The organism is Mesorhizobium sp. M1312 (assembly GCF_040318115.1).
Classification (GTDB): domain Bacteria; phylum Pseudomonadota; class Alphaproteobacteria; order Rhizobiales; family Rhizobiaceae; genus Mesorhizobium.
Genome location: NZ_JAMYLQ010000002.1, coordinates 169743 through 396194, shown reverse-complemented (window position 1 = coordinate 396194; position 226452 = coordinate 169743). Strand labels below are relative to the sequence as shown.

Genomic DNA, 226452 nt, shown 5'->3' with positions numbered 1-226452 from the left:
GCGCCGCCCCGACCGGCAAGACGGTCGCCGTGGTCGGCGCCGGACCGGCCGGGCTTGCAGCCGCGCATCGGCTCGCCCGCCATGGTCATGAGGTGACTATCCTCGAAGCCCGCCCGAAGGCCGGCGGTCTCAATGAATACGGCATCGCCGCCTACAAGAGCATCGACAATTTCGCCCAGGCCGAAGTGGACTACGTCCTGTCGATCGGCGGCATCGAGGTCCAGAACGGCAAGGCGCTCGGTCGTGACTACCAGCTGTCGGACCTGACCAGGAATTACGACGCGGTGTTTCTCGGCATGGGGCTTGGCGGCGTCAACGCGCTACGCGCCGATGGCGAGGAGGCGCAAGGCGTGACCAATGCGGTGGAGTTCATTGCGGAGCTTCGCCAGGCCAGCGACCTTGCCAGCCTGCCGGTCGGCAGGCGCGTCGTCGTCATTGGCGGCGGCATGACGGCGATCGACGCGGCGGTGCAGTCGAAGCTGCTCGGCGCCGAAGAGGTGACGATCTGCTACCGGCGCGGCCAGGAGCACATGAACGCCTCCGAATTCGAGCAGGATCTCGCCGCCGCCAACGGTGTCACCATCCGTCACTGGCTTCAGCCGAAGCGGGTCATCACCGAAGGCGGCAAGGTCTCAGGCATCGAACTCGAATATACAACGATGGATGGCGAGAAACTCGTCGGCACTGGCGAGCGCCTGACGCTGGTTGCGGACCAGGTGTTCAAGGCGATCGGCCAGAGCTTTATTCCGGCTGCGCTCAACGGCAGCGGTGCCTTGCTTGCCTTGGAGGCCGGCCGCATCAAGGTCGATGCCGAAGGCCGCACCTCGCTCGCCAATGTCTGGGCCGGCGGCGACTGCATCTTTGGTGGCGACGATCTTACCGTCTCCGCCGTCGCACAGGGCCGTGACGCGGCCGAATCGATCCACCGGGCACTGACCTCGAACGGGAGGGCATGAGCATGGCAGACATAAGCAACAATTTCGTCGGCATCAAATCGCCAAATCCGTTCTGGCTGGCGTCGGCGCCGCCGACCGACAAAGCCTACAACGTCATCCGCGCCTTCACGGCGGGCTGGGGCGGCGTGGTGTGGAAGACGCTCGGCGAGGAAGGCCCGCCGGTGGTCAACGTCAACGGTCCGCGCTATGGCGCGATCTGGGGCGCCGACCGCCGCCTGCTCGGCCTCAACAACATCGAGCTGATCACCGACCGCGATCTGCAGGTCAATCTGCGCGAGATCAAGCAGGTCAAGAAGGACTGGCCCGATCGCGCCATCGTCGTCTCGTTGATGGTGCCTTGCGAGGAACACGCGTGGAAGGCGATCCTGCCGGTGGTCGAGGAGACGGAGGCCGACGGCATCGAGCTTAATTTCGGCTGCCCGCACGGCATGTCGGAACGCGGCATGGGTGCCGCGGTCGGCCAGGTGCCGGAATACATCGAAATGGTGGTGCGCTGGTGCAAGGCCAACACCCGCATGCCTGTTATCACCAAGCTGACGCCCAACATCACCGATGTGCGCAAGCCGGCGCGTGCCGCTCTTGCCGGCGGCACGGATGCGGTGTCGCTGATCAACACCATCAATTCGATCACCGGCGTCAATCTCGATAGTTTCGCACCGGAACCGACGATCGACGGCAAGGGTTCGCATGGCGGCTATTGCGGCCCGGCGGTGAAGCCGATCGCCATGAACATGGTGGCCGAAATCGCGCGCGATCCGGAAACGCATGGGCTGCCGATCTCCGGTATCGGCGGCATCACCACGTGGCGCGACGCGGCCGAATTCATGGCGCTCGGCGCCGGCAATGTGCAGGTGTGCACGGCGGCGATGACCTATGGCTTCAAGATCGTGCAGGAGATGATCGCCGGCCTGGAAAACTGGATGGATGAGAAGGGCCATGCTTCGCTCGATGATATAATCGGTCGCGCCACGCCCAACGTCACCGACTGGCAATATCTCAACCTCAACTACGTCGCCAAGGCGCATATCGACCAGGAGGCCTGCATCAAATGCGGCCGCTGCCACATCGCCTGCGAGGACACCTCGCACCAGGCGATCACCAACATGGTCGATGGCGTTAGGCATTTCGAGGTGATCGAGGCCGAATGCGTCGGCTGCAATCTCTGCGTCAATGTCTGCCCGGTCGAGAACTGCATCACCATGGAGCCGCTGGCGGCCGGCGTGATGGACCAGCGCACCGGCAGACCGGTGTCGCCGGTCTACGCCAACTGGACGACGCATCCGAATAATCCGATGGCCAAGGTGGCGGCGGAATAGGGCAGCCCGTTGTGAAAAAGCGGCGCCTGCGGGCGCCGCTTTTTTCAAATTACTATTGCAGATAAAAATTATCCAGGATATGGTATATCCATGAATTGGAGATCAGCACGATGAAGCTGGGCGAGGGGGTCGAAGCGGCCATCCACTGCGCCGCGATGCTTGCCGGCGTGGAACGCGCGGCGACCATGCCGGGCGCTGCCATGGCGGAAGCGTTCGGACTGTCGCCGAGCTATCTCCTCAAGCATCTCAACGCACTAACGGCGTCGGGCATCCTCGAATCGGTGCCGGGGCCATCGGGCGGTTACCGGCTGGCGCGGCCGGCCGAGCGCATAACGCTGCTCGACATCGTGCTCGCCGTGGAAGGACGCGAATCGGCCTTCCGCTGCGGCGAAATCCGTCAGCGCGGGCCGGCCAGGCTCGATGCCTCGGTCTATGTCAAGCCCTGCGGCATCAGCGTCGCGATGCTGAAGGCCGAGCGCGCCTACCGCGCCGCTCTTGCCGAGGCCCGGCTGTCCGACATCGTGGCGGAATACGTGAGCGATGCCGATCCCCGTTCAGTCGCCGCGAACTGCGCCTTTGTCGAGCGCCATCAGCGACCGCAGAAATCCAGTTCAACCAAGCAAGCGTGAAAGGTAAGGCGATGAAACAGAGGCTGCAATTCTTCGGTGCGGCGCCGGAAATCATGAAAGCGGTGTCGGCGCTCAACAAGGCGGTCGACGAATGCGGGCTGGAGGCAAGCCTGCTGCATCTGATCAAGCTGCGGGCGTCGCAGATCAACGGCTGTTCGTATTGCGTCGAGATGCACAGCCGCGAGGCGCGCCGTGATGGCGAGACCGAGCAGCGGCTCTATCTCGTCTCCGCCTGGAAGGAATCGCCGCTGTTTTCAGAGCGCGAACGCGCTGCTTTCGCCTGGACCGAAGCGGTGACGAAGATCGCCGATACCGGTGTCGCTGACGAACTCTATGCGCGGACGCTCGAGCATTTCTCGGAAGAGGAACTGGTCAAGCTGTCTGTCGCGCTTGGCATGATCAACACCTGGAACCGGCTTTGCATCCCGTTCCAGGCCATTCATCCGATGCCGGCGGCGAAAGCTGCCTGAGCGGTCGGACCGGCGCGCGGCCTAGGTGCCGCGTGCCATTTTTGTTTGGGAATCAAGACCATGTTGGCGAATTTTGAGAACGAGATTCTGTTTGCCGCCCGCCTGCTGCTTGGCGGTGCCTTTGTCTTTGCCGGCCTGCGCAACATCCAGAACGCAACCTTCCTGACCCAACTGATGACCACGCGCGGCGTGCCGCAGGCGCGGCTGATGCTGTGGCTGGGGATCGTCCTCCAGATCGTCGCCGGAGTTCTGGTGATCGCAGGCATCTGGACCGCCTTGGCGGCCGCATGCTTGATCCTGTTCCTGCTTGTCGCGACGCCGATGTTTCACAATTTCTGGGACCATCAAGGGCAGGAGCGCGCAGCCCGCATCAACGGCTTCGTCGGCAACGTCGCACTGACCGGAGGATTTCTGGCGCTGATGGCGCACACGGTGTAGCGGTGCGGGCGGCCGGCTCGCCGAGGCAGCCGCCACGGTCCTTGGCGCCTTGTTGAGCATGATCTTTTCCGACAACCGGTTCCCAGTTTCGCACGGTCGCGGGGCCATGCAGGATGAGCCGCCGATGATCACGGCATGTGAGGGTTTTCGGTCATGGATGCTGAAATCGAAGCGCGCTCGACAAGCTCGCGGCTCAATGTCCGCAATTGCTGTCTTGCCTTTGCGTCATAGGCTTGCGCGTTGGCGCGAGATTCTCTCTGGCCGTCGAAATAGAGGCCGCTCCGCCCTCCGAGCGCTGGCGATGTCGCGAGGTTGATGATGGCTTCGGCGCCGGTTTCGACCGAGTTCCACGACGTGATGCCTGCCTGCCGGACCATGGTCGTGTTCATGTAGCTTGCCGGATGCAGGCTGTTGACGGTGACGCCGGTGCCGTTCAGCTGCTCTGCCAGATCGATGGTGAACATGATCTGCGCCAGCTTGCTCTGGCAGTAGGCGCGAACGCCGTCGTAGGAGCGGGTCAGCATGACGTCATCGAAATCGATCGCCTGCTGGCCGGCTGAGGCGACGTTGACGATGCGCGCCGGCGCGCTCGCCTTGAGCAGCGGCAGAACCTCCGATGTGAGCAGGAAGCCGGCGAGATAATTGACGGCAAAGCGTAGTTCGTAGCCGTCGGCGCTGACCTGCCGTCTCGCGTTGGGGCCGGCGGTGCCGACGCCGGCATTGTTGATGAGGATGTCGAGCCGGTCAGTCCTGGCGCGGACGGCCTCTGCGAGGCGGCGGACCTCGGCCAGGGACGAGAGGTCGGCGACGAGAAGCTCGGCCTTGCCGCCGGCGGCTTCGATCTCAGAGACCGTCGCCTTGCCCCGTGTCGCATCGCGGCCATGCACCAGGACCCGCGCGCCGCCGGCGCCGAGCCTTCGCGCGACGAGACGGCCGACGCCGTCGGTCGATCCGGTGATGAGGACGGTCTTGTCTTTCAGTTCCATGCCTGGAGCCTCCATGTCGTTGCTCTGAGTGGACGATGGGATATCCGGCACGCATCAAACAGGTCAAACTTATCCTGGTATCGATACTGCCTATACGCCGATGGGGTCCCCGACGCGTTCAGCCGATACTGGCCGCAGCCCGTCAGCTTCGTCATCTTGGGGTCTGCACTGCGTCGCTCCGCTCCTTGCTGCGCCCCAGGATGACGAAACGAGAGTTAGCCCTCCGGCTTCAGCCCGTCGATGAACAATTGCTCGAGAAACCTTGCCGCATCCTCGAAGCGGCCGTCGCCGCCGCGGTCGGGCCCGAGCACGGCGCGGACCTGAACGTCGAAATCGGCATAGTGCTGCGTCGTCGCCCAGATCGAGAAGATCAGGTGCCAAGGGTCGGTGCGGGCGATCTTGCCGGCGCGCATCCAGCCTTTGATGACGGTGGCCTTCTCGTCGACCAGCGTCTTCAGCTCGCCTTCCAGCATCGGCATGATGCGCGGCGCACCCTGCAGGATCTCGTTGGCGAACAGGCGGCTTTCCCTAGGGAAATCGCGCGCCATTTCGAGCTTGCGCCTGATGTAGCTGCGCAATTCGGTCAGCGGGTCGCCGATGTCGTCAAGTTCGCGCAGCGGCGCCAGCCAGGTGTCCAGAAGCCGCTGCATCAGCGTCTCGTGGATGTCCTCCTTGCGGCGGAAATAGTAGAGCAGGTTAGGCTTCGACATGCCGGCGGCTTCCGCGATCTGGTCGATGGTCGAGCCGCGAAAGCCGTTGGTTGAGAAGACCTCAAGCGCCGCCTCCAGGATCAACTCGCGCTTTTCCTGCTGAATGCGGGTGCGGCGAGGAGCGTCCATGCCTGTCGTCATCCGCGTAGGACACTGCCGCGAGGGTCATCTGGACCAATTCTCTGGACCAGTTTTTCTCCGGCCTGTGGAGCGCGCTTCCGCTGCCGCATTTCCGCTAGTAATCCCTTGACCGCCGACAGGGCGGTGCTAACGTTTGTCCAATCGGTCAAAATTTGCGTAGCACGAAAACGCAGCAGAGACCAAGTGTCGGGAAGACCAAGCGTTAGCCGCACCGAAACAGGTTACAAGGGAAGTCTTGGTCATGTCCAACCGGCTGAAAGTCACGCCGAACGATCTCAGCGCATTCTGGATGCCGTTCACGGCAAACCGGCAGTTCAAACAGGCGCCTCGCATGATGGTGTCCGCCAAGGACATGCATTACACGACGAGCGACGGGCGCAAGGTTCTCGACGGCACCGCTGGCCTGTGGTGCGTCAATGCCGGCCACTGCCGGCCGAAGATCACCGAGGCGATCCAGCAACAGGCCGCCGAGCTCGACTATGCACCGGCGTTCCAGATGGGCCACCCGATCGTCTTCGAACTGGCGAACCGTTTGGTCGACCTCGCGCCGAAGGGCATGGACCACGTGTTCTTCACCAATTCCGGATCGGAATCGGTCGAGACCGCACTGAAGATGGCGATCGCCTATCACCGCGCCCAAGGCGAGGGCTCACGCACCCGCCTGATCGGCCGCGAGCGCGGCTATCACGGCGTCAATTTCGGCGGCATCTCGGTCGGCGGCATCGTCACCAATCGCAAGATGTTCGGCACGCTGCTCGGCGGCGTCGACCACATGCCGCACACGCATCTGCCGGAGAAGAATTCGTTCACCAAGGGCGTGCCCGAGCATGGCGCGGAATTGGCCAACGAGCTGGAGCGCATCGTCGCGTTGCACGACGCCTCGACCATCGCGGCCGTCATCGTCGAGCCGGTGGCCGGTTCCACTGGCGTCATCCTGCCGCCGAAGGGCTATCTCGAGAGGCTGCGCGAGATCTGCACCAAGCACGGCATCCTGCTGATTTTCGACGAGGTCATCACCGGCTTCGGCCGCCTCGGCACGCCGTTCGCCGCCGACTATTTCGGCGTCACGCCCGATATCATGACCACCGCCAAGGGCGTCTCCAACGGTGTCATCCCGATGGGCGCGGTGTTCGTCAAGAAGGAGATCCACGACGCCTTCATGACCGGCCCCGAGCATATGATCGAGTTCTTCCACGGCTACACCTATTCGGGCAATCCGATCGCCTGTGCGGCAGCCCTCGGCACGCTCGACACCTACAAGGAAGAGGGCCTGCTGACCCGCGGCGAGGAACTGGCGCCGTATTGGGAAGACGCGCTGCATTCGCTGAAAGGCGAGCCGAACGTCATCGATATCAGAAACATCGGCCTGATCGGCGCGATCGAGCTGGCGCCCATTCCCGGCAGTCCGACCAAGCGTGCCTTCTCGGCCTTCGTCAAGGCGTTCGAGCGCGGCGCGCTGATCCGCACCACCGGCGACATCATCGCGCTGTCGCCGCCGCTGATCATCACCAAGGGCCAGATCAACGAATTGATCGACCATGTGCGTGAAGTGCTGAGGGCAGTGGATTGAGGGACGTGCCGCAGCTTTCCCTCCCCCTTGAGGGGAGGGTGGCCGCGAAGCGGCCGGGTGGGGTCGGTGCGGCAGCGCGCCGACCTGATCTCTTGCCGCGAGGTTGTTTCTGATGCCCCGTACCCGCGTGAGCTTCGAAATGCGTCAAAAGGCGCGCGCGCTTCGAGTTCATGCGACCAAAGGCGAATCCCTGCTGTGGTACGAACTGCGCGAGTTGAAATCAGCCGGCATCAAGTTCCGCCGCCAATGTCCGATTGGGCCCTATATCGTTGACTTTGCCTGCCTCGCGGTAAAGCTGGTCGTGGAAGTGGATGGCGATCTGCACGAGCAGGAACTGGGCAAACGGCACGATGCTGTCCGTGATGCCTATCTGCGATCGCTCGGGTTCGATATATTTCGCGTTGACGAGCCCGATGTCATAAACAGCGCATGGCATGTCGCGCAGGTGGTGAAGGAGAAGGTCGCGCGCATGTTCGGCGACCCCACCCGACCGCTTCGCGGCCACCCTCCCCTCGAGGGGGAGGGGGACGCCGGCGTGCCGCAATCGATGAGGTTTTAGGAAATGGCCGCTCCCGGCGAGAATCTGCGAATCAATTCAGACCGTTTGTGGGATTCGATAATGGAGATGGCGAAGATCGGCCCCGGCATTGCCGGCGGCAACAATCGCCAGACGTTGACCGACGAGGATGGCGAGGGGCGGCATCTGTTCAAGCGCTGGTGCGAGGCGGCGGGGCTCGAAATGGGCCTCGACGAGATGGGCACGATGTTTGCCCGCCGCGAAGGCACCGACCCTGATCTGCCGCCGGTCTATGTCGGCAGCCATCTCGACACCCAGCCGACCGGCGGCAAGTATGACGGCGTGCTCGGCGTTCTTGGCGGGTTGGAGATCGTGCGCTCGCTCAACGAGCTCGGCATCAAGACCAAGCATCCGATCGTCGTCACCAACTGGACGAACGAGGAAGGCGCGCGCTTTGCGCCGGCGATGATGGCGTCCGGCGTCTTTGCCGGCGTCCTCGACCAGGCCGACGTCTATACGCATGTCGACAAGGACGGCAAGAAGTTCGGCGAGGAACTCGAACGCATCGGCTGGAAGGGTGCCGAGAAAGTCGGTGACCGCAAGATCCACGCCTTCTTCGAACTGCATATCGAGCAGGGGCCGATCCTCGAGGACGAGGGCATCGACATCGGCGTCGTCACTCATGGCCAGGGACTGAAATGGCTGCAGGTGACGCTGACCGGCAAGGAGGCGCATACCGGCTCGACGCCGATGCCCAAGCGCCGCAATGCCGGGCTCGGCATGGCGCGGGTGATCGAGCTGGTGCACGAGATCGCCATGGACTACCAGCCCGACGCGGTAGGCGCGGTCGGCCACATGGAGGTCTATCCGAACTCGCGCAACATCATCGCCGGGCGCACCGTCTTCACCATCGACATCCGCTCGCCGGAAAAGGAAGTGCTGGACGCCATGGATGGGCGCATCCGCGAAGGCATCGACACGATCTGCGAGGCGCTCGACATCAAATACGCGATCGATCAGGTCGGCCATTTCGATCCGGTCACCTTCGACCCCGGCTGCGTCAAGGCTGTGCGGGATGCGGCAGAGCGCTTGGGTTATACCCATCGCAACATCGTCTCCGGCGCCGGCCATGACGCCTGCTGGATCAACCGCGTCGCGCCGACAGCGATGGTGATGTGCCCCTGCGTCGACGGGCTCAGCCACAACGAGGCCGAGGAAATTACCAAGGAATGGGCGGCGGCCGGCGCCGACGTGCTGTTCCACGCGGTGGTCGAGACGGCGGAGATCGTGGGGTGAGATGTCGGCGCTGTACCCCCACCACTAACCCCTCCCCACAAGGGGGAGGGGGACTGGCAATGGCGACGCCTTTCCTGTGGCGAAAGCTTTGATGGGTTCAGCTGTGATAGCGCGACGAAAAGCCTCCCTCCCCCTTGTGGGGAGGGATTGAGGGTGGGGGTACTCGTCTTGGCACCGACCGCGATCGATCCAGCCGCCATAAAGCGTGCCAGAGCACTGCGTCGAAACATGACGGATGGTGAACGCAAACTCTGGTCCGAATTGAAAGAGTTCCGTCGCCTCTACGGTTTGCATGCCAGAAAGCAGGCGCCGATCGGACCTTATATTGCGGACTTCGTGTTGCATGAGAAGAACCTCGTCATCGAGGTGGATGGAGAGCATCACTTCACGCCGGAGCAGATGGACAAAGATCGAATTCGCGATGCAAGGTTTGGCCGACAGGGCTATCGTGTGCTGCGGTTTTCGACAGGAGACCTGGCAAATTCTTTCGACGGTTGCGTCGAGGGGATATTGCGGGAAGTTGGAGTCATGTAGAGGCCGTTCAGGGCTCGATCCTGAACCGATCTGATCAAGCAAGACGCTCACCAAGAAGCGCGAAGAAAACAAGGGAACAAGAGCATGTCCAAAGTCATCAAGAATGGCACCATCGTCACCGCCGACCGCACATGGAAGGCCGACGTGCTGATGCAGCATGGCAAGATTGTCGCCATCGGCTCGAACCTGCATGGCGACCACGAGTTCGACGCCACCGGCTGCTATGTCATGCCGGGCGGCATCGATCCGCACACCCATCTCGAAATGCCGTTCATGGGCACCTATTCGGCCGATGATTTCGAGAGCGGCACGCGCGCGGCCTTGTCAGGCGGCACGACGATGGTGGTCGATTTCTGCCTGCCGGCGCCGCAGCAGTCGCTGCTGGAAGCCTTGCAGATGTGGGACAACAAGACCTCGAAAGCGTCCTGCGATTATTCCTTCCACATGGCGATCACCTGGTGGGGCAAGCAGGTGTTCGATGAGATGGCTAATGTCGTCGACAAGGGCATAACCTCGTTCAAGCACTTCATGGCCTACAAGGGCGCGCTGATGGTCGATGACGACGAAATGTATTCGTCGTTCCAGCGCTGCGCTGATCTTGGCGCGCTGCCGCTGGTTCATGCCGAGAATGGCGACGTGGTTGCCGCCCTGTCGCAGAAGCTGCTGGCCGCCGGCAATAACGGCCCAGAGGGGCACGCCTATTCGCGCCCGCCGGAAGTGGAAGGCGAGGCGACCAACCGCGCCGCCATGATCGCCGACATGGCCGGCGTGCCGCTCTATGTCGTGCATGTCTCCTGCGAGCAGGCCCATGAAGCCATTCGCCGGGCGCGCCAGAAGGGCATGCGGGTGTTCGGCGAGCCGTTGATCCAGCATCTGACGCTCGACGAGAGCGAGTATTTCAACAAGGACTGGGACCATGCGGCACGGCGCGTGATGAGCCCGCCCTTCCGCAACAAAGTGCATCAGGAGTCGCTGTGGGCAGGCCTGCAGGCAGGATCGCTGCAAGTGGTGGCGACCGACCACTGCGCCTTCACCACCAGCCAAAAGCGTAACGGCATCGGCGATTTCACCAAGATCCCGAACGGCACAGGCGGGCTCGAGGACCGCTTGCCGGTGCTGTGGACCGCTGGCGTCAACACCGGCCGGCTGACGATGAACGAATTCGTCGCGGTGACCTCGACCAATATCGCCAAGATCCTCAACATGTATCCAAAGAAGGGCGCCATTGTCGAAGGCGCCGACGCCGACATCCTCGTCTGGGACCCGAAGCGCAAGAAGACGATCACTTCCAAGAAGCAACAGTCGGTGATCGACTACAACGTCTTCGAAGGTTTTGAGGTGACCGGCCTGCCGCGCTTCGTCTTCTCGCGCGGTGAACTGTCTATCCAGGAGAACGAGGTCAAGGCGAAGCCTGGCCATGGCGAGTTCGTCGCTCGCGAGCCGAATGCAGCGGTCAACCGGGCGCTGTCGACCTGGAAGGAAATTTCCGCGCCGCGCAAGGTGGAGCGCACAGGTATTCCGGCGACCGGGGTGTGAGCTTGGCGCGTCCGGCAGCGATCGTCTCACTGGTTATGGCGAGCATTACCGCCGTTCCGGCAGCGGCTGAGGTCCTTGCAGGTTCCTATGGCAATGATGTCGGTTGTGCCGCTGTACGGCTCGGTTATCGGGACAGCGATGCCTATGTCGTGCTGACCGCCGACGGCGTCGAAACCTATGGCAGCGGCTGCCGGTTCGCGCGGCAACTGGTGACGGCGCCTGGCACGCAGTCATTGAGCTCGACCTGTTTCGCTGAAGGCGAGGAGGGAACGACGACTGAAACCGTCAAGGTCACCAACAAGGGAGCGGACGGTTTCTTCGTGACCATCCCCGGCCTTGAAGAGATAGGGCCGTTGAAATCATGTTCGTGGCGGTGCCGATGACGGCCTCTGCGTCGATGCCGGCCTCAGGCGACCAGCCCATCCAGTTCCGGCAGCAGGACGACGCTTTCCTGCTCGTTGGGATCGGTGCGGGCGATGACCGCCGAGGCCGAACTGTCGCTCAGATTGGCCGGCAGATGCGGCACGCCGGCAGGAATGTAGAAGAGGTCGCCGGCATTGACCACGATCTGCTGTTCAAGCCGGTCGCCATACCAGGTATGGACCTCGCCGGAGAGCACATAGATCGCCGTTTCATGGCTTTCGTGCATATGCGCCTTGGCGCGGGCACCAGGCGGCATGGTGAGCAGATGCATGCAGATACCGGTAGAGCCGACCGTCTCGGCGGCGATACCGGTGAAATAACTCAGTCCCTGCTTGCCTTCATAAGAGCTTTCAGGGCGGATAAGATGACAAGTGGGTTTGAGCGGCATCGGGGAGACTCTCGTTCGAGTGGGAACTCTCAGTCGGATAGGACGGGGCGAGTGGAAAGCAACATCGCGGCAAAATCAACCGGATTCCGGCCGGCGCAGCAGCGGCGCAAAAAGGCAGGCTGCGGCCTATGACGGGAACATCGCCAGCCGTCGTTTCGGCAAGTAAGCTCGGCCTGACCTTCCAGACCAGTGACGGTCCGGTGCAGGCGCTGTCGAATGTCGACCTGACCATCGGGAAGGGCGAGTTTGTGTCCTTCATCGGGCCGTCCGGTTGCGGCAAGACGACCTTGCTGCGGGTCATCGCCGATCTGGAAAAACCGACATCGGGAACCATCTCAGTCAACGGCATGACGCCCGAGCAGGCGCGCCAGAGCCGCGCCTATGGCTATGTCTTCCAGGCGGCGGCGCTTTATCCGTGGCGTACCATCGAGCGCAACGTGGCGCTGCCGCTGGAAATCATGGGCCTCTCGAAGACAGAGCAGGCGGCGCGCATCAAGCGCACGCTCGACCTCGTCAACCTGGGCGGCTTTGAGCAGAAATACCCGTGGCAGCTTTCCGGCGGCATGCAGCAGCGCGCCTCGATCGCGCGGGCGCTGGCCTTCGATGCCGATCTTCTGCTGATGGACGAGCCGTTCGGCGCGCTGGACGAGATCGTGCGCGACCATCTCAACGAACAGCTGCTGGAGCTTTGGGAGCGGACCAACAAGACCATCTGCTTCGTCACCCATTCGATTCCGGAGGCGGTCTATCTCTCGACGCGGATCATCGTCATGTCGCCGCGCCCGGGCCGCGTCAGCGACGTCATCGAATCGACGCTGCCGAAGCAGCGGCCGCTCGACATCCGCGAGACACCGGAGTTCCTGGCGATCGCCGCGCGCGTCCGCGACGGGCTCAGGGCAGGGCACAGCTATGAGGATTGAGGCGGTGGAGAACGGGCTTCCTCCGTCCCATGAGTCGCTTCCGCCCCGCGAGGGAGCGGTCAACCATGCCTTCGTCATCCTAGGGCGGAGCAGCCGCGCAGCGGCCTGCGCAGACCCTAGGATCCATGCCTTGACGTTGGCCGAGGCGCACAAGCGGTTCAGAAAATGTGCGGGACGAGCGGCAACCCTCCTCACATCGGGAGCAATGTTCCGCACGGTCGTGGCGCGGGGAGGTAACGGCATGGATCCTAGGGTCTGCGACGCGTCGCTTCGGTCCTTGCTTCGCCCTAGGATGACGAAGAATAGGTATCATCGCTCTCTCCCGTTTGGGAGAGGAGGGGAGCTTCGCTAGATGGACTCCTTTCGCGACAAGATCGTTCCGGTGACCTCGATCCTCGCGGGCGTGGTCGTCGTTTGGTACATTATGGCTGTCATCCTCAACGCACCCTTCCAGCGCGATCTCGACCGCCGTGCCGGCGAGACGCCTGATATTGTGGAATTCATCGGCAAGACTATGTCGCAGCCGAAGCCGACGCTGCCGGCGCCGCATCAGGTGGCGGTGAATTTCTTCGAGAACACGTTTCTGCGCAAGGTCACCAGCAACCGCAGCCTTGTCTATAATGCCTGGGTGACGCTGTCCTCGACGCTGCTCGGCTTCGCCTTCGGCACCGCGCTCGGCATCGTGATTGCCGTCGGCATCGTGCATGTGGTGACGCTCGACCGCAGCCTGATGCCGTGGATCATTGCCTCGCAGACCATTCCGATCCTGGCGGTGGCGCCGATGATCATCGTGGTGCTGGCGGCGATCGGCGTTACCGGGCTGATCCCGAAGGCGCTGATCTCGACCTATCTTTCGTTCTTTCCGGTGGCTGTCGGCATGGTTAAGGGCCTACGTTCGCCCGAGCTCACCCATCTCGATCTGATGCACACCTACAATGCCAGTCGCTCGCAGACCTTCTGGAAATTACGGGTGCCGGCGTCGGTGCCGTTCCTGTTCACCTCGATGAAGGTGGCGGTGGCCGCCAGCCTGGTCGGCGCCATCGTTGGTGAACTCCCGACCGGCGCCGTCGCCGGCATCGGCGCCAAGCTGCTCGCCGGCGCCTATTACAGCCAGACCATCGACATCTGGTCGGCGCTGGTGGCCGGGTCAGTCGTCGCGGCGCTGCTGGTTATGGTGGTCGGCATTGCCGGGCGCATCGTCGACCGCGCCATGGGCGGGAGGCCGGCATGAGCGATCTCCTCAGCCTTTCGTCGATCACGCCCCGCTCGTGGCAAGGGTATGCAGCGCTTGCGCTTCTTGCCGGCGCGATCCTTCTTTGGCCGCTTGTCGATGCGGCGCCCGGTTATGGTGTCGCTATAGCGGCTTTGATTTTCTTGTTGCTGCTTCTGGCAATCGAGGCTGATAATTTCCCACCGGCAATTGGCGTGGTGTTGCTCTTCCTTGGCGCGCATGGCGCGGCGTGGCTGCTGCTTGCCGGCATAACCGGCAATGAAGGCACCGCTCGCGCGTCCTTCTATCTGCTGCTTGCCGCGGCATGGCTTCTGGCCTGGCGCTGCGTGACGGTCCTGTCCGCGCTTCGCCCGACCTCGCGCTGGGCGGCGACCGCTTTGAGGCTGATCATCCCGGCGATCTTCGGCGCCTGGATCCTGATCATCTGGGAAGCGGTGACGCGCGGCGCAGGCATCCCCTTCATCCTGCTGCCGCCGCCAAGCGCCATCGGCGTGCGCATCGCCAATTCGCTGCCGGTGCTGGCCGCCGACGTGCGGCAGACCATCTTCAAGGCGGTGATCTTCGGTTATGTCGTTGGCAGCGGCGCCGGCTTCCTCGCCGCCATCGCGGCCAACCGCGTGCCGTTCCTGCGCCGCGGGCTTTTGCCGATCGGCAACATGGTCTCGGCGCTGCCGATCATCGGCGTGGCGCCGATCATGGTCATGTGGTTCGGCTTTGACTGGCAGTCGAAGGCCGCCGTCGTCATCATCATGACCTTTTTCCCGATGCTGGTGAACACCGTCGCCGGGCTTGCCGCCTCCGGCCATATGGAGCGCGACCTGATGCGCACCTATGCGTCGAGTTACTGGCAGACGCTGTTCAAGCTGCGGCTGCCAGCCGCCGCCCCGTTCATCTTCAACGCGCTGAAGATCAATTCGACGCTGGCGCTGATCGGCGCCATCGTCGCGGAGTTCTTCGGCACGCCGGTGGTCGGCATGGGATTCCGGATTTCGACGGAAGTCGGGCGGATGAACATCGATATGGTCTGGGCCGAAATCGCAGTTGCAGCACTTGCGGGTTCGGTCTTTTATGGCGTGGTCGCTCTTTTCGAGAGAGCCGTCACGTTTTGGCATCCCTCCGTCCGTGGTGGATAGGGCGGTGGCGGGTTTGGAACCGGGGCGTATCGATAGCTCCTGGTCCTTAAGGGTGATCATTTAACTCCAGAGGGTAAAAACATGAAAAGACTTGTTATTTCGATGTTGGCCGGCGCGATGTCGCTTGCCGCGTTCCAGGCGATGGCCGCAGACAAGGTGACGCTGCAGCTGAAATGGGTCACGCAGGCCCAGTTTGCCGGCTACTACGTCGCCAAGGACAGGGGCTTCTATGAGGCCGAGGGCCTCGACGTCGAGATCAAGCCGGGCGGCCCCGATATCGCGCCCGAGCAGGTGATCGCCGGTGGCGGCGCCGACGTCATTGTCGACTGGATGGGCGGCGCGCTGGCCGCCCGCGAAAAGGGCGTGCCGCTGGTCAATATCGCCCAACCGTTCAAGAAGGCCGGCATGCAGCTGGTCTGCCCGAAGGATGGCCCGATCAAGAGCGAAGCCGACTTCAAGGGCCATACGCTCGGCGTCTGGTTCTTCGGCAATGAATATCCGTTCTACGCCTGGATGAACAAGCTCGGCCTGAAGACCGACGGAGGCCCGGACGGCGTCACCGTGCTGAAGCAGAGTTTCGACGTGCAGCCGCTGATCCAGAAGCAGGCGGATTGTATTTCGGTCATGACCTACAACGAATACTGGCAGCTCATCGACGCCGGCTACAAGCCGGAAGAGCTGATCGTGTTCAACTACTCGGCCATGGGCAACGACCTGCTTGAGGACGGGCTCTATGCCTTAGAGGACAAGCTCAAGGATCCGGCCTTCGAGGACAAGATGGTGCGTTTTGTGCGCGCCTCGATGAAGGGCTGGAAATATGCCGTCGACAATCCCGACGAGGCAGCCGGCATCGTCATGGACAATGGCGGCCAGGACGAGAACCACCAGAAGCGCATGATGGGCGAAGTCGCCAAGCTGATCGACAATGCCGACGGCAAGCTCGACCCGGCGACCTACGCGCGCACCGCCAAGGCGCTGCTCGACCAGAAGATCATCACCAAGGAGCCGACCGGCGCCTATACCACCGCCATCACCGACAAGGCGATCAAGTAGCGCCATCAGGTAGAGGCGATTAACCGGGCCTCTACGGCCTGCAATTCGGAAGGGGCGGGCGACCGCCCCTTTTTGTTGGGATGTAAAATAGCCGTTACCGGTGGAAACATCCGCTCGCCACAACCGTTGTTCCAGTGCATCCAGCTTCAGCGGATGTCACCGCCACAACGGAGATTTTCATGCGCATGCAATCCTTCTCGCCGATTCTTTCGGCGCTGGCCGTTTCGGCATCCTTCCTTTGCGCTTCACCGGCCCTGGCCGACATGATGAAGATGAAGGCGACGCTCGATGGCGCTCAGCAGAATCCGCCCATCACCACGGAGGGCAAGGGTACCGCCGCTCTCGTCTTCGACACAGCCACGAAACAGCTCACCTGGAACGTGACGTATTCAGGTCTCAGTGGACCGGCGACGGCCGGACATATTCACGGCCCGGCAGCAAAAGGTGAAAATGCCGGCGTCGTCATCCCGTTTAAGGGCGCTCCGAAAAGCCGGTTCAAGGGGGCGGCGACTCTGACCGACGCGCAGGCCGACGACCTGATGGCCGGCAAATACTACATCAACATCCATACGGGCGCACACAAGGACGGCGAGATCCGCGGACAGATCGAGAAGGCGGCGACGATGTAGCCAAGTCTTGTGCTGACGGGAAGGGGCACCCCTTCCTGCCAGGTCAGGACCTGTCCCTTATCTGGGTCATCGTCCGGGTCGGCGTGATGGCCTCAGGATCGAGCCTGATCTCGACGATCGACGGCTTGCCGCTGGCGCGCGCGCGTTCGAAGGCCGGCGCGAAGTCGGCCGTCTTCTCGACCGTTTCGCCATGGCCGCCATAGGCGCGGGCGAGAGCCGCGAAGTCGGGATTCCGCAGATCGGTGGCGACGACACGGCCCGGATACTCACGCTCCTGATGCATGCGGATGGTGCCGTAGATGCCGTTGTTGACGACGACAACGATGATCGGCAGATCGTACTGCACCGCGGTGGCGAACTCCTGCCCGTTCATCAGGAAGCAGCCGTCGCCGGCAAAGGCAATCACGTCTCGCTCGGGAAACAATTCCTTGGCGGCGACCGCTGCCGGCGTGCCGTAGCCCATCGAGCCGGAGGTCGGCGCCGCCTGCGTGGCAAAGCGGCGGGAACGGTGGAAGCGGTGCACCCAGGTGGCGTAGTTGCCGGCGCCGTTGGTGAGGATCGCGTCATCGGGCAGCATTTTTTCGAGATAGTTCATGATCGGCCCCATCTGGACGGCGCCGGGGCCGCTTTCCGGCGGTGTCGACCAGTCGAGATAGGCGGCGTGCAGCTTCGGTGTTTCATCAGACCATGTCGGCGTGGCAGCCGGCTTGCGCCCGGCAAAGGCTTCGACGAAAGCGGACGGCGAGGCGTTGATCGCCAGCGCCGGCCGATAGACACGGCCGAGCTCGCCGGCGTCGGCATGGACATGGACCAGCGTCTGGTCGGGGTAGGGGCTCTTGAGCAGCGTATAGTCGGAGGACGGCATCTCGCCCATGCGGCCGCCGATCAGCAGCATGAGATCGGCCTGCTTGATCGCGGTCGCCAGCTTCGGGTTGAGGCCAATGCCGACATCGCCCGCATAGCTCGGGTGGAGATGATCGAACAGCATCTGTCGGCGGAAGGAACAGCCGACCGGCAGCGACCAGGCTTCGGCGATCGTGCGCATCCGCGCGACGGCCTCCGCATCCCAGCGCGTGCCGCCTAGGATAACGAAGGGGCGCTTCGCCTTGTTGAGGAGCTTTTCGAGAGCATCGAGCTCGGCCTCGCCCGGTCGCGTCTCGACCGGCGTGTAGGGCAGGGCAGCAGGCGCTTCGGCAAAGCTGGTCAGCATGTCTTCTGGCAGCGAGATGACGACCGGGCCGGGACGGCCGGACGTCGCCACCGCGAAGGCGCGGGTGACGAATTCGGGGATGCGCGAGGCATCGTCGATCTCGACCACCCATTTGGCGATATCGCCGAAGAACCTGACGTAGTCGACCTCCTGGAAAGCCTCGCGCTGCTTGGCGTGGCTGGCGACCTGGCCGATGAACAGGATGACGGGAACCGAATCCTGCATGGCGATGTGGATGCCGGCCGAGGCGTTGGTGGCGCCGGGGCCGCGGGTGACGAAGCAGATGCCGGGTTTGCCGGTCAGGCGACCATGGCAGTCGGCCATCATTGCAGCACCGCCCTCCTGACGGCAGACGATGGTGCGGATCGTCGAATCGTGCAGCGCGTCGAGCACCGCAAGGTAGGATTCGCCTGGCACGCAATAGATACGGTCCGTTCCGTTGGCGTCGAGCGCATCGACGATGAGTTGTCCGCCGGTCTTCATTTTCCTGACCTCTCCAATTCGGCAAGGATTTCTTCGGTGTGTTCGCCGAGACGCGGCGCGGGTCGCTCATAGACCAGCGGCGTGCCCGACATGATCATCGGCGCGCGCACCGAGGGCAAAAGATTGCCGTGGCCGTCGTCGAGATCGAGCCGCATGCCGCGCGAGATAGTCTGCGGATCGGCGAACATCTCGCCGATGGTGTTGATAGGGCTGGCAGGCACGCTTGCCGCCTCGAGTTTAGCCAGCAGCGGATCGCGATCGAAGGTCTTTAGCGCCTCGATTATATGCTCGCGCAGCTTCGCGCGGTTGGCGACCCGGGCGGGATTGGTGGCGAAATCTGGGTTCGACGACAGCTCGTCCAATCCGACGGCCGCGCAGAATTTAGCGAACTGGCCATCATTGCCAATGGCCAGGATGATGTGGCCGTCCTTCACCGGCACCACCTCGTAGGGCGCGATGTTCATATGCGCGTTGCCCATCTGCACCGGCGATTTGCCGGAGACCAGATAGTTGAGGTTCTGGTTGCCGAGCGCCGAGATCTGGGTGTCGTAGAGCGCCATATCGATGTGTTGGCCTTCGCCGGTCTTCTCGGCGTGGCGAAGTGCGGCCTGGATGGCGATCACCGAATATAGGCCGGTGAAAATGTCGGATACCGCGACGCCGGCTTTTTGCGGCTCGCGACCGGCCTCGCCGGTGATCGACATCATTCCGGCCATGCCCTGGATGATGAAGTCATAGCCGGCGCGCGGCGCATAGGGTCCGTCCTGGCCAAAGCCGGTGATCGAGCAATAGATCAGCCGCGGATTGATCTTGCGCAAGCTGTCATAGTCGAGCCCGTATTTCTTCAGCCCGCCGAGCTTGAAGTTCTCGATCAGCACATCTGAGGTCGCGACCAGCCGGCGCACGGTCTCGGCGCCTTCGGGCGTCGAGAAATCGATGGCGATGGAGCGCTTGCCGCGATTGCAGGAATGGTAATAGGCGGCCGAGAGGTTTTTGCCATCATGGCTCATGACGAAGGGCGGCCCCCATTTGCGGGTGTCGTCGCCGCCATCAGGGCTCTCGACTTTGATAACGTCGGCGCCGAGATCGGCAAGCAGTTGCCCGGCCCACGGTCCGGCCAGGATGCGGGCGAGTTCGATTACGCGGATGCCTTTCAGCGGAGGCTCGATCATGGATCACCGTGATTGGTCGGAAACGCAGGCTCTAGTTTTCTTTTTATGCATGTCGTTGTCCCAAAACCGCTGCGCACTTTTGGGCAACATGCACTATCAATCCCGCGTGCTGCTGTCACGGCTCTTGCAATGGGCCAAACCCGATCATGCCTATCTCGATCACGCTTGTTTCAGCACGCTGTCGGCCCATGCGGCGAAATCGTCCATGATTATATGTCGATTCACTTCGTTCAGGCCTTCGTGGCGGGTCTCGGCGTAAACCTTTGACACGAGATTCGAAAAGCCCATCCTGTGCAGGCGCCCAGCGAGGTGCCCGACCGCCTTGCCGCGATCGGTGGCGGGGTCCCTTTCGCCGCCGACCAGGCAGATCGGAAGGGTCTTGCGGACCCCGGAAAAATTAGCGTCGTCGGCGCCGTCGAAGACAAAGCCGAACAGGTCGCGCCACATCGACACGGAGGCATCCCAGCCGCACAGCGGATCGGCGATGTATTTGTCGACTTCGGCTGCGTCGCGCGACAGCCAGTCGAACGGCGTCCGGTGACCGGGGACGGCTTTGCCCCAGGCCTGGAAGGTCAGTCTAGGCAGCATGCGCGACGGCATATCGGAGCCGAGCCGGAATTTTTCCCAGGCCAGGATGATTCGCGCGGCACGACCGGCGAGCCCGGCGGAAAAATTCGCGTTCCAGATGGTGGCGGCGTGCAGGCGGTTCGAATGATGAAGCATGAAATTAAGGGCGACGAGGCCGCCCATGGAATGGCCGAAGACGATGATGGGCAGGCCGGGATGTTCCTTGGCGATCAGATCGTGCACGGCGGCGACATCGGCGATGACCTTGGCGCCGCCATTTGATTGAGCGAACTGGCCGAGCGGCGCATCGGGCGCCTTGGTGGCGCCGTGGCCACGATGGTCGTGGGCGTAGACGTAGAAGCCGCGCTCACCCAGGAAGGTAGCGAAGCGGACATAGCGCGCGGCGTGCTCGGCCAGCCCGTGATTGATCTGGACAGCGGCGAGCGGGCGACCCTCGGCGCGTTTCACATAAAGGTTAAGCTCGGCACCGGTCGGCGATCGGAGCACGCGCTGCTGGCTGAATGACATTGTCGCTTCGTCTCCAACGCGTTTTCGCGCCTGCGGACATTTGTGTGCTCTGACGCCGGGTTTGCGTCAATCGGTGTTTTTCGCAGCGCTGTTCTTGCGTCGCTACACACAGTATCGCAATTCTGACATGGAGAATTTGATACCGGGAGAGGGCGGCAGTCTGTTGCCGCAGCATTTTTCAGCCGGGGTACTTTTATGCGCATGCGGACAGGTCTGGTTTTCGGATTGTCGCTTGTCGCCGCGTTGCTGGCGGGTGCTGCGCGGGCCGAGGTCAAAATGAGCGGCTCTTTCGTGGCCGACGCCAGCTGTCCAGCCACGCAGGCCATCAAGAGCGGCAAGAACCCCGGCGACATCTCGACCAACGCCGGACAGAGCTACGAGCTTCTGGCCGGCAACAAGGATGTCCCCACGCATTATCTGATCCGCGTGCCGGGTGCGGATCCGGAGCGCCGCTGGGTGAAGATCGGTTGCGGCCATGTTTCGGGTAGCAGCGCATCAACGATGCCGGCAGCACCCGCGCCGGCCGACCAGAAGAAGTCCGCTGCGACGGTTTCGGGAAAGCCCGAACATGTCCTCGCGCTGAGCTGGCAACCGGCCTTCTGTGAAACCAAGCCCAGCAAAACCGAATGCAAGGCGCAGACCGCGGCCGGTTTTGACGCGACCCATTTCACCTTGCATGGGCTGTGGCCGCAGCCGAACGGAAATTTCTATTGCCAGGTGGCAGCGGCCGACAAGGCGAACGACAATCCGGCGCATTGGCAGGATTTGCCGCCGGTCGAGCTTGAGCCGAACACGCGGTCGGAGCTCGATCAGGTGATGCCAGGTACCGCATCCGATCTCGATAGGCATGAGTGGATCAAGCATGGCACCTGTTACGGCAAGAGCCAGCAGGAGTATTTTTCCGATGCGCTGAACCTGACGCGCGCGGTGAATACTTCACCGGTGCGTGATCTTTTCACGCAAAAAATTGGCCGGGATCTGACCTCCGACCAGATCCGCGCCGCCTTCGACAGTGCCTTCGGTCCCGGCGCGGGCGATCGGGTTCGCGTCTCCTGTTTGAACGACCATTCGAGTGGCAGGCGGCTGATCGGCGAACTGACGCTCGGCCTGACCGGCCCGATCGGCCCGAACTCTTCGCTCAGTGAGCTGTTGCTGGCATCAGTGCCGACGAACAATGCGGGTTGTCCGAAAGGCACCGTCGATCCGATCGAATTCCAGTGACACGGGATGCCTATGCGCCGATGCCGCGCGCTGGCCTGGTCCATGGGGTGAGGCTATCGGCCTCGTGGCCGCCAGGTTCGCCGACGACGCGATCGCGTCCGGTCGATTTGGCCTTGTAGAGGCGCTGGTCGGCCAGCGCAAAGACATCGGCAAGGCAGCGGGTCGTCTCGCTGACGGTGGAGATGCCGGCGCTGACGGTGATATCGAACCGGCTGGTGCTTGCGGATGTCTTGACCGCCTGCCTGATGCTTTCCCCAAGCAGCCTGGCGACCGAATGCGACCGTGAGCAGAGGATGGCGAATTCCTCGCCGCCGATCCTGAACACCTGATCCTCGGGACCGGCAACCTCGCCAAGCAGGCCGGCGACGGATTTCAGCACCTTGTCGCCCTCGGCGTGGCCGAAGCGGTCGTTGATCGATTTGAAGTGGTCGACGTCGATGATCAAGAGACTGAGCGGTTTGGCCGTCCGCAGGCTGGCTGCAACGGCCGCTTCGCCGTCGCTGTCGAAGCGTCCCCGGTGCAGCAGGCCGGTGAGGCCGTCGCGGCCGACATGCTCGATCAGCGCCTCATAGCGCTCGCGATAGGTCAGTGTGTCGAAAATGTCGGACAGGCCGCGCGGCGCCGGAATCTGCCGCGCCTCGAACCATTTGATATAAGCGACAAGCATGGTGCTGTAGGCGAGCGCCGCTCCCATCTTGGCGAACCAGCCGCCAAAGAAAACCGCGATCGGCGCGCCGGTGACGAAGTGCAGCGCGGTGAAAAATCCAGCCTGGTCGAAAGTGAGCACGCAAGCGACGGAGATCAGGATGCGGGAGAACATCGCGTTGCGAAGATAACGCCCAAGCTTTTCGTAAAGCAAGATGATCAGGATGGCGTCGACGAAGAGCAGCGTCGTGCCCCACACCATCAGCCAGCCCATCTGGTCGATGAAACCGATGTCTGGAAGGTTGCCGTTGGGAAGCGGTGCGATCTCATGCAGGCGCAGGACCAGCACAAGCCCGATCATCAGGGCATTGCCGAGCAACAGGCCGTAAATCGGCTGCCGGACGGTTGCCGCGTCCTCCTTGATATAGAGCAGCAGAAGCATCACCAGCTTGCCGGAAAACAGCACCGCGGAACCGGGCGAAACCATGCCGAACGGCAGGGCGACGTAAAAGACGCTGGCGAGGTAGGTCTCCAGAAAATGCATGGCGCCGAGCGCACAGACAAACACGCCGAGGCCGATGCGGTGCCTGAACCGGAAAAGCGTGACCATGACGCCGAAATAGAGAACCGCTTCGGCAAGCAGCAGGAAACTGGTCAGCAACGCCGTCGATCCGATCTCTCTGCAGAAATCGCGGCTTGCCGGCGATTCCCCATCCAACACCGTTTTGACGCGGAATGGTTAATCGGAGCTTTCGCCGGACCATGCAGCGAACCGAAATCGGCGACAGTTCGATGAGCACCTTCGGCCCGAAGACAGATCCGAAATGCCAAAACAGTTTGCCGTTCGGCGCGGCATCGCCTACATAGCGCCCAACTTCCATTCAATCCGACATCCAGTCGACTTTTCAGGGAAAGCGCGCGTGGCACGCCAGTTCATCTATCACATGGCCGGCCTCAATAAGGCCTATGGCACCAAGAAGGTGCTCGAGAATATCCATCTCTCCTTCTACCCGGACGCCAAGATCGGCATCCTCGGCCCGAACGGCGCCGGCAAGTCGACCATCCTCAAGATCATGGCCGGCATCGACAAGGAGTGGAGCGGCGAGGCGTGGCTGGCCGAAGGCGCCACCGTCGGTTATCTGGCGCAAGAGCCGGCACTCGATGCGAGCAAGACGGTGTTCGAGAACGTCATGGAAGGCGTCGCCGCCAAGACCGCGATCATTGAGCGCTACAACGAATTGATGATGAACTATTCCGACGAAACGGCCGACGAGTCGGCCAAGCTCCAGGACGAGATGGACCGGCTGAACCTGTGGGATCTCGAACAGCAGGTCGAGATGGCGATGGAAGCGCTCGGCTGCCCGCCCAAGGAAGCCGACGTCACCAAGCTGTCGGGTGGCGAGCGCCGCCGCGTAGCACTTTGCCAGCTCCTGCTGCGCCAGCCCGACCTTCTGCTGCTCGACGAGCCGACCAACCATCTCGACGCCGAGACGACGGCGTGGCTGGAAAAGCATCTGCGCGCCTATCCGGGCGCGGTGATGATCATCACCCACGACCGCTACTTCCTCGACAACGTCACCGGCTGGATCCTGGAGCTCGACCGTGGCCGCGGCATTCCCTATGAGGGCAACTATACCAAATATCTCGAAGCCAAGGCCAAGCGGCTCAAGCAGGAAGGCCGCGAGGACGATGCGCGCCAGCGGGCGATCGGCCGCGAGCGCGAGTGGATCCAGTCCAGCCCGAAAGCCCGGCAGACCAAGTCGAAAGCGCGCATCCAGGCCTTCCAGGATCTGCTGGATGCGGCCGACAAGCGGCGTCCGAGCGACACGCAGATCGTCATTCCGCATGGCGAGCGGCTCGGCAATGTGGTGATCGAAGTCGAGGGCCTGTCGAAGGGTTTTGGCGACACGCTGCTGATCGACGATCTCGAATTCAAGCTGCCGCCCGGCGGCATCGTCGGTGTCATCGGCCCGAACGGCGCCGGCAAGACGACGCTGTTTCGCATGATCACCGGCCAGGAAAAGCCGGATGCCGGCACGATCCGCGTCGGCGAGACCGTCAAGCTCGGTTACGTCGACCAGAGCCGCGACGCGCTCGACCCGACCAAGACCGTGTGGGAAGAAATCTCGGGCGGCGCCGAAGTGGTCAAGCTCGGCAAGTTCGAGGCCAACACCCGCGCCTATTGCGCGTCATTCAATTTTCGTGGCGGCGATCAGCAGCAGAAGGTCGGCAATCTGTCCGGCGGCCAGCGCAACCGCGTGCATCTGGCCAAGATGCTGAAGACCGGCGGCAACGTGCTGCTACTCGACGAACCGACCAACGATCTCGATACGGAAACGCTGGCGGCACTCGAAGACGCGCTGGAAAACTTCGCCGGCTGCGCCGTCATCATCTCGCACGATCGCATGTTCCTCGACCGGCTGGCGACGCACATCCTGGCATTCGAAGGCGACAGCCATGTCGAATGGTTCGAGGGCAATTTCGAGGATTACGAGCAGGATAAGATCCGCCGGCTCGGCCCCGATGCCGTCAATCCGCACCGCATGACGTACAAGCGGCTGACAAGGTAGGTTTTTTGTTTTAGGGCGGCGAATTCTCGAATGATCTGAGGAGCTGAAATGGCCGATTGGTCCCCCGCCCAATATCTCAAATTCGAGGACGAGCGCACGCGGCCGTCGCGCGATCTCGTCGCGCAGGTGCCGGTGGCGGCACCGTGCCGGGTGGTCGACATTGGCTGCGGGCCGGGCAATTCCACCGAGCTTCTGGTCGAGCGCTGGCCGAACGCGCAGGTCAGCGGTTTCGATACCTCGCCTGACATGATCGAGAAGGCGAGGGCGCGTCTGCCTGAAGTAGCCTTCGAACTGGCCGATGCGGCTGCGTGGCAGCCCGAAAAGCCGGTCGACGTGATCTTTGCCAATGCGGTGTTTCAGTGGCTGCCGGAGCATCCGGCGATCTTCCAGCGGCTGATGGGTTTTTTGACGCCCGGCGGCGCGCTTGCCGTGCAAATGCCCGATAATATGAGCGAGCCGTCGCACCGGCTGATGCGGGAGACGGCGGCCGAAATGCCGTTTGCCGACAAGCTCGAGGGTGCTGCGCGCGGGTTGTTGCCGCCGGTGTCGTTCTACTACGATCTTTTGTCGCCGTTCTGCGACCGGCTCGACATCTGGCACACCGCCTACAATCACCCGCTGGCGGATGCCGAAGCCATCGTCGAATGGCTGAAGTCTACCGGGCTGAAGCCGTTCCTCGATCCGCTCGACGAGGACGAGCGGCGGCTTTTCCTCGATCGCTACACGGCAAGCGTCACCGAAGCCTATCCGAAGACGGCGAATGGCAAGGTGCTGCTGCGTTTCCCGCGCCTCTTCATCGTCGCGCGGCGCGCTGCTTAGCTCAGGCACTTGATTTAAGCCGGCATAAACTAGCTTGGTGCGAAAGATGTTGCGCCGAGCTCTCGCGGCGCCCACATCAAGCCGCAACGCCTGCGCATGGGGACGAACTGAAAATGCATCGCGTCATCATCAGCGGCATCGGCGTTGAAATCCCCGAGCCTTCGATCACCAATGAAGAACTGGTCGACAGCTTCAATGCCTGGGTCGACATGGAGAATGTCCGCCGCGAAGCTACGGGCGAGACACTGCTGCAGAAATCGGACAGTGCCTTTATCGTCCATGCTTCGGGCGTGCAGACCCGTCATGTGATCGAGCGCGAAGGCATTCTCGACCCGACCCGGATGGCGCCGCGCATTCCGGCGCGCCCCGACGATGCGCTGTCACTGGAAGCCGAGTTCGGCATCGCGTCGGCCAGGAAAGCGCTCGACCATGCCGGCCTGGAGCCTGGGGATATCGACTTGGTGATCTGCTCGGCCTCGCATCACCAGCGGCCCTATCCGGCGATCGCCATCGAGATGCAGCAGGCGATGGGCACGAAGGGCGCCGGCTTCGACATGGGGCTTGGCTGCTCGTCGGCGGCGGCGGCATTGCACATTGCGGTCAATCTGGTGCGGGCCGGCGCGCACAGGCGCGTGCTGGTGACGACGCCCGAGATCATCACCGGCCATCTCAATTTCCGCGACCGGCAGACGCATTTCATCTTCGGCGATGCTTCGGTTTCGATGGTCGTCGAGGGGCTTGCCCAGGGCGACAAACGGCCGGGGCGCTTCGAGGTGCTCGACACGCGGACCTGGACGCAGATGTCCAACAACATCCGCACCAATCTAGGCTATTATACGCGCACCGCCCAGGACGATCCTTATATGATCAATCTGGAAGGCAATCTGATCAAGCAGGTCGGCAACAAGGTGTTCAAGGAAGTCACCGTCGCCGGGCACAAGTTCATAGTCGAATTCCTGGCCGAGCACGGGCTGACGCCGCAAGCGATCCGGCGCTTCTGGCTGCATCAGGCCAATGCACGGATGAACGCCATGATCCTGAAGCTGTCGTTCGGCCACGAGGTCGGCCATGACCGCGCGCCGATGGTGCTGGAGCGCCTCGGCAATACTGCGGGCGCCGGCGCGATCGTCGCCCTGGCGGAGAACCACGCCGACATGAAGGCCGGCGACTACGGCCTGCTCTGCGCCTTCGGCGCCGGCTATTCGATCGGCGGGGCGCTATTGCGCATGCTCTGATCTATTTTGGCGCGAACGCCCAGCATTAGTTTAGCCGCTCAACGAGAGTGATCTGATGCTGTCACCCGATTGCTTCCCGATCGCTTTGAGCAGGTCGGCCTTGAGAGGTAACTTGTGTCTGCCGTCGCCAAGAGCCATGAAAGAGCTTTGGAAGGGTACGCCGTCAGCAGTCGCCCGAACTTTTACCAAGCCTCTGGTCCCAAAGAAATCTGCGGAGTCGGGCCAAACCACGTAGGTCCAACCGCCCTTGGCAGGACTCTTCTGAATCGTCACTTCTAAGGATTTGTCGAGTGTGCGTCGCATCGTCATTCTCCGAGATGGTTATATCTCTAGGACGCGTGGTCGTCGGAGATTCCGACACAATGCCGAGTCTTTCGACCGCACGGCCTAGAAGGCGCCGGTATAATCACATCGGTCTCGTTGATTGGAGCATCAGCGCTTTCGACTGGACCTGATGAGCTCGCTCCGGCTAATTGCGTCGCGTCATGCAAGGAAATGAAGCCCATGCTGGATCTCTTCCCCGAGGTCGAAAACCCGGTCGAAATCATCCCGGCGCGGAAACTTGCCGCGCAGGTGGCCGCGCTTTACGTCGCGCGATCAGATCATTTCGAGACACGTGCGGTGGATGAATTGCGGCTCGGCTTCGACGGCATCGACGGCGATTTCCACGCCGGCGCAACGCGGCGCTCCGGCGGGCGCGAGCCGTGGTATCCACGCGGCACCGAGATGCGCAACGAGCGGCAGCTGTCGATCGTGGCGGCGGACGAGCTGGCGATCGTCGCCCAGCGGATGGGCATCGCCGAGATCAAGCCGGAGTGGATCGGCGCCAATCTCTTGATAGAAGGCCTGCCGCATCTCTCCATGCTGCCGTCCGGTACGCTGCTGTTCTTTAAGGGCGGCGTCACCATCAAGGTCGACGCCCAGAACGGACCTTGCCGCATCGCCGGGCGCTCGGTCGCCGAAAATGCCGGAATGGCCGACCATGAGGCCGGCGCATTGCTGTTCCCGAAGGCGGCAAAGCGGTTGCGCGGCCTCGTCGCCTGGGTGGAAAAACCAGGCCGCATCACGACCGGCGAGGAGATTTCGGTGCGTGTGCCGGAGCAATGGATTTACCGGGCGTAGCCAGGCTTTGGGTCAGGGATAGCGCACCACGCTCGACCAGGCCGAGTCTTCATGCTTCTGCCAATAGATCGCCATGAGGCGCCTGGTAATCGCGCCGACCATGCCGTCCGCGACCGGAACACCGTCGATCTTCGTCACCGGCATGATACCGCCGGCAGTCGAGGTGATGAAGACCTCGTCGGACTGACGCAGCGCAGCGACGCTGACATCGGCCGCTGTGACGGCAAGTCCTGCCTCCGCGCAGAGATCGAAGACGGTGCGGCGGGTGATGCCGGGCAGCACGCCGACGGCCGGCCGTCGACAGTTTGCCGTCATTCACGCAAAAGACGTTGAAGCCGGGTCCTTCCGCGACATTACCGTTGAAATCGAGGACCAGCGCGGTCTCGGCGCCGCGGTCATACGCGTCGTAGAGGCCTCGCACCAGGTCGAGCCAGTGATAGTTCTTGATAGCCGGGTCGATCGAACCCGGTGGGATGCGCACCTTGTCGCTGATCGCCACATGCAGGCCACGCTGCAATTGCTCGGCATTGGCGACCGAGCCGAAGGGAACGGCGAAAGCCATGAAGCGGTTGACCGCGTCGCGCGGGTCGCGGCTGAAGGTCGGCGAGGCACCGCGCGTGCACAGCATCTCGACATAAGCGGCGCGATGACCCGACAGCGCCACGCAATTTTCGAGGATCTCGGCTACGCCATCGCGGTCGAAGGGGATCGTCATGCGCAACTTTTCCAACCCGCAGAAGAAGCGGTCGAGATGCAGGTCGAGACGAAAGAATCGGCCGTTCCAGACATGCACGGTGTCATAGGTGGCGTCGGAGGGCAGGAAGCCCCAATCCAGAACCGAGATCTTGGCTTGCGACATCGGGAGATATTGCCCGTCCAGGAAGGCAACGCCATCCGGGTAGGAGTGCGGGTCTGTATGATGGGCGGAGAACTCAGGCAGGGGGTTGGCTTGCCGATCGATCGACTTGCTCATCACGTCCTCCGTCAGTCGTTCTCGCCGACCAGATGGCGGGATAGAGCGGCACGGTGGGTAATACAAGACACAGGCTGGGCTTGCCGCTGGGCCATTGAAGAACCAGCTATTCTTCCTCGTTGTCATCGAGCAGACGTGTGGCGCGCCAGCGGGTCAGCACAATGTTGATCTGTTCCATGACGAAGAAACGCGCCGAGTCGCGGTCGTAGCCCTCGGCCAGAAGCTTTTCGTAGTCAGTGTGCACATGCCGGATATGGGCTGTCGTCGCCAGCCACACGGCGATCGTCGGCGGCAAGGTCTTCATGTGTACGGCTCCGGCGTCAGCGCGGATCTTTTCCATGTCGGCATAGGGCGCCAGCGGCAGAAGGGCTGTCAGCGCCTTGGCGATGGCGCGGCGGCGGCCGGTCGGCGCACTCATCGTTCGACCCTTCCGGGCTCGTCCCGTCCGGCCATGGTTGCCTCGGGGAAGGCGTCGGTCGAGGCGAAGTAGGGCTTGATGTCGACGACCGGCGTGCCGTCGAGCACGTCGATGGCGTCGAGCTCGATGCGGCCGCTCTCGATGTCGAGGGCGACGAGCCTAGCGATATGCAGCCCGACCGGGTTCGGGCGGGCAGGGGAGCGCAGCGAAAAAACGCCTTTCGGTTCAGCGGCATGGCGGGGTTTCTGAACAATCAGGGTCCGCGGTGCGTGGTGCAGCCAGGACAGGATGATGACGTGGCTGGCGCGTTCAAGCCCGAGCAGACCCTCGCGATAAGGCTGGTCGATCGTGAGAACCGCCGGCTGTCCGGTTTCCCGCGCCGCTTTCATGTTCTTGGGGCAAGTTTCCCGCGTGGTCCAGGGCGAGGCGATACGACCGATGAAGACGACCTGGCCGTCCGGCGGCATATCGGCCGGATCGGTTTCCAGAAGCTTTTCGCCGCTGCGCGTTTCGAACATGGTTTTCGCCCCGATCATGCTTCCGGCTTTGCGCGATCCGCCACGCATGCGTCATTTTCTTGTCCGGGAGCGACATACCGCTTGCAAGGCTATCAAAATCGACATAAACATATGTTTATATCTTTTTCAAAGAGAATGCTCGCATGCACGTCGCTCTGGACACCATGGTAGATACATTGAAGGCAGCGGCCGAATCCAGCCGGCTGCGCATCCTGGCGTTGCTGTCGCGCGGCGACCTGACCGTTTCCGATCTCACCGAAATCCTCGGCCAGTCACAGCCGCGCGTCTCGCGCCACCTGAAGCTGCTGCTGGAGGCGGGGCTGATCGGCCGCTATCAGGAGGGCTCATGGGCCTTCTTCCGGCTGTCCGATTCGGACGCGGCGCGGGATTTCGTGCTCAAGCTGGTCTCCGGCATCCGCGGTGCCGACCCGCAGATCGAGCGTGATCTCGAGCGGTTGGCAGCGGTCAAGCGCAAGAGGCAGGATCGCGCCGCCGAATATTTCTCCGTAAATGCCGCAAGCTGGGACCATATCCGCTCGCTGCATGTGCCGGACCGCGCCGTGGAGACAGCGCTGCTCAAGGTCGTCGGCAAGCGGCCGTTCCAGTCGATGCTCGACCTTGGCACCGGCACCGGGCGGCTGCTCGAGATCTTTTCGCCCCTATACCGGCGCGGCGTCGGCATCGACATGTCGCGCGAGATGCTGACGGTGGCGCGCGCCAATCTCGACAAAGCCGGCATTTCCAATGCGCAGGTGCGGCAGGGCGATATTTTCGCGCCACCGGTCGAGCGCGACGCCTTCGATCTCGTTACCATCCACCAGGTGCTGCACTATCTCGACGATCCCGCCCGCGCCATCCGCGAGGCAGCAAGGCTGCTGCGTCCGGCAGGCCGGCTGGTGATCGTCGATTTCGCTCCGCATTCGCTGGAATTCCTGCGCGACGCCCACGCGCATGTGCGGCTCGGCTTTTCCGACCGGCAGATCACCGAGTGGTTTTCCGAGGCCGCGCTCGACCTCGAGGACAGCCAGGAATTCGAGCCGCGCGGTGGCAACGAGCCCAGGCTCACCGTAAAACTGTGGCTCGGCCGTGACCAGCGCATGCTGATCGCCGATCCTTCCAACCACGCACAACCGGCCAATGCCTATCCGATAGGGGAAACCGCCTGATGAACCAGTTCCGCTTTTCCCGCCGCCCTGACATTGGTGACAAGGTCAGAGTTTCGTTCGAGTTCTTCCCGCCGAAGAGCGACGAGATGGAAGCAAGGCTGTGGGACACCGTCACCCGGTTGCAGCCGCTCAAGCCGAAATTCGTCTCCGTCACCTATGGCGCCGGCGGCTCGACCCGCGAGCGCACGGCGCGCACGGTCAAGCGCATCCTCAACGAAACGGCGCTGACGCCGGCGGCGCACATGACGTGCGTCGATGCGGCGCGTCACGAGGTCGATGAGGTCATTCAGGAATTCGCCGACATGGGCGTCACCCGCTTCGTCGCCTTGCGCGGCGATCCGGCCGAGGGCGTCGGCGCCGCCTACCGTCCGCATCCGGACGGCTATGCCAATGGCGCCGAACTGGTGGGGGCGCTGAAAGGTGTCGGCGATTTCGACATCTCGGTCTCCGCCTATCCGGAAAAGCATCCGGAGAGCCCGGATTTCGCCACCGACATCGACATGCTGAAGCGCAAAGTCGACAATGGCGCGAAACGGGCGATCACCCAGTTCTTCTTCGACAATGATCTCTACGAGCGCTATGTCGAGCGGGCACGGCGGGCCGGCATCTACATACCGATCGTGCCGGGCATATTGCCGGTCCACAATTTTACCCAGGTCGCCAATTTCTCGGCGCGTTGCGGCGCGCTGGTGCCGGCTTGGATGGCCGAGCGCTTCGACGGGCTGCAGACGGACCCGCAGACGCATGCGCTGGTGGCGTCCGCGGTGGCGGCCGAGCAGGTGCTGGACCTTGTCGAGCGCGGCGTTGGCGATTTCCATTTCTACACAATGAACCGGGCCGATCTCGTCTTCGCCGTCTGCCACATGATCGGCATCCGCTCGCATGAGGCTGAAGCTGCGGGGTCTGCTGCGGCGTAAGTCTCGGCCGAGTCTCTGGAAATGCAAAAAGGCCGGGTAAAAACCCGGCCTTTTCAATGACTTGGACTATTCGGTGCTGATCTTCCGTTGCTTTGGCGGGTCTAGGGAAGAAAGCCCATAATCAGGGCTCCGATGAATGCAAACGCAGCACAGATCATCAATGCGTTGATTGGCCTCGTTAGTCCCATGTCATAGCCTCCTCTTAAAGAGCTATGGCCAGAGTCTAGGGTCATTTGTGTCACAGGCAAGCGGAAAATGTGCTGCATTGCGACGACATTGTGGAATTTACGACCGGCTCTTTGCTGTTAGACATTGAAACTCTTCGGCAAAATCCCGCTTCGGACCTGTGCATAAAATGTGACGAAGCTGGGGCAGCGATGGATATGGCAGCGCTACCGCTGCCGAAAATCGGAATCGATTTTCGGTCGATGCAAAGATTCAACGAGTTAGAGCGTCGTTGGCGCGTCCAATTGGATGCGAAGCTCTAACGCTGGCGACCGAACAGGCGGCCGTCGATGGTGACGAGGCCGAGCGCGATCAGCGCCATGCCGCCGAGCTCGAACAATTCTAGCCGTTCGCCCAGGAACAGAAAGCCGAGCAGGATGGCGCTGGCCGGCACGATGAGCGTGACCAGCGAGGCGTTGGTGGCGCCGGCCGAGGCGACGAGGTTGAAATAGAGGATGTAGGCGAACGCGGTGGACAGCAAGGCCAGCGCCAACACCGCTGCCCAGACCGGCGGCGAGGCCGAAAACAGGTTGGCACTGCCGTGGCTAAGCAGCACGATCGGGATCATGATGATGGTCGAGGCGGTCAATTGTCCAGTCGCGATGACCGGTGACGGCACGCCCTTGAAGCGGCGGGCAATCATCAGCGCAACTGCATAGGACAGCGACGCGCCGATCAGCGCGGATTTCGCCCAGACCGGACCGCCCAGCCCGGCAAGCAGGCCCGGCCCGATCATCACCGCCGTGCCGACGATGCCGAGCCCGATCCCGGCAAGCTTGTTCCAGGAGAGTTTTTCGTCTGATGTCAGCGCGTTGGCGAGGATCAATGTCCAGAACGGCGTCGTCGAATTGAGCACCGAGGCGACACCGGCGCCAAGTTCGGTCTGGCCGGCGAAGATCAGCGAGAAGGGAATGACGTTGTTGACGAGCGCCAGCAGGAAGAACAGGCCGGCATGCGGCAAGGCGAGGCGGAAGGACGGACCGCGCAGGCCGAGATAAAGATGCAGCGCCAGCGCCGCGATGGCGACGCGAAACAGCACCAGCACCAGCGGCGGAATCTCGGCAACCGCAATGCGGGCAAAAAAGAACGAGCCGCCCCAGATCGCACCGAGCAGCAGAAGCTGTGCCCAGTCTTTCAGGGCCATGGGTCCGCGCATTGCCGTCGTGGTTGTGATCGCCATGGACCGTCCTCCCAGGTGGCTCTGAATGGCAAGCCAATCAGCGTCTGTTCAGGCCATATCCTGTTTGATGGCAAGTGCCACCCGGAACCAGATCGGTAGGCTAGCTTTTCCTGTCGTCTGGCCTGCCGTCTGGCGTAGCGCCGCGGCGTCCGGCCGCGAGACATAGAATTGTTTTCATTCACGCATAGGTTGGATTAATTGTGCGCAGTCTAAGTCAAGGGATTCGTCCATGCAGCGATTCGAAAATGCGCGCGAAGCGGCGCTGGCGCTTCGCCCGGACGATCCGATCTATTGCTTCCGCCCGCAGGTGCTGAAGGCGGACGCCAGACAGTTCATGGGCATGTTTCCCGGCAAGACCGCCTATGCGGTCAAGACCAACGGCGAGCAGATCGTGCTGAAGACGCTGGTCGAGGCCGGCGTCGGCGCCTTCGACGTGGCCTCGCCCGGCGAATTCGCCGCCGTGCGCGCGGTCTCGCCCGACGCCGAGATGCTCTACATGCATCCGGTCAAGGCACAGTCGGACATCAAGCTGGCGCTGGAGAAATATGGCATCCGCGTCATCTCGCTCGACCATGAGGACGAGATCACCAAGCTGACCCGCGTAGTGCGGGCGCTCGATATCGATCCGGGTGCGATCACCGTGTTCGTGCGCATCCAGACGAAGGGATCGGCCGCCTACGAACTGTCGAAGAAATTCGGCGCCGGGCCGGCCAACGCGGTCGATCTGGCCGAACGGCTGAACCGGACGGGCTACAAGGTCGGGCTGTGCTTCCATGTCGGCAGCCAGATCGAGGATCCCGACACCTACGAGCGGGCGCTGGCCTCGGCCGACTGGGTGCGCAACCGCGTCAGCTTTGACATTGCCGGGCTCGATGTCGGTGGCGGTTTTCCCGCCGAATACGGCCATGATCCCAACCGCAAGCAGATCGAGATGCCGTCGCTCGGCCAGATCATGTCGCGGCTGTCGGGGGATCTGAAGGAATACCAGTTCGATCAGATGCCGCTGGTGGCGGAACCGGGCAGGGTGATCGTGGCGCGCTGTCTGTCGCTGATCGTGCGCGTGCTGCTGCGCAAGGGCAAGCGGCTCTACATCAATGATGGCATCTGGGCGTCGCTGTCGGATTCATGGACCGGCAAGATCACGCTGCCGGCGCGCTTCATTCCAGACCCGGCGATCCGCTCGCGCAATGGCGAGGAAAAGACCATCGTGCCGTTCAAGGTCTGCGGCGCAACCTGCGATTCCGTTGACATCCTGTCGCGGCCGTTCTGGCTGCCGGAAACGGTCGATACCGGCGACTGGATCGAGATCGGCCATATCGGCGCCTATTCGCTGTCGCTGAGGACACGGTTCAACGGCTTCTATCCCGACACCTTCGTCGAGGTGACGACGCCGTTCGATGAGGGCGACGCGCCACAAGGGTTTGCCAGCCTGGAGACGATGGCGGACTAGGCTGCAGACACATCACGCCGTTCGATGAGGGCGGCGCGCCGCTTTTCACGTCGATATTCTCTTACAGCTTCGCCAAAAGCTCCGGTGTCGGCCAGCCGTCGACGGGCAGGCCTAGCCGCATCTGCTCCTTGCGGATCGCCTCGCGGGTGTTGGTGCCCAGGATGCCGTCGACCGTTCCCACGTCATAGCCTTTGGCCTCGAGCTTTGTCTGCAAGGCCTTCATCTGGTCGCCCTTGAGGCCGGGTTCGGGATTGCGCGGGTCGAATTGCGGTGCGCCCGCCAGCCGCGCGGCGAGATTTGCCGCGGTCAGCGCATAGGTGAAGGATTGGTTCCACTCGAGGTAGACGTCGAAATTGTCGTAGACGAGGAAGGCTGGCCCCTTGCGGCCCATGGGCAGCGCGAGACCTGCCTTCAGGCCGTTGTCGACAAGCGGCGTGCCGTTCGGGTTGGTGACACCCCACTGAGCCCACTGCGTCAGCGGCAGCTTGTTGGTGCGGCCGGTCTGGTCCCATGGCAAGTCGTCGGGCACGCGAACTTCCTCGATCCAGGGCTGGTCGCGTTTCCAGCCGCGCGACATGATCTTGTTGGCCGTGGTCATGATCACGTCTGGCGCGCTGCCGCGCAGGTCGATCACTTCGTCGCCGTCGCCGTCGACCCCGCGGCCGAGATAGTCGGAAGGCAGCATCTGCGTCTGGCCGATTTCACCCGCCCAGGCCCCGGTGACGTCGGCCGGCACGACGCCGCGATCGATCAGTGTCAGCAATGGCACGATCTGCGGCCGGAAGAGCTGCGGGCGACGACAGTCGTGAGAGAGCGTGACCAGTGCGTTCAGCGTGTGGAAATCGCCCTGCACGGCGCCGAAATCGGTTTCGAGCGCCCAGAAGGCGGCAATGACCGGGGCCTGAACGCCGAATTCGCGATCGGCGCGGGCAAAGACGTCGGCATAGTGTTTTAGGATGACCGCGCCCTGCTTCAGCCGGTAGCCCGAAATCATACGGTTCGAGAACTCGACGAAGGTCTGGGTAAAGACGCCTTGGGAGCGGTCGCGCGCCAGCACTTTTTCATCGGCGGTGGCGTTTTCCAGCGCCTCAAGGCCGGCAGTGCCGACGCCGGCGTTCCTGGCCTCCGCCGCCACGCCCTGCTTCCATGCCTCGAAATCGCCGCCGCATTGCTGTGCCACCGCTGGCGCGGTGGCGGCCAGAAGCAGCGCCGCGAGAATTTCCAAGCGCAATCGCATCGCCATCCTTCCAAGAAGATTACCGGCGGTTGCAGGCGTCCTTCACTGGCTGTGTCGAAAAGCAGGCGGCAGCCCCGCTGTCAACGGGTGTTCTGCCGCAGCCACTTGTTCCAGGCGGCTTCCGAGCCGTTGAAGACATTGATATCGGCCTTGCCCCTTATGCCCGGCACAACGCCGGTTCCGGTGTACTGCCAGAAAGTGAAGGGGTGGCTGCCGTATCTCTTGCGCGGATGCCCGGCCACCGAACGCAGCCAATAGGGGTAGCCGCGGAAAGCCGACAAACCGTTGTCCTCGAAGAAATCGATCGAGGTGTAGATGATCGGCTTCTTGCCATAGTGTCTTTCGACGATTTCGAGGAATGCGCTCATCTCGCTGCGCACCGTGGCCGCATCGGGCCGCAGCTTGCAGGTCGGTGATTGCGGGTTCCATTCCATGTCGAGAACCGGCGGCATCGCCGAGCGGTCTTTGGGCACGTTCTTGATGAACCAGCGCGCCTGCGTGGCGGCCGGCGTGCAAAAATAGTAGAAATGATAGGCTGCGCGCGGAATTCCCGAAGCTTTCGTACGGCTCCAATGCTCGTCGAAATATTCGTCGAAGCGATCGCCGCCTTCCGTCGCCTTAATGAAAACGAAGGAAATGCCGCTGGCCCTGGCCGCCGGCCAATCGACCGAGGTCTGGTATTTGGAGACGTCGGTGCCGTGAACGGCATAGCTCCACGGCGCGCCGCTTTCCCACTCATGCGGGTCGGAGTCGTCAAAACGGGGTGCACGCACCGCAACGGTCGGGGCGCTCGGCAGCGACGGCGCAAGATCGTCGACGGTCGAGCAGGCGCCCAGCAGCGCCAGCATGATGAAAGCCGCGAAACGGCGCATCGCTACTCCTGAACCGGTTTCAGCCGGCCGCTGATGGGTTGTTGCTGCAGGTGGCCCCTCGACAGTACCCCCCAAGCGATCACCCCACAGGACCGCTCATTACCTCCAGTGATCGCCGATCCTGGTTGATAACAGGTTGACGGCGTTCGACAAGAGCCAAGATTTTGCCGAAGCAATGGCGGCAAATCGATGGCACAAATCGAGCTGGAATCCATGCGCGGGAAATATGGGGCGGAAAGATGCGGATCGTTCTTAAGGTCCTCAAATGGCTACTGGGGCTCGTCGTGCTGGCGGTCGTCGCACTCGCCGCCTGGCTGTATTTGGCGCCGCCGGAACTGATCCGCGTCGGCTCGGGTTATACAGCCAAGATCGTTTGCTCGAATGTCTTTATCGCCGGACGCGATGCCGATGAGGTGCTCGCCGTCGACGTGCAGGCGCCGGGCCATCCGCTGCTGCGGCTGATGAGGGTCTCCGTCGACAAGGAGCAGGGCACGGTCTCGGCGGGGCTGTTCGGCGTGTTCGGCAAAAGCGTCGCGGTCGTTCGTGACGGGCTCGGCTGTGCTTCGGTTCCGGACGGCAACATCGCCACGGCCAAAGCAGTCGCCGGGCCGGCCCTGACACCGGCGTCGCCGCTCGATGCACTCTGGCCGGGCGGCGACAGGGTCGATGCCTCGCAGAACCCCGAAATCGCGAAAATCCTCGACGATCCTGCAATGACCGGCGCCGGTATGCGGGCGGTGGTAGTGGTCAAGAACGGCCGCATCATCGCCGAGCGTTATGGCGAAGGCTTTACCGAAAAGACGCCGCTACTTGGCTGGTCGATGACCAAGACGGTAAATGCCGCGATCGTTGGCACCGTGGTGAAGGACGGCAAGATGGTGATGACGAACCAGGGCCTGTTCGGACCATGGAAAACGGACGGCCGCGCCGCCATCAGTCTCGCCGACATGATGGCGATGTCGAGCGGGCTGGAGTTCAACGAGGATTATGGCGACGTCACCGACGTCACGCGGATGCTCTACCTCGAGCCTGATATGGCAGGCTTTGCCGGATCCAAGTCGCTGACCGGCGAGGTCGGCGAAATGTTTTCCTATTCGAGCGGCACGGCAGTGATGCTGTCGCGGCTCTGGCAGGACGCGATCGGCGACAAGAACAAGGTGCTGGCGTGGCCAAGGGTTGCACTGTTCGACCCGCTCGGCATGCAGAGCGCGCTACTGGAGACCGACGAGCACGGCACGTTCGTGGGTTCGTCTTATCTCTACGCCACCGCGCGCGACTGGGCGCGCTTCGGCCAATTCCTGCTGCAGGACGGCGTCTGGAACGGCAAGGAGGTCCTGCCTGCGGGCTTCGTCGCCTGGATGCGGGAAGCTGCTCCCGCCTCGAAAGTCTACGGCAGGGGCCAGGTGTGGATCGAGGGGCCGGGCGACGAGGAGAGCCCCGGCTCCGGCGTCGCTGCGGGCCTGCCAAGGGATACTTATTGGATGGAAGGCCATGACGGGCAGACGGTCGCCATCATCCCCTCGGAGCAGCTGGTGGTGGTGCGGCTCGGCCTGACGCCGGCCAAGCTCGGCTACCGCCCGCAGATCATGCTGGCAGCGCTGGTGAAGGCGCTGCATTAGCTGTGTTGATATTCAAGTGATGCCGGCCTGCGAACGGCGGTTTCCTGCGCTTCCGGTGCTCACGTACCCAAAAGTACGCTCCGCTCTGGTTCTCGGAAACCACCTGTTTGGTCGCTTCGCGCCCGTCTTCGACTCTGGCTCGGCCTGACCTGAATCTCGACACACCTAAGCTATTTGCGCGGTCCGACCACGGCGAGCCACGCATAGCCGTGATACAGTGTTCTGAACCGAAGGCATGCGCCGATCCGCTCGGATTGCGATGCCATAACCGCGCGCAGGGCCGCACGCGGCTCAACGTGAAATTTCTTCAGCCAGCCGCGCAGCAGCGTGCGGAACCAGCGGGGCAGGGCCTCCTGCTGGCCAAAATCGACGACGTGCAGCGAGCCGCCGGGCGACAGGGCTGCAAATGCCGCGGAAACCGTCTTCTCCCAATCGGGGATCATCGACAGCGAATACGAGACAAAAATGCGGTCGAAACTTTCGATGGCAAACAGGGCCTTCGCGTCGAAATCGGTCGCGTCGCCGCGCGCCAGCTTGACGCGGTCGGACAGGCCTTCGCGGGCGATGGCAGCAGTGGCTGTTTCCAGCATTTCCGCCGAAATATCGAGACCGAAGAAGCGGGCGTGGGGATAGCGGCGGGCGGCGAGGATGATGTTGCGGCCGGTGCCGCAGCCGAGTTCGAGCACGGTGCCGCCGGCGGGCACGTCCAGCCCTGATATCAGCCGGTCGCGGCCGAGCAGGTAATATTTGCGGGTCAGGTCGTAGAGGTGGCGCTGCCAGCGGTAGACGCCGTCCATCAGCTCGGCGTGCCCGGCCGGCGGTTCGGCGTGCCCGGCCGGCAGTTCGCCGTGCCTGGCCGGTAGTTCGGTCGTGCTCATGCGGCCTGCTTCACATAGAGGTGGAAGCCGCCATAGATGGCCGAACGGTCGCGGGCCGAGAATTCGCGCGACGCCTCGTCCGCATAGCTCCACTGGTCGAGCAGCGAATTCGAGACCCGACCGGGCAACAGGCTGGGCTCGGCCGCGGTGCGGAAGATGACGCGGGCACCAGTCGACGCGGTGCGGGTGATTTCGGCCCACAGCGCATTGAGCTGATCGTCGGTCATCCAGTCCTGCGCGTCGAGCAGGACGAAGCGGTCGACCGAACCGGCATCTTTGCCGGCAAGGAATTCGATCAGATTGGCATGGTGGATGGCGACGCGGTCGGCATTGTTGCGGATCGTCTTGTAGTTGCGCTTTTCGAGATAGGCGGGCAGCGCCGCCTCGCCGGGTTTGGGATAGCGGCGGGCAAAAGCCTGCCAGGCGAAATAGTTGTTCTCCAGCGGAAAATCGCAGGCGAGCTTTTCCAACCGGGCCTTCAGCACGCTGGCCATGGTGCCGTCGCCCGAGGTGATCAGCGAATCATACTGGGCCGGCGGAATGCCGAGCCCGAACAGCGAGGCTTTTCGCGAGGTGGCCCATTTCAGCAGCGGTTTTTCGAAGACCGGGGCCAATTCCTCGTCGAAGAAGCGGCGCTGGTCGGCAAGGCTTTTGGCTTGCATGATGCCGGCCGGATCGACGCCGAAGAATTTCGCGGTGCGATGGCCCATGGCAATGAACAGGCCGAGCAGCCCGGTCTGATAGAAATTACGATCGAAGACGGCGATGCGGCGACGGCGGCGCCAGTTGCGATGTTCCCGATAATGGCGGCTGACCGGGTCGAGATGCGGCGCGATGAAGCGGTCGTAGGCTTGCGAATTGTGACGGGTCTCGGCAGCGCCGAAGAAACGGAACAGGTCACCCTGGGACGGCAGATGGCGCACCGCCTCCAGCTTCATGCGGTTCAGCGCGATATGGGCGGCATTGAGATCGACGGCATCGATCCGTTCCGGCGACCGGGTGAGATAGGCGAGGATGTTGCAGCCGCCCGAGGCGATGGTGACGACGCGATGGCCCTGGCCAAGCTGCATCGCCTCCATGTCGACGTCTGGGTCTTCCCAGATCTGCGGGTAGACGAGGCCGGAAAACAGCAACGCGAAGAGCCGCTCGGAGAGGCCGGCCTTTGACAGCGGGCGGTTCTGGTAGACGGCCTTGCCAACTTCCTTGCCGCGGCGAAAAACCAGTTCTCCGGAAAGATCCGTCATGACAAGGCGATTCCCCGTTTGCTCTGGCGCAAGCGGGTAACGCAGGTGGATGACAGGCGGGTGACAGTCTGTTGAGGCGAGCTCAGGCCTTGCCGAAACCACCCGGCGTCGGTGTCGTCACGATGATGGCTTCACCGGCCTCCAGCACGGTCTGGTCGCAAGCCTTCAGGACTTCGATGCGGCCGTCCTTGCGGCGGACCTTGGTCGAGCCGACCTCGCCATCGCCGCCGCCGTCCAGGCCTTGCGGCGGGCGGTTGCGATGTGAGGACAGAATGGCGCACTCCATTTTTTCAAGGAAACGGATGGTGCGCTTGGTGCCGTCGCCGGCACTCCATTTGCCTTTGCCGCCGGAGCCTTCTCGGATGCGGAAATCCTCGAGCAGGACGGGGAAACGCAGTTCCAGCACTTCCGGGTCGGTCAGGCGCGAATTGGTCATGTGGGTGTGGACGCCGGAGGTGCCGGCAAAGCCGCGACCGTTGTTCATCCGGCCTGCCGGCGAGCCGGAGCAGATCGTCTCGTAATACTGGTACTGCTTGTTGCCGAAGGTGAGATTGTTCATCGTGCCCTGCGCGTTGGCCATCGCGCCCATGGCGCCGAACAGCGCGTTGGTGACATGCTGGGAGGTCTCGACATTGCCGGCAACGACCGCGGCAGGGTAGGTGGGCTTCAGCATTGAGCCATCGGGGTTGATGATGTTGATGGGTCTCAGGCACCCGGCATTCATCGGGATCATGTCCTCGACCATGACGCGGAAGACGTAGAGCACGGCTGCGCGGGCGACCGGCTCGGGAGCGTTGAAATTGTTCTTCATGACCGGCGACGTGCCGGTGAAGTCGACGGTCGCCTCACGCTTTTTCCGGTCGACTGATATCTTCACTTTGATCATCTGGCCGGTGTCGGTCGGATACTCGTATACAGAACTGTCGGGCAGCCGCTCCAACACGCGGCGCACGCTTTCGGCTGCGTTGTCCTGGACGTGACCCATGTAGGCCTCGACGACATCGAGACCGAAATGCGTGACCATCTTGCGCAGTTCAGCAACGCCCTTTTCGTTGGCGGCAATCTGCGCCTTGAGGTCGGCGATGTTCTGGTGCGGATTGCGTGCCGGGTAGGGGTGGTCGGTGAGCAGCGTCTCCAGTTCCTTCTCGCGGAACCGGCCGCGATCGACGATGCGGAAATTGTCGAACAGCACGCCTTCTTCGTCGACGGTGGTGGCAAGCGGCGTCATCGAGCCGGGCGCCGTGCCGCCGATGTCGGCATGATGGCCGCGTGAGGCGACGTAGAAGAGGATCTCCCCCCCCCTTGAGGGGGAGGTGCCGCCGAAGGCGGCGGTGGGGGTCTCCTCAGAAGGCACCGCCGGAACGTCGAGCACTGCCGCAGCGACCCCACCCGGCCGCTCCGCGGCCACCCTCCCCTCGAGGGGGAGGGAAAAGACCGGCGTCACCACCGTGATATCAGGCAGATGCGTGCCGCCATTATAGGGCGCGTTGAGGGCAAAGACGTCGCCCGGGTGGATGTCGCCCGAGTTCAGCCGGATGATGGTTTCCACGGAGCGGTCCATGGAGCCGAGATGCACCGGCATGTGCGGCGCGTTGGCGACCAGCGCGCCATGACGGTCGAAGACGGCGCAGGAGAAATCCAGCCGTTCCTTGATGTTGACCGAATAGGCGGTGTTCTGCAGCGTCACGCCCATCTGTTCGGCGATCGACATGAACAGGTTGTTGAAGACCTCCAGCATGACCGGATCGGCCTCGGTGCCGAGCGCCGCCTGCCGACGCTTTTTCTCGATGCGGCGCAAGAGCACGTGGTTCTTGGCGGTGATCTCGGCCTGCCAGCCCGGCTCGACGACGATGGTCTGGTTCGGCTCGATGATCAAAGCAGGGCCGGCAATCTTGTTGCCCGGTTTCAGTGTCTCGCGAGGAAAGATATTGGCGTCGCGCCAAGCGCCGTCGGCGAAGATCTTCCTATTCTCCACAGGGTTTACGGCGATCTCCACAAGGGCTAAATCACTTTCCTCGCGGCCGGTGCCGCCGGTGTCGATGCCTTCGACGCCGACCGATTCCACGATCATCGGCTTGTCGTCATAGACGAAACCGAACTGCGCCTTGTGGACCGTTTCGAAATCGCCCTTGGCCCGCTCAATCGAGCCGTGCTCGAAATTCACGGGCAATGCAGTGTCGGTGCCGTCGTAGCGGACCTGCAGCACTGGTTTCCAGACGACGGATTCCCCGGCGATGCCTTGCGCGGCAAGCTCGTCGATGACAGCCTTTCGCAATGTCGCGATGAGGTCGTCGATCGCCGGCCTGGAGTCTTCCGCCAGTGGTTTCAGCAGCGCCTGCTGGCGCGACGAAAAAATCGAGGACAGGCCGATACCATAGGCCGACAGCAGGCCGGAGAAAGGATGGATCAGCACCGCTTCCATGCCGAGTGCGTCGGCAACGAGGCAGGCGTGCTGGCCGCCGGCGCCACCAAAACAGTTCAAGAGATATTCGGTGACGTCGTAGCCGCGCTGCACGGAAATCTTTTTGATGGCGTTGGCCATGTTTTCGACGGCGATGGTGACGAACCCTTCGGCGACCGCTTCCGGTGAGCGGCCGTCGCCGATTTCGGCTGCCAGTGCTGCGAATTTCTCGCGCACGGTTTGCACGTCGAGCGGCTCGTTCTGGCCGGGTCCAAAAATGGCCGGAAAGAAGTCGGGTTGCAGCTTGCCCAGCATGACATTGGCATCGGTGACGGCCAGCGGCCCGCCGCGCCGGTACGCGGCCGGGCCGGGATTAGCGCCGGCCGAATCCGGCCCGGCGCGAAAGCGCCCGCCCTCGTAATGCAGGATCGAGCCGCCGCCGGCGGCGACGGTGTGGATGCGCATCATCGGCGCGCGGATGCGCACGCCGGCAACCTCGGTGTCGAAGGCGCGCTCATAGTCGCCGTCAAAATGGGCGACGTCGGTAGAGGTGCCGCCCATGTCGAAGCCGATGACCTTGTCGAAACCGGCGAGTTTCGCGGTCTCGACCATGCCGACGACGCCGCCGGCCGGACCGGACAGCAACGCGTCCTTGCCCTGAAACATGTCGGCAGCGGTGAGACCACCCGACGACATCATGAACATGAGACGGGGGCTATCCCTTCCCCTCGAGGGGAGGGTGGCGGCGGAGCCGCCGCGTGGGGTCGGCTCGACCGGGTTCGGCGCGCTGGCGGTGCCTTCTGAGATGACCCCCTCTGGCTGCTGCGCAGCCATCTCCCCCTCAAGGGGGGAGATGGCGCCCAGCTCTTCCGCCACCTTCTGCACATAGCGCGACAGAATCGGCGACAAATAGGCGTCGACCACTGTGGTGTCGCCGCGGCCGACCAGCTTGATGAGCGGCGAGACCTCGTGGCTGACCGAGACTTGGCGAAACCCCAGTTTTCTGCAGACTTTTGCAACCGCCTTTTCGTGGTCGGGATATTTCCAAGCATGCATGAAGACGATCGCCACGGCGTCGATGCCGTCGGCCCTGGCCTGTTCGATGGCCGGACGCATGGCGGCGATGTCGAGCAGCCGTTCGACGCCGCCGTCGGCGCGCACGCGCTCGTCGACTTCGATCACGCGCTCGTAGAGCTGCTCGGGAAGAATGATCTCCTTGGCGAAGATGTCGGGCCGCGCCTGATAGGCGATCCTCAGCGCGTCGCGAAATCCCCTGGTGATGAGCAGCAGCACACGGTCGCCCTTGCGCTCCAGAAGCGCGTTGGTAGCAACGGTGGTGCCCATCTTGATGTCGCCGATCAGGCCGGACGGGATCGGCGCGCCGGATTTTAATCCGAGCAGTTCGCGAATGCCCTGGATGGCGGCGTCGGCATAGGCTTCTGGATTCTCGGACAGCAGCTTGCGCGGGTGCAGCCCGCCTTTCGGGTCACGGCCGATGACATCGGTGAAGGTGCCGCCGCGGTCGATCCAGAAATCCCATTTGGCGGTCACGGCAGCTCTCCCAGGCATTTTATTTATTCAATATGTTTAATTTGCCATGGCTTGGTGTTAGTTCGCCACGGCTTCGCCGGCAACGGCAAAAGCAGGATGATGTTACATGCGGAAACGCAACGTTATGAAACTCATGGGCGCCTGATGCATTCTGTCCTCGATCGTCACCCGCTAGCGGGGGCGTGATTAGAGGAGAGATGTCATGAAGAAACTCATTCTTGCGTCGGTTTCGGCGCTTGCCCTGCTTGGCGTTGCGGCTTGCAGCGACAGCGGCACGAGCGGGGACGCCACAACCACGCAGAGCACCAATCCGCCGGCAAACGAACAGCCAATGCAGCCGGCTCCTGACGCAACGAAGCCGGCCGAGCCGGCTCCGGCACAGCCTGCGCCGGCGCAGTAGTTCTCATGTGATGAACAGAAGGCCGGCATCCTGCCGGCCTTCTGACTTCAGGACACGCGCCTTGCGGCCATCGCCGCAAGCAGCACAGTTTCGCCTCACTTTTTCGCCAGCAGAGACGCCGAAACGGCAAGGTGACGAAGGCTTGCAGCAATTGTACCTCGCTGACACGGGCAGACGACCTACCAGCCCGGCATTTTCCGCGCCAGTTTCCCCGAGATAGCCGAAGCTCGCCGCCAGAGCGGCAACGAACAGCAAGATGTCACAAGGCTGTGGCTTCGCACGCCATGGCCGGGGGTCGCGGTTGCCGTCTGTTGGTTTTCCATGATCGACGGGCGGCGCCGGCTGCTTCCGGCGTCCCGCGAAATCGGTTCGGCCGGCCCTGCGGCATTGTCTTCGCTTGATAGCGGTGGCCGGTTAGCCGTAATAGGTGCTCATGTCGATTTGGGATCGCCTCGGCGACTTCATCACCCGCGTTTCGTCCTCAACCTCGTCGGGTGTCGCCGACGTCGTCGAGGCCGTGCGCACGGTTTTCTCCGGCGACCCCGATCTGCGCCGGCGCGTCGCCTTCTCGGTGGCGATGATCGCGCTGTCGGCCAAGATGGCCAAGGCCGACGGCATTGTCACGCAGGACGAGGTGCGCGCCTTCCAGCAGATATTCGAAGTGCCGAAGGACCAAACGCGCAATGTGGCGCGACTCTACGATCTGGCCAAGCGCGACATCGCCGGCTTCGAGACCTATGCCGCGCGCATGGCTCAGCTTTGCGGCTCCGGTCATTCGAACTGCAAGATGCTGGAGGATATTCTCGACGGGCTGTTCCACATCGCCAAGGCCGACGGGCTGGTCCACGAGCGCGAAGGCCAGTTCCTGCATCGTATCGCCGAGATCTTCCGGATCGAGGAGGCGCATTACCAGAGCATTCTGGCCCGGCACGTCGACCTGGGTGCGGCCGACCCCTATGTCGTGCTTGGCATCGAGCGGGGAAAAACGTTCGAGGAGGTCAGGAAGCGTTATCGCAAGCTGGTTTCGGACAACCATCCCGACCGGCTGATCGCACGCGGCCTGCCGCAGGAATTCATCAAGATCGCAACGAGCAGGATAGCGGCGATCAATGCGGCCTACGAGATGATCGAACGAGGCCTGCGGCACGCATGAGCGGCTTCCCGCCCGACGAGCCGAGCGCCGAGGTAAGGGTATCGCCGAATTTCGGTCCACGACGCGATAAGCCCGACATGATCGTGCTGCACTACACCGGCATGCAGACCGGCGCCGGCGCCGAAGCATGGCTGTGCGATCCGGCCAGCGAGGTCTCGTCGCATTATATCGTCCATGAGGATGGCCGCATTATCCAGATGGTCAGGGAAAGCGACCGTGCCTGGCATGCCGGCAAGAGTTCGTGGTTCGGACGCACCGACATCAACTCCTGTTCGGTCGGCATCGAGATCGTCAATCCGGGGCATTTGCTGGGCTATCGGAATTTTCCGAAACGGCAGATCGATGCCGTCATCGGCCTTTGCAAGGGGATCGTCCAGCGCCATTCCATTCCAGCTCAACGGGTGCTCGCCCATTCCGACGTGGCGCCGGGACGCAAGATCGACCCCGGCGAGAAATTCCCTTGGAAAACGCTGTTCGAGGCCGGTGTCGGCCATCTCGTCGAAGCGGCACCCCTCAGGCGCGGCGCGGTGCTGAAGGCCGGCGATGCGAATGCCGAGGTCAAGGCGTTGCAATCGATGCTGGCGCTCTACGGTTATGGCGTAGAGATATCAGGCAATTTTGACCGGCATACCGAAATCCTGGTCGAGGCTTTTCAACGGCACTTCCGCCAACGCAAAGTGGATGGCGTGGCCGACGGATCGACAATCCGCACGCTGGAAAGGCTGCTTGCCTCCGTGGGGGCAGTCCCGTCCAAGTAGTCTTTTCCTAGCCGTTGAGTTACAGCCTGTCACTCAAAGTGACTTGCCCCGCCTTTTTTGCCGCCAATTCGGTCGTCAAAGGCGATCCGTGCAAGTTGTCGGACCTACAGCCTCCCAGATGTTCCGATGTTGATTGGCGTAGCTGCGTGAAGTTCTTCGCGCGGTTCAAACAGAACAGGATCCCATGCAGAAATTGACCGTTTTAACGGCAGCTGTTGCTGCCGGCGTAATGAGTTTTGCCATCGGTGCGGCGAATGGCGCGCCACTGAGCCAGCGAGCCGACCAGGGTTTCATTACCGCGTTCGATAAAACTGCCACGCCGAAAGCCGGCCAAGATGCGAAGGAAAAAAGCACAGCCTCAGCAAAGGCGGAGACTGCTGCGGTAAAAGTGAAAAAGCCAGCATCCGCAAAGGCGGAAAAAGCGGCTGCAGTAAAGGTGAAAAAGCCAGTCTCTGCAAAGAAGGCAGTCTCCAAGCGACATGTGAAGCGTAACAGGACCCGCATCGACCAGGCGACGACGGCGTCGATCGGCCGGCAAAGCCGGGCGGCGGCGCCGAAGGCGGCGGCCGCTGGCGGCAGTGGCCAGTATGCGACGATCATCGAGCGTCATGCGGCCAGCAACGGTGTGCCGGTCTCGCTCGCCAAGGCCGTCATCATGATCGAGAGCAGTTTTCAGCCGAACCAGGTCGGCAGCGCCGGTGAGATCGGCCTGATGCAGATCAAGCCTTCGACGGCGCGGATGATGGGTTACAGCGGCTCGATCAAGGGCCTCTACGATCCCGAGACCAACATCAAATACGGCATGAAATACCTCGCCATGGCGCGGAACCTCGGCGACGGGACGACCTGCGGCACGATCCTGAAGTACAATGCCGGCCATGGCGCCAGGCGGATGAACCCGATTTCCGCGGCCTATTGCGGCAAGGTCAAAGTGCAGTTGGCCGCGCTTGGAGCGCCCGCGTAATAAGCCGGAACCTGCTTTTTTGTTTGCGTTTTCGGACGTGAACCCCTTTATACGCCTTGCCAGCTGGCTGGGCGGCCGCACCCGCGAAGCCGAAAGGCTGCGGGTGAGGAAAGTCCGGGCTCCATGGAGACACGGTGCCGGTTAATGGCCGGCGGGGGCGACCCTAGGGAAAGTGCCACAGAAAGCAAACCGCCACGGTTTACCGTGGTAAGGGTGAAAGGGTGGGGTAAGAGCCCACCGCGCGACTGGCAACAGGAGCGGCACGGTAAACCCCACCGGGAGCAAGACCGAATAGGGACGGTGCGAGGGGAAACCCTCGAGGGCTGTTTCCGGCTCACCGTCCGGGTAGGTTGCGTGAGGTGCATGGCAACATGCGCCCAAGATGAATGGCCGCCACGTTCTCGCGCCGCAAGGGGCGAGGGCCATACAGAACCCGGCTTACAGGCCAGCTGGCAATCTTCGTCCAGATTCTACAAGGAAATTCCCTGATATCAGCAGGTTGCGTCTTCGGGCGCGCCTGCTGGTTCAGGCGCTTCATTGACTGAATCAGCTTTCACTGGGCTGTGCGCGAAAGCAAGCGTTTCTTGAAACTGGCGCGATTAAATCGTGCCTTCCTAGTGCCGATGGTATTAGGAGCGCATCATGGGCCAGGTCGACAAACGCAGCATCACGCTTTCGCCGGAACTGGCGGCGGCGGTCGACGATGTGGTCGCCGCCGGCGAATACGCTTCGGCGAGCGAGGTGATCCGCGACGCACTCAGGCAGTGGAAAGACCGGCGCGACCTGCACGGCTACACGGTCGAGGAGTTGCGCAAGCTGGTGCAGGAAGGGATCGACAGCGGACCGGCGCTGGACGGGCCGCCAATCATGGAACGACTGCGCGCCAAATATCTGAAAATAGCCGAGACCAAAGGCCTTGAGGAGTGAAATACCGCCTGCTTCCTCAGGCATTAGTCGATCTTGAACTTATCGGCGACTACATTGCCGAACACAATCCTAATGCGGCGATCCGCCTCGTGAATATATTCGAGAGGCGTTGGGATTTGCTGACCCTGCATCCCTTCTCAGGCGCCGCACGCGCGAAGACATTGCGGCCGGCATCCGCCATCTGGTCGTCGGCGAATATCTCACCTTGTATCGTGTCGGCGAGGATGCAGTCGAGATCCTGCGCGTGCTGCATGGCCGGCGCAATATCGAAGCCGACGATCTGGCTTCGTGATCGGTTCGTTCAGCCGCCGATGCCGTCCAGCGACGCTTCGATCGCCTGCCAAAGCTCTTCCACCGGTTCGCAGCCGACCGACAGGCGAACGAAGCCGGGCGGAACAGCGTCTCCTCTTTTTGCTCGCCGTTCCGCCGACGCATGCACGCCTCCGAACGACGTCGCCGCCTGCATCAATGCGCAGTTGTTGATGAAATCCTCGGCCTTGTCCTCCGATGCCAGCACAAACGAGATGAGAAAGCCGAAGCGCTCCATCTGGGCGCGGGCAAGATTGTGCGATGGATCGCTTTCCAATCCGGGAAAGCGCAGACCGCTGACAGCGGGGTGGCCTTGCAGCCGCCGCGCGATGACTTCGGCGGAAGAACACATGCGGTCGAAACGCACGTCGAGCGTTTCCAAGCCGCGATGCACAAGCCACGCCTCGAACGGCCCGGGAATGGCGCCCGACGTCTCTCGCCAGCCGGACACGGCGGCGATGATGTCGGCATTGCGGCTGGCGACATGGCCGAACAGGACGTCGGAATGGCCATTGGGCGCCTTGGTATCGGCGGCAATGACGATGTCGCCGCCGAGATCGAGCGGGCGTTGGCCGAAGGGCGTCATTGTCGTGTTGTCGACCACCAGGATCGCGCCGGCTTTGTGCACGGCTTCGGCGACAGCCGTAATGTCGCAGATATCCAGTCCCGGATTGGCGGGAGTTTCGACGAAGGCCAGCCGGTATCCATCGAAGCCGCCGTCGAGGAAGGTCGATGTCGGCCGGACATCGTGGGCGACGCCGAAAGGTTTTAGGAAACCGTCCGCCAGCGCCCGCGTGGTGTGATAGCCGTCCGACGGCAGCAGGATTCGGTCGCCGGATTTCAGCAACCCAAAAAACACCGCCGAGATCGCAGCCATTCCCGAGGGGAAGGCAACGCATGGCGCGCCTTCCAGATGCGCGAGCATATGTTCGACCGCGTCCCAGGTCGGATTGCTGAAGCGGCCATATTGATCAAACCCGGTGGCGTCGCCGGGTGCGTGAAAAATGGCGGCCATGGTTAGGGGCAGGGGAATTGGGTCGCCCTTGGCAAGCCTGCCGCGACGCAGATGGGGAAGTGCCGCCGCGCGGGACTTGGCTGTTTCGGACATGGATTTCAACCTTGTTTCTGACCGAGAAAGACAGGCTGACGCTATGCGTGGCGGCGATCCGCGGCAAGCCGCCTCCGGTTAGGCCAAGCGGTCTAAACGCTTCGTTAGGCTTAATGGATCATAAAGACGGGAGCGCCGTCAAAGCTGCTCTCATCGGTTGTGACGCGCGCGTTTGTGAAGCCTATTCCCGTTGACGCCCATATCGCCCCATGATATCCCATTTTAATATTCAAGCTTTCGTTCCGCGTCAGGGTGAAGCGTACGCCAATCGGGCAGCGGCGGCGGCTGCGCGATTGCCTGTTTTCGCCCGGAACGAAGTGAGTTTTGAGCCGGGACCGCGCCGCGGCGGCGCGGAGGGCAACATGCAGAGGGGTGCGGCGGCGCAAGCGGCCGTAACGCGTAATGGACCGGTTTCTGTCGAGCGCGGTGAACAGGATCGATGCGAAGGGGCGGGTGTCCGTTCCAGCGCATTTCCGTGCGGTTGTGCAGAAACGCGGCTATTCGGAACTCTATGCGCTGCGCTGCCTGGACCGTCCGGCGATGGATGTCGGCGGGCTCGACCTGCTCGACCGCTACGAGCAGCGCATCGCGCAGGAAGACCCCTTCCTGCAGACGGCGGACGACATGTCGTTCTTCTGCCATGGCGATGGAACATTTCTCAAGGTCGATCAGGACGGCCGCATCTCGATGACCGACTTCATCCGCGAGCACACCGGCATTTCCGCGGAAGCGGCGTTTGTCGGTCGCGGCAATTTCTTTCAGATCTGGGAACCTGGACGGCTCACCGCCTATGGGGCGGAAGCACGCGCCCGGCTTTTGCAGCTTCGGCAGGGGACGAAGCCTGGGGAGCGGCCGGAATGATGGCGGGCTACGGCGATGACCCTCACGCCGTTGGCGGACCGGCCCGTCACATTCCGGTCCTCCTTGCCGAAGTGCTGGGGGCGCTTTCGCCTAAAGCTGGCGATGTGATCATCGACGGCACCTTCGGCGCCGGCGGCTACACCAAAGCCATTCTGGCAAGCGGCGCCTCGGTCGTCGCCATAGACCGCGATCCGGATGCGATCGCTACGGGTCGTGTCCTCGAACAACAATCAGGTGGCAAGCTCAGGCTCGTTCAGGCGCCGTTCTCGACATTGGACGAGCATGTCGAAATTGCCGATGGCGTCGTGCTCGACATCGGCATCTCCTCAATGCAGATCGACCAGGCTGAGCGCGGTTTTTCGTTCCGCGCCGACGGACCCCTCGATATGCGTATGGCGCAGGCTGGCCTCAGCGCGGCCGACGTCGTCAACAGCTTCAAGGTGGGGGACCTTGCCCGCATCTTCGGGTTCCTTGGCGAAGAGCGCCATGCCGGCCGCATTGCCCGGATGATCGAAAGCCATCGCGAAAAACATCCGTTCGAGCGCACGCTCGACCTTGCCGATGCGGTCGAGACGCATATCGGCCGCGCGCCGAAGGACAAGATTCATCCGGCGACCCGCGTCTTCCAGGCGTTGCGGATTTTCGTCAATGACGAACTCGGCGAACTGGCCAAAGCGCTGTTTGCGGCTGAACGCGTGCTGAAACCGGGCGGACGGCTGGCCGTGGTGACGTTCCACTCACTGGAAGACCGCATCGTCAAACGCTTCATCGCCGATCGGGCCGATGCGGCGACCGGATCGCGGCACCTGCCCGAGGCACAAGCGCGCACCGCCACCTTCAAAAAGGTGGGTAGCGGCGTGACGCCCAACGAGGCCGAGATATCAGCCAATCCGCGCGCACGCTCAGCAAGGCTGCGCGCTGCGATCCGCACCGACGCACCGCCGCGGGCCGGCGACTTTGCGTTTTTCGGGCTTCCAAAACTTCCTGACCCAAAACTTCCCGGTGTCGTCCGGCCGGGAGAGAGGTGAGCACGTGTTTCGTACCAGCGACATAGTCCTGATCGCCGTGATGGTATCGGCTGCGGCCTTGACCTACAAGACCAAGCGCGAGGCCGAGGAGCAATTGGCTGCGGTGCACAAGATCCAGGCGCAGATCCGCTACGAGGAGGATACGATCGATCTCCTGAAGGCGGACTGGAGCCTGCTGACCCAGCCGTCGCGCCTGCAAAAGCTGGCCGAGATCTATAGATCGCAACTCGAGCTCGAGCCGGTCAGCGCCCGCCAGATCATCGGGCTGGACGATCTGCCGGCAAAACCCCTCACCATCGAGGACCTTTCGTCCGAGCCTCTGGGTGGCATGGCCGACAATTCTGGCAAAGGAACTTTGGGCGGCAAGGACCCTGTGGTCACCGGAGGCATCGTCCAATGATTCCCAGACTTCCATTGATCGCCAGACTGCTGACGCGCCCCGCCAAGCCGGAAGACGGATCGATTGTGGTCGAAGGCGCCCGCAAAGCGACCGGCGGCAAGGGCAGGACCCGCATCGTGATGACGATGGCGGTGTTCTTCGGCATCTATTCGATCATCACCGGGCGGCTAGTCTATCTTGGTTTCCAGAACCCCGACCTGTCCGGGGGTCCGCAGAGCCGGGTGACGGCGTCTCGGCCCGACATCGTCGACCGCAACGGCGAAGTTCTGGCGACGGACATCAAGACGGCGTCGCTATTTGCCGAACCGCGCCGCATTGTCGACGCCGACGAGGCGATCGAAAAACTGGCGACGGTGCTTCCCGAAATCGACTACGAACAGACCTACCATAAGCTGAAGAGCGGCGCCGGCTTCGTCTGGCTGCAGCGGCAACTGACGCCCAAGCAGCAATCGGATATCATGCAGCTCGGCATTCCCGGCTTCGGCTTCCGCACCGAAAAGCGCCGCTTCTATCCGGCCGGCGAAACCTCGTCCTACATTGTCGGGCTCACCAACATCGACAATCAGGGCATCTCCGGCATGGAGAAATACATCGACGAACAGGGGCTGAGCGACCTTCAGGCGTCGGGACTTGCCGTGGCCAAGGATCTGAAGCCGGTGCAGCTCTCGATCGACCTGCGCGTCCAGCATATCGTGCGTGACGAGGTCGCCACCGGTATGGAGAAATACCGCGCAATCGCAGCGGGCGCCGTCGTTCTCAACATCAAGACCGGCGAAGTGATGGCGATGGCCTCGGTTCCGGATTTCGATCCCAACAACCCGTACAATGCGCAGGACAAGGATCGCTTGAACCGCATGTCGGCCGGCCTTTACGAAATGGGTTCGACGTTGAAGAGCTTCACCACCGCCATGGCGCTCGATTCCGGCAAAGTGACGCTGGAAAGCCGTTTCGACGCTTCGCGCCCAATCAGGATCGGCCGCCAGACCATCCATGATTTTCACGGCAAGGCCCGGGTGCTGTCGGTGCCCGAAGTGTTCATCTACTCGTCCAACATCGGTTCGGCCAAGGAAGCCGAAGCGGTTGGCATCGAGGGGCACCGCGAATTCCTGCATCGCCTGGGCATCCTCGAGAAGATGCAGACGGAACTGCCTGAGGTCGCCCGCCCGACCGAGCCCAAAGTCTGGAAACAGGTCCATTCGATCACCATCGCCTTTGGTCACGGTGTGTCGACGACGCCGCTGCAGACGGCGGTCGGCTGTGCCGCGCTGGTGAACGGCGGCTATCTGATCCAGCCGACATTCCTGAGGCGCGCGCAGGAACAGGCGATGTCGGTGGCCAAGAAAGTTGTCAGCGACAAGACCTCCGATAGCATGCGCTATCTGTACGCACTGAACGCCGAGAAAGGCTCAGGCAGGAACGCCAGGGTTCCTGGTTATCGCGTCGGCGGCAAGACCGGAACGGCCGAGAAGGTTGTCAACGGCCGCTACTCAAAGGACAAGAATTTCAATGCCTTCGTCGCGGCTTTCCCGATGGACGATCCGCAATATATCGTGCTTACGATCGCCGACGAACCGAAGCCGGAAAAACCCGGCATGGGCGCGACGGCCGCCTCGAATGCTGGTGTCATGGCTGCAAACATTATCCGACGTTCGGCTTCCATGCTTGGCGTGAAGCCAGATTTCAGCCATGAAAATGGCGCAACGCTGGTTTCCTATCAGTGATTCTTAGGGCGCGCCGGCAACTGCGCGCTATTTTGTTGCTATGAACGGGGTTCGATGAAGCTGAAAGATCTAGCCGGTATCCTGCCTGTCGAGGGGACAGCTTCCTTCGATACGGAGGTTACCGGGATTTCGTCGGATTCCCGCCAGGTAGCACCGGGCGTGGTCTTCTTCGCACTCACTGGCACCAAGACCGATGGCGCGACCTATGCCGCCGATGCCGCCGAGCGCGGCGCAGTAGCGATCGTGGCTGGCAAGGGCAGCGCCGTCGCCGGACTGCCGGTGCCCCTTCTCGCCGTCGACGATTCGCGCCTTGCGCTCGCGCTGAGTGCCGCCCGCTACTTTGGCAGGCAGCCGCAAACCATGGTCGCGGTGACCGGTACCAGCGGCAAGACATCGGTTGCGGCTTTCATCAGGCAGATCTGGGAGCAGTCAGGCTTTGCCGCCGCCTCAATCGGCACAACCGGGGTGGTGGCGCCGGGCCGCAACGAATATGGCTCGCTGACCACCCCCGACCCGGTGGATCTGCACAGGCTGCTGAGGGAACTGGCGGATGCCGGCGTCACCCACGCATCGATGGAGGCCTCCAGCCACGGCCTCGACCAGCGCCGGCTCGACGGCGTGAAGCTCGCAGCCGGCGGGTTCACCAATCTCGGCCGGGACCACATGGACTATCATCCGACAGTCGAGGACTATCATCGCGCCAAGCTGCGCCTGTTCGACACGCTGCTGCCGAAGGGCGCGCCGGCCGTCATCTTTGCCGACGATCCGTGGTCGGAGCCGACGATCCAGGCGGCGAGGGCGGCAGGACTGGATGTGCTCACGGTCGGCCGCCATGGCGAGTTCCTGAGACTGAAGCGGGTCGAGCACGAGCGCCACCGCCAGCGCGCCGAGGTGGAAGTCGATGGCGTTCTCCACGAGATCGGCCTGCCGCTGGCCGGCGATTTCCAGATCGCCAATGCCCTGGTTTCGGCGGGCCTCGCCATCTCCACTGGAACGCCTGCCGCCAAAGCCCTGATGGCATTGGCGAAATTGAAGGGCGCGCCGGGTCGGCTCGACCTCGTTGGGACAACATCCCATGGTGCGCCGGTCTATGTCGATTATGCGCACAAGCCGGACGCGCTGGAAAACGTGCTGGCGTCGGTGCGGCCGTTTACCACCGGCCGCGTCATCATCGTGTTCGGCTGTGGCGGCGACCGCGACCGCGGCAAGCGTCCGATCATGGGTGAAATCGCCACGCGGCTCGCCGATGTCGTTATCGTCACCGATGACAATCCGCGTTCGGAAGTGCCTGAAACGATCCGTGCCGCGATCCTTGCCGCTGCCCCCGGCGCTATCGAGATTGGCGATCGGCGCAAGGCGATCCACGAGGCAGTCGCCATGCTCCATGCCGGCGACACGCTGATCGTGGCCGGCAAGGGGCATGAGGAAGGCCAGACCATCGGCGCCGAGACGCTGCATTTTTCCGACCATGAGGAAGTCCGCGCCGCGCTTCAGGAGCGCGCCGCATGAGCTTTCTGTGGACCTCCGAGGATCTCGTCGCCGCCATGGGCGGGCGACCGCTCGGTCTGATGCCGGAGGGTATTAGCGGTATCTCGATCGACAGCCGCAGCCTCGAGCCGGGCGATGCTTTCTTCGCCATCAAGGGCGAGACGATGGACGGCCACGATTTCGCGACCGCCGCCATCAAGGCCGGCGCCGGCGTGCTGATCGTCGCCGAGGGCAAGCTGCCGTCGCTCGGGCGGCTGACGGCGCCGATGATCGTCGTGCAAGATGTGCTGGCCGCACTGGAAAAGCTCGGGCAGGCCGCCCGCGCGCGCTCGAACGCCAAGATCATCGCTGTGACCGGTTCGGCGGGCAAGACCACCACCAAGGAAGCGCTGCGCCATGTGCTGTCCGCGGTCGGCAAGGTGCACGCATCGGCCCAGTCCTTCAACAACCACTGGGGCGTCCCGCTGACGCTGGCGCGGATGCCGGTGGATTGCGACTATGCCGTGTTCGAGATCGGCATGAACCATCCCGACGAGATCCGGCCGCTGGTCAAGATGGTCCGGCCGCATGTCGCCATCATCACGCTGATCGCCGCGGCACATCTTGGCTTCTTCCGCAATCTGGACGAGATCGCCAAGGCCAAGGCCGAGATTTTCGAAGGGCTGGAACCGAACGGCGCCGTTCTTCTCAATCGCGACGATCCGCGCTGGAAGCTTCTGGACAAGATGGCGAGAGCCGCCGGTGTCGAGCACATTTACGGGTTTGGCGAGAATGTCCGTGCGACCTTCAAACTGCTCAAATGTGCGCTGCATGCCGATCATTCGGTCATCACTGCCAAGATCGGCGGACAGGAAATCACCGCCAGGGTAGGCGCGCCGGGCCGCCACATGGTGCAAAATGTGCTGGCCGTGCTGGGCGCTGCGCATCTGGTGGGCGCCGACATCGCCAGGGTGGCGCTGGCGCTGGCCGATCTTTCGGCCGAACGCGGACGCGGCAAGCGCCACGTGCTGCGTCACCCGAAAGGTCCGATCACGCTGATCGACGAGAGCTACAACGCCAATCCGGCGTCGATGAGCGCTGCAATGGCGCTGCTCAACGCGACGCCGGTGTCGGGCGAAGGCAGGCGCATCGCGGTGCTCGGCGACATGCTCGAACTCGGCGACCATTCGGCGAAGCTGCATGCAGCCCTTGCCGATCCCATCGTCGGCACAGACACGCGCACGGTCTTTCTCGCCGGCCCGGAAATGCGGGCGCTGGCCGATATCTTGCCTGATGAGATCGAGGTGGAGTATCGCGCCGGCGCAGAGGATCTGAAACTGGTGCTTCTGTCGGCGCTGAAGCCCGGCGACGTGGTGATGATCAAATCGTCGAAAGGCATCGGGTTTTCCAAGTTGGTCGACGCACTGCTCAGCAAATTTCCGGCTGTAGCCACAACCGCCAAACAGACCTAGAGCCGGGTCCGGGGGCCGATCGCATGTTCACACTGCTCGTCGAATTCGCGGACAAGATCTCGGTCTTCAACGTCTTTCGCTACATAACCTTCCGTACCGGCGGCGCGCTGATCACCGCGGCGCTGATCGTCTTCATCTTCGGACCGGCTATCATCAATTCGCTGAGGCTGCGGCAAGGCAAGGGCCAGCCGATCCGCGCCGATGGCCCGCAGACGCATTTCAAGAAAGCCGGCACGCCGACAATGGGCGGGCTGATGATCCTGTGCGGCATCATCGGCTCGTCGCTTTTGTGGGCAAACCTGTCCAGCATCTATGTCTGGGTGGTGCTGCTGGTGACCCTGGGTTTCGGCTCGATCGGCCTCTACGACGATTATCTCAAGGTGACGAAGCAATCGCATCTCGGCTTTTCCGGCAAGGCGCGGCTGGCGCTTGAATTCGTCATCTCCGGCATCGCCGCCTGGGTGATCATGCACAATGGCCAGGCGCCGTTCTCGTCGTCGCTAACCTTCCCTTTCGCCAAGGAGTTCCTCGTCAATCTCGGCTGGTTCTTCATCCCGTTCTCGTGCTTCGTCATCGTCGGCGCCGGCAATGCGGTGAACCTGACCGATGGTCTCGACGGGCTGGCGATCGTGCCGATCATGATCGCGGCGGCGTCCTTCGGCGTCATCGCCTACCTGTCCGGCAATGCGGTGTTCGCCGAATATCTGCAGATCCATTTCGTGCCGGGCACCGGCGAATTGGCGGTGGTCCTCGGCGCGGTGATCGGCGCCGGCCTCGGCTTTCTGTGGTTCAACGCACCGCCGGCGGCGATCTTCATGGGCGATACCGGCTCGCTGGCCTTGGGCGGCCTGATCGGCACGGTCGCGGTTGCCACCAAGCACGAGATCGTGCTGGTCATCGTCGGCGGCCTGTTCGTCGTCGAGATCCTGTCGGTCATCATCCAGGTCGGCTACTTCAAGATGACCGGCAAGCGGGTGTTCCTGATGGCGCCGATCCACCATCATTTCGAGAAGCTCGGCTGGACCGAAAGCCAGGTGGTGATCCGCTTCTGGATCATCGCCGTCATCCTGGCGCTGGTCGGCCTGTCGACCCTCAAGCTCCGATAGGAGGTCGCTTGATCCCCGCCGCATCTTTCGCAGGCAAGCGCGTTTCGCTCTTCGGGCTCGGCGGCTCGGGGATCGCCACTGCGCGCGCGTTGATCGAGGGCGGGGCGGACGTGCTCGCCTGGGACGACAACCCCGGCAGTGTCGCCAATGCCGCGGCCGTCGGTATCGCGACCGGCGATCTGCGCGGCGCAGACTGGGCGAAGTTCTCGGCCTTCGTGCTGTCGCCCGGCGTGCCGCTGACGCATCCGAAGCCGCACTGGACAGTGGAGCTGGCGCGCGCTTCAGGCGTCGAGATCATCGGCGACATCGAGCTGTTCTGCCGGCAGCGGACCTTGCTGGCGCCGGCAGCACCCTTCATCGCCATCACCGGCACCAACGGCAAATCGACGACGACGGCGCTGACGGCGCATATCCTGAAATCGGCCGGACGCGACACGCAGATGGGCGGCAATATCGGCCGCGCGGTGATGACGCTCGATCCGCCGGAACCCGGGCGGCACTACGTCGTGGAATGCTCGTCCTACCAGATAGACCTGGCGCCCTCGATCAATCCGACCGCCGGCGTCCTGCTCAACCTGACGCCCGATCATCTCGACCGTCATGGCACGATGCAGCACTACGCCGCGATCAAGGAGCGGCTGGCGGCCGGCAGCGAGACGGCAATCGTCGGTGTCGACGATTCCTGGTGCGCCCAACTCGCCGACCGGCTGGAACGGGCAGGCCGGCACGTCATCCGCATTTCCAAGCGCCTGCCATTGACCGACGGCTATTTCGCCGACGGCACCAATCTGATGGAGGCGGTGCATGGCCGTTACAGCCGCGTTGCCTTTCTCGAAGGCATCGGCTCGCTGCGCGGCCAGCACAATGCGCAGAATGCGTTGGCCGCGATCGCCGCCTGCCTCAAGGTCGGGCTCGAGCTGGGCGAGATCCAATCGGGGCTGGAAAGCTTTCCCGGGCTGGCGCACCGTATGGAGCAGGTCGGCCGCAGGGGCCATGTGCTGTTCATCAACGATTCCAAGGCGACCAATGCCGATGCGGCAGCGCCCGCATTGTCCAGCTTTCCGCGCATTTACTGGATCGCCGGCGGGTTGCCGAAAGAGGGTGGTATCGAGCCGTTACGCGGCCTCTTTCCGCGCATCGCCAAGGCCTATCTGATCGGTGAGGCCGCACCAGTCTTCTCGGCGACGCTCGGCGAGGCGGTCCCTTACGAGATCTCCGGTACGCTGGCCGCAGCAGTCGAGCATGCCGCAAGCGACGCGGCCAGGGATGATCACAACGGCGAGGTGGTGGTGCTGCTTTCACCGGCCTGCGCCAGTTTCGACCAGTTCAAGAATTTCGAAGTGCGCGGCGAAGCCTTCAGGCAAGCTGCGAGCAGTGTTGATGGCGTGAAGCTCATCGGAGGGGCACGATAATGCAAAGCCGTCTCGACAAAAGCCCGGTTGCCACGTGGTGGTGGACGATCGATCGATGGTTCCTGGCTGCGTTCCTGTCGCTGATGGGACTCGGCATCGTACTGTCCTTCGCGGCAAGCCCGGCGGTGGCCCAGCGCATCGGCCTGGACAGTTTCCACTTCGCCACACGGCAGATCATCTTCACCATTCCTGCACTTGGCGTGATGCTGGCCGTCTCCTTCCTGGAATCGCGGCAGATCAGACGCATGGCCCTGGCGATGCTGTGCATCATGCTGGTGCTGATGGTGGCGGTGCTCTATATAGGCGTCGAGGTGAAGGGCGCGCGGCGCTGGGTGTCGCTCGCCGGCGTGTCGATCCAGCCGTCGGAATTCCTGAAGCCGGCCTTCGTCGTCATCTGCGCCTGGCTGTTTGCCGAACACAAGCGCCAGCCCGATATTCCAGGCAATCTGTTCGCCATGCTGCTTCTGGCCCTCGTCATTTCGCTGCTGGTGGCGCAGCCTGATTTCGGCCAGACAATGCTGGTGCTCGGCACCTGGGGGGTGATGTTCTTCATGGCCGGACTGCCATGGCTGTGGATCATCGCGCTGGGCGCTGCCGGCATCGGCGGCGTGTTCGCCGCCTATACGGTGTTCCCGCATGTCGCCGGCCGCATCGATCGCTTCATGACCGGCGAGGGCGATACGTTCCAGGTCGACATGGGCCGCGATGCGCTGATCAACGGCGGCTGGTTCGGCGTCGGACCGGGCGAGGGCACCGTCAAGCGGGTCATACCCGACAGCCATGCCGATTTCGTCTTCTCAGTGGCCGGCGAGGAGTTCGGACTGATCATGTGCTTCTTCATCATGACCATCTTCGCCTTCATCGTGCTGCGCGGCCTCAGCACCGCGCTCAAGGAGCAGGACGATTTCACACGCTATGCGGTTGGCGGCCTGGTCACGGTCTTCGGTCTGCAGTCGGTCATCAACATGGCCGTCAATCTGCAGCTGATGCCGGCCAAGGGCATGACCTTGCCGTTCATCTCCTATGGTGGCTCCTCGCAGATCGCCATCGCAATCTCGATGGGCATGGTGCTGGCGCTGACGCGCAAGCGGCCGGAAAAGCGCAAGCAGTTGGGCTTTGCACCATCGCAGCGCGCCATGCCGGCGGAGTGAAATGTCGAAGGGCTCGATCCTTCTGGCGGCCGGCGGCACGGGCGGGCACCTCTTCCCGGCCGAGGCGCTGGCGCATGAGCTGATCAGGCGCGGCTGGACGGTGCATCTCGCCACCGATGATCGGGCCGAACGTTTTGCCGGCCAGTTTCCGGCCGCAGGCATCCATTCGATCCAGTCGGCGACCATCGGCTCGAAAAATCCCTTCGCCGTGCTCGCCGCCTTCTGGAAAATCTGGGGTGGCGTGCGGCAGGCATCTGCCGTCGTCGGCCGGATCAAGCCAGCCGTCGTGGTCGGTTTCGGCGGCTATCCGACGCTGCCGCCGCTCTATGCGGCGACGCGTCGCAACGTGCCGACGCTGATCCACGAGCAGAACGCGGTGATGGGGCGCGCCAACCGGGCGCTCGCCGGCCGTGTCGATGCCATCGCCGGTGGGTTCTTGCCGGAAGATTCAAGCGCTGCAGGCGCCAAGACGGTGACGACAGGCAACCCGGTCAGGCCGCAAGTGCTTGAGGCAGCAAAGACGCCCTATGCGGTGTCGATTGGGAACCAGCCGTTCCGGTTCCTGGTGTTCGGCGGCAGCCAGGGCGCACAGTTCTTTTCCGATGCCTTGCCGGCGGCGGTAGCGCAGCTTTCCGACGCACAACGCAAGCGCCTGTTGATCACCCAGCAGGCCCGCGCTGACGATGTCGAGCGGGTGAAGGCGGCCTATGCCGCCCTTGGCGTCGAGGCTGAGGTATCGCCCTTCTTCACCGACATGGCGGCGCGCATGGCTGCGGCGCATCTGGTTATGTCCCGGTCCGGCGCATCGACCGTATCTGAAATCGCGGTGATCGGCCGGCCGGCGCTGCTGGTGCCCTATCCACACGCGCTCGACCACGACCAGGCGGCCAATGCCGCGGCATTGGCGGCGGCAGGTGGCGCCGAAGTGCATCCGCAATTCTCGCTCTCGCCCGAGCGCATCGCTGCGCTCGTCGGCGCGTTGATGGACAATACGAAGCGGCTGACCACAATGGCAGCGGCGGCGAAATCGGCCGGAAAACCGGACGCGGCACGGTTGCTCGCCGATCTGACAGAGGCTATTGCGTCGAAGAAAAGCGTATCGGAATTCAGGAAGGAGACGCACGCATGAAGATGCCGCAGACGATCGGCCTCGTGCATTTCATCGGCATCGGCGGTATCGGCATGAGCGGCATCGCCGAGGTGCTGCACAATCTCGGCTATAAGGTGCAAGGGTCCGACCAGGCCGACAGCGCCAATGTGCAGCGGCTGCGCGACAAGGGCATCGAGTGCTTTGTCGGTCATCATGCCGACAATATCGGCGATGCCGAGGTGGTTGTCGTCTCGACGGCGATCAAGAAATCCAATCCGGAGCTGAAGGCGGCGCGCGAGAAACTGCTTCCCGTCGTCCGTCGTGCCGAGATGCTGGCCGAACTGATGCGCTTCCGGCAGGCGGTGGCCATCGGCGGCACGCATGGCAAGACGACGACGACCTCGATGGTGGCGACGCTGCTCGAAGCCGGCGGGCTCGATCCGACCGTGATCAATGGCGGCATCATCAATGCCTACGGCACCAACGCCCGCATGGGCGACGGCGAATGGATGGTGGTCGAAGCTGATGAGAGCGACGGCACCTTCCTGAAGCTGCCGGCCGAGATTGCCGTCGTCACCAACATCGATCCCGAGCATCTCGATCATTACGGCTCCTTCGACAAGGTACGCGAGGCCTTTCGCCAGTTCGTCGAGAACGTCCCGTTCTACGGCTTCGGCGTCATGTGCACCGACCATCCGGAAGTGCAGGCGCTGGTCAGCCGCATCGAGGACCGTCGCGTCATCACTTATGGCGAGAACGCGCAGGCCGACGTGCGTTTCACCAATCACCGCATGGACGGTCCGATCTCGGAATTCGACGTGGTAATCCGCGACCGCAAGAGCCGCGGCCAGTCGACCATATCAGGCCTGCGCCTGCCGATGCCCGGCCGTCACAACGTCTCCAACGCGACCGCGGCGATCGCGGTGGCGCATGAGCTCGGTCTTTCGGCCGAGGCGATCAGGAAGGGCCTGTCGTCCTTCGCCGGCGTCAAGCGGCGCTTCACCCGTACCGGTTCGTGGAACGGCGTCGATGTATTCGACGATTACGGCCACCATCCGGTCGAGATCACGGCGGTTCTGAGGGCGGCGCGCGATGCCACCAAGGGCCGCGTCATCGCCATTGCCCAGCCGCACCGCTTCACCCGGCTGCATGATCTGTTCGGCGAGTTTTCCGTCTGCTTCAACGACGCCGACACGGTGATGGTGGCGCCGGTCTATGCGGCAGGCGAAGAGCCGATCGACGGGGTAACGTCCGAGGCATTGGTGTCGCGCATCCGCTCCGGCGGCCATCGCGACGCGCGCTACATCGAAGGCCCCGCGGCGATTGCGCCGGTTATCCGCGATCTGGCGAAACCAGGCGATTTCATCGTCTTTCTTGGTGCCGGCAACATCACGCAATGGGCCTACGCGCTGCCCAAGGAACTCGGCGGTACCGCCTCATGATGCGCGGTCAGGCATTGATCGACAAGCTTGGCGGCCGGCTTGCCGGCCTGCGCGGCCGCATCACGGCCAATGCCGAGATGGACAAGATCACCTGGTTCCGCGCCGGCGGACTGGCCGACGCGCTGTTCCAGCCGGCTGACGAGGACGATCTCGCCGCGTTCCTGAGAGCGGTACCCGAAGAGATACCGCTGACCATCGTCGGCGTCGGCTCGAACCTGCTTGTCCGCGACGGTGGCATTACTGGATTCGTCATCCGGCTTTCGGCCAAGGGCTTTGGCGAAGCCGAAGTGATTGCGCCGACCGCGATCAAGGCGGGCGCCGCCACGCCCGACAAGCGCCTTGCCGCTGTCGCCTATCAGGCTGGTATAGGCGGCTTTGAATTTTACCATGGCATTCCGGGTGCCATCGGCGGTGCGCTGAGGATGAACGCCGGCGCCAATGGCGTCGAGACGCGCGCGCGCGTCGTCGAGGTGCGGTCGCTCGATCGTAAGGGCAATGTGCATACGCTGAGCAACGCCGATATGGGCTACGCCTATCGCCATTCGGCAGCCCCTGCCGGGCTGATCTTCACATCAGCTGTCCTTGAAGGGGTTTTGGCAGACAAGGCCGCGATCAAGGCGGCAATGGACGCCGTCCAGCACCATCGCGAGACCGTGCAGCCGATCCGCGAAAAGACCGGCGGCTCGACCTTCAAGAATCCGGAGGGCACCTCGGCCTGGAACGAGATCGACAGGGCGGGCTGCCGGGGGCTGATGATCGGCGGCGCGCAGATGTCGCCGATGCATTGCAACTTCATGATCAACACGGGAACCGCGACCGGCTACGACCTTGAATATCTCGGCGAGACGGTGCGCGCGCGTGTGCTTGAAAAGTCGGGCATCCGGCTGCATTGGGAAATCAAGCGCATCGGCAATTTCCGGCCGGGGCACGAGGTCCAGGAATTCCTCGGACAGTTGCTCTAAAGACTCACAACACAGTTTTCGCTGCCCTTTTTGCCGAAAGTGAATCTCTCGGAATTGTAAGCACTTGCCAGCGATTCAACTCTCTGATTCTCTGGCCTGAAGCGTTTCCTGATTTGAGTCGTTTCGACGCGTCACCAGCGTTTTTTCGTCAGGGGCAACCTGCCGGGAGACTCGAGGACTCAATGTTGCGGAAATCATGAGAGCAGGGACTGCTCCGAGCGTTTGAGTGTGTGGCCCTTTTCGGGCATGTGAGATGCAGACCCGCCGTGAAAGGGCCCGCCGTGAGAGGGAATGACGGGAAATGAAAAGCAAGCACGTGGCCGTCCTTCTGGGTGGATTCTCGTCCGAGCGGCCCGTGTCTTTGTCTTCGGGGAAAGCCTGTGCTGATGCGCTCGAGAAGGAAGGTTACCAGGTCACTCGCGTCGACGTCTCGCGCGATGTTGGATCGGTGCTGGCTGAGATCAAGCCGGATGTTGCCTTCAATGCGCTGCATGGCCCTTTCGGCGAGGACGGCACCATCCAGGGCATCCTCGAATATCTTGCCATCCCCTACACCCATTCCGGCGTGCTCGGCTCGGCGCTTGCCATGAACAAGGAACAAGCCAAGAAGATCGCCAAGACTGTCGGCATCCCGGTTGCCGAATCGAAGGTGGTCAATCGCTTCGCCATCCAGAACAAGCACCCGATAAAGCCGCCCTATGTCGTCAAGCCGGTCAATGAGGGGTCGAGCTTCGGCGTCGTCATTGTGCACGAAGGTCAGTCGCATCCGCCGCAGGTCATCGGTTCGTCCGACTGGAAGTATGGCGATACCGTCATGGTGGAGCGCTATGTGCACGGGCGGGAATTGACCTGCGCGGTAATGGGCGACGTGGCGCTCGGCGTCTGCGAAATCATCCCGACCGGCCATTCCTTCTACGACTATGATTCAAAATACGTTGCGGGCGGATCAAAACACGAATGCCCTGCAAAAATTTCACCGAATATTTACCAAAAAATACAGACACTGACGCTCAAGGCTCACCAAGCTATCGGTTGCCGGGGCGTTTCCCGGTCGGACTTCCGTTATGATGATCGACACTCCGAGAACGGCGAAATTGTCTGGCTCGAGATCAACACTCAGCCGGGCATGACGCCGACATCCTTGGTGCCTGAAATCGCCGCGCAGGCGGGACACTCGTTCGGCGATTTGTTGAGTTGGATGGTGGAGGACGCTTCGTGTCTGCGTTGAAGTGGGGACAGGGCAAGGGAAAGGGCGCGGCCGGGCCGAAGCTGTTCGGCGTGTCGTTGTCGTTCGACCATTTCGTGCTGCCGCGTCTGCTTCGCCGGCCGGCGCGCGTGCTGGCGCGCCTGGGCGAGGGCGATTTCGAGGTGCCGCCGTTTTCCGCAGCCATGCTGTCGGCGGCGCTGCTCGTATCGGGCAGTGCCTATGGCGCCTACCTCGGCGGACATGTCGACGGCATCGTCCAGGGCATCACCGCCCGCACCGGCTTTGCCGTCGACCAGATCAAGGTCGTCGGCAACCGCTCAACCTCCGAGATCGATATTCTCGACAGGATGCAGCTCGATGGCTGGACGTCGCTGATCGGCTTCGATGCCGAAGCCGCGCGGGGCCGCATCGCCACGCTGCCCTGGGTCGAGGTTGCCGGGGTGCGCAAGGTCTATCCGCACACGCTTGAGGTGCGCATCGAGGAGCGTGAGCCTTTTGCGCTCTGGCAGCAGGGCAGCGAGCTTTCCGTCATCGAGCAGTCCGGCGTCGTGATCGCGCCATTCTCCGGCGGCAAGCAGTCGCTGCTGCCGCTGATTGTGGGCACCGGCGCACCGGCCAAGGCGCCGGATTTCCTGGCCAGGATCAAGAAATATCCAGAGCTTGCTGCACGGATCAAAGGCTACATCCGCATCGGCGAACGGCGTTGGGACCTGAAGCTGGAAAACGGCATCACGGTCAAGCTTCCCGAGGATGGCGAGGACCAGGCGATCGCCGATCTGGTCAGGATGGACCGAGAGAACGGGCTGCTGACGCGCGATATCGCCGCCGTCGACATGCGGCTTTCCGATCGCCTCGTCGTCCAGTTGACGCCCGAGGCGGCGACGCAGCGTCAGGCCGCGCTCAATGAAAAGCCGAAAATGCCGAAGCGCAAGCCGGAGACGAAGATATGAGCTGGCTTGGCGGCAACAGCGATGCCTCGTCGCGCCGGTCCGGCATCATGACGGTGCTGGATGTCGGTTCGAGCAAGGTCTGCTGCGTGGTGGCCAAGCTCAAGCCGCGCGAGGACGGCATGCTGCTGCGCGGGCGCTCGCATCGCATCCAGGTGATCGGCATCGGCCACCAGAAATCGCAAGGCGTGAAATCGGGTGTCGTCATCGATCTCGACAGGGCCGAGCACGCCATCCGCCTTGCCGTCGATGCCGCCGAGCGCATGGCCGGGCTGACCGTCGATTCTCTGATCGTCAACATGACGGCCGGCCGGCTGAAGAGTGAAAGCTTCTCGGCAACCATCAACCTCGGCGGCCATGAGGCCGACGAGGCCGACATCAAGCGTGTGCTTGCCGCCGGCGCCAAGCAGGCGCTGCGAGCCGAGCGCGAGGTGATCCATTCGCTTCCCGTCGGATTTTCGCTGGACGCCGAGCGCGGCGTGCGTGATCCGCGCGGCATGGTCGGCGACCAGCTTGGCGTCGACATGCATGTGCTCACGGGTGATGCGGCACCCTTGCGCAATCTGGAGCTTTGCATCAACCGTTCACACCTCTCGGTCGAGCGCATGGTGGCGACGCCCTATGCCAGCGGACTTGCCGCACTGGTCGACGACGAACTCGAAATGGGCGCGGCCTGCATCGACATGGGTGGCGGCACCACGACGATCTCGGTGTTTTCGGAAGGCAAGTTCGTCCATGGCGACGCCATCGCCATCGGCGGCAATCACGTCACGCTGGACATGGCCAAGGGCCTGTCGACCTCGCTCGACGCCGCCGAGAGGCTGAAAGTGATGCATGGCTCGGCGCTGCCCGGCAGTGCGGACGACCGCGATCTGGTCTCGATACAGCCGATCGGCGAGGATGGCGAGATGCCGCTGCAGATACCGCGTTCGGTGATGACACGCATCATCCGGGCGCGCATCGACGAGACGCTCGAACTGTTGCGTGACCGGCTGAACAGGTCCGGCTACGGCAACGCCGTCGGCAAGCGCGTCGTGCTGACCGGCGGCGCCAGCCAGCTTTCCGGCCTGCCGGAGGCGGCACGCCGTATTCTCGGACGCAATGTGCGCATCGGCCGTCCGCTCGGCGTGGCGGGCCTGCCCGAGGCGGCCAAGGGACCGGCTTTCTCGACGCCGGTCGGGCTTCTGATCTATCCGCAAATGGCGAACTTCGAGAGCCATCCGGCGAAAGGAATTTCTGGTCTCAGGATGACCGGAACGGGCGGAAAACTGCATCGAATGAGTCAGTGGTTGAGAGACAGTTTTTAAATTGACGGGGACAGCCCCATAGGCGGCCGCAGCGGCGAAGCGGCGGGAAAGGCAAAGGACGGAGACAATGACCATCAATCTGCAGAAGCCGGATATCACCGAGCTCAAGCCGCGTATCACCGTGTTCGGTGTCGGCGGCGGCGGCGGCAATGCCGTCAACAACATGATCACCGCCGGCTTGCGCGGCGTCGAGTTCGTGGTCGCCAATACCGACGCGCAGGCGCTGACCATGTCCAAGTCGGACCGCCTGATCCAACTCGGCGCGCATGTCACCGAGGGCCTGGGTGCGGGATCGCAACCGGAAGTCGGGCGCGCGGCGGCGGAGGAATGCATCGACGAGATCGTCGACCACCTCTCCAATACCCATATGTGCTTCGTCACTGCCGGCATGGGCGGCGGCACCGGCACGGGGGCCGCGCCGGTCGTTGCACGTGCTGCGCGTGAGAAGGGGATTCTCACCGTCGGCGTCGTAACCAAGCCATTCCATTTCGAAGGCCAGCGCCGCATGAAGACGGCGGATCTGGGCATCGAGGAATTGCAGAAATGCGTCGACACCCTCATCGTCATCCCCAACCAGAACCTGTTCCGGCTGGCCAATGACAAGACGACCTTCGCCGATGCTTTCGCCATGGCCGACCAGGTGCTCTATTCCGGCGTCGCCTGCATCACCGACCTGATGGTCAAGGAAGGGCTGATCAACCTCGACTTCGCCGACGTCCGCTCGGTCATGCGCGAGATGGGCAAGGCGATGATGGGGACGGGTGAGGCTTCCGGCGAGGGCCGCGCAATGGCTGCCGCTGAAGCCGCGATTGCCAACCCGCTGCTCGACGAGACCTCGATGAAGGGCGCCAAGGGCCTGCTGATCTCGATCACCGGCGGCCGCGACCTGACCCTGTTCGAAGTGGACGAGGCGGCGACCCGCATTCGCCAGGAGGTCGACCAGGAAGCCAACATCATTCTGGGTGCGACGTTCGACGAGGATCTCGAAGGCGTCATCCGCGTTTCGGTGGTTGCTACCGGCATCGACAAATCGGCGGCTGAAATCGCCGCCGCGCCGATCGCCATCCGCACGGCTCCGCCAAAGCCGGTCAGCCGCCCGGCCGCTCCGGTCACGGAAAGCCGTCCGGCGCCTGTCCAGCAGGGAGGCTACGAGCCACGCGCCGTCGATCCTGTAGCCGAGGCGATCCAGCTTGCCGAGGCGAATGCCGCGGCGATGGCGCGTCCCGCGCCGGCTGCCCATGCGGAAGATTTCCGCCCGCAGAGCAAGATCTTCCAGGCGCCGCCGGCCCAGCCGCAGCCGATGGCGCAGCCAATGGTTCAGCAAGCGATGCAGCCCGCGCCGCAGCGTGAAATGCTTCAGCCGGCAGCCGCAGCGCCACAGCGCATGCCGCGCGTCGAGGACTTTCCGCCGGTGGTGAAAGCCGAAGTGGAAGCCAAAAGCCGTCCGGCCGACCACGAGAGCAGCGGACCGATGGGACTGCTCAAGCGCCTGACGAACGGCCTTACCCGCCGCGAAGAGGAGCCTGCACGGCTGCAGCCGGCGCAGCCGCGCGAGCCGAAACTGCGCCAGGCGGCACCCGAAGTGCGCCGCCTTGCCAGCCAGGATCCGCAGCTTTACGCGCCACGCCGCGGCCAGTTGGACGACCAGGGCCGGCTGACGCCGCAGAGCAGGACTGTCCAGGAGGACGATCAGCTGGAGATTCCGGCATTCCTGCGCCGCCAGGCCAACTGACCTGTTAACGGTCCGTAACAGTTGTTAACAGGCAGACAAGAAATTGTTTGCCTGTTAATGTTAAAAGCGCTTGTAAAACAGGGAGTTACGAGACCGTATCCGCTGCGGATCGCGGTTACAGAGAGTAAGAAACCGTGATTTGGAGACTTCCTGCTGGACCACTATCTTCGCCGCGATCAATTTCGGTTTGCTGGGATTCGGGGAAGTGACCCTGCCTGCCGATCAAAGAGCCGCGCCCTTGGGCTAATGAAGCGGACGTAGGCGGTTTGGGCTATGGGGTTTGTTTTGCACGACTATCAGACGACACTTAGATCGCGTGCGACGCTGACCGGCACCGGCGTTCACAGCGGCAATCCCGTTACGGTTCATTTCGTGCCGGCAGACGCTGATACGGGTGTCGTGTTCCAGCTTTCGAATGGAAGCGAGGACCGCGAGTTCCGTGCGCTCGTTTCCGAGGTCGGCGCAACCGATCTCTGCACCATGCTCGGCGATCCGGCAGGCGAGCACATCGCCACAGTCGAACATCTGATGGCTACGGTTTTCGGGCTCGGCATCGACAATCTCGTTATCGAGATCGACGGCCATGAGGTTCCGATCCTTGACGGCAGCGCCATGGCGTTCGTGGAGGCCATCGACCAGGCGGGCATCGGTACGCTGCCGGTCAAGCGCCGCTACATCCGTGTGGTCAAGCCGGTTCGCATCGAGAACGGTGCCTCCTGGGCGGAGTTCAGGCCCTATGACGGCACGCGCTTCGAAATCGAGATCGATTTCGAAAGCCCTGCGATCGGTCGTCAGCTCTTCGCATCCGATATGAACGCCGACGTTTTCCGGCGCGATATCGCGCGGGCCCGCACCTTCGGTTTCATGAAGGACGTCGAGCGGCTGTGGGCAGCGGGCTATGCGCTCGGCTCCTCGCTGGAAAACTCCCTGGTGATCGGCGACGACAACCGTGTGATCAACATGGGAGGCTTGCGCTATCCCAACGAGTTCGTGCGCCACAAAACGATGGACGCCATGGGTGATCTGGCGCTGGCCGGCGCCCGGTTCATTGGCTGCTTCCGTTCCTATCGCGGCGGCCACAGGCTGAATGCGGCAGCGCTGCGCCGCCTTTTGTCGGACCGTTCGGCGTTCGAGATCGTCGAGACGACACGCCGCGAGCGCGGTCGTACCGCCGAGATGAGCGCCGTCTATGCGCCTGTGTACGCGCCCTGGATGATCTGATTCTTAACGTTTTCGGGTTTTATGGCCGCCGGCCTGTGTTGCATGAATGCACCATTGGCCGGCGAAATCACGCAAGTGTGCGGGCTGCGCCAGGCTGCCACAAAAATGTGCGATTGGCCGGAGATAGCGTTGCCGGGCACGGCGATTATGGTTATGCCTGCTGCCGACGACTGAAATGACGCCGAAAGGGCGGAATCCAATCATGTTCTTCAAGCGAATTGGTCAATCGAAAGCGCCGCATCGGGCTGTTTTCCTGGCGCTTTCGGTGGTTGTTCCATCGCTGTTCCTGTCGGCCTGCATGTCGTCCGAGAAGGATGTCGACCTGTCGACCTATGTCGAGCAGACCGAGCCGGCCGACGTCCTCTACAATCAGGGCCTCGCCAATCTGAATGCCGGGCGCCTGCAGGAGGCGAGCCGCAAATTCAGTGCGGTCGACCGCCAGCATCCCTATTCCGAATACGCCCGCAAATCGATGGTGATGGGCGCCTTTGCCGACTATCGCCAGGGCAACTATACCGAGGCGATCGGTTCGGCTAAGCGCTATCTCACGCTCTATCCGTCGACCGACGACGCTGCCTATGCTCAGTACATCATCGGGCTGAGCTACTACCGGCAAATCAGAGATGTCACCCAGGACCAGAAGGAAGCGCGCCAGACCGTGCAGACGATGCAGGATCTGGTGACGCGCTGGCCCGATTCCGAATATGTCGACGACGCCAAGGAAAAGATCCGCTTCGCCAACGACCAGCTCGCCGGCAAGGAGATGCAGATCGGCCGCTACTATCTCGAGCGCCGTGAATACATCGCCGCCGTCAAACGGTTCCGCGTCGTTGTGGAAACCTATTCCAACACGCGCCATGTCGAAGAAGCGCTCGCGCGCCTTACCGAAACCTATTATGCCATGGGGCTGACATCGGAAGCGCAGACTGCCGCTGCTGTACTCGGCACCAACTATCCCGACAGCGTGTGGTACAAGGATTCCTACAAGCTCCTGCAGACTGGTGGGCTCGAGCCGCGCGAGAATGCCGGCTCGTGGATCGCCAAGGCCGGGAAGCTGATCACCGGCGCCTGAGCGGCGCGTCACCATGCTTTCCAGACTGTCGATCCGCGACATCGTTCTGATCGAGAAGCTGGACATCGACTTCTCGTCCGGTCTTTCGGTGCTGACCGGCGAAACCGGCGCCGGAAAATCCATTCTGCTCGACGCGTTGTCGCTGGCGCTTGGCGCCCGCGGTGACGCCTCGCTGGTGCGGCATGGCGCAGCACAGGGCCAGGTCATCGCCGTGTTCGACGTGCCGCGCAACCATCCTGCCCGCATGCTGCTTGCAGACAATGCTATCGAGGACGATGGCGACATCATTCTGCGCCGCGTCCAGACGGCGGATGGCCGTACCCGCGTCTTCGTCAACGACCAGCCTTCCAGCGCGACATTGATGCGTGACGTCGGTCACGCGCTGGTTGAGATCCACGGCCAGCATGACGAGCGTGCCCTGGTCGATCCCGGCGCCCATCGCGAACTACTGGACAGCTTCGGCGGTCATCTTGGTGCTGTCCGGGCGACCGGCGAGGCATGGCGGCACTGGCGGGCCTGCGAACAGGAACTTTCGCGACATCGCGCCAAGGTGGAGGCGGCGGCCCGCGAGGCCGACTATCTGCGCGCCGCGGTCGCCGAATTGACGAAGCTCGATCCCCAGCCCGGCGAGGAAGCCGACCTGGCCGAATTGCGCGCCTCGATGATGCGGGCGGAAAAGATCGCCTCGGAAATCCACGACGCACAAGATGTGCTCTCGGGCCCGTCCTCGCCCTTGCCGCAACTCGCCAGTCTGTTGCGGCGGCTGCAGCGCAAGGTGACCGAGGAGCCCGGCCTGCTCGACGACGTGGTCAAATCGCTCGATGAGGCGATGCTGTCGCTCGACGCGGCGCAATCGGGCGTGGAAGCGGCACTTCGCGCCGCCGAATACGATCCGCGGCGGCTGGAACAGGCCGAGGAGCGGCTGTTTTCGCTGCGCGCCGCCTCACGCAAGCACAGTGTGGCGGTCGACGATCTGGCGCAATTGCGCGACACGATGGCCGCCGATCTCGCCGATCTCGACGCCGGCGAGGAGCGCTTGCACGGGCTGGAGAAGCAAGCCGCCGCGGCACGCGAGACCTACGACATTTCCGCAGCACAGCTTTCGTCCCTTCGCCATGCGGCGGCGGTCGGATTGACCAAGGCGGTGATGGCCGAACTGCCGGCACTGAAGCTCGAACGGGCCGCGTTCATCGTCGAGATGGAAAGTGAGGCCGAGAGCCGCATGGAAGATGGCATCGATCAGGTCGAGTTCTGGGTGCGCACCAATCCCGGCACAAGACCGGGCCCGATGATGAAAGTCGCCTCCGGTGGCGAACTTTCGCGGTTCCTGCTGGCGCTGAAGGTGGCGCTGGCCGACCGTGGCTCGGCGCCGACCCTGGTCTTCGATGAAATCGACACCGGCGTTGGCGGTGCGGTGGCGGACGCCATTGGCCAAAGGCTGGCGCGGCTGTCGAAGCGCGTGCAGGTGCTTTCGGTTACGCACGCGCCGCAAGTGGCGGCACGCGCGGCGACGCATTTCCTGATCTCCAAATCCGGCGGGGCCGACCGTGTCGCCACCGGTATCGCCGAGATGGACCGGGCGGCGCGGCAGGAAGAGATCGCGCGGATGCTGGCCGGAGCGACCATCACCGACGAGGCACGCGCGGCGGCCGAGCGCCTGCTGCGAGAGAACACAACCGCGGCATAGCGGAGCTCATGTTTGGCGTTGTGGATGGAGTCAGGATGCGGCTCCATGCTGCTGTTCCGGAATGATTTTCTCGAGGCTTGGCTCCCTCACGGCAAAATCCTGATCTATTGTATTGCGCGCCGCTACAGCGTCGCGCGCCCTTTCGGATGCGCAAAGGACGCTGTAGCAATTTGATGTTTGCGCGTGATCCTTTCTGAAGATCGTTCCGAGCTTCGGGGTCAGCGTCGAGGAGCAGTGCATGTCCGAAAAACCTGTCGATGCGCTTGACGAAAGCGAGGCAGCAAGCGAGCTGAAGCGGCTGGCGGAGGAAATCGCCGACCACGACCAGCGCTACCATGCCGAGGACGCGCCGACGATTTCGGACGCCGCCTACGACGCGCTGCGGCGGCGCAATCTCGCAATTGAGCAGCGTTTTCCCCATCTTGTGCGCGAGGATTCGCCGTCCCGCAAAGTCGGTGCCGCGGTCTCCGAGAAATTCGGCAAGATCGTCCATGCTATTCCGATGCTGTCTCTCGACAACGCTTTTGCCGATGCGGACGTGATCGATTTCGTCAGCCGCATCCGCCGTTTCTTGCGGCTCGGCGCAGACGCGCCGCTGGCCATGACGGCCGAGCCGAAGATCGACGGCCTGTCGCTGTCGCTGCGCTACGAGGCCGGACGGCTGGTGACGGCAGCAACGCGTGGCAACGGCCAAGTCGGCGAGGATGTGACGGCCAACGCCCGCACCATTGCCGAGATCCCCAATGTGCTTTCGGGCGACTTTCCCGATGTGCTGGAGGTGCGGGGCGAGGTCTATATGCGCCTCACTGATTTCGCCGAACTCAATCGCCGCAATGCCGAGGCCGGAAAACAGGTTTTTGCCAATCCGCGCAATTCGGCGGCAGGCTCCTTGCGCCAGCTCGACACCTCGATCACCGCCAGCCGGCCGCTGCGGTTTTTCGCCTATGCCTGGGGCGCGGTGAGCGCCATGCCTGCCGACACCCAGAGGGGGATGGTGACTGCATTCGAGCGCTTCGGCTTCCGGGTCAATCCGCTGATGAAGCTGTTCGACAGCGTCGAAGGGCTGCTCGAACAATATCGGCTGATCGAATCCAACCGGGCGACGCTCGGCTACGACATCGACGGCGTCGTCTACAAGGTGAACAGCCTCGAGCTGCAGCAGCGGCTGGGCTTCGTGTCACGCTCGCCACGCTGGGCGATCGCGCACAAATTCCCGGCCGAGAAAGCGACGACGATCCTGACCGGCATCGACATCCAGGTCGGCCGCACCGGCGCGCTGACACCGGTGGCGCGGCTGGTTCCGGTGACGGTCGGCGGTGTCGTGGTGACCAACGCGACGCTGCACAATGAGGACTACATCAAGGGCATTGGCAATAACGGCCAGCCGATCCGCGAAGGCCGTGACATTCGCATCGGCGACACTGTGAGCATCCAGCGTGCCGGCGACGTCATCCCCCAGGTCATCGACGTGATCATGGAAAAGCGGCCGCCCGACAGTGTGCCATATGCATTCCCAGAGCTTTGCCCGGCCTGCGGCAGCCACGCCGTGCGCGAGGAAGGTGAAGCAGTCAGGCGCTGCACCGGCGGATTGATCTGCCCGGCGCAAGCAGTCGAGCGACTGCGTCATTTCGTGTCTCGAGGTGCTTTTGATATTGAGGGGCTCGGTGAGAAGCAGATTGAGTTCTTCTTCCATGCCGAGGATCCGTCACTACGCATCTATTCGCCGGCCGACATCTTCACGCTGAAGGCACGGCAGGCAGCATCGGTGACCAAGCTCGAGAATGTCGACGGTTTCGGCGCGACCTCGGTACGCAAGCTGTTCGCAGCAATTGACGATCGGCGGCAAGTCGAGTTCTCGCGCTTCCTCTATGCGCTCGGCATCCGCCACATCGGCGAGACCAACGCCAAGCGGCTGGCCCGCCATTTCCTTTCCTTTGCCGCTTTCCGCGAAGCCGGGCAAAACGCCGTCATGCCGGCCGGCAAGGGCGACCCTGGCAACGCTGCCTGGCAGGAGTTGAACGGCATCAACGGCATCGGCTCGATCGTTGCCGAGGCAGTGGTCGATTTCTTCGCTGAAGACCATAACCGGCAGGCGCTCGATGCATTGCTGGAGCAAGTAACAGTGCTCGACGAGGAGCCGGTCGGTGGCGTGTCGTCGCCGGTCTCCGGCAAAACCGTGGTCTTCACCGGTGCGCTGGAGAAAATGTCGCGCGACGAGGCCAAGGCGATGGCCGAAAAGCTCGGCGCCAAGGTCGCCGGCTCGGTGTCGAGGAAGACCGATCTCGTTGTTGCCGGACCAGGTGCGGGCTCCAAGCTCAAGCTCGCCACCGAGCTCAGCATCGAAGTGATCGACGAGGATGCGTGGTTGGCGCGGATCGGCAAGGCGTGACGGTGGCATTTAACGGTTTCGGCCAAAAGGCCATTCCCTTCCTCAAGGCGCTCGATTTTCATCAGAGCCGGGAGTGGTTTCTGGAAAACCGCGACCTCTTCGAAAGCGAGCTGCGCGACCCCTTCGGCGATCTGGTCGAAACGCTCTCCGAGCGGTTCGCGGCGATAGGGCTGGGTTTGCGCGGCGATCGCAAGAAGTCACTGTTCCGGATCAATCGCGACGTGCGTTTCGCCAAGGACAAACGACCGTACAACCGGCATCTGTCCGCAATCCTTTCGCCTGACGGCACCAAGATGGAACAAGGTGTGTTCTTCGTCCATATCGGGCTTGAGCGCTGCTTTGCAGGCGTTGCCTGGTGGCAGCCGGGTCCGGAGCTGTTGCTGGCGATGCGCAACGCCATCGCGACGCGGCCGGACGAATTCCGGGCGCTGATCAAGGCGCTGAAGCAGAACCGTCTCGAACTTGATGCGGAAGGCTGCATGAAGCGAGCGCCACGCGGCTTTGAGCATGTCACGGAGGCCGATCTCACGGCGGCCATCCGCAATCGGCATTTCGTCGTCCGGCACGCGATCGACCCTGCGGGAATCCACAGTGCGGTATTGGTCGACGAGCTCGTCGATTTCACCATGCGGGCCAAGCCGCTGCTCGACTGGGGCAGGGCGATCGAAGGCCAAGTTCCGGTGGACTAAGCTCCGGACCGATGATGCAGGCGTGAACGTGCAAAATGGCTGCGCGATCATTTCCGCTGATCGTTTGGCTCAAGCGAATTGGTGTGACAAGGCAGGCGGCGCTCCCTACATACGACCATTCCCGAGGGAGTGGTCGATGTCGGCGGAAGCAATCTCCGAAAACGGCGCGAAAAGCGATTTTTGGCAAGGCGTGCGGCTCTCGATGCCCGTCGTGGTGGCGTCCGCGCCGTTTGCGTTGCTGTTTGGCGCTATCGCCGTCGACAACGGTTTTTCGGTGCTCGAAGCCTTCCTGATGAGCGCCATGGTCTTCGGCGGCGCCAGCCAGATGGTCGGCATCGAATTGTTCGGGCAGCATGTCGCGCCATGGCTGATCGTGCTGTCGATCTTCGCCGTGAATTTCCGCCATGTGCTCTACTCGGCGGGTATCGGCCGCCGCATCGCGCACTGGCCGCTGGTGCAGCAGGCAGTCGGCTATTTCATCCTGACCGATCCGCAGTTCGCGGTGGCCGAGCGTAAGGCGGAGGCCGGCGAGACGGTCGGCTTCGCCTGGTACATGGGGCTTGGTCTGCCGGTCTATGTGTTCTGGGTAACTGAAAGCGCGCTCGGCGCGATGTTCGGCACGCTCATTCCCGATACGCATGCGCTGGGTATCGATTTCCTGCTGCCGATCTATTTTCTTGGATTGGTCATGAGCTTTCGCAAACGGCCACTGTGGCTGCCGGTGGTTGTCGCAAGTGCCGCTGCCTCCATCATCGCCTACAAGACAGTGGGCTCGCCCTGGCACGTCTCCATTGGCGCCGTGGCCGGCGTGCTGCTCGCGGTCATCCTGCCGCCGCATCACAGCGGTGTGGAGACGCAGCCATGAGCACAACCTTGTGGATCATCATCGCCGGTGCGATCGCCACTTATCTGACCCGCATCGGCGGGCATCTGGTGATCTCGCGCTTCGAAAACATCCACCCGCGCGTCGAAGCCGGGCTGAACGCTGTGCCGGCGGCGGTGCTGACGACGCTGGTGGCGCCAGCGGCGCTTGGCGCCGGACCCGCCGAATGGGCGACATTGACCGTCGCCGGACTGGTCTCGCTGCGCGGCGGGCTTATGGCGATGTTTTTGGCCGGCGCCGCCGTGCTGATCCTCGCCCGGCAGTTCGCCGGGTAACTGGACCGGCTGAGTACGCCACTCGTCGTTTCCATCTAGAAAATCCTGACACCCGGCACGTCGCCCAGACGCCTGAAACCGACTCGCGCGAAACGTTCTTGTTAGGCCGCCTTCTACGGTATTCTCCCGTCCATCTCCGGGAACAGGACAACGCTTTCCTGTGCGGTCGGTTCGTTGCGGGCGCCGATAAAGATGGCCGGCTTGCTTGCCCTATTGACAGCAACGTGGAGCACGTTGGCCGGAATATAGAGATAGTCGCCGGGATGCACGAGGTCCCGAAATTGCAGTTCGTCTCCACTCCACATCTCCAGCTCGTCTCCGCTCAGCATATAAAATGCTGTTTCGTGACGTGCGTGGACGTGGACCTTGGTCCGTTTCCCCGGAGGCATCGTGACCACGCCCAGCCAAAGCGCCTTCGCGCCGACGGTCTCAGCACTTATTCCCGGCAGATAGTCCGACCCCTGTTTGTTCGGCTCGATAAGCCTCGCCACCCCCGACGATTACAGCTTTTCTGTCGCTGGGCGTGACGCTGTCCGCTCCGGACGCTTGCTTCAACATCGTCATTTCGACCTCCCTTTGTGTTAGTCTGTGCGAAGAACGGCCAAGATGACCGCACGTCCGGCCGGAGTCCTAAAGGGGGAGGCGAAAAGTTCCGAATTCTTCCGAAGCCAGCAAGCGGAATGTCGCGGCACCGCGACGCTTAGCGTTCGGCCCGTTCGTGCTCGACGTGCTGCGCGGGGCGCTTGTCCGCGAGGGCCGGCCGGTTGCGCTCGGCCAAAAAGGCTTGTCGTTGCTTCAAGCCTTGCTGGAGGCACCGACGCAAGTGCTGAGCAAGACGGCGCTCATGGAAGCGGCTTGGTCCGATGCCGTTGTCGAGGAAAGTAACCTCTCTGTGCAGATTGCGGCCCTGCGCAAGCTGCTCGGGCCACAGCCGGACGGCAGCGAGTGGATCGCCACGGTTCCCCGCACCGGATACCGCTTCGCCGGCAGCGTCCGTGTACTGGACGCCGCTGCAGACGGCGCGCTTCCAAGTCCCGCCGGCCGACCAGTCTTCCTGAAAGACCGTCCATCGCGGTCTTGCCGTTCGTCAATGTCAGCGGCGACAGGGAACAGGCGTATCTGGCTGACGGCATCACGGAGGGCATCATCACGGCACTGACGAGGTTCCGCTGGTTCCGGGTGATCGGGCGCGGTTCCAGCTTCGTCTACAAGGACAAGTCGGTCGACTCCAAGCAGGTGGCCCGCGAGCTTGGCGTCCGTTATGTGCTGGAAGGCAGCGTGCGCCGGTCCGGCCAGCACATCCGGGTCTCGACGCAATTGGTCGATGCGGCCTCGGCCAATCAGATCTGGGCCGAACGATACGAGATGGAAATGACGGAGGCATTCGCCGTCCAGGATGCCATAGCCGAGCGGGTGGCTGGCGCGATCGAGCCCGAACTGCTCAAGACGGAGTCGCTTCCAGCCGCCGCACGCAGCAGCGGAAATGCGACGGCCTGGGACCTGGTGCGGCAAGGTACCTGGCATTTCCACCACGTCGGCCGTCAGACTCACTTGAGTGCCCGTAAGCTGTTCCGGGAGGCGTGCAGGCTCGATCCTGAACTGGCAGAGGCCCATCTTTGGCTCGGCCGGGTGAGCGCCGGCATCGTCGCATACGGCTGGAGCGACAAACCGGAACAGGATATTCGGGAAGGCCTGGATGCAGCCTTGAAGGCGGTTCGGCTCGACGAGAAGAACCCCTATTCGCACTACGCGCTGGCCATCTGCAGCATCTACGCGAATGCGCCGGAACAGCCGTTCTTGCGGCGGAAAAGGCGATCGAGATCAGCCCAAGCTTCGCCCTCGGCCATCTGGTGTTGGGAATGGGTCAGCTTTTCCGCGGCAGCGCATCCGAGGCAATAGCGCCGCTCGAACACGGCCTTACGTTGAACCCTTACGATCCGCAGAACTTCGTCTGGTTCAATGTCCTGGCGCTCGCCTATCTGTTCGCAGGACAGGCAAACGAGGCGCTTGCCGCAGCCATCAAGGCGCGCAAGATCGCTCCCGCTTGGCGGCCCACCCACGAAACACTCGCCTGCTGCTACGTTTCGCTTGGCCGCCCGCCGGAGGCAAGATCTTGCGTTGAACTGATGTGGGAAGTGGAAAATCCTTCAGGCGATGCCTTGGCGCCGCTCAGGCTGCGCAATCCACATTGGGCCGACGAGATGGCGCATCTGTTGAAGAAAGCCGGTTGGCAGCAATAAGACTACAGGTCATTCCCGTTGGGGCAGCACAAGCTAGGTCCGCTTCGCACTCATAATTTCCAAGGGGTGATGCCGGTCTGCCCCGGGATCGATAGCTGACCGACCGCCTTGCTGAAAATCAGGACTTCTGGTCGTGCGGCAGCGGTGCGGTTGCGTTTTCCAGCCAGGCCAGCGTCTCGCCATCGAGCATTGGTCCGATCTCGGCCAGCACGCGGGCGTGGTATATGTCGAGCCAATGCAGCTCGTCGCGCGTCAATAGGTCGGATCGCACCAGCCTGGTGTCGATAGGCGCCAGCGTCAGTGTCTCGAAGCCGTGCATGGCGATGTCGCCGCCCTCTATCGGCTCGGCCGGTGTCACCAGAATGAGGTTCTCGATGCGGATGCCGTAAGAGCCTTCTTTGTAGTAGCCCGGCTCGTTGGAGACGATCATGCCTGCCAGCAGCTTTTCGGTGCCGGTCTTTGCGATGCGCTGCGGGCCCTCGTGCACGGCCAGATAGGAGCCGACGCCGTGGCCGGTGCCATGGGCGAAATCGCAGCCATGTTTCCACAGAGCCAGGCGCGCCACGGCATCGATCTCCGAGCCGCGCGTGCCTGGCGGAAAGCGCAGCATGGAAATGCCGATCATGCCTTTCAGCACCAGTGTGAAGCGCTCGCGCATTTCCTCGGTTGGCTTGCCGATCGGCACGGTGCGGGTGATGTCGGTGGTGCCGTCCTGATACTGCCCGCCGGAATCGAGCAGGAACAGTTCGCCAGACTGAAGCTTTCGGCTGGTGGCGCGGGAAACGCGGTAGTGCATGATGGCGCCATTCGGACCGGCGCCCGAGATGGTGTCGAAGGAGACGTCGCGCAGCGGCATCTGCGTTTCCTCGCCGGTCCTGCGGCGGCACTCCTCGAGCTTGGTGACGACCGCGATCTCGTCAAGCTTGCCGGGTTCTTGGCGGTCGAGCCAGCAAAGCAGCCTGGCGACGGCGGCGCCATCGCGGCGATGCGCGGCGCGAGCGCCGTTGATCTCGGCCTGGTTTTTCGTCGCGCGTGGAATGCGGGCAGGATCGGGTGCGGCAATGACGGTGCCGCCATTGTCCTCGACCAGCATTCTCAGTTTCTCCGCCGCCAGCACCGGATCCAGCGCGATCTTCGCGCCGCCCTTGGCTAGGGCTGCGATAACAGCTTCGAATTCACCGGGTTCGTGCAATTCGGCGAGCTGCGTCAGATAGGCCGCGACGGTGCGCGAAAACTTGCGCTGATCCATAAAGAGCAGGTGCGACCCGTCGGCGGCGAGCACGGCAAAGCCGAGCGCCAGCGGCGTATGCGGCACGTCGCCGCCGCGGATGTTGAAGGCCCAGGCGATGGAGGACGGGTCGGTCAGCACGGCATGGGTGGCGCGATCTCTGCCGATGGCCTCGGCCAGCCGTGCCAGCTTGTCCTTGGCCAGCTCGCCGGCAAAGGCGATTGGATGGAGCTCGACCGGCGCCAGCGGTGGTTCGGGCTGGTTCTTCCAGATGGCATCGATTGGATTCGTCTCGAGCGGCACCAGTACCGCTCCCGATTTTTCGGCTGAAGCTTTCAGCGCTTTCACGTCGCCGATCGTCTGCAGCCACGGATCGAAGCCAAGCCGCACGCCCTTGCCGAGATTGTCCTTGATCCAGGTGGGAGGCGGATTGTCGACCAGGCTTTCGATCGAGAAGATGTCGAGATCGACCTCCTGGCGCACCTGCAGCGTGTAGCGCCCGTCGACGACCATGAAGGCACGGTCGCCGAGCACGATGGCGACGCCGGCCGAACCGCTGAAGCCGGTCAGCCATTTCAGCCGCGCCGAGCGGTCGGCGACATATTCGCCCTGATGCTCGTCGGCACGAGGCACGATGAAGCCATCCAGCCCGTTGGCCGCCAGCCATTGACGCAGCAACGCCACACGCGGCTTGCCGACGGCGGGGTCGCCGGCGGAATCAAAGGTCTGGAACATCTGGCCTCTCCTCGGATGTTAGCGCGACCGTAGCGCATGACCCCGAAAATCGGAATCGACTTTTGCTGCGCTGATCGTCGGTCCGGAGAAAATCAGCGCAAGATCAAAGTGCTACAGCGTCAGCCGACTGACAACCGATAGGGTTTGGTCCAGAGCATCGCTTTTGCGCATAGAAGCGATGCAGAATCGGCGATTTTCAAATAGGTCAGCAGAGCTTACCTTTTTGGCGTGGAGGAAAGAGTCTTATTGCCCTGCAAAGGAGACCATCATGTCCACGATTTCAGCCAGACGCGGATTTTTCAGAAGCGCCATGAACGCTCTCATCGAAGCGCGCCAGCGCGAAGCGAGCCGCTATGTGAGCGGCGTTCTGCTTGGTTTTGACGACGAAACGCTGAAAGCGCACGGCTACGATCGCGAAGAACTGAGGAAGACGGCAAGGTCGCGCTACGTCTGAGCGAATTTACGGCTTGCGATTGAAGGGTGCTGCGCGTCACCGCTTGAGGTGGATTGTCACCCAGCCTTCGCGATGCAACGTCCTGACATGACGGAACTGCTGGCCGACATAGGCCGAGACCACCGCGTCGCGCTGCCGGTCGAGAATGCCTGACAGAACGATCGAGCCGCCCAGGGTGATATGCCTGGCCATTTCGGGCGCCAGCCGCATCAGCGGCCGCGCCAGTATGTTGGCGACGATGAGGTCGAAGGGGCCGCGCGCGGCAAAGATCGGATGGTGGAAGCCCGGCGCCATCACCGTTTCGACGAGCGCCTTGACGTGATTGAGCCGCGCATTGGCGGCGGCGACTGTTATGGCGACCGGATCGATGTCGGTCGCCAGCACCGGGATATGGGCGAGCTTGGCCAGCGCGATGGCCAGCACCGCACTGCCGGTGCCGAGGTCGAGCGCGTTGCGCGGGCGCTCGCGCCGAACAACCTGTTCCAGCATTTCAAGGCAGCCGGCGGTGGTGCCGTGATGGCCGGTGCCGAAAGCCAGGCCGGCCTCGATCTCGATGGCGAGCTCGCCGCTGTGGCGCTTCCTGCGGTCATGCGCGCCGTGAACGAAGAAACGGCCGGCGCGCACGGGCTTCAGTCCCTCCAACGAACGCGTCACCCAGTCGATATCAGGCACGGGCTCCCGCGTAATCGGCATCGACAGGGCGAGCCCGGCAAGTATGTCTTTCACGCGCGCCTCGACGGCATCGACATCGCCGTCGGCATAGAGCGACACTTCGTGGATGTCGCGGTCCTCGTCGACCTCGAGCACGCCAATCGGCAGGCCCTCGTCTTCGAAGGCCGCTTCGAACGCCGCGAAGATACGGTCGGCCTCGATCTTTCCAGTGGTGAAATATAGTCGCGTTTGGGTCATCAAACGTTATTTTTGTTTGAGCATGATCTTTTCCGAAACCGATCCCACTTTTCGGGATCATGCTCTAACCTTCCGCCAGCCGCTTGAGCTTGGCGATGGCGGTATCCGAGCTTTCGCCATAAGCGATGGTGCCGGCGAAGTCGCCCCTGGCGTTGAGCAGCAGCACCGAAGCGGTGTGGTCCATCGTGTAGTCGCCGTTGCCCGTATCGACCTTCTTCGAATAGATGCCGAAGGATTTGGCCATGGCGCGAACCTTGTCCGGGTCGCCTGATATGCCGAGGATGCGGTCGGAGAAATTGCTGATATAGGCGTTCATGATTTCGGGCGTGTCGCGCTCCGGGTCGACAGAGACGAAATAGGCGCGCAGGTTCTTGCCGTCGTCGCCCATCGTCTTCAGCCAGCCGGCCAGTTCGAACAGCGTGGTCGGGCAGACTTCCGGACAATGGGTGAAGCCGAAGAAGACGACGCTGGGGTGGCCGCGAAAGGCAGCCTCGGTGATCGGAGCGCCCTTCTGGTCGACCAGCGTGAACGGCGCGCCGAACGGCTCGCCGCCATAGTGCCCGCGGTACCAGTCGAAGGTGAGCCAGCCGATGCCCGCCGCCATCAGGACGAGAATGCCGACCAGTATTGAACGCATCATCAATTGGGTGTCCGTCGTGATTTCATTGGCGCCGTATCGGCGCAAAGCTTGTTCGGCGAACACTCTTAACGGTTTGATCTCACGCGCGCAAAGATGTCGCGTTGCCGCAACCGGCTTTCCTGTCAAAAGGTGATCCGCTTGCAAAGCGCTGCCGCCCGTCCCACCTGAGGTCGGCAAAACTCGAACCGCAGGAGGCTTCGTTGCAACGACTGATTGGGCAAGGACTGATTGGGCGAAATCTGATCGGCGGCGCTTTGGCCGCATGCCTTGTTATCGGTGCTGGTGCGGCTGTCGCCCAGGAAGTGGGCAAGGTCGGCGTCGACTGGCTCGGCAACGACATCATCATCGAGGCGATCAAGGATCCGAAGGTCGAAGGCGTGACCTGCCACGTCTCCTATTTCGATCGCGGCGTGATCGATCGCCTGCAGAAGGGCAACTGGTTCGAGGATCCGTCCGATTCTTCGATCTCCTGCCGCCAGACCGGGCCGATCACCATCGGCGACATCGATATGAGCGAGGCCGGTGAGGAAGTGTTCAAGCAAGGCATCAGCCTGATCTGGAAGAAGCAGGTGGTGAACCGCATCTACGACAAAACCAATGAAACTCTGATCTATCTGTCGCATTCGCGCCAGGTGCAGGACGGTTCAGCGAAAATGTCGGTCACCACGGTGCCGCTCTATGGCCAGAACGTGGTGTGGACCAACGGCAAGCCGAAATAGAATTTGAAGTGCTACAGCGTCTTTCGCGCGTCCAAACGGATGCGCGGCGCTGTAGTTCGGCTTGCGAGAGCGTTTGGGGCGGCGTAAAGCCGCCGGCATGGACCGTCCCGAAAATCTTGTCCTGAAAGACCCCGAGCCGCGCATCCACCCGACCGCGGAATTGAAGGCATGCAAGCTTGGGCGCTACGCCTCGATCGGCGAGCGGGTCATCTTGCGCGAAGTCATAGTGGGCGACTTCTCCTATTTCGAGCGTCACGCCGAGGCTATCTACACGACCATTGGCAAGTTCTGTTCGATTGCCGCCAACAGCCGGATCAACGCGCTGGAGCATCCGGTTGAGCGGTTGACCCAGCACAAGGTCAGCTACCGCCCGAACGAATATTTTCGCTGGCTGGGCGTCGACGCGGCGTTCCGGGAACGGCGGCGGGCGAAGTCGGTGACCATCGGCCACGACGTCTGGATCGGCCATGGTGCGGTGATCATGCCTGATGTGACCATTGGCAATGGCGCGATCGTCGGCGCCAATGCTGTGGTGACGCGCGACGTACCTGCCTATGCAATTGTCGCCGGCGTTCCGGCCAGGCAATTGCGCCAACGCTTTGCGGCGGATATCGCCGCGCAGATCGAAAGCCTTGCCTGGTGGGACTGGCCGCCCGAGAAACTGGCCAAGGCAGTCCCCGACATGCAAGCAATGCCGATCGAGGCCTTTCTCGATCGCTGGGAAAACGAAATACCCTGATCTTGCGGGCACGTGCACGGTTATGTCCGTGAAATCCCTCCGTGCAGGGAACCCGGAGCAGTTGCTGGTTGTTTCTCCTGCCATGATAGAGAAGCTTTTCACCAGGATCGCCAACTACGTTGCTCATCTCGCCGGTCTGCCGTCGACATTTGCCGTCTGTTTCCTGATCATTGTGGCGTGGGGGGCAAGCGGACCGATGTTCGGGTTTTCCGATACGTGGCAGCTCATCATCAACACCGGCACGACGATCGTCACCTTCCTGATGGTGTTCCTTATCCAGAACACCCAAAACCGCGATGGCGCCGCGATCCAGGCGAAGCTCGATGAATTGATCCGGGTCAGCAAAGCCAAAAACAGCTTTATCGGCATCGAGCATCTGACCGAATCCGAGGTCCAGGAGATCCGCGAGAAATGTGAGCGCGCGGCGAAGCGGCATGACCGGCAGGTCGCCGATACGACCGTCAAGAAAGCCGCGGCGCAAAAGCACAGCTCGAAGACTAATGCAGCGTGAGCGTCAGCTTTCCATGAACGCCGCGAACGCTTCCTTGTGGTCCGGGTGCCAGCGCGATAGAGCAGGGCGGTTCTCTATGACGTCGCCTATCGCCCAGGCCATGCGCTTTTCGTCCATGGACCGTGTCGCCTCGTTATCGGGGCACAGGATGTAAAAGTCGCCACGCACCAGCGCGGCCAGCATGAAGTCGATCACCTGCTCGCCGGTCCAGGCGCCGGCGGGCTTTTCGGTCGCACCCTCGGTCAGGCCCGTAAATGTGAACCCCGGAATGAGCAGATGCGCCGCAATCTTGGCGCCGGGCTCATTGCGCAACGCATGCGCCAGGCCTTCGGTAAAGGTCTTCACGCCGGATTTGGAGACATTGTAGGCAAGGTTGCCGGGCGGCATGGTGATGCCTTGCTTGGAGCCGGTGTTGACGATCAGGCCCGGTTTTCCTGCAGCCAGCATACGCGGCGCGAAGGCCTCGACGCCATGGACGACGCCCCAGAAATTGATGTCCAGCAGCCGTCTCCAGGCCTCGCGGTTTTCCCAAGGTTTGCCGGGATTGTTGCCGACGCCGGCATTGTTCATCAACAGCGACACGCCGCCGAAGGCACCGAACGTCTTTTCGGCCAGCCGGTCGACTTCGTCGGCTTTCGAGACGTCGGTGGCGACAGCAAGTATTGCGCTATCGCCGGCAATCGTGGCAACGGCGCGGGCAGCCTCATCGAGCCGCGCCCCATCGAGATCGGCAAGCACGATTTTCAGGCCCATCGCTGCCAGCCGCTTGGCCGCGGCAAGGCCGATGCCGCTTGCGCCGCCGGTGATGACGGCAACGTTGCCGGAGGTAAGGGCAGGCAAAGCGGTCTGGATTTCGGCATCGGGGGTCATAGGCGATCGTGTCCTCATTCCTTGTTCAGGTTGCGCCGAACTTAACGCGGCGACGGGCTCGCGCAAGCCGCTTTGGCGTCCTTGGGTTGACCATATCGGCAGGCGCTGCGCATGCTGTCCGCGTAAGAAGGAGATTACCGATTGACCGACTGGATCGAGATCCTGAAAGAACAGACCGCCACCGGCGACCAGATGAGCCGCGAGGTTTCGCAAATGCTTGCCAATCCCGACATCAGCGAAGCGCAAGTGAGGACGCTGTTTTCGGCGCTCGAAAAACAGGCGGAATTCGTCGAGAAGCTGCGCATGGCGCTGGAGAAATTCGGCCATGATTTTTCGGTGATCAAGGCCGCCGAGCGGCTGGAGGAACGCTATGCCGACCTTGCGGCCTCGGTGGCGGAAAAGCTGAAAGCGATGCGGGAATAGGCAGACCTATTTTTCGATCAGCCTCTCGAACCGCCTGTCCGGTACGAACCAGATCATGGCAACCAGCACATAGAGCGCGACGCTGATCCATTGATTGACGAAGGCCAGCGGAATGGCGGCGATGTAGAGGACCACCGAGATCTTTTCCTTGCGGTCGGTGCCTGCCGCTCTGGCGAAGGCAGTGTCGTTGCCATGCAGCCGGTGCAGCATGACGACTAGAATGAAGTAGGCGGCCGCGCAAAGCGCCAGGACAACACCGTAAACGGCGACAGGCACCGGCGCGAAATGGTTTTCGCCCATGAAGGCGGTGGTGACGGGCATCAGCGACACCCAGAACAGCAGATGCAGATTGGCCCACAGCACGTGGCCATCCACCCGCTGCACGGTGTGGAACATGTTGTGCAGATTGTTCCAGTAGATGCCGACGTAGATGAAGGACAGCACGTAGCTGAGAAAGGTCGGCCACAGAGGTGCCAACGCGGAAAACTCCGCGCCATGCGGCACCTTCAATTCCAGCACCATGATGGTGATGATGATGGCGATGACGCCATCGGTAAATGCCTCAACCCGTCCCTTGCCCATGGATTCTCTCTGCTGCGCTTGCCTCATCCTAGGCGATCGAAGTGGCTGGAGGGAAGGCCTGGGCGCCGTCGTTCAGCCGTTCGGCGTCTCGGGCGAAAGATGCGCGCGCGCTGGCCCGGCACGCCAAGACCGGTGTCCGGCGGCTCGCCGGCCTGTCTCCCTCCTGCATGGGCCTTTTTTCTGAGCGAGGCTTTTCTCACACCCCGGTGACAAACCCGTCCAGCACGCGTTTCTGGCCGGCCTTGTCGAAGTCGATGGTGAGCTTGTTGCCTTCGATGGCGGAAATGTTGCCGTTGCCGAATTTCTGGTGGAAGACGCGATCGCCGACACTGAAGGGGGATGGCTTGTCAGCGACGGATTTGGCGACCAATTCGCCGTCGATGGTGCGGCCCTTGATCGAGGTGCGGCCGGCGCCATAGCCGGAGTCGGTTTCGCCATAGCCGATGCGCTCGACCTGGTGGCCGGAACGCGAGCCCCAGTTGCGGTCGGTCGCCTCAGTGCGGTTCTGTTGCGCGCGCTGCCAGCCCGGCGTCGCATAAGTGCTGGAGAAGGCGCCGGATTTCTCGGTGCCGCCTGTATTGCCGCCAACATTGTCGAAGCGCGACGCGCCATAGGGGTTCTGCCTTCCTGCCCCCTGGCCGCCCCGTCCGGAGGCGAAGGAGCCGCCGCCGTAGGCATTGCCGTAGCCGCCATAGGAGTTGCCGCTCTCGGCGACCTCGACATGGGCTTCCGGCAATTCATCGAGGAAGCGCGAGGGGATGGTCGATTGCCACAGGCCGTGGATGCGGCGGTTGGACACGAACCACAAATGCAGGTTCTTCTTGGCGCGGGTCAGCCCGACATAGGCCAGCCGCCGTTCTTCCTCCAGCCCGGATCGGCCGCCCTCGTCGAGCGCGCGCTGGTGTGGAAAAAGACCTTCCTCCCAACCAGGCAGAAAAACCGTCTCGAATTCGAGGCCCTTGGCCGAATGCAGCGTCATGATGTTGACGGCGTCGAGCTCGGCGTTCTGCTCGGCGTCCATCACCAGTGCGACATGTTCGAGGAAGGAGCGCAGCGATTCGTACTCCTCCATGGAGCGGATCAGTTCTTTCAGGTTTTCCAGCCGACCGGGCGCTTCCACCGAGCGGTCGTTCTTCCACATGTCGGTGTAGCCGCTCTCCTCCAGGATGGTCTCGGCGAGCTCGGTGTGCGGCGTCGTCTCCAGCGCCTTCTGCCAGCGCTCGAAATTGGCGGCGACTTCGCGCAGCGCCGCGCGCGGCTTCGGCTTCAACTCGTCGCTCTCGGCAAGTTTTTCCGCAGCCTCCAGCATCGGAATGCGCAGCGCGCGCGCCGTGTCGTGGATCTGGCGGATGGTGGCTTCGCCCAGCCCGCGCTTCGGCACGTTGACGATGCGCTCGAAGGCAAGGTCGTCCGCCCCTTGCGCGACGACGCGGAAGAAGGCCAGCGCATCGCGGATTTCGAGGCGCTCGTAGAAGCGCGGGCCGCCGATGACGCGATAGTTGAGGCCGAGGGTGACGAAGCGGTCCTCGAACTCGCGCATCTGGAAGGACGCGCGGACAAGAATCGCCATGTCGTTGAGATTATGCTTCTGCCGCTGGTAGGCCTCGATCGTTTCGCCAACGGCGCGGGCCTCTTCCTCCGAATCCCAGGCGGCATGGACATGCACCTTCTCGTCGTCCTCGGCGATCTTTTCGGTGAACAGCGTCTTGCCGAAGCGGCTTTCATTGTGGGCGATGAGGTGGGAGGCGGTGCCGAGGATATGCGCGGTGGAGCGGTAGTTGCGTTCCAGCCGGATGATCGTGGCGCCGGGGAAATCCTTGTCGAAGCGCAAGATGTTGTCGACCTCGGCCCCGCGCCAGCCATAGATCGACTGGTCGTCGTCGCCGACGCAGCAAATATTTACTTTGTTATCGCTCACGGGCTGTTCCGCGCCTGCCGGCGCGGGCCCTCCGCGAGGGCCTCGCAACGGCTCGGACGGACGGTCGTCCTTGCGGCCTTCGGCCGGAATTCCCGATTCATCCTTCGGAGTTGCCGGTCTATAGCTACCCGCCTCCGTTCTATCCTGAACTCCGGAAAGACTTGGAACGCGACCACCCGGAGAGCCACTTCGTGGTGGTTGCGGCCCGCCCGGCCGCTGCGCAAGGAGCCGCAGCCACATGTATTGGGCAGTGTTGGTGTCCTGATACTCGTCGACGAGTATATAGCGGAAGCGCTTGTGGTATTCCTTCAGCACGTCCGGATAGGCGCGGAAGATGCGGATCGGGTGGCACAGAAGATCGCCGAAGTCGCAGGCGTTCAGCGTCTTCAGCCGCTCCTGATAGGCCTTGTAGAGCTCGCGGCCCTTGCCATTGGCGAAGGCGCGGGCGTCGCCCTCGGGAATATCGGCGGGGCCTAGCCCCTTGTTCTTCCAGCCGTCGATCATCTGGGCGAACTGCTTGGCCGGCCAGCGCTTGTCATCCAGACCTTCGGCCTGGATGAGCTGCTTGATCAGGCGCACGACGTCATCGGTGTCGAGGATGGTGAAGTCGGATTTGAGCCCGGCGAGCTCGGCGTGGCGGCGCAGCAGCTTCACTCCAATCGAGTGGAAGGTGCCGAGCCACGGCATGCCTTCGACATTACCTTCGCCGATCAGCAGACCGATACGCTGCTTCATCTCGCGCGCCGCCTTGTTGGTGAAGGTGACCGCCAGTATCTGCGAGGGGAAGGCCTTGCCGGTGGCGAGGATGTGAGCGATGCGGGTGGTCAAGACGCGCGTCTTGCCGGTGCCGGCGCCGGCCAGCACCAGAACCGGACCCTCGGTGGTTTCCACCGCCAGCCGCTGCTCGGGGTTGAGCCCGTTCAGATAATCGGGCGCATTGTTATGGCCGCTACGGGCAGCCATGGCGCGCGCAGCGATGCCCGACGGGGCCACGGGCCGCGCGTTCGGTTCGTCAAAAAAAGGCATATCTTCCGAAAAGCCGGGCATCTCCCCCCGAATGTAGTGATTCGGCAGCGAAAGGCTAGAAGTGTCTCCGTTTTGTTCTCTGTCCAGGGCCGGAACCTACAAACGGATAGGTTTAACCCACCGAGTCGTGGAGCGCTGCATGCTGGGCTTCACTCATCCGTGACTGGACCATGCGAGCTTCTATCTTATCTTGCGCGGCGGGACTGTTTCCCCAAGCCGAGGAGAGCGTCACGACAAAACCGAGCCCTGCCAGCCCAGCCGTCGCGACACCCGCCATTACCCAGGCGATGATCGACGCTTATGACGAATACACGCATCTGACGCTCGACCGGCGGCGCTTGATGGAACAGTTGACCAGGCTTGCCGGATCAGGTGCGGCGGCGGCCGCAATTGCGCCGCTGCTGGCGGCGAATTCAGCCCGGGCGGCGATCGTAGCCGAGGACGATTCACGCCTGACCGGCGAGGACATTAGCTATCCCGGCAGCGGTGGCGAGATGAAGGGCTATCTGGTCAAGCCGGCCGGCCAGTCCGGCAAGCTCGGCACCGTCATCGTCGTGCATGAGAACAGGGGGCTCAACCCGCATATCCGCGATTTGGCGCGGCGCGTGGCGCTGGAAGGGTTCGTGGCGCTTGCCCCGGACTTCCTGTCGCCGCTCGGCGGCACGCCGGCCGACGAAGACAAGGCGCGTGAGCAGTTTTCCAAGCTCGATCCGGCGCAGACCGTCGCCAATGCGGTCGCAACGGTCGCTTTCCTCAAGGGACATGCGGACGGCAACGGCAAGGTCGGCGCGGTCGGCTTCTGCTGGGGCGGCGGCACGGTGAACACAATGGCTGCCAACGCGCCGGATCTGGCTGCCGCTGTCGCCTATTACGGCATGCAGCCGAAGGCCGAGGATGTGCCGAAGATCAAGGCGGCGCTGCTGCTGCATTATGCCGGGCTCGACACCCGCATCAATGCTGGCATCGACGCCTTCAGGAAGGAGCTCGATGCAGCCGAGGTCGAGTACACGATCTATGTCTATGAAGGTGCCAATCATGCCTTCAACAATGACAAATCCGCGGCCCGCTACGACAAGAACACGGCGGATCTCGCCTGGGGCCGGAGCACCTTCCTCAGGGAAAAGCTTGCCTGATCAGGCATTTGCCGGTTTGTGAAAAGCGACGCCGGCCACCACCAGTGCGATGCCGAGGCAATCGGTAAGGCTGGGTATCTGGCGGAGCACAATGACGCCGATCAGCGTGGCGGTGACCGGCAGCAATGACAGCATCAGCGCGAAGCTCGATCGCGGCAGCCGCGACATGGCAAGCTGGTCGCAGATATAGGGGATGACCGACGAGCAGATGCCAACGCCGATGGCGGCGATGAGCAGTGGCGGCGCCGAGAAGGCCGGCAGCGCATCGGTGAAGCCGATCGGCAGCACGATGACTAAGGCGACCGCCATGGCGGCACCCAGGCCGGCGATGCCGTCGCCAGCGCCGGCGCGGGCAACGCGATGGCCAAGCACGATGTAGCCGACGAACAGCGCGCCGTTGAGGAAGGCCCAGAACAGGCCGATCGGGTCGCTTGACCATTTGACATCGATCAGTAGCAAGGTGCCGACGACGGCAACGGCAAGGGCTGCGAGATTGCGCGGGCTTCTGACGCCTACCAGCGCGACGCCGATGGTGCCGACGAATTCGATCGCCGCGACCAGCGAGATCGGCAAGCGGTCGAGCGCCAGGTAGAAGGAGCAATTCATCACGCCAAGGCAAGCGCCAAAAGCGAGAAGCAGCAGTCGTGTCGGCCGGTCGGCGCGGGCGAAGACCGTCCAGGGCGGGGTCAGCGGCGCGAAGACCAGGGTGGCCGTGACGATGCGCAGCCAGGCCATGCCGAGCACGCCGACATGCGGGAAAAGCAGCACGGCGAATGCCGGCCCGAGATAATGGAACACGGCGCTGACGCCGAACCAGACATGCGGCGGCAGCGAGGTCGCCAGCTTGCCAAAAACAGGGCCGGCGAGCGCAGAGACTGCGCCTGGGGCTTGCGCTTGATCATCCATAGGATCATTATCGCAGGCGATCTTTCTGGTTTATATGGATGATGACCAGCCAAAGAGATCATTGATTTTCCAAAACCAAGGAGTTTTCCCTGAAACGCCTTCGAACCGAAAATCCCGGCTTGGATGCGGCAGATCTGAAAATCCTGCGCCTGCTGGAGAAGGATGCGCGTACCAGCACCGCTGAACTGGCGCGCTCGGTCGGCCTGTCGGCGCCCAGCGTGGCCGAGCGCATTCGGCGGCTGCAGGAGAGCGGCGTGATCGAGGCCTATACGGTGCGGATAAATCCGGCCGCGCTCGGCATGAAGCTGTCGGCATGGCTGCGAATCAGGCCGGTGCCGGGACAACTGGCTGTGGTGGCCGAGATCATCCGCGACTTGCCGGAAATCGCGCAATGCGACCGGGTGACCGGCGAAGACTGTTTCATCGCGCTGGCGCATGTCGGCTCGGTGGCCGAGCTCGAACGGGTGATCGACCGCATCATTCCGTTTGCGATGACCAACACCGCGATCATCCAATCGTCGCCGGTGGTGGCGCGCTCGCCGCTGGAGGCAGTGAAGCGGCAGCCCTGACGGTTAAGGAATTAAGCGCTGCCCGTCAGGCGTGGCCGCGTTTCATCCGCGCCTGCTTCAGGATGGCGCGCCAGCGGATCATGGCGAAAGGGATCGGCTCATTGTTGTTGGCGATGTGAAAAATCTCGTTGTTGAGGTTCTTCAGCGAGCGCCAGAAATCATAGTCGGTGATGCGTGGGTCGGCCGCCAGCCTATCCGCCTCGACCTTGATATCGGTTTTCATGCACGTTCCCCGAACCGCTTCAGCTCCGCCCCCCGTATCAACCCGATGCGGAGGGTTTTCCAACGCCGCGCTGAGTCGTTCAACGCCTCAATTCGGCTTGTTCACGTTAAAACCTTGGTAAGGTTAACGGCGGTCGGACTGCGGTTCAAGCGTCTTGCGACGAATACCGATCGAACGGCCGGCGCGTTCAGGCATCGGCAGCGCCGCATGAGCGGCGCGCATTGCCTCGATCTTGGCCAGCACATCGGCCGGGAAGGGCGCCACCTTCGGTCCGGACATGTCGACATGCAGCGATAATGATTCGGAAGTGGCAGCGAGCCAGCCGTCGACATGACGAATTTCCTGGTAGGCCCTGAGCCGCTTGTCGTCATGGTCGAGGAGTTGGAATGAGACATTGACCTTGTGGTCGAGATGCAGCTCCCTGATATAGCAGACATGGACTTCCGCCGTGTAGATGGTCAGCCGCCGCTGCTTCACATAATCCAGCCCCATCCCCATCATTTCGAACGCTTCGTCGGAGCAGCGGTCGAACAGCACGTTGTAATAGGCCATGTTGAGATGGCCGTTATAGTCGATCCAATCCTTTTCGATGTCCATGGCACGAGAGACGAAGGGGGCGGGGATGGACATCAAGAACTTCCTTCTCGCTGGAAAGAGCGCGGTCGGTGAGACTAGAGCGCACAAAGTACCCTCTAGGGCTTTGAATCTTCGCATCGTGCTTTCCGAAAATCGATTCCGATTTTCGGGCCGATGCGATAAGCATCCATAAATCCATAACAAGGGTGGACACTGGTCCATTCGCGGAGGAATCGATGGCTCTGAGCGACCTCAATCCGGTCGAGCGCAATGAAGAAGGGATCGCCGCCGTGCTCGGCATCCTCAAGCAGCGGCTTGGTGAGCGGTTCCAGACCGGCCAGGCAATCCGCGCCCAGCACGCGCATACCACCACTTACATCCCAACTCAGGCGCCGGATGGCGTGGCGTTTCCGGAGACGACGGCGGAGGTGCAGGAGATCGTGTCGGCCTGCGCCGCGCATCGCGTGCCGGTGATCGCCTTCGGCGTCGGCTCCTCGCTGGAGGGCCATACCAACGCGCCGGGCGGCGGCATCTCGCTGGATATGTCGCGGATGAACCGCATCCTCGCGGTCAACCCGCAGGATCTCGACTGCACGGTCGAGCCCGGCGTGACGCGCGAGGATCTCAACCGGCACCTGCGCGACACCGGTCTGTTCTTTCCGATCGATCCGGGCGCGAATGCATCGCTCGGCGGCATGGCGGCGACGCGGGCGTCGGGCACCAATGCGGTGCGCTACGGCACGATGCGCGAGAATGTGTTGTCGCTGACGGCGGTAATGGCCGACGGCGAGACGGTGACGACCGGCAAGCGCGCAAAAAAGAGCTCGGCCGGCTACGATCTGACGCGGCTCCTGATCGGCTCTGAAGGCACGCTCGGCATCATCACCCAGCTGACCCTGAAGCTGCAGGGCATTCCGCAAGCGATTTCCGGCGGCGTCTGCCCGTTTCCCAGCGTCGAGGCGGCCTGCAACGCGGTGATCGCGACAATCCAGATGGGCATTCCGGTGGCGCGCATCGAACTGGTCAATGCGCTGCAGATGCGGGCGATGAAGAGCTATTCGAAACTCGACTATCCGGAAAGCCCGTGCCTGTTCGTCGAGTTCCATGGCAGTGATGCCGGCGTTGCCGAGCAGGCCGAGACCTTCGGCATGATCGCCGAGGAATATGGCGGCGGCCCGTTCCTGTGGACCAGCGTCGCCGAGGAGCGGACGAAACTGTGGAAGGCCAGGCACGACGCCTACTGGTCGTCGCTGACGCTGCGGCCGGGCGCCAAGGGGCTGTCGACCGATGTCTGCGTGCCGATCTCGCGCTTTGCCGAATGCGTCACGCAAACCGAGGCCGACATTGCTGAAATGGGCCTGATCGCGCCGATCGTCGGCCATGCCGGCGACGGCAATTTCCATGTGCTGGTGCTGATGGACACGGACGATCCGAAGGAAATCGCCGCGACGGAAGAATTCGTGGCGCGGCTGAACATGCGGGCGATCGGCATGGATGGAACCTGCACCGGCGAGCACGGAATCGGACAAGGCAAGGTCGGCTTCCTGCGTCATGAACTCGGCCACAGCGTCGACATCATGCGCACGATCAAGCAGGCGCTCGATCCGCTTGATATCATGAACCCTGGGAAGATACTGCCCGCCGACTAGAGCCTTTTGCTCTTGGGGCGATCGATTTGCCTCTTTATCAACACGCTGATGCGGGTAGAGTGCGGCTGATTTTCAATCGACTGCTCGGAGCTGATGCTCGCACGCCTGTTCGTGATCTTCGGTGGCTTTTTCGTGCTGGTGCTGTGTGCGGCGCTGGTGGTGCCGTATTTTGTCGACTGGACGGGCTACCGTGCCGATTTCGAGCGCGAGGCGAGCGCCATTCTGGGCCGCAAGGTAACCGTTCAGGGCGATGCAACGGCGAAACTGCTGCCGTTTCCCTCCGTCACCTTCTCGAACGTCACCGTTGCCGGCGGCCCCGGCGGCCAGCCGGCAATGACCGTCGAGACCTTTTCGATGGATGCGGAACTGGCACCTTTCCTGAGCGGCGAGGTGCTGATCTTCGACATGCGGCTGGTGCGGCCGAGGGCGACGATCGACATTGCCGCGGACGGCACGGTCGACTGGGCGATACGCCCGTCCTCGCCCTTCGATCCCAGCCAGATCTCGATCGAGAAGCTGACGGTGACGGGGGGAGAGATCGCGCTGCGCCATGCCGCCGGCGGGCGCAGCCATCTCCTTTCGGAGATCAATTCGACGATCTCGGCCAAATCGCTGGCCGGACCTTGGCGGATGGATGGCTCGTTTCGGCTCGACGGCCTGCGCAGCACGGTCGTCGCCTCCACCGGCACGGCCGGAAGCGACGGGCAGATGCGGCTTCGGCTCAAGCTCGATCCGGATGCCTATCCACTGGTCATCGAGGCCGATGGCAATGCCGGCATCGTCAACGGCGCCGCCATCTATTCGGGCCAGTTCAAGGTCGCAAGTTCCGACAAGAATGGTGCCGACAAGAGTTCAGCCCAGCTTCAAGGCTCCGACGGTGAGATGATGAAGGCCAGCGCCGGCAAGCCGGAGCCGGGGTTCAGGCTGAACGGCAAGTTCTTGCTCGACCACCGGAAGCTTGGGGTCGACGAATTCCGTTTCGAGACCGGGCCGCTCGACAACCCCTACACCGCCGACGGCAAGGCTGCCGTCGAGCTTGGGCCGAACCCAAGCTTTTCGATCGAGGCTGATGGTGCTCAGGTGCAGTTCGATGAAGCCGTCGGCGCCGCGGCCGGACTGACACTATCCGAGCGTGTCGCGGCACTGGAGCAGGCGCTGCTCGACCTGCCCAAGCCGACCATACCCGGCACCGTCGAGGTGAAGCTGCCTGCGGTGGTGGCCGGCGACACGACGGTTCGCGACGTGCGCCTTTCCGCCGAGCCGGCCGATGCTGGCTGGTCGGTGAAGTCGCTGGCCGCGACGCTGCCCGGCCGCGCCAGACTGGAAGCAAACGGAATGCTCAGCGTCGAGGACCATTTCGGCTTCACTGGCTCGCTGCTTCTGGCCGTGGCGCAGCCTTCAGGCTTTGCTGCCTGGCTGTCAAAGGATGTCGACGAAGCGATCCGCCGGCTGCCGGCTGCCGGCTTCAAGGCCAAGGTCGACCTGACCGGGAAGCGCCAGGCCTTCAGCGACCTCGAGCTCGTTCTCGGCAAGGCCAAATTTTCCGGTCGCATCGATTCCAGCCAGCCCGACGACGCCAGGCCGTCGGTGCTGATGCGGCTCGAAGGTGGCGAACTCGATGTCGACGGCCTCGCCGCCTTCGCCTCGATATTCATCAGCGACAAGGGCGCCAACCGTTTTTCCGACCGCGACCTCGATTTCCAGATCAAGGCCGGGCCGGTCAGTGCCGGCGGACTGACCGCTGATACGGTCGATACGGCGCTCAGACTGCGCGACGGGCTGCTCGAAATCGACCGGCTCTCGGTTGGCGGGCTTGCCGGCGCCTCGATCAGCGCCACCGGCCGGATCAAGGATTTTCCAGTGAGTCCGACCGGCAAGCTCGATACCTCCGTGGTCGCCGTCGACCTCAAGCCGTTGGTCGATGTCGCGGCGCAGCACTATCCGGACAATCCCGTGCTGAGGGGGCTGGCGAGGCGTGTGGCGGCCTATCCCGAGCTGTTCCAGGATGCGCGCATCGATCTGGTGACGAGTGCTGCCGCCAATGGCGATGGCACGACGGGACTCGCGGTCAGCGCGCAAGGCAAGGCCGGCGGCTCGGCGTTTTCGGCGTCGCTGTCCGGGAACGGGGTGGCCGATCGGCTGCTCGAGGCGCCGGTGTCGCTGACCTTCTACGCCAGGAATACCGACGCCACCGCACTTCTGGCGCTTTACGGCCTGCCGACGCTGCCGCTCGGCATGCTTGGCGAGGCGACCACCGATGTCTCGGCGAAAGGCACGCTTGGCGGCGGCATGGCGACGAGCTTCAACCTCACCGGCAACGACTTCAAGGCCGGTTTCGACGGGACATTCGCCGGCACGCCACAAGGCCCCACCGCCAAGGGCAAGGTCAGTCTGGAAGCTGCCGACATCGAGCCGTGGCTGATGACGACAGGCGTCGGCTTGCCGGGCATGGGGACAGGCATGTCGACGTGGCTTGCGGCCGACGCCGATTTCGGCAACGGCCTTCTGGTGCTGTCCGGCCTCGGCGGCGCCGTCAACGAGGCGGCGATTTCCGGCGACGTCAATGTCGACGTCAAAGACGGGCTGCCGCATCTTGCCGGCGCGCTGGTGCTCGATGAGCTGGATCTCGACCCGATGGCGGTGGCACTGTTTGGTGACCAGGCCTTCCTGGGCGCCGGCAGGGCTTGGCCGAGCGCCCCATTCAGCCAGAAGTCCAGCCTGCCGTTCACCGCCGAACTCGACCTGAGCACGGCATCGCTGGTCGCCGGCCCGCTGGCAACGGCCTATGACGCGGCGCTTTCGCTAAAGCTCGACCAGGAAGGCATCCGCGTTTCGGACCTCAAGGCAAAGTTCGCCGGCGGTGCGCTTACCGGGCTGTTCGAGCTGAAGAACAATGACGGCACCGGACTTTTGTCCGGCCAGATGAAACTGGCGGGCGCCGATCTGGCCACCGTACTGCCGCAGGCAGGCATCAGCGGAAGCGGCGATTTCTCGACCGCGCTCTCGACCAGCGGCAAATCGGTCGATGCGATGGTTGCGGCGCTGTCCGGTTCCGGCACGGCGGCCCTGAAGAGCTTGACCATTGCCGGCGTCAATCCCGACGCCTTTGGCGCTTTCATCGCTAAGGCCGACGCGATCGGGCGCGATATCGATGCGGCCAAGACCGCCGCCTTTGCGCCGCAGATCGCCGCGGACGGCAGTTTTCCGGCTGGGGATACCGACATCGCCTTCACAATTGCCGGCGGCACGCTGAGGGCACCGCCGGTCAATCTTGAAAATCCGGCGGCGAAGCTGTCCGCCGGCGTCACGGCGGACCTGAACGCCAGCACGGTCGCCGCCAGTGGTTCGATCATTTATCGGCCCGGCGACGAAGCGCTGGTCGGCTCCGATCCGACTGTGAATTTCAGCGTCGACGGACCGTTCGGCGCCACGAAGCGGCAATTCGACAGTGAGCCGCTGGCGCAGTTCCTGACCCAGCGCGCGCTGGAAAAGGAACAGCAGCGGGTCGAGGCCATGCAGGCGGCACTGCTTGAAAAACAGCGGTTGCGGCGCGAGGTGCGTTACTACGCGGCCCTGCAAGCCGAGCGTGAGAAGGCAGCCGAGGAATTGCGCAAGCAGCAGGAGGCGGCGCGGCTGCAAGCCGAGGCAGATGCGAGGGCGAAGGCTGAAGCCGAGGCAAGGGCTCAAGCTGAAGCGGAGGCGAGGGCCGAAGCGGAAGCGAAGGCCAAGGCGGATGCGCAGGCGAGGGCTGAAGCCGAGGCCAAAGCCAAGGCCGAGGCGGAGGCGGACGCACGGGCCAAGGCGGATGCCGAAGCGAGAGCCAGGGCGGCGCAAAAAGCGGCGGACGAGGCGGCGAAAGCCGAAGAACAGCAACGCCGGAAAGCGGAAGAGGCGAGGCGGACGGATGAGGCGATGCGGATCGCTGCGGAAGAAAAGGCAAAGCTCGACGCCGAACGCAGGGCCGCCGCTGAGCAGGCGCAGAAAATCGAGCGCGCGCTCCAGCCGCCGGCCAATGAAAACCCGCCACCAGCAGAATCCGCGCCAAAACCCACGCTTGAACCTTCGTCGATCGACAATCTGCTGAAGTCGCTGGGCGGCGGATAGCTCGATCTGGAGCCTGTTCCATCCCTATTGACCATGATCTTATCCGAAAACCGGTCCCCGCTTCGCTGCGCTGACTTTCGGTTCGGGGTCATGATCTACAAAGAACTTTTCATCCCTCGCTTCGCCCAATCCAAGACGTAGACCCTAAGCGCCGAAGACAGGTTGGCATCGCGCGGCCGGGCCTCGTCGATTTCGGCGACGAGAGCGGCGAGCGTCAGTTTGCGCGCGGCCGCGATGGCGACGAGATCGTCGAAAAACGGCTTTTCGAGCGAATAGCTGGTGCGATGGCCGCGAATGGTCACCGAGCGTTTCTCGACCGGGCTCACCAGACGTGACTCATTTCACTTCAAGCATCGGATTTATCCGAAAACCGCGGCGCACTTATCGGCCCGATACCAGCAGAATCCGGATCGCCCGAGGCTTCGCGGCGATGGCCGGCGACAAACTTTTCTGCCTTGTCGGCGATCAGACGGTCACGCTTCCGGTCGGCCTTGGAGCGGCCGTGCAGCGTCCGGTTCTGTTCGGCCAGGCGCCCCTTCTCGGCTCGTGCCTTCTGCTTGCGGGCCTGGCGGAGATTGACGATGTCGGCCATGTCGCGCGGCCCGTCGGATCACTTCTTGCGGAAGGCGTCGAGCGACACCACTTCGGCGCCCTTGGCGGCGGCGTCGGCCGCGGCAGGCTTCTTTTCGGCCTCAGCGGTCTTCTTCTTTTCCGGCTTTTTCTCGGCGACGACGGCCAGCGGTTCGGAAGCGGGCTGGCCGGCCAACTCCTCTTCTGCCGAGGTCTCCGTCTTCACGTCGAATTCGAGCTCGAAATTGACGGACGGGTCGTAAAAGCCGCGCACGGCCGAGAACGGGATTTCCAGCTTTTCCGGCACGTCGGAGAAAGACAGCCCGACCTCGAAGCCGGTGTCGGTCACCTTCAGGTCCCAATACTGGAACTGGATGACGATGGTCATCTGTTCGGGATAGCGCTCGCGCAAGCGGGAAGATACGCGCACGCCCGGAGCGCCGGTCAGGAAAGTGATGAAGAAATGATGGTTGCCGGGAAGGCCGGTGCGCGCGACCTCGGCCAGGACCTTGCGCATGACGCCGCGCAAAGCCTCCTGGGCCAGAATGTCGTAGCGAATGTGGTCGTCGGCCATGTGGCTGTCGGGTTCCGTTGAATCGTCCGCATAGCTGTAATCAAGCTTGAGCGCGGCGTAAACCGGATATAGACGCCGGCAGCGCAGATGCGAGAGGGCATGCCTCAGATTTGATCGCTCAGCCGCCAGCGAGCGCGCTGTGCTTTTGCGCGTGGGCCGCCGGCTGCCGCTTGCCGAAGGCGCGCACGAAGGTGCGCACGCCATGTGTCGCCGATTGCAGCACCTCATCATCGGTCGGCGTGCCGCCGAGCATGAAGGTCGTCTGCAACTCGGCATTGGCAAGGGCTAGGAACTGGCGTGCCGCGACGTCGGGGTCCTCGATGTCGAGGAAACCGGCATGGGCGAGGCGGGCGAAACGGGCGGCGATAGCCGGCCATGTCCTGCCCGGTCCCTGTTCGCGCCATTCGGCAAAGAGCTCGGGATAGCGCTCGCCCTCGGTCTGGATCAGCTTGCGCAGGAATTTTCCGTCGCGGTTGCAGATACATTTGCGGTTCATGCGCACGGCGAAGGCGATCAGATCGGCCTCGAGATCCTTCGGCTGGTCCGGAAAGGTGGAAATGGTGGCGAAGATGCCGGCATTGCAGCGCTCGGTGAGGTCGCGGACGATGGCGACGAAGAGTTTCTCCTTGTCACCATGGTGGTTGTAGATCGTCTGGCGCGAAACGCCGGCCTCGGCGGCAATCATGTCGATATTGGCGCCGGCGAAGCTTTCGCGGCAGAACACCTCGCCGGCTGCGTCCATGATGGAGACGCGCTTAGCCTCGTGGCCGCGTGGCGGGATGATGTCAGGAGAAACGTTGAGCTTCATGAAAACTATATAGAGGTGATTGACGAATTAGACAAGAGTGTCTAAATTTCTGGACTTAGCCTAACGGATTTCCCTCGCAGAGAAGTCGGAATTTAACGGGCGGCCAACCAGATTTGAAAGAAACCCGCTATCATGAGTCCCCAATTCTTCCGCATCGCGATCGTGCTCGGTCTGTTGACGGCCATCGGTCCGTTTGCGATCGACATGTATCTTCCGGCGCTGCCTTCGATCGGCGCGGATCTGCAGGCAAGCACCGCTGCCGTGCAGATGAGTTTGCTGATCTTCTTCCTGTCCATGGGGTTTGGCCAGATCGTCGTCGGACCGATCTCCGACATGGTCGGACGCAAGCTGCCGCTCTATGGCGGCCTCGCACTGTTCATGGTCGGCGGCATCGGCTCGGCGCTCGCTCCCTCGATCGAATGGCTGATCGCCTTCCGTTTCCTGCAAGGACTCGGCGCCAGCGCAGGCATGGCGGTGCCGCGCGCCATCGTGCGTGACCTGCACACCGGCACCGACGCTGCCAAGCTGATGTCGCTCTTGATGCTGGTGTTTTCGGTGTCGCCGATCCTGGCGCCGCTGACCGGTAGCGTCATCATCGAGAATTTCGGCTGGCGTGCCGTGTTCTGGACGGTAACGGGTGGGGCGGTGCTTGCCACCATCCTGCTGGCGACGTCGCTCAAGGAGACGCGGCCCGTCGAGGCGCGTGCAGGCAGATCGTTCGGCACCGCGCTCTCGGCCTATCGCTTCCTGATGGGCGACCGCAACTTCCTTGGCCTGGCGTCTATCGGCGGCTTCGGGATCGCGAGCTTCTTCGTCTATCTGTCGAGCTCCTCTTTCATCCTGATCGACCATTACGGGCTGTCGCCGTCGGTCTACAGCGTGTTCTTCTCGATCAACGCGGTCGCCTTCATCGGCATGTCGCAGTTGACCGGGCTGCTGTCCGAACGGTTCGGGCTAAGGCCGGTGGTGCGGGTCGCGGTGGTCGGCTATGCGACGACGATGGTGGTGCTGTTCGCGGTGATGGCGTCCGGCGTCGACCGGCTCGACGTGATGGCGGTGCTGCTGTTCGTCGGCTACGGGTTCCTCGGCCTGGTGATCCCGACGACTTCGGTGCTGGCCATGGAGGAGCATGGCGCAATCGCCGGCACGGCTTCGGCGCTGATGGGTACGCTGCACTTCGCCATCGGTGCGGTCGCCATGGGCATCGCCGGCGTGTTCTTCGACGGCACGCCGCTGCCGATGGTGGCCGGCATCACGCTTTGCGCGGTGATCTCCTTCATGCTGGCCAAGGTGACGCTCGGCCGTGGGCGGGAGGTTGTCGAAGCGCCTGCAGAATAGATGCTTTCCAGCGAGAGCATGAAAAGGCCGGGTCAGTCCCGGCCTTTTTCACGTCCGGGCCCAAGCTGCAAGCCCGCCTCGGCGACGATAAATCGCAGTCGCGCCTCGACCGGCGCCAAGGGCAACGGGACCAGTTCGTAGCCCAATTCCGTGTAGATGCTGGTCAGCGCATGATAGGTGCGTTCGGCTTCGTCGAGGGTCTGCTTTCATTCGCTGTCCTGCCGAAAAATCTCGGGCCATGGCGGTGCGATGAAGACATGACTGGCGTAGCGGAAGCGTTCGGCGGCATTTCTGACGTGGTCGGACACCGGGAAGCCAGTGAGGCGTAGATAACCAAGAGTGTCCGGCACGCCGCGATCGAAGAGGACGGGGCCGTTCTGTTCGAGGGCGGCTCGATAGGAGCGCAGCTCCCAGGACAGCATCAGTTCGGCGAACTGGATCGTGCCAGGGCAGGGCTGGCCCTCCTATCGCCAACTGATCGCGGATGATGCCGCGTCCGGCTTCGGGCGAGGTGGCAAGGCCGGCCGACCGCAAGGCTTCGATCAATGTGGTCTTGCCGGAACCCGGACCGCCGGTCAGCACGAAGAATCGATCGGAATCGTTTTGCATTTTTCAGTCTTTGGATGAATGCGGCCGCCCGCATCTACCGGCAAGACAGCGTCGCGACTGAGCGCAGCGCAAAAAGCGCGGCCAGCAAGCCTGCTGCCGTCACAATATCGAGGGGAGATGGGGATCGTAGGGGAAGTGGGAATCGAAGTGGAGAAGTGGAGGTTTCTGTTGCCAGGTACCTCCGAACCCCGCCTAGAAGTGCGAACCACTAGGGCTTGAATTGAAGCTATCGCACCGCTTACGCGGCGAGACGTGCTTCCGCATAGTTGTCGTTGGCAACTATAAGTTTAGCCCGATAACGGTGGTACAATGCCGGGCAAAAGTACGATCTTTACACCTTCGTCGATCCTATTTCGCCCCCAGCAAAAGCCGCTCTTATAAGAGCGGTTTTTGGTGGAGGCGCCGGGTACCGCCCCCGGGTCCGAACGGCTTATTTCATCGCCTGTTTATCGCCATAGTCGGTCGAGCCGACGAAACAGATATAGGGACCGATGGTGGAAAATGAAAGGCCTCAATTGATGCTTTGTCGCTGTGTCAAACAGCATTGCGAAGGCTTGACTTGTCAACGGTCTCAACCGAAGCTTTGCGGCGGTGAGGAGTTACCGACTTAGCGCACATTTTGCGGCAGCACGCCACGACCCTCATCGACCGGATCCCGTGGCGCCGACGAGGGGAATTTTGATGGCCGATTATCTCGCAGACGTGAAGAAATACGACGCCGCGGCAGATGCCGACGCGGTCGCCAAGATCGTGAAGCATTTGGGCATTGCGCTCAGGAATCGGGATTCCTCGCTGGTGTCCTGCACGGATCCCAAGGAACTGGATCGCGTCAAGGCCAACTGGGTTGCCAAAAAGCTCGGCGTCGCCGACGGCAGCAAGGCGGACGCGGCCATCGAAAAGACTTGCAAGGCGATGGAGGCCGACAACACCAAGAGCCGCGTGACCTTCTATTACCTGGTCGCCAAAGATCTGGGTAAGCTCGCCAGCCTCTGATAATCATCCTGTATCAGGCGGAAAGCTGGCGCGATTTCCGCGCCAGCCCACGATGTCGTCGCCTGTTGGAACATTCTGCACTTTGACATGTTCGGCCGGCAGCCAGTCGGTTATGATGGCCGGTAACCCGAATCGAGCCCCCGAATCGAGCCGAAGCCGATGCGCCAGTATCTCGACCTTTTGAAGCACGTGCTGGAAAACGGCGCCGATCGCGGCGACCGCACCGGTACCGGAACGCGCTCGGTGTTCGGTTATCAGATGCGCTTCGACCTTGCGCGCGGCTTTCCGGTCACCACCACCAAGAAGCTTCACCTGAAGTCGATTGTGCATGAACTTTTGTGGTTCCTGGCCGGCGACACCAACATTAGATATCTCAACGACCACGGCGTCTCGATCTGGGACGAATGGGCCGACGAGAATGGCAACCTCGGCCCGGTTTATGGCAAGCAATGGCGCTCCTGGCCGGACGGCCATGGCGGCACCATCGACCAGATTGCCAATCTCTTGAGGGAGATACGCAAGAATCCTAATTCCCGAAGGCTGATCGTTTCGGCGTGGAACCCGGCCGAAGTGGAAGCCATGGCGCTGCCACCCTGTCATTGCCTGTTCCAGTTCTATGTCTCGGAGGGCAGGCTTTCCTGCCAGCTCTACCAACGTTCCGCCGATATCTTTCTCGGCGTGCCGTTCAACATCGCTTCCTATGCGCTGCTCACCTTGATGGTGGCGCAGGTGACGGGGCTGAAGCCCGGCGATTTCGTCCACACGCTGGGCGATGCGCATCTTTACGCGAACCATTTCGAGCAAGCGCGTGAACAGTTGCGGCGCGCGCCCAAGGCGCTGCCGACGTTATGGATCAATCCGGAGGTGAAGGACCTCTTTGCCTTCCGTTTCGAGGATTTCCGGCTGGAAAACTACCTCGCCGATGCGACGATCAAGGCCCCGATCGCGGTGTGAGCCGCAAACGTCGGGCTTCTACTTTATGCTGTCTCGAAATTGCTCGCCGGTGGTGCTGTGCCGTTCGCCCGCGACCACCATATCCGATGCTTGATCCACGGCATCGGTCTGCAACGTCGCGCTGTATCCACTACTATTTATCGTGAGCGGTGGCGGCAACACCCAATGCCATTGGCGGGGCCATTATCCAGCTGAGTCTGGCAAAATGCTTTCCCTTGTTATATTCAGGCGGATATATCGATTAGCAGGTTTCGCGCCGATCGGATTTCAAGCCCCAGGAGAGTTCATGCTGGTGCGCAAGAGTTTCGGATTGAAGGCGGCCGCCATTGGCGGTCTCACGACGATGTTGATCGCCGCTATGCCGGCTGCCCACGCGGATGACAGACTGATCGTCTTCGCCGCCGCAAGCATGAAGAACGCACTGGATGCCGTGAACACCGCCTGCGATGTCGGTGAGGCGGCTACGATTTCGTATGCGGCAAGCTCCGCGTTGGCCAAGCAGATCGAGGCCGGCGCGCCGGCCGATGTCTTCATCTCAGCCGACCTCGACTGGATGAAATATCTATCCGACAAGAAACTGACCAAGCCGGATACCGAAGTGAAGTTGCTCGGCAACCAGATCGTGCTGGTGGCGCCGAAGGATTCGTCGGTCGAAACCAGGATCGAAAAGGGTTTTGATCTTGCCGGGCTGATCGGCGACGGCAGGCTTGCCATGGGCGATTTCAAAGCGGTGCCGGCCGGCAAATATGGCAAGGCGGCACTTGAATCGCTCGGCGTTTGGTCCTCAATCGAAGGCAAGTTGGCACAGGCCGAGAACGTGCGCGCAGCACTCAAGCTGGTTTCATCAGGCGAGGCAGCGCTCGGCATCGTCTACGCCACCGACGCGCACGCCGAGCCCGGCGTCAAAGTGATCGGCACCTTCCCGGAGGATTCGCACCCGCCGATCGTCTACCCGGTTGCCCAGATGGCGGATTCGAAGGACAAGGATGCGCCGGCATTTTTGGAATGCCTGCAATCCGCCAAGGCAGGCGAGGTCTTCAAGGCGCAAGGTTTTACGATCCTTACGCCGAGCAACTGAGGCACACCAAAGATGAATTGGTTGCTGGACCTCACTCCCGACGAATGGAATGCGGTCCGGCTGTCAATCAAGGTGGCGACGGTGGCGATGATCGCTAGCCTGCCGCCCGGCATATTGATCGCGCTTGTGCTTGCCCGCGGCCGATTCTGGGGCAAGACGCTGCTCAACGGGCTGGTGCATCTGCCGTTGATCCTGCCGCCGGTGGTTATCGGCTATCTGCTGCTGCTCTCCTTCGGCAGGCGCGGCCCGGCCGGGGCCTTTCTGGCCGAGCATTTCGGCATTGTCTTTTCCTTTCGCTGGACGGGTGCCGCGTTGGCCTGCGCTGTCATGGGCTTTCCCCTGATGGTGCGGGCGATCCGGCTGTCGATCGAGGCGGTCGATCGCAGAATCGAGGCGGCGGCCGGGACGCTTGGCGCCAATCCGCTGTGGGTGTTCGGGACGATCACGCTGCCGCTGATCCTACCCGGCCTGATTACCGGCGCGATCTTGTCTTTCGCCAAGGCGATGGGCGAATTCGGCGCAACGATCACTTTCGTTTCCAATATCCCCAACGAGACGCAGACGCTGCCGTCGGCGATCTACACGTTTACGCAGGTGCCGGGCGGCGATGCCGGCGCGCTCAGGCTGACGCTGATCTCGATCGTCATCTCGATGGCAGCACTTGTCGCGTCGGAGGTGCTGGCGCGGCGCGTCGGCAAGCGGATGGACATCGAATGACGGTCGTGGTCGACATCAGCCATCGGCTTGGCGATTTCGAGGTCGACGCCCGCTTCGAGAGCGCCGGGCGGCTGATCGCGCTGTTCGGGCCCTCGGGCTCCGGCAAGACGACGCTTATCAACATGATTGCCGGACTTATCCGGCCTGACAAAGGGCGGATCGAGGCCGACGGCCGCGTGCTGGTCGATACGGATGCGGGCCTGTTCGTGCCGAAGCACAAGCGCCGCATCGGCATGGTGTTCCAGGACGCGCGGCTGTTTCCGCATATGAGCGTGGCCAGCAATCTGCGCTACGGCCGCTGGTTCACGCCGACGGCGGAACGTTACGCGGACATCAATGCCGTTGTCGACCTGCTCGGCATCGGTCCTTTGCTCGACCGGCGGCCGGCAAAGCTTTCCGGCGGCGAGAAACAGCGCGTGGCGATCGGCCGGGCGCTGCTCGCCAGTCCCAGATTGTTGCTGATGGACGAGCCGCTGGCTTCTCTCGATGATGCCCGCAAGGCAGAAATCCTGCCTTATATCGAGCGGCTGCGTGACGAGACGAAAATCCCGATCGTCTATGTCAGTCATTCGATCTCAGAGGTGGCGCGATTGGCAAGCGACGTCGTTGTGCTGGCGCAAGGCAAAGTCGCTGCTTGCGGCCCGACCGGGGCGATCATGCAGCGCCTCGACCTATTGCCGGCGGAAGAGCGCGGCGAGGGCGGCGCGGTGTTGGACACCGCGGTGCTGCGCCACGACGAAGTCTTTGGCATGACCGTGCTTGGCTCGGCGGCGGGCGAGATCCGCGTGCCGCTTCTGGCAACGCCGGCCGGCGCGCCGGTGCGCATCCGCATCCGTGCCCGCGATGTGATGATTGCCATCGAACAGCCGACGGGTCTCAGCGCGCTCAACATCCTGCCGGGCAGGATCGTGGCGATAGAGCCGGGCGAAGGGCCTACCGTCGAGATCGGCATAGACTGCAATGGCGCAACCGTGCTTGCCCGGATCACCGAGCAATCGCGACAGACGCTGAAACTCCGGCCCGGCCGAAACGTCTACGCGGTGATCAAGACGGTAAGCTTCGACCGGGCGAACACGAGCGTCGGCCTGCCTGTCGAGGCGGATGGATGACCGGCGGATGATGTCGCTATATCATTTTAGAATAGCGGTATCGCCGGAGAGCTTCTAGGATGGGGCGTGACGTCGGAGGAGCAAATGCCGTCGCTGAGCTTGCGGATAAACCTCGATCCAGAAGGGCGCATCGGGCCGGGCAAGATCGAGCTTCTTGAGCAGATCGCCGCCTTCGGCTCGATCTCAGCTGCGGCGCGCGGCATGGAAATGTCCTACAAACACGCTTGGGACCTGGTCGAGGACATGAACCGGGTGTTCGGCAAGCCGCTGGTCGCGGCGCAGACCGGTGGGAAAAAGGGCGGCGGCGCCCAGTTGACGCCGGTGGGGCTTGCGGTGGTCAGCCGCTTTCGCGCCATCGAACGGGCTGCGGCTTCCGCGGCGGCGGCGCATATGGAAGCGTTGCAGGCGGAGATCGATGCTGGCTGAGATCGGTGGGATCTGTACCGGCCGAGCCTACTCCTCCGGTTCGCCGGGCTTGCGCAGCAGATAAGTGTCCATGATCCAGCCCTTTTTCAGGCGGGCCTCCTCGCGTGTCTTCATAATCTTGTCGCCGACATCGCCGAGGCGGCCGGAAATGAGGATCTCGTCGGGCGTGCCGAGATAGGCGCCCCAGTGGATGACGAGGTCCTTGTCGTCCAGCGTGTCGAAGGCGCATTTGCCGTCCAGCATGACGACGGTGCTGCCGGCATTGTCGGGCAGCCCTTCCTCGGCAAGCCGGCGGCCGGTGGTGATCTGAACTGCATCGCCGATGCGGTTCAGCGCCATCTGATGGCCGGCGGCGAGCGCCTGGACAGCAGTGATGCCGGGGATCACCTCGAGCTCGAACTCGACATTGCCTCTCATGCGCACACGCTCCAGGATGCGCAGCGCGCTGTCGTAGAGCGAGGGATCGCCCCAGATCAGGAAGGCGCCGCAGCCATCTCGCGAAAGCTCGTCGCGGATCAGGCTTTCATAGATCGCGGCGATCGCCTCGTGCCAGTCATCGACGGTCGAGCGGTAGGAGGGTGCCGGCTCTGCCCGCACCGGCACCTCGAATTCGACGCGGCGCGAGTTTGGATTGGTGACGAATCGGTCGCAGATCTGGCGGCGCAGTTCTGCGAGATCGTTCTTCTTCGCGCCCTTATCGGGAATGAACAGCACGTCGGCACGGTTCAAGCCACCGATGGCCTGCACGGTCATATGGTCGGGATTGCCGGCGCCGATGCCGATGACGAGAAGCTTGCGCATGGCGAACTCCTGCCCGATCGGAACGTCGGTGTCCAGACAAGCCTGGCACGGTGGGCATGGCATGTGCGCAAGCGCCGACGAGTGCGCGGAAGGGCTTTGAAATGCCACATTGAAACGGCTAGAGCGACGTGCGGCCAATTGGACGCACAAAGTACGTTCTAACACCTTAAATCCCCGCATCGTGCTTTCCGAAATCGATTCCGATTGTCGGGCCGGTGCGATAGAGTCATCCGGCATCTCGCCAAAGGAGCTTCCATGTTCCGTTATGTTCTGACCGCAGCGCTGGCGCTCTCGGCCACGCCGGTATTCGCCAATGATTCGATCGCCGAATTGGGAACGGGCGGCCTGATCCTGTCGCGCAGCGATGCGGTCGCCATGGAGAGCGAGGACCTCTACATCTCGCCGGAAAAGGTGACGGTCGACTACGTCTTCCGAAACAACACTGACGAGGATGTCGACGCGATCGTCGCCTTTCCGATGCCCGACATCGAAGGCGATCCGAACGAGATGCCGGCAATCCCCGACGGCCAGAGCGACAATTTCCTCGGCTTCGAGGTGACGATCGAGGGCGTGGCGGCAAAACCGCAGCTCGAGCAGAAGGCGTTTGCACTCGGCATCGACATCAGCGCCGATTTGAAGGCGCAAAACGTGCCGTTCTACCCGTTCGGCGACGCGGCCAGGGCGGCATTGGCAAAGCTGCCGCAAGCGGTTGCCGACGACTGGGTCGATCGCGGCCTCATCATCGAGGACACCGCCGACGACGGTTCAGGCATGAAGACCGTTTATGTGCCGTTCTGGCAATTGCGCTCGACTTACTGGTGGCGCTCGACCTTTCCAGCCAATAGGGCAGTCCACGTCGCCCATCGTTACAAACCGAGCGTCGGCGGCACGTCCTCGGTCAGCTTCTTCTATGACGGCCAGTTCCAGGGCCAATACGCCGCCTACAAGACCCGCTACTGCATGGACGGCACGTTCGAGAATGCGATCCGCAAGGCGGCGAAGGGCAATCCCGACGGCACTCCGAGATATTTCGAAAACCGCATCGCCTATATCCTGACCACTGGCGGCAACTGGGCGACGGGTTCCATCGGCAAGTTCAAGCTGACCGTCGACAAGGGCGATCCGAAAAACATGGTCTCGTTCTGTGGCGAAAACGTCAGGAAAGTCGGGCCGACGCGTTTCGAGATGACGGCAGAGAATTTCTACCCTGAGCACGACGTCGACATATTGCTGCTGGCGCCTTCCGGCGATGGCGGGAGTGGCGGCTGATGGATGTCGCGATCTATGTCGCCATCGCCGAAAACGGCGTGATCGGGCGCGATGGCGGGTTGCCGTGGCGGCTTTCCAGCGATCTCAAGCGGTTCAAGGCCGACACGATGGGCAAACCTATTATCATGGGTCGCAAGACCTATGAAGGTATCGGCCGGCCTCTGCCTGGGAGGCTCAATATCGTGGTGACCCGCGACAAGGCCTGGCGCGCCGAGGGCGTCGACGTCGTGCATTCGCTCGACGAGGCGATCAGCCTGGCGAAGGTGCGCGGGCGCTGCATGGCCGGCGCCGACGAAATCTGCGTCATTGGCGGCGGCGAGATCTATGCCCAGGCGCTGCCGCTGGCCGACCGCTTGCACGTCACCCATATCCTTGCCGCGGTCGACGGCGACGCGCATTTGCCGCCGATCAACCCGGATTTGTGGCACATTGTTCGCTCGCAGGACGTTCCGGCCGGTGAAAAGGATAGTCATGCGACACGCTATTCGGTTTACGAGCGAAGCCGCGACGTGCATTGAGAGACGATAAAGGGTCGCGACGGTCCAAAACGGGCGGTGACGACGACCGATCGCGTTGAAAGCGTGCCGTCGCATCCCTATAGAAGGACGATACTGGATTTTGCGTCGTCAGGCCGGCGCGTGAGGGAGCGAAAGGACATTCATGCCCTGGAATGACAAAAGCGGCGGAGGCGGCGGCCCATGGGGCGGCGGCAACAATCCAGGACCCTGGGGGCAGGGACCGAAGGGGCCTAGCGGGCCGCAGGGCTCGCCTCCCGATCTCGAAGACATCATCCGCCGCGGCCAGGACAGGCTGCGGCGTGCTTTGCCGGGTGGCGGTGGCGCCAGCCCTGCCGTGTTCGGGCTGATCGCGGCGGCGCTTGTGGTGCTGTGGGCGTTCAAGGCGGTCTATACCGTGCAGCCCGACGAGGTTGCGGTCGAACTCAGATTCGGTGTGCCAAAGGCGGAGTTCTCGCAGCCAGGCCTGCATTTCCATTGGTGGCCCATTGAGACGGTCGAGACGGCCAACATTGCCGAACAACTCGTCAACATCGGCGGCGGCACGGCCTCCGGCAACGGTTCAGGGCTGATGCTTTCGGGCGACCAGAACATCGTCAACGTCCAGTTCTCCGTGGCCTATCAGGTCTCCGATCCGAGGGCCTATCTGTTCGACGTGTCCGATCCCGACGGCATGCTGCGGCAGGTCGCCGAAAGCGCCATGCGCGAAGCGGTCGGTCGGCGGCCGGCGCAGGACATCTTCCGCGATGATCGCGAGGGCATTGCGGCGTCCGTGCGCGAAATCATCCAGACGACGCTGGACGGCTATAAGGCCGGCCTGAACGTCAACGCGATTTCGATCGAGGATGCCGCGCCGCCGCGCGAAGTGGCCGACGCGTTCGACGAGGTGCAGCGCGCCGAACAGGACGAGGACAAGTTTGTCGAGCAGGCCAACCAGTATTCCAACCAGAAGCTCGGCCAGGCGCGCGGCGAGGCCGCGCAGATCCGCGAGGAGGCGGCCGGCTACAAGAACCGGGTCGTGCAGGAGGCCGAAGGCGAGGCGCAGCGCTTCATCTCGGTCTATGACGAATACGCCAAGGCGCCGGATGTGACGCGCCAGCGGCTTTATCTGGAAACGATGGAGAGGGTTCTGAGGGATTCCAGCAAGGTCATTATCGAGCAAGGCAGCGGACCAGGGGTCGTTCCCTATCTGCCGCTGCCTGCGTTGCAGCAGAAGGCGCCGGCGCCGGTCCTCGGAGGAACCCAGTGATGGCCAACCGTCTTCCCATCATCGCCGTCATCGCCGCGGTTATCCTGTTCCTGCTCTATTCGTCGGTCTTCGTCGTCAATGCGCGCCAGCAGGCGCTGGTGCTCAGGTTCGGCGAAATCGTAGATGTCAAAAGCCAGCCGGGCATCTATTTCAAGGCGCCGTTCGCCTTCTTCGATGCCGACAGCGTGCAGCTGATCGAAAACAGGGTGCTGCGCTTTGATCTCGACAACATCCGCGTCCAGGTTTCAGGCGGCAAGTTCTATGAGGTCGACGCCTTCATCGCCTATCGGATCTCGGATCCGCGCGTGTTCCGCTCCGCGGTGTCCGGCCAGATCGAACTGGCCGAGGCTCGGTTGAGGACGCGTCTCGACGCCGCCTTGCGTCGGGTTTACGGTTTGCGCGACTTCGAGGCGGCTCTCTCGGAAGAGCGAGCCGTGATGATGCGTGAAGTGCGCGACCAGCTGAGGCCCGACGCCACGTCGCTCGGCCTGCAGATCGAGGATGTCCGCATTCGCCGTACCGATTTGACGGCGGAAGTCTCGCAACAGACATATGACCGCATGAAGGCTGAGCGTCTGGCCGAAGCCGAGCGGCTGAGGGCGCGCGGCAACGAGGCGGCGCAACGCATCAGGGCGCGCGCCGACCGCGAAGTGGTGGAGATCGTCGCCGAGGCACGGAGAGAGTCTGAAATCCTGCGCGGTGAAGGCGAAGCTCAACGCAGCGCCACCTTCGCGAATGCCTACCAGCGCGATCCAGCCTTCTTTGACTTTTACCGGTCGATGAATGCCTACGGCACGGCGCTGGACAACACCGGGACGACGATGGTGCTGTCGCCGAATTCGGAATTCTTCCGTTTCTTCCGCAATCCCTCCGGCGCGGAGACGCCGGCAACGCCTGCTGGATCAGCAGCGCCTGGTGCTCCAGCAGCACCTGCTGCACCGGCAGCGCAGCCAGGCACCGGCCAGTAAAGGCCGGTGCAGGACTTTCTGGCGGCAATAGGCTTGGTTCTCGTCGTAGAGGGCCTGGTCTATGGCGGCTTTCCCGGCCTCGCCAAGAAACTTGCCGGCGAAGTTCTGTCGATGCCGGAGAATGCGCTGCGGGTCGCCGGGCTGATTGCCATCGCCGTTGGCGTCGGCCTCGTCTGGCTGGTGCGGGGTGGATGACGGTTTATGATTTCGGGGTAACGGAGGTTTTATCCTCCGCCGATAGCCATAGCCGCAAACGTGCCGCATTTCTTGCCAACATGGTTCGACGCAGCATTTTCGGCGAGCGCTTTTCTTCTCAGAGACACCGGGAGACTTCTCGATGACATCCAACAGGTTTTTGCGCGCGGCGAGGCGGACGTTCACCGCGGGTGCTGCAGCACTTCTTATCGGCGCCGCTACAGTCCCGTCGCTGGTGACGCCTGCGGCCACCGCCGACGGCCCGGCTTCGGTCGCCGATCTCGCGCAGGGGCTGCTCGGCGCCGTGGTCAACATATCGACCTCGCAGAGGGTGAAGGGCACCGAAGGCCCGGGCGCGGTGCCGATGCCGCAGCTTCCGGAGGGCTCGCCCTTCCAGGATTTCTTCGACGATTTCTTCAAGAACCGTCCCGGCGAACAGGGCAACCCCTCGCAAAAGGTGCAGTCGCTAGGCTCCGGCTTCGTGGTCGACGCCGAGCAAGGCATCGTGGTGACGAATAATCACGTGATCGCCGATGCCGACGACATCGAAGTGAATTTCTCCGACGGCGTGACGCTGAAGGCGACGCTGGTCGGCACCGACACCAAGACCGACGTGGCGGTGCTGAAGGTCGATCCGAAAGGGCACAAACTGACGGCGGTGAAATTCGGCGATTCCAGCAAGATGCGCGTCGGTGACTGGGTGATGGCGATCGGCAATCCCTTTGGTCTCGGCGGCACCGTGACGGTCGGCATCGTCTCGGCTCGCAACCGCGACATCAATTCCGGTCCCTATGACGATTTCATCCAGACCGATGCCGCGATCAACCGCGGCAATTCCGGCGGGCCGCTGTTCAACAGCGACGGCGAGGTGATCGGCATCAACACGGCGATCATCTCGCCGTCCGGCGGCTCGATCGGCATCGGCTTTTCCATTCCCTCGCAACTCGCGTTAGGCGTCGTCGACCAACTTCGCCAGTTCGGCGAGACGCGGCGCGGCTGGCTCGGCGTGCGCATCCAGCCGGTGACGGACGACATTGCCGAAAGCCTCGGTATGGCGACTGCCAAAGGCGCGCTGGTCGCCGGCGTCATCAAGGGCGGGCCTGTCGACAACGGCACCATTCTGGCGGGCGACGTCATCATCAAATTCGACGGCAGGGACGTCAATGAAATGCGCGACCTGCCGCGCGTTGTCGCGGAGAGCACGGTCGGCAAGGCTGTCGACGTGGTCATCGTGCGCAAGGGCGTCGAGCAAACCGTGAAGGTGACGCTCGGCCGGCTCGAAGATGGCGAAAAGCTTGCCAGCGGCGAGAACGGCAACACCGAAAAGGACAATGGCGACGAGGCGCCTGCCGTTTCGACGGCTTCCGTGCTCGGCATGACGGTTGGCGAGCTCAACGATGAGACCCGGACGAAATTCGGCATCGCCGCCGAAGTCTCCGGCGTCGTCATCACCGAAGTCGCCAAGGATTCAGCCGCCGCCGAACGCGGCATCCAGGCCGGCGAAGTGATCACCGAAATCGCGCAGGAATCGGTCGCCACGCCCAAGGATGTCATGGACCGGATTGCTGCGTTGAAGGAGCAGGGACGCAAGAATGCGCTGCTGATGCTGGCGTCGAAGACCGGCGAATTGCGGTTTGTGACGATCCGGATGGACTGAGTCCGGTAAGGCTGCAACACTTCGATTTGGAGGGAAAGGGCGACTAGCGAGCCTTTTTTCTTGCTCGCCAGTGCTTGGCTGTCAGCCTGTAGAACACATGCCGCTTGAGCATGGCATGGCTGTCCGGAATGCTGGGATGGTCGAAATCTCTGGACGGGTCGGCGGTCATGCCCAGGCGTTTCATGACGGCGGTGGACCGGCTGTTGTCCTTGACGGCGAAGGAGACGATTTCCTCGAGGCCAAGCGTTTCGAAGCCATAGGCGAGCCAGGCTTCGGCTGCCTCTGTGACATAGCCATGGCCCCAGAATTCGGGGGCCAGCCGCCAGCCGATCTCGACGGTGCCGGCCGGCAGGAAGGGCAAATGATCGGTATCGAGGAGGCCGATAAACCCAATGCATTCGCGCGTTTCAATGATCTCGGCGGCAGCGAAACCGTAGCCATCCTCGGCGATCCAGGCGCGGAACTCGTCCATTTTGGCGTCCGCGGCAGCACGGTCGCGGCGAAATGGAAAGAATTCCATGACGCGTTCGTCGGAATTGATCCGGTGGAAGAGCTCGCGGTCGCGATCCTCCCAGTTGCGCAGGATCAGGCGCTCGGTGCGGATCGGCGTCACTCCACAAAGTCCTCCCGCCGGTAGCCCTGCAGATAGAGAAGCGCGGTCAGGTCGCTATGGTCGATGCGGAATTTTGCCTCCGCCGCTACGACCGGCTTGGCATGAAGTGCCACACCGGCGCCGGCAAGGCGGATCATGTCGAGGTCATTGGCGCCATCGCCGACAGCAATGGCGTCGCCGGTCGTCAGCCCGAGGCGCGCCGAAATCTCGAGCAGCGCATCGGCCTTGGCGGCGCGCCCCAGGATCGGCTCGGCCACGAGACCGGTGAAGCGGCCGTCCTGCTCGATCAGGCGGTTGGCGCGGTTCTCCTGAAAGCCGAGCATGGCGGCGATGCGTGAGGTGAAGACGTTGAAGCCACCTGACACGAGTGCAGTCCATGCGCCGTTGGCCCGCATGGTGTGGACAAGCGCGCGGCCGCCGGAAGCCAGCGTCAGGCGATTGGCGATGATGCGGTCGACCACGGCAGTGTCGAGGCCTTTGAGCAGCGCCACCCGCTCGCGCAAGGCCGGCTCGAAAGCGATCTCGCCATTCATCGACCGCGCCGTGATGGCGGCGACGTAGTCCTTGACGCCGATCTCGTCGGCGAGCTCGTCGATGCACTCCTGGTCGATAACAGTCGAATCCATATCGGCGATGAGGATTTTCTTCCGCCTTCCCTCGGCCGGCTGGACGATCACGTCGACCGGTTCGGGTGCGAGCACGGCGCGCAGGCTGGCGGTCGTTTCAGCGGCTTCTGCCGTTTCGGGCAAAGCGAATTCACAGGCGATGCCTTCGGCCAGCCAGCGAACAGCGCTTGCGCCGACCGAACGTGACGCCATATTCGCAAGCGCCGGCGACAATGCGCGGCCGGCGGGATGGGACACAAGCGTGGCGATCAGCGGCATCGAAAATTCCGGCGGGCAGGCGGGCGAGGGCCGCGTTAAGAACGCCATCCTGATAGCCGGGCCGACCGCCAGCGGCAAGTCCGCCCTTGCGCTCGACCTCGCCGAGCGCAACGGCGGCGTCATCGTCAACACCGATTCCATGCAAGTCTATTCGGTGCTCGACGTGCTGACGGCGAGGCCGACTGCTGCCGAACTCGCTCGCGTCCCGCATTTCCTCTACGGACATGTCCATCCCTCCACCGCATATTCCACCGGCGCCTGGCTGCGCGATGTGACGAAGCTCATCGACGACGGTACGTTCCTCGAACGGCCGGTGATTTTCGTCGGTGGTACCGGGCTCTATTTCCGGGCGCTTGCGGAAGGCATTTCGGAAATGCCCGACATTCCGCAGTCGATCCGTGATCGCTGGCGCTACGAACTCCAGGAGCAGGGCGCAGCCAAGCTGCACCGCATCCTGCTGCGCGAGGATTCCGCAGCCGGCATGATGCTGAAGCCGACCGACGGCCAGCGCATCATGCGGGCGCTGGAGGTGCTCGACGCATCGGGCCGTTCCATCCTGGAATGGCAGGCGGCGCGCGGCCGGCCACTGATCGACAGGGCCCGCACGCGCTTCTTTGTGATCGAACCGGACCGAGCGGCGCTGGTGGAGCGGATCGAGGTGCGGTTCGACCGCATGCTGGAGAAGGGCGCCCTCGACGAGGTCAGGCGGCTGACCGAGCTTGGCCTCGATCCGGACTTGCCGGCGATGAAAGCGATCGGCGTTCGCGAACTGCAGGCCGCAATGGCCGGCGAGTTGAGTTTTCCCGAAGCGATCGAACGCGCGAAGATCGCGACGCGACAATATGCCAAACGCCAGGCGACCTGGTTCAGGCATCAGTTGGGTCCGGAATGGCTGAGATTGCGCCCCGGTGATCGTGTGGAATCCACGATCTCGGATGCCCTTTCCAGTGCAACCTGAAAAGTTGGCTTTAAGAGGAGACTTCCCGTTGAAGTTGTCCTAATTAACCCTCCGTAAGCCCGCCCATGCCATAACGTCTTTGGGAATTTTCCAACGGGGAGCAGATGCGTTTTCACAAGGCGGAATCAGCCTTTTTCGTCTTTATCTTCGTGATCCTGGCCGCCGGCTTGGTGACGCTCCACGCCTATGGGCTTCTGCAAGCCTTCGCCGAAGAGGTTCACACACCCGCCAGGGTCGACGAGATCATCTATCTCAACAAGCTATTGTTTGGGACTGGCGTTCTTTTGGCGACTGCCCTGTTCTTCGGCATTTTCTTCATCTACCCACTGATCCGCAAGCAGGCGACGGAAGAAGGCAAGCTGCGCGCAATGACGGTTTCGCTCAGCGCCCGTTCGGAAACGCTGGAGCATGCGGCGCTGACCGACAGCCTGACCGGTATGCAGAACCGGCGCTATTTCGACGACGCACTGAAGGAATATCTCGAGGAATTCCGCCGCATCGAGAAGCCGGTCGGGCTGATGATCCTTGATCTCGACCATTTCAAGCAGGTCAACGACACCCACGGCCATGATGTCGGCGACGAGGTGTTGCGGGCGGTTGCCAGCTGTCTCAAGGACATGACACGCTATCACGACGTGGTGGCGCGTCTGGGTGGCGAGGAGTTCGCAGTGGTCACGCCCAACATGGACGCCGAACTTCTGTCCAAATTCGCCGAGCGCATCCGCAAGGCGATTGCCAACATGTCTATACTGTCCGGCAATGTCCGGCTGAAGATCACCACGAGCGTCGGCCTTGCCGTGTGGGACCGTAAGGAAACCGCCGAAGAGTTCTATCGCCGCGCCGATCGCCAGCTTTATGAGGCCAAGAGGCAAGGCCGCAACCGCGTCTGTGCCTGAAATCCCGTCATTAAATTCGTAATGCTGGCCGTCTGGTGCCGTTTTCTGCGCTACTACAGCGCCGCGCGTCCTTTTGGACGCGCAAAGGACGCCGTAGCATTTTGATTTTGCGCATGATCCTTTCCGAAAATCGATCTCGATTTTCGGGGTCATGCGCGTGCTCACGGACTAAATGTCCGCTCCGCTCCGGTTCTCGCAAACGACGCCATTCGATCCGACCTGATGAATTCCCTTCCGGGATTTACTCATGTCTAGAGACAGAGAAAGTCTTCAGGATTTATCGGCCGCTGGGTTCAATCGTTCTGCGGGCGCAAGCCGAAGGTTGCCGGCTTGAGGCCATAGCGCATGTCGAAATCGTCGTCGGGTTGGACGCGCGCGACAGGCGGCTTGCGGTAGTCGCGATCGCCGGCCTGTCGGCCGGAATCCACGACTTCGGCGAAGGCCATCGCCTGCTGCGGTTTCGGTACGTTGCGCAGCCTTTCGACGATCGCCACGAGATCGACATCATTGCCGGTTTCGGACGGCAAGGCTTCCTCGCGTTTGGCCGTGCCGGGAATAAGGTCATCGGACATTTTTTCGAACTTCAGCCGCATGGTCGTCGCCACGCCCTCACCGAAAGCGATCGCTTCGCGCTGACCCATCGAAGACAGGAATGCCAGCGTCGAGGCTGAGGAATCGGCGATCGCCGAGCGGATGATCGCCTGGTCCTGCTCATTGGCAAGCCGCATGGCGAAAAAGGTCGAGCACTGCGATAGGATGGTGGGATCGAGCTCGCCCGGGCGCTGGGTGACGATACCGAGATAACAGCCATATTTGCGGCCTTCCTTGGCGATGCGCGACAGGGCGTGTCGGGTCGGCGCAAAACCAAGGCGCGGATCGGCCGGCATGTAGCGGTGCGCTTCCTCGCACAGCAAAAGCAGCCGCAGCCGGCCCTCGCTCCACAGTGCAAGGTCGAAGGCCAGGCGCGCCAGCACCGAACAGACGGAATTGACCACTTCCGACGGCATGCCAGCCATCTCGAAGCAGGTCACCGGGCGACCGTGATGCGGTATGCGGAAAATATTGCCGATCGTCTCGTGGATGGTGTCCTCGATCAGCCGCGAGTTAAACATGAAGCGGTAGCGCGGATCCGAGGCTGCCGATTCGATGCGCGTCTTCAGCGATTTGAGGGTGGGGCGGTCGTTCTTGCTTTCCAGCAGGCCCATGCGTTCGTCGATCTGCTTGATGAGATCGACAACGCGATAGGGCACCGGCGTGTCCGCGGTCAGCGCATCGCTGCCGCGCCTGAGATAGGTGCCGGAATTCGGGTTGCGATACAGGTTCTTGGCTGCGGGAATTAGATCGCGCAAGGCATCGACCTCTTCCGGCACGGTCTCGCGCCCGCGAAACAGCACTTCGGCAAATTCCTCGAGCTTGAACATCCAGAAGGGCAGGTCCAGTGTCGTCAAATCGACCCTCACGCAGTGTTCGGGCAAGGATGCGGCGAACTCGTTGTGCGGATCGAGGATGAGGACGCGCAGGTCGGGCCGGGCGGCGATCGACTTGCGCAAAAGCAGCGAGACGGCGGTGGATTTGCCGACGCCGGTGGTGCCGACAATGGCGAAGTGGCGCGCCAGCGTGTCGTCGATGGCGATGTTGGCGTCGATCGCCTCGTCCTGTGACAGCGTACCGATGGTGATCGAATGACGTCCGGCGAGATCGTAGACCGCCTGCAGGTCGCGGCTGCGAATGCGGTGGGCGATGGCGCCGATATGCGGGTAGGTGGTGATACCGCGGTCGAAAATCAGCTTGGCGCCGGGCTCGGCGCCGTCGCGCACCTCGCCGATAAGCTCGATGCTAACCTCGATCGGGTTCTGGCCTTCATTGCTCCAGGCGCGATCCGACTTGCCGATCTCGTAGACCAGGCCGACCGTTCGCGTGGCGCCAAGGTTGATGGAGATCATCTTGCCGACGCTCCAATGGCCGGTGACCGTGCCTTCGACATCGGCGGCATGGGCGCTGATGGTGGCGCGCGCGCCGTCGCACTGGACGACATTGCCCAGAATGCGCCTGTCGTTCTGCTCCGCCTTGCGGCGCTCCTGTAAAGTCGGCTCTCCGACGGAGGCTTCGCGGTCGACGAACATGGACAGGCTGTTTCCCATTTCCCCAGGCGACCGACCTTACATCGATGGGGTTAAGGTGGGGTGAGGCCGGATGGTGTAAGGGCCATTAAGCCATTCGTGAAAAATGAATTGATCGGCGCTTGCTCTAAGCCAAAATTTCGATATACCGGATGAATGATTGATATAGCGAACGACATCTCGTCGACTATCGGCAGGCGAATACGCTCCGAAAGAGCCCTGAGGGACTGGTCGCTGGCGGAGCTCGCGGACCGGTCCGACGTGTCGAAAGCCATGCTCAGCACGATAGAGCGCGGCAAGACGAGCCCGACCGCAGCACTTCTCGTGCGCATCGCCGGGGCCTTCGGCATGACGCTTTCCACCCTCATCGCGCGGGCCGAGCTGCAGGGCGGCGGACTGCTTCGCGAAAGCGATCAACCGCTTTGGCGCGATCCCGCAATAGGCTATGTCCGGCGGCATCTTTCGCCAGTCTCGGATATGCCGCTCGAACTGATCCGGGTCCAATTGCCGGCGGGGGCCAAGGTGAGCTTTCCGGCAGCGTCCTATGCCTTCATCAGACAGCAGATCTGGCTGATCTCCGGACGGCTGGAATTCACCGAGGGCGATATCGTGCACGGTCTCGAACCGGGTGACTGCCTGGCGCTTGGAGCGCCGTCGGATTGCACCTTCCACGCTCCGGGACCGCACGCCGCCGACTATCTGGTCGCGCTGGCCAGAGGCTGAGGCAGGTCGGATCTTGTGGCCCGACCGACGTTCACACATTCACAGCCATTTTCATCCAGCTCTGGGGGCCTGCACGCATGAGTTCCATCGAAATCAAGCCTCTAACCCAGGCTGCGGGAACGCAGACAATGCTGGTCGACATGCTGATCGAGACGGTTGCGGCCGGTGGATCGGTCAGTTTCATGCATCCGCTGGCGCCGGACTTGGCAGGCGACTTCTGGAGGAAGTCGTTTATTGCGGCAGCAAGAGGCGAAAGAGCTGTGCTCGGCGCCTGGGACGGCGAGGCTCTGGTCGGCACCGTTACCTTGCTGCTCGACTGTCCCCCCAACCAGCCGCACCGGGCCGAGATCGCCAAGCTGATGACCCGCGTCGACCATCGCGGCAAAGGCGTGGCCACCCGCCTGATGCGGGCGGTCGAAAGCCTCGCTGTCGAGAAAGGCCGCACACTGCTGGTCTTGGATACAGCAACAGAGGAGGGCGCTTCCAGTCTCTATGAGAGGTTGGGATTTACGCTTGCCGGTGAGATACCGGACTATGCATTGAAGCCGCATGGCGGACTGACTGGTACGCTTATCTACTGGAAGCGCATCGGCCAGTCCCGGTGACAGCCCCGAATTTCTATCCCGCGTGGTGGACCTGCTGCAGCCCGTAGACCGGCGTCGCGATGCCTTCGTGCCGCGCCTTCAACTGCAGCGACAGGAACTGCGAATAGTGGCGTGACTGGTGCAGATTGCCGCCATGGAACCAAAGCGCTTCCTGTTGCGTCGGCTTCCACATGTTGCGCTGTTCGCCCTCCCAGGGGCCGGGGTCCTTGGTGGTGTTCGAGCCCAGGCCCCAGCACTTCCCGACTTTGTCGGCGACATCTTTCGAGATCAGCTCCGCTGCCCAGCCGTTCATCGAACCGTAGCCGGTGGCATAGACGATGACATCGGCCGGCAGCTCGGTGCCGTCGCTGAGCAGGACCGAATGTTCCTTGATCTCGGTCACGTCGACGCCGCTCTTCAGCTTGATGGCGCCGTCGATGATTAGTTGGGAGGCGCCGATATCGATGTAGTAGCCGGAACCGCGCCTGAGATATTTCATGAACAGGCCAGAACCGTCGTCACCCCAGTCGAGCATGAAGCCAGCCTTTTCCAACCCCTCATAGAAGGCGGCATCGCGCTTCTTCATCTGCTCGTAGAGCGGGATCTGGAATTCGTGCAGGATCTTGTAGGGCAGGGAGGCGAAGATTAGATCGGCCTTGGCCGTGGTCATGCCGTTTTGCACGGCCTGTTCCGAATAGAGCGCTGCGAGCCCGATATCCATCAGCGTGTCGGATTTGACGATGTGCGTGGTCGAACGCTGTACCATGGTGACGTCGACGCCGGCTTCCCAGAGTGCGGCGCAGATATCGTGCGCGGAATTGTTCGAACCGATGACGACGACCTTCTTGCCAACGTAGCTGTCCGGACCGGGGTGGTTCGCAGAATGGTGCTGATCACCCTTGAAATTCTCCATGCCCTTGAACTTCGGGATGTTGGGCCGGCCAGACATGCCGGTGGCCAGCACCAGCTGCCTCGGCTTCAGCGTTATGTCCTTGCCATCGCGATGGACGACGACCGTCCACTCCTTTTTCTCGTCGTCATAGGTGGCGCTCTTGGCCTCCGAGGAGGACCAGTAGTTCAGCTCCATGACCTTGGTGTACATTTCCAGCCAGTCGCCGATCTTGTCCTTGGGCGAGAAGACCGGCCAGTTCCTGGGGAAGTCGATATAGGGCAGATGGTCGTACCAGACCGGGTCGTGCAGGCAGAGCGACTTGTAACGCTTGCGCCATGAATCGCCGGCACGCTCGTTCTTCTCGACGATGATGGTCGGCACGCCGAGCTGCCTCAGCCGGGCGCCGAGCGCAATGCCGCCCTGGCCGCCGCCGATGATAAGCGTGTTGGGCTGACTGACAAAGCCGAGTTCGTCGGCTTCTTTCTCACGCTCCTCTTTCCAGGTCGGCCGGTTTTTTCCGTGACCATGCTTGGCGCCCAACGGCCGGCCGAAGCCGGCGGGTTCCTCATGACCCTTCAGCTCGACCATGGTGGTGAGCAGCGTCCAGATCTTGCCGTTCTTCAGCCTGATATGGCCGAAGCCGCGCGCAACCTCCGTTTCGAAACTGATCCAACCTTCGAGCAGCCCGTCGCTCTCGGTGGCGTCTTCGCCCTTGGCGATCGCCCAGTTCGACGGTTTTGTCCTCGCCAACTGGCTCGTCAGCATGTCACGCACCTGGTCGCGACCTTCCATGGTCTTGATGTTCCAGGTGAAGGTCACCAGGTCGCGCCAGTAGCAGTCTTCCTGAAAGCACCCGACCGCCTTGTCGATGTCGCCGGCGGCAAGTGCTGCGCCGAATTGGTCGAGCAGGTCCGTCAGTTTCTTGGCTGGGGCCTTGTCGAGCATCAAATTTCCTCCCGTGAAGTCCTGGTCGTCATCGTGGCTTTGCCGGACCCTCCCAGCCCGTCGGCTGGAGTATCGTGGCAAACTGTGCGCCGCGTCACGTCGTCAAATAGTTCGGTGTGGTTTCAATGGCTTATTGGGATGATTGCGGCCTTGGTACTGCGGGCGATCGTACCGGAGCGGTGTCTTGTGGCGAAAATAGCTGGCTCAATGCGATGATGGTCAACTGGCGCGTCTGATGCGGGCAACGGGTTCAAACCCTTTTGATGCCGTGTCACATTCACCGTTGACAGCGGCGCAAAACCAATTCTATTGTCCGCCACCATGAAAACGGCACTCATTCTCGTAGTAGGAAAGCGCGCGGGCAAGGCGGTGTAACCGCCGGGCGAAAACCTCCCATGCGCAGACACAGGCTCCCTCGGGGGCCTTTTTTATTGCCCGAAACACGACTAAACGACCAGCAATCGCCCGATGGCGGACAGTACGGGACCAGACCGATGAGCAGTGGACAGAACGAGCGGCGCGAAATGACCGGCGCCGAAATGGTGGTGCAGGCGCTGAAGGACAACGGCGTCAAGCATGTTTTCGGCTATCCGGGCGGCGCGGTTCTCCCGATCTATGATGAAATCTTCCAACAGGACGAGGTCGAGCACATCCTCGTCCGTCACGAGCAAGGCGCGGGTCATGCGGCGGAGGGCTATGCGCGCTCGACCGGCCAGGCCGGCGTCATGCTGGTGACATCGGGGCCGGGAGCCACCAACGCGGTGACGCCGCTGCAGGATGCGCTGATGGATTCGATCCCGCTGGTCTGCCTGACCGGTCAGGTACCGACCTCGCTGATCGGCTCGGACGCGTTCCAGGAGTGCGACACGATCGGCATCACGCGCCCCTGCACCAAGCACAATTGGCTGGTGAAGGATGTCAACGAGCTCGCGGCAATCATCCACGAGGCCTTTCACGTCGCGACGACAGGACGCCCCGGTCCGGTCGTCGTCGATATCCCGAAGGACGTGCAGTTCGCCAAGGGCATCTATGTGCCGCCGCAGACGGCGCCGCGCACGAGCTATCAGCCTAAGGTCCAGGGCGACCTGGAAAAGATCAAGGCGGCGGTCGAGCTGATGGCCAACGCGAAAAGGCCGATCCTCTATACGGGCGGAGGTGTCATCAATTCTGGCCCGGAAGCCAGCCATTTGCTGCGCGAACTGGTCGACCTGACCGGCTTCCCGATCACCTCGACGCTGATGGGCCTTGGCGCCTATCCGGCGTCGGGCAAGAACTGGATGGGCATGCTCGGCATGCACGGCACCTATGAAGCCAATATGGCGATGCATGATTGCGACATCATGGTCTGCATCGGCGCGCGCTTCGACGACCGCATCACCGGCCGGCTCACCGCGTTCTCGCCGAACTCGAAGAAGATCCATATCGACATCGATCCGTCGTCGATCAACAAGAACGTCCACACCGATGTGCCCATCATCGGCGATGTCGGCCGGGTGCTGGAGGATCTGGTGCGGCTGTGGCGGGCGACCGCCAAGGCCGACAAGAAGGCGCTCCATCCGTGGTGGGAGCAGATCGCGAAATGGCGGGCGCGGGATTCGCTCGCCTATAAGATGAACCACGACGTGATCATGCCGCAATATGCCGTCCAGCGGCTCTACGCGCTGACCAAGGACATGGACACCTACATCACCACCGAGGTCGGCCAGCACCAGATGTGGGCGGCGCAGCACTATCATTTCGAGAAGCCGAACCGCTGGATGACCTCCGGTGGGCTCGGCACGATGGGCTACGGCCTGCCGGCGGCGCTCGGCGTGCAGATCGCGCACCCGGATGCGCTGGTCATCGACATTGCCGGCGACGCCTCGGTGCAGATGACGATGCAGGAGATGAGTGCCGCAGTGCAGCACGAAGCGCCGATCAAGATCTTCATCCTCAACAACCAGTATATGGGCATGGTGCGGCAGTGGCAGCAGCTTCTGCACGGCAACCGGCTGTCGCATTCCTACACCGAAGCGATGCCGGATTTCGTCAAGCTTGCCGAAGCCTATGGCGGCCACGGCATCCGCTGCGAGAAGCCGGACGAACTGGACGACGCGATCAAGGAGATGATTTCGGTGAAGAAGCCGGTGATCTTCGACTGCCGGGTGGCGACGCTTGCCAACTGCTTCCCGATGATCCCGTCGGGCAAGGCGCATAACGAGATGCTTCTGCCTGACGAGGCGACGGACGAGGCGGTGGCCAATGCGATCGACGCCAAGGGCAGGGAACTGGTGTAACGCTCAACGCCCAAACCGAGGCAGGGCTGTCGGAAGAAGCCGTGCGGAAACAGAAAACAGCTCAAAAGTTTCAAATCGAGAACCATGTCATGAACGCACAGCTTCAACCGACCGGCTCGGCCTACTTCATCGCCAAGGAAACTGAAAAGCCGGAGACTCACACGCTTTCCGTGCTGGTCGACAATGAGCCGGGCGTGCTGGCCCGGGTCATCGGCCTGTTTTCCGGACGCGGCTACAACATCGAAAGCCTGACGGTCTCCGAAACAGAGCATGAGAAGCATTTGTCGCGCATCACCATCGTGACGCGCGGCACGCCGCATGTGCTGGAGCAGATCAAGCACCAGCTCGAGCGCATCGTGCCGGTGCACCGTGTCGTCGATCTCACGGTGCGTTCGCACGAGCTCGGCCAGGACCGGCCGCTGGAGCGGGAGCTCGCGCTGGTGAAAGTGGCCGGCACCGGCGAAGGCCGCGTCGAGGCGCTGAGGCTGGCCGATGCCTTCCGCGCCAGCGTCATCGACGCCAACACCGAGCATTTCATCTTCGAGATCACCGGCAAGGGCTCCAAGATCGACCAGTTCATCGCCATCATGAAACCGCTCGGTCTGGTCGAGATCTGCCGGACCGGCGTGGCGGCGATGAATCGCGGCCCACAGGGGATGTGATCATCCGGCGCTTTGGGGCCAGCACCGCCTGTATTTATTCTGTCGCGTTGATCCTGACCTTCTGGCCCGGCTGCCGCCGTGAGGTGGCCTTTGTGCGTTTGAGGTGAAAGGACAATATTGCTGACCTGCTTGGGAGAAGCCAATGACCCTCGATGCCTTCCTTGCTTTGCTGGTCTATGCCTTCGTGACCTCGATCACGCCGGGTCCGAACAACTTCATGCTTTTGGCTTCCGGCGTGAACTTCGGTTTCGCCAAAACCATTCCGCACATGCTGGGCATCAGCATCGGCTTCCTTGTGCTGTTGCTTGCCGTCGGCTTCGGTCTGGGCGCGGTGCTGACGGCATTTCCGGTTCTGCACACCGGATTGAAGATCACGGGCGGCGTCTACCTGCTCTATCTCGCCTGGAAGATCGCCGTGTCGCGTTCGCTCACCGGAAAGGGCGAGGCCAAGTCGCGACCGATGCGGTTCATCGATGCGGCAGCGTTCCAGTGGGTCAATCCCAAGGCTTGGGTGATGGCGATCACCGCCATGGCCGTCTATGCCATTCCGGAGCATCCGTTTCTCTCGGTGGCGTTGATCTCGATAGCGTTCACCGTCGTCAACCTGCCGAGCGTTTCGGTGTGGGCAGGTTTCGGCATGGCGCTGCGCGGTTTTCTGTCGGATCCGGTGCGGCTTAAATGGTTCAACATCGCCATGGGCGTGCTGCTCGCGGCGACGTTGTGGCCGATGCTGCGGTAGCTGCCGCTTTATTGTGCACTGCACATTAAATCTTGGTGATGCCGGGTTTTGGCACTTTTTCGCCTCCGGCGCCTTCTATCTATTTGGTGAAACCGCGGCACGAGCCTGCGAGTTACGCCAGATATGTGGTCGGCGGCCTAGTCGCTTCGCAAGCGCTGACGTTGTGTTCGTCACGCCGGTGATCTATGTCTACATGGAGCATTTTTCCGGCTGGCTTGTCGGACTGTGGCCGAAGCGCCGGGACGAGCAGCTACCGGTCGAAGCCGTCGACCAGCCATCGCTGTTCGAGCACGGAGAAGCGTTGCAAGGCGAGCCGCAGAAAGCGGCAGCGGAATAGAAGTTGAAGGGCTGGCCCAAGCCGTGGCGCTTGCGGTTGGATGCTTGCAGCCGTAATTTACGGCGATGTCCCACAGCCACAACCACGATCACGACAACGAGCTTGATCCTTTTGCCGCCCGGGTGCGCGCGCTGGAGACGATCCTCACCCAGAAAGGGCTGATCGATCCGGCTGCGATCGATGTGATCGTCGACACCTACGAGACAAAAATCGGTCCGCGCAACGGCGCCAAAGTGGTGGCGAAGGCGTGGGTCGACCCTGACTTTGCCGCCCTGCTGAAACGCGACGCGACGGCGGCGATCGGCTCGCTCGGCTACACCGGCCGGCAGGGCGAGCACATGCAGGCGGTCTTCAACACGGCAGACACGCACAACCTGGTCGTCTGCACGCTGTGCTCGTGCTACCCGTGGTCGGTGCTCGGCCTGCCACCGGTGTGGTACAAGGCGCCGCCCTATCGTTCGCGCGCGGTCATCGATCCGCGCGGCGTGCTCGAGGAATTCGGGCTGACGCTGCCGAAGGCAACAAAAATCCGGGTGTGGGACTCCACCGCCGAGCTGCGCTATCTGGTCGTGCCGCTGCGGCCGAAGGGTACTGAAGGCTGGAGCGAGGAGCGGCTGGCGGCTCTGGTGACGCGCGACGCCATGATCGGCACCGGACTGGCGCGGGAGCCGGCATGAACGGGCCGCAGGATCTCGGCGGGCAGATGGGGTTCGGGCCGGTTGCACCCGAAAAGGATGAGCCCTATTTCCATGCCGACTGGGAAAGGCGTGCGCTTGGCGTGACGCTGTGCGCCGGCGCCATGGGCGCCTGGACCATCGACGAGAGTCGGCATGCGCGGGAATCGCTGCATCCCGCCGACTATTATGCCTCGAGCTATTATGAGATCTGGATCAAGGCGCTCGAAACCTTGCTGAAGCGACACGGCTTCGTCAGCGATCGCGATCTGGCCGCGGGCAAGGCGGTCGATCCAGCCGCGACGCCAAAGCGGGTGCTGAAGTCCGAAAACGTGCCGGCGGTGCTGGCCAAGGGCGGCCCCTGCGACCGGCCGGTTGCGACACCGGCGCGGTTCAAGGCGGGCGACCTCGTGCGCACGAAGAATTTTCATCCGACCGGCCACACAAGGCTGCCGCGCTACGCACGCGGCAGGCAAGGCGTCATCGAGGTGATACGCGATGGTTTTGTCTTCCCCGACACCAATGCGCACGGCCAGGGCGAGAACCCGCAATGGGTTTATACAGTGGTTTTTGACGGCGCTGAGATCTGGGGCGACGACGCCGACCCGACCCGGACCGTGTCGATCGACGCCTGGGAGAGTTATCTTGAACCGGCGTGAGTCGAAGTCAGTCACCGCCACGCTGCCGGCGGGCGTCGAGGCGCCGGTTTTCGCCGACCCATGGCAAGCGGAAGCCTTCGCAATGACTGTGGCATTGCACGACAAGGGCCTGTTTTCCTGGGGCGAATGGGCGGACGCTTTGTCCGCCGAGGTCAAGAAGCCGGGTGCCGCAAGCGATGGCCATGACTATTACGAGCACTGGCTGGCGACGCTGGAAAATTTACTGTCGGCAAAAGGCGTTGCTGGCAAGGGCGATGTCGATACGCTCGCCGCCGCTTGGGAACGCGCAGCGCATGCAACGCCGCATGGCAAGCCGATCCTGCTCGACAACGATCCCAGCCCGACCGAATGTCGTGGCAGCCCGACCGACTAGGTCGTGGCAGCCCGACCGACTAGGTCGTGGCGGCCCGACCGACTAGGTCGTGGCGGCCCGACCGACTAGGTCGTGGCGGCCCGACCGACTAGGTCGTGGCGGCTCGACCGACTAGGTCGTGGCGGCTCGACTTCGTTCTCTTTACGTTCCGATCGCTGCCTGATAGCTTGTGTATTGGAGGCGGTAAGGCCCGCCGCCGATGATCTCGGTGGCGGTAGTCGTCGGCCTTGTCTTTCCCTCGCGAATCCGGTCTCTCGCGCTGATGGAATTCTCTCCTCAACAGGACGATGCGCTGAAAGCGGTCGCCACCTGGCTCAAGACCGGAAAGCCGCAGCTCTTCCGGCTGTTCGGCTATGCCGGTACCGGCAAGACGACGCTGGCGCGCTATTTCGCCGAACATGTCGACGGCCAGGTACAGTTCGCCGCCTTCACCGGCAAGGCGGCGCAGGTGCTGCGTTCCAAAGGCGCGGTCAATGCCCGCACCATCCATTCGCTGATCTACCGGCCGAAGGGCGAAGAATCGGTAGCGGACGAGGTGACCGGCAAGACCTCGATGTCGCCGACCTTTTCGCTCAACCGGCAGAGCCCGATCTCGCGGGCGAAACTGGTCGTCATCGACGAATGCTCGATGGTCGACGAACAGCTTGGCCGCGACCTGATGAGTTTCGGCACGCCGATCCTTGTTCTCGGCGATCCTGGCCAGTTGCCGCCGATCTCGGGCGGCGGCTTCTTCACCGACCATGAGCCGGATATTCTGCTCACCGAAATCCACCGCCAGGCGCGCGACAACCCCATCATCCGGCTGGCGCTCGACGTACGCGAGGGCCGCGAATTCATGCGCGGCGACTATGGCACGGCGCAGGTGATCGGCAAGGAAGACGTGACCCAGGAACTGGTGCTGAAGGCGGACCAGGTGCTGGTCGGCACCAACAGGACGCGGCGTCGCTATAATCAGCGGCTGCGCGAGCTGAAGGGATTCAATGCCGACTTTCCACAAGCGGGCGACAAGCTCGTCTGCCTGCGCAACGACCCGGCCAAGGGGTTGCTCAATGGCTCGCTGTGGAAGGTGATGACCTCGTCGCGCGAGACGGTGAAACCCGGCATCAATTTGCTGGTCTCACCGGAGGAGGACGATCCGGACCGCGGCGTCGCCAAGATCAAGCTGCTCAAAGCGGCGTTCGAGGACCCGGACGCCGATATTCCCTGGCAGCAGAAAAAGCGCTTCGACGATTTCGACTATGGCTACGCGCTGACCGTGCACAAGGCGCAAGGCTCGCAGTGGAACGAGATCGTGCTTTTCGACGAAAGCTGGGCGTTTAAAGAAACCCGCCAGCGCTGGCTCTACACCGCAATCACGCGCGCGGCCGAACGGCTGACGATTGTCAGATAGGCCGATCGAGCAGCCCGGGACTGCGTCAGCGTGGGGCTAGCGGTTTGGCTCCAAGCCATTCCCAGGCGGATGCCTCGTCCTCCGCCTCGAAATGCCTGATCTCGACGGGCGAGGAAGCAGGCAGCAAGCTCTCTGCGCTGGGTACCCAATTCGGATCGCCGACCGCAGCGCAGCGGCCGACATGCTCCACGGCATGGGCCGTGCCCTGCTCAAGCGTTTCGTCCGACACATCGACCCAATCGACGCCATCATGGTCGATCAGGCGCACCAGCACGTCGATTTTCGGGTGCAGCGCGTAAGCCGCCTCCAGCAAACCGAACAGGTTTTCCGCATCGGCCGCTGTGACATGGCCGACGACGTCGATTGCGAACAGGTCGTCGCGGTCGGTGTCGATGCGGCGAACCGCCGGCACGGCTTCAAGATAATTCACGGGTCTTCCTCTTGCTGGATATAACACGTCCCTCTGGAACACCGGAAACCCCCTGTCTGTTCCCACCAAAGGCGGTATAGATGGCCGCAAATACATCCGGACCCGAGAAGCCATGCCTGCAAAACTCTCCGTCAATCTCAATGCCATTGCCATGCTGCGCAACCGGCGCAACCTGCCGTGGCCAAGCGTCGCCGGGCTCGGACGCATCGCACTTGCCGCAGGCGCGCATGGGCTGACCGTGCATCCGCGGCCCGACGAGCGGCACACCAGGCATTCCGACCTGCCGGAGATCAGGGCGCTGATCGACGACGAATTTCCCAAGGCAGAGTTCAACATCGAGGGCTATCCGAGCGAGGATTTCCTGGCGCTTGTGGAAAAGCACCAGCCGGAGCAGGTGACGCTGGTGCCCGACGACCCTGCCCAGGCGACCTCCGACCATGGCTGGAACTTCGTCGCCGAGACGGCGTTCCTGACACCGATCGTCAAGCGCCTGAAAAAGGGGGGCTTTCGCGTGTCGTTGTTTTCCGACCCGGATCCGGCAGGCATGAAGGCCGCGCGCGACACCGGCGCCGACCGGATCGAGCTCTATACGGGTCCATATGGCAGCTATCATTCCGATTCGGCAAAAGCGGCGAATGAGCTGGAAAGATTGGGAAAAACCGCGGATGCCGCGCTTGCCGCCGGGCTTCAGGTCAATGCCGGCCACGATCTGGTGGTGAACAACCTGCCGGCATTGGCAAAGCGCATCCCGGCATTGGCCGAAGTGTCGATCGGACATGGGTTGACAGCCGATGCGTTGGAGTATGGCATGGCCGGTACGGTCAAAAGATTTCTGAAGGCCTGTGGGTGGTAGAGATGGAAGCCTCGCTTTGCGGACATGGCAGCCATCACGTTGGGGCACTTGATATTGCATCGCAGCAAGCGTAGAGCACCGCGCGCTTATCGGAGTGTCGTCCATGGCCCTTACCAACAGTGGTAGTGAGGCAGAACCCGTCGAACAATCAAGCCATCCTGAGGTCGAAAAGCACAGCACCAAGGTTTTGTTGCTGGGCGCTCTCGGCGTTGTCTATGGCGATATCGGCACCAGCCCGATCTACGCGCTTCGCGAGGCACTGCATGCTTCGTCCGGCACCGATCCGCGCAGCGCCGTTCTGGGCATTCTGTCGCTGATCGTCTGGGCACTGACGATTATCGTGACAATCAAATACGTCGCCTTCGTGCTTCGGGCGGATAACAAGGGTGAAGGCGGTACCCTGTCGCTTATGGCGCTGGCCCGGAAAGCTTATCCGGCTGGTTCCGGCATCATTCTTGCCATCGGTCTCTGCGGAGCCGCACTGTTTTTCGGCGACGCGATCATAACGCCGGCCATCTCGGTGCTTTCAGCGGTGGAAGGCCTGAGCGTCGTGACCCCGGCGTTCGATCCATACGTGGTTCCCATCACGTTGGTGATTCTTGCCATCTTGTTTGCCGTGCAGCGCTTCGGGACCGGCAGAGTGGCCTCCGTTTTCGGGCCGGTGACGGCGCTCTGGTTTCTGGCGATCGGCATTGCCGGATTGGTGCATATTCTTGACGATGTCTCGGTGCTTTTGGCAATCAACCCCTACTATGCAATTGCCTATCTTGCCGAAGCCAAGACGGGCGCATTTCTCACAGTCGGCGCGGTCTTTCTGGCGGTTACCGGTGCTGAAGCGCTTTACGTCGATCTCGGGCACTTTGGTCGCCGTCCAATCGTGCTAGCCTGGTTTTGGATCGTGTTCCCCTGCCTGTTGCTCAGCTATTTTGGGCAAGGCGCGTTCGTTCTTGCTCACGGGGGGGTGCCCGACAATCCGTTTTTCCAGATGCTGCCGGATTGGGCACTGATACCGATGGTCGGGCTCGCAACAGCGGCGACCGTCATCGCCAGTCAAGCCGTCATCTCCGGGGCGTTTTCGCTGACTCGGCAAGCGGTGCAGCTCAATCTTCTGCCCAGAATCGAAGTTCAGCATACTTCCGAGATGCAGCTCGGCCAAATTTACATGCCGCGCGTGAATCTCATTCTCGCGCTCGGCGTGATGCTGCTGGTCGTCGGCTTCGGCAGTTCGAGTTCGCTCGCTTCCGCCTATGGAATTTCGGTGACAGGCGAAATGCTGATGACGACGATTTTGCTGTTCGTGGTGATGCGGTGGCAATGGAAATGGCAGATCGCGCTCGCTGCGGCGCTCGCGCTACTGTTTGGCACGATAGATGCCGGCTTCTTCCTGGCAAATATTGTGAAATTCGTGGAAGGCGGATGGGTTTCAATCGCTGTAGCCTGCATCATGGGGCTGATCATGGGGACCTGGATACGCGGGAGTCGCTATCTATTCGACAAGACGCGCAGGAACGAAATTCCGCTCGATTTCCTTGCCGGCAATTTGTTGAAGAAGAAACCGCAGCTTGTATCCGGTACGGCGGTGTTCCTGACCAGCGATCCCGTCAGCGCGCCGACCGCGCTGATGCACAGCCTGAAGCACTACAAGGTGCTGCACGAACAGAACGTCATCCTCTCGGTGGTGACGGCGCAGCAGCCCGTTGTGCCTGACAGTGACCGGGTCAAGATGGAAACGATCAACGATCTGTTCATGCGGGTGACGCTGACCTTCGGCTACATGGAACAGCCCAACATTCCGCGAGCGCTGGCGATCTGCCGCAAGCAGGGCTGGAAGTTCGACATCATGACGACCTCCTTCTTCCTGTCGCGGCGCTCGCTCAAGGCGTCCCCCAATTCCGGCATGCCGGTGTGGCAGGACAAGCTGTTCATCGGATTGGCGCGCACGGCAGCGGATGCGACGGAGTATTTTCAGATCCCGACCGGACGTGTGGTTGAGATCGGAACGCAGGTGGCTATCTAGGGGCAGCGCGAATAATGAGCCGCTCCGTTGCGATCCTTCGCGCGCCCCCTCTGTCCTGCCGGACATCTCCCCCTCAAGGGGGGAGATGGGCCGTCACTACGGCTTTCGCCAATCTTCAGCGTCGCAGGAAGACTGTAAGGGCGGAACTGCCGATCTCGCCCCTTGAGGGGGAGATGTCCGGCAGGACAGAGGGGGTGCTGTCCCGCCGGCCTTGGAAGTTCTGTACCGCGGCGGTGCATTCATAGACTTCAGCCGGCCAGCGCTGCCTTGTTCGCATCAAGAAACTGCTTCAGCGATCGCGGCTTCCTGCCTGATAGCGTTTCGATCGCGTCGGTCACCATGCCGATGCGGCCGGAGCGCGTGTTGGTGTCGAAGGATGTGACGATTGGGGCAAAGCCCTCGGGAACGCCGGCAGCCTTCAGTCCCTCGGTCAAGGCTTCATCCGAAAGCTGGACGACCTGGATAGGCTTGCCGGTGACGTCGGTCACCAGGGCTGCGATCTCGGCGACCGTATAGGCCTGTGGCCCCGTCAGCGTGTATGTGGTGCTTTCGGTATCGCCTGCAGCAAGGCCGCCGGCGATCGCCGCAGCCATGTCGTCGCGAGCGCCGTGGGCGATGCGGCCGTCGGCTGCCGATGTGTACCACTGCCCCGAGGCAATGGCGTGCGGCAGCGACATGAACAGGTTCTCCTGATACCAGCCGTTGCGGAAGATCGTGTAGGGGATTCCGCTTGCCTTGATCGCCTGCTCGGTCCCGTAGTGATCGCCCGCAAACAGCACCGGCGATCCCGGCTCAGGATTGGGCATCGAGGTGTAGAGCAGATGCGAAACACCGGCCTTCTTGGCAGCTGCGACTGCATTCTCATGCTGCTTGAGGCGCTTGCCCCCAAGGTCGATCTCGCCGGTTGAGATGATCAGGACCCTGTCGGCGTCCTTGAATGCCTCGACGAGCGACGCCGTGTCATCGAAATCGGCTTGCCTGATGGCGACGCCGCGCGCCGCCAGATCGGCGAGGTTTTCCGGATTGCGGGTGGCGGCGACGATCCGCGCCGGCAGAACCTTGAGCGTGTCCAGCAGATGATGGATGACGCCGCGGCCAAGCTGGCCGGAGGCGCCGGTGACGAGAAGGGTTTCGGTCATGGCAAGTCCTGTCGTTGCGCCGGAGCGGCGGGTGCTTATATAAGTCTCAAAAAGAGACCAGCACTAAAATAGGAATTGACCGACCCTCGTAAAGAAGGCAGTTTTGCGGGAGGTAGGCAGGCGTAGGGAACCAGCGATGGACAGCAAGATCGTCGGTCTGAGATCGAAACTCGAGATTTACAAAGCGGGCAGCGGCGGGGGGAACATTGCGGACTGTCCGGTTCGCGATGTGATCCAGGGCATCAGCAACAAATGGAGTTCTCTGTTGATGATGGCGCTGGCCGAAAAGCCGTACCGGTTCGGCGAATTGCGGCGGCTGGTGCCCGACATTTCACAGCGTATGCTCACCCAGACGCTGCACGATTTGCAGCGCGACGGCTACGTCCATCGCGAGGTGTTCCCGACCAAGCCGCCGAGCGTCGAATACAGTCTGACCGATCTCGGACGCTCGATGTTCGGACCCCTGCACCAGCTGCTCCAGTGGGCCGAGCTCAATCATGGCGCTGTGCGCGACGCGCGGAACGCTTTCGACGCTACCGAGAGCTAACCATCAATGCCAGGAGTGGCAACGCCAAGAGCGACGGCTTGATTTGGCGATACCGCTGAAGGATTGTCCGGCCTTGGCGAGAAGATTCGGCGGGCAATGGGCATTTCTCTGGACATCGCGATTGCCGGCGCCGGCCCGGCCGGACTGGCCGCCGCGCTCTATCTGAAGCGTGCCGGGCACCGGGTCACCATCTTCGAGCGCTTCGACGAGCCAAAGCCAGTCGGTTCCGGATTGATCCTGCAGCCGCCCGGGCTGACGGTGCTTGCCGACCTCGGTCTGCTCGACGACATCCTGGTGCTGGGCAGCCGCATCGACCGCCTGCATGGCGCCGATGCGAAAACCGGCCGCACTGTGCTCGACGTCCGCTATGATGCGCAGCGCGGCGGCCGTTTCGGGCTGGCGGTGCACCGGGCGGCCTTGTTAGGCGTGCTTTTCCGCGCCGTCCGGCGCGAGGCGATCGCCATCGAAACCGGCGTCGAGCTCGAGACGCTGGAAACCGGCGAGCGGACAACGCTGATCTGCGGCAACGGGCGAAGGATAGGGCCGTTCGATCTTGTCGTCGATGCCAGCGGTTCGCGCTCCAAATTGCGGCAGCGTGTGCAGAATCCGGGTAAACCGCGGCCGCTCGCCTACGGCGCGTTCTGGGCGTCGCTCGGCTGGCACGGCGACGGTTTCGACGAGCACGCCCTGCTGCAGCGCTACGACAGAGCGAGCGTGATGATCGGCGTGTTGCCGATCGGCAGGCCGGAACCCGACGCCGAGAAGATGGCGGCATTCTTCTGGAGCTTGAAGCCGGCGGACGCAGAGCAGGTCAGGGCGACAGGCCTCGACGCGTGGAAGGCGAGGGTGGTTCGGCTGTGGTCCGAATGCGAGGCGTTCACGAGCCAGATCGACAGTTTCGACCAGCTCTCGCTGGCGCGTTACGGCCATCACACGCTCAATATGCCGGCCGGACGGCGATGGGCGGTCATCGGCGATGCCGCGCATTCGGCCAGCCCGCAGCTCGGGCAAGGGCGAACATGGCGCTGCTCGACGCGGCAGCGCTCAATTACGCGCTCATAGGAACGGATCGTGTCGATACTGCGCTCGAAGCCTATGTCCAGGGGCGGCGGTGGCATGTCCAGGTGTTTCAGGCGCTGTCGCTGATGCTGACGCCGTTTTACCAGTCGGATTCGACCGTGATGCCGTTCGTCCGCGACAGGCTGGTGGCGTCGGTGGCGAAAATCCCGCCAGTGCCAAACATCCTTGCCTCGATGGTGGCTGGAACCGTGGTCGATCCGTTTAGGCGGATCGGTATCAAGGAAGCGCGATGGCCGCCTCGTTGCGGCGGATGAGTTTCGAAAGATGCGAACCCTTCGCTTGCAGGAATGCATGAAGGCGCTGTGGATAATCCGGAGCGACAGCGTTCTTCACCGACTTGCGTTCGCGCAATTCCTTCCGCCAGGCCTCGACTAGTGGCTTTCCGTTCAGAATGCCGAAATCACCGATCCGATCGAAGGCGTCGAAATAGCGGAAGATTGGTCCATAGACAGCATCGACCAGTGAAAAGTGCTCGCCGGCGAACCATGGCCCGGCTTGGCCAGTCGCCAGTTCCGTTTCGAGACGATCGAACATCGCCGACAGACCTTTGCTTTCGGCAAGGAAGGCGGCCTCGCTCGGTGCGGAATAGAGTCGGCCGATGGCGTTGAGGGTGGCCGAACCGAACTCGATCCAGGCGCGATGCCGGGCACGGGCCAGCGGGTCGGCAGGGTGGAGTGGGTTGGCCAGCGTTTCCTCAAGGAATTCGAGGATAACCGCCGATTCGAAAATCGCGGTTTCCTCGCCATTCTGCTGCACGCGCAACAGCGGTACCTTGCCGAGCGGCGATATCGCCTTGAACCAGGCCGGCTTGTTGGCGAGATCGATGGTGAGGCGTTCGAACGGCACGTCCTTTTCGGCGAGCGAGATCGCCGCGCGCTGCACATAGGGACAAAGGTGATGGCTGACGAGAACGAGCTTGTCGGTCACCAGGCTGCCCGTCTCCGGGAGGTCGGCGACCTTGCAGATTTCATGTTTCATGGCAGTGCTCCGATATCAATGCAATTGCATCTATATAGATGCAGCTGCATCGACTGTCAAGCTTGATGCAATTGCATCTATCGCCTATGCTGCAATCATGACGGAGAAAGCCGACCCTTCGCCCGCGGCCATCAAGGCCTGGGCCCGCCTAATGCGCGTTTCGCGCCAGCTGGTGGAAAGAGCCGAAGACGCGCTGAAGGACGGCGGCTTGCCGCCGCTTGCCTGGTACGACGTGCTGCATGAGCTTGCGGAAGCGGGCGAGGGCGGCTTGCGGCCTTTCCAGCTGATCGAGCGCACACTGTTTGCGCAATACAACATCTCCCGGCTGCTGGCGCGGCTCGAAGCGGACGGGCTGGTCGAGAAGCTCAGGGTTGCCGATGACGGTCGCGGACAGACGGTCCGCATCACCGGCAAGGGGCGCGAGACGCGCCGCCGCATGTGGGCCGTCTACGGACGGTCGATCGCGGAGCTGGTCGGTGCCAAGCTCTCCAATGATGACCTGGACACCCTGTCGGCTCTGCTTGGACGGCTACGCCATCCGGCCATGCCGGAGTGATGTGGCCCTTGGCGCTGAAGATCGTTGTAGCGACGTCAGGCACTACCCCAGAGGAATGCCAGTGCCGCCAGAACGCCAAGCGCGACGCGGACCAGATGCAGATTACCCCATTTGACGATCAATGCCCGGGCCTTTGGATTAACGGCGGCCGCGTCCATCGCCTCCAGCAGTCGGTTTGTCGGCATCATTGCGATCAGCGTCCATGGCCAGGGCAGGATGATCAGCACCGCCCCGACCAGATAGGCGAGACTGCCGGTCTGCCACCAGGCAACGACACCAAGAACACAGGCGACAACGGCGATCGACGCCTGCATGGCGGCGCCGCGCTTATAGGCGGGCTGCCATTCCTGCAGCAGTGCACGGTCATCAAGGCGAAGCCGCGCCGGCTGCTCGGCGACGCTGATGTAGATGGCGGCGCCCGCGAAAACGGCGGTAATAGTCAATGCAAGCAGGCCGATGAGCATTTTTCTCTCCGCGCCACGCGTTCCGGTGGGTGCCGTTCCGGCCTAGAAACGTCAAAAAGCGGAGATAGGGCTTGCACTGGGCCCGGCAATACGTCATAGACGTGCCGAACCGTAACGTACGGTACGGCCCCGGCTGCCGCCGTCATCGAGCAGGAAAACAGTTTGTTACAGGCAAGCGTCGACATCGACACCGGCGAAGCGCTGACGGAGCGGCAGAAAGCCGTGCTCGACGCCGCACTTCGCCTGCTGGTCGAGGAGGGCGATCAGTTGACCATGACCGCCGTAGCGCGGCGGGCGAGCTGTTCCAAGGAAACGCTCTACAAATGGTTCGGCGATCGCGACGGGCTTTTGACGGCAACGGTGCAATGGCAAGCGTCCAAGGTGCGGGTGGTGCCGGTCGACCGCAAGGGGCTCGACCTTGCTTCGCTGACGGCGAGCCTCGAGCGCTTCGCCTCGGATTGGCTCAAGGTGATTTCGAGCGACACCTCGATCGCGCTCAACCGGGTGGCGGTCGGCCGTGCCGGCCCAATCCGGCGCAAAGATGGCAAGGACGATCTTGGCGCCATCGTGCTGGAGAACGGCCGCTTCGCGCTGGCCAGGCGCCTGAAGCCGGTGCTGGAGGCCGGCCAGCAGGCCGGGATTCTCGAGTTCTCGGATGCCGAAGCGGCATTCCGCACCTTTTTCGGGCTGGTCGCCCGTGATGTGCAGATCCGCCTGCTGCTCGGCGACCGGCTGAAATTGACTGATGCGGGGATCGGCGGCGATGCCGTCCGGGCAACGCAGCAGTTTCTCGCTCTTTACGGAGCAAAAACCGGGCCGCAAGGCCCCCCTAGAGTCGGATGATTTCAGGTCAAGTCGACCTGAATCTGAATCCGGCTCTAAATCAAAGAGATAGAGCATGAGGTCGTCCGAAAACCGCTTCACACTTTTCGGCATCATGCTCTGAATTCACAACGGGAAGGAAAGAAAAATGCGTGTCTATTACGATCGCGACGCCGATCTCAACCTGATCAAGGGCAAGAAGGTAGCCATCATCGGCTATGGCAGCCAGGGCCGGGCGCATGCGCTCAACCTCAAGGATTCCGGCGTCAAGGATATCGCCATCGGCCTCAAGGCCGGCTCGGCGACCACTCAGAAGGTCGAGGCCGACGGGCTCAAGGTGATGAGCGTGGCGGAAGCCGCCAAATGGGCCGACCTGATGATGATGGCGACGCCGGACGAGCTGCAGGCCGACATCTACAAATCCGAGATCGCACCGAACATCCGCGATGGCGCGGCGATTGCCTTCGCCCACGGCCTCAACGTGCACTTTGGCCTGATCGAGCCGAAGGCCTCGGTCGACGTCGTCATGATCGCGCCGAAGGGGCCCGGTCACACGGTGCGCGGCGAATACCAGAAGGGCGGCGGCGTGCCGTGCCTGGTCGCGGTCAACCAGGATGCTTCGGGCAACGCGCTCGATCTCGCTCTGTCCTATGCCTGCGGCGTCGGCGGCGGCCGTTCGGGCATCATCGAGACCAATTTCCGCGAGGAATGCGAGACCGATCTGTTCGGCGAGCAGGTTGTGCTGTGCGGTGGCCTGGTCGAGCTGATCCGAGCCGGTTTCGAGACGCTGGTGGAAGCCGGCTACGCGCCGGAGATGGCCTATTTCGAGTGCCTGCACGAGGTCAAGCTGATCGTCGACCTGATCTACGAAGGCGGTATCGCCAACATGAATTACTCGATCTCGAACACCGCCGAATGGGGCGAATACGTTTCCGGCCCGCGTATCATCACCGCCGACACCAAGGCCGAGATGAAGCGCGTCCTGAAGGATATCCAGACCGGCAAGTTCACCTCGGAATGGATGCAGGAATACCGTGCCGGCATGTCGCGCTTCAAGGGCATCCGCCGCAACAACGACAGCCACCAGATCGAGGAAGTCGGCGCCAAGCTGCGCGCGATGATGCCGTGGATCTCGAAGAACAAATTGGTCGACAAGGCCAAGAACTGATCCGCAATTTCATCTTTGCGTTAGAAGAGCCGGCGGAGCGATCCGCCGGCTCTTCGGCGAAGGCGGCAGGCGAGTTGTTCTCACCATCGTGGTATGAGTGCGCTGGGCAGGGCACGCTTCGCCGAGGGGATACTTTGGAACTCAAATTTCTTTTGGTCGGGTTCGCCTGCGTGGTCGCCGGCATGCTGAGCGTTGTTACGCTGTTGAAATGGAGAGAGGTGAGAGCGGTCAGTCGCTGGTTTCCGACTCCTGGAAAGATCCTCTCGTCGCGAGTGGAGGCTCGCGAGGTGACCAGTTCGGGATCCGGCTCGCAACGCAGAGGTTCAACCGAGACCCGAAGCTTCCCGGCGATCATCTACGAGTACAAGGTCGGCGGGAAAACGTTCCGCAGTTCCCGCTACAGCGTGCAGGAGAATGTCGGAAACTTCGCCGTTCCCGAAACCCTTGCGCGATTTCCGAAGGGAGCCGACGTAACCGTTTTTTACGACCCTTCCGATCCGGCCAAGGCCGTGATCGAGCGCACCATGCCCGACGGCGCCCTCAAGTTCATGATCCAGATTTCGGCGGGGCTGGTGATTGGAGCCATGGTGTTGGTGTTCTCCGTCGGCGGCATCCTGGAGGCGATCGGGCCGCATTTGCCCAAGCCGCAGAACCTCGGCGCTGGGGTCCTGCTGCTTGTCATGGGACTGTTTACCCTGCGCATGGGCTTTGCCCAGAAGTCGCTCGCGGAACAGGCAGCCAGATGGCCTGTCACCACGGGACGCATCGACGCTTCGGCCCTGCAGAAATTCCAGATCCGCGACAGGTTGAAGGGTGGTGGGTACCGGCCTTGGCGAACCGTCTTCAAATCCCGCGTCGTCTACAGCTATAGCGTCGCCGACCAGCGCTATGCCGCCGACCGCGTCGCTTTCGACTCGAACGTGACGGCCTCGCTGCCAGGCCTCGTCAGCGGTCGATCGCAGCGCTACCTCCAGGGCAGCAAGGTCGAGGTCCACTACGATCCCGCCAATCCCGCTGCGGCCGTTCTCGAATGCAGGGTGCGAGGGCTTTGGATCCTGTGGGCCTCCGCCTCTGCCTTCCTTGCCGGGGCCGCACTGCTCGTCGGGGTATTCTAGGAGATTCTCTCTCCTAACTTCGTCGACTGGTTAGAGGGCGCCGTTCAGGGGATTCAGCCGTAGTGCCAGTGGGGCTTTGGCTCCGTGCCGGTGAACATGATGCCGATGCGGTCCTCGCGGCGCCAGCGGACGACTGCCTTGTAGGCGATGCCGTCGGTCGGCACATAGAGCAGGAATTGGTCGGGCACGCGTGCGTCGATCGAGACCTTCAGTTCGGCGCCGCCGTCATGCATGTTGCGCACAGTGCACGTGACCTCGGAATTGGCCATGCCGGTCAGGATCGTCGCACCCTTGAAGACGCGCTGCCTGCGTTTGTCCCTGTGTTCGTCTTCAGACATCGCGCGCCCAACCCCGGCGATCATCGCATTTCATGTGGTGCGATCGGCAAGGTAATTAGGCCCGCCTGATAAACATAGCGTTATCATCGCTCAGAAAAGGGCGGAAACAGCCTCAGAAGAAGTGGCCAGATGAAAACGGCGCTGCGAGGCGCGGCGCCGTTTGGAGTTCATCAGTCGCTCTGCTCAGCTGTAAGGCGACCAGCACTGCTGGCGCGGACCCCCGTAGGGCTGGAACGTGTTGTCCCAGGGGCGATACGACCGGTAGCGGTCGTAGCACCAGCGGACATGGGCGCTGGAAAGTCCCCGCGTGCGATACTGACGCCGAGGCGGGTAATAGCGCGGCTCATAGTAGCTCGGCCCGCTGTAATAGTTGTAGGCGGGCAGCCCGAGACCCAGGCCGAAAAAGACCGCGGAATCGTTGAAATGACGGCGATGATGACGACGATGGCGCCAGCGCCAGTCGTCGTTGTCGCCACGCCATCTCCAGGCTTCGTTGCGACCGCGCCATCTCCGATGATCACCGCCGCCCCGCCACTCCCGGGCGCCGTGCCGATTGCGCCAGCGCCATTCGCTCCGCCTGTCGTTGCCGCCGGCCCAACTCTCGCGGACCGGCACAATCTCGGGGGCGACGGCGTTGGCCGGCACCGGCAGCACGGGTTTGGCAATTGGGCCGGCGAGCGAGGGGGCCGACAGGCCGGCCACAAGACCCAGCGCCAGCAGCCCGGATCGGACAGAAAAAGAAAAGAGCGGTTTCATTGCACTCTCCAAGAGATTTCAGGCCCCACGCCCGGCGAGGAAGAATGTCATTCATGGAACTTCGCGCCTGAACGGAGGATGAACGGAAAGGTTTCGTCAACCATGACGGGCAGGGCAGGCCCTTGTTTTCGAGCGCGCATGTGGGCAAAGGTCACCGCCATGTCGCTGCGCCTCGCCACCTTCAATGTCGAAAACCTGATGAACAGGTTCGATTTTTCCGGATACCGCAACCAGCTCCATGAAGATCGCACGCTGGCGCTGTTCGATATCCAGAGCGAGGCCGAATACAAGATGCTGGAGCAGGCGCGGGCGATCGCGCAATCCGACGATACGCGGCAATTGACGGCACTGGCCATCGCGGCCACCCGCGCCGACATCATCTGCATGCAGGAGGTCGACAATATCGAGGCACTGAAGGCTTTCGAACACGGCTATCTGTTCAAGATGGTCGGGCATGGCTACCGCCAGAAATACACCACCGCCGGCAACGATTCGCGCGGCATCGACGTCGCCGTGATGATGCGCAACGAGACCGCGCAGGGCCAGCCGATCGAATTCGTGCGCATGACAAGCCACGCTTATGTCACGTTCGAGCAATTCGGCCTTTACACGCCGGAACTGGCAGCGCTTGGGCACCAGGCCAACCACCGCATCTTTCGGCGCGACTGCCTGGAAATCGACCTGGCTGTCGGCGGCGTGCCGCTGACACTCTATCTGGTGCACTTCAAGTCGATGGGATCGCCCCGCAACGGTCTGGACGGCCGCCAGGCGACAATGCCGCTGCGCATGGCCGAGGCGCAAGCGGTGCGCCTGATCATCGAGGAGCGTTTCGGCGGGGATCACGCCGCCGATAAAAGCTGGGCGATCTGCGGCGACATGAACGATTATCGGCAGCGCGTGAAGATCTCCGGCGACGTCTTTGACGGCTACCGCTTCGAGGTGATCGATGAGAGCCAGTCCTGCCTCAACGTGCTCACCGCCGGCGGCTTTTGTGAGAATGCGGTCGAGCGACGCCCGGAGATGGACCGTTGGACCTTATACCATACGCGCGGACCGCAAGAGCGGCATCTGTGCCAGCTCGACTACATCCTGTTGTCGAAGGCGCTGGCAGCCAGGAACGCGACAGCCGTTCCCGACATCATCCGCAACGGCCAGCCCTGGCGCACGATATTTCCGGCGGGCCAAGAGGTGGAGCGCTTTCCGCGTGCCGGCTGGGACCGGCCGAAGGCATCGGACCACTGCCCGGTGGCGATCACTCTGGATATGGCCTGAGGGCGCTCCGTTGAGCTTCGACCTGCCGCGCAACATCATCCTTCCGGTCGACGCCGTCGACGTCAGGCTCGACCCCAACCCGCATCCGTTCGAACGCGATAAGGTGCAAGCGATCGCCGAGAATTGGCAGCGCGAGACCGCAGCCAACCCGGCGTTGTTCGACGGCACCGTGGTGCTGCTTTCGGCGCTCAGCTATCGCGATAACCGCCTCGTAGGCCGCTGCCATGCGGTGCGCTACTCGACCTTCATGCTTTGGCGCGGCAATCGCCAGGTGGCGGGGGCCGAGCACGCTTATGCTCATGCCATGCTGGTCGCCGGCGACAATGCGCTGGTGGCGATCCGCATGGCGTCGCACACGGTCAATGCCGGCCGCGTCTACTTCGCCGCCGGCTCGTTCGAGCCAACCGATTTCCGCGACGGGCTTGTCGATGTCGACTTCAACATGATCCGCGAGGTGCGGGAAGAAACCGGCCTCAATCTTGCCGGCGCGACACGCGGCAGGCGCTACTATGCCCTGTCGACGGCAACCGGCACGGTGATCTTTCGCCGCTATCGCGAGACGGCATCCGCCGACGAGGTCGCGCAGCGCATCAGTGCCTTTGTCGCCACCGAGGCAAAGCCGGAAATCGACGGGCCTATCATCATCCGCAATGCCGATGACCTGCCGGACGGGCTGATGCCGCACATGAAGCCCCTGATCGAGTGGCATTTTGCCGGCAAGGACTAAGGCATCGCCCGAAAATCGAAATCGATTTTTCGGAAAGCACGATGCGTTACAGCGTACTTTGTGCGTCCAAGTGGACGCACGTCGCTCTAACGACGCATTTTGTTTTCGATGGTTTTGCGGTCGTTGCGGGCGGCGACGAAAAACAGCATGACGCCGATACCCAAAAGCGCACCCATCGCCGTTCCCATCGTCTGACCGACGATCTGCTGGAAATCGGCGGTGACATGATCGGGGTTGGCCATGCCATAGCTGGCCAAATACCACCAAAGCCCCGCTAACGCGGCCTCGATGATCAACGTCACCAAAGCCACTCGCTCTTTCTTGCTCATCCCACTATTCCCCCATATCCCCAAGGCGATTGCTATCACCGGGGATTGTTTCGCGACAGGGGGAGGGCGACGGCAGCGTCAAGATTTTGGGGGACATCTGAAGGCACGCACGCTCCGCCGGCTATTCATGCCTCAGCGCGTCGATCGGATCGAGCCGCGCGCCACGCAGCGCCGGGAAGAAACCGAACACCATGCCGATCAGCGCCGAGAAGCCGACGGCGAGCAGGATCACCGCCGGGCTTGGCGCGAACGGGATGGCCAGCGTCAGCGAGGCGAGGCCGGCAAGCGCCAGGCCGATCAGGATGCCGATGATGCCGCCGAGCAGCGACAGCACGGTCGCCTCGACCAGGAACTGGATGAGGATGTGCTTTTCATGCGCGCCGATGGCCAGCCGGATGCCGATCTCGCGGGTGCGCTCGGTGACCGACACCAGCATGATGTTCATGATGCCGATGCCGCCGACCAACAGGCTGACACCGGCGACCGCTCCCAGCATGCCAGTCATCGTCGTGGTGGCGCTCGCCATGGCGTCGGCGATCTGGGTCATGTCGCGTATCGAGAAATCGTCTTCGCGGTTGGGCGTGATGCGGCGTGTGTCGCGCAAAATGTCGTCAACGCGTGGCAGCAACTCGGTGGTCGGTGTCCGGTCGTCGGCGGCGATGTAGATCGAGTCGATGTCGCGGTTGCCGGCGATGCGGCGCTGGTAAGCGGCGAGCGGCATCAGCACGACATTGTCCTGGTCCTGGCCGAAGCCGGTATAGCCCTTCGGCTCGAGCAGGCCGATGATCTTGCACGAGCTACGGTTGACGCGAATGATCTCGCCTTCGGGGTCGCCAGCGCCGAAGAACTGCTGGCGCACGGTCTCGCCGATCAGGCAAACGCCGGTACCCGAGCGGATTTCCGAATCGCTGAACGGGCGGCCCGAAACCAGCTTCCAGTCGCGCGCGTCGAGATACGCGCTGTCGGTGCCGGTGACACCCGACGTCAGGCTTTCGGTGCCGAAGATGACGCGGACCTGCTTTTGCGAGGCAGGCGAGATGGCGCGGGCGCCGCTGAGGTGTGTGACGAGCGCGGCAAGCTCCTTGCTGCCGAGCGGACGTGTGGCCTGGTCGAGCCCTCCCGGTCCGCCGGGTCCGGCAGGGCGGCCGGGACGAACAACGAGCAAATTGCTGCCCAGCTTGGAGATATCGGCCTTGACCTTCTCGGTGGTGCCCGAGCCGATGGTGAGCATCGCGATGACGGCGGCGACACCGATGACGATGCCGAGCAGCGTTAGGAACGAGCGCAGCACGTTGCGGCGGACCGAAAGCAGCGAGAGGCGGACGGTTTCCCAGATCATGGTTACACCACCTCGAGATTCATCGCGTCGGAGGCGACATGGCCATCAAGGAAGCGAACAGTACGCTCGGCATAACCGGCGACGTCGGCCTCGTGCGTGACCATGGCGATGGTGAGGCGAAGCTCGGTGTTCAGCCGCGTCAGGAGTTCCATGATCTCGTGAGTGCGGGCGGTGTCGAGATTGCCGGTCGGCTCGTCGGCGACGAGCAGGGTTGGCCTGGTGACGATGGCGCGCGCGATCGCCACGCGCTGCTGCTGGCCGCCGGAAAGCTCGGCCGGCGTGTGGTGCTCGCGGCCGACAAGGCCGACCTCGGCCAGCGCCTTCATGGCGAGGTCGTGACGCTCGCGGGCGGCGACGCGGCGATAGATCAGCGGCAGTTCGACATTCTCCACCGCAGTGGTACGCGGCAGGAGATTGTAGCCCTGGAAGACGAAGCCGACATAGAGATTGCGCAGCATAGCGCGGCGGTTGCGGTCGAGACGGCCAGCATCGATGCCCATGAAGCTGTAGGTTCCGGTCGTCGGCGTGTCGAGGCAGCCGATGATGTTCATCGCCGTTGACTTGCCCGAGCCGGACGGTCCCATGATGGCGACGAATTCGCCGCTGCGGATAGCAAGGTCGACGCCAGCCAGCGCATGGACCGTGGCCTCGCCCTGGCCATAGCTTTTCCAGACCTTGTCGAAGGTGATGAGCAGCGAGCCTGACATGATTTCAGCTCCGCTGCTGCGCTGCGGTGATGACTTGCGCACCTTCTGCAAGACCGGAGGTGATCTCGGTCAGTTCGCCGTCGGTGGAGCCGATCTTGACGTTGACCGGCCGGGGCCGGCCATTCTCCAGCACGTAGAGGGTGCGCGAGCCGTCCGTGGGCTGCGCCGTCGCCTGGCGCTGGCGGTTGCCGCCTGGGCGGCCTATACGGCCCGTGAACAGGTCGCTCAGGCTCCACCCGCGGGCGGCTGTTTGCGCCGGCCGGTAACGGAAAGCCGTCGACGGTACGGTGAGCACGCCTTTTGCCTCCCTGGTGACGACCGATACGGTGGCAGTCATGCCGGGCCGCAACAGAAGCTCGTTATTGTCGACCTCGAATCGCGCGTCGTAGGTGACGACGCCGTCGGTGGTGACGGAAGCATAGGAAATGTCGCGGATCTCGGCGTCGAACGGCCGTTCCGGAAAGGCGTCGACGGTGAAGCGCGCATGCTGGCCGAGCTTGACCGCGCCGATATCGGCCTCGTCGACCGCTGCCTTCAACTCCATGTTTCTGAGGTCGGCGGCGATGACGAACAGCACCGGCGCCTGCAGCGAGGAGGCAACCGTCTGGCCGGGATCGACCGAGCGCGTTAGAACGATGCCGTCGATGGGCGCATAGATGGAGCTCTTGGCGAAGTCCGTCTGCTGCGCCTTGAGATCGGCATTGGCGATGGCAAGATTGGCTTTGGCGCTGTCGAGCGTTGCCTTGGAGCGGTCGCGCGTCGCTGTCGCCGCTTCAAGCGACTGGTCCGTCGCCATGCCGCGCTTGGTGAGCGCCGCCGCGCGCACAAGCGCCTTTTCGTTTTCGGTGAGGGTTACGGTGGCGGTCTCGACATTGGCGGCCGCCGCCTTGGCGGAAGCCTCGGCGCGCTCGATCTGCACCTCCAGCTTGGCGGTGTCGAGCGCCGCCAGCACATCGCCCTTCTTCACCTGCTGGTTCTCGTTGACCGCGACCGAGCGAACGACGCCGGAGAGTTCGCTCGAAATGTCGACCTGGGTGAGGGGCTGTAGCGTGCCGGTGGCCGATACCTCGACGGTGAGGTCGCCGACAGCCGCCGGCACTGTGGTATAGTCGATCTTGGTTGGAGACCCGGCATACCACTGGTAGCCGGCGAGGCTTGCGGCGATGGCGACCAGCACGAGCAGGCCATAAAGCCAGCCGCGCCGGCGCTTCTTCTTCAGGCCCAGGTGGTCAAGTCCGAGTGCCGTCTCTATTTCGGAAGTGGATTCCGTCTTTGGCAGATTGACAATCTGGTCCACGCCGGACCCCTATAAACAGTGATGATCCCATCAGTGCACAGATCAGGCCTAATGGTTCAAATATCAAATTAAATTTCGCCCATGTTGGGATTGAGGCAGAAGGCTTTCTACAATGCTGACCAGGAATTACTTACTCTATGACGTGTTCACCACCGAGCGGCTGGCCGGCAATCCGCTGGCCGTCGTGCTTGACAGCAAGGGGCTGGACACGGCCGCGATGCAGGCCACCGCACGCGAGTTCAACCTGTCGGAAACCGTTTTCGTGCTGCCGCCTGATAATCCCAAGCACCGCGCCCGCATCCGCATCTTCACGCCCGATTATGAGATGCCGTTCGCTGGCCATCCGACTGTCGGTTCCGCGATCGCGCTTGCCGAAATGGCTGGCGATGGCGACACCGCCGGCATCTTCGTCCTGGAGGAGAATATCGGCCCGGTGCGCTGCGCCGTCAGTAAGCACGATGGCGTCACCTTTGCCGAGTTCGACCTGGCCAAACTGCCGGAGCCACTGGAACTTGTCGCGGACCCGGAGGCGATCGGCGCAGCACTTGGGCTCGGACCGCACGAAATCGGCTTCGAAAACCACCGCGTCTCGTTCTGGTCGGCCGGCGTGCCTTATGTGACCGTTCCGGTCGCCGATCTGGAGGCCGCCGCTCGGATAAGGCTGGATAACCAGGCGTGGTCGGAATTAGCACCCCGCAAGAGCGAATGGGCCTTCGCCAGCCCGTATGTCTACTGCCGCGAGACGGTGAACCACGATAGCGCCTTCCACGTCCGCATGATCGTGCCCGGCAGTCCCTCCTATGAAGATCCGGCGACCGGTTCGGCGGCCGCCGCCTTCGCCGGCGCGATCATGCATTTCGACGGCCCGCGAGACGGGGTCTCGCGACTGTGGATCGAGCAAGGGCTGGAGATGGGGCGGCCTTCGCGCATCCGCCTCGAACTGACTGTCGAAGGCGGCAAACTGGCCGCCGCCCGCATCGGCGGCCATGCGGTAAAGGTGGCGGAAGGCAGACTATTCGTCTGATCGTCATCGCCTCAAGGCGATTTGTCGGGAAATGAATCCGGCAGGGCTGGACATGGCGGATGGCGGCGGCTATATGCCCGCCGACGCTGGTTTTACCGGCGAGTGGGTGCGTAGCTCAGTTGGTAGAGCAGCTGACTCTTAATCAGCGGGTCACAGGTTCGATCCCTGTCGCACCCACCAAAGATTTCAGGTTGTGTGCGTCAAGTTCTGCAAAAAGGGGCGGCCATTGTGCTGGTCATGCGGCTTGGCGCAGAGCGAGCTTCTTGTGCTCTCGCAGATCGTCCATGTTGATGTAGCGGTTGGCCTCCATCCAGTTTTCGTTGGTTTCGACGGCCAGCGCCCTGACGAGGCGCAGGCAGCTCTGTGAGTTTGGAAAGATGCGCACGACATAGATGCGGCGTCGGATTTCCTCGTTGAGCCGTTCAAGCATGTTGGTGCTCTTGAGATGCTTGTGGTGCTGGCGTGGCAGACGAAAGAAGGTCAGCGTGTACTCGATGGTCTCCTCCACCCATGTCGTCAGTCGTGGGTAGCGGGCCGACCATTTGGAAAGCCATGCGGCGAGATCGGCCTTGGCCTCGGCGAGATCGCGCCGGTCGTAGAGCCAGCGCAGTTCCTGCAGGCAATCGTCGCCATGCTTTCTCGGCAGGTGATCGAGCGCGTTCCTGAGGAAGTGCACGTAGCAGCGCTGCCATGCCGCTTCCGGGATCACCTCGCCGATCGCCGCGACCAGGCCGGCATGATCATCGGACACGACCAGCTCGACGCCCTTGCGAAACGCCCTGCACATACATCTCCGCAAGCGTCGCCACCAAGGCCCGCTCCGAACGCTGGTAACGCTCGAAAAGCTCGGTGGAGAAGCGGCCGGCCCGGTCCTGCGGAACTCGCAGCTCAAGCTTGCCGACACGGGTGACAAGAGTGCGGCCATAATAACCCGAGCGATAGCCGAGCCGCTCCGGCGTGCGCTCGCCTTTCGAAGCACCCAGAGCCTCGTCCATCTCGGCCTCGAGCACCTCCTGCATCACCGCCCGGATCACTTCGTGCAGACCTTGCGGGTTGGAAAGCAGAATGTCTTTGACGGCGGCGCTGGCAGGCTTACTTTCAGTCTTGGTCATGGTGGCGTTCCTTCGCGGGAATCAGGTGACGTTGAACATCACCAGCCTGCCATGACCGCCCCTCTCAGCGAATTTGCAGAACTCTCGGCACACTACCAGATTTCAAAGATTTAGGTGGAAAGTTCCCCGGAACGGGGTGAGAACGTGAGACGATAAATGCCGTCTCACGCCCCTGTATCGAGCCGTGTCGCCTCTCATGAGTTTGCGAGCATTTACTTCTCCGACACGCCAGCCTCGGCAAAGCTTGCCATGCGGGCATGGCATTCGAGCGCCGAGCGGACGATGTTGACGGCGAGGCAGGCGCCGGAGCCTTCGCCGAGCCGCATGCCGAGATCGAGCAGCGGCGGCAGGCCGAGCGCCTCGAGCAAGCGGCGGTGGCCGGATTCGGCCGAGACATGCGCGGCGAGCGCGTGGGCGAGGCCGGCAGGGTGCAATTTCGCCAAAGGTGCGGCGGCAGCGGTGCAGACGAAGCCGTCGAGCAGCACCGGTACGCCTAAATGGCGCGCGGCCAGCGTCGCGCCAAAGATGGCGGCGAGTTCGCGCCCGCCAAGGGCTGCTGCGATCTTGAGCGGGTCGGCAAGCGCCTCGGCGTGGCGCTTGAGGCCAGCCTCAATGGCGGTGATCTTGCGCACTAGGCCGGCATCGTCGACGCCGGTGCCGCGCCCGGTCCATTTTTCCGCGCCGCTGCCAAACAGGGAGGCCGAAATGGCAGCCGCCGGCGTGGTATTGCCGATGCCCATTTCACCGAAACAGACGAGGTCGAGGTCTTTCGTAACCGCACCGTAGCCGGCCGCAACGGCGGCGAGGAAGGCTTCGTCGTCCATCGCCGGCATTTGCGTGAAATCGCCGGTCGGATGCTCAAGATCGAGCGGAATGACGTCGAGATCCGCACCGGCGATGCGGGCGAGCTGGTTGATTGCGGCGCCGCCGCCGGCAAAATTCGCCACCATTTGTACGGTGACCTCCGACGGGAAGGCGGACACGCCCTGTGCGGTGATGCCGTGGTTGCCGGCAAAGACGAAGACTTTGACGCGGTCGAGCTGCGGCATGTCGCGGCCCTGCCAGCGGGCAAGCCAGGCGACGATGGTTTCCAGCCGGCCAAGACTGCCTTGCGGCTTGGTCAGCGTGTCCTGGCGACGGGCGACAGTATTTGCCGCGGCGTCGCTGCCGGCAGACAGATCGAGGCAGGCCGCGCGCAATTCATCAAGCGATTTGAAAGACATGGGGAAAAGTCTCCGAAATAGAGTCAGGAAAGGGAAACGGAAGCGACGAGCAGGATTGCGATCTCGCCAAACTGCTGCAGCGCGCCGACCGTATCGCCGGTCTGGCCGCCGATCTGGCTGAGGCACAGCATACGGAAGGCGGCAAACACCAGGCAGAGCAGGATGAATGCGGCGACCGCGCCACCCAACCCTAGCGTCAGCAGCACCACGGAGCCGAGCGCGGCGCCGGCAATGGCGGTTTCGGCCGACACGGTCCCTGCTTCGGCCGAGAGACCGTCGCTGCGCGCCGGCGGCAGCAGATGCATGAAAGCGCCGAACAAGCCGCGCGAAGCGGCATGCGCGGCAATGAGAGCGGCGAAAACCTGGACCGGGCCGGTGAATTCCGAAATCACGCTCCAGCGGATCAGCAGCGAGAGGCCGAGCGCGCAAGCGCCATAGGCGCCGATGCGGCTGTCGCGCATGATCTCCAGTTTCCTGTCGCGCGTCTTGCCGCCGCCAAAACCATCGGCGACATCCGAAAGTCCATCCTCATGCATGCAGCCGGTGGTGAGCAAGGTTGCGGCCAGGGCAAGTGCCGCTGCCGGGCCGGCGGCAAGGCCGAGCCATATGCCCACAGCGTAGGCGAGCGCGCCGATGACCGCGACGGCAAGGCCGGTGACGGGCGCCGACCAGATCGCGGCAGCAAGGCTGCGGTCTCGAAAATCGACGACCGGCAGCGGCAGCCGGGTGAAGAAGACGAGGCAGAGCGCGATGTCGTCGAGGATTTGCCGAGGCGAGAGGGTCTGGAGTTTGAGCATGATCTATTCCGAAAACCGGTTCCCACTTTTCGCTGACGCGGATCTCCGGTTCGGGATCATGCTCTAGCCTCTCGCAATGGCGTGGAAGAACGTGCCGCTGACATGGCCGCGGCGGTAACCGGAGGCGCCGAGCGGATTGCCCTGGCCGTCAGAGAGGTCGGCCAGCGGCTCGTCATTGCCGGTCGCGGTCATCTGCGCATAGTGGAATTCGTGGCCACGGATCAGCGTGCCCTGGGCTCCGAGGGGGCAACCGGCGCGCAGCCGCGCCTCGCGATAGCCGAGATTCATCTTTCGCTTGGCAAAACTAGTCGAGTGACCGAGCAGGCCGAGCATCCTGTGCGTCTCTCCCGAGGCATCCTCCAGCACTTCGCCCAGCACCATGAAGCCGCCGCACTCGCCATGCACCGGCCGCGTTGCCGAAAACGCCTCAATGCCGGCCCTGAAATTTGCAGCCGCAGCCAGGCGGCCGGCGTGAAGCTCAGGATAGCCGCCGGGCAGCCAGCAGACATCGCAATTGTCGCTGGGCGCCTCGTCGGCGAGTGGCGAGAAACGGACAATCTCCGCCCCGGCCTTGCGCCAATGCGTCGCGACATGCGGATAGAGAAAGGTGAAGGCGGCATCCTCGGCCAGCGCGATGCGCTGGCCGGGCGGCGGCAGCGCGTCGCTGAAGCTGCCCGGCGCAGGTTCAAATGGCGCCGCCAGCGCCATGATGGCGTCGAGATCGAGCGACCGTTCGACCATGTCGGCCAGTCGGTCGAGATGGACCATCAAATTCTCATATTCGCCGGCCTGAACGAGGCCGAGATGGCGCTCCGGCAGGTTGAGCGAGGGATCACGCAGGATCGCACCGACCACCGGCAGGCCGAACGCCTCGATGGCATCGCTGCAAAGCCGCCGGTGACGCTCGCTGCCCAGCCGGTTGAGCACGACGCCGGCCATGCGCACATCAGGATCATATGTAGCAAAACCCTTGGCGACGGCCGCCGCCGTGGTCGACTGCCCGGAAACGTCGAGCACCAGCAGCACCGGCAGGCCGTAGAGCCGGGCAAGATCTGCGGCCGAGCCGGTGCGGCCCACAGCAGCGGGAATCCCGTCGAACAAGCCCATCGCGCTTTCGAGGAAGATGAAATCGGCATCTTCAGTCGCGTCACCTGCCAGCGCGTTGAGCAAGGCGGGCGGCATTGCCCAACTGTCGAGATTGACGCCGGAAAGGCCTGTCGCGGCGGTGTGGAAGCCGGGGTCGATATAGTCGGGGCCGGACTTGGCGCCGCGCACTTTCAGGCCGCGCCTGGCGAGCGCGCGCAGGATCCCGATGGTGACGCTGGTCTTGCCCGAACCCGAGCGCGGCGCGCCGATGATGATCGCGCGGGTCATGGCTCGCCCGCCAATGCCGCGCGCATCGCGACGATGCCGCCGACGACGATCAGCGCCGGTGAGGTCAACCCGGCTGCAGCCGCTTCCTCGGCAATGGTGGCGAGCGTGGCGACGACGATGCGTTCCTGCGGCGTCGTTGCGGCAACGATCACTGCAGCAGGCGTGGAAGGCGGCAGGCCGCCCTCGAGCAGCGAGGCTGATATCAGCGGCAGATTGGCCATGCCCATATAGACGACGACCGGTTGGCCTGTGCGGGCGATTGCCGCCCAGTCGAGATCGTCATCGGTGCCGGCGGCGTGGCCGGTGGCCAGGATCACCGCCTTGTTGATGCCGCGCATGGTGGCCGGGATACCGGCGCCGGCAAGCGCGCTGAGGCCCGAAGTCAGGCCGGACAGGACGCGGAACGGGATGTTTTCGCGGGCGAGCGCAAGCGCCTCTTCGCCGCCGCGACCGAAAATATAGGGGTCGCCACCCTTCAGCCTGACGACGCGGCGGCCTTCTCGCGCCAGCCGAACCAGCAGAGCGGTGATGTCGTCCTGTTTCATCGACGGCTGGCCGCCTCGCTTGCCGACGTAGAAAAGCTCCGGGGCCTCAGCGACAGCGACAACATCGGGCGAGACCAGCGCGTCGTAGACGAGCGCGTCGCACTGCCCAAGCGCGGCCAGCACTTCCAGCGTCAGGCAGCCGGGATCGCCAGGGCCGGCGCCGGCCAGCCAGACATGGCCCGGCTCCAGCTGGCGCGGCTTGAAATTCAGCCGGGCCAAAGCCTGTTCGATCGTCGCGTTTCCACCTCTGTTTCCGGTGCTGTCGTTCACAATCCGTCCCGCCCGCGAAAACGCCGCTGGTAGTGGGCGTCGTAAAGTGAACTCTCGCCAAAGCCTTCCGCTGCCAGCGAGCGGCCGACGAAGATGATAGCCGTGCGCTCCATCGGATCGGCGGCCAATTGCGCCTCGATGGTGGCCAGTGTGCCGATCAGCACGCGCTCGTCCGGCCAGGAAGCACGGAAGACGACCGCCACCGGGCAATCGGCGCCATAGAATGGGGTCAACTCGGCGACGATACGGTCGATGGCGTGGATGGCAAGATGAATGGCCAGCGTCGCGCCGGTGCGGCCGAAACCGGCCAGGGTTTCGCCGGGCGGCATTTTTGAGGCACGGCCGGAGATGCGGGTCAGCACCAGGCTTTGCGCGACTTCGGGAATGGTCAGTTCGCGACGCAGCGCTGCCGCGGCGGCTGCGAAAGAGGGCACACCCGGCGTCAACGTATAGGCGATGCCGTGCTTCTCCAGCCGGCGGATCTGCTCGGCGACAGCGCTCCACACTGACAGGTCGCCGGAATGCAGGCGGGAGACATCGTGGCCGGCCTGGTGGGCGGCCACATATTCCGCTTCGATCTCGTCGAGCGACATCGGCGCGGTGTCGATCAATTTCGTGCCGGGCGCGCAGTGCTGCAACAGTTCCGGGGCGACGATCGAGCCGGCATAGAGGCAGACCGGGCAGCTTGCCAGCAGTCTGCTGCCGCGCAAGGTGATTAGGTCGGCCGCGCCCGGTCCGGCGCCGATGAAGTGGACGGTCATGCCGCGTCTCCGCTGATGGCGATGGCGCAGGTGACCGGGCCGAGCACGATGCGCGGCCCAAGCAGTTTCGCGCCTTTTCCGGCGGCGGCAAGCGCGGAGGCTTCGGAAACCGATGGCGTGCCGGCATGTTCCTGCGACAGACTCGAGCGGCTGATTGCACGCGAAGACGCGGCACTGAGCGCATCGTCCTCGACAACGATCACTGGCAGGGCGAGTTCGCGCCCCGCCGAGAAGATTGCCTGCTCGTCGTGCTTCAGAGAAGCGGTGGCGAGCGCCGAAAGCGCCGTCATCGCCAGCCCATGCGCTTCCAGCGCTGTTTCTATCGCCGCAAGAACGCCTTGCACATCCACGCCTTTGCGGCTGCCGATGCCCGCGATCATCATGGCTTGACCCAGCTCCATTGGGTGACCGGCATAGCCGGCCGCCATGCCTGCATCGAACCAACCGGTGAAGCACGGGATATAGAGATGCGGGTGAGATCGCCGCCGAGCGCGGCGTGACGGGCGAGAAGCAGCGCCTCCATCTCCAGCGTCACCGCGTTTGCGACCAGCCGGCCGCCAACACGCAGGGCCTTGATGGCCGCGCCCAGCACGCCGGTATCGCTGCCGCCACCGCCGATGAAGATCGTGTCCGGCGTCTCCAATCCGGCGAGCGCCTGCGGTGCCGAACCCTCGACGACGGCAAGACCGGGCACGCCGCAATGTGAAGCGTTGCGGTGGATGCGGGCGGCGCGGGTTGGATCGGCCTCGATGGCAATGGCGCGCATCGTGGGATGGGCCAGCATCCATTCAATGCCAATTGAGCCCGAGCCGGCGCCAATGTCCCACAGCAATTCGCCGCGCCTGGGGGCGAGGGCGGACAGGGTGATGGCGCGCACTTCGCGCTTGGTGATCTGGCCGTCATGCTCGAACAAATCGTCGGCAAGGCCCGACGTCAGCGGCAGGATGCGTGCCTCTGAAGTCGAGTCAACCTCGGTGGCCAGCACGTTGAGCGGGTTGATCTTTTCGAGGTCGAAGGCGTCGGCTCGAACAGAACGCAGCCTTTCGTTCGGGCCGCCCAGCGCCTCCAGAATGGTCAGCCGCGAGGCACCGAAGTCGAATTCGGTCAGCAGCCGCGCAATCGCTGCTGGTGCATCGCCGTCCGACGTCAGCGCAAGGATGCGGGTGCCCGGATGCAGCAGCGGCCGGATCAGGTCGATCGAGCGGCCGTGCAGCGAAATGGTCTCGATATCCTGCAGCGCCCAACCGAGGCGGGCGGCGGACAGCGACATGGCCGAAGGGGCGGGAATCACCTGCATCTCTTGGGAAGGAATCTTGCGAGCAAGGGTGACGCCGACGCCATTGAAGAACGGATCGCCCGAAGCCAGCACGCAGACGCGCCTGCCGGAAAGCGCCAGCACGTCGCGCATCTCGGAATCGAAAGGGGCCGGCCAAGGCCGTGCTTCACCTTTGCTGAGCGACGCGACGAGGGCAAGGTGACGCTTGCCGCCGAAGACGAATTCGGCCTCGGCGATCAACCGCTTGGCCTCTTCGCCGAGACCCGCTACACCGTCCTCGCCGATGCCGATCACTGTCAGCCATTTCCAGGTGCATCTGGTGCCGCGCGGACCTTCAGCAGGCATGATGACCCACCGCATTCTGATACTCGGCGGAACGACCGAAGCCCGGCAACTGGCGGGAAAGCTGGCCGCGCGCCCGGATGTGTCGCTCACGCTGTCGCTGGCCGGCCGCACCGAAAATCCTGTCGCGCAAGACGTGCCCACCCGTACGGGTGGTTTCGGCGGCGCCGATGGGCTGGCGGCGTATCTCCGCGAGAACCAGATCGATCTGCTGATCGACGCCACACACCCCTATGCGGCACTGATCTCCGCCAACGCGGCGGAGGCGGCGGGCAACACCGGCGTGCTGATCGTTGCGCTCAGGCGCCCCGGCTGGGAGCCTGTCGAACGCGACCGGTGGACACTGGTCGACAGTGTTGCCAGCGCAGTGACGGCGCTGGGGTCGGCTCCACGCCGCGTTTTCCTGGCGCTCGGTCGGCAGGAGGTCGCTACCTTCGAGGCCGCCCCTCAACATCACTATCTTATCCGCAGCGTCGATCCGGTCGAGCCAAGACTCGCTGTACCCGACGCGACCTATCTCTTGGCGCGCGGGCCGTTCCGGGAAGCGGACGAACATGCGCTGCTTCGCGACCACCACGTCGATGTCGTCGTGTCCAAGAACAGTGGCGGCGAGGCGACCTACGGCAAGATCGCCGCGGCGCGGGCGCTTGGCATCGAGGTGGTCATGATCCGCAGGCCGACGCTGCCCGATGTCCCTTCGGCGGAAACCGTCGAAGCCCTTGCCGCAATGGTCGATCATTTTCTGGTCAGTCATTTTCTTGGGCCCGCTGCCGAACGCGGCGTGTAGACCAGCGCCGGTTTCTCACCGCGCCTGATGATCCTGGTTTCCGGCGAGCCGATGATGATGCAGGTCGCCATGTCAGCCTTTTCCGCGTCGGCGTCGGCCAGCAAAAACACCTCGATGCGCTCGTCGGGACGGCCGGCGGCACGGCCGAAGACGACCGGCGTGGTGCCGGGCAGGATCGCTGTGAGGCATTCGAAGGCGCGGCCAAGCTGCCAGGGGCGCGCCTTGCTGATCGGATTGTAGAGCGCGATGACGAAGCCGGCGCCCGCCGCCGCCAGCAGCCGCAGCTCGATCAGCTCCCACGGCTTCAGATTGTCGGACAACGAGATGGCGCAGAAGTCATGGCCGAGCGGTGCGCCGATGCGGGCAGCGACCGCGAGCATGGCGGTGATGCCCGGCAGCATCGCAACGTCAACGGCACGCCATTCGGCCGGGCCGGCCTCGATCGCCTCGCAGACGGCCGCCGCCATGGCAAAGACGCCGGGATCGCCGCCCGAGACGACGGCGACATCGTGGCCCTGCGCAGCCTTTGCCAGCGCGTCCTTGGCGCGGGACAGCTCCTCGCGATTGTCCGAGGCAACGCAGGTCTGGTCGGGGCGCAGGTCGAGCCGGTCGAGATAGGGCTTATAGCCATAGAAGAATTTTGCCTCGGCGACGGCGCGGCTCGCCTCTGGCGTCACCTGATCGGCGTTGCCAGGCCCAAGGCCGATGACGATCAGGCGGCCGCTCATGCCCCGCCCTCCACCAATGCTTCGGGGCGGCCGGACCAGCCGGCCACCAGGACGATGGCGAAGTAGGGCGCCTTGTCGTCCTGCTTGTCGGCCAGCCGCATCGAGACGCCGCCCGGCATGGTGCCGCGCTCGACATAGACGGCACGCGTTAGCTTGTCGGTCGCCTCCAGCGCGCGCCTGATCTTGGGCAGGTTGCGGCCGACCTTCATGATGACTGCAGCATCGGTATCGGCGAGCCGTCGCGTCAGCTCGAATTCGCTCATCGTGCCGGGCAGCACGGTCAATACATCGTCGCCCTGGACGATCGGCAGGCCGGTCGCCGACCAGCAGCCGGACATGGCGGTGACGCCGGGAATGACCTCGGTCGGGAAGCGGTGTGCCAGCCTGACATGCAGATGCATGTAGGAGCCGTAGAACAGCGGGTCGCCTTCCGACAGCACCGCGACCATCCTGCCGGCGCTGAGGTGCTTGGCGACTTTTTCGGCCGACTTTTCGTAGAAATCCGCTATCTGCGACCGGTAATCGCTGTGCTCCTTGTCGATTTCGGTGGTCACGGGATAGAGCAGCGGCAACTCTATCAAATCGGGACGAAAATGCGCGCCGACGATGGCGCGCGCATTGCTGTTGTTGCCGCGCTTGGCGAAATGCGCGACCACGTCGGCCTCGGCCAGCGCGCGCACGGCCTTGAGCGTCAGCAGCTCGGGGTCGCCGGGACCGGTGCCGACGCCAACAAGCCTGCCTTTTGCGATCGCGTTCACAGGCCCGGCCTCGCCAATGCGTTGAGGGCGGCGGCGGTCATGGCGCTGCCGCCCTGCCTGCCGCGCACGATCGCATAGGGAATGCCGTAGGAATTCTCGGCCAGCGCGTCCTTTGATTCGGCGGCACCGACGAAACCGACCGGCATGCCGATGATGACAGACGGTTTCGGCGCACCGTCGCGCAGTTTCTCCAGCAGGTAGAAAAGTGCTGTCGGCGCATTGCCGATGGCGACGACCGAACCGGCCATGCGCTCGCCCCACAGGTCGATGGCTGCGGCCGAACGGGTGTTGCCGATCTTTTTCGCTATGTCGGACGTCCGCGGGTCGCGCAGCGTGCAGATCACCTCGTTACCGGCCGGCAGCCGGGCGCGGGTGACGCCGTGCGAGACCATCTCGGCATCGCAGAAGATCGGCGCGCCGGCCGCCAGTGCCGCGCGCGCGGCGGCGACAAAATCTTCGGAAAAAACAAAGTTCTGCGCGGCCTCGACCTGGCCGCAGGCGTGGATCATGCGGATGGCAACATCGGCTTCGGCATCGGAAAACCGCGACAGGTCGGCCTCGGCGAGAATGATGGCGAAGGAGCGCTCATAGATCGCCGTGCCGTCATGGATGTAGTCATAGGCGGGCATGTTCATTCCTGTCGGTAGAGTTCGGTGACACCGGCCGCGCCAAGCCTTGCCAGGCAGGTGGCGGTGGTCTCGCCTCGAAGTCGTGCGCGGCGGATCGCTGCGGCAACGCGGCCAACGCCGCGCGCGGCGTCATAGCTTGGGCTGTATCCGGCAGGAAGGGCCTTTGCCGTCCCGTCCACGACAAGTCCGGCTCCGTTATCGCCGCCGACCAGCGTCAGTGCCGCCGGGCCGGGATGGGCGCAGCCCTTGGCGCAACCGGAAATGTGCAGGGTGAACGACGAATCGAGAATGTCGAGGTTTTCGGCCGCGATGGTCTCGGCGACGTCGCGCGTCGCGATCAGGCCGGAGGCGCAGGCGGGAGCACCCGGGCATGCGGCGATTTTCGTGCGCGGATCGGCTGCGTCGGTGACGAAGCCGAGGGTGGCGGCGGCTTGCTGAAGTGAGTGGCAGGCGATCGGCGAAAGGCCGATGAAAAGCAGCGCGCGGCCCGGCGCCAAGCGGATTTCGGTCGCGCCGAAGGCGAGGGCGTGTTGCGTGAGCTCGATGAGTTTTTGCGCGGGCATGCTGCCGAAGGGTAGGCCGATGCCAAGGGCGACCGTGTCGCTGGCGAGAGGAAAGAGGCCGATCGGCGAAGGTATTGGTTCAGACAATTTGAGAGGCGCGCATTCCTGCGCACCCTCCTCTGTCCTGCCGGACATCTCCCCCGCAAGGGGGGAGATCGGCAGTTCGGACGCCGCCACTCGTCCTGCAACGCCAGTGGTTGGCGAAAGCGGTGATGAGAGCTCAATCTCCCCCCTCGCGGGGGAGATGTCCGGAAGGACAGAGGGGGGTGGGACGGAGTGCCAACTGGCGAGAGATGTGAGCTGTCTCTCCGTCAAATTCCTTGCATGGGCTTCGCGACCTTTTTCGGCAACCATCCTTAGAATCGCGACGGCGATATCCCGGGCAGCATCTTCCTCGACTATGAGGAGTAGCGACGCATTTTTTCTGTCGCCGCCAACGGCTACCAGCCAACGGACGCCCGCGTCGGTTCTGATCGCAGCCAGCCGCACATCGGCTGTCACCACATCCATAGCCAACTGTCCACCTCCGTCGACGATCACCGAAACCTTCGGGCCAAGGCGTGGCGGAAGGCCTGCTTCCTCGATCGCTGCACGAATGCGTTCGGCTAATGGGCGCGGGTCAGCAACTTCTTCCGGATCCAGCCCCGCCAGCGGTCCGTGCTCCACCGCCACGCCGGTGCGCACGGCGATGCCGAGAGTGTCGACCTCCATCGCCAGCAGCTGCGCGCTCGCCGGCGTCAGCCCGCGTATCTGCAAGCTGCCGCGGGCGGTCACTTCCATGATGCCGTTGCCGTGCCGCAAGGCCGATTCACCGAGTCCGATCAAGGATTTCGACGAGAGTCCTCCAGCGACCGGGTTGAGCCGCACCAGAAGACCGTCGCCGGTCTCCATCGGCGCGGACAGAGCGGGGCAGGCGCCGCGTCGGGAGAAGGCGTTCATGCCGCCACCCCCTGGGCTTCGGCGATCAAGGCGGCGAGATCGTCGTCGATGGAATTGCGCAGCGGGTGCCACAGACCGCGCCGCCGTGCCGACAATAAGCGCTCGGCGATGACTTTCGCGGCGGAAGGATTTTCGCGCAGGATGAAGGCGCGAACCAGGGGGTCGCCGAGATAGGCGTCGTGCACGGCCTCGATCAGCGTGCCAGATATGGCATGGGTGGTCTCGGCGAAACCGACCAGTCGGTCGACTGTCTCGGCGAATTCCGAGGCGCCGCGCGGGCCGTGCCGCATCTGGCCGGCAATGAAGCGCGGATTGACGGCACGCGCGCGCACGACCCGGGACACGGCGTCACTGATCGAACGCGGCTTCGGCTTTTGCGGGTCCGTGGTGTCGAGGACGATCACGTCGGCGTTCTTGCCGAGTGCCGCAAGCGCCGCTGAAAAACCGCCGATGAAGGCGACGTCGGCGGAACCTTCCAAAATGTCGCGGCCGGGATCGTCGCCGGTGTGGACGAGAAGGTCGGCCTCGGCAACGCGGCCCTCGAAAGCGCCGGGCGCCAAAATACCTTCGCCCTCAGCGCCGCCATAGGCATGCGAGGTGGCCTCGAGATAGGCGCGGCCGATCTCTTCGCGCGCGGCCCAGTCGCCGCTCGACAGCAAATCCTCGACGCCGGCGCCGTAGGTGCCGGGCGAGGTGCCGAAAATGCGCGGGCTGATCTTCCCGTCGGCCTGGGTCTTGGCTGCGAGCGGGTTTTCGGAAGCGTCCTCGTCGCGGGCGGCGACGGCGTTGGCGGCCGCATCGATCAGCGCGATCTGGGTCGGGAACATGTCACGGAACAGGCCTGAAATGCGCCAGGTGACATCGACGCGCGGCCGGCCAAGGGTGGCTGGCGGCAGCACCTCGATGCCGGTGACGCGGCCGGTGGCGGAATCCCATTGCGGCCGGCAGCCCATCAGCGCCAGCCCTTGCGCGATCTCTTCGCCGCCGGTGCGCAGCGAGGCCGAGCCCCACAGGTCGATGACCAGCGAGCGCGGCCAGTCGCCATGCGATTGCATGTAGCTGCGCAAGACCTCGTCGGAGGCCGCCCTGCCGAGATCGAAGGATGTCGGCGTTGGCAGGGTGCGCGGGTCTGATGTGAACAGGTTGCGGCCGGTCGGCAGGACATCGCGCCGGCCACGCGCCGGCGCGCCGGCAGGACCTGCAGCGACATGGCGGCCGTCGAGGGCCGCGATCAGCGCAGACTTCTCCGCCGCCGCACTTTGCTGGCGCAGCGGATCGGTTTCGCCCTCGGGCGAGCGGCCATAGATGTGCAGGCCGTCCTTGACGGCGAAATCCTTGAGGTCGCAGAGCCAGGCGTCGATGCGGCGCAGCGCTTCATCGGGTGCGTCGGTTCCGGCGACGCCGGCTTCGGAGGCGAGGCCGGTCTTTTGCGCGGTTTCGACGATCAGCTTCGCCAGGCGGTCGCGGCGGCGGCGGTCGAGCCCGTCAGCCTGGGCATATTCGTCGACCAGCCGTTCAAGCTGGTGCTGGTTCTCGTCCAGCCCGGCGCCGGTCAGCGGCGGCGGCAAATGACCGAGAGTGACGGCGGCAATGCGCCGCTTGGCCTGTGCTGCCTCGCCAGGGTTGGAGACGATGAAGGGATAGATGACGGGCAGGGGGCCGGTGACGATCTCGGGGAAACAGGTTTCGCTGAGTGCAACGGTTTTTCCGGGCAGCCATTCCAGTGTGCCGTGGGCGCCGATATGGATGAGGGCATGGACGCCGACTGTCTTGCGCAGCCAGAGGCCGAAGGCGATCAGCGCATGACGGGGTGGCAATGTCGGGTCGTGGTAGTCGGCGCGGCGGTCGACTGAGCGCCCGCGATCGGGCGCGACGGCCACGGTGATGTTGCCGAAGGTCGCGGCGCGGAAGGGGAATTTTGCCGCGGTAAGCGCTTGAACACCCCCCTCTGTCCTGCCGGACATCTCCCCCGCAAGGGGGGAGATTGCGCGGTCGTCTCTGCCTTCGCCAACTACTAAGGGTGTTAAGAGAGAGCCGTTGTTGAAGCTGCCAATCTCCCCCCTTGCGGGGGAGATGTCCGGCAGGACAGAGGGGGGTGCCTGGCGCAGACCTGTCTCATCTTCCGCATTCCCCCAAGCCGCCTCTACCGCAGCGATTGCAGCCGTCGGCAATTCCGTGGAGAAGGCCAGATAGTCCTCCAGCCCCAACCCTTCGCCACCACGCTCTAACTCATCCAGCAACGCGCGCGGCGTTTGCGGATTCCCTTCAACGGTGTAGCCCTGTTCGCTCAAGTCGTGCAGCATTGCCAGCACGCTGGACGGCACGTCGAGGCCGACGGCGTAGCCGGTGCGGCCGGGGGCGCTCGGATAGTCGGGGATCAGGATGGCCAGCTTGCGTTCCGCGCGCGGCGTACGCTGCAGGCGGATGAAGGCTTGGACACGGTTCGCCACCTGCGCCACCCTATCTGGCTCCGGCCGGTTGGCGAAGGCGCGGAAGGCCAGTGCGGCGTCGGTTTCGACCTCGCCCTTGAAGGAGATGGCGCCGGCAAGGATGCGGCCGTCGAGCTCGGGCAGGACGACGTGCATGGCGAGGTCGGCGGGCGCGAGGCCACGCTGATTGTTTTGCCAGATGTCACGGCGTGTCGTCGCGACGATGACCTGGAATACCGGCACACCCGCACGGTCGAACAGGGTTTCGACACCGGGCTCGGCGCCGGAGGCGAACGCCGTGGCCGTGATGATGGCGGCAGGGTTTAGCGCGGCAAGCGCGGTTTCGACAAAGGCGAGCGATGCCGGGTCTTTGAGGCTCGAGACGAAGATCGGCACGGGGGCCATACCGCGCTGCCGCAGGGCTTCAAAAAGGGAGTCGATGGGCGCGACATCGGCGGCGAGCAACATCGAGCGGTAGAAGAGAATTGGCACGACATCACCCTCCCCCTCGAGGGGAGGGTGGCCCGCAGGGCCGGGTGGGGTCGTTGCGGCAGTGCTCGACGTTTTTTGCTGTTGGCGCGCTTCACAGGCGACCCCACCCCCGGCCTGCCGCCGGACCCTCCCCTCAAGGGGGAGGGGGACGGCACCGCGTCCCGGCTGATAGTAGCCCGCTTTCAGCACGCTGACAGGTTCAGCGAGCGCCACACCTGATCCGGCGAGACTTGCCAGCCTCTGCACCAATGCCGTCATATTCTCCGGGCCGCCCTCGCGAAAATAATCGAGCAGGCCCTCGAGTTCCTCGCGCGGCAGCGTCGAGCATTCGATCAGCCGCAGATCCTCGTCGCGGCATTCGCCGGGCAGCAGCGCCAGTTTTATGCCGCGTGCGCGGGCGGTCGAGGCGAGCTGGTCGCAGCCGTAGCGCCACCAGTCGTAACCGCCGAGGATGCGCACCAAAATAACCCTCGCGTGCCGGGCGACGCTGTCGATCCACAGGTCGACGGACATCGGATGGCGCAGATCGCGCAAAGCCGCCAGCCGCATCGACGGCAAGCGATCCGCGTCCGCCGTCCACGCCGCCGCCAGCCCGGCCAGATCGCTGTCGGTGAAGGACAGCGCCACGACATCCGCAGGCGTCTGCCTGAGGTCAACAGGCTCGGCGAGATCGTCGAGCGAGGCGGATGTTGTGGTGAGGATGTGCATCGCGGCTCGTGCCCGAGGTCAGCCGGCGAGGATACGCTCGATGGCCGGGCGGTTCAGCCCTTTGAGGCCGATGACGACGAGACGCGAGCGGCGGTCGTCTTCAGCGGTCCAGGCGCGGTCGTAATAGTGATTGACGCGCGGACCGACGGCCTGCAGCAACAGCCGCATCGGTTTGCCGCCGACCTCGACGAAACCCTTGACGCGCAGCACGTTTTCTTCCTCCGCCGCGGTGGCGACGCGCAAAGCCAGCTCATCGGGATTGGCGATCGACGGAATGTCGATGACGAAGGAGTCGAAGTCATCATGCTCGTGGTCGAGCTCGTCGTCGTGGTGGGTCTTGCGGTTCTCGATATCGTCCTCGACGGCGAGGCCGAGGCCGAGCAGCACAGATGGATCGACCTTGCCTTGCGAGGTCGGCACGATCTTGACGGCGCGCGCGGTGTGCTCGCCGATGATGGCATTGGCACGGGCTGAGCCGGCGGCGTCCATCAGGTCACTCTTCGACAATATGATCAGGTCGGCGCAGGCGAGCTGGTCCTCGAATACCTCCTCGACCGGATCGTCGTGGTCGAGCATCTCGTCCTGCGCGCGCTGCGCCTGGAGGGCGTCCATGTCGTTGGCAACGCGGCCACCTGCCAGCGCCGGTCCGTCGACCACGGCGATGACGCCGTCGACTGTCACCCGGCTCTTCACCGTCGGCCACTGGAAGGCCTGGACCAGCGGCTTCGGCAAAGCGAGGCCGGAGGTCTCGATCAGGATATGGTCGACCCTCGGCATCAGCGACAGGATCTTGTCGAGCGCCGGGACGAAATCATCGGCGACGGTGCAGCAGATGCAGCCATTGGCCAGCTCGACGATATTTTCCTCGGGGCAGGTGTCGATGCCGCAGCCTTTCAGGATTTCGCCGTCGATGCCGATGTCGCCGAACTCGTTGACGATGATGGCCAGCCGCTTGCCCCCGGCGTTTTCGAGCAGATGGCGGATCAGCGTCGTCTTGCCGGCGCCGAGGAAGCCGGTGACGACGGTGCAGGGCACGCGGGAGACGGAAGTGGTCATATCTGATCCTTCAAAAGGTCGAGGGGAGGAATGCGGGCGACGAGGCCGCGCTTCAGGCAGTCGGGGCGGCCGCGCCATGGAATGAGGCCGTCCGTCGAGGTGGCGAAGAGCTTTGCGCCGGCGACGAGATCGGCGCCGCTGGTCGCGGTCAGGTCGCCAAAGACATAGCTCCAGCAGCCGTCGCGCAGGATCGCGGCACTCAGCCGGCGCTTGCAGTTGCCGAGGCATTCGACGGTGCGGATTTGGATGTTTTCGCCGGATACGGCGCGGCGCGTGTCGTCGGCAAGCAGTTCGCCGGCGCGGGGATGGCCATCGGAGCCGGTCTCATCGCGGCACGAGGCGCAGACGATCACCGTGACGCCGGCTAAGGCATCACTATCGCCGGACAATGCGCCCGCTGTCTCAGCCGAAAAACTGCTGTCGCGTTCCAAATCAGGCTCCTTGCCCGGAAAACCCGCCAGGCGATCGGATTCTTATGTCCTAGACGGCAGGTCTCCTGGCTCGCGGGTCATCGCCTTGGTGCCGCCTTCCCGGGACCGTCCCAGTGGTTTTCGGCCTTGGCTCGTCGCTTACAGTTGCGGGGACAGCCGCGGATTTGAAATCGGAATTTCGCACCGCATTCCCTCTTGGCTCCTCCCTTTGCCGAGAGGAGACCGTCTGAACCGGATTTAGGCTTGTGCAGGCAGTCGTGTCAACGCACGTCTACGGCGCGGCGATATTGGCGAGAGCCGAACCAAGATCCCCCGCAGGCGTCACCTCGATGCGTTCCAGGCCGAGCCAACCCTGCATCAGCTTCAATTCCTCGAAGAGTTCGGCGGCGGTTTGCGGCGGCGCGCCGGGCTCGGCATAGGCGGCATGGACACGCAGCACGCCGGCCGGGCGGTCGGCCTTGAGGTCGATGCGCGCCACGATCTTTTCGCCGAGCAGGAACGGCAGCACATAGTAACCGTATTGGCGCTTTTCGGCAGGGGTGTAGATCTCGATGCGATAGCGGAAGTCGAACAGTCTTTCCGTACGCGCCCGTTCGAAGACAACCGGATCGAACGGAGCGAGCAGCGCGCGCGTCTCGATTTTGCGCGGAAAACGGGCGTCCTTGTGAAGATAGGCCGGCTTGTCCCAGCCTTCCACGCTCACCGGCAAGAGGTCGCCGGCGTCGACCAGTTCTTCGATGCGGCCCTTGATGTCGGCGGGAGAGAGGCGGAAATAGTCCCGCAGGTCGCCTGCTGTCGCGACGCCGTGGGCGCGGGCGGAGATGCGCAGCAATTCGCGGTGCGCATCCTCAGGGGAGGGCACCGGCAAGCTGAGTATTGTCGGCGGCAGCACGCGTTCCGGCAGATCGTAGAGCCGCTCGAAGCCGCGACGTGACGCCGTGGTGATGCGGCCGGCCCAGAACAGCCATTCGAAAGCATGTTTGGCGTCGCTCCAGCCCCACCAGCCGCCCGAGCCTTTCTGGCCTTCGAGAGCCGATGCAGCGATCGGGCCGCGATCAATGACCTCGCGATAGATGTCTTCAATGTAGGCGGCGCGTTCGCGGCCCCACTTGGCCAGGCCGTTATACATTTCCTCGCCGCGCTCGGCCCGCTCCATGCGCCAGCGCATCAGCGGATAGGTTTCAACCGGCAGAAATGAGGCTTCGTGCGCCCAGTATTCGAAGACCGTGCGCTTGCGCGTCACGGCGGCGTTGTCGAGCAGCGCAAGCGGGTAAGGGCCAAGCCGCGAATAGAGCGGCATATAGTGGGCGCGCACCACCGCACTGACGGAATCGATCTGCAGCAGGCCGGTGCGGGTAAGCACACGGGCCAGATGGCGGCGATCAGGCGTGCCGTTGGGGCGAGGATCGGTGAACCCTTGTGCGGCCAGCGCGATGCGCCGGGCCATGGCGAGCGAGATTTTTTCCTTCATGCAGACGGCACTCTGTTGGCTTTCGACCAAAGGTTGGGACGATGATTCCGCGCCATGCTAGCAGGGTTTTGGCGGCATCTATGTCAGGAGAGGAAAGTGGAGTAAAAAGCGAAGGAAATCAAACCGGAGAGACCAGTTTATCCGGATATGCCGTCCAGGACCGTGTTTTGAACAAGGTTTGACTTGCTTCGCCGAAAGCCCTGCGCTAACCCTCGCCGCGTTGCAGCATAGAGCCTCCTAAACGGTTCAGTGGTTAAACTGTCACGCTTCCGCAAGTGGGTCCGGTGCTGTAATCAGAGTGGATTGGCCGCCAACGGAAAGCTGCAGCATGAACGCATTGTTGAGTTCGTACCTGCCCATCGTCCTGTTCATCGGTGTGGCGCTGGTTGTCGGCCTGGCGCTGCTTGCCGCACCCTTCCTGGTGGCCTACCGCAACCCCGATCCGGAAAAGCTTTCCGCCTATGAGTGCGGCTTCAATTCGTTCGACGACGCCCGCATGAAGTTCGACATCCGCTTCTACCTGGTGTCGATCCTGTTCATCATCTTCGATCTGGAGGTGGCCTTCCTGTTTCCATGGGCAGTGTCTTTCAGCCAGATCGGCATGCTCGGTTTCTGGTCGATGATGGTGTTTTTGGCGGTGCTGACCATCGGCTTTGCCTATGAATGGAAGAAAGGAGCGCTGGAATGGGATTGAGCGACAATTCCGGCACGCTCGTCGCGCCGAAGCCAAAAGGCATTCTCGACCCCAGCACCGGAAAGCCGGTGGGGGCGAATGATCCTTTCTTCCTCGAGATCAACAACGAGCTTGCAGACAAGGGTTTTCTCGTCACCTCGACCGAGGCGCTGATCACCTGGGCCCGCAGCGGCTCGCTAATGTTCATGACCTTCGGTCTTGCCTGCTGCGCGGTCGAGATGATCCACACCTCGATGCCGCGCTATGACTCGGAGAGGTTCGGTGTTGCTCCTCGCGCGTCGCCGCGCCAGTCGGACATTATGATCGTCGCCGGCACGCTGACCAACAAGATGGCGCCGGCGCTGCGCAAGGTCTACGACCAGATGCCGGAGCCGCGCTACGTCATCTCGATGGGCTCCTGCGCCAACGGCGGCGGCTACTACCACTATTCCTATTCGGTTGTGCGCGGCTGCGACCGCGTTGTGCCGGTCGACATCTACGTGCCCGGCTGTCCGCCGAGTGCGGAAGCGCTGCTCTACGGCATCCTTCTGTTGCAAAAGAAGATCCGCCGCACCGGCACGATCGAGCGGTGAGCGGGATGATGAGCCTGAATGAACTCTCGACCTATCTCGGCGAGAAGCTGAGCGGCCGGATCGGCGATGCGGTGTTTGCCTATGGCGAACTCACCATCTCGGTCGAGCCGCACGATCTGGTCGAGGTGGTAACCTTCCTGCGCGACGATCCAAAATGCCAGTTCATTTCGATCATCGACGTCTGCGGCGCCGATTATCCGTCGCGGGCCAAGCGCTTCGACGTCGTCTATCACCTGCTGTCGCCGAAGCAGAATATTCGCATCCGCATCAAGGTTCAGGCCGACGAGGAGACGGTAGTGCCGTCGATCACCGGCGTTTATCCCGGCGCCGACTGGTTCGAACGCGAAACCTACGATCTCTATGGCGTGCTGTTTTCGGGCCATCCCGATCTCAGGCGGATTCTGACCGATTACGGTTTCGAGGGTCATCCTCTGCGCAAGGATTTTCCGCTGACCGGTTTCGTCGAGGTGCGCTACGACGACGAGGCCAAGCGGGTCATCTACGAGCCGGTGGAATTGAAGCAGGAATTCCGCAATTTCGATTTTCTCTCGCCATGGGAAGGGACGGACTACGTTCTGCCGGGCGACGAGAAAGCCAAGACGAATTGAGACGCCAGAATGGCTGAAACCTCCGTCCGTAATTTTAACATCAACTTTGGACCTCAACACCCTGCAGCGCATGGCGTTTTGCGCCTCGTGCTGGAGCTCGACGGCGAAGTCGTCGATCGCGTCGATCCGCATATTGGACTGTTGCATCGCGGCACTGAAAAGCTGATCGAAGCCAAAACCTATCTGCAGGCGGTGCCTTATCTCGACCGGCTCGACTATTGCGCGCCGATGAACCAGGAGCATGCCTTCGCGCTGGCCGCCGAGCGGCTGCTCGGCATCGAGGTGCCGAAGCGCGGCCAGCTCATCCGCGTGCTCTATTGCGAGATCGGCCGCATCATGTCGCACATTCTCAATGTGACAACACAGGCGATGGATGTCGGCGCGCTGACGCCGCCGCTGTGGGGCTTCGTCGAGCGCGAAAAACTCATGGTGTTCTATGAGCGGGCCAGTGGCTCGCGCATGCATGCGGCCTATTTCCGGCCCGGCGGCGTCCACCAGGATCTGCCGCAGAAGCTGGTCGAGGATATCGGCAAGTGGATCGATCCGTTCCTGAAATCGCTCGACGATCTCGATTCACTGCTGACCGGCAACCGCATCTTCAAGCAGCGCAACGTCGACATCGGCACCGTCTCGCTGGCCGACGCCTGGGCCTGGGGCTTTTCGGGCGTCATGGTACGCGGTTCGGGCGTCGCCTGGGATCTGCGCAAGTCGCAGCCCTATGAATGCTATGCCGAGATGGATTTCGACATCCCGATCGGCAAGAACGGCGACTGTTTCGACCGTTACCTCGTTCGCATGGAAGAGATGCGCCAGTCGGCGAAAATCATGCGCCAGTGCGTCGACCTGCTGCTCGGCAAGGAAGGCACGGGGCCGGTGTCGAATCTCGACGGCAAGGTGGTGCCGCCGAAGCGTGCGGCGATGAAGCGCTCGATGGAAGCGCTGATCCATCACTTCAAGCTCTACACCGAAGGCTACCGCGTGCCGGCCGGCGAGGTCTATGCGGCGGTCGAAGCGCCGAAAGGCGAGTTTGGCGTCTACCTGGTCTCGGACGGCACCAACAAGCCCTATCGCTGCAAGCTGCGCGCGCCCGGCTTCGCGCATCTGCAAGCCATGGACTTTCTGTGCCGCGGCCACATGCTCGCCGACGTCACCGCCGTTCTCGGTTCCCTCGACATCGTGTTTGGTGAGGTCGATCGCTAAATGTCAGTCCGCCGTCTCGCAGAAGCCAGCCTCCAGCCAGCCTCCTTCGCCTTCAACCGGGCGAATGCGGCAGCGGCGAAGCAATGGATCAAGAAGTATCCGAAGGGCCGCGAGCAGTCGGCGATCATCCCGTTGCTGATGCTGGCACAGGAGCAGGAAGGCTGGGTGACCAAGGCGGCGATCGAGACGATCTCCGACATGCTCGGTATGCCCTACATCAGGGGGCTCGAAGTCGCGACCTTCTACACGCAGTACCAGCTCAATCCGGTCGGCACCCGCGCGCATATCCAGGTCTGCGGCACCACGCCTTGCATGCTGCGCGGCTCGGAAGCGCTGATGGATGTGTGCCGGTCGAAGATCCATCACGACCAATTCCATACCAACGACAAGGGTACGCTGTCGTGGGAAGAGGTGGAATGCCTCGGCGCCTGCGTCAACGCGCCGATGGTGATGATTTTCAAGGATACGTTCGAGGACCTGACGCCGGAACGGCTTGCCGAGATCATCGACCTCTATGATGCCGGCAAAGGCGCCTCGGTAATGCCGGGGCCGCAGAATGGCCGCATCACCTCCGAGCCGATCACCGGTCTGACGACGCTGAAGAGCGAAAAGGCAATCCTGAAGACAACCCGCGACAGGGAAGCCAAGGCGGCGGCCAAGGCCGCCAGGGAGGCAGCACCAGCGGCAATTGTCGCGACGCCGGCGGCTCCGGCCGTACAGGCACCGGCTGCCCCCGTTGCGCCGTCGAAAGCCAGCAAGCCGAAGACCGATGCGCCCGAAACCAGCCCGGCGCTGGAGACGCCTTCTCCTGCAAAGGTCGCACCAGAGACGGAAAAGGCGGCGAGCGTCGCAGCACCGCCGCATTCGGCGGCCAACGCCAACAAGGCCGCGCCGGAAGTCGAAAAGGTCTCGAAACAGCGCAGCGGTCCCAAGACCAAGGCTGCGCCAGCGGCCGCTTTCAAGGCGCCGGAGTTGAAGGAAGCGCCGATCGGCGCTGCCGGCAAAAAAACCGTCAAGCCTGCCAAGCCTTCGCTCGAGGACAAGAACCGTCCGGCCGGCATCGCAAAGCCGGCACTGATCGACGATCTCAAGCTGATTTCGGGGGTCGGCCCGAGAACCGAAGGCATACTGCATTCGCTTGGTATCTTCACCTACGCGCAAGTCGCTTCATGGACTAAGGCCGAGCGCGAGTGGGTCGACGGTTATCTCAGTCTCCGTGGCCGCATCGAGCGCGGAGACTGGGTCAAGCAGGCCAAGGCGCTCGCCAAGGGCGGGGTCGCCGAATATATCCGCGTCTTCGGCAAGAAACCGGTCTGAGGAACGAACAATGCTTCAGGACAGAGACCGCATCTTCAACAACATCTACGGCCGCTTCGACAAGTCACTGGCCGGCGCGATGGCGCGTGGCGCCTGGGACAACACGCCTGGCATCATCGCCAAGGGGCGCGACTGGATCGTCAACGAGATGAAGGCATCAGGCTTGCGCGGCCGCGGCGGCGCCGGCTTCCCGACCGGGCTGAAATGGTCGTTCATGCCCAAGCAGAGCGACGGCCGGCCGAGCTATCTCGTCGTCAATGCCGACGAATCCGAGCCCGGCACCTGCAAGGACCGCGACATATTGCGCCACGACCCGCACACGCTGGTCGAGGGCTGCCTGATCGCCGGCTTCGCCATGGGCGCGATCGCCGCCTACATCTATGTGCGCGGCGAGTTCATCCGCGAGCGCGAGGCGCTGCAGCGCGCTATCGACGAGGCCTATGCGGCCAAGCTGATCGGCAAGAACAACACGTCGGGCTACGACTTCGACATCTACATGCACCATGGCGCCGGCGCCTATATCTGCGGCGAAGAAACGGCGCTGCTCGAAAGCCTCGAAGGCAAGAAGGGCCAGCCGCGGCTGAAGCCGCCATTTCCGGCCAATGTCGGCCTCTATGGCTGCCCGACGACGGTCAACAATGTCGAGTCCATCGCGGTGGCGCCGACCATTTTGCGCCGCGGCGCTGCCTGGTTTTCGTCCTTCGGCCGGCCCAACAATGTCGGCACCAAGCTGTTCTGCATCTCCGGTCACGTCAACAATCCGTGCACCGTCGAGGAGGCGATGTCGATCCCGTTCCGCGAGCTGATCGAGACGCATTGCGGCGGCATTCGCGGTGGCTGGGACAATCTGCTGGCGGTCATTCCGGGCGGCGCTTCGGTACCGCTGGTGCCGGCGGAGCAGATCATCGACGCGCCGATGGATTTCGATGCGCTGCGCGACCTAAAATCGGGCCTCGGCACGGCGGCTGTCATCGTCATGGACAAATCGACCGATGTCGTGAAGGCGATCGCGCGGCTTTCCTATTTTTACAAGCACGAGAGCTGCGGCCAGTGCACCCCGTGCCGCGAAGGCACCGGCTGGATGTGGCGGGTGATGGAGCGGCTGGTGCGCGGCGAGGCGCAGAAGCGTGAGATCGACATGCTGCTCGACGTGACCAAACAGGTCGAAGGCCACACGATCTGCGCGCTGGGCGATGCGGCGGCATGGCCGATCCAGGGCCTGATGCGGCATTTCCGGGGTGAGGTGGAGCGGCGTATCGACGAGTTTTCCCGCAACGCGCACCGGGCAGAGCCGGTGATGGTCGCGGCGGAATAGACAAGAATTTGAAAGAAGGGCGAATGCCCGATTGGAATGCGGGCGAGTGCCCGATTTGAGGAAACAGGCCGGGGCATACGGAAGAAACGACCAGGAGACCACCTATGTCGCTGCATTCGAGACCCGATCATTTGATGCCAGATTTGGATCCGTTCGAGAAGATGAACCAGGACCTGACCAGGATGATGCCGAAGGAGATGGCGAGCGCCGTCAATCTCCTGGCGCACCCTGTCGCGGGTGCGGCAGCGATGTCGGCGCTCAGTATCGGGCTTGCCAATCACGCCTTTGGGATATGGATGGGCGTGCTCTCGGGCGCCGCCGAGGCCTCGCAGCGGCTCTTCCAGCCGATCGTCGACGATTTCGATGCCAGGGTCGAACGCTTTTCGAAGACAGGGACAAGCTCCTCGACCAAGGCGCGTGCGGCGACGAAAACCCTGATCGCAGAGGCGCAGTCCTTCGCCAGGGACGTGAATGACATAGCGGCGAACAGTATCGGTGATGCACGAACCGTGACGGATGTGGATGCCGCACCGGCCGGGTTGATGCCCGAGGATTTCAAGCAGCCCAAGGCCATGGATCGTCCGGCAAATCCGGCCGACCTCAAGGCGATATCGGGGATCGGGCCGAAGCTGGAAGAGGTGCTGAACGGCTTGGGCATCTGGACATACGGCCAGATCGCGGCATGGACGCCGGAAGAGATCGCCTGGGTCGACGATTATCTGTCGTTCAAGCGCCGCATCGAGCGCGACGACTGGCTTGGCCAGGCGGCGATGCTGGCCGCGGCCAAACATTGAATTCAATGCCGGGCGCGGTTTCGGCTGCGCCCGGAAAGAAAGATTGCGGAATGTCCGCAGGGGTTTGAGACGACATGGCAAAGCTCAAGGTCGACGGGAAAGAGATTACTGTACCCGACCACTACACGCTGCTGCAGGCAGCCGAGGGCGCCGGCGCGGAAGTGCCGCGCTTCTGCTTCCATGAGCGGCTGTCGATCGCCGGCAATTGCCGCATGTGCCTGATCGAGGTGAAGGGCGGGCCGCCCAAGCCGCAGGCGTCCTGCGCCATGGGCGTGCGCGACCTGCGCCCCGGACCGAATGGCGAAACGCCGGAAATTTTCACCAACACCCCAATGGTCAAGAAGGCCAGGGAAGGCGTGATGGAATTCCTGCTGATCAACCATCCGCTCGATTGCCCGATCTGCGACCAGGGCGGCGAGTGCGACCTGCAGGACCAGGCGATGGCGTTCGGAGTCGATTCCTCGCGCTATCACGAGAACAAGCGGGCGGTCGAAGACAAGTATATCGGGCCGCTGGTCAAGACGATCATGAACCGCTGCATTCACTGCACGCGCTGCGTCCGCTTCACCACGGAAATTGCCGGTATTTCCGAACTCGGCCTGATCGGCCGCGGCGAGGATGCCGAGATCACCACCTATCTCGAAAGCGCGATGACCTCGGAACTGCAGGGCAATGTCATCGACCTTTGCCCGGTCGGTGCGCTGACCTCCAAACCCTATGCCTTCCAGGCTCGGCCGTGGGAGCTGACCAAGACCGAATCCATCGACGTGATGGACGCCGTCGGCTCGGCGATTCGTGTCGATTCGAGAGGCCGCGAGGTGATGCGCATCCTGCCGCGCACCAATGAGGCGGTGAACGAGGAGTGGATTTCCGACAAGACCCGCTTCATCTGGGACGGCTTGCGCACCCAGCGCCTCGACCGGCCATACGTCCGCAAGAACGGCAAGCTGACCCCGGCAAGCTGGGCCGAGGCTTTCTCCGCGATCAAGGAAGCGGTGTCGAACACCGCATCCGACAAGATCGGCGCCATATCAGGCGATCTTGCCGCCGTCGAGGAGATCTATGCGCTGAAGCTGCTGATGGCCTCGCTCGGCTCTAAGAACACCGACTGCCGCCAGGATGGTGCCGCGCTCGATCCGTCGCTCGGCCGGGCAAGCTATATCTTCAACCCGACCATCGAGGGCATCGAGCAGGCCGACGCGGTGCTGATCATCGGCGCCAATCCGCGCTTCGAGGCCTCCTTGCTCAACGCCCGCATCCGCAAGCGCTGGCGGGTCGGCAACCTGCCGGTCGGCGTCATCGGCGATGTCGGCGATACGCGCTACGATTATGAGCAGCTCGGAGCCGGAACGGAATCGCTGAAGGATCTGGCCGACGGCAACGGCAAGTTCTTCCAGGTGCTGAAGAATGCGACCCATCCGCTGATCATCGTCGGCCAGGGCGCGCTGTCGCGCTCGGACGGCGCCGCCGCGCTCGGCCAGGCGGCGAAGCTTAGCCTGGCCGTCAATGCCGCGAGAGCCGACTGGAACGGCTTTGCCGTGCTGCACACTGCGGCGGGGCGTGTCGGCGGTCTCGACGTCGGCTTCGTGCCGGGCGAGGGCGGCAAGAACGTCGCCGGCATGCTGGGCGACACGGACGTGCTGTTCCTGCTCGGCGCCGACGAGATCGACATGGCCAAGACCGTCGGCGCCTTCGTCGTCTATATCGGCACGCATGGCGACCACGGCGCGCACCGCGCCGATGTCATCCTGCCGGGCGCCGCCTATACCGAAAAGTCGGGCACCTACGTCAACACCGAGGGCCGCGTGCAGCAGACCAACCGTGCCGGCTTCGCGCCGGGCGATGCGCGCGAGGACTGGGCGATCCTGCGGGCACTGTCGGATGTGCTGGGCAAAAAGCTGCCGTTCGATTCGCTGCCGCAGCTTCGTGCGAAACTCTATTCGGAATACCCGCATCTTGCCCGCATCGACCAGGTCGCGGCCGGCAATGCTGACGATATCGCCAGGGTGGCGAAGCTCGGCGGACGACTGGACAAGGGCGCCTTCACCTCGCCGGTCAAGGATTTTTACCTGACCAACCCGATCGCGCGGGCTTCCGCGGTGATGGCGGAGTGCTCGGCGCTGGCGAAAAACGGTTTTAGGCAGGCGGCGGAATAAGCATGGACACCTTCTTCTCCTTCTACGTGCTGCCGGCGCTGCTCATCCTGTTGAAGTCGGTCGTGCTGATCGTCGTGCTGTTGATCTTCGTCGCCTACATCCTGTATGCGGACCGCAAGATCTGGGCGGCGGTGCAGTTGCGCCGCGGCCCGAACGTCGTCGGCCCATGGGGCACGCTGCAGGCTTTCGCCGACCTTCTGAAGTTCGTGTTCAAGGAACCGGTGATCCCGTCCGGCGCCAACAAGGGCGTTTTTCTCTTGGCGCCGCTCGTTTCGGCGGTGCTGGCGATCTCGGCCTGGGCGGTGATACCGGTCAATGAGGGCTGGGCGATCGCCAACGTCAATGTCGGCATCCTCTATGTCTTCGCCATCTCCTCGCTCGAGGTCTATGGCGTGATCATGGGCGGCTGGGCGTCCAATTCGAAATACCCGTTCCTCGGCGCGCTGCGCTCGGCGGCGCAGATGGTGTCCTACGAAGTCTCGATCGGCTTCGTCATCGTCACCGTGCTGCTTTGCGTCGGCTCGCTCAACCTGTCCGATATCGTGCTGTCGCAGCAGGATGGGCTGGGCACCCGGGTCGGCCTGCCCAACACCTTCCTCGACTGGCATTGGCTGTCGCTGTTCCCGATGTTCGTGATCTTCTTCATCTCGGCGCTGGCCGAAACGAACCGCCCGCCTTTCGACCTTGTGGAAGCCGAATCGGAACTCGTTGCCGGCCACATGGTCGAGTATTCGTCGACGCCGTTCCTGCTGTTCTTCCTCGGCGAGTATGTCGCCATCGTGCTGATGTGCGCGCTGGCCACCATCCTGTTCCTCGGCGGCTGGCTGCCGCCCTTCGACTTCGCTCCCTTCACCTGGGTGCCGGGTCTGATCTGGTTCGTGCTCAAGGTCTGCCTGGTGTTCTTCATGATCTCCATGGTGAAGGCTTTCGTGCCGCGCTACCGCTACGACCAGCTGATGCGGCTCGGCTGGAAGGTCTTCCTGCCGATCTCGCTGGCGATGGTGGTGATTGTCGCCGCGTTCCTCAAGATCACGGGGTTTGCGTGATGTCTGCTCTAGCCCAAGCCGCAAAGTCACTGCTTCTGCAGGATTTCGTCAGCGCTTTCTTCCTGTCGATGCGCCAGTTCTTCGCGCCGAAGGAGACGATCAACTATCCGCATGAGAAGGGGCCGACCAGTCCGCGCTTCCGCGGCGAGCATGCGCTGCGCCGCTACCCGAACGGCGAGGAACGCTGCATCGCCTGCAAACTGTGCGAGGCGATTTGTCCGGCGCAGGCGATCACCATCGAGGCCGGCCCGCGCCGCAACGATGGCACCCGCCGCACGGTGCGCTATGACATCGATATGGTGAAGTGCATCTATTGCGGCTTCTGCCAAGAGGCCTGCCCGGTCGACGCCATCGTCGAGGGGCCGAATTTTGAATTCGCGACGGAGACGCGCGAGGAACTTTATTACGACAAGGACAAGCTGCTGGCCAATGGCGACCGTTGGGAGCGCGAACTGGCGCGCAACATCTCGCTGGATGCGCCGTATCGCTGACATTTGACGCATGGACGGGGCGAAGGGCCTCGTCTAAGGAACACGCGGCTTCGGCACCGGAGGCGGAACGAAGCCACACAACAAACAGGACGAACGTCCTGTTTGGACAGGAACCCGGGGGAACCCATGCTGAATGGACTAGAGGCGGCCTTTTTCTACCTCTTCGCCTTTGTCGCGGTGGCGTCGGCGTTCATGGTCATTTCGGCGCGCAATCCCGTGCATTCGGTGCTGTTCCTGATCCTGACCTTCTTCAACGCCGCGGGCCTGTTCATGCTGACCGGCGCCGAGTTCCTGGCGATGATCCTGCTCGTCGTCTATGTCGGCGCGGTCATGGTGCTGTTCCTGTTCGTCGTCATGATGCTCGACGTCGATTTCGCCGAAATGAAGGAAGGCGCCCTGCAATACGCGCCGATCGGCGCGCTGGTCGGGCTGATCCTGGCGGCTGAACTGATCGTGGTGCTCGGCGGCTATACGTTCGCGCCGCAACTGGCCGCGACGGTTTCGAAGCCCATTCCGGACCTTGCCGTGCGCTCGAACACGGCAGCGCTCGGCGACATCCTCTATACGGACTACCTCTACTATTTCCAGATTGCAGGCCTTGTGCTGCTGGTCGCCATGATCGGCGCCATCGTGCTGACGCTGCGCCACAAGCCGGGCATCAAGCGGCAGTCGATATCAGCCCAGGTCGGCCGCACGCCGGCAACGGGAATGGAGATCCGCAAGGTCAAGACAGGCGAAGGAATCTGAGATGGTCGTCGGCATCGCGCATTATCTGACCGTATCGGCGATCCTGTTCACGCTCGGCGTGTTCGGCATCTTCCTCAACCGCAGGAACATCATCGTTATCCTGATGTCGATCGAGCTGATCCTGCTCGCGGTCAACATCAATTTCGTCGCATTCTCGGCAGCGCTCGGCGACCTCGTCGGACAGGTGTTCGCGCTTTTCGTGCTGACGGTCGCAGCGGCTGAAGCGGCGATCGGCCTCGCCATTCTCGTCGTCTTCTTCCGCAACCGCGGTTCGATCGCGGTCGAAGACGTGAACATGATGAAGGGTTGACGGAAACCACCATGTATCAGGCCATCGTCTTCCTTCCTCTGCTCGGCTTCCTGATCGTCGGCCTGTTCGGCACGTCGCTCGGCGCCAAGGCGTCCGAATACATCACTTCCGGCTTCCTGGTGATATCAGCCGTGCTGTCGTGGGTCGCCTTCTTCGCCGTTGGTTTCGGCGAGGGCGAGGTGTTCACCGTCCCGGTGATGCGCTGGATTCAGTCGGGCGGGTTAGAGGCCGCATGGGCGCTACGCATCGATACGCTGACGGTGGTGATGCTGGTGGTCGTCAACACGGTGTCGGCGCTGGTCCACATCTACTCGATCGGCTACATGCATCACGATCCGAACCGGCCGCGCTTCTTCGCCTATCTGTCGCTGTTCACCTTTGCCATGCTGATGCTGGTGACGGCCGACAACCTCGTGCAGATGTTCTTCGGCTGGGAAGGCGTCGGTCTCGCCTCCTACCTGCTGATCGGCTTCTGGTACAAGAAGCCGTCGGCCAATGCCGCCGCGATCAAGGCCTTCGTCGTCAACCGCGTCGGCGATTTCGGGTTCGCGCTCGGCATCTTCGGTGTGTTCGTGCTGTTCGGCTCGGTCAATCTCGGCACCATCTTCGCCAATGCGGCGACGTTCATTCCGGCCGAAGGCGCCCCGGAGGGCGCAGCCGTACTGACCTTCCTCGGCTATGCGCTCGACAAGCAGGCTGCGATGACCGTCGTCTGTCTCTTGCTGTTCATGGGCGCCATGGGCAAGTCGGCACAGGTGCCGCTGCACACCTGGCTGCCGGACGCCATGGAAGGGCCGACGCCGGTCTCGGCGCTCATCCATGCCGCCACCATGGTGACGGCCGGCGTGTTCATGCTGGCGCGGCTGTCGCCGCTGTTCGAACTGTCGCATTCAGCGCTGATTGTGGTCACCTTCATCGGCGCCTTCACCGCCTTCTTCGCGGCGACCGTCGGCCTCGTCCAGAACGACATCAAGCGCGTCATCGCCTATTCGACCTGCTCCCAGCTCGGCTATATGTTCGTGGCGCTCGGCGTCGGCGCCTATGGCGCGGCGATCTTCCATCTGTTCACGCATGCCTTCTTCAAGGCGCTGCTGTTCCTCGGCTCCGGCTCGGTGATCCACGCCGTCTCCGACGAACAGGACATGCGCAAGATGGGCGGCCTCAGAACCCTCATTCCGAAGACCTACTGGATGATGGTGATCGGCACGCTGGCGCTGACCGGCGTCGGCATTCCGGTGACGGTCATCGGCACCGCCGGCTTCTTCTCCAAGGACGCGATCATCGAAAGCGCCTTTGCCGCGCACAATCCGGTCGCCGGCCTTGCCTTCGTGCTGCTGGTCGTGGCCGCCTGCTTCACCAGCTTCTATTCCTGGCGGCTGATCTTCATGACCTTCCACGGCCAGCCGCGGGCGAGCCACGAGGTCATGCACCATGTCCATGAATCGCCGCCGGTTATGCTGGTGCCGCTGTACATCCTGGCGGCGGGCGCGCTGTTCGTCGGCGTGATCTTCCATGGCGCGTTCATCGGCGAGGGCTATGCCGAGTTCTGGAAGGCGTCGCTGTTCACGCTGCCGGAAAACCACATCCTGCACGACATGCACGAAGTGCCGTTGTGGGTGAAGCTGGCGCCGTTCGTCGCCATGCTGATCGGCTTTGCGATTGCCTGGCAATTCTACATCCGCGCGCCGGAGATGCCGAAGAACCTGGCGGCGCAGCATCGCGGGCTCTACGCCTTCCTGCTCAACAAGTGGTATTTCGACGAGCTCTACGATTTCCTGTTCGTGCGGCCGGCAAAACGCCTCGGCCACTTCCTGTGGAAGACCGGCGACGGAACCGTCATCGACGGGCTTGGTCCGGATGGCGTTTCGGCGCGCGTCGTCGACGTCACCAACCGGGTCGTCAAGCTGCAGACCGGCTATCTCTATCACTATGCCTTCGCCATGCTGATCGGCGTTGCCGCATTCGTCACCTGGATGATGCTCTGATGACCGCCTGGCCGATCCTCTCGCTGGTCACCTTCCTGCCGCTGGTTGGTGTGTTGCTCATCCTGTTCGTCCGTGACGACAGCGAAAATGCGCGCCGCAACATCCGCGCCATCGCGCTGTTGACGACGACGTTCACCTTCGTGATTTCGCTGTTCATCTGGACCGGCTTCGACAATTCGGAGCCTGGCTTTCAGTTCGTCGAGAAGTTTGCCTGGCTGGATTCCGGCATCTCCTACCATATGGGCGTCGACGGCATCTCCATGCTGTTTGTCATCCTTACCACCTTCCTGATGCCGCTCTGCATCCTGGCCTCGTGGGAATCGATCGAGAAACGCGTCAAGGCCTACATGATCGCCTTCCTGCTGCTGGAGACGCTGATGATCGGCGTGTTCTGCGCGCTCGACATCGTTTTGTTCTATGTCTTCTTCGAAGCCGGCCTGATCCCGATGTTCATCATCATCGGCGTGTGGGGTGGCAAGCGGCGCGTCTACGCCTCGTTCAAGTTCTTCCTCTATACGCTGGCCGGCTCGGTGCTGATGCTGCTTGCCATCATGGCCATGTTCTTCCAGTCCGGCACCACCGACATCCCGACGCTCCTGACGCACAACTTCCCGGCCTCCATGCAGACCTGGCTATGGCTCGCCTTCTTCGCCTCCTTCGCCGTGAAGATGCCGATGTGGCCGGTGCACACCTGGCTGCCGGACGCCCATGTCGAGGCGCCGACGGCCGGTTCGGTGATCCTGGCCGCCATCCTGCTCAAGATGGGCGGATACGGTTTCCTGCGCTTCTCGCTGCCGATGTTCCCGATCGCCTCGGAGATGTTCGCGCCGCTGGTCTTCGCGCTCTCCGTCGTCGCCATCATCTACACCTCGCTGGTGGCGCTGATGCAGGAGGACATGAAGAAGCTGATCGCCTATTCGTCGGTCGCCCATATGGGCTTCGTCACCATGGGCATCTTCGCAATGAACCAGGAAGGCGTCCAAGGGGCGATCTTCCAGATGCTGTCGCACGGCCTGGTCTCCGGCGCGCTGTTCCTCTGCGTTGGCGTCATCTACGACCGCATGCACACGCGCGACATCGACGCCTATGGCGGGCTGGTCAACAACATGCCGAAGTACGCGACCGTGTTCATGATCTTCACCATGGCCAATGTCGGCCTGCCCGGCACCAGCGGCTTCGTCGGCGAGTTCCTGACCATGCTCGGCGTGTTTCGGGTCAACACCTGGGTGGCGTTCTTCGCCGCCACCGGCGTCATCCTGTCGGCGGCCTATGCGCTCTGGCTCTATCGCCGGGTGATCTTCGGCGCGCTGACAAAGGACAGCCTGAAAGGCCTGCTCGACCTGTCGGCGCGCGAGAAGGTGATCATCTATCCGCTGGCCGCGCTGGTCATCTTCTTCGGCGTCTACCCGGCGCCGGTCTTCGACGCGACCGCCGAATCGGTCAAGGCGCTCGTCACCAATGTCACCACATCTATCGACACCGCGCAGACCGCGGCAGCGAACTGACTGAGAGGTTTGCGAACCATGACGCCGGACCTTCTCTCCAGCCTGTCGCTGTCGACGCCAGAGCTGATCCTCGCCATCGGCGCCCTGGCGCTGCTGATGGTCGGCGCCTATTCGCGCGCCAACACCACCACCACGGTGAGCGGCCTTGCCGCCGCTGTCCTGGTGGTTGCCGGCGTCTGGACGATCTTCTCCACCGGGCAGGGCAACGCTTATGGCGAAGCCTTCGTCCAGGATCCCTTCGCCCGCTTCATGAAGGTGCTGGCGCTGATCGGTTCGGCGGTGACGCTGGTGATGTCGATGCGCTTCGCCAAGGCGGAGCGTTTCGATAAGTTCGAATATCCGGTGCTGATCCTGCTGTGCACGCTCGGCATGATGCTGATGATCTCGGCCAACGGCATGATCGGGCTTTATCTCGGCCTCGAATTGCAGTCGCTGGCGATCTACGTTCTGGCGGCGATCAACCGGGACAATCTGCGCTCGACCGAGGCGGGTTTGAAATATTTCGTCCTCGGCGCGCTGTCGTCGGGCATGCTGCTTTACGGCATCAGTCTCGTCTACGGCTACACCGGCAACACCGGGTTCCAGGAAATCGCCACGGCGCTGGGCGGCGGCGAGCGGCAGCTTGGCCTCGTCTTCGGCCTGGTCTTCGTGCTGGCCGGCCTCGCCTTCAAGATATCGGCGGTGCCGTTCCACATGTGGACGCCCGACGTCTATGAAGGTGCGCCGACGCCGGTGACGGCCTTCCTCGCTGCGGCGCCGAAGATGGCGGCGATGGCGCTGATCGTGCGCGTCACCATGGGCGCGTTCAAGCCGATCGCCGCCGACTGGCAGCAGATCATCGTCTTCATCTCGATTGCCTCGATGGTGCTCGGCGCCTTCGCGGCCATTGGCCAGACCAACATCAAGCGGCTGATGGCCTATTCCTCCATCGGCCATATGGGCTACGCGCTGGTCGGCCTCGCCGCCAACAGCCAGGCCGGCGTGCGCGGCGTCGCCATCTACATGCTGATCTATCTGGTGATGACGCTCGGCACCTTCGCCTTCATCCTCGCCATGCGGCGCAAGGAGGGCAATGTCGAACAGATCAGCGATCTCGCCGGCCTGTCGTCGACCAATCCGATCATGGCGACGATCCTCACCATCCTGATGTTTTCGCTGGCCGGCATCCCGCCGCTCGCCGGCTTCTGGGGGAAATGGTACGTGTTCCTCGCCGCCATCAACGCCAACCTCTACGCGCTGGCGATCATCGGCGTGCTGGCCTCGGTGGTGGGCGCCTATTATTATCTGCGCATCATCAAGATCATGTGGTTCGACGAACCGGTCGGCGGCTTCGTGCCGATGGCGACCGAGCTTCGCGTCGTGCTCGGCGTCTGCGGCGCCTTCGTGCTGTTCTACGTGCTGATCGGCGGCCCGATCGGCACCTATGCCGAAGCCGCCGCCAAGACATTTTTCTGACGGGATGGCATTTCGGCTGGCTCCAACAGCGGCGTCGGAAGGGTTCCGGCTCGAGGCACATGACACGATCGGTTCCACCAATGCGCTGGCGCTGGAGCATGCTCGGGCGGGGGACCCGGGCAAGCTCTGGGTCGTGTCAAAGAAACAGGAAAGCGGGCGTGGCCGACGCGGCCGGGTCTGGGCGACGCCCGAGGGCAATCTGGCGGCGACGCTACTGGTGGTCACCAATGCCGAGCTTCGCTTGGCTGCGACGCTCGGCTTCGTCGCCGGCCTGGCGCTGGCCGATGCGCTCGACGCCGTTGTGCCGAAGGGCAGGATTGCAATCGGCCTCGACGGCGGTAGCGATGGGAAGAACCGCTTCGAGCTGAAATGGCCAAACGATGTGCTTGCCTCCGGCGCCAAGCTTGCCGGCATCCTGCTGGAATCGGCGATCCTCGAAGGCGATCGCTTCGCGGTGGCGGTGGGCATCGGTGTCAATGTTGTGGCATACCCTGACGATTTGCCTTATCCCGCGACATCGCTTAGGGCGCTGGGCGCTGCTTGCGATGCCGAGACGTTGTTTCTGGCGCTGTCGGATGCCTGGAGCGAGAATGCGCGGCTGTGGAATGATGGGCGCGGGCTTTCCGCCGTCAGGCGACGCTGGCTGGCGCGCGCGGCAGGGCTTGGCGGGCAGGTTGCTGTCAGAATTGACGGTAATGTGGTGCGCGGCACGTTCGAGACCATTGACGAGGACTGCCGTTTCGTGATCCGCGACGATGAGGGTTCGGTTCTGACGATCGCCGCCGGCGACGTGCATTTCGGTGCGGTCGCGTCGGCCCAGGTTTGACGGGCCTAGATTTGACGGACCGGTTTTGACGGGCCCCAGTTTTGAAGGGCTTGGTTAGACCGGCCAGGAAAGGAAAGATCATGGCGACAGCGGAAAACGCCGAACTCGTCTTCGTGCCGCTCGGCGGCGTCGGCGAGATCGGCATGAACTTCGCCCTCTATGGCTACGGGCCCGCCAATGCGCGCGAATGGATTGTCGTCGATGTCGGCGTCACCTTTCCCGATGCCAGCCTGCCCGGCGTCGACCTGGTGCTGCCCGACACGCGCTTCATCGAGGAGAACGTCGCCAACCTGCGCGGCATCATCATCACGCACGCGCATGAGGACCATTACGGCGCGCTGCTCGACACATGGCCGAAGCTCAAGGCGCCGGTCTGGATGACGCCGTTCGGCGCTGGATTGCTGGAAGCCAAGCGGCAGGGCGAGCAGGGCGCACCGAAGATCCCGGTGACGATCTATCGCGCCGGCGAAAAGTTCAGCGTCGGCCCATTCGAGATCGAGGCTATCCCGGTCGCGCATTCGATTCCCGAACCGATGTCGCTGGCGATCACCTCGCCGGCCGGCACCGTCATCCACACCGGCGACTGGAAGATCGATCCAGCGCCGACGATCGGGCCGATGACCGACGAGGCCCGCTTCCGCGCCTATGGCGACAAGGGCGTGCTGGCGCTGATCTGTGATTCCACCAATGCGCTGCGGGAAGGGGAGTCGCCGTCGGAAGTGGCGGTGGGCGAGGGCCTCAAGGGCGTCATCCAGAGCGCCAAGGGCCGTGTCGCCGTCACCACTTTTTCCTCCAATGTCGGACGCATCGTTTCCATCGCCAAGGCGGCACGCGACGCCGGCCGCCAGTGCCTGGTGCTCGGGCGCTCGCTGAAGCGCGTCATCGATGTTGCCGGCGAGCTCGGCTATATGGACGGGCTGCCCGAATTCATCGCCGAGGAGGACTTTGGCTTCATCCCGCGCGAAAACCTCGTCATCATCTGCACCGGCAGCCAGGGCGAGCCGCTTGCGGCTTTGGCAAAACTGTCGCGCGAGGAGATGAAATCGGTGTCGCTGACGGCAGGCGACACGGTGGTGTTTTCCTCGCGCACCATCCCCGGCAACGAGAAGGGCATCCTCGAGATCAAGAACCGCCTGATCGATCTCGGCATCAAGATCATCGAGGACGGCGATGCGCTGGTGCATGTCTCCGGACATCCGCGCCGCAGCGAATTGCGGAAGATGTATCAATGGGTGCGCCCGCAGATCGGCGTGCCGGTGCATGGCGAGGCGGCGCATCTGGTGGCGCAGGGGTCGCTGATGTCGGTTTCGGGCATCGGCCAGGTGGCGCAGGTCCGCGACGGCGACATGCTGCGGCTCTATCCAGGTGCGGCGACGCTCATCGACCAGGTGCCGTTCGGCCGCATCTACAAGGACGGCAGGCTGATCGGCACCGACCAGGCGATGGGCATTCGCGACCGGCGCAAGCTGTCCTTTGCCGGCCATGTCGCGGTCAATGTCGTGCTCGACGACAAATATGAGCTCGCCGGCGATCCCGATCTGGTCGCAATCGGCGTCGCCGAGGCCGACGCCCGCGGCGAGAGCCTGGAAGACCTGATGATCGATGCGGCAATCGGCGCCGTGGACTCCATCCCCCGTCAGCGTCGAAGAGATCTCGACCTCGTGCAGGAGGCAGTGCGCCGCGCCGTCCGCGGCGCCGCCAATGAAGCCTGGGGCAAGAAGCCGCTGGTGACAGTGTTCGTCACAAGGTAAGGGAATAGGGGAGTAGGGCAGTACGGCAGTAGGGGGAGAAGTAGTTTTTCCCTACTCCCATACTGCCCTATTGCCTTGCTGCCCTGAGGAAAACCTATGCTCGGACGCCTGAACCATGTCGCGCTTGCCGTGCCGGATCTGGCCGCGGCGACAGCAGCCTATCGCGACACGCTCGGCGCTCGGGTGACCGCGCCGCAGGCGCTGCCGGAGCATGGCGTGACGGTGGTGTTCGTCGACGTCGGCAACACCAAGATCGAATTGCTGGAGCCGCTCGGCGAGGGTTCGCCGATCGCGGCATTCCTCGAGAAGAACCCCTCGGGCGGCATGCATCATGTCTGCTACGAGGTCGACGACATTCTTGCCGCGCGTGATCACCTCAAGGCCAGCGGCGCCCGCGTCCTGGGCGACGGCAACCCGAAGACCGGCGCGCATGGCAAGCCGGTGCTGTTCCTGCATCCCAAGGATTTCTTCGGCACGCTGGTCGAACTGGAGCAAGCATGAGCTGGGTTTCGTTTCTCGCCCTGTTCTTCATCACATGGTGGGTGGTGCTGTTCGCCATCCTGCCGTTCAGCGTGAGGACGCAGGACGAGGATGAGGACGTGACGCTGGGCACGGTGCCCAGCGCGCCGCGCGGAGCGCACATGCTGCGCGCCGTGCTGCGGACGACGATCGTCACGATGGTTCTTCTTGGCATCTTCTATGGCATTACGAGGGGGCTTGGCCTCGGCATCGACGACATCCCGCACATCGTGCCGGATTTCAGCCAGAACCCCGAAAATTAGACCGCCGGGCACGGCTGTCCACATCCTGCATGTGATCACTAATCCGGGCCGGGAGGCCGATGCAGGTTTTCGAACCCGTTAGGTAAGGTGGTTTGGCAATTTGTCGTGCTAACCAAGTGATTGCACAAAAAAAATGCAAGGCACGAGGCCTTGCAATTTAAACGCGTCCGATCTGTTTCCGGTGTCCGGCGGCAGCGAGTAACCGCGCCTAGATCGCATCCTCCCAAGACTTTGACCGCGTAGGAGGGCAGATTTCTTTCCGCCCTCTCGGTTATCGGGGCACATTAGACCAAGGCGGGTGAAAATGTCACGCAGAATTTTGCCTGGAAATAAGCAATCTCGTGCTGCAGTGCACAATAGTGTGGCAGGCGTTGCTTGCGAAACGACCAGCAAGGCGGACGAGGCACTGCGGCGCCTTTGCGACGCCCAATGGGCGCCCTTGGGGGCGGGTTTCCATTCGGTCATGAAATGGCTATGAAGCCGGGGCAAGCAAGCCTGCGCTGTGCCGATTCCGGTGCGGCAATCCTCTCTCTCACGGACCAGTCCATGCGTTTGTCGCGCTATTTCCTGCCGATCCTCAAAGAAAATCCGCGCGAGGCCGAAATCATCTCGCACCGGCTGATGCTACGCGCCGGCATGATCCGCCAGCAGGGGCAAGGCAGTTTTTCCTGGCTGCCGCTCGGCAAAAGGGTGCTGGACAAGGTCTGCCGGATCATTCGCGAGGAGCAGGACCGGGCCGGCGCGCTCGAGATCCTGATGCCGACCATCCAGTCCGCCGAGCTGTGGCGCGAAAGCGGCCGCTATGACGACTATGGCAAGGAGATGCTGCGCATCAAGGACCGCCAAGACCGGGACATGCTCTACGGGCCGACCAACGAGGAGATGGTCACCGAGATTTTCCGCGCCTATGTGAAGTCCTATAAGGATCTGCCGCTCAATCTCTATCACATCCAGTGGAAATTCCGCGACGAGGTGCGGCCGCGCTTCGGCGTCATGCGTTCGCGCGAGTTCCTGATGAAGGACGCCTATTCCTTCGATCTCGACTTCGAAGGCGCCAAGGCGGCCTATAACAGGATGTTCGTATCCTACCTCAGGACATTCACCCGCATGGGGCTGCAGGCAATCCCGATGCGTGCCGACGCCGGGCCGATCGGCGGCGACCTCAGCCACGAATTCATCATCCTGGCCGACACCGGCGAGAGCCAGGTCTATTGCCATCGCGATTATCTCGCTCTTGCTGTGCCGGGCGCGGACACGGACTTCTCCAACGATGACGCGATCGGCGACATCGTCAAGACATGGACGACGCCCTATGCCGCGACCGACGAGATGCACGACGAGGCGGCGTGGGAGAAGGTTGCGCCAAACGACCGTGTGTCGGCGCGCGGCATCGAGGTCGGCCACATCTTCCATTTCGGCGACAAATATTCGAAACCGATGGGCGCCAAGGTGACTGGGCCCGACGGCAAGGACCATTTTGTCTCCGGAGGTTCCTACGGCATCGGCCCGTCGCGGCTGGTCGCGGCCATCATCGAGGCCAGCCATGACGACAACGGCATCATCTGGCCGGAGGCGGTGGCGCCTTTCGACATCGGCCTGATCAACATGAAAGCCGGCGACGCCGAGTGCGACCGCGTCTGCGACGAGCTCCATGCGGCTTTTGTCGCCGTCGGCAAGGACGTGCTCTACGACGACACCGACCAGCGGCCAGGCGGCAAGTTCGCCACCGCAGACCTGATCGGCCTGCCGTGGCAGGTGATCGTTGGGCCGCGGAGTGTGGCCGCCGGCGAGGTCGAGATCAAGAACCGCAGGACCGGCGAGCGTGAGAGGCTGCCGATTGCGGACGTGAAGAAACGCTTCGGTTTTGCCGCATGACCGAAGCGGCAGTAGCGAACCCCCCCGCCGCCGGACCTTTTTCCGTTTTCGAACGCATGGTCGCGTGGCGCTATCTGCGCTCGCGCCGCAAGGAGACGGTGATCTCCGTCATCGCGTCGATCTCCTTCCTCGGCATCATGCTGGGCGTGGCCACGCTGATCGTCGTGATGGCCGTCATGAACGGGTTTCGCGCCGAGCTCCTGACGCGCATCCTCGGCGTCAATGGCCACCTGATCGTGCAGCCGCTCGACATGCCGCTGGAGGACTATGCGCAGGTCGCCAGCCGCATCAACGGCGTGCCCGGCGTCCAGTACGCCATTCCGCTAATCGACGGGCAGGTGCTGGCGCAAGGCAATATCGGCGGCGGGTCGGGGGCGCTGGTTCGCGGCATACGCGGCGAGGATCTGGGCAAGATTTCGATCGTCGCCAACAATATCAAGCAGGGCTCGATCGCCGGCTTTGACACAAGCGAGGGCGTCGCCATCGGCAGCCGCATGGCCGACAATCTCGGTCTTGTGCTCGGCGACACGATCACGCTGATCGCGCCCGACGGCGACGTGACGCCGCTCGGAACGACACCGCGCATGAAAGGCTATCCGGTCACGGCGATCTTCGAGGTCGGCATGTCGGAATATGACAGCTCCATCGTCTATATGCCGTTTTCGGAAGCACAGCTCTATTTCAACATGGATGGCCGAGCCCAGGCGATCGAGATCTATGTCGACAATCCCGACAATGTCGACGCGCTGAAACCGAACGTCGAAGAGGCTTCGCAGCGGCCGATCACCATGGTCGACTGGCGAGAACGCAACAGGACATTCTTCGATGCGCTGCAAGTGGAGCGCAACGTCATGTTCATGATCCTGACACTGATCGTGCTGGTGGCGGCGCTCAACATCATTTCGGGCCTGATCATGCTGGTAAAGGACAAGGGTCACGACATCGCCATCCTGCGCACCATGGGCGCCACGCGCGGCGCGATCCTGCGCATCTTCCTGATGACGGGCGCGGCGATCGGCGTGGTGGGCACCATCGCCGGGGTGCTGCTGGGCGTTGTAATCTGCCTGAACGTCGAGCGAATCCGCCAGTTCTTCTCCTGGCTGGCCGGGGAGAGGCTGTTCAATCCCGAGCTCTATTTCCTGAGCCAGCTGCCTGCCCGCATGGACGCCAGCGAGACGATCTCGGTGGTGCTGATGGCTCTGGTGCTGTCGTTCCTGGCGACGCTGTTTCCGGCATGGCGCGCGGCCAGGCTCGATCCGGTCGAAGCGCTGAGGTACGAATGATGGCCGACGCCATTATCGAGCTGAAGAGCGTCGAGCGGCACTATGTGCAGGGGCCGCGCAAGCTGACCATCCTCAACCGCGCCGATTTTTCGCTGAAGCGCGGCGAGATCGTGGCGCTGGTGGCGCCTTCAGGTACCGGCAAATCGACGCTGTTGCACACCGCCGGACTGCTGGAGCGGCCTGACGCCGGCGACGTGATTCTGGCCGGCCGCGCCTGCGGGCGGCTTTCCGACGACGAGCGCACGGCGATCCGCCGCAACGATGTCGGCTTCGTCTATCAGTTCCATCACCTGCTGCCGGAGTTCACGGCGCTGGAAAACATCATGATGCCGCAACTGATAAAAGGGCTGACGCGCAAGGAGGCTGCCGAGCGTTCGGCGCAACTGCTCGACTACATGCAGATCGGCAAGCGCGCGCAGCACCGGCCGTCCGAATTGTCCGGCGGCGAGCAGCAGCGCGTCGCCATCGCGCGCGCCGTCGCCAATGCGCCGCTGGTGCTGCTGGCAGACGAGCCGACCGGCAACCTCGATCCGGTCACCGCCTCCTATGTGTTCGAGGCACTGGCGGCGCTGGTCCGGCAATCGGGCCTGGCGGCGCTGATCGCCACCCACAATCACGAGCTTGCCTCGCGCATGGACCGTCGCGTCACGCTGGCCGACGGCAAGGTTGTTCCGCTTTAAGGTGTATCGATAATCAGGTGACGCCGGCCTGCGAACGGCGGTTTCCTGCGCTTCCGGTACTCACGTACCAAAAGTACGCTCCGTTCCGGTTCTCGGAAGCCACCATTATCGGCTCGGCCTGACCTGAATCTCAACACACCCTGGCGACTGACCATCAGCACGCTGTCCGGCTGCATTTTCGCCACACGCAGCCTGCGCGGAAACAGCGAAATCCGCCTCTCAACCTTTCCTTAACCGTGCCGAATTGATCGCCCGGAATTTGCCGGCACGCTCGGATAGTGGTCGTTGACATTCGAACAAAATTAGAACAAAATACGAACATACTGAAAACAGGAGAGCGTTATGACCGGTCTTGTTCAGGATGTCGTGTCACTGGTGTGCATGAGTACGTTTCTCATTTCCATGGCGATCTGGATCGGCGCGATGTGAGGCAGCGCGCCTCACTCTTCAAGGGTGGAGGGGCACAGCCTCGGAGCTCGGTGGTTCGGCGCCGCCTTGTCAGCCAGCCTTGCGGGCCGCTTCGACAAGCACAGATGCCGCAGGTCCGAAGACATCTTCGAAGGCGGATTTCAGCGCGAGATCGAGGTCAGCCATCCCCAGGGGAAGGCCGAGGTCGACGAGGCTGGTGATGCCGTGATCCTGCACACCGCACGGCACGATGCCGCTGAAGTGGCTGAGATCCGGCTCGACATTGATGGCGATGCCGTGAAAGCTCACCCAGCGCCTCAGCCTGATACCGATGGCGGCGATCTTGTCCTCGGCCGGCCAGCCGTTGGCCAGGACGGGGCGATCCGGCCGCACCACCCAGACTCCGACGCGGTCCTCACGCCGTTCGCCGCGCACGTTGAAGGCGGCGAGCGTGCCGATGATCCATTGTTCAAGTGCCGCGACGAAGGCGCGGACATCCTCGCGCCGCCGCTTCAGGTCGAGCATCACATAGGCGACCCGCTGGCCTGGCCCATGATAAGTGTATTCGCCGCCGCGCCCGGCCGCAAACACCGGGAAACGATCCGGCTCGATCAGGTCCTCGATGCGGGCGCTGGTGCCGGCGGTGTAGAGCGGCGGGTGCTCGACCAGCCAGACCATCTCGCCGGCGGTGCCGCTTCGGATCGCTTCGGCACGCGCCTCCATCGCGGCAAGCGCATCCGGATAGGCGGTGAGGCCGGGTTCGATCCGCCATTCGACCGGCGCCGAACCGGGCAGGGGCAGGAACGACGTGGCGATCTGGCTGCGTTCTGTCATGGCGTGTCTCGTCTAAAGCGCGCCGCGTTTGAAGGGAACCGTGGGCGCGCTTTAGATTTTGTTTTTTAGCATGTCGTCATCCCAAAACCGCTGCGCACCCTCGGTTCAAGCCCGAGGGCATGCTTTTTGGGCGACATGCTTTAGCCTCACATATGGCGGCAATCGGCTGAAACGTCCAGTTCCGGGCGCGTTCCAACCCTTTGGAAGGTTATGCCGAATCCCCAGGCAATTATTGGGCGACGCGCCCTTGTTTCGCCGGAAACGATTTGCTACACGCCGCGAGCCGGTTCGTTCCGGCTCCTACCACGTGCGGTCGTGGCGGAATTGGTAGACGCGCAGCGTTGAGGTCGCTGTGGGGCAACCCGTGGAAGTTCGAGTCTTCTCGACCGCACCAGCTTTTTCCAATAAGCTGTTATTTATTGCGCAATTTCTGTTTCACTGCAGCGCTTACCAAGACTGTTTGTGCAAGCTGAAACACTGCGCGACCCCGCGGATGGTTTGGGCGCGGGATGCCGCGCACCAACCGCGTGATTTGACCCGTCGTCACATGCCGGCTGCTTCAAAGACCGAACCATGCCGCGAAGCGGACCATTGGGACCCCGGCAAAAAATGCACTTTTCACGCAAGCGCTCACGCGGCTAACTGTTGATGTGATTGGGCGGCAAATAGCCCGCTGGTTGCGTTATCCTGAGGCTTGTTTGCGGACGCGATTTTCCAGCCGCATAAGCAAATAGTCGACTTCTTGTCTGGCCGCCGCCGACAACGCACTGCCCGGCTTGCGCTGGGCGTCGGACGCGATCGCACCGCGCTTCATCATCACATATTTCCGTACCGCAAGTCCCACGCCGGGTTGCTGTTCATAGCGCAGGTAGGGCAGGTGGGCGTCGAAAAGATCGTGCGCCCTGTCGCGCTCGCCGGCGGCAGACAGTTTCACCACGTCGACCAGCATATCGGGGAAGGCATAGCCGGTCATCGCGCCGTCGGCGCCGCGCTCCATCTCGAAGTCGAGGAAGAGGCCGCCATTACCGGTGAGAATGGACAGCGGCCGCAGCGAGCCGTCCTTCTGAAAGCCGCGCAGCGCGCTGATCTTCTCCAGGCCCGGCCAGTCCTCGTGCTTGAGCATGAAGCAGGCCGGGTTGTCGGTGACGATGCGGCGGACGACGGCCGGCGTCATGATGACCGAGAGGGTCAGTGGATAATCCTGCAGGACGAAAGGAACGTCCTCGCCGACCGCTTCGGATGCGTTGCGGAAATAGGTGACGATCTGGTCGTCGGTGCGCAGCGCCGGCGGCGGCGCAATCATCACGCTCTGCGCGCCAACCTCCATCGAGGCGCGCGCAAGGCTGCGCATGGCGGCGAAGCCAGGGGCAGAGACGCCGACGATGACCGGCAGCTTGGTGCGCGCCACGATGCGCTTGACGATCTCAAGCGATTCGCCGGCGTCGAGCTTCGGGGCCTCACCCATGATGCCGAGGATTGTCATCCCATCGACGCCGCAGCGCTCGTAAAAATCGACCATCGAATCGAGTGATTCCCAGTCGATCTTGCCATCCGCCTCGAACGGCGTCGGGGCGATGGTGTAGACACCTTTGGTGTCAGGACCCATGGCCATGAGATCCTCCTAAAAATTCAGCTTTCAGTCATAACGCAGGACCGAGGGTCCGATCTACCCGGCAGTAGGTCCGGACGGGCGGGGCGCGAAGTAACTGCATGGTAAGCTTGCTTCGCTATCACATTGATAATGCCACCGATGGCGTATTTGCATCTTGGTAAATTAGTATGTCGTTAACCATAGGGGTAAGGGACTACAGTACATCGACAAGATGGTCGTTGCGCCTTGCCTTGTTTATGGGAACTTACGTGGCAGGCGCGTCTGCACTAAGTCCGCAGTCTTTCTTCCATCTAATCCTGGTTTATGCTCAGAAGTTCGCCGTCGGCATTCCGATCTTATTTATGGGTGGTGTCTGTTCTGCCGCGCTTATTTACGGCCGAGGAGAGCCAACTCGCTACGCCATAGATTTGGTTGGAGCGCGCTGGCGTGGCTGTTTGCTGGTGCTGCTGTTCTTCTTCGCCAGCTTGACCGCGTACTCTACCTACAAGATGGCCATCCCGTCCGTCGTTCCATTCTATGCGGACAACTGGTTAGCCGATCTGGATGAATGGCTGCACCGGACTGCGCCATGGGAACTCACGCACAGGCTCGACAGCAATACGTGGTCGATCGTCGTCTTCAACTGCTATGAGGTGATTTGGTTTTTCCAATGGTTCGGCACCATGCTTTTCGTGTCTCTCTGGTCGGACAAGATTGGCCGCGTCCGCTACCTCTGGGCAGCCGCGCTGACGTTATCCATCCTCGGCACTGTCCTGGCCTTGGCGCTGGCATCGGTTGGGCCGATCTACTACCACCAGTTTGTTGGCGAGGACCGCTTCAGCGGACTCAAGGTCGCCATGGACGGTCTCGACTATAGCCACATGGTGCGGGAGCCCGCCGCATATCTTCTGACGGCTTACCAGAGCGGCCGGCCAGACCTTGGCGGCGGCATCTCGGCCATGCCAAGCATGCACGTCGCCTTTGCCACACTGAACGCCTATCTGCTTTCTTCCCTCAATCGCTGGCTCGGTGTTCTCGGTTGGATGTTCGCAGCCTTGATAATGTACGGTTCGGTATATACCGGATGGCACTATGCTGTTGACGGCTACGTCTCCATCATCGTGGTGTCGGTGATCTGGTGGGTGACAGGACGCCAGCCGGCGCAGATTCAGACACAGTTTGTGATAGGCCAACCCATAGAAAGTTAGGTGTCCTGGCAATGTTAGCCAGGGGCAACAGCGCTGGCTAACTGGGCGTCGCCCATAAGGGACGACAAATCCGCGAGATCGAAAGGGCTTAAAATCCGCGGAAAAGCGAGTCTTGCGCTGGCGCGATCCGCGCAGCGATTGAAGTCAAGAACTGTCGATCCGGGGACCGCTTTGCTAAAGTGAAGATCCAGCTTTAACCTTCTGCAACGCATTTCCAGGTCGAAAACCGGGTTTGATACTCTATCTGTCCGGGAACGCCGCACGGAACGGAGCCAGCTTCATGAGTGACAGCCAGGTCAAGGTAAGGATTGCGGGAGGGGACACCATTCGAAGCCTGCATGCCGACCTGCCAGTCAACGCCACGTTTCATATCTGGCTTAAGGCGACCAAGCCGGACGTTCCGGGATCGCTGTCCTTTTCCAATGTCCGCGGCAAGTTCGGCGAGGTGAGCGTTACGAACGCCGAAGAACATGAATTCAGAATTTTTCACGTCTTCGGCGGTGGCAGCGTCGAACTGGATTACGACACGGATAAAACCTCGGTATCGGTTGCCTACTGGTTCGCATTGGCCGACGTGCTGGAGACAGGCATTACAGTTGTCCACACCAATCCGGGAAATGCCCCGCCGAACATCCCTGACAGCTATCATTTTCGTCCGCCGTTCGGCTGGATGAACGATCCAAACGGATTCGGCCGGTTTGGAGGTCGCCCACATCTCTTTTATCAGCATTATTCCCATGGGCTTCGGTGGAACACGATGCATTGGGGGCACGCTGTATCTTCGGATTATTTGCGATGGCGCCACATGCCCATCTTCCTGTTCCCGTCGGAAGATCTTACCGCGAGGCCCGACAAACGGGGCGGTGCGTATTCCGGCTCAGCCATCCCGCTTGCCGATGGCCCGGGCATTCGCGTCTTTTTCACCGAGCAGGTACAGGACCGTGTCCCGGAACAGCAGATCCAGCTCACTGCCACTTCCAGCGACCTCATCACGGCGGGAAATGCCGACGTCATCCTGCCCTACCGCCCGCTTGACGAGGGATTGACCACCGATTTTCGCGACCCTTACGTCTTCAAGGGACCGGATGGCCGCTGGAAAATGCTGCTGGGCAGCCAGAGCGATGAGGGCGGCGTTGTCCTGCTCTACGAAACCCATGACCATACGGCCGCCACCGGCTGGACATATATCGGCAAGCTTCTGGTCGAGAAACACTATCGGACGACGGCGATCGAATGTCCCTGTCTGCTGCCGCTTGACGGGCCTGCGACCGATCCCGCGACGCGCTGGGTTCTAATTCTCGGGCTGATGAACAGTGAGGACCGGTCCACCCGGCGCAAGAATCTGACAATGGCCATTGTTGGCTGGTTCGATGGTCAAACCTTTGCCAAGGAATTCGAACAGGAACTGGACTTCGGGACGGATAACTACGCCTTCCAGGCCTTCGTCGACGGTGATGCCATTGTCGGTATAGGATGGCTTGCCAACTGGGCCGATACCGGACCGGCGATCGATTTCCCCACAGCCATGACGTTGCCTCGCAACATCCATCTGTCTGCAGGCGAGTTGCATACCCCGCCCATCGGAGCAGCCGAGAGCCTGCGGAGCCATATTCTGGACCGGACACGCCTCGCAGCCGGAGAGCAGGTAAGCTTTATCAACGGCGCCGTCGAAATCCTGTTCGAGTTGGAAAAGCCGGGTGCCCATTTCCGCCTGAAGCTCGAACATCCAACTGTCCGCCTCGAGGTTGTCGTCGACGAGGGACTTGCCATTTGTCATGGAGACGACGCGGCGGAAACTCCTCACTATATCGCCAAGGGAGCCCGTCCAAAACGGCTGCGGATATTCCTCGACTACGGATCGATCGAGGTCTTCGCGGATCGCGGTCGTTGGGCTGGCACGAAGCGGATCAGCGGTTTTGAGCCGATACAATCCGCACGTCTCATCGCCGAAGCGGGTGCCGTTCTGCACGCGACGGTATGGGCGCTCAAACCGTGACAAGGAGATCCTATTTCCAGTTCAGGATTGGATTTCCAGCTCAGGATTGGGCGTCCGCAAACACCGACCAATGAACGAGGCCTTCGACGACCCCAAGGGCGAACTGTTTCTTCGCGCTGTAAATCAGCGGGTTGTCCCGCGCCATGTCAAGCAGTTCAGGAAGGGCATTGGCAACGACAATCCCACGCGCACCCGGCAGGTCGAACATACTGCGATCGTTGTTGGTATCGCCGGCGACGACCACCTCATCCAGGCCGATGCCGAGTTCATTGCAGAGCCAGGCCAGCGCCTGCCCCTTGTCCGCTGAACGCGGCAGGATGTCGAGATCGCGCCCGCTCGAATAGATCATCGTCACCGACAGGCCGGCCTCGGCCAGAGCGCGCTCGATGCTGGCAAGGGCTTCCGGACTTGCGTCGTGCAGGTACCAACTCGATTTGAAGGCGTGTTGATAGCCGTCGGGTTGGCGGACGGTGTCTTCGAGCGATCCGAGCACCGCATCGACCTTTTCAAGAGACCAGCCTTCCGAAAATCTCTGGGTAAAATGCCCGAGACGAGAGGTGTGTCGCGGGCCGGTGAGCATCGTACCGACACCGCCGATCACGTAGTCCGGCGCCGGCAGGCCGACTCCGTCGACGAAGTTCAAAATGTCGTCGGCCAGACGACCGCTGTTGTAGACGAGAACCGGCCGGTGCTCGGGGTCGAGCGCTTCCCATTTGGAACGAAAGCGTGACGTCGCCGGCGGATCGCCTGCCAGGGTCCCGTCGAGATCGCTCGATAGAAGCGCGATCGGTTTCAATCGCCGTCGTTCCACGGCTCGTCCCAGTCATGGTCGTCGACCGCCTTCAGCACCGGACGTCCTTCGACAAGGCTGACAAGCTGCTGCGCGATACCTGTCCAGGTGAACAGGCTGCGCGCCTTGTGCGCACCCATGCGGCCCAGTCGGCCGTAGAGGCGCGAGTGCTTCATAGGTTTGACGATCGTGATGCCGAGGTCTTCCTTGTCGAAAGGATCGCCAAAAAGCGCATGCCGGCCATAGCTGATCCCGCGATAGAGGCCGCCATGGATCGTAACCACGGTCGGCGTCCCGCAGGCCATTGCCTCGATCGCGGTCATGCCGAACGGCTCGTAGCGGCTCGACAGGACGAACATGTCCGCCGCCCGATAGGTGTCGGCCAGATCCTCGTCGGCAACATAGCCTGAGAAGACGACACGATCCTGCAAGCCTAGCTGTTCAACCTGTTCCTTGAGCTGGTTCAGGATTTTCTGTTCCTGCTCGTCCATGTTCTCGCCGCCGACAGCAAGTCTCAGGACCGCATCAGGCACACGCGGCGCCACCACGGAAAATGCATCGATCAGCAGGTCGTAGCCCTTGTTGGTGGCGAGCCGGCCGAGCGCCAGGATCGTTCGCCCTTCGAAGCCGAGCCGATGGCGGATCAACCGGCGAGACGCCTCGCTGACAGGGAAGAACCGGTTGTCGTCGTAACCGGGCGGGATCATGTGCACGCGGTCGCGCTCGAGACTGTAGTCCTCGACCAGCATGTCCACCTGCGGCGGCGTTGTTGCGATCACCATGGCACAGCTTCGATAGATGATCGTCTCGTGCTTTATGCGCTCGGTGAAATTGAACTCGGCCTCGAACGTATCGGCCTTGTCCGGGTAGTCCGTCTTCATCTGGCGCTGCTTCCATATGCCGAGGGAATGCGGCGTATGGATGTGCGGAATATCGAGCGCTTCCGACAGTCGCTGCCCCGCCACGCCCGCATCCCAGTAGTGACTGTTGATGAAGTCATAGGAGAGATTTTCCCGGCGAATCAGGCGCAGCGCGTTTTCACACCACTCGAGAAGGTGGCGGTGGAGATATTCCTTCGGAATAAAATCGGGTCCGCCACAGGCGACACGCAGGACACGAACCCCGTCTGCCACCTCATCGGCAGGAGGCTGGTCTTCAAATCGCCGCGTCCAGATATCGACGGCATAACCCAACTGGGCCAGCTTTTTGGCAAGTTCCAGGACGTAGACCACCTGTCCGCCGGTATCGGCCGCGCCGAGTGGTGGGTTGGCTGCTACGTAGCCGTGGGTTGAAATGAGTGCAATTCGAGGTATCGCCGCATCCGAGTTGACGTCCGGCATCTGTATCCTTCTCTACGATTCTGCACGCCCGCAGTCGAAAGCGTGCGCCAATTCACAACTATAAGGATTCCACCACCCATCCGCAAATTCCGAGCACGCGCTCAGGTCAACGCAATTGACGTGGTGGTAAGGCAAGCCGGTTTTGTCGCATGTTTCGGTCACCGAGTTGCCCGGAATCGACGTTCGATGGTGGTTCGAGGATTTACGGTGTCCAACGGCTGCCATTTCGATCAGTCTGTCATCCCTTGGGCCCATTGATATCTGACCTCGGGGCTGAGCCTACGCTTCCTTGAGTAAAGGGTGCGGCATCAACGTCTGTCCGGCGATCCGGTTGCACCAGCCCTCGCGCCGCGGCGGGGAACGGCGCATTTCGTTTGATATTCCCGCGCGTAGCGTCATAGAGCGGCGGACTCTCAGGTCTAGACGTGCCGCCACCTTATCTTTGTGTTTAGGCATCGGATTTTGCCAAAACCGGTTTCCACTTTTGGGCTCGATGCTCTAGACCTGACAGGCACCTTTTCCGGAATTCTGATAGCGGGAGGCGCTGGTGGAAAGCCAGGACGAACAGACGACCGGCGCCAGGGCCGCTGAGGACAGCCACGCCGACATCTATGGCGAGGACGGCGCCATTCTGTCGTCGTTCCTTGCCGCGACCGGTGCAGCAATTGCCGATCGCGACACGCTGACGCTGAAGCGTGAAGTCGACGACCTGCACCAATCGGAACTCGGCGACCTGCTCGAGGCGCTTCATCCCGAACAGCGCCGCGCGCTGGTCGAATTGTTGGGCGCCGACTTCGACTTTTCCGCGCTGACCGAGGTCGACGAGGCGATCCGCCGCGACATCGTCGACAGTCTGCCCAACGCGCAGATTGCCCAGGGCGTGCAGGACCTCGATTCCGACGACGCGGTCTACATTCTCGAGGATCTCGAAAAGGAAGATCAAGACGAGATCCTGTCGCAACTGCCGTTCACCGAGCGGATCAGGCTGCGCCGCTCGCTCGACTATCCCGAAGAGACCGCCGGCCGCCGCATGCAGACGGAGTTCGTCGCGGTGCCGCCGTTCTGGACGATCGGCCAGACCATCGACTACATGCGCGAGGACCAGAACCTTCCCGACCGCTTCAGCCAGATTTTCGTCATCGATCCGAGCTTCAAGCTGCTCGGCGCCATCGATCTCGACCAGATCCTGCGCACCAAGCGCTCGATCAAGGTCGAAGAGGTCATGCATGAGACCAGGCACGCCATTCCGGCCACGATGGACCAGGAAGAGGCGGCGCGCGAATTCGAACAATACGACCTTCTCTCCGCCGCCGTCGTCGACGAGAACGAGCGGCTGGTCGGCGTGCTGACTATCGACGACGTGGTCGATGTCATCCAGCAGGAAGCAGAGGAGGATCTGCTGCGCATGGGCGGTGTCGGCGACGAAGAACTGTCCGACAGCATCCTTTCGACCTCGCGCTCGCGCGTTCCGTGGCTGCTCGTCAACCTGCTGACGGCGTTCCTGGCGGCCTCGGTGATCGGACTGTTCGACCGCACGATCGAGCACATCGTGGCGCTGGCTGTGCTGATGCCGATCGTCGCGGGCATGGGCGGCAATGCCGGCTCGCAGACCATGACGGTCACGGTGCGGGCGCTGGCGACCAGGGACCTCGACATCTACAATGCCGGCCGCATCATCCGCCGCGAGATGGGGGTGGGCTTCATCAACGGCATCATCTTCGCCATCCTGATCGGCATCGTCGCGGCCGCCTGGTTCCGCGATCCCAACCTGGGCGGCATCATCGCGGCGGCGATGATCATCAACATGTTCGTGGCCGCACTTGCCGGTATCCTGATCCCGTTGCTGCTCGACCGGTTCAAGATCGACCCGGCCGTGGCTTCGGCGGTTTTCGTCACGACGGTCACCGACGTCGTCGGCTTCTTTGCCTTTCTCGGCCTCGCCACATGGTGGTTCGGCGTGCGCTGAGCGACACCCTCTCAATTGACTTTTACGTAAATGCCATGCGAGGTTTTGGAACTGCCTATCGGCCGATTCTGACACGCGTCTGGACGATTGCGAGGCCGCATGGTTGGAACTCGCAGCGTGGCCGGGCATTTGGAGTGATGATGCGGGAATATTATTCGATCACCGAACTGACCCGCGAATTCGATGTTTCGACGCGGACGCTGCGCTTCTACGAGGACGAGGGGCTGGTTCAGCCGGTACGTCGCGGCCGTACGCGGCTGTTTCGCCCGTCGGACCGGCATCTCATCCGCCAGATCATGCGCGGCAAGAGGCTCGGCTTTTCGATCAACGAAATCCGCGAAATCATCCAGATGTACAAAGAGCCGCCCGGGGAGATCGGTCAGCTCAATCTGATGATCAGGCGCATTGAGGAAAAGCGCGAGAATCTGCGCCAGAAGCGCCGCGACCTCGAAGAGACCTTAGCCGAGCTCGACCAGGCCGAGGAATCCTGTGTCGAGCGATTGGTGGAGCTCGGCGTCAACACTTGACCGGCCTTTTTGATAATTCTACTCTGGCGGCCAGCTAGCGTGGTTTTCTGCGCTTCCGGTGCTCACGTACTCAAATGTACGCTCCGCTCCGGTTCTCGAAAACCATGCTATCTGACTCGCCAGAGCGAATTCTGAAAAGACCTTGCCGCACGCCTCAGATCCAGCGCCGCACCCTTTTCGCGTAGTCCCGGTATTTCTTACCGAATTTCGCCGTCAGAACTCTTTCCTCGCCCTCGATCGCCATTTTCTGCGTTGCGAAGGCGGCGATGATCGCCAGCGGCAGGAACCATACGATCCCCGAGACAAGGGCTACGCCGATCATCAGCAGCGTGTTGGCCAGATATATCGGGTTGCGGCTGACGGCGAAGGGGCCTGATGTTACCAGGTGATCCGGCACGGCGTTTGGGTGGAGCGTCGTCTTTGCCCGGATCATGGTGCGGATCGCCGTGAACCAGAGCGCGACGACGCCGAACAATGCCACCCAGCCGGCCGCGAACAGGATGTCGCCCAAAAGGCCACCGATCCACGGCAGCGGATAGAGCAAGCCAAGCGCGATGCTGACGGCGATGGCCGCGACATAGATCAGCGGCGGCCATGGTATGAGCCCCGGTCTCGGCTGCCCCGGTTTCTGTTGATGGTCGGTCATTGTGCTCCTCCCTCCATCAAAGTGCTGTCGGCTTTGGCAGTGCAGGCGCCGGCGAGCTCGTCGAGATGTGCCTTCCATTCCGCAGCCTGGTCGTTGCGGTAGAGTCGATCAAGCGTGGCCTCGCCCTCGAGCGTATCGAGCATGCACACACAATAGCTGGAGCAGAACCCCGTGTCGCGCGATTGCTCGCACGATGTCTGGCATTCTTTCAGGAAGGTGACCTGCCTGGTCTCGATCGGTGCCGGCATGACTTGCGAAAGCAGCCAGACCGAGCCGATCAGTACCGGCTGGTGGATCAGATAGAAGGCGAGGCTGTGCCGGCCGATAAAGACCAGCGGGTTGGTCCAGCGGCCGGGCGTCAGGCCCGCCAGCCGCGTCAGCACGCCGGAAGCGGAGGCGAATTTTGCCGCCGCGATACCCACAAGCACGGCGCCGAACCATGGAAACAGCGGGACATAGTCATTGGAGCGCGGGTTGGTTGCCGACAGGCCGACCCACCACAGGGCCGGATGGTCAAAGATACCGGACCTGAGGTAGAGCGGCGCGGTGATGACGAAAGCTGCGACAACAAGCGTCAGCAGCGCCGGCAGCCGCAGAAAAGCCAGCCCGAGCAGGCTGGCGAGCGCGATCTCGTGCAGGATACCGAAGAAGATAAAACTGTCCGGCGTGGCAAGCCTTGTGGCAGCCGATATGGCGAGCGCCGCCCCGGCGACCATGGCGAAGCGTTTCCAGAAGCCGTTCCAGCGGATCAGTTTGCCATGGGCGAGGAACAGGCTGACGCCGACCAGGAACAGGAAGGTCGAAGCGATGCAGCGCGCGTAGAATTTCCACCAGCCGAAGGCGGTCAGGCCGGGATCGGTGTAGCCGAAGAATTCGAGATCCCAGGTGAAATGGTAGCTCGCCATGGCAAGCAAAGCGATGCCGCGGGCGACGTCGATGGCGATGATGCGCGTGGATCGGTCCTGAATGGTCGGCGTAGAAATGCTCATGGTCTCGCAATCTGATTCAGCACTGCAAGACGACTATCATGGTTGCCCAGGACAAAAGAAGGCGGGCCAAATCCCTTTGATGTTCAGGGCTTGGGTGAAAGCATTGCATGCCGCTCGCGTACCCAGTTGTGGAAGCGAAGCAATTCATATTCCTCGGGCATCAGCACGCCGGCGTTGTGGCGCATCGAGCGCAGGCCTTTCTGGTTGATCTCGCAGATATCGGCGTCTTCCTCCAGCACCTGGCTACCAAAGGCGACGATGTTGTCGATATCCGTCGTCGGATCGGCGATCGCTTCGGGCGAAAAAAGCCATTCGGCGGTCAGTTCGGTCTGCTCCGGTCCAAGCGGCACCAGCCGCACGGTCCTGACATAGTCGACATGGCCGACGATGAACATCGACGGCAGGTTGGTGGCATAGGTCTGCCCGGCGGAACGCTCGGCTGAAGTCAGGTCGGGAAAGACCGGGCCGTGGACGCGCCCGTCGCGCGACCATGTCTCGGCTCCGGCCCGCAGCCCGCCGGAAAACTCCGGGGCATCATTGCCAGCGTGACGGGACCATTCGGGGTCGTCGTGCCGCCCCATCAGACCGCGGCCATAGATCGGCACCAGCCGCGACAGGTCCTTGTGGACGCCTGGGCAATGCAGGCACTCGTTGAAGTTCTCCCAGAAGATCTTCCAGTCGCAGTTCATCACCTTGCGCAGCACATGGCCGGACACCAGCGTTTCCAGCGGCCAGTTGGCGAGATTGCCGGATGCCGGATCGAAGGATGTTTCGGCCGAACCGGCGGCATCTTCCCTGAGATTGATGAAGACGAAACCGCGCCACATCGACAGCGCCACGCGGTAGAGTGGATGATCGGCCTTGTCGAAGCCTTCAGGCAGCGATCTCGACGGCACGCGCACGAGATCGCCGCGCAGCGAATAGGACCAGGCGTGATAGGGGCAAGTGATGAGCCGCGCCTTCAGCCGCCCTTCGCTTTCCCGGCAAAGCTGCGAGCCGCGATGCCGGCAGGTGTTGTGTAAGGCGCGCAGCTCGCCGGTCTCGTCGCGCAGCACGAGGATCTCCTGCGTGCCGACACGGAAGGTCCTGAACGCCAGCGGCTGGGCAAGGTCGACCTCGCGGCAGACGAGCAGCCAGCTTCGATACCAGATGGCGTCGAGATCGCGCTGATAGGCCTCGATGTCCCAGTAGGCCGATGACGGCAGCGTCGGTTCAAGTCGCGTCAAACCGTTATAGGAATCGCGCTTGCTCGGGCTGGGTCGCATGACCGACTTCCTGTGGTGCCCCAGCCGACACCCGGCCGCGAAAATTGTCAATCGCGGGGCCGGCCGGCTGATCTGCCGATACGGCGCATTCGCGCTGGTAGCTGGCGGAATTTGGTTTGCCGGGCGCGACGATTCTGCCTATAGTCGCAGCTGTCGTCGGTTCCGTTTTGGAGCCGCGCATGATCCCGGAACCGGAATCGGTTCCGGAAAGGTCATGCGCAGAGTCTAAGTGTTAGAGCGTCCTTTGTGCGTCCATTCGGACGCACGGCGCTCTAAAGGGAATGCGGTGAGGGCGAATTGTTTGCCCAATGCCGTGGCTGCCCCCGCAACTGTGTGCGGTAGTCCTCTCCATGTGCCACTGAAGAGTTTCTTCGGGAAGGTGGGGAAGGGCGCTGATCCGCGAGCCAGGAGACCTGCCGGCGACAGGAGAACTGACTTCTATGCCCTCGGGTGGAGGGCGAAAGGACAAGACATGAATACCGCTTCCGTCTCGCTCGGCGCTTCCGTCTCCTCGCAGTCGCGCTTCATGCAGCTGGCGCTTGCTGCATTTCTCGGCATTTTCGTCATGGGCTTTGTCGGCTTCTCGCATATCGATGCGGTCCACAATGCCGCTCACGACTATCGCCATTCGATGGCGTTCCCCTGCCACTGACGAGAGGCTGACATCATGACACTGTTTCGCAACGTCGTGTTCATCGCGGCGATCGCAGGGCTAGTGGCTGGCGTCGTTCTCGCCTGCATGCAGGCCTACGCCACGGTGCCGCTCATCCTCAAGGCGGAAGTTTACGAACAGGCCGGCGGCGGCCACACGCATGACCATGCCGCCGCACCGGCAGCGCCAGACACCAATGCCATGAGCACCGCCGCATCGGCAGAAAATGCCATGAGCAGCGCCGCACCGATGCCGGCTGAAGCAGCCACCGAGGAAGACGAAGGCTGGGCGCCAGCCGATGGCTTCGAGCGCTTCGCTTTCAATGTCGTTGCGAATGTCGTCACCGGCATCGGCTTTGCGCTGATCCTGGTCGCCGCTTCGGAGTTCGCCGGCGGCATCGGCAATTGGCGTCAGGGCGTGTTCTGGGGCCTTGCCGGCTTTGCGGTGTTCACGCTGGCACCGAATCTTGGCCTGCCGCCCGAACTGCCGGCAATGCCGGCGGCCGATCTCACCCAGCGCCAGATCTGGTGGATGGCGACGGTGGTGGCGACGGCGGCCGGCCTCGGCCTGCTTGCCTTCCGCAAGTCGCTGCCGCTGGCGCTGATTGCCGTAGCGTTGATCGTGGCGCCGCATATCGTCGGCGCGCCGCAGCCCGACAGTTTCGAGTCGCCGATCCCGGAAGGCCTGCACCACCAGTTCGTGGTGGCGGTGACGCTGACCAATCTGGTGTTCTGGCTGGCGCTCGGCGCGGTCGTCGGCGTGGTGCGCGGCCGCTTGACCGGCACGACGACCGGCCTGCGCGACAGCTTTGCCTGATCGCGTTGCTTCCGGCGGGACGCTGACCCTAGTCATCGGCGGTGCGCGCTCCGGCAAGAGCGCGCATGCCGAAAGATTGGTGACGGCCTGTCCGGCGCCGTGGACCTATATCGCCACGGCGCAAGCCTATGACGGCGAGATGCGCGAGCGTATCGCGCTGCACCGGTCGCGGCGCGGCGAGGGCTGGACGACCATCGACGCGCCGCTCGATCTCGTCGGTGCGATCGAGACGCTGCCTGCCGACCGGCCTGTCCTGATCGACTGCCTGACTTTGTGGCTGACCAACCATATGCTGGCCGAAGATGACGTTGAGGCTGAATGCCGAGGGCTGGTGGATTTGCTGTCGCGGCCGCGCGGGCCGTGGTTCGTGGTTTCCAACGAGGTCGGCCAGGGCATTGTGCCGGACAATGCGTTGGCTCGCCGGTTTCGCGATGCCGCCGGCCGGCTCAACCAGCAAGTTGCGGCAGTGTCCGATACGGTGCTGCTGATGGTGGCGGGGCTGCCTCTCAAGGTGAAGTGACATGGCTGATACTATCGATCCCAAGGACGAGGAACGCCACCGCGCCAAGATGGCCAAGCGCAAGGCGGTGCAGGACGCCGAGGTCGCGGCAAAGACGGTCGAGAAGGGGCTGCTGATCGTCAACACCGGGCCCGGCAAGGGCAAGACCACTGCCGCCTTCGGGCTGGCGCTGAGGATGATCGGCTACGGTAAGCGCGTCGGCGTTGTCCAGTTCATCAAGGGCAAATGGCACACCGGCGAGAAGGACGCCTTTGCCGCTTTCGGCGATCGGGTCGTCTGGCACACGATGGGCGAGGGCTTCACCTGGGAAACCCAGGATCTGAAGCGCGACATCGCGGCAGCCGAGGCGGCCTGGGCCAAGGTGCTAGAGCTGATGGCCGATCCATCGATCAGCCTTCTGGTGCTCGACGAGTTGAACATCGCGCTGCGATACGACTACCTCGATCTGGAGATGGTGATAGCGGCGCTGAAAGGGCGCCGCGAAAACCTGCATGTCGTCGTCACCGGCCGCAACGCCAAGCCGGCGCTGGTCGATGCCGCCGATCTGGTCACCGAGATGGGCGTGACCAAGCATCACTTTTCCGCCGGCGTGAAGGCACAGCAAGGCATAGAGTTCTGAGAGGTTTTGCCCGCGCGCTGGGGTAGCGCAATGGCTTCAGACAAAGATAACCTCCAACTCATGTTGGAATGACCAATTGTCGATGTCGGCGCTGCCCCTCATCCGCCTGCCGGCACCTTCTCCCCGTATAGCGACGGGGAGAAGGGGCTTGTCGCGACCCTCGGCACCCTTTCTGCAACGCTGGAGATTGGCGAAATCCTTTGCGAAGGCGTTCTTCTCCCCGTCACTATACGGGGAGAAGTGCCCGGCAGGGCGATGAGGGGCAGCGCAAACCTGAAGCGATTGGCCACGTCGTGGCCCGAAATCAATTGCTTTGTGACGGCAGTTATGCTAGGAATTTATTCATGGTGCAGATTCGCGCCAGCGACCCGCCTTTGAGGCGGGTTTATGTTTTAGCCGATCTCGACCGGATTAAACGTCACGCAGCGATGACGATCACCGACAGCAAGCCGAACAGCGCGATCAGCAGAAAGTCGGCGACTCGGTAGAGTTTCAGCGCCCGCCTGATGTCCATGCTCTCGACATCGCGGCGGCCGCCTTCGCCCATGAACGCGTCGTCGACCATGACGCCGTCATAGGAACGCGGGCCAGCGAGCGCCAGGCCGAGCGCGCCGGCCATCGCGGCCTCCGGCCAGCCGGCATTGGGCGAGCGGTGCTTTTTCGCGTCTCGCTGCACGGTGCGCCAGGCATTGCCGGCATCGGCGCCTTTGACGAGGAAGGCGGCGAGCACGATGAGCAGCGCGGTCAGCCGCGACGCCGGCAGGTTGATCAGATCGTCGAAGCGCGCTGCTGCCCGGCCGAAAGCCTCGTGGCGCGGCGTGCGGTGGCCGATCATCGAATCAGCGGTATTGGCGGCCTTGTAAGCGACGCCGCCGGCCAGCCCGCCGACGCCGATCCAGAAGACGGGTGCGACGACGCCGTCGGAAAAATTCTCTGCCAGGCTTTCGATCGCCGCGCGGCAGACGCCGGGTCTGTCGAGCTTTTCTGGGTCGCGGCCGACGATCCGCGAGACGGCAACACGGCCGATGTCGAGTCCACCATTGTCGAGCCCGTCGGCGACCGCCTCGACATGCTCGGCCAGGCTCTTCTGTGACAGCAGCGATGTCGCCAAAATCGCCGTGAGGATCAATCCGGCCGGAATGCCCGCAAGCGTGGTTTCCACCGCGAACGCGATGGTGGCCGGCACCAGCACGATGATCAGCAGCGCCTCAACGCCGCGCCGCCGACGGACGGCGTCGGAATCGGTGGCGCGGTTGAGCCTGCGGTCGAGAAAGGATATCAGCCTGCCAAACCAGGTGACGGGATGGCCGATGGCGCCGAACAGCCAGGCCGGGTAGCCGACGGCGAATTCAATAACCAGTGACAGGAAAGCGGTCAGGATCGACATGAAGTCTCTTGATGGAACGGCGGCAGTGGTGGATCACGGCGGAAGCCTTGGCCGGGCGAGGACGCTTTTCCCCCGCGCGCCACAACCCTTCGTCGACCTCTCGACCGGTATCAATCCGCACTCCTATCCGTTTTTCGATCTGCCCGCCACCGCCCTGTCCAGATTGCCGGAAGCTGCGCGGGTCCGTGATCTGGCCGACATCGCGGCAAGCGCCTATGGCGCGCCATCGGCAGCGAATGTGGTGGCGGCGCCCGGCACGCAGATCCTGTTGCCGCGCGTCGCCTCGCTTGTGAGCCCCGGCAAGGCGCTGGTGCTCGGGCCGACCTATGCCGAACATCAGCGGGCAGCGGCGATCGCCGGCCATGCTGTGACGGAGGTCGATGATTTCGGGGTCCTGGCAGGGGCCGACCTCGCCATCGTCGTCAATCCCAACAATCCGGACGGGCGTATTGTCGAGCGCGAGAGGCTGCTTGAGCTTGCCAAAAAATTGCGCGCCAGAGGCGGGTTGCTGGTCGTCGACGAGGCGTTCATGGATGTCGGCCCGCTTGGCGAGAGCCTGACCGGCGATGTCGAGCAAGGCGGCATCGTCGTACTGCGTTCCTTCGGCAAGTTCTTTGGCCTCGCCGGCCTGCGGCTCGGCTTTGCACTGGCCGACGCGCTGACGGTCGAACGGCTCGAGGCGCAGTTCGGGCCATGGGCGGTCGCCGGCCCGGCGCTCGAATACGGTATCCGCGCGCTTGCCGACAGCAGCTGGCAGGCCGAGATGCGGCGGCGTTTGGCCGAGGATGCAGCGCGGCTCGATGCGCTGTTCGGCCGCTTCGGCGTCCCGGTCGCCGGCGGCACCACGCTGTTTCGCTATATCAGGCTGGCAGCCGCCGCCGGCCTGTTTTCGGTGCTTGGCGAGCGCGGCATCCTGCTTCGCCATTTTTCCGGCCGGCCGCATCTGCTGCGCGCCGGGCTGCCGGGCCCGGACGAGGAATGGCAGCGGCTCGAATCGGCTCTTGCCGACTGGGCGCAACAGCGCGACGATGACGCCTAGAGCGCGTCGCATTTGAACAGATTCATGCGACGCGCTTTAAGTTCTTTTTTTATGCATGTCGTTATTGCAAAACCGCTGCGCACTTTTGCGCGACATGCATTAGGGAGATCAAGCAATGATCCATGTCTGTTCGCTGTCGAAGGTCGAGGAAACGGTCGCAAAAACCGGCGCCGAGCGGCTGCTTTCCCTGCTAGCTGCCGGCACCGAGGTGACACGGCCGGCGTCGATCGCCCAGGAGAACCATCTGCATCTGGTCATGCACGACATTGCTGTCGCGCAAGAGGGCATGACCATGCCGGGCGAGGAGCATGTCCGCGACCTGCTCGATTTCGCGCGGCAATGGGGCCGTACAAGGCCGCTGGTCGTGCATTGCTATGCCGGTATCAGCCGGTCGACCGCCTCGGCCTACATCATTGCGGCGGCATTGGCGCCGAAGCGCTGCGAGGTCGAATTGGCTGAGACGCTGCGCGCGCTGTCGCCGACGGCAACACCCAACCCGCGGCTGATCGCGGTCGCCGACGCGCTGCTTGACCGCAACGGCCGCATGACCCGTGCGATCCAGGCGATCGGGCGCGGCGCGGAGGCCTTCGAAGGCACACCGTTTGCGTTGAAGATCGACGCCTGATTCCTAGTCTTGAGGAGGGTTGTTTGAGCCATCAAGCCACCAAGCAACCTAATCGTGCTGTGATCGCTGCAGGTATTGGCGACGTCGGCGCTGCCCTCATCTGCCTGCCGGCATCTTCTCCCCGTATAGTGACGGGGAGAACGGGCTGGCAGCAACGCTGGCCCCTTTCGTCAACGCTGGCGATTGGCGAAACCGTCGATGATAGCGTCCCTCGCCCCGTTTACGGGGAGAGGATGCCGGCAGGCAGGTGAGGGGCGGCGCGGCGCTGGCGGAGAGCCTCCTAGGCCAGCCAGTCGGCCAGCTTCGCCTTGCGCACATCTTTCAAGAGGCTGATGAAGCCGTCGGCCTGATGGTTGGCGGTCAGCCGGCCCTTTTCGGCCGTTGCAATGCTGGCGTCGCCGACCACGCCGTTCGGGTTGAGATCGGTGGCGATCCAGGCGAAGGCGTGCGTTCCGGTGTGGCGCAGCAGCGAAAATTCCGTTTCGGCGCGGGCGACGTTGGACACGAAATTGTCGGCCTTTGCCATGTCGACGAGATCAGGCCGGAAATGCAGCATCAGCGAGGTCTCGACATCGCCGCCATGGATCCCCTGGCGGTCCTCAAGCTCGGTATACATACCGGCCGGCCGGCCAAAGCGCTGCCAGCTCGTCTTCACCGCCAGCATCTTTGCACGCACGCGCAATTCTCGCGTCATGATGCCCATGATCTCCTCGTTGCCACCATGCGAGTTGACGACGATCAGTTTCCTTAACCCGGCCCGCGCGATAGACAGGCCAAGCTCCGTCCACGCCTCGATCAAGGTCGCCGCCGGTAGAGTGAGGGTTCCCGGCGCATGCAGGTGTTCATTCGACTTGCCCACTGCCTGGACCGGCAGGATGCGGATGTCGAGATCGCCGGGCAGGCGGGCGATCACCGTTTCGAGCATGCCGGTCATGATCGAAGTATCGGTCGAAACCGGCAGATGCGGCCCGTGCTGTTCGATCGCCGCCACCGGCAGAACCGCGATCGTCGCCTCCGGATCGATGGTGGCGTATTCGGTGGTCCGGTAATCGCCCCACCACACGCGTCTCTGAACCAGTGCTGGCGCCGGGCTGACATCATGCGGTTCGGTAATGTTTGGCAAACCGTTTTTTCGAGCTAACTCATTGAGCCTCAGTAGAGTCCTGCCATTCGGACTGTTTTTTCCAACACCCCACTTCGAAATAGTGGATTGGTCAACGCCAATTAGTTCTGCGAATGCCGATTGGTTCAGCCCCAAGGCTCTGCGCAGACGGAGAATTTGCGCTGCAAGATCGATCATTGATTTCCCACGCTGGCGGCCATACACGTTTAAACAACGATAGGCGAAAACGCCTAATCAAAAATTACCCTGCCGCGATGACCTCGATCTCGACCTTGAATTCCGGCCGCGCAAAACCGGATACGATCATCACCGTCGAAGCCGGTGCCGGGCTGGTGAACAGCCGGTCGCGGACGTCCATGTAGGGCCGCAGGAAGGCGCGGTCGGTGACATAGGCGTTGATGCGGACGATGTCGGAAAGTCCAAGCCCGGCGTCGCCGAGAATCGCTGATATATTCTGAAAACAGAGTTCCGCCTGTGCGCCCGCATCCTCAGGGATCTGATCGTCCGCAGTGATGGCGACCTGGCCCGAACACAGCACCAGCCTCTTGCCGGGAGGCACCTCGATGCCATGACTGTAGCGGGCGAAGGGCGGCTTGATCGACTTCGGCGCCAGGAATTTGAACATGAAAATCTCCAATCTGATGTCCAGCCTAAAGCCGGATTGGCGGCCCGTTCAAGATGCAGTGCATACTATCAGGGCGATTGTGGACAGGCGTTCAAAAAATAGGCACGATGCCTCCGGTACAGCATGACCGTCCGGCCTTCGTGCACCACCGTTGCGCAGGCGGGCGGCCTCGGTGATGGCATGTGTCTTGCTTCTTGAATCGATGGTGTCGAGCCCGGTGCGTGGCGCGCCGGAGTCAGCAGAGGGTGGTGTGGATGGACGGAAAACTTAAGATTTCGGTGGGCGCGATCGTGCTGCTTGCCGCAAGCACGCTGAGCGCGGCAGCAAATGAAAAAGTCACTTTCGGCACCAACTGGCTCGCCCAAGCCGAGCACGGCGGCTACTATCAGGCGGCCGCTGATGGCACCTATGCCGCTTGCGGGCTCGATGTAACGATCATGCAAGGTGGCCCGCAGGTCAGCGGTCGGCCGCTGCTGCTCGCCGGCAAGATCGACTTCTACATGGGCGGCAACATGCTGCAGGCCTTCGACGCCGTTCAGCAGGAGATTCCGCTGCGAGTGGTCGCCGCCTCCTTCCAGAAAGAGCCGCAGGTGATCATGTCCCATCCGGGTCAGGGGCTCGACAAATGGGAGGATTTGAAGAACGCGGACCAGTACATCATCGGCGACGAAGGGGCGCAGAGCTTCTTCCAATGGATGATCACGGAATTCGGCTTCGATCCGGCCAAGCGCGTGCCCTACACGTTCAACCCCGCACCTTTCATCGCCAACAAGAAGTCGATCCAACAGGGTTACGTGACCTCGGAGCCCTTCGCCGTCGCCAAGGAAGGCGGCTTCCAGCCCAATCTGTTCCTGCTTGCCGACTACGGCTTCGACACCTATGCGACGACGATCGAGACCATGCAGGCCACGATCGATAAGCGGCCGGAGGTGGTTCAGTGCTTCGTCGATGGCTCGGCCAAGGGTTGGTACAATTATCTCTACGGCGACAACGCTGCCGCCAACGCGGCGATCAAGAAGGACAACCCCGACATCAGCGACGAGCAGATCGCGTTTTCGATCGAGCAGATGAAGAAATTCGGCATCGTCGATTCCGGCGATACGGAAAAACTCGGCATCGGTGCGATGACAGACGCGCGCATCCAGAGCTTCTACGACAAGATGGTCAAGGCCAAGGTCGTGCCGGCCGGCGTCGACATCAAGAAGTCCTACACGCTGGCCTTCGTCAACAAAGGCGTCGGGATCGACCTGAAGAAATAGCACCCGGGCATGATGCAAGAGAAAGTGGCGCAAGCGCCGGCAAGCGCATCGGGCAAAGGTCCGATGCTGCTGGCGCTGCGTGGTGTCGGCAAGGTCTTTTCCAACGGCGTGACAGCGCTCAGCGACGTCGACCTGACGATCCGGGAAGGCGACTTTCTCAGCCTTCTCGGCCCGTCCGGCTGCGGCAAGTCGACGGCCTTGCGCGTCATTGCGGGTCTTGCCACGCCGACCTCCGGCGTACTCGACTGGCGCGGCAGCAGCTCTGTCGACCGCTCGAATATCGGCTTCGTCTTCCAGGAGCCGACGCTGCTGCCCTGGGCCGATGTCTTCGACAATGTCTGGCTGCCGCTGCGGCTGAAGGGCGTGTCGCGGGCCAAGGCTGCGCCTGTCGTGATGGAGATGCTGGCGCGGGTCCACCTGACCGGGTTCGAGAATGCCGTGCCGCGCGAGCTGTCCGGCGGCATGAAGATGCGCGTCTCGATCGCCCGCGCCATGGTGACCAAGCCGCGTATTCTGCTGATGGACGAGCCGTTCGCGGCGCTGGACGAGATCACCCGCTTCAAGCTCAACAACGATCTTCTGGAACTGTGGCAGGACGAGCGTTTTACCGTCGTCTTCGTCACCCATAGCGTCTTCGAAAGCGTTTTCCTCTCCAACCGCGTCGTCGTCATGGCGGCGCGACCGGGCCGGGTGTTCAAAGAACTGGCCATCGATGCGCCCTACCCGCGCAACGAGACCTTCCGTACCTCGCCCGACTATGCCGCGCTCTGCCGCCAGGCATCCGACGTGCTGATCGGCGCCATCAACTCAACTGCCGGACCGCATCATGACGGCCATTGAAGAACACGCGCTGAAGCTCGACCCCGAGGAGGCGCGTCGCGTGCGCCAGGAACGGCTCGAGCAAATCGGCCGATGGCTGCTGCCGCTGGCGATCATGATCCTGGCGATCTGGCTGTGGGACCGCATCTGCGTCTGGAACGACATCCCGAAATATATCCTGCCGCGCCCCGGTGTGGTGTTGCAAACGCTGTTCGACGATGCGGGGCTGCTGTTCTCCTCGCTGCTGGTGACGCTCAAGATCACCTTCCTCAGCCTGCTTCTGGCCGTCGTCGGCGGTGTCGGGCTGGCGGTGCTGTTCGCGCAATCGAAGTGGGTAGAGATGTCGTTCTTCCCGTTTGCCATCGTGCTGCAGGTGACGCCGATCGTCGCGGTCTTCCCGCTGATCAACATCTATGTCGACAACCAGACGACGAAGCTTTTGCTTTGTGCCTGGATCGTCGCCTTCTTTCCGATCCTATCCAACACCACGCTCGGTCTCAACTCGGTCGACCGCAATCTGCGCGACATGTTCAGGCTCAACGGCGCGACCCGCTGGCAACAATTGCGCTACCTGCGCCTGCCGGCGGCGATGCCGTATTTCCTCGGCGGGCTGAAGATCGCAGGCGGCCTGTCGCTGATCGGCGCGGTGGTGGCGGAGTTCGTCGCCGGGGCCCAGGGACAGTCGTCGGGGCTGGCCTCGCGCATCATCGAGGCCGGCTACCGGCTCAACGCACCGCGGCTGTTCGCGGCGCTGATCCTGATTTCGTTCACCGGCATTCTGATCTTCCTGGTGCTGTCGTTGATGTCGCACCTCATTCTGCGCCGCTGGCACGAGAGCGCGCTGAAGCAGGAGCGATGACGGTGCTGTGTGTTCAAGGTAAAAGCTGCCGGTCGCCAACCCCTGCGTTAGCGCTGCCCCTCATCGCCCTGCCGGGCACTTCCCCCCGTATAGAGACGGGGAGAAGGACGCCTTCATCGACGGTTTCGCCAATCACCGGCGTTGCTGAAAGTATGCCACGGTCGCTGCCAACACCTTCTCCCCGCGTCGATACGGGGAGAAGGTGCCGGCAGGCGGATGAGGGGCAGCGATGACCTCAGAAGTGATCCCCGAAGCCGGCCAATTCGTACTTTCCAATGTCCGGCTTCATGCATCACTGACGCCGGACCTTGCCGCAGCCTTCGATGCCGACGGCTTCGCGCTCGCCGATATCGCTGTCGCCGACGACAAAGTCTCCAGCATTACCGCGCGCGGCCAGTCCAATGCACCGGCAGGCGCCGTCGACCTCGGCGGCCGCATTGTCATGCCGTGTTTCGTCGACTGCCACACGCATATCGACAAGGGCCATATCTGGCCTCGAAAACCCAATTCGGACGGCACCTTCATGGGCGCGCTGAACGCCACCGGCGCCGACCGTGCCGCCCGCTGGAGCGCCGAGGACGTCGCCCGCCGCATGGATTTTTCGCTGCGCTCAGCCTACGCGCACGGCACCAGGGCACTCCGCACCCATCTCGACAGCGTCGCGCCGCAGGAAGAGATCTCCTGGCCGGTGTTCGAGACGATACGGGAGAAATGGCGTGGCCGCATCGAGCTGCAGGCGGCCTGCCTGCTTGGCATCGAAGGCGTGCGCGACAGGAAGTGGTTCGAAAGGCTGGCCAAACGCGTAGCCGCGGCCAACGGCGTGCTCGGCGTCGTCACTTATATGCTGCCGGACCTGGAAGAGCTTCTCGACCAGGTGTTTGCGCAGGCGATCAAGCATGGCCTCGACCTCGATTTCCATGCCGACGAGACCGATGATATCTCGGCGATCTCGCTGAAGAAGATCGCCGAGGCGGCCTTGTGGAACGGTTTTGAGGGAAACATCCTCGTCGGCCACTGCTGCTCGCTGGCACGCCAGCCCGATCTCGACATACTCGACACGCTGGACAAGGTGGCGAAGGCGGGGCTTGCCGTGGTGTCGCTGCCGATGTGCAATCTCTATTTGCAGGACAGGCGTGGCGACAAGACCACGCCGCGCTGGCGCGGCGTGACGCTGCTGCACGAGATGAAGGCGCGCGGCATCTCGGTCGCCGTCGCTTCCGATAACACCCGCGATCCGTTCTACGCCTATGGCGATCTCGACATGCTGGAGGTCTACCGCATGGCGACGCGCATCCTGCATTTCGATCACCCGGTCGGCGATTGGCCACAGGCGGTGACTTCGACGCCGGCCAAGGTGATGCGGCTCGACGGTTTTGGCACGCTTGGGGCCGGCGGCGCTGCCGATTTCGTTCTCTTTAGGGGGCGGAGCTGGACGGAATTGCTGTCGCGGCCCGAATCGGATCGCATCGTCGTGCGCGATGGCCGCGCCATCGAGCGCCAATTGCCCGACTATGCCGAACTCGACGATCTGATGGTGGGATGATGGACCTTTCGGCACTGAAGCGCGACCTCGACGGTCTGAAGATCGACGACCATCCGGCGATCGTCCAGCAGAAGAGCCGCGATTTCTACTGGTACAGCCCGGTGCTGAAGCAACAGCTCGACCATGTGACCGGCGACCTGATCGTAACGCCGAAGACGGAAGACGAGGTGATCCGCGTGCTTGCCGCCTGCCACCGACACGGCGTGCCGGTGACGCCGCGCGGCAGCGGCACCGGCAATTACGGGCAGGCGATGCCGCTGTCCGGCGGCGTCGTGCTCAACCTTGCCGAGATGAATGCGGTGAAGTCGATCGCGCCCGGCCGCGTCGTGACCGGACCCGGCGCCGTCCTCGCCGACATCGACAGGGCGACGCGCGCGCATTCCGGCCAGGAGCTGCGAATGTCGCCATCGACCTACAACACCGCGAGCATAGGCGGGTTCGTTGCCGGCGGATCGGGCGGCGTCGGCTCGATCCGCTGGGGTGGGCTGCGCGACCTCGGCAATGTCATCCGGCTCAGGACCGTGACGATGGAAGCGGAGCCTCGCATCATGGACCTTAGCGGCGAGGAGGTGCTGAAGGTGATGCATGCCTACGGCACCAACGGCATCATCACCGAGGTCGAGATGCCGCTGACCGCTGCTTACGACTGGGTCGATGTCATCGTCGGGTTCGACGATTTCATGGATGCGGCCGGCTTCGGCGACGATCTCGCCATCCAGGACGGCATTCTGGCGAAGCTGATCACGCCGATCGCCGCTCCGATCCCCTACGACTATTTCAAGCGGCACCAGCGGTTTTTCAGGCGCGAGCAAAGCATCGTCGTATGCATGATTGCGCCGCATGCAATGGACGCCTTTGTCGCCCTCACGGCGCGCAGCAAGGGCGAGATCGTCTTCCGCGCCGACAAGGAGGCCGATCTCAAGGGCCTGCCGCCGGCCTATGAGCTGACCTGGAACCACACGACGCTGCGTGCCATCAGGGTCGACCCGACGATTACCTATCTGCAGACCCGCTATCCCTCGCCGGATCACCTGGCTTACGTCAAGGCGATGATCGATCGCTTCGGCGACGAGGTGCCGACACATCTCGAATTCATCCGCTTCGACGGCGCGATCGGCGTGGCCGGACTGCCGTTGGTGCGCTTCACGACGGCCGCGCGGCTCGACGAGATCATCCGCATCCACGAGGACAGTGGCTGCTGGGTCTTCAATCCGCACCGCTACACGCTGGAAGAGGGCGGCATGAAGCAGACGGACGAGGTGCAGCTCGCCTTCAAGCGCGAGACCGATCCGCAAGGGCTGCTCAATCCCGGCAAGATGATCGCCTGGGAAAACCCGGACTACGATTATCGCTCGGGCAAGTCGTTCCTGTTCAAGGGGTTGCAGAAGGCGGGGTGATGAAAATCCTCGTTCTCTACGCCCATCCGGTTGAGACCAGCTTCAATGCCGGTTTGCACAAGGTGATCGTCGAGCGGCTGACGGCCGCTGGTCACGCGGTCGACGACTGCGACCTCTATGCCGAGGATTTCGACCCGCGGCTGACGCGGGCCGAACGGCTCGGCTACCACGACGAGCGCGGCGCCGGTGATCCGGCAGCGCTCTATGTCCAGCGCCTGCTGCGGGCAGAGGCGCTGGTGCTGTCGTTTCCGGTGTGGAACTACGGCTATCCGGCGATCCTGAAAGGCTTTTTCGACCGCGTCTTCCTGCCCGGCGTGTCGTTCAAGCTGGTCAATGGCAAGGTGCAGCCGTCGCTGCACAACATCCACAAGCTAGCGGCGGTCACCACCTATGGCGGCAGCCGGCTGCACGCCATGCTGATGGGCGACCCGCCGCGCAAGCTGGTCAAGCGTGTGTTGCGCGCCGCGGTCAAGCCAGGTGCCTCCGTGTCCTATCTCGCGCATTATTCGATGAACCTGTCGACCGATGAAACGCGGAAGAGATTCACGGCGAAAGTCGCCGCCAGCATGGATGCCTTCTGATGCGGGTCCTGGTGGTTTATTGCCATCCGGTCCCGGGAAGCTTTTGTACCGCGATCCGGGATAGTGCCATCGAGGTGCTGAAGGCGAGGGGCTGAGAGGTGCGGTTGCTCGACCTCTATACGGAAAATTTCGATCCGGTCATGGGCTGCGGCGAGCGACGCTCCTACAATGAGCACGCCCCGCAGGATCCGGCGCTCAAACCGCACATCGACCACCTCAAATGGGCCCAGGCAATCCTCTTCATCTATCCGACATGGTGGTATGGGCTGCCGGCAATGCTGAAGGGCTGGCTCGACCGGGTCTGGGCGACCGACGTCGCCTTCCGGCTGCCGGTGGGCAAGGGGCGGATCCAGTCGCTGATGAGGCACGTGACGAAGATCGGGGTGATCACTACCTGCGGTGCACCGACCTGGTGGAGCGTTGTTGTCGGCCAGCCTGGGCGCAAGACCATTCTGCGCGGCATGCGGGCGCTCTGCGCCACCCGTTGCAGGACGTTCTTCCTGGCTCACTATCTCATGGATGCATCGACGCCGAAGACGAGGGCGGCGTTTCTGGAGAAAGTGCGAACGAAGCTGGAGCGCTTCTGAGCTACATCCGCACCCGTTCCGCCTTCGGATCATACATCGGCTTCAGCGACACTTCCGCGGCGAAGCGCTCGCCGGCGATCTCGATCTCGTACGACGACGACATCACATCCGCCTCGCTTTCGCCCTGGCAAGGCACGTAGCCTAGGCCGATTGCGCCGCCGAGATGATGGCCGTAATTGCCCGAGGTGACCGGGCCAACGATCTTACCGTCGCGCAGGATCGCCTCATTATGGAAGAGCAGCGGCTCAGGGTCTTTCAGGCGGAACTGCACCAGGCGCCGGGCCAATCCGGTCTCTTTTTTTCTCAGCACGGCATCGCGGCCAACGAAATCGCCCTTGGCAGTCTTCACCGCGAAGCCGAGGCCTGCTTCCAGCACATTGTCTTCGTCTGTGATGTCGTGGCCGAAGTGCCGGAAGGCCTTTTCGATGCGGCAGGAATCCAGCGTATGCAGGCCGCAGAGTTTCAGGCCGACATCGGCGCCGACCTCATCGATCGCCTCGAAGACGTGTGCTGCCTGGTCGGTCGAGACATAAAGCTCCCAGCCGAGCTCGCCGACATAGGTAACGCGGTGGGCGCGGGCCAGACCCATGCCGATTTCTACCTCCTGAAACGTCCCGAATGGATTGGTTTCGTTGGAGAAATCATTCGGGCTTACCTCCTGGATCAACTTCCTTGCGTCCGGACCCATCAGGCAGAGCACGGCTTCGGCGGCGGTGACATCGGTGATGACGACGAATTCGTCGGCAAGATGCTTGCGCAGCCATGCGAGGTCGCGCTGCAGCGTCGCGCCGGGCACGACGACGAAGAAGGCCGTTTCCGACAGGCGCGAGACGGTGAGATCGCTCTCGATACCGCCGCGCTGGTTGAGCATCTGGGTGTAGACGATCTTGCCCGGCGCTACGTCCATGTCGTTGGCGCAAAGCTTCTGCAGGAAGGCACAGGCATCGCGGCCCTCTACGCGGATCTTGCCGAATGAGGTCATGTCGAACAGTCCGACGCCGTTTCGGACCGCCAGATGTTCCTCGCGCTGGTTGTCGAACCAGTTCTGCCGTTTCCACGAATAGCGGTATTCGCGCTCCTGGCCGGGCCTGGCGAACCAGTTGGCGCGCTCCCAGCCGGCGACCTCGCCGAACACCGCGCTGCGCGCCTTCAGATGTTCGTGCAGAGGCGAGCGCCTGATGTTCCGCGAGGTCGCCATCTGGCGGTAGGGGAAATGATCGGCATAGAGCAGGCCGAGAGTCTCGGAGACGCGCTCCTTCAGATAACGGCGGTTCTTCTGGAACGGCTGGGCGCGGCGGATATCCACTTCCCAGAGATCGAAGGGCGCTTCGCCGTCGTTGATCCATTGCGCCAGCGCCATGCCGGCGCCGCCGGAAGAAACGATGCCGATCGAATTGTAGCCGGTCGCCATCCAGTAACCGGAGAGCTCCGGCGCCTCTCCGAGATAATAGCGATCATCAGGCGTAAAGCTCTCGGGACCGTTGAAGAAGGTGTGGATGCCGGCGCTGGCCAGCATCGGCATGCGGTTGACGCCCATTTCGAGGATCGGCTCGAAATGCGCGAAATCCTCGGGCAACTGATCGAAGCAGAAATCCTCGCTTATGCCATTCATGCCCCAAGGCTTGGCCACCGGCTCGAAGGCACCGAGCATCATCTTGCCGGCATCTTCCTTGTAGTAGGCGCATTCGTCCGGCACGCGCAGCACCGGCAGGCGGGTCAGGCCGGGGATCGGCTCGGTAACGAGGTAAAAGTGCTCGCAGGCATGCAGCGGGATGGTGACGCCGTTCTGGCGGCCGAGCTCGCGCGCCCACATGCCGGCGCAATTGACGACGACATCGGCTTCGATCATGCCTTGCTCGTCGCCTTGCGTCCAGGAAACGCCGGTAACGCGGCTATCCCTGGTATGGACCTTGGTGACCTTCACGTTCTCGACGATCGTCGCACCGCGCTGACGCGCAGCCTTGGCCAGCGCCATGGCGATATTGGCCGGGTCGCACTGGCCGTCGAGCGGCAGATGCACGGCGCCGACCACATCGGAAATGTTGAGATGCGGGTACATCTGCTTGACTTCATCAGGCGAAATCTCGCGCACGTCGACATCCAACGCGCGGGCGAGAGACGCCTGCCTATAAATCTCGTGCTTGCGCTCCTCGGTCAGCGCCACGGTGATCGAGCCAACCTGGCGCATGCCGGTGCCGACATCGGTCTCGGCTTCCAGCTTGATGTAGAGATCGGCCGAATATTTCGCCAGCCGCGTCATGTTCTGCGAGCCGCGCAGCTGGCCGATCAGGCCGGCGGCGTGCCATGTCGTGCCTGATGTCAGCTGCTTGCGTTCGAGCAGCACGATGTCGGTCCAGCCGAGCTTGGCCAGATGGTAGGCGACCGAACAGCCTGAAACACCGCCGCCGATAATGACAGCCCTTGCTTTGGGAGGAATGGCCTTGGTCGGAATGGCTTTGGGGGGCAGGGCGCTCATGCAGCCTCACGGCGATAGGTGGAAGCAAAGCGGCGCAGGCGAAGGGCTGCTTCCAAAAGTATCGCCTCGGGCTGGCAGAGGCTGACGCGAATATGGCCGGCGGCCGCCGCGCCGAAGCTCGAGCCCGGCATAACCCCGACCTTTTCCTTGTCGAGAAACGCCCAGGCGAATTTCTCGTCGTCCGGCTCGAGAGCCGATATGTCGAGCATGACATACATGCCGCCCTCGGAGCCGCGCACGGTGACGTTGTTCATGCCGCGCATGGCATCGAGAACGACGGTGCGCCGTGCAGCATAGCGTTCGGCAATCTCCTTGACGCCGTAGCCGTTTTCCAGCGCCTCGGCGCAAGCGAGGCTGATGAAGGCCGGCAGGCCGTAGGTCGTCACCAGATTGAGGCTGGTCAGCAGCGAGATCATCTCTTCGGGTCCGGTCAGCCAGCCCATGCGCCAGCCGGTCATGCCGTGGCTCTTCGACATGGAATTGATGACCAGCGTGCGTTGGGCCATGCCGGGCAGCGAGCGCGGCGAGATGTGCTCGCCGCCGCCCAGCGTCCAATAGACCTCGTCCGACAGCAGCCAGAGGTCATGTTCCCTGCAGATCTGCGCCAGCTCTTCCAGCCGCTGGCGCGAATAGACGGCACCCGTCGGATTGTTCGGCGTGTTGATGAGGATGGCGCGCGTGTTCGGCCGAAGCGTGGCGCGAATGTCGGCGGCTCGCGGCTGAAAACCATCCTCGGCAGGTGTCTCGACCACGGTGAAATCGGCGCCCGCTGCACTGAACGTGTTGGGGTAGGTCGCGTAATAGGGCGCGACCACGATGGCATGGTCGCCCTGGTCGAGAACGGCCTGCACCGCCGCGTACAGCGCTGCCTGCCCGCCTGGCGTAGCGATGACCTGGTCGGGGTCGGTCACAATACCGGTGCAGGCGGTCGAGGCGGCCGCCATGGCCTTGCGCAAGCGCGGAATGCCGGGAAGCGGGGTGTAATGGTGGTTGCTGGCGCGAACCGCAGTCACGCAGGCTTCGATCGTTTGCGCCGGCGTGTCGAAATCGTGGTCGCCGACCGACAGCATGATGATGTCCTCGCCGGCTTGCTTGCGTGTCCAGGCGGCGAAATGGACCTCCCAGCCATCCTTGCCGGAAGGCACGATGCCGGAAATGCGCGATGATGGTCTGGGCACTATGCTACTCCCGAAATTTCGTAGCCGGCCTGTTCGAGCCGGTCGCGCAAGGTGGCAATATGGGGCGGTCCGACTTCGCAGCAGCCGCCGACGATGCCGGCGCCGGCCTCGACCCAGCCGACCGCCTGGCCGGCATAGGCATCCGGATCGAGGTCATGGCGGGCGTGCAGCACCTCCACCGTACCGCCATGCTTGAGCGCCTCGACCGAGGTGAAGCCGTTGGCATAGGCGCCGACCAGGCCACCAAGATCGATCAGTTCGGGCAGCGCTGCAGCGATCGCTTCGGGCCGGCAGCAATTGATCAGCCTAGCTGCGACCGGCAGGCCGTCGAGAGCGCTCAACGCAGCCGCAATGGCTTCGCCGCTGCGCAGGCGCGGCGTGCCGTGATCGGCAAGCGTCCACGACACCCACACCGGCTTGCCGCTTTCCGATGCCGCGGTGACAGCCGCGCGCGCCTCCTCGGCAGACGCCATGGTCTCGCACAGGAACAGATCGACGCCGTCAGCCTGCTCGGCAATGATACGGCGGTAGATGTCGAGCGTATCCTGGAACGATATTGTCAGTGCCGGTGCGTAGCTGCCGAACAGGGGAGACAGGCAGCCGGCGATCGCCGCGTCGCCGGCCTGGTCACGGGCTTGCCTTGCGAGCTCGATGCCGCGCTTCTGCAGCGGCTTGAACAACTCTTCCGCGCCCTCGCGCGCCAGCCGCTCGGGCGTTGCGGAATAGGTGTTGATGGTGATGACACGGGCGCCGGCGCGGATGAACTCCGCATGCAGGTCGCGCACCAGGTCCGGTTCGTCGATCAGCACCCTGGCCGACCACAGCGGGGTGGGCTCGGACTTGCTGCGGCGTACCAGTTCCTGGCCCATGCCGCCATCGGTGAGGATAACAGACCTCATGCGCGCAACCTCTCGTTCTTTGGATCCCACAGCGGTTCGTCCTTCTGCACGACCGCCTTGAAGCGCTCGCCGAAGATCTCGACCTCGACCGCGGTTCCCGGCTCAGTGAGGTCGACGCGCAGCATGCCGAGCGCGATTGACTTGTCGATGCGATGACCCCAGCCGCCGGACGTCGTCTCGCCGACAATCCGGCCGTCATTCCACAGCGTCGACATGGAGGGGGCGTCGCAGTCGCCGGGATTTTCGACGACCAGCGTGACAAAGCGCTTCTTCACGCCCTGCTGCTTCTCGTTTTGCAGTGCCGTCTTGCCACGGAAATCCGGCTTGTCCCATTTCACAAAGCGCTCCAGCCCACCCTGCAGGATCGAATAGTCAGTCGACAGGTCGCCTTTCCAGGCGCGGTAACCCTTTTCAAGCCGCAGCGAATCCAGCGCATACATGCCGAAGGGCTTCAAGCCATGCTTTTGCCCGGCCGCCCAGACGGCGTCGAAGACGGCGGCGGTGTCGTCGACCTTGGTGTGGATTTCCCAGCCGAGTTCGCCGGCAAAGGACACACGCACCAGCCTTGCCCAACGGCCGGCGATTGTCGTCTCCTGGTGCGTCAGCCAGGGCAGAGCAAGGTCAGCGGCGCAGACATCGGCGAGGATTTTTCGCGAATTGGGCCCGGCGAGGATTTGCGTGGAATATTCCTCGGTTCGGTCTACCAGCTTGAATGAAGCGTCCTTCGGCATGCGCCATTTCAGCCATTCGAAATCGTGCCACTGCGCCACTGCGGCAGTGATCAGCGTCATCAAGTTCTCGTCGTGGCGCACCACCGACATTTCGGTGACGATGCGGCCCTTGTCGTCGGCAAAGTAGACGAGGCCGATGCGGCCGGGCTTCGGCACCAGCCCGGTGACCT

The 226452-nt window shown here is 62.9% G+C and carries 216 protein-coding genes, 2 tRNA genes, 2 other RNA genes, 6 pseudogenes and 2 riboswitches (2 of these 228 running past the window's edge); of the genes and pseudogenes, 145 read left to right on the top strand and 81 right to left on the bottom strand.

Going from position 1 to position 226452, the window contains the following annotated elements; all coding sequences use genetic code 11:
* From NKH36_RS04640 to NKH36_RS04620, 5 genes are all read left to right on the top strand, one after another.
* Window positions 1-956, top strand: the 3' portion of a protein-coding gene (locus NKH36_RS04640) for an NAD(P)-dependent oxidoreductase (RefSeq protein ID WP_352960445.1). 409 nt of this gene lie to the left of the window's left edge; the window shows 956 of its 1365 coding nt (coding positions 410-1365); its start codon lies off the left edge, out of view; the stop codon is at window positions 954-956.
* 2 nt (window positions 957-958) lie between these two features.
* Entirely contained in the window at window positions 959-2272 is a 1314-nt protein-coding gene (gene preA, locus NKH36_RS04635; RefSeq protein WP_352960443.1) for an NAD-dependent dihydropyrimidine dehydrogenase subunit PreA, read from the top strand.
* Between the two features lie 110 nt (window positions 2273-2382).
* Window positions 2383-2901 carry an RrF2 family transcriptional regulator gene (locus NKH36_RS04630; RefSeq protein WP_352960441.1) on the top strand — a complete coding sequence of 173 codons (519 nt, stop codon included), beginning with the start codon at window positions 2383-2385 and terminating at the stop codon, window positions 2899-2901.
* Between the two features lie 11 nt (window positions 2902-2912).
* Window positions 2913-3371, top strand: a complete 459-nt coding sequence (locus NKH36_RS04625; protein WP_352960439.1) for a carboxymuconolactone decarboxylase family protein — start codon at window positions 2913-2915, stop codon at window positions 3369-3371.
* Between the two features lie 60 nt (window positions 3372-3431).
* Entirely contained in the window at window positions 3432-3809 is a 378-nt protein-coding gene (locus tag NKH36_RS04620; RefSeq protein ID WP_352960437.1) for a DoxX family protein, read from the top strand.
* A gap of 128 nt (window positions 3810-3937) precedes the next feature.
* On the opposite strand, the gene NKH36_RS04615 is transcribed toward NKH36_RS04620, so the two are convergent.
* Together NKH36_RS04615 and NKH36_RS04610 are read right to left on the bottom strand one after the other, a co-directional pair.
* Window positions 3938-4795 (bottom strand): SDR family oxidoreductase, encoded by an 858-nt coding sequence (locus tag NKH36_RS04615; RefSeq protein ID WP_352960435.1) that lies wholly within the window; start codon window positions 4793-4795, stop codon window positions 3938-3940.
* Between the two features lie 215 nt (window positions 4796-5010).
* Window positions 5011-5646 (bottom strand): TetR family transcriptional regulator C-terminal domain-containing protein, encoded by a 636-nt coding sequence (locus tag NKH36_RS04610; protein WP_502911960.1) that lies wholly within the window; start codon window positions 5644-5646, stop codon window positions 5011-5013.
* A gap of 241 nt (window positions 5647-5887) precedes the next feature.
* On the opposite strand from NKH36_RS04610, the gene aptA reads away from it, so the two are divergent.
* The 6 genes from aptA to NKH36_RS04580 all read left to right on the top strand — a co-directional run bounded on the left by aptA (window position 5888) and on the right by NKH36_RS04580 (window position 11482).
* Window positions 5888-7216 (top strand): omega-aminotransferase AptA, encoded by a 1329-nt coding sequence (aptA, locus tag NKH36_RS04605; protein ID WP_352960431.1) that lies wholly within the window; start codon window positions 5888-5890, stop codon window positions 7214-7216.
* A 112-nt stretch (window positions 7217-7328) separates the two neighbouring features.
* Entirely contained in the window at window positions 7329-7775 is a 447-nt protein-coding gene (locus NKH36_RS04600) for an endonuclease domain-containing protein (RefSeq protein ID WP_352960429.1), read from the top strand.
* A 3-nt stretch (window positions 7776-7778) separates the two neighbouring features.
* Entirely contained in the window at window positions 7779-9029 is a 1251-nt protein-coding gene (locus NKH36_RS04595; RefSeq protein ID WP_352960427.1) for a Zn-dependent hydrolase, read from the top strand.
* Window positions 9030-9182: 153 nt separating this feature from the next.
* Entirely contained in the window at window positions 9183-9563 is a 381-nt protein-coding gene (locus tag NKH36_RS04590) for an endonuclease domain-containing protein (RefSeq protein WP_352960425.1), read from the top strand.
* A gap of 84 nt (window positions 9564-9647) precedes the next feature.
* Window positions 9648-11099: a dihydropyrimidinase gene (gene hydA / locus NKH36_RS04585; RefSeq protein WP_352960423.1), complete on the top strand. Its 1452-nt coding sequence runs from the start codon at window positions 9648-9650 to the stop codon at window positions 11097-11099.
* Window positions 11096-11482 (top strand): hypothetical protein, encoded by a 387-nt coding sequence (locus NKH36_RS04580; RefSeq protein WP_352960421.1) that lies wholly within the window; start codon window positions 11096-11098, stop codon window positions 11480-11482. Before hydA ends, NKH36_RS04580 begins: the two co-directional genes overlap by 4 nt.
* A gap of 23 nt (window positions 11483-11505) precedes the next feature.
* Here NKH36_RS04580 and NKH36_RS04575 read toward each other — a convergent pair whose 3' ends face one another.
* On the bottom strand, window positions 11506-11910 hold the full coding sequence (locus NKH36_RS04575) for a cupin domain-containing protein (protein ID WP_352960419.1): 405 nt from the start codon (window positions 11908-11910) through the stop codon (window positions 11506-11508).
* A 128-nt stretch (window positions 11911-12038) separates the two neighbouring features.
* On the opposite strand from NKH36_RS04575, the gene NKH36_RS04570 reads away from it, so the two are divergent.
* The 5 genes from NKH36_RS04570 to NKH36_RS04550 all read left to right on the top strand — a co-directional run bounded on the left by NKH36_RS04570 (window position 12039) and on the right by NKH36_RS04550 (window position 16876).
* A complete protein-coding gene (locus NKH36_RS04570) occupies window positions 12039-12830 on the top strand; it encodes an ABC transporter ATP-binding protein (protein WP_123151997.1) in 792 nt (263 codons plus the stop codon).
* 352 nt (window positions 12831-13182) lie between these two features.
* On the top strand, window positions 13183-14061 hold the full coding sequence (locus NKH36_RS04565) for an ABC transporter permease (protein WP_352960417.1): 879 nt from the start codon (window positions 13183-13185) through the stop codon (window positions 14059-14061).
* Window positions 14058-15194 carry an ABC transporter permease gene (locus tag NKH36_RS04560; RefSeq protein WP_352960415.1) on the top strand — a complete coding sequence of 379 codons (1137 nt, stop codon included), beginning with the start codon at window positions 14058-14060 and terminating at the stop codon, window positions 15192-15194. Before NKH36_RS04565 ends, NKH36_RS04560 begins: the two co-directional genes overlap by 4 nt.
* 81 nt (window positions 15195-15275) lie before the next feature.
* Entirely contained in the window at window positions 15276-16247 is a 972-nt protein-coding gene (locus NKH36_RS04555; RefSeq protein ID WP_352960413.1) for an ABC transporter substrate-binding protein, read from the top strand.
* A gap of 179 nt (window positions 16248-16426) precedes the next feature.
* Complete coding sequence (locus NKH36_RS04550) at window positions 16427-16876, top strand: CHRD domain-containing protein (protein ID WP_352960411.1); 450 nt, start codon at window positions 16427-16429, stop codon at window positions 16874-16876.
* Between the two features lie 43 nt (window positions 16877-16919).
* Here the strand turns inward: NKH36_RS04550 and NKH36_RS04545 are convergent, their stop codons facing one another.
* The 3 genes from NKH36_RS04545 to NKH36_RS04535 form a co-directional block, all read right to left on the bottom strand.
* Window positions 16920-18569: a thiamine pyrophosphate-binding protein gene (locus NKH36_RS04545; RefSeq protein WP_352960409.1), complete on the bottom strand. Its 1650-nt coding sequence runs from the start codon at window positions 18567-18569 to the stop codon at window positions 16920-16922.
* Window positions 18566-19741, bottom strand: coding sequence for a CaiB/BaiF CoA transferase family protein (locus tag NKH36_RS04540; RefSeq protein ID WP_352960407.1), 1176 nt, complete (start codon window positions 19739-19741; stop codon window positions 18566-18568). The genes NKH36_RS04545 and NKH36_RS04540 overlap by 4 nt, the downstream gene beginning before the upstream one ends.
* 159 nt (window positions 19742-19900) lie before the next feature.
* Complete coding sequence (locus tag NKH36_RS04535; protein WP_352960405.1) at window positions 19901-20836, bottom strand: alpha/beta fold hydrolase; 936 nt, start codon at window positions 20834-20836, stop codon at window positions 19901-19903.
* Between the two features lie 195 nt (window positions 20837-21031).
* Here NKH36_RS04535 and NKH36_RS04530 point away from each other — a divergent pair, with 195 nt between their 5' ends.
* Entirely contained in the window at window positions 21032-22057 is a 1026-nt protein-coding gene (locus NKH36_RS04530; protein WP_502911959.1) for a ribonuclease T2 family protein, read from the top strand.
* Between the two features lie 10 nt (window positions 22058-22067).
* Here the strand turns inward: NKH36_RS04530 and NKH36_RS04525 are convergent, their stop codons facing one another.
* The gene (locus NKH36_RS04525; RefSeq protein ID WP_352960403.1) at window positions 22068-23363 is read right to left on the bottom strand and encodes a GGDEF domain-containing protein; all 1296 of its coding nucleotides are present in this window, start codon (window positions 23361-23363) and stop codon (window positions 22068-22070) included.
* Window positions 23364-23622: 259 nt separating this feature from the next.
* On the opposite strand from NKH36_RS04525, the gene ettA reads away from it, so the two are divergent.
* The 3 genes from ettA to NKH36_RS04510 all read left to right on the top strand — a co-directional run bounded on the left by ettA (window position 23623) and on the right by NKH36_RS04510 (window position 27326).
* Window positions 23623-25272: an energy-dependent translational throttle protein EttA gene (ettA, locus tag NKH36_RS04520; protein WP_292408432.1), complete on the top strand. Its 1650-nt coding sequence runs from the start codon at window positions 23623-23625 to the stop codon at window positions 25270-25272.
* A gap of 48 nt (window positions 25273-25320) precedes the next feature.
* Window positions 25321-26091: a trans-aconitate 2-methyltransferase gene (tam, locus tag NKH36_RS04515; RefSeq protein WP_352960400.1), complete on the top strand. Its 771-nt coding sequence runs from the start codon at window positions 25321-25323 to the stop codon at window positions 26089-26091.
* 113 nt (window positions 26092-26204) lie between these two features.
* Window positions 26205-27326: a beta-ketoacyl-ACP synthase III gene (locus NKH36_RS04510; RefSeq protein ID WP_352960398.1), complete on the top strand. Its 1122-nt coding sequence runs from the start codon at window positions 26205-26207 to the stop codon at window positions 27324-27326.
* A 30-nt stretch (window positions 27327-27356) separates the two neighbouring features.
* On the opposite strand, the gene NKH36_RS04505 is transcribed toward NKH36_RS04510, so the two are convergent.
* On the bottom strand, window positions 27357-27629 hold the full coding sequence (locus NKH36_RS04505; protein WP_352960396.1) for a DUF1905 domain-containing protein: 273 nt from the start codon (window positions 27627-27629) through the stop codon (window positions 27357-27359).
* A 201-nt stretch (window positions 27630-27830) separates the two neighbouring features.
* Between NKH36_RS04505 and NKH36_RS04500 the strand changes: the two genes are divergently transcribed.
* Window positions 27831-28448, top strand: coding sequence for an MOSC domain-containing protein (locus NKH36_RS04500; protein WP_352960394.1), 618 nt, complete (start codon window positions 27831-27833; stop codon window positions 28446-28448).
* 12 nt (window positions 28449-28460) lie between these two features.
* Here the strand turns inward: NKH36_RS04500 and NKH36_RS04495 are convergent.
* The 3 genes and pseudogenes from NKH36_RS04495 to tsaA form a co-directional block, all read right to left on the bottom strand.
* Window positions 28461-29421, bottom strand: a pseudogene (locus NKH36_RS04495) (D-amino acid aminotransferase).
* 106 nt (window positions 29422-29527) lie between these two features.
* On the bottom strand, window positions 29528-29839 hold the full coding sequence (locus NKH36_RS04490; RefSeq protein ID WP_352960392.1) for a DUF2293 domain-containing protein: 312 nt from the start codon (window positions 29837-29839) through the stop codon (window positions 29528-29530).
* Window positions 29836-30357: a tRNA (N6-threonylcarbamoyladenosine(37)-N6)-methyltransferase TrmO gene (gene tsaA / locus NKH36_RS04485; RefSeq protein ID WP_352960390.1), complete on the bottom strand. Its 522-nt coding sequence runs from the start codon at window positions 30355-30357 to the stop codon at window positions 29836-29838. The genes NKH36_RS04490 and tsaA overlap by 4 nt, the downstream gene beginning before the upstream one ends.
* A gap of 143 nt (window positions 30358-30500) precedes the next feature.
* Here tsaA and NKH36_RS04480 point away from each other — a divergent pair, with 143 nt between their 5' ends.
* Complete coding sequence (locus NKH36_RS04480) at window positions 30501-31523, top strand: ArsR/SmtB family transcription factor (RefSeq protein ID WP_352960388.1); 1023 nt, start codon at window positions 30501-30503, stop codon at window positions 31521-31523.
* On the top strand, window positions 31523-32440 hold the full coding sequence (metF, locus tag NKH36_RS04475) for a methylenetetrahydrofolate reductase [NAD(P)H] (RefSeq protein WP_352960386.1): 918 nt from the start codon (window positions 31523-31525) through the stop codon (window positions 32438-32440). Before NKH36_RS04480 ends, metF begins: the two co-directional genes overlap by 1 nt.
* 484 nt (window positions 32441-32924) lie before the next feature.
* Here metF and NKH36_RS04470 read toward each other — a convergent pair whose 3' ends face one another.
* On the bottom strand, window positions 32925-33845 hold the full coding sequence (locus NKH36_RS04470) for a DMT family transporter (RefSeq protein WP_352960384.1): 921 nt from the start codon (window positions 33843-33845) through the stop codon (window positions 32925-32927).
* A 229-nt stretch (window positions 33846-34074) separates the two neighbouring features.
* Between NKH36_RS04470 and NKH36_RS04465 the strand changes: the two genes are divergently transcribed.
* Complete coding sequence (locus NKH36_RS04465; RefSeq protein WP_352960382.1) at window positions 34075-35295, top strand: alanine racemase; 1221 nt, start codon at window positions 34075-34077, stop codon at window positions 35293-35295.
* Window positions 35296-35356: 61 nt separating this feature from the next.
* Here NKH36_RS04465 and NKH36_RS04460 read toward each other — a convergent pair whose 3' ends face one another.
* Both NKH36_RS04460 and NKH36_RS04455 read right to left on the bottom strand, forming a co-directional pair.
* Window positions 35357-36532 carry a lytic murein transglycosylase gene (locus NKH36_RS04460; protein WP_352960380.1) on the bottom strand — a complete coding sequence of 392 codons (1176 nt, stop codon included), beginning with the start codon at window positions 36530-36532 and terminating at the stop codon, window positions 35357-35359.
* An 80-nt stretch (window positions 36533-36612) separates the two neighbouring features.
* Window positions 36613-37404: a glycoside hydrolase family 25 protein gene (locus NKH36_RS04455; protein ID WP_352960378.1), complete on the bottom strand. Its 792-nt coding sequence runs from the start codon at window positions 37402-37404 to the stop codon at window positions 36613-36615.
* 239 nt (window positions 37405-37643) lie between these two features.
* Here NKH36_RS04455 and NKH36_RS04450 point away from each other — a divergent pair, with 239 nt between their 5' ends.
* Entirely contained in the window at window positions 37644-39023 is a 1380-nt protein-coding gene (locus NKH36_RS04450) for a serine hydrolase domain-containing protein (protein WP_352960376.1), read from the top strand.
* 170 nt (window positions 39024-39193) lie between these two features.
* On the opposite strand, the gene NKH36_RS04445 is transcribed toward NKH36_RS04450, so the two are convergent.
* The 3 genes from NKH36_RS04445 to NKH36_RS04435 all read right to left on the bottom strand — a co-directional run bounded on the left by NKH36_RS04445 (window position 39194) and on the right by NKH36_RS04435 (window position 45097).
* Entirely contained in the window at window positions 39194-39901 is a 708-nt protein-coding gene (locus tag NKH36_RS04445; RefSeq protein ID WP_352960374.1) for a class I SAM-dependent methyltransferase, read from the bottom strand.
* On the bottom strand, window positions 39898-41145 hold the full coding sequence (locus NKH36_RS04440) for a BtaA family protein (protein ID WP_352960372.1): 1248 nt from the start codon (window positions 41143-41145) through the stop codon (window positions 39898-39900). The genes NKH36_RS04445 and NKH36_RS04440 overlap by 4 nt, the downstream gene beginning before the upstream one ends.
* A gap of 82 nt (window positions 41146-41227) precedes the next feature.
* A complete protein-coding gene (locus NKH36_RS04435) occupies window positions 41228-45097 on the bottom strand; it encodes a hydantoinase B/oxoprolinase family protein (protein ID WP_352960370.1) in 3870 nt (1289 codons plus the stop codon).
* Between the two features lie 202 nt (window positions 45098-45299).
* On the opposite strand from NKH36_RS04435, the gene NKH36_RS04430 reads away from it, so the two are divergent.
* The 3 genes from NKH36_RS04430 to NKH36_RS04420 all read left to right on the top strand — a co-directional run bounded on the left by NKH36_RS04430 (window position 45300) and on the right by NKH36_RS04420 (window position 47408).
* Window positions 45300-45497 (top strand): hypothetical protein, encoded by a 198-nt coding sequence (locus NKH36_RS04430; protein ID WP_077383151.1) that lies wholly within the window; start codon window positions 45300-45302, stop codon window positions 45495-45497.
* 433 nt (window positions 45498-45930) lie between these two features.
* Window positions 45931-46650 carry a TerB family tellurite resistance protein gene (locus tag NKH36_RS04425; protein WP_352960368.1) on the top strand — a complete coding sequence of 240 codons (720 nt, stop codon included), beginning with the start codon at window positions 45931-45933 and terminating at the stop codon, window positions 46648-46650.
* Window positions 46647-47408, top strand: a complete 762-nt coding sequence (locus NKH36_RS04420; protein WP_352960366.1) for an N-acetylmuramoyl-L-alanine amidase — start codon at window positions 46647-46649, stop codon at window positions 47406-47408. Before NKH36_RS04425 ends, NKH36_RS04420 begins: the two co-directional genes overlap by 4 nt.
* Before the next feature lie 165 nt (window positions 47409-47573).
* Here the strand turns inward: NKH36_RS04420 and NKH36_RS04415 are convergent, their stop codons facing one another.
* Window positions 47574-47882: a hypothetical protein gene (locus tag NKH36_RS04415; RefSeq protein ID WP_352960364.1), complete on the bottom strand. Its 309-nt coding sequence runs from the start codon at window positions 47880-47882 to the stop codon at window positions 47574-47576.
* Between the two features lie 7 nt (window positions 47883-47889).
* On the opposite strand from NKH36_RS04415, the gene NKH36_RS04410 reads away from it, so the two are divergent.
* From NKH36_RS04410 to NKH36_RS04395, 4 genes are all read left to right on the top strand, one after another.
* Window positions 47890-48372, top strand: coding sequence for a lytic transglycosylase domain-containing protein (locus tag NKH36_RS04410; RefSeq protein ID WP_352960362.1), 483 nt, complete (start codon window positions 47890-47892; stop codon window positions 48370-48372).
* Window positions 48373-48431: 59 nt separating this feature from the next.
* Window positions 48432-48829, top strand: an RNA gene (rnpB, locus tag NKH36_RS04405) — RNase P RNA component class A.
* A gap of 185 nt (window positions 48830-49014) precedes the next feature.
* Window positions 49015-49299 (top strand): type II toxin-antitoxin system ParD family antitoxin, encoded by a 285-nt coding sequence (locus NKH36_RS04400; protein WP_352960360.1) that lies wholly within the window; start codon window positions 49015-49017, stop codon window positions 49297-49299.
* A gap of 109 nt (window positions 49300-49408) precedes the next feature.
* Window positions 49409-49591, top strand: coding sequence for a type II toxin-antitoxin system RelE/ParE family toxin (locus tag NKH36_RS04395; RefSeq protein WP_352960358.1), 183 nt, complete (start codon window positions 49409-49411; stop codon window positions 49589-49591).
* 9 nt (window positions 49592-49600) lie between these two features.
* Here the strand turns inward: NKH36_RS04395 and NKH36_RS04390 are convergent, their stop codons facing one another.
* Entirely contained in the window at window positions 49601-50716 is a 1116-nt protein-coding gene (locus NKH36_RS04390; RefSeq protein ID WP_352960356.1) for a cystathionine gamma-lyase, read from the bottom strand.
* 402 nt (window positions 50717-51118) lie between these two features.
* Here NKH36_RS04390 and mraZ point away from each other — a divergent pair, with 402 nt between their 5' ends.
* The 23 genes from mraZ (at window position 51119) to NKH36_RS04275 (ending at window position 78237) form a co-directional block, all read left to right on the top strand.
* The gene (mraZ, locus tag NKH36_RS04385; RefSeq protein WP_352960354.1) at window positions 51119-51577 is read left to right on the top strand and encodes a division/cell wall cluster transcriptional repressor MraZ; all 459 of its coding nucleotides are present in this window, start codon (window positions 51119-51121) and stop codon (window positions 51575-51577) included.
* On the top strand, window positions 51574-52605 hold the full coding sequence (gene rsmH, locus NKH36_RS04380; protein WP_352960352.1) for a 16S rRNA (cytosine(1402)-N(4))-methyltransferase RsmH: 1032 nt from the start codon (window positions 51574-51576) through the stop codon (window positions 52603-52605). Before mraZ ends, rsmH begins: the two co-directional genes overlap by 4 nt.
* A gap of 4 nt (window positions 52606-52609) precedes the next feature.
* The gene (ftsL, locus tag NKH36_RS04375; protein WP_352960350.1) at window positions 52610-53005 is read left to right on the top strand and encodes a cell division protein FtsL; all 396 of its coding nucleotides are present in this window, start codon (window positions 52610-52612) and stop codon (window positions 53003-53005) included.
* The gene (locus tag NKH36_RS04370; protein WP_352960348.1) at window positions 53002-54726 is read left to right on the top strand and encodes a peptidoglycan D,D-transpeptidase FtsI family protein; all 1725 of its coding nucleotides are present in this window, start codon (window positions 53002-53004) and stop codon (window positions 54724-54726) included. The genes ftsL and NKH36_RS04370 overlap by 4 nt, the downstream gene beginning before the upstream one ends.
* 54 nt (window positions 54727-54780) lie before the next feature.
* On the top strand, window positions 54781-56235 hold the full coding sequence (locus tag NKH36_RS04365; protein WP_352960346.1) for a UDP-N-acetylmuramoyl-L-alanyl-D-glutamate--2,6-diaminopimelate ligase: 1455 nt from the start codon (window positions 54781-54783) through the stop codon (window positions 56233-56235).
* Entirely contained in the window at window positions 56232-57665 is a 1434-nt protein-coding gene (locus tag NKH36_RS04360; protein ID WP_352960344.1) for a UDP-N-acetylmuramoylalanyl-D-glutamyl-2,6-diaminopimelate--D-alanyl-D-alanine ligase, read from the top strand. Before NKH36_RS04365 ends, NKH36_RS04360 begins: the two co-directional genes overlap by 4 nt.
* A gap of 23 nt (window positions 57666-57688) precedes the next feature.
* On the top strand, window positions 57689-58771 hold the full coding sequence (mraY, locus tag NKH36_RS04355) for a phospho-N-acetylmuramoyl-pentapeptide-transferase (RefSeq protein WP_352960342.1): 1083 nt from the start codon (window positions 57689-57691) through the stop codon (window positions 58769-58771).
* An 8-nt stretch (window positions 58772-58779) separates the two neighbouring features.
* A complete protein-coding gene (gene murD, locus NKH36_RS04350) occupies window positions 58780-60183 on the top strand; it encodes a UDP-N-acetylmuramoyl-L-alanine--D-glutamate ligase (protein WP_352960340.1) in 1404 nt (467 codons plus the stop codon).
* Window positions 60183-61334 (top strand): putative lipid II flippase FtsW, encoded by a 1152-nt coding sequence (ftsW, locus tag NKH36_RS04345; RefSeq protein ID WP_352960338.1) that lies wholly within the window; start codon window positions 60183-60185, stop codon window positions 61332-61334. Before murD ends, ftsW begins: the two co-directional genes overlap by 1 nt.
* Before the next feature lies 1 nt (window position 61335).
* On the top strand, window positions 61336-62463 hold the full coding sequence (murG, locus tag NKH36_RS04340; protein WP_352960336.1) for an undecaprenyldiphospho-muramoylpentapeptide beta-N-acetylglucosaminyltransferase: 1128 nt from the start codon (window positions 61336-61338) through the stop codon (window positions 62461-62463).
* Window positions 62460-63866, top strand: a complete 1407-nt coding sequence (gene murC / locus NKH36_RS04335; protein WP_352960334.1) for a UDP-N-acetylmuramate--L-alanine ligase — start codon at window positions 62460-62462, stop codon at window positions 63864-63866. The genes murG and murC overlap by 4 nt, the downstream gene beginning before the upstream one ends.
* Window positions 63863-64828: a UDP-N-acetylmuramate dehydrogenase gene (murB, locus tag NKH36_RS04330; protein WP_352960332.1), complete on the top strand. Its 966-nt coding sequence runs from the start codon at window positions 63863-63865 to the stop codon at window positions 64826-64828. Before murC ends, murB begins: the two co-directional genes overlap by 4 nt.
* Window positions 64829-65129: 301 nt before the next feature.
* Entirely contained in the window at window positions 65130-66056 is a 927-nt protein-coding gene (locus NKH36_RS04325; protein WP_352960330.1) for a D-alanine--D-alanine ligase, read from the top strand.
* Window positions 66044-66985 carry a cell division protein FtsQ/DivIB gene (locus NKH36_RS04320; protein WP_352960328.1) on the top strand — a complete coding sequence of 314 codons (942 nt, stop codon included), beginning with the start codon at window positions 66044-66046 and terminating at the stop codon, window positions 66983-66985. Before NKH36_RS04325 ends, NKH36_RS04320 begins: the two co-directional genes overlap by 13 nt.
* Window positions 66982-68289, top strand: coding sequence for a cell division protein FtsA (gene ftsA / locus NKH36_RS04315; protein ID WP_352960326.1), 1308 nt, complete (start codon window positions 66982-66984; stop codon window positions 68287-68289). The genes NKH36_RS04320 and ftsA overlap by 4 nt, the downstream gene beginning before the upstream one ends.
* Window positions 68290-68356: 67 nt before the next feature.
* Window positions 68357-70021 (top strand): cell division protein FtsZ, encoded by a 1665-nt coding sequence (gene ftsZ / locus NKH36_RS04310; RefSeq protein ID WP_352960324.1) that lies wholly within the window; start codon window positions 68357-68359, stop codon window positions 70019-70021.
* Window positions 70022-70294: 273 nt separating this feature from the next.
* Window positions 70295-71242 (top strand): UDP-3-O-acyl-N-acetylglucosamine deacetylase, encoded by a 948-nt coding sequence (lpxC, locus tag NKH36_RS04305; RefSeq protein WP_352960322.1) that lies wholly within the window; start codon window positions 70295-70297, stop codon window positions 71240-71242.
* 202 nt (window positions 71243-71444) lie between these two features.
* A complete protein-coding gene (locus NKH36_RS04300) occupies window positions 71445-72314 on the top strand; it encodes an outer membrane protein assembly factor BamD (RefSeq protein ID WP_023798747.1) in 870 nt (289 codons plus the stop codon).
* Window positions 72315-72327: 13 nt separating this feature from the next.
* Window positions 72328-74001: a DNA repair protein RecN gene (recN, locus tag NKH36_RS04295; protein WP_352960320.1), complete on the top strand. Its 1674-nt coding sequence runs from the start codon at window positions 72328-72330 to the stop codon at window positions 73999-74001.
* A 238-nt stretch (window positions 74002-74239) separates the two neighbouring features.
* Window positions 74240-76390 (top strand): NAD-dependent DNA ligase LigA, encoded by a 2151-nt coding sequence (ligA, locus tag NKH36_RS04290; RefSeq protein ID WP_352960318.1) that lies wholly within the window; start codon window positions 74240-74242, stop codon window positions 76388-76390.
* Window positions 76387-77079 carry a DUF2461 domain-containing protein gene (locus NKH36_RS04285; protein WP_352960316.1) on the top strand — a complete coding sequence of 231 codons (693 nt, stop codon included), beginning with the start codon at window positions 76387-76389 and terminating at the stop codon, window positions 77077-77079. The genes ligA and NKH36_RS04285 overlap by 4 nt, the downstream gene beginning before the upstream one ends.
* A gap of 136 nt (window positions 77080-77215) precedes the next feature.
* A complete protein-coding gene (locus tag NKH36_RS04280) occupies window positions 77216-77944 on the top strand; it encodes an AzlC family ABC transporter permease (protein WP_352960314.1) in 729 nt (242 codons plus the stop codon).
* Window positions 77941-78237 (top strand): AzlD family protein, encoded by a 297-nt coding sequence (locus NKH36_RS04275; protein ID WP_352960312.1) that lies wholly within the window; start codon window positions 77941-77943, stop codon window positions 78235-78237. Before NKH36_RS04280 ends, NKH36_RS04275 begins: the two co-directional genes overlap by 4 nt.
* A 113-nt stretch (window positions 78238-78350) precedes the next feature.
* Here NKH36_RS04275 and NKH36_RS04270 read toward each other — a convergent pair whose 3' ends face one another.
* A complete protein-coding gene (locus tag NKH36_RS04270; protein WP_352960310.1) occupies window positions 78351-78728 on the bottom strand; it encodes a cupin domain-containing protein in 378 nt (125 codons plus the stop codon).
* A 227-nt stretch (window positions 78729-78955) separates the two neighbouring features.
* Between NKH36_RS04270 and NKH36_RS04265 the strand changes: the two genes are divergently transcribed.
* Genes NKH36_RS04265 through NKH36_RS04255 form a run of 3 tightly spaced genes read left to right on the top strand, consistent with a single transcriptional unit; the run spans window position 78956 to window position 80477 of the window.
* Window positions 78956-79396 carry a winged helix-turn-helix domain-containing protein gene (locus tag NKH36_RS04265; protein WP_352960308.1) on the top strand — a complete coding sequence of 147 codons (441 nt, stop codon included), beginning with the start codon at window positions 78956-78958 and terminating at the stop codon, window positions 79394-79396.
* Window positions 79315-80136, top strand: coding sequence for a hypothetical protein (locus NKH36_RS04260; protein WP_352960306.1), 822 nt, complete (start codon window positions 79315-79317; stop codon window positions 80134-80136). The genes NKH36_RS04265 and NKH36_RS04260 overlap by 82 nt, the downstream gene beginning before the upstream one ends.
* Entirely contained in the window at window positions 80097-80477 is a 381-nt protein-coding gene (locus NKH36_RS04255) for a hypothetical protein (RefSeq protein ID WP_352960304.1), read from the top strand. Before NKH36_RS04260 ends, NKH36_RS04255 begins: the two co-directional genes overlap by 40 nt.
* A gap of 118 nt (window positions 80478-80595) precedes the next feature.
* On the opposite strand, the gene NKH36_RS04250 is transcribed toward NKH36_RS04255, so the two are convergent.
* Window positions 80596-82440 carry an aminopeptidase P family protein gene (locus NKH36_RS04250; RefSeq protein ID WP_352960302.1) on the bottom strand — a complete coding sequence of 615 codons (1845 nt, stop codon included), beginning with the start codon at window positions 82438-82440 and terminating at the stop codon, window positions 80596-80598.
* A 268-nt stretch (window positions 82441-82708) separates the two neighbouring features.
* Here NKH36_RS04250 and NKH36_RS04245 point away from each other — a divergent pair, with 268 nt between their 5' ends.
* The gene (locus NKH36_RS04245) at window positions 82709-82894 is read left to right on the top strand and encodes a hypothetical protein (RefSeq protein WP_292509794.1); all 186 of its coding nucleotides are present in this window, start codon (window positions 82709-82711) and stop codon (window positions 82892-82894) included.
* A 36-nt stretch (window positions 82895-82930) separates the two neighbouring features.
* On the opposite strand, the gene NKH36_RS04240 is transcribed toward NKH36_RS04245, so the two are convergent.
* Both NKH36_RS04240 and NKH36_RS04235 read right to left on the bottom strand, forming a co-directional pair.
* On the bottom strand, window positions 82931-83803 hold the full coding sequence (locus tag NKH36_RS04240) for a 50S ribosomal protein L11 methyltransferase (protein WP_352960299.1): 873 nt from the start codon (window positions 83801-83803) through the stop codon (window positions 82931-82933).
* 64 nt (window positions 83804-83867) lie between these two features.
* A complete protein-coding gene (locus NKH36_RS04235; protein WP_352960297.1) occupies window positions 83868-84443 on the bottom strand; it encodes an SCO family protein in 576 nt (191 codons plus the stop codon).
* Window positions 84444-84643: 200 nt separating this feature from the next.
* On the opposite strand from NKH36_RS04235, the gene NKH36_RS04230 reads away from it, so the two are divergent.
* The 3 genes from NKH36_RS04230 to NKH36_RS04220 all read left to right on the top strand — a co-directional run bounded on the left by NKH36_RS04230 (window position 84644) and on the right by NKH36_RS04220 (window position 86412).
* Entirely contained in the window at window positions 84644-85162 is a 519-nt protein-coding gene (locus NKH36_RS04230; RefSeq protein ID WP_352960295.1) for a CreA family protein, read from the top strand.
* A 97-nt stretch (window positions 85163-85259) separates the two neighbouring features.
* On the top strand, window positions 85260-85901 hold the full coding sequence (locus tag NKH36_RS04225) for a DapH/DapD/GlmU-related protein (RefSeq protein ID WP_352960293.1): 642 nt from the start codon (window positions 85260-85262) through the stop codon (window positions 85899-85901).
* A gap of 82 nt (window positions 85902-85983) precedes the next feature.
* The gene (locus NKH36_RS04220; RefSeq protein ID WP_352960291.1) at window positions 85984-86412 is read left to right on the top strand and encodes a low affinity iron permease family protein; all 429 of its coding nucleotides are present in this window, start codon (window positions 85984-85986) and stop codon (window positions 86410-86412) included.
* A 3-nt stretch (window positions 86413-86415) separates the two neighbouring features.
* On the opposite strand, the gene NKH36_RS04215 is transcribed toward NKH36_RS04220, so the two are convergent.
* Complete coding sequence (locus tag NKH36_RS04215; protein ID WP_352960289.1) at window positions 86416-87282, bottom strand: SDR family NAD(P)-dependent oxidoreductase; 867 nt, start codon at window positions 87280-87282, stop codon at window positions 86416-86418.
* 141 nt (window positions 87283-87423) lie between these two features.
* On the opposite strand from NKH36_RS04215, the gene NKH36_RS04210 reads away from it, so the two are divergent.
* The gene (locus NKH36_RS04210; protein ID WP_352960287.1) at window positions 87424-87705 is read left to right on the top strand and encodes a hypothetical protein; all 282 of its coding nucleotides are present in this window, start codon (window positions 87424-87426) and stop codon (window positions 87703-87705) included.
* 6 nt (window positions 87706-87711) lie between these two features.
* Here NKH36_RS04210 and NKH36_RS04205 read toward each other — a convergent pair whose 3' ends face one another.
* Both NKH36_RS04205 and NKH36_RS04200 read right to left on the bottom strand, forming a co-directional pair.
* Entirely contained in the window at window positions 87712-88287 is a 576-nt protein-coding gene (locus tag NKH36_RS04205) for a TMEM175 family protein (protein ID WP_352960285.1), read from the bottom strand.
* A gap of 196 nt (window positions 88288-88483) precedes the next feature.
* Window positions 88484-91252, bottom strand: a complete 2769-nt coding sequence (locus tag NKH36_RS04200) for an ATP-dependent helicase (protein WP_352960283.1) — start codon at window positions 91250-91252, stop codon at window positions 88484-88486.
* Between the two features lie 266 nt (window positions 91253-91518).
* Here NKH36_RS04200 and NKH36_RS04195 point away from each other — a divergent pair, with 266 nt between their 5' ends.
* Window positions 91519-92364 carry a dienelactone hydrolase family protein gene (locus NKH36_RS04195; protein ID WP_352960651.1) on the top strand — a complete coding sequence of 282 codons (846 nt, stop codon included), beginning with the start codon at window positions 91519-91521 and terminating at the stop codon, window positions 92362-92364.
* Here the strand turns inward: NKH36_RS04195 and NKH36_RS04190 are convergent, their stop codons facing one another.
* Window positions 92365-93270 (bottom strand): EamA family transporter, encoded by a 906-nt coding sequence (locus NKH36_RS04190; RefSeq protein ID WP_352960281.1) that lies wholly within the window; start codon window positions 93268-93270, stop codon window positions 92365-92367.
* An 89-nt stretch (window positions 93271-93359) separates the two neighbouring features.
* Between NKH36_RS04190 and NKH36_RS04185 the strand changes: the two genes are divergently transcribed.
* Entirely contained in the window at window positions 93360-93839 is a 480-nt protein-coding gene (locus NKH36_RS04185) for an Lrp/AsnC family transcriptional regulator (protein WP_352960649.1), read from the top strand.
* Window positions 93840-93864: 25 nt separating this feature from the next.
* On the opposite strand, the gene NKH36_RS04180 is transcribed toward NKH36_RS04185, so the two are convergent.
* The gene (locus tag NKH36_RS04180; RefSeq protein ID WP_023676715.1) at window positions 93865-94062 is read right to left on the bottom strand and encodes a hypothetical protein; all 198 of its coding nucleotides are present in this window, start codon (window positions 94060-94062) and stop codon (window positions 93865-93867) included.
* Between the two features lie 123 nt (window positions 94063-94185).
* A complete protein-coding gene (locus NKH36_RS04175) occupies window positions 94186-94692 on the bottom strand; it encodes a thioesterase family protein (RefSeq protein ID WP_352960279.1) in 507 nt (168 codons plus the stop codon).
* 182 nt (window positions 94693-94874) lie between these two features.
* Here NKH36_RS04175 and NKH36_RS04170 point away from each other — a divergent pair, with 182 nt between their 5' ends.
* Both NKH36_RS04170 and NKH36_RS04165 read left to right on the top strand, forming a co-directional pair.
* Window positions 94875-96287: an FAD-binding oxidoreductase gene (locus NKH36_RS04170; RefSeq protein WP_352960277.1), complete on the top strand. Its 1413-nt coding sequence runs from the start codon at window positions 94875-94877 to the stop codon at window positions 96285-96287.
* Window positions 96288-96380: 93 nt separating this feature from the next.
* On the top strand, window positions 96381-100391 hold the full coding sequence (locus NKH36_RS04165) for an AsmA family protein (RefSeq protein WP_352960275.1): 4011 nt from the start codon (window positions 96381-96383) through the stop codon (window positions 100389-100391).
* Window positions 100392-100486: 95 nt separating this feature from the next.
* Here NKH36_RS04165 and NKH36_RS04160 read toward each other — a convergent pair whose 3' ends face one another.
* The 4 genes from NKH36_RS04160 to NKH36_RS04145 form a co-directional block, all read right to left on the bottom strand.
* On the bottom strand, window positions 100487-100717 hold the full coding sequence (locus NKH36_RS04160) for a ribbon-helix-helix domain-containing protein (protein WP_352960273.1): 231 nt from the start codon (window positions 100715-100717) through the stop codon (window positions 100487-100489).
* A gap of 20 nt (window positions 100718-100737) precedes the next feature.
* Window positions 100738-100983, bottom strand: a complete 246-nt coding sequence (locus tag NKH36_RS04155) for a DUF4169 family protein (protein WP_352960271.1) — start codon at window positions 100981-100983, stop codon at window positions 100738-100740.
* Between the two features lie 18 nt (window positions 100984-101001).
* Window positions 101002-101535: an SspB family protein gene (locus NKH36_RS04150; protein ID WP_095494717.1), complete on the bottom strand. Its 534-nt coding sequence runs from the start codon at window positions 101533-101535 to the stop codon at window positions 101002-101004.
* Between the two features lie 118 nt (window positions 101536-101653).
* Window positions 101654-102343 (bottom strand): TetR/AcrR family transcriptional regulator, encoded by a 690-nt coding sequence (locus tag NKH36_RS04145; protein ID WP_352960269.1) that lies wholly within the window; start codon window positions 102341-102343, stop codon window positions 101654-101656.
* Window positions 102344-102475: 132 nt separating this feature from the next.
* Here NKH36_RS04145 and NKH36_RS04140 point away from each other — a divergent pair, with 132 nt between their 5' ends.
* Window positions 102476-103681 (top strand): multidrug effflux MFS transporter, encoded by a 1206-nt coding sequence (locus tag NKH36_RS04140; RefSeq protein ID WP_352960267.1) that lies wholly within the window; start codon window positions 102476-102478, stop codon window positions 103679-103681.
* A gap of 32 nt (window positions 103682-103713) precedes the next feature.
* Here NKH36_RS04140 and NKH36_RS04135 read toward each other — a convergent pair.
* Both NKH36_RS04135 and ssrA read right to left on the bottom strand, forming a co-directional pair.
* Window positions 103714-104290: pseudogene (locus tag NKH36_RS04135) on the bottom strand (AAA family ATPase).
* Window positions 104291-104444: 154 nt separating this feature from the next.
* Window positions 104445-104801: a transfer-messenger RNA gene (gene ssrA / locus NKH36_RS04130) on the bottom strand.
* Window positions 104802-104971: 170 nt separating this feature from the next.
* Between ssrA and NKH36_RS04125 the strand changes: the two genes are divergently transcribed.
* The 6 genes from NKH36_RS04125 (at window position 104972) to NKH36_RS04100 (ending at window position 109567) form a co-directional block, all read left to right on the top strand.
* Window positions 104972-105283, top strand: a complete 312-nt coding sequence (locus NKH36_RS04125) for a DUF2853 family protein (protein ID WP_352960265.1) — start codon at window positions 104972-104974, stop codon at window positions 105281-105283.
* Window positions 105284-105442: 159 nt separating this feature from the next.
* Entirely contained in the window at window positions 105443-106237 is a 795-nt protein-coding gene (locus NKH36_RS04120) for a thymidylate synthase (protein WP_352960263.1), read from the top strand.
* 286 nt (window positions 106238-106523) lie between these two features.
* Window positions 106524-107315 (top strand): molybdate ABC transporter substrate-binding protein, encoded by a 792-nt coding sequence (modA, locus tag NKH36_RS04115; RefSeq protein ID WP_502911958.1) that lies wholly within the window; start codon window positions 106524-106526, stop codon window positions 107313-107315.
* Window positions 107316-107327: 12 nt separating this feature from the next.
* Complete coding sequence (gene modB, locus NKH36_RS04110) at window positions 107328-108032, top strand: molybdate ABC transporter permease subunit (RefSeq protein ID WP_292509870.1); 705 nt, start codon at window positions 107328-107330, stop codon at window positions 108030-108032.
* Window positions 108029-109141: a molybdenum ABC transporter ATP-binding protein gene (gene modC / locus NKH36_RS04105; RefSeq protein ID WP_352960260.1), complete on the top strand. Its 1113-nt coding sequence runs from the start codon at window positions 108029-108031 to the stop codon at window positions 109139-109141. The genes modB and modC overlap by 4 nt, the downstream gene beginning before the upstream one ends.
* Before the next feature lie 84 nt (window positions 109142-109225).
* Window positions 109226-109567, top strand: a complete 342-nt coding sequence (locus NKH36_RS04100; RefSeq protein ID WP_029351372.1) for a winged helix-turn-helix domain-containing protein — start codon at window positions 109226-109228, stop codon at window positions 109565-109567.
* A gap of 27 nt (window positions 109568-109594) precedes the next feature.
* Here the strand turns inward: NKH36_RS04100 and cobF are convergent, their stop codons facing one another.
* Window positions 109595-110368 (bottom strand): precorrin-6A synthase (deacetylating), encoded by a 774-nt coding sequence (gene cobF / locus NKH36_RS04095; protein ID WP_352960258.1) that lies wholly within the window; start codon window positions 110366-110368, stop codon window positions 109595-109597.
* Between the two features lie 255 nt (window positions 110369-110623).
* Between cobF and NKH36_RS04090 the strand changes: the two genes are divergently transcribed.
* From NKH36_RS04090 to NKH36_RS04065, 6 genes are all read left to right on the top strand, one after another.
* Window positions 110624-111637, top strand: coding sequence for a DUF4424 domain-containing protein (locus NKH36_RS04090; protein ID WP_352960256.1), 1014 nt, complete (start codon window positions 110624-110626; stop codon window positions 111635-111637).
* Window positions 111637-112155 (top strand): dihydrofolate reductase, encoded by a 519-nt coding sequence (locus NKH36_RS04085; RefSeq protein ID WP_352960254.1) that lies wholly within the window; start codon window positions 111637-111639, stop codon window positions 112153-112155. The genes NKH36_RS04090 and NKH36_RS04085 overlap by 1 nt, the downstream gene beginning before the upstream one ends.
* 142 nt (window positions 112156-112297) lie before the next feature.
* Window positions 112298-113401, top strand: a complete 1104-nt coding sequence (gene hflK / locus NKH36_RS04080; protein ID WP_352960252.1) for an FtsH protease activity modulator HflK — start codon at window positions 112298-112300, stop codon at window positions 113399-113401.
* A complete protein-coding gene (gene hflC, locus NKH36_RS04075; protein WP_352960250.1) occupies window positions 113401-114369 on the top strand; it encodes a protease modulator HflC in 969 nt (322 codons plus the stop codon). Before hflK ends, hflC begins: the two co-directional genes overlap by 1 nt.
* Before the next feature lie 6 nt (window positions 114370-114375).
* Entirely contained in the window at window positions 114376-114564 is a 189-nt protein-coding gene (locus NKH36_RS04070) for a DUF2065 domain-containing protein (protein ID WP_095494703.1), read from the top strand.
* Window positions 114565-114706: 142 nt separating this feature from the next.
* On the top strand, window positions 114707-116221 hold the full coding sequence (locus tag NKH36_RS04065) for a DegQ family serine endoprotease (RefSeq protein ID WP_352960248.1): 1515 nt from the start codon (window positions 114707-114709) through the stop codon (window positions 116219-116221).
* Window positions 116222-116264: 43 nt separating this feature from the next.
* Here NKH36_RS04065 and NKH36_RS04060 read toward each other — a convergent pair whose 3' ends face one another.
* Window positions 116265-116834, bottom strand: coding sequence for a GNAT family N-acetyltransferase (locus tag NKH36_RS04060; protein WP_352960246.1), 570 nt, complete (start codon window positions 116832-116834; stop codon window positions 116265-116267).
* Window positions 116831-117718: a phosphoserine phosphatase SerB gene (serB, locus tag NKH36_RS04055; RefSeq protein WP_352960244.1), complete on the bottom strand. Its 888-nt coding sequence runs from the start codon at window positions 117716-117718 to the stop codon at window positions 116831-116833. Before serB ends, NKH36_RS04060 begins: the two co-directional genes overlap by 4 nt.
* On the opposite strand from serB, the gene miaA reads away from it, so the two are divergent.
* Window positions 117708-118676 (top strand): tRNA (adenosine(37)-N6)-dimethylallyltransferase MiaA, encoded by a 969-nt coding sequence (miaA, locus tag NKH36_RS04050; protein WP_352960645.1) that lies wholly within the window; start codon window positions 117708-117710, stop codon window positions 118674-118676. The two genes, serB and miaA, sit on opposite strands and share 11 nt — an antisense overlap.
* Window positions 118677-118780: 104 nt before the next feature.
* The gene (locus NKH36_RS04045) at window positions 118781-119572 is read left to right on the top strand and encodes a GGDEF domain-containing protein (protein WP_352960242.1); all 792 of its coding nucleotides are present in this window, start codon (window positions 118781-118783) and stop codon (window positions 119570-119572) included.
* Window positions 119573-119865: 293 nt separating this feature from the next.
* On the opposite strand, the gene NKH36_RS04040 is transcribed toward NKH36_RS04045, so the two are convergent.
* On the bottom strand, window positions 119866-121695 hold the full coding sequence (locus NKH36_RS04040) for an ATP-binding protein (RefSeq protein WP_352960240.1): 1830 nt from the start codon (window positions 121693-121695) through the stop codon (window positions 119866-119868).
* Between the two features lie 153 nt (window positions 121696-121848).
* Here NKH36_RS04040 and NKH36_RS04035 point away from each other — a divergent pair, with 153 nt between their 5' ends.
* Together NKH36_RS04035 and NKH36_RS04030 are read left to right on the top strand one after the other, a co-directional pair.
* Window positions 121849-122415, top strand: a complete 567-nt coding sequence (locus tag NKH36_RS04035; RefSeq protein WP_352960238.1) for a helix-turn-helix domain-containing protein — start codon at window positions 121849-121851, stop codon at window positions 122413-122415.
* A 77-nt stretch (window positions 122416-122492) separates the two neighbouring features.
* Window positions 122493-123020, top strand: a complete 528-nt coding sequence (locus NKH36_RS04030; RefSeq protein ID WP_352960236.1) for a GNAT family N-acetyltransferase — start codon at window positions 122493-122495, stop codon at window positions 123018-123020.
* Between the two features lie 13 nt (window positions 123021-123033).
* Here the strand turns inward: NKH36_RS04030 and NKH36_RS04025 are convergent, their stop codons facing one another.
* A complete protein-coding gene (locus tag NKH36_RS04025) occupies window positions 123034-124836 on the bottom strand; it encodes an NAD(P)/FAD-dependent oxidoreductase (RefSeq protein WP_352960234.1) in 1803 nt (600 codons plus the stop codon).
* A gap of 494 nt (window positions 124837-125330) precedes the next feature.
* Here NKH36_RS04025 and NKH36_RS04020 point away from each other — a divergent pair, with 494 nt between their 5' ends.
* The 8 genes from NKH36_RS04020 to NKH36_RS03985 all read left to right on the top strand — a co-directional run bounded on the left by NKH36_RS04020 (window position 125331) and on the right by NKH36_RS03985 (window position 131946).
* The gene (locus NKH36_RS04020; RefSeq protein ID WP_352960232.1) at window positions 125331-127112 is read left to right on the top strand and encodes an acetolactate synthase 3 large subunit; all 1782 of its coding nucleotides are present in this window, start codon (window positions 125331-125333) and stop codon (window positions 127110-127112) included.
* A gap of 89 nt (window positions 127113-127201) precedes the next feature.
* The gene (gene ilvN, locus NKH36_RS04015; RefSeq protein ID WP_029351349.1) at window positions 127202-127774 is read left to right on the top strand and encodes an acetolactate synthase small subunit; all 573 of its coding nucleotides are present in this window, start codon (window positions 127202-127204) and stop codon (window positions 127772-127774) included.
* 142 nt (window positions 127775-127916) lie between these two features.
* Window positions 127917-128513, top strand: coding sequence for a LysE family translocator (locus NKH36_RS04010; RefSeq protein WP_352960230.1), 597 nt, complete (start codon window positions 127917-127919; stop codon window positions 128511-128513).
* Between the two features lie 163 nt (window positions 128514-128676).
* Window positions 128677-128850: a hypothetical protein gene (locus NKH36_RS04005; RefSeq protein ID WP_352960228.1), complete on the top strand. Its 174-nt coding sequence runs from the start codon at window positions 128677-128679 to the stop codon at window positions 128848-128850.
* Window positions 128851-128915: 65 nt separating this feature from the next.
* Entirely contained in the window at window positions 128916-129527 is a 612-nt protein-coding gene (gene nthA, locus NKH36_RS04000; protein ID WP_352960226.1) for a nitrile hydratase subunit alpha, read from the top strand.
* The gene (nthB, locus tag NKH36_RS03995; RefSeq protein ID WP_352960224.1) at window positions 129524-130183 is read left to right on the top strand and encodes a nitrile hydratase subunit beta; all 660 of its coding nucleotides are present in this window, start codon (window positions 129524-129526) and stop codon (window positions 130181-130183) included. The genes nthA and nthB overlap by 4 nt, the downstream gene beginning before the upstream one ends.
* Window positions 130170-130556 carry a nitrile hydratase accessory protein gene (locus NKH36_RS03990; protein WP_352960222.1) on the top strand — a complete coding sequence of 129 codons (387 nt, stop codon included), beginning with the start codon at window positions 130170-130172 and terminating at the stop codon, window positions 130554-130556. Before nthB ends, NKH36_RS03990 begins: the two co-directional genes overlap by 14 nt.
* A 262-nt stretch (window positions 130557-130818) precedes the next feature.
* Window positions 130819-131946: an ATP-dependent DNA helicase gene (locus NKH36_RS03985; RefSeq protein WP_352960643.1), complete on the top strand. Its 1128-nt coding sequence runs from the start codon at window positions 130819-130821 to the stop codon at window positions 131944-131946.
* A 25-nt stretch (window positions 131947-131971) separates the two neighbouring features.
* Here NKH36_RS03985 and NKH36_RS03980 read toward each other — a convergent pair whose 3' ends face one another.
* The gene (locus NKH36_RS03980) at window positions 131972-132376 is read right to left on the bottom strand and encodes a SpoIIAA family protein (protein ID WP_352960220.1); all 405 of its coding nucleotides are present in this window, start codon (window positions 132374-132376) and stop codon (window positions 131972-131974) included.
* 112 nt (window positions 132377-132488) lie between these two features.
* Here NKH36_RS03980 and NKH36_RS03975 point away from each other — a divergent pair, with 112 nt between their 5' ends.
* Complete coding sequence (locus tag NKH36_RS03975; protein WP_352960218.1) at window positions 132489-133229, top strand: pyridoxine 5'-phosphate synthase; 741 nt, start codon at window positions 132489-132491, stop codon at window positions 133227-133229.
* 103 nt (window positions 133230-133332) lie between these two features.
* Complete coding sequence (locus tag NKH36_RS03970) at window positions 133333-135246, top strand: potassium transporter Kup (RefSeq protein WP_352960216.1); 1914 nt, start codon at window positions 133333-133335, stop codon at window positions 135244-135246.
* A 248-nt stretch (window positions 135247-135494) separates the two neighbouring features.
* Here the strand turns inward: NKH36_RS03970 and NKH36_RS03965 are convergent, their stop codons facing one another.
* Window positions 135495-136385 carry an SDR family oxidoreductase gene (locus NKH36_RS03965; RefSeq protein ID WP_352960214.1) on the bottom strand — a complete coding sequence of 297 codons (891 nt, stop codon included), beginning with the start codon at window positions 136383-136385 and terminating at the stop codon, window positions 135495-135497.
* Between the two features lie 136 nt (window positions 136386-136521).
* Here NKH36_RS03965 and NKH36_RS03960 point away from each other — a divergent pair, with 136 nt between their 5' ends.
* A complete protein-coding gene (locus NKH36_RS03960; protein ID WP_095494681.1) occupies window positions 136522-136932 on the top strand; it encodes a winged helix-turn-helix transcriptional regulator in 411 nt (136 codons plus the stop codon).
* A 96-nt stretch (window positions 136933-137028) separates the two neighbouring features.
* Window positions 137029-138266: pseudogene (locus NKH36_RS03955) on the top strand (FAD-dependent oxidoreductase).
* Here NKH36_RS03955 and NKH36_RS03950 read toward each other — a convergent pair.
* Window positions 138229-138990, bottom strand: coding sequence for a glutathione S-transferase family protein (locus tag NKH36_RS03950; RefSeq protein WP_352960212.1), 762 nt, complete (start codon window positions 138988-138990; stop codon window positions 138229-138231). The pseudogene NKH36_RS03955 and the gene NKH36_RS03950 sit on opposite strands and share 38 nt — an antisense overlap.
* Window positions 138991-139087: 97 nt before the next feature.
* Here NKH36_RS03950 and NKH36_RS03945 point away from each other — a divergent pair, with 97 nt between their 5' ends.
* Window positions 139088-139546 (top strand): MarR family winged helix-turn-helix transcriptional regulator, encoded by a 459-nt coding sequence (locus tag NKH36_RS03945; RefSeq protein ID WP_352960210.1) that lies wholly within the window; start codon window positions 139088-139090, stop codon window positions 139544-139546.
* 35 nt (window positions 139547-139581) lie between these two features.
* Here the strand turns inward: NKH36_RS03945 and NKH36_RS03940 are convergent, their stop codons facing one another.
* On the bottom strand, window positions 139582-140010 hold the full coding sequence (locus NKH36_RS03940; RefSeq protein ID WP_352960208.1) for an anthrone oxygenase family protein: 429 nt from the start codon (window positions 140008-140010) through the stop codon (window positions 139582-139584).
* A 162-nt stretch (window positions 140011-140172) separates the two neighbouring features.
* On the opposite strand from NKH36_RS03940, the gene NKH36_RS03935 reads away from it, so the two are divergent.
* From NKH36_RS03935 to NKH36_RS03925, 3 genes are all read left to right on the top strand, one after another.
* Entirely contained in the window at window positions 140173-140853 is a 681-nt protein-coding gene (locus NKH36_RS03935; protein ID WP_352960206.1) for a TetR/AcrR family transcriptional regulator, read from the top strand.
* 127 nt (window positions 140854-140980) lie between these two features.
* Entirely contained in the window at window positions 140981-142000 is a 1020-nt protein-coding gene (gene ilvC / locus NKH36_RS03930) for a ketol-acid reductoisomerase (protein WP_352960204.1), read from the top strand.
* Between the two features lie 182 nt (window positions 142001-142182).
* Complete coding sequence (locus tag NKH36_RS03925; protein ID WP_502911968.1) at window positions 142183-143115, top strand: DUF3592 domain-containing protein; 933 nt, start codon at window positions 142183-142185, stop codon at window positions 143113-143115.
* A gap of 53 nt (window positions 143116-143168) precedes the next feature.
* Here NKH36_RS03925 and NKH36_RS03920 read toward each other — a convergent pair whose 3' ends face one another.
* On the bottom strand, window positions 143169-143453 hold the full coding sequence (locus tag NKH36_RS03920; protein WP_352960200.1) for a PilZ domain-containing protein: 285 nt from the start codon (window positions 143451-143453) through the stop codon (window positions 143169-143171).
* A gap of 183 nt (window positions 143454-143636) precedes the next feature.
* Window positions 143637-144209 carry a BA14K family protein gene (locus NKH36_RS03915; protein ID WP_352960198.1) on the bottom strand — a complete coding sequence of 191 codons (573 nt, stop codon included), beginning with the start codon at window positions 144207-144209 and terminating at the stop codon, window positions 143637-143639.
* 159 nt (window positions 144210-144368) lie between these two features.
* Between NKH36_RS03915 and NKH36_RS03910 the strand changes: the two genes are divergently transcribed.
* Together NKH36_RS03910 and NKH36_RS03905 are read left to right on the top strand one after the other, a co-directional pair.
* On the top strand, window positions 144369-145481 hold the full coding sequence (locus NKH36_RS03910; RefSeq protein WP_352960641.1) for an endonuclease/exonuclease/phosphatase family protein: 1113 nt from the start codon (window positions 144369-144371) through the stop codon (window positions 145479-145481).
* Between the two features lie 10 nt (window positions 145482-145491).
* Window positions 145492-146208, top strand: a complete 717-nt coding sequence (locus NKH36_RS03905; RefSeq protein ID WP_352960196.1) for a hypothetical protein — start codon at window positions 145492-145494, stop codon at window positions 146206-146208.
* 86 nt (window positions 146209-146294) lie between these two features.
* On the opposite strand, the gene NKH36_RS03900 is transcribed toward NKH36_RS03905, so the two are convergent.
* The 4 genes from NKH36_RS03900 to NKH36_RS03885 form a co-directional block, all read right to left on the bottom strand.
* The gene (locus NKH36_RS03900; protein ID WP_352960194.1) at window positions 146295-146537 is read right to left on the bottom strand and encodes a hypothetical protein; all 243 of its coding nucleotides are present in this window, start codon (window positions 146535-146537) and stop codon (window positions 146295-146297) included.
* A 121-nt stretch (window positions 146538-146658) separates the two neighbouring features.
* The gene (locus NKH36_RS03895) at window positions 146659-147876 is read right to left on the bottom strand and encodes an ABC transporter permease (protein WP_352960192.1); all 1218 of its coding nucleotides are present in this window, start codon (window positions 147874-147876) and stop codon (window positions 146659-146661) included.
* Between the two features lie 2 nt (window positions 147877-147878).
* Window positions 147879-148583 carry an ABC transporter ATP-binding protein gene (locus tag NKH36_RS03890; RefSeq protein WP_502911955.1) on the bottom strand — a complete coding sequence of 235 codons (705 nt, stop codon included), beginning with the start codon at window positions 148581-148583 and terminating at the stop codon, window positions 147879-147881.
* A gap of 4 nt (window positions 148584-148587) precedes the next feature.
* A complete protein-coding gene (locus tag NKH36_RS03885) occupies window positions 148588-149880 on the bottom strand; it encodes an efflux RND transporter periplasmic adaptor subunit (protein WP_352960190.1) in 1293 nt (430 codons plus the stop codon).
* A gap of 112 nt (window positions 149881-149992) precedes the next feature.
* Between NKH36_RS03885 and NKH36_RS03880 the strand changes: the two genes are divergently transcribed.
* A complete protein-coding gene (locus tag NKH36_RS03880; RefSeq protein ID WP_352960188.1) occupies window positions 149993-150904 on the top strand; it encodes a PhzF family phenazine biosynthesis protein in 912 nt (303 codons plus the stop codon).
* Window positions 150905-151008: 104 nt separating this feature from the next.
* Window positions 151009-151084 (top strand) — tRNA-Lys (locus NKH36_RS03875).
* 55 nt (window positions 151085-151139) lie between these two features.
* On the opposite strand, the pseudogene NKH36_RS03870 reads toward NKH36_RS03875, so the two are convergent.
* From NKH36_RS03870 to cbiE, 8 genes and pseudogenes are all read right to left on the bottom strand, one after another.
* Window positions 151140-152016: pseudogene (locus NKH36_RS03870) on the bottom strand (transposase).
* A 212-nt stretch (window positions 152017-152228) separates the two neighbouring features.
* Window positions 152229-153239: a nicotinate-nucleotide--dimethylbenzimidazole phosphoribosyltransferase gene (gene cobT, locus NKH36_RS03865; RefSeq protein ID WP_352960186.1), complete on the bottom strand. Its 1011-nt coding sequence runs from the start codon at window positions 153237-153239 to the stop codon at window positions 152229-152231.
* Window positions 153240-153262: 23 nt separating this feature from the next.
* On the bottom strand, window positions 153263-154036 hold the full coding sequence (locus NKH36_RS03860) for an adenosylcobinamide-GDP ribazoletransferase (protein ID WP_352960184.1): 774 nt from the start codon (window positions 154034-154036) through the stop codon (window positions 153263-153265).
* A 63-nt stretch (window positions 154037-154099) separates the two neighbouring features.
* Window positions 154100-155410: a cobyrinic acid a,c-diamide synthase CobB gene (locus NKH36_RS03855; protein WP_352960182.1), complete on the bottom strand. Its 1311-nt coding sequence runs from the start codon at window positions 155408-155410 to the stop codon at window positions 154100-154102.
* A complete protein-coding gene (gene cobA / locus NKH36_RS03850; protein WP_352960180.1) occupies window positions 155407-156225 on the bottom strand; it encodes a uroporphyrinogen-III C-methyltransferase in 819 nt (272 codons plus the stop codon). The genes NKH36_RS03855 and cobA overlap by 4 nt, the downstream gene beginning before the upstream one ends.
* Window positions 156222-156986 (bottom strand): precorrin-4 C(11)-methyltransferase, encoded by a 765-nt coding sequence (gene cobM / locus NKH36_RS03845; protein ID WP_352960178.1) that lies wholly within the window; start codon window positions 156984-156986, stop codon window positions 156222-156224. Before cobM ends, cobA begins: the two co-directional genes overlap by 4 nt.
* Window positions 156983-157369, bottom strand: a complete 387-nt coding sequence (locus NKH36_RS03840) for a cobalamin biosynthesis protein (RefSeq protein ID WP_352960176.1) — start codon at window positions 157367-157369, stop codon at window positions 156983-156985. Before NKH36_RS03840 ends, cobM begins: the two co-directional genes overlap by 4 nt.
* Window positions 157366-158607 carry a precorrin-6y C5,15-methyltransferase (decarboxylating) subunit CbiE gene (cbiE, locus tag NKH36_RS03835; protein WP_352960174.1) on the bottom strand — a complete coding sequence of 414 codons (1242 nt, stop codon included), beginning with the start codon at window positions 158605-158607 and terminating at the stop codon, window positions 157366-157368. Before cbiE ends, NKH36_RS03840 begins: the two co-directional genes overlap by 4 nt.
* A 1-nt stretch (window position 158608) precedes the next feature.
* Here cbiE and NKH36_RS03830 point away from each other — a divergent pair, with 1 nt between their 5' ends.
* Complete coding sequence (locus tag NKH36_RS03830; protein WP_352960172.1) at window positions 158609-159391, top strand: cobalt-precorrin-6A reductase; 783 nt, start codon at window positions 158609-158611, stop codon at window positions 159389-159391.
* Here NKH36_RS03830 and NKH36_RS03825 read toward each other — a convergent pair.
* From NKH36_RS03825 to NKH36_RS03790, 8 genes are all read right to left on the bottom strand, one after another.
* Window positions 159355-160119: a precorrin-3B C(17)-methyltransferase gene (locus NKH36_RS03825; RefSeq protein WP_352960170.1), complete on the bottom strand. Its 765-nt coding sequence runs from the start codon at window positions 160117-160119 to the stop codon at window positions 159355-159357. The genes NKH36_RS03830 and NKH36_RS03825 overlap by 37 nt on opposite strands.
* Complete coding sequence (locus NKH36_RS03820; protein ID WP_352960168.1) at window positions 160116-160877, bottom strand: precorrin-2 C(20)-methyltransferase; 762 nt, start codon at window positions 160875-160877, stop codon at window positions 160116-160118. Before NKH36_RS03820 ends, NKH36_RS03825 begins: the two co-directional genes overlap by 4 nt.
* On the bottom strand, window positions 160874-161506 hold the full coding sequence (locus NKH36_RS03815; RefSeq protein WP_352960166.1) for a precorrin-8X methylmutase: 633 nt from the start codon (window positions 161504-161506) through the stop codon (window positions 160874-160876). The genes NKH36_RS03820 and NKH36_RS03815 overlap by 4 nt, the downstream gene beginning before the upstream one ends.
* 2 nt (window positions 161507-161508) lie before the next feature.
* Window positions 161509-163008 carry a precorrin-3B synthase gene (cobG, locus tag NKH36_RS03810; RefSeq protein WP_502911954.1) on the bottom strand — a complete coding sequence of 500 codons (1500 nt, stop codon included), beginning with the start codon at window positions 163006-163008 and terminating at the stop codon, window positions 161509-161511.
* Complete coding sequence (locus NKH36_RS03805) at window positions 163005-166637, bottom strand: cobaltochelatase subunit CobN (RefSeq protein WP_352960165.1); 3633 nt, start codon at window positions 166635-166637, stop codon at window positions 163005-163007. Before NKH36_RS03805 ends, cobG begins: the two co-directional genes overlap by 4 nt.
* An 18-nt stretch (window positions 166638-166655) precedes the next feature.
* Window positions 166656-167693 carry a cobalamin biosynthesis protein CobW gene (gene cobW, locus NKH36_RS03800; protein WP_352960163.1) on the bottom strand — a complete coding sequence of 346 codons (1038 nt, stop codon included), beginning with the start codon at window positions 167691-167693 and terminating at the stop codon, window positions 166656-166658.
* Window positions 167690-168124, bottom strand: coding sequence for a DUF1636 family protein (locus tag NKH36_RS03795; protein WP_352960161.1), 435 nt, complete (start codon window positions 168122-168124; stop codon window positions 167690-167692). Before NKH36_RS03795 ends, cobW begins: the two co-directional genes overlap by 4 nt.
* A 38-nt stretch (window positions 168125-168162) precedes the next feature.
* Window positions 168163-168366: riboswitch (cobalamin riboswitch) on the bottom strand.
* 29 nt (window positions 168367-168395) lie between these two features.
* The gene (locus NKH36_RS03790) at window positions 168396-169595 is read right to left on the bottom strand and encodes a winged helix-turn-helix domain-containing protein (protein ID WP_352960159.1); all 1200 of its coding nucleotides are present in this window, start codon (window positions 169593-169595) and stop codon (window positions 168396-168398) included.
* 328 nt (window positions 169596-169923) lie between these two features.
* Here NKH36_RS03790 and NKH36_RS03785 point away from each other — a divergent pair, with 328 nt between their 5' ends.
* The 22 genes from NKH36_RS03785 (at window position 169924) to NKH36_RS03680 (ending at window position 192987) form a co-directional block, all read left to right on the top strand.
* Window positions 169924-170289, top strand: a complete 366-nt coding sequence (locus NKH36_RS03785) for an NADH-quinone oxidoreductase subunit A (RefSeq protein WP_023798850.1) — start codon at window positions 169924-169926, stop codon at window positions 170287-170289.
* Complete coding sequence (locus tag NKH36_RS03780) at window positions 170280-170861, top strand: NuoB/complex I 20 kDa subunit family protein (RefSeq protein WP_027156092.1); 582 nt, start codon at window positions 170280-170282, stop codon at window positions 170859-170861. Before NKH36_RS03785 ends, NKH36_RS03780 begins: the two co-directional genes overlap by 10 nt.
* Before the next feature lie 8 nt (window positions 170862-170869).
* Entirely contained in the window at window positions 170870-171469 is a 600-nt protein-coding gene (locus tag NKH36_RS03775) for an NADH-quinone oxidoreductase subunit C (RefSeq protein WP_192363002.1), read from the top strand.
* A 9-nt stretch (window positions 171470-171478) separates the two neighbouring features.
* Window positions 171479-172669, top strand: a complete 1191-nt coding sequence (locus NKH36_RS03770) for an NADH-quinone oxidoreductase subunit D (RefSeq protein WP_352960157.1) — start codon at window positions 171479-171481, stop codon at window positions 172667-172669.
* Window positions 172670-173986 carry an NADH-quinone oxidoreductase subunit E gene (locus tag NKH36_RS03765; RefSeq protein ID WP_352960155.1) on the top strand — a complete coding sequence of 439 codons (1317 nt, stop codon included), beginning with the start codon at window positions 172670-172672 and terminating at the stop codon, window positions 173984-173986.
* A 10-nt stretch (window positions 173987-173996) separates the two neighbouring features.
* Window positions 173997-175301, top strand: a complete 1305-nt coding sequence (gene nuoF / locus NKH36_RS03760; RefSeq protein WP_352960153.1) for an NADH-quinone oxidoreductase subunit NuoF — start codon at window positions 173997-173999, stop codon at window positions 175299-175301.
* Between the two features lie 104 nt (window positions 175302-175405).
* Complete coding sequence (locus NKH36_RS03755) at window positions 175406-176095, top strand: helix-hairpin-helix domain-containing protein (RefSeq protein WP_352960151.1); 690 nt, start codon at window positions 175406-175408, stop codon at window positions 176093-176095.
* A gap of 74 nt (window positions 176096-176169) precedes the next feature.
* On the top strand, window positions 176170-178251 hold the full coding sequence (nuoG, locus tag NKH36_RS03750; protein ID WP_352960149.1) for an NADH-quinone oxidoreductase subunit NuoG: 2082 nt from the start codon (window positions 176170-176172) through the stop codon (window positions 178249-178251).
* 2 nt (window positions 178252-178253) lie between these two features.
* Window positions 178254-179297: an NADH-quinone oxidoreductase subunit NuoH gene (gene nuoH, locus NKH36_RS03745; RefSeq protein ID WP_023798860.1), complete on the top strand. Its 1044-nt coding sequence runs from the start codon at window positions 178254-178256 to the stop codon at window positions 179295-179297.
* Window positions 179297-179788: an NADH-quinone oxidoreductase subunit NuoI gene (nuoI, locus tag NKH36_RS03740; RefSeq protein ID WP_023798861.1), complete on the top strand. Its 492-nt coding sequence runs from the start codon at window positions 179297-179299 to the stop codon at window positions 179786-179788. The genes nuoH and nuoI overlap by 1 nt, the downstream gene beginning before the upstream one ends.
* A 126-nt stretch (window positions 179789-179914) precedes the next feature.
* Window positions 179915-180535, top strand: coding sequence for an NADH-quinone oxidoreductase subunit J (locus tag NKH36_RS03735; RefSeq protein WP_352960147.1), 621 nt, complete (start codon window positions 179915-179917; stop codon window positions 180533-180535).
* Between the two features lies 1 nt (window position 180536).
* Entirely contained in the window at window positions 180537-180845 is a 309-nt protein-coding gene (gene nuoK / locus NKH36_RS03730; protein ID WP_023798863.1) for an NADH-quinone oxidoreductase subunit NuoK, read from the top strand.
* An 11-nt stretch (window positions 180846-180856) separates the two neighbouring features.
* A complete protein-coding gene (nuoL, locus tag NKH36_RS03725) occupies window positions 180857-182830 on the top strand; it encodes an NADH-quinone oxidoreductase subunit L (protein ID WP_352960145.1) in 1974 nt (657 codons plus the stop codon).
* The gene (locus NKH36_RS03720; RefSeq protein ID WP_352960143.1) at window positions 182830-184335 is read left to right on the top strand and encodes an NADH-quinone oxidoreductase subunit M; all 1506 of its coding nucleotides are present in this window, start codon (window positions 182830-182832) and stop codon (window positions 184333-184335) included. The genes nuoL and NKH36_RS03720 overlap by 1 nt, the downstream gene beginning before the upstream one ends.
* Before the next feature lie 18 nt (window positions 184336-184353).
* Window positions 184354-185790, top strand: a complete 1437-nt coding sequence (gene nuoN, locus NKH36_RS03715) for an NADH-quinone oxidoreductase subunit NuoN (RefSeq protein ID WP_352960141.1) — start codon at window positions 184354-184356, stop codon at window positions 185788-185790.
* A gap of 4 nt (window positions 185791-185794) precedes the next feature.
* Window positions 185795-186616 (top strand): biotin--[acetyl-CoA-carboxylase] ligase, encoded by an 822-nt coding sequence (locus NKH36_RS03710; protein WP_352960140.1) that lies wholly within the window; start codon window positions 185795-185797, stop codon window positions 186614-186616.
* A gap of 80 nt (window positions 186617-186696) precedes the next feature.
* Window positions 186697-188367 (top strand): ribonuclease J, encoded by a 1671-nt coding sequence (locus tag NKH36_RS03705; RefSeq protein ID WP_352960138.1) that lies wholly within the window; start codon window positions 186697-186699, stop codon window positions 188365-188367.
* A 96-nt stretch (window positions 188368-188463) separates the two neighbouring features.
* Window positions 188464-188868 (top strand): methylmalonyl-CoA epimerase, encoded by a 405-nt coding sequence (gene mce / locus NKH36_RS03700; protein ID WP_095483449.1) that lies wholly within the window; start codon window positions 188464-188466, stop codon window positions 188866-188868.
* Entirely contained in the window at window positions 188865-189149 is a 285-nt protein-coding gene (locus NKH36_RS03695) for a DUF1467 family protein (RefSeq protein WP_352960136.1), read from the top strand. The genes mce and NKH36_RS03695 overlap by 4 nt, the downstream gene beginning before the upstream one ends.
* 546 nt (window positions 189150-189695) lie before the next feature.
* Window positions 189696-191024 (top strand): proline--tRNA ligase, encoded by a 1329-nt coding sequence (proS, locus tag NKH36_RS03690; protein WP_352960134.1) that lies wholly within the window; start codon window positions 189696-189698, stop codon window positions 191022-191024.
* Window positions 191021-192307, top strand: a complete 1287-nt coding sequence (locus NKH36_RS03685) for a lipoprotein-releasing ABC transporter permease subunit (RefSeq protein ID WP_352960132.1) — start codon at window positions 191021-191023, stop codon at window positions 192305-192307. Before proS ends, NKH36_RS03685 begins: the two co-directional genes overlap by 4 nt.
* Window positions 192307-192987 carry an ABC transporter ATP-binding protein gene (locus tag NKH36_RS03680; RefSeq protein ID WP_502911967.1) on the top strand — a complete coding sequence of 227 codons (681 nt, stop codon included), beginning with the start codon at window positions 192307-192309 and terminating at the stop codon, window positions 192985-192987. The genes NKH36_RS03685 and NKH36_RS03680 overlap by 1 nt, the downstream gene beginning before the upstream one ends.
* A 498-nt stretch (window positions 192988-193485) precedes the next feature.
* Here NKH36_RS03680 and lipB read toward each other — a convergent pair whose 3' ends face one another.
* Window positions 193486-194229: a lipoyl(octanoyl) transferase LipB gene (gene lipB, locus NKH36_RS03675; RefSeq protein WP_352960128.1), complete on the bottom strand. Its 744-nt coding sequence runs from the start codon at window positions 194227-194229 to the stop codon at window positions 193486-193488.
* 309 nt (window positions 194230-194538) lie between these two features.
* Between lipB and NKH36_RS03670 the strand changes: the two genes are divergently transcribed.
* Window positions 194539-194623: transfer RNA gene (locus NKH36_RS03670), tRNA-Leu, on the top strand.
* Between the two features lie 288 nt (window positions 194624-194911).
* Here NKH36_RS03670 and NKH36_RS03665 read toward each other — a convergent pair.
* Window positions 194912-195841, bottom strand: coding sequence for a dihydrodipicolinate synthase family protein (locus NKH36_RS03665; RefSeq protein WP_352960126.1), 930 nt, complete (start codon window positions 195839-195841; stop codon window positions 194912-194914).
* A 218-nt stretch (window positions 195842-196059) separates the two neighbouring features.
* Here NKH36_RS03665 and NKH36_RS03660 point away from each other — a divergent pair, with 218 nt between their 5' ends.
* Together NKH36_RS03660 and NKH36_RS03655 are read left to right on the top strand one after the other, a co-directional pair.
* Entirely contained in the window at window positions 196060-197028 is a 969-nt protein-coding gene (locus NKH36_RS03660) for a phosphatase PAP2 family protein (protein ID WP_352960124.1), read from the top strand.
* A gap of 280 nt (window positions 197029-197308) precedes the next feature.
* Window positions 197309-199024: a GH32 C-terminal domain-containing protein gene (locus tag NKH36_RS03655; protein ID WP_352960122.1), complete on the top strand. Its 1716-nt coding sequence runs from the start codon at window positions 197309-197311 to the stop codon at window positions 199022-199024.
* A gap of 40 nt (window positions 199025-199064) precedes the next feature.
* Here the strand turns inward: NKH36_RS03655 and NKH36_RS03650 are convergent, their stop codons facing one another.
* On the bottom strand, window positions 199065-199820 hold the full coding sequence (locus NKH36_RS03650) for an HAD-IIB family hydrolase (RefSeq protein WP_352960120.1): 756 nt from the start codon (window positions 199818-199820) through the stop codon (window positions 199065-199067).
* Complete coding sequence (locus NKH36_RS03645; protein WP_352960118.1) at window positions 199817-201154, bottom strand: glycosyltransferase; 1338 nt, start codon at window positions 201152-201154, stop codon at window positions 199817-199819. The genes NKH36_RS03650 and NKH36_RS03645 overlap by 4 nt, the downstream gene beginning before the upstream one ends.
* 547 nt (window positions 201155-201701) lie before the next feature.
* Between NKH36_RS03645 and mgtE the strand changes: the two genes are divergently transcribed.
* Together mgtE and NKH36_RS03635 are read left to right on the top strand one after the other, a co-directional pair.
* A complete protein-coding gene (mgtE, locus tag NKH36_RS03640; RefSeq protein WP_352960116.1) occupies window positions 201702-203120 on the top strand; it encodes a magnesium transporter in 1419 nt (472 codons plus the stop codon).
* 140 nt (window positions 203121-203260) lie between these two features.
* Window positions 203261-203647: a MerR family transcriptional regulator gene (locus tag NKH36_RS03635; protein WP_352960114.1), complete on the top strand. Its 387-nt coding sequence runs from the start codon at window positions 203261-203263 to the stop codon at window positions 203645-203647.
* Window positions 203648-203801: 154 nt separating this feature from the next.
* On the opposite strand, the gene NKH36_RS03630 is transcribed toward NKH36_RS03635, so the two are convergent.
* The 3 genes from NKH36_RS03630 to NKH36_RS03620 all read right to left on the bottom strand — a co-directional run bounded on the left by NKH36_RS03630 (window position 203802) and on the right by NKH36_RS03620 (window position 206547).
* Complete coding sequence (locus tag NKH36_RS03630) at window positions 203802-204293, bottom strand: methyltransferase family protein (RefSeq protein ID WP_352960112.1); 492 nt, start codon at window positions 204291-204293, stop codon at window positions 203802-203804.
* A complete protein-coding gene (locus NKH36_RS03625; protein WP_352960110.1) occupies window positions 204290-205282 on the bottom strand; it encodes an acetyltransferase domain-containing protein in 993 nt (330 codons plus the stop codon). The genes NKH36_RS03630 and NKH36_RS03625 overlap by 4 nt, the downstream gene beginning before the upstream one ends.
* 83 nt (window positions 205283-205365) lie before the next feature.
* Entirely contained in the window at window positions 205366-206547 is a 1182-nt protein-coding gene (locus NKH36_RS03620; RefSeq protein ID WP_352960108.1) for an aromatic ring-hydroxylating oxygenase subunit alpha, read from the bottom strand.
* Between the two features lie 232 nt (window positions 206548-206779).
* Window positions 206780-206982: riboswitch (cobalamin riboswitch) on the top strand.
* Window positions 206983-207019: 37 nt separating this feature from the next.
* Between NKH36_RS03620 and NKH36_RS03615 the strand changes: the two genes are divergently transcribed.
* The 4 genes from NKH36_RS03615 to cobO are packed head-to-tail and all read left to right on the top strand — an operon-like array spanning window position 207020 to window position 209154.
* On the top strand, window positions 207020-207199 hold the full coding sequence (locus NKH36_RS03615; protein WP_091575531.1) for a CbtB domain-containing protein: 180 nt from the start codon (window positions 207020-207022) through the stop codon (window positions 207197-207199).
* Window positions 207200-207214: 15 nt separating this feature from the next.
* Entirely contained in the window at window positions 207215-208015 is an 801-nt protein-coding gene (locus NKH36_RS03610) for a CbtA family protein (protein ID WP_352960105.1), read from the top strand.
* A gap of 22 nt (window positions 208016-208037) precedes the next feature.
* On the top strand, window positions 208038-208535 hold the full coding sequence (cobU, locus tag NKH36_RS03605; protein ID WP_502911966.1) for a bifunctional adenosylcobinamide kinase/adenosylcobinamide-phosphate guanylyltransferase: 498 nt from the start codon (window positions 208038-208040) through the stop codon (window positions 208533-208535).
* A gap of 1 nt (window position 208536) precedes the next feature.
* Entirely contained in the window at window positions 208537-209154 is a 618-nt protein-coding gene (gene cobO / locus NKH36_RS03600; RefSeq protein WP_352960101.1) for a cob(I)yrinic acid a,c-diamide adenosyltransferase, read from the top strand.
* Window positions 209155-209572: 418 nt separating this feature from the next.
* Here cobO and cbiB read toward each other — a convergent pair whose 3' ends face one another.
* Window positions 209573-210541 (bottom strand): adenosylcobinamide-phosphate synthase CbiB, encoded by a 969-nt coding sequence (cbiB, locus tag NKH36_RS03595; protein WP_352960099.1) that lies wholly within the window; start codon window positions 210539-210541, stop codon window positions 209573-209575.
* Here cbiB and cobD point away from each other — a divergent pair.
* Together cobD and NKH36_RS03585 are read left to right on the top strand one after the other, a co-directional pair.
* Window positions 210540-211580 carry a threonine-phosphate decarboxylase CobD gene (gene cobD / locus NKH36_RS03590; RefSeq protein ID WP_352960097.1) on the top strand — a complete coding sequence of 347 codons (1041 nt, stop codon included), beginning with the start codon at window positions 210540-210542 and terminating at the stop codon, window positions 211578-211580. The two genes, cbiB and cobD, sit on opposite strands and share 2 nt — an antisense overlap.
* Window positions 211581-211695: 115 nt before the next feature.
* Window positions 211696-212205, top strand: a complete 510-nt coding sequence (locus tag NKH36_RS03585; protein WP_352960095.1) for a tyrosine phosphatase family protein — start codon at window positions 211696-211698, stop codon at window positions 212203-212205.
* A 280-nt stretch (window positions 212206-212485) separates the two neighbouring features.
* Here NKH36_RS03585 and NKH36_RS03580 read toward each other — a convergent pair whose 3' ends face one another.
* The 3 genes and pseudogenes from NKH36_RS03580 to NKH36_RS03570 all read right to left on the bottom strand — a co-directional run bounded on the left by NKH36_RS03580 (window position 212486) and on the right by NKH36_RS03570 (window position 213953).
* Window positions 212486-213328 (bottom strand): creatininase family protein, encoded by an 843-nt coding sequence (locus NKH36_RS03580; RefSeq protein ID WP_352960637.1) that lies wholly within the window; start codon window positions 213326-213328, stop codon window positions 212486-212488.
* Window positions 213329-213361: 33 nt separating this feature from the next.
* A pseudogene (locus NKH36_RS03575) lies at window positions 213362-213505 on the bottom strand (helix-turn-helix domain-containing protein); the annotation flags it as partial.
* Between the two features lie 64 nt (window positions 213506-213569).
* Window positions 213570-213953, bottom strand: coding sequence for a RidA family protein (locus NKH36_RS03570; protein ID WP_352960093.1), 384 nt, complete (start codon window positions 213951-213953; stop codon window positions 213570-213572).
* A 254-nt stretch (window positions 213954-214207) separates the two neighbouring features.
* On the opposite strand from NKH36_RS03570, the gene NKH36_RS03565 reads away from it, so the two are divergent.
* The 7 genes and pseudogenes from NKH36_RS03565 (at window position 214208) to NKH36_RS03535 (ending at window position 220998) form a co-directional block, all read left to right on the top strand.
* The gene (locus NKH36_RS03565) at window positions 214208-215212 is read left to right on the top strand and encodes an ABC transporter substrate-binding protein (RefSeq protein WP_352960091.1); all 1005 of its coding nucleotides are present in this window, start codon (window positions 214208-214210) and stop codon (window positions 215210-215212) included.
* Window positions 215213-215221: 9 nt separating this feature from the next.
* Window positions 215222-216052, top strand: coding sequence for an ABC transporter ATP-binding protein (locus NKH36_RS03560; protein WP_352960089.1), 831 nt, complete (start codon window positions 215222-215224; stop codon window positions 216050-216052).
* A complete protein-coding gene (locus NKH36_RS03555) occupies window positions 216039-216890 on the top strand; it encodes an ABC transporter permease (protein ID WP_352960087.1) in 852 nt (283 codons plus the stop codon). Before NKH36_RS03560 ends, NKH36_RS03555 begins: the two co-directional genes overlap by 14 nt.
* Before the next feature lie 229 nt (window positions 216891-217119).
* Window positions 217120-218433: a cytosine deaminase gene (locus tag NKH36_RS03550; protein WP_502911953.1), complete on the top strand. Its 1314-nt coding sequence runs from the start codon at window positions 217120-217122 to the stop codon at window positions 218431-218433.
* The gene (locus NKH36_RS03545) at window positions 218430-219830 is read left to right on the top strand and encodes an FAD-binding oxidoreductase (RefSeq protein ID WP_502911952.1); all 1401 of its coding nucleotides are present in this window, start codon (window positions 218430-218432) and stop codon (window positions 219828-219830) included. The genes NKH36_RS03550 and NKH36_RS03545 overlap by 4 nt, the downstream gene beginning before the upstream one ends.
* Window positions 219830-220411, top strand: coding sequence for an NAD(P)H-dependent oxidoreductase (locus tag NKH36_RS03540; protein ID WP_352960085.1), 582 nt, complete (start codon window positions 219830-219832; stop codon window positions 220409-220411). Before NKH36_RS03545 ends, NKH36_RS03540 begins: the two co-directional genes overlap by 1 nt.
* A pseudogene (locus NKH36_RS03535) lies at window positions 220411-220998 on the top strand (NAD(P)H-dependent oxidoreductase). Before NKH36_RS03540 ends, NKH36_RS03535 begins: the two are co-directional and overlap by 1 nt.
* Before the next feature lies 1 nt (window position 220999).
* Here NKH36_RS03535 and NKH36_RS03530 read toward each other — a convergent pair.
* The 4 genes in view from NKH36_RS03530 to NKH36_RS03515 are tightly spaced (each overlapping or abutting the next) and all read right to left on the bottom strand, a layout consistent with a single transcriptional unit that may run on beyond the window.
* Complete coding sequence (locus NKH36_RS03530) at window positions 221000-223474, bottom strand: GcvT family protein (RefSeq protein ID WP_352960083.1); 2475 nt, start codon at window positions 223472-223474, stop codon at window positions 221000-221002.
* Entirely contained in the window at window positions 223471-224652 is a 1182-nt protein-coding gene (locus NKH36_RS03525) for a pyridoxal phosphate-dependent aminotransferase (protein ID WP_352960081.1), read from the bottom strand. The genes NKH36_RS03530 and NKH36_RS03525 overlap by 4 nt, the downstream gene beginning before the upstream one ends.
* A complete protein-coding gene (locus NKH36_RS03520; RefSeq protein ID WP_352960079.1) occupies window positions 224652-225551 on the bottom strand; it encodes a homocysteine S-methyltransferase family protein in 900 nt (299 codons plus the stop codon). Before NKH36_RS03520 ends, NKH36_RS03525 begins: the two co-directional genes overlap by 1 nt.
* Window positions 225548-226452, bottom strand: partial view of a GcvT family protein gene (locus tag NKH36_RS03515; protein WP_352960077.1) — the final stretch only. 1549 nt of this gene lie beyond the right edge of the window; the window shows 905 of its 2454 coding nt (coding positions 1550-2454); the start codon falls outside the window, past its right edge — the gene reads right to left on this strand; its stop codon occupies window positions 225548-225550. Before NKH36_RS03515 ends, NKH36_RS03520 begins: the two co-directional genes overlap by 4 nt.

Excerpts from the sequence above, each read along its gene's own strand:
- cobD (WP_352960097.1), top strand. The coding sequence starts at position 210,540 with ATGAAGTCTCTTGATGGAACGGCGGCAGTGGTGGATCACGGCGGAAGC.
- NKH36_RS04190 (WP_352960281.1), bottom strand. The coding sequence starts at position 93,270 with ATGGATGATCAAGCGCAAGCCCCAGGCGCAGTCTCTGCGCTCGCCGGC.
- NKH36_RS04500 (WP_352960394.1), top strand. The coding sequence starts at position 27,831 with ATGCTGGATCTCTTCCCCGAGGTCGAAAACCCGGTCGAAATCATCCCG.
- modC (WP_352960260.1), top strand. The coding sequence starts at position 108,029 with ATGACGGTCGTGGTCGACATCAGCCATCGGCTTGGCGATTTCGAGGTC.
- NKH36_RS04480 (WP_352960388.1), top strand. The coding sequence starts at position 30,501 with ATGCACGTCGCTCTGGACACCATGGTAGATACATTGAAGGCAGCGGCC.
- NKH36_RS03895 (WP_352960192.1), bottom strand. The coding sequence starts at position 147,876 with ATGATCTGGGAAACCGTCCGCCTCTCGCTGCTTTCGGTCCGCCGCAAC.
- NKH36_RS04600 (WP_352960429.1), top strand. The coding sequence starts at position 7,329 with ATGCCCCGTACCCGCGTGAGCTTCGAAATGCGTCAAAAGGCGCGCGCG.
- NKH36_RS04505 (WP_352960396.1), bottom strand. The coding sequence starts at position 27,629 with ATGCGACGCACACTCGACAAATCCTTAGAAGTGACGATTCAGAAGAGT.
- NKH36_RS03945 (WP_352960210.1), top strand. The coding sequence starts at position 139,088 with ATGACGGAGAAAGCCGACCCTTCGCCCGCGGCCATCAAGGCCTGGGCC.
- NKH36_RS04010 (WP_352960230.1), top strand. The coding sequence starts at position 127,917 with ATGACCCTCGATGCCTTCCTTGCTTTGCTGGTCTATGCCTTCGTGACC.
- NKH36_RS04170 (WP_352960277.1), top strand. The coding sequence starts at position 94,875 with ATGGCTCTGAGCGACCTCAATCCGGTCGAGCGCAATGAAGAAGGGATC.
- NKH36_RS03880 (WP_352960188.1), top strand. The coding sequence starts at position 149,993 with ATGCTGACCAGGAATTACTTACTCTATGACGTGTTCACCACCGAGCGG.
- cobM (WP_352960178.1), bottom strand. The coding sequence starts at position 156,986 with ATGACCGTCCACTTCATCGGCGCCGGACCGGGCGCGGCCGACCTAATC.
- NKH36_RS03805 (WP_352960165.1), bottom strand. The coding sequence starts at position 166,637 with ATGCACATCCTCACCACAACATCCGCCTCGCTCGACGATCTCGCCGAG.
- cobO (WP_352960101.1), top strand. The coding sequence starts at position 208,537 with ATGGCTGATACTATCGATCCCAAGGACGAGGAACGCCACCGCGCCAAG.
- NKH36_RS03910 (WP_352960641.1), top strand. The coding sequence starts at position 144,369 with ATGTCGCTGCGCCTCGCCACCTTCAATGTCGAAAACCTGATGAACAGG.
- nuoH (WP_023798860.1), top strand. The coding sequence starts at position 178,254 with ATGGACACCTTCTTCTCCTTCTACGTGCTGCCGGCGCTGCTCATCCTG.
- ftsA (WP_352960326.1), top strand. The coding sequence starts at position 66,982 with ATGAGCTGGCTTGGCGGCAACAGCGATGCCTCGTCGCGCCGGTCCGGC.
- NKH36_RS04615 (WP_352960435.1), bottom strand. The coding sequence starts at position 4,795 with ATGGAACTGAAAGACAAGACCGTCCTCATCACCGGATCGACCGACGGC.
- NKH36_RS04570 (WP_123151997.1), top strand. The coding sequence starts at position 12,039 with ATGACGGGAACATCGCCAGCCGTCGTTTCGGCAAGTAAGCTCGGCCTG.
- NKH36_RS04205 (WP_352960285.1), bottom strand. The coding sequence starts at position 88,287 with ATGGGCAAGGGACGGGTTGAGGCATTTACCGATGGCGTCATCGCCATC.
- cobT (WP_352960186.1), bottom strand. The coding sequence starts at position 153,239 with ATGTCTTTCAAATCGCTTGATGAATTGCGCGCGGCCTGCCTCGATCTG.
- cobW (WP_352960163.1), bottom strand. The coding sequence starts at position 167,693 with ATGACCACTTCCGTCTCCCGCGTGCCCTGCACCGTCGTCACCGGCTTC.
- NKH36_RS03925 (WP_502911968.1), top strand. The coding sequence starts at position 142,183 with ATGCTGAGCGTTGTTACGCTGTTGAAATGGAGAGAGGTGAGAGCGGTC.
- NKH36_RS04630 (WP_352960441.1), top strand. The coding sequence starts at position 2,383 with ATGAAGCTGGGCGAGGGGGTCGAAGCGGCCATCCACTGCGCCGCGATG.
- hflK (WP_352960252.1), top strand. The coding sequence starts at position 112,298 with ATGCCCTGGAATGACAAAAGCGGCGGAGGCGGCGGCCCATGGGGCGGC.
- NKH36_RS04425 (WP_352960368.1), top strand. The coding sequence starts at position 45,931 with ATGTCGATTTGGGATCGCCTCGGCGACTTCATCACCCGCGTTTCGTCC.
- NKH36_RS03855 (WP_352960182.1), bottom strand. The coding sequence starts at position 155,410 with ATGACCCGCGCGATCATCATCGGCGCGCCGCGCTCGGGTTCGGGCAAG.
- NKH36_RS03860 (WP_352960184.1), bottom strand. The coding sequence starts at position 154,036 with ATGCTCAAACTCCAGACCCTCTCGCCTCGGCAAATCCTCGACGACATC.
- ftsW (WP_352960338.1), top strand. The coding sequence starts at position 60,183 with ATGCAAAGCCGTCTCGACAAAAGCCCGGTTGCCACGTGGTGGTGGACG.
- nuoI (WP_023798861.1), top strand. The coding sequence starts at position 179,297 with ATGTCTGCTCTAGCCCAAGCCGCAAAGTCACTGCTTCTGCAGGATTTC.
- NKH36_RS03550 (WP_502911953.1), top strand. The coding sequence starts at position 217,120 with ATGACCTCAGAAGTGATCCCCGAAGCCGGCCAATTCGTACTTTCCAAT.
- nthB (WP_352960224.1), top strand. The coding sequence starts at position 129,524 with ATGAACGGGCCGCAGGATCTCGGCGGGCAGATGGGGTTCGGGCCGGTT.
- NKH36_RS03765 (WP_352960155.1), top strand. The coding sequence starts at position 172,670 with ATGTCAGTCCGCCGTCTCGCAGAAGCCAGCCTCCAGCCAGCCTCCTTC.
- NKH36_RS03900 (WP_352960194.1), bottom strand. The coding sequence starts at position 146,537 with ATGAGCAAGAAAGAGCGAGTGGCTTTGGTGACGTTGATCATCGAGGCC.
- NKH36_RS04090 (WP_352960256.1), top strand. The coding sequence starts at position 110,624 with ATGTTCCGTTATGTTCTGACCGCAGCGCTGGCGCTCTCGGCCACGCCG.
- nuoN (WP_352960141.1), top strand. The coding sequence starts at position 184,354 with ATGACGCCGGACCTTCTCTCCAGCCTGTCGCTGTCGACGCCAGAGCTG.
- NKH36_RS03545 (WP_502911952.1), top strand. The coding sequence starts at position 218,430 with ATGATGGACCTTTCGGCACTGAAGCGCGACCTCGACGGTCTGAAGATC.
- NKH36_RS04595 (WP_352960427.1), top strand. The coding sequence starts at position 7,779 with ATGGCCGCTCCCGGCGAGAATCTGCGAATCAATTCAGACCGTTTGTGG.
- hflC (WP_352960250.1), top strand. The coding sequence starts at position 113,401 with ATGGCCAACCGTCTTCCCATCATCGCCGTCATCGCCGCGGTTATCCTG.
- NKH36_RS04445 (WP_352960374.1), bottom strand. The coding sequence starts at position 39,901 with ATGAGCACGACCGAACTACCGGCCAGGCACGGCGAACTGCCGGCCGGG.
- ilvN (WP_029351349.1), top strand. The coding sequence starts at position 127,202 with ATGAACGCACAGCTTCAACCGACCGGCTCGGCCTACTTCATCGCCAAG.
- NKH36_RS03790 (WP_352960159.1), bottom strand. The coding sequence starts at position 169,595 with ATGAAGGAAAAAATCTCGCTCGCCATGGCCCGGCGCATCGCGCTGGCC.
- NKH36_RS04240 (WP_352960299.1), bottom strand. The coding sequence starts at position 83,803 with ATGACCCAAACGCGACTATATTTCACCACTGGAAAGATCGAGGCCGAC.
- NKH36_RS03685 (WP_352960132.1), top strand. The coding sequence starts at position 191,021 with ATGACCGAAGCGGCAGTAGCGAACCCCCCCGCCGCCGGACCTTTTTCC.
- NKH36_RS03840 (WP_352960176.1), bottom strand. The coding sequence starts at position 157,369 with ATGATGATCGCGGGCATCGGCAGCCGCAAAGGCGTGGATGTGCAAGGC.
- NKH36_RS03755 (WP_352960151.1), top strand. The coding sequence starts at position 175,406 with ATGTCGCTGCATTCGAGACCCGATCATTTGATGCCAGATTTGGATCCG.
- NKH36_RS04455 (WP_352960378.1), bottom strand. The coding sequence starts at position 37,404 with ATGCGCCGTTTCGCGGCTTTCATCATGCTGGCGCTGCTGGGCGCCTGC.
- ftsZ (WP_352960324.1), top strand. The coding sequence starts at position 68,357 with ATGACCATCAATCTGCAGAAGCCGGATATCACCGAGCTCAAGCCGCGT.
- NKH36_RS04625 (WP_352960439.1), top strand. The coding sequence starts at position 2,913 with ATGAAACAGAGGCTGCAATTCTTCGGTGCGGCGCCGGAAATCATGAAA.
- NKH36_RS04430 (WP_077383151.1), top strand. The coding sequence starts at position 45,300 with ATGAAGAAACTCATTCTTGCGTCGGTTTCGGCGCTTGCCCTGCTTGGC.
- NKH36_RS04040 (WP_352960240.1), bottom strand. The coding sequence starts at position 121,695 with ATGTTCGTCGACCGCGAAGCCTCCGTCGGAGAGCCGACTTTACAGGAG.
- mraZ (WP_352960354.1), top strand. The coding sequence starts at position 51,119 with ATGGACCGGTTTCTGTCGAGCGCGGTGAACAGGATCGATGCGAAGGGG.
- NKH36_RS03940 (WP_352960208.1), bottom strand. The coding sequence starts at position 140,010 with ATGCTCATCGGCCTGCTTGCATTGACTATTACCGCCGTTTTCGCGGGC.
- NKH36_RS03645 (WP_352960118.1), bottom strand. The coding sequence starts at position 201,154 with ATGCCGGACGTCAACTCGGATGCGGCGATACCTCGAATTGCACTCATT.
- NKH36_RS04020 (WP_352960232.1), top strand. The coding sequence starts at position 125,331 with ATGAGCAGTGGACAGAACGAGCGGCGCGAAATGACCGGCGCCGAAATG.
- NKH36_RS04370 (WP_352960348.1), top strand. The coding sequence starts at position 53,002 with ATGATTCCCAGACTTCCATTGATCGCCAGACTGCTGACGCGCCCCGCC.
- preA (WP_352960443.1), top strand. The coding sequence starts at position 959 with ATGGCAGACATAAGCAACAATTTCGTCGGCATCAAATCGCCAAATCCG.
- NKH36_RS03735 (WP_352960147.1), top strand. The coding sequence starts at position 179,915 with ATGCTGAATGGACTAGAGGCGGCCTTTTTCTACCTCTTCGCCTTTGTC.
- recN (WP_352960320.1), top strand. The coding sequence starts at position 72,328 with ATGCTTTCCAGACTGTCGATCCGCGACATCGTTCTGATCGAGAAGCTG.
- NKH36_RS04420 (WP_352960366.1), top strand. The coding sequence starts at position 46,647 with ATGAGCGGCTTCCCGCCCGACGAGCCGAGCGCCGAGGTAAGGGTATCG.
- cbiB (WP_352960099.1), bottom strand. The coding sequence starts at position 210,541 with ATGTCGATCCTGACCGCTTTCCTGTCACTGGTTATTGAATTCGCCGTC.
- NKH36_RS03920 (WP_352960200.1), bottom strand. The coding sequence starts at position 143,453 with ATGTCTGAAGACGAACACAGGGACAAACGCAGGCAGCGCGTCTTCAAG.
- NKH36_RS03960 (WP_095494681.1), top strand. The coding sequence starts at position 136,522 with ATGGACAGCAAGATCGTCGGTCTGAGATCGAAACTCGAGATTTACAAA.
- lpxC (WP_352960322.1), top strand. The coding sequence starts at position 70,295 with ATGGGGTTTGTTTTGCACGACTATCAGACGACACTTAGATCGCGTGCG.
- lipB (WP_352960128.1), bottom strand. The coding sequence starts at position 194,229 with ATGACAGAACGCAGCCAGATCGCCACGTCGTTCCTGCCCCTGCCCGGT.
- NKH36_RS04325 (WP_352960330.1), top strand. The coding sequence starts at position 65,130 with ATGAAAAGCAAGCACGTGGCCGTCCTTCTGGGTGGATTCTCGTCCGAG.
- mce (WP_095483449.1), top strand. The coding sequence starts at position 188,464 with ATGCTCGGACGCCTGAACCATGTCGCGCTTGCCGTGCCGGATCTGGCC.
- NKH36_RS04195 (WP_352960651.1), top strand. The coding sequence starts at position 91,519 with ATGATCGACGCTTATGACGAATACACGCATCTGACGCTCGACCGGCGG.
- NKH36_RS04535 (WP_352960405.1), bottom strand. The coding sequence starts at position 20,836 with ATGTCATTCAGCCAGCAGCGCGTGCTCCGATCGCCGACCGGTGCCGAG.
- murC (WP_352960334.1), top strand. The coding sequence starts at position 62,460 with ATGAAGATGCCGCAGACGATCGGCCTCGTGCATTTCATCGGCATCGGC.
- NKH36_RS03915 (WP_352960198.1), bottom strand. The coding sequence starts at position 144,209 with ATGAAACCGCTCTTTTCTTTTTCTGTCCGATCCGGGCTGCTGGCGCTG.
- tam (WP_352960400.1), top strand. The coding sequence starts at position 25,321 with ATGGCCGATTGGTCCCCCGCCCAATATCTCAAATTCGAGGACGAGCGC.
- nuoK (WP_023798863.1), top strand. The coding sequence starts at position 180,537 with ATGGTCGTCGGCATCGCGCATTATCTGACCGTATCGGCGATCCTGTTC.
- mraY (WP_352960342.1), top strand. The coding sequence starts at position 57,689 with ATGTTCACACTGCTCGTCGAATTCGCGGACAAGATCTCGGTCTTCAAC.
- NKH36_RS03965 (WP_352960214.1), bottom strand. The coding sequence starts at position 136,385 with ATGACCGAAACCCTTCTCGTCACCGGCGCCTCCGGCCAGCTTGGCCGC.
- cobF (WP_352960258.1), bottom strand. The coding sequence starts at position 110,368 with ATGCGCAAGCTTCTCGTCATCGGCATCGGCGCCGGCAATCCCGACCAT.
- proS (WP_352960134.1), top strand. The coding sequence starts at position 189,696 with ATGCGTTTGTCGCGCTATTTCCTGCCGATCCTCAAAGAAAATCCGCGC.
- NKH36_RS04365 (WP_352960346.1), top strand. The coding sequence starts at position 54,781 with ATGAAGCTGAAAGATCTAGCCGGTATCCTGCCTGTCGAGGGGACAGCT.
- NKH36_RS03540 (WP_352960085.1), top strand. The coding sequence starts at position 219,830 with ATGAAAATCCTCGTTCTCTACGCCCATCCGGTTGAGACCAGCTTCAAT.
- murG (WP_352960336.1), top strand. The coding sequence starts at position 61,336 with ATGTCGAAGGGCTCGATCCTTCTGGCGGCCGGCGGCACGGGCGGGCAC.
- murB (WP_352960332.1), top strand. The coding sequence starts at position 63,863 with ATGATGCGCGGTCAGGCATTGATCGACAAGCTTGGCGGCCGGCTTGCC.
- NKH36_RS03785 (WP_023798850.1), top strand. The coding sequence starts at position 169,924 with ATGAACGCATTGTTGAGTTCGTACCTGCCCATCGTCCTGTTCATCGGT.
- metF (WP_352960386.1), top strand. The coding sequence starts at position 31,523 with ATGAACCAGTTCCGCTTTTCCCGCCGCCCTGACATTGGTGACAAGGTC.
- NKH36_RS03680 (WP_502911967.1), top strand. The coding sequence starts at position 192,307 with ATGGCCGACGCCATTATCGAGCTGAAGAGCGTCGAGCGGCACTATGTG.
- NKH36_RS03830 (WP_352960172.1), top strand. The coding sequence starts at position 158,609 with ATGACCCACCGCATTCTGATACTCGGCGGAACGACCGAAGCCCGGCAA.
- NKH36_RS04030 (WP_352960236.1), top strand. The coding sequence starts at position 122,493 with ATGAGTTCCATCGAAATCAAGCCTCTAACCCAGGCTGCGGGAACGCAG.
- NKH36_RS03560 (WP_352960089.1), top strand. The coding sequence starts at position 215,222 with ATGATGCAAGAGAAAGTGGCGCAAGCGCCGGCAAGCGCATCGGGCAAA.
- serB (WP_352960244.1), bottom strand. The coding sequence starts at position 117,718 with ATGCCGCTGATCGCCACGCTTGTGTCCCATCCCGCCGGCCGCGCATTG.
- modA (WP_502911958.1), top strand. The coding sequence starts at position 106,524 with ATGCTGGTGCGCAAGAGTTTCGGATTGAAGGCGGCCGCCATTGGCGGT.
- NKH36_RS03815 (WP_352960166.1), bottom strand. The coding sequence starts at position 161,506 with ATGCCCGCCTATGACTACATCCATGACGGCACGGCGATCTATGAGCGC.
- NKH36_RS04510 (WP_352960398.1), top strand. The coding sequence starts at position 26,205 with ATGCATCGCGTCATCATCAGCGGCATCGGCGTTGAAATCCCCGAGCCT.
- NKH36_RS03665 (WP_352960126.1), bottom strand. The coding sequence starts at position 195,841 with ATGGCCATGGGTCCTGACACCAAAGGTGTCTACACCATCGCCCCGACG.
- NKH36_RS04065 (WP_352960248.1), top strand. The coding sequence starts at position 114,707 with ATGACATCCAACAGGTTTTTGCGCGCGGCGAGGCGGACGTTCACCGCG.
- NKH36_RS04245 (WP_292509794.1), top strand. The coding sequence starts at position 82,709 with ATGTCCACGATTTCAGCCAGACGCGGATTTTTCAGAAGCGCCATGAAC.
- NKH36_RS04280 (WP_352960314.1), top strand. The coding sequence starts at position 77,216 with ATGTCGGCGGAAGCAATCTCCGAAAACGGCGCGAAAAGCGATTTTTGG.
- NKH36_RS03530 (WP_352960083.1), bottom strand. The coding sequence starts at position 223,474 with ATGAGCGCCCTGCCCCCCAAAGCCATTCCGACCAAGGCCATTCCTCCC.
- NKH36_RS03585 (WP_352960095.1), top strand. The coding sequence starts at position 211,696 with ATGATCCATGTCTGTTCGCTGTCGAAGGTCGAGGAAACGGTCGCAAAA.
- NKH36_RS04165 (WP_352960275.1), top strand. The coding sequence starts at position 96,381 with ATGCTCGCACGCCTGTTCGTGATCTTCGGTGGCTTTTTCGTGCTGGTG.
- NKH36_RS04530 (WP_502911959.1), top strand. The coding sequence starts at position 21,032 with ATGCGCATGCGGACAGGTCTGGTTTTCGGATTGTCGCTTGTCGCCGCG.
- NKH36_RS04465 (WP_352960382.1), top strand. The coding sequence starts at position 34,075 with ATGCAGCGATTCGAAAATGCGCGCGAAGCGGCGCTGGCGCTTCGCCCG.
- NKH36_RS03985 (WP_352960643.1), top strand. The coding sequence starts at position 130,819 with ATGGAATTCTCTCCTCAACAGGACGATGCGCTGAAAGCGGTCGCCACC.
- NKH36_RS03620 (WP_352960108.1), bottom strand. The coding sequence starts at position 206,547 with ATGCGACCCAGCCCGAGCAAGCGCGATTCCTATAACGGTTTGACGCGA.
- NKH36_RS04620 (WP_352960437.1), top strand. The coding sequence starts at position 3,432 with ATGTTGGCGAATTTTGAGAACGAGATTCTGTTTGCCGCCCGCCTGCTG.
- nuoG (WP_352960149.1), top strand. The coding sequence starts at position 176,170 with ATGGCAAAGCTCAAGGTCGACGGGAAAGAGATTACTGTACCCGACCAC.
- NKH36_RS04540 (WP_352960407.1), bottom strand. The coding sequence starts at position 19,741 with ATGATCGAGCCTCCGCTGAAAGGCATCCGCGTAATCGAACTCGCCCGC.
- cobG (WP_502911954.1), bottom strand. The coding sequence starts at position 163,008 with ATGAACGCCTTCTCCCGACGCGGCGCCTGCCCCGCTCTGTCCGCGCCG.
- cbiE (WP_352960174.1), bottom strand. The coding sequence starts at position 158,607 with ATGCCTGCTGAAGGTCCGCGCGGCACCAGATGCACCTGGAAATGGCTG.
- NKH36_RS04275 (WP_352960312.1), top strand. The coding sequence starts at position 77,941 with ATGAGCACAACCTTGTGGATCATCATCGCCGGTGCGATCGCCACTTAT.
- NKH36_RS03770 (WP_352960157.1), top strand. The coding sequence starts at position 171,479 with ATGGCTGAAACCTCCGTCCGTAATTTTAACATCAACTTTGGACCTCAA.
- nthA (WP_352960226.1), top strand. The coding sequence starts at position 128,916 with ATGTCCCACAGCCACAACCACGATCACGACAACGAGCTTGATCCTTTT.
- NKH36_RS04225 (WP_352960293.1), top strand. The coding sequence starts at position 85,260 with ATGGACCGTCCCGAAAATCTTGTCCTGAAAGACCCCGAGCCGCGCATC.
- NKH36_RS04220 (WP_352960291.1), top strand. The coding sequence starts at position 85,984 with ATGATAGAGAAGCTTTTCACCAGGATCGCCAACTACGTTGCTCATCTC.
- NKH36_RS04470 (WP_352960384.1), bottom strand. The coding sequence starts at position 33,845 with ATGGCGATCACAACCACGACGGCAATGCGCGGACCCATGGCCCTGAAA.
- NKH36_RS04490 (WP_352960392.1), bottom strand. The coding sequence starts at position 29,839 with ATGAGTGCGCCGACCGGCCGCCGCCGCGCCATCGCCAAGGCGCTGACA.
- aptA (WP_352960431.1), top strand. The coding sequence starts at position 5,888 with ATGTCCAACCGGCTGAAAGTCACGCCGAACGATCTCAGCGCATTCTGG.
- nuoL (WP_352960145.1), top strand. The coding sequence starts at position 180,857 with ATGTATCAGGCCATCGTCTTCCTTCCTCTGCTCGGCTTCCTGATCGTC.
- NKH36_RS04045 (WP_352960242.1), top strand. The coding sequence starts at position 118,781 with ATGCGTTTTCACAAGGCGGAATCAGCCTTTTTCGTCTTTATCTTCGTG.
- NKH36_RS04390 (WP_352960356.1), bottom strand. The coding sequence starts at position 50,716 with ATGTCCGAAACAGCCAAGTCCCGCGCGGCGGCACTTCCCCATCTGCGT.
- NKH36_RS03970 (WP_352960216.1), top strand. The coding sequence starts at position 133,333 with ATGGCCCTTACCAACAGTGGTAGTGAGGCAGAACCCGTCGAACAATCA.
- NKH36_RS03570 (WP_352960093.1), bottom strand. The coding sequence starts at position 213,953 with ATGTTCAAATTCCTGGCGCCGAAGTCGATCAAGCCGCCCTTCGCCCGC.
- NKH36_RS03555 (WP_352960087.1), top strand. The coding sequence starts at position 216,039 with ATGACGGCCATTGAAGAACACGCGCTGAAGCTCGACCCCGAGGAGGCG.
- NKH36_RS04610 (WP_502911960.1), bottom strand. The coding sequence starts at position 5,646 with ATGACGACAGGCATGGACGCTCCTCGCCGCACCCGCATTCAGCAGGAA.
- nuoF (WP_352960153.1), top strand. The coding sequence starts at position 173,997 with ATGCTTCAGGACAGAGACCGCATCTTCAACAACATCTACGGCCGCTTC.
- NKH36_RS03710 (WP_352960140.1), top strand. The coding sequence starts at position 185,795 with ATGGCATTTCGGCTGGCTCCAACAGCGGCGTCGGAAGGGTTCCGGCTC.
- NKH36_RS03780 (WP_027156092.1), top strand. The coding sequence starts at position 170,280 with ATGGGATTGAGCGACAATTCCGGCACGCTCGTCGCGCCGAAGCCAAAA.
- modB (WP_292509870.1), top strand. The coding sequence starts at position 107,328 with ATGAATTGGTTGCTGGACCTCACTCCCGACGAATGGAATGCGGTCCGG.
- rsmH (WP_352960352.1), top strand. The coding sequence starts at position 51,574 with ATGATGGCGGGCTACGGCGATGACCCTCACGCCGTTGGCGGACCGGCC.
- NKH36_RS04145 (WP_352960269.1), bottom strand. The coding sequence starts at position 102,343 with ATGAAGCTCAACGTTTCTCCTGACATCATCCCGCCACGCGGCCACGAG.
- hydA (WP_352960423.1), top strand. The coding sequence starts at position 9,648 with ATGTCCAAAGTCATCAAGAATGGCACCATCGTCACCGCCGACCGCACA.
- NKH36_RS04150 (WP_095494717.1), bottom strand. The coding sequence starts at position 101,535 with ATGGCCGACGACCACATTCGCTACGACATTCTGGCCCAGGAGGCTTTG.
- NKH36_RS04215 (WP_352960289.1), bottom strand. The coding sequence starts at position 87,282 with ATGACCCCCGATGCCGAAATCCAGACCGCTTTGCCTGCCCTTACCTCC.
- NKH36_RS04460 (WP_352960380.1), bottom strand. The coding sequence starts at position 36,532 with ATGCGATTGCGCTTGGAAATTCTCGCGGCGCTGCTTCTGGCCGCCACC.
- NKH36_RS04560 (WP_352960415.1), top strand. The coding sequence starts at position 14,058 with ATGAGCGATCTCCTCAGCCTTTCGTCGATCACGCCCCGCTCGTGGCAA.
- NKH36_RS03720 (WP_352960143.1), top strand. The coding sequence starts at position 182,830 with ATGACCGCCTGGCCGATCCTCTCGCTGGTCACCTTCCTGCCGCTGGTT.
- NKH36_RS04565 (WP_352960417.1), top strand. The coding sequence starts at position 13,183 with ATGGACTCCTTTCGCGACAAGATCGTTCCGGTGACCTCGATCCTCGCG.
- NKH36_RS04250 (WP_352960302.1), bottom strand. The coding sequence starts at position 82,440 with ATGTTCCAGACCTTTGATTCCGCCGGCGACCCCGCCGTCGGCAAGCCG.
- NKH36_RS04545 (WP_352960409.1), bottom strand. The coding sequence starts at position 18,569 with ATGAAGACCGGCGGACAACTCATCGTCGATGCGCTCGACGCCAACGGA.
- NKH36_RS04300 (WP_023798747.1), top strand. The coding sequence starts at position 71,445 with ATGTTCTTCAAGCGAATTGGTCAATCGAAAGCGCCGCATCGGGCTGTT.
- NKH36_RS04125 (WP_352960265.1), top strand. The coding sequence starts at position 104,972 with ATGGCCGATTATCTCGCAGACGTGAAGAAATACGACGCCGCGGCAGAT.
- NKH36_RS04550 (WP_352960411.1), top strand. The coding sequence starts at position 16,427 with ATGCGCATGCAATCCTTCTCGCCGATTCTTTCGGCGCTGGCCGTTTCG.
- NKH36_RS03655 (WP_352960122.1), top strand. The coding sequence starts at position 197,309 with ATGAGTGACAGCCAGGTCAAGGTAAGGATTGCGGGAGGGGACACCATT.
- NKH36_RS04175 (WP_352960279.1), bottom strand. The coding sequence starts at position 94,692 with ATGTCCATCCCCGCCCCCTTCGTCTCTCGTGCCATGGACATCGAAAAG.
- NKH36_RS04555 (WP_352960413.1), top strand. The coding sequence starts at position 15,276 with ATGAAAAGACTTGTTATTTCGATGTTGGCCGGCGCGATGTCGCTTGCC.
- NKH36_RS03630 (WP_352960112.1), bottom strand. The coding sequence starts at position 204,293 with ATGACCGACCATCAACAGAAACCGGGGCAGCCGAGACCGGGGCTCATA.
- NKH36_RS03625 (WP_352960110.1), bottom strand. The coding sequence starts at position 205,282 with ATGAGCATTTCTACGCCGACCATTCAGGACCGATCCACGCGCATCATC.
- NKH36_RS03775 (WP_192363002.1), top strand. The coding sequence starts at position 170,870 with ATGAGCCTGAATGAACTCTCGACCTATCTCGGCGAGAAGCTGAGCGGC.
- NKH36_RS04025 (WP_352960234.1), bottom strand. The coding sequence starts at position 124,836 with ATGCTCGACAAGGCCCCAGCCAAGAAACTGACGGACCTGCTCGACCAA.
- NKH36_RS03695 (WP_352960136.1), top strand. The coding sequence starts at position 188,865 with ATGAGCTGGGTTTCGTTTCTCGCCCTGTTCTTCATCACATGGTGGGTG.
- NKH36_RS04450 (WP_352960376.1), top strand. The coding sequence starts at position 37,644 with ATGCGGATCGTTCTTAAGGTCCTCAAATGGCTACTGGGGCTCGTCGTG.
- ilvC (WP_352960204.1), top strand. The coding sequence starts at position 140,981 with ATGCGTGTCTATTACGATCGCGACGCCGATCTCAACCTGATCAAGGGC.
- NKH36_RS03610 (WP_352960105.1), top strand. The coding sequence starts at position 207,215 with ATGACACTGTTTCGCAACGTCGTGTTCATCGCGGCGATCGCAGGGCTA.
- NKH36_RS04440 (WP_352960372.1), bottom strand. The coding sequence starts at position 41,145 with ATGACGGATCTTTCCGGAGAACTGGTTTTTCGCCGCGGCAAGGAAGTT.
- NKH36_RS04575 (WP_352960419.1), bottom strand. The coding sequence starts at position 11,910 with ATGCCGCTCAAACCCACTTGTCATCTTATCCGCCCTGAAAGCTCTTAT.
- NKH36_RS03825 (WP_352960170.1), bottom strand. The coding sequence starts at position 160,119 with ATGAGCGGCCGCCTGATCGTCATCGGCCTTGGGCCTGGCAACGCCGAT.
- NKH36_RS04180 (WP_023676715.1), bottom strand. The coding sequence starts at position 94,062 with ATGAAAACCGATATCAAGGTCGAGGCGGATAGGCTGGCGGCCGACCCA.
- NKH36_RS03520 (WP_352960079.1), bottom strand. The coding sequence starts at position 225,551 with ATGAGGTCTGTTATCCTCACCGATGGCGGCATGGGCCAGGAACTGGTA.
- tsaA (WP_352960390.1), bottom strand. The coding sequence starts at position 30,357 with ATGTTCGAAACGCGCAGCGGCGAAAAGCTTCTGGAAACCGATCCGGCC.
- NKH36_RS03975 (WP_352960218.1), top strand. The coding sequence starts at position 132,489 with ATGCCTGCAAAACTCTCCGTCAATCTCAATGCCATTGCCATGCTGCGC.
- NKH36_RS04400 (WP_352960360.1), top strand. The coding sequence starts at position 49,015 with ATGGGCCAGGTCGACAAACGCAGCATCACGCTTTCGCCGGAACTGGCG.
- NKH36_RS03635 (WP_352960114.1), top strand. The coding sequence starts at position 203,261 with ATGCGGGAATATTATTCGATCACCGAACTGACCCGCGAATTCGATGTT.
- NKH36_RS04155 (WP_352960271.1), bottom strand. The coding sequence starts at position 100,983 with ATGGCCGACATCGTCAATCTCCGCCAGGCCCGCAAGCAGAAGGCACGA.
- NKH36_RS04035 (WP_352960238.1), top strand. The coding sequence starts at position 121,849 with ATGATTGATATAGCGAACGACATCTCGTCGACTATCGGCAGGCGAATA.
- NKH36_RS03890 (WP_502911955.1), bottom strand. The coding sequence starts at position 148,583 with ATGTCAGGCTCGCTGCTCATCACCTTCGACAAGGTCTGGAAAAGCTAT.
- NKH36_RS04120 (WP_352960263.1), top strand. The coding sequence starts at position 105,443 with ATGCGCCAGTATCTCGACCTTTTGAAGCACGTGCTGGAAAACGGCGCC.
- NKH36_RS03705 (WP_352960138.1), top strand. The coding sequence starts at position 186,697 with ATGGCGACAGCGGAAAACGCCGAACTCGTCTTCGTGCCGCTCGGCGGC.
- ligA (WP_352960318.1), top strand. The coding sequence starts at position 74,240 with ATGTCCGAAAAACCTGTCGATGCGCTTGACGAAAGCGAGGCAGCAAGC.
- NKH36_RS04255 (WP_352960304.1), top strand. The coding sequence starts at position 80,097 with ATGGGTCAGCTTTTCCGCGGCAGCGCATCCGAGGCAATAGCGCCGCTC.
- NKH36_RS04235 (WP_352960297.1), bottom strand. The coding sequence starts at position 84,443 with ATGATGCGTTCAATACTGGTCGGCATTCTCGTCCTGATGGCGGCGGGC.
- NKH36_RS03950 (WP_352960212.1), bottom strand. The coding sequence starts at position 138,990 with ATGAAACATGAAATCTGCAAGGTCGCCGACCTCCCGGAGACGGGCAGC.
- NKH36_RS03615 (WP_091575531.1), top strand. The coding sequence starts at position 207,020 with ATGAATACCGCTTCCGTCTCGCTCGGCGCTTCCGTCTCCTCGCAGTCG.
- NKH36_RS04200 (WP_352960283.1), bottom strand. The coding sequence starts at position 91,252 with ATGCCCGGCTTTTCGGAAGATATGCCTTTTTTTGACGAACCGAACGCG.
- NKH36_RS04100 (WP_029351372.1), top strand. The coding sequence starts at position 109,226 with ATGCCGTCGCTGAGCTTGCGGATAAACCTCGATCCAGAAGGGCGCATC.
- NKH36_RS04140 (WP_352960267.1), top strand. The coding sequence starts at position 102,476 with ATGAGTCCCCAATTCTTCCGCATCGCGATCGTGCTCGGTCTGTTGACG.
- NKH36_RS04360 (WP_352960344.1), top strand. The coding sequence starts at position 56,232 with ATGAGCTTTCTGTGGACCTCCGAGGATCTCGTCGCCGCCATGGGCGGG.
- NKH36_RS03565 (WP_352960091.1), top strand. The coding sequence starts at position 214,208 with ATGGACGGAAAACTTAAGATTTCGGTGGGCGCGATCGTGCTGCTTGCC.
- NKH36_RS04085 (WP_352960254.1), top strand. The coding sequence starts at position 111,637 with ATGGATGTCGCGATCTATGTCGCCATCGCCGAAAACGGCGTGATCGGG.